General features: G+C 56.0%; 188 protein-coding genes, 1 tRNA gene, 2 pseudogenes and 1 CRISPR repeat array (2 of these 192 running past the window's edge). Of the genes and pseudogenes, 73 read left to right on the top strand and 118 right to left on the bottom strand.

What is annotated here, in order from left to right:
- Positions 1-319, top strand: the 3' end of a protein-coding gene (locus CQ018_RS06255; RefSeq protein WP_105549119.1) for a TAXI family TRAP transporter solute-binding subunit. Its footprint begins 695 nt before the window's first position; 319 of the gene's 1014 nt are visible here — the last part of the coding sequence; its start codon lies off the left edge, out of view; the stop codon is at positions 317-319.
- A gap of 127 nt (positions 320-446) precedes the next feature.
- Here CQ018_RS06255 and CQ018_RS06250 read toward each other — a convergent pair.
- Positions 447-1092 (bottom strand): annotated as a pseudogene (locus tag CQ018_RS06250) (MFS transporter); the annotation flags it as partial.
- Positions 1093-1123: 31 nt separating this feature from the next.
- Between CQ018_RS06250 and CQ018_RS06245 the strand changes: the two are divergent.
- From CQ018_RS06245 to CQ018_RS06225, 5 genes are all read left to right on the top strand, one after another.
- Positions 1124-1462, top strand: coding sequence for an ROK family protein (locus CQ018_RS06245; protein ID WP_181149763.1), 339 nt, complete (start codon positions 1124-1126; stop codon positions 1460-1462).
- Between the two features lie 24 nt (positions 1463-1486).
- Positions 1487-1789 (top strand): ROK family protein, encoded by a 303-nt coding sequence (locus tag CQ018_RS19795; protein ID WP_146111831.1) that lies wholly within the window; start codon positions 1487-1489, stop codon positions 1787-1789.
- A gap of 104 nt (positions 1790-1893) precedes the next feature.
- On the top strand, positions 1894-2838 hold the full coding sequence (locus tag CQ018_RS06235) for a helix-turn-helix domain-containing protein (protein WP_105549116.1): 945 nt from the start codon (positions 1894-1896) through the stop codon (positions 2836-2838).
- A 145-nt stretch (positions 2839-2983) separates the two neighbouring features.
- Positions 2984-4411: an aldehyde dehydrogenase family protein gene (locus tag CQ018_RS06230; protein WP_105549115.1), complete on the top strand. Its 1428-nt coding sequence runs from the start codon at positions 2984-2986 to the stop codon at positions 4409-4411.
- Between the two features lie 24 nt (positions 4412-4435).
- On the top strand, positions 4436-5962 hold the full coding sequence (locus CQ018_RS06225) for a GMC family oxidoreductase (protein WP_105549114.1): 1527 nt from the start codon (positions 4436-4438) through the stop codon (positions 5960-5962).
- A 106-nt stretch (positions 5963-6068) separates the two neighbouring features.
- Here CQ018_RS06225 and CQ018_RS06220 read toward each other — a convergent pair whose 3' ends face one another.
- Positions 6069-7568: an MFS transporter gene (locus CQ018_RS06220; RefSeq protein ID WP_258142416.1), complete on the bottom strand. Its 1500-nt coding sequence runs from the start codon at positions 7566-7568 to the stop codon at positions 6069-6071.
- 437 nt (positions 7569-8005) lie between these two features.
- On the opposite strand from CQ018_RS06220, the gene CQ018_RS06215 reads away from it, so the two are divergent.
- Both CQ018_RS06215 and CQ018_RS06210 read left to right on the top strand, forming a co-directional pair.
- Complete coding sequence (locus CQ018_RS06215) at positions 8006-8272, top strand: hypothetical protein (protein WP_258142415.1); 267 nt, start codon at positions 8006-8008, stop codon at positions 8270-8272.
- Between the two features lie 111 nt (positions 8273-8383).
- Entirely contained in the window at positions 8384-8794 is a 411-nt protein-coding gene (locus CQ018_RS06210; RefSeq protein WP_105549112.1) for a DUF1801 domain-containing protein, read from the top strand.
- 69 nt (positions 8795-8863) lie between these two features.
- Here the strand turns inward: CQ018_RS06210 and CQ018_RS06205 are convergent, their stop codons facing one another.
- Together CQ018_RS06205 and CQ018_RS06200 are read right to left on the bottom strand one after the other, a co-directional pair.
- Entirely contained in the window at positions 8864-9346 is a 483-nt protein-coding gene (locus CQ018_RS06205) for an SRPBCC domain-containing protein (protein WP_105549111.1), read from the bottom strand.
- Positions 9343-9693, bottom strand: coding sequence for a helix-turn-helix domain-containing protein (locus CQ018_RS06200; RefSeq protein ID WP_105549110.1), 351 nt, complete (start codon positions 9691-9693; stop codon positions 9343-9345). Before CQ018_RS06200 ends, CQ018_RS06205 begins: the two co-directional genes overlap by 4 nt.
- Positions 9694-10046: 353 nt before the next feature.
- On the opposite strand from CQ018_RS06200, the gene CQ018_RS06195 reads away from it, so the two are divergent.
- Positions 10047-13916, top strand: a complete 3870-nt coding sequence (locus CQ018_RS06195) for a choice-of-anchor I family protein (protein WP_105549109.1) — start codon at positions 10047-10049, stop codon at positions 13914-13916.
- 87 nt (positions 13917-14003) lie between these two features.
- Here the strand turns inward: CQ018_RS06195 and CQ018_RS06190 are convergent, their stop codons facing one another.
- The 10 genes from CQ018_RS06190 to CQ018_RS06145 all read right to left on the bottom strand — a co-directional run bounded on the left by CQ018_RS06190 (position 14004) and on the right by CQ018_RS06145 (position 22544).
- Positions 14004-14564, bottom strand: a complete 561-nt coding sequence (locus CQ018_RS06190) for an OmpA family protein (RefSeq protein WP_181149762.1) — start codon at positions 14562-14564, stop codon at positions 14004-14006.
- Positions 14565-14569: 5 nt separating this feature from the next.
- Positions 14570-15157: a hypothetical protein gene (locus CQ018_RS06185; RefSeq protein ID WP_105549107.1), complete on the bottom strand. Its 588-nt coding sequence runs from the start codon at positions 15155-15157 to the stop codon at positions 14570-14572.
- Positions 15158-15378: 221 nt separating this feature from the next.
- Entirely contained in the window at positions 15379-16194 is an 816-nt protein-coding gene (locus tag CQ018_RS06180; protein WP_258142414.1) for an ABC transporter permease, read from the bottom strand.
- Positions 16184-17152: an ABC transporter ATP-binding protein gene (locus tag CQ018_RS06175; protein ID WP_105549105.1), complete on the bottom strand. Its 969-nt coding sequence runs from the start codon at positions 17150-17152 to the stop codon at positions 16184-16186. The genes CQ018_RS06180 and CQ018_RS06175 overlap by 11 nt, the downstream gene beginning before the upstream one ends.
- Entirely contained in the window at positions 17149-18300 is a 1152-nt protein-coding gene (locus CQ018_RS06170; protein WP_105549104.1) for an outer membrane lipoprotein carrier protein LolA, read from the bottom strand. The genes CQ018_RS06175 and CQ018_RS06170 overlap by 4 nt, the downstream gene beginning before the upstream one ends.
- A 254-nt stretch (positions 18301-18554) precedes the next feature.
- On the bottom strand, positions 18555-19652 hold the full coding sequence (locus CQ018_RS06165; RefSeq protein ID WP_105549103.1) for an alanine--glyoxylate aminotransferase family protein: 1098 nt from the start codon (positions 19650-19652) through the stop codon (positions 18555-18557).
- Between the two features lie 129 nt (positions 19653-19781).
- Positions 19782-20366, bottom strand: a complete 585-nt coding sequence (locus CQ018_RS06160; protein WP_105549102.1) for a dihydrofolate reductase family protein — start codon at positions 20364-20366, stop codon at positions 19782-19784.
- Positions 20367-20409: 43 nt separating this feature from the next.
- Positions 20410-20598, bottom strand: coding sequence for a hypothetical protein (locus tag CQ018_RS06155; protein ID WP_105549101.1), 189 nt, complete (start codon positions 20596-20598; stop codon positions 20410-20412).
- 175 nt (positions 20599-20773) lie between these two features.
- The gene (locus tag CQ018_RS06150) at positions 20774-21817 is read right to left on the bottom strand and encodes an LLM class flavin-dependent oxidoreductase (protein ID WP_105549100.1); all 1044 of its coding nucleotides are present in this window, start codon (positions 21815-21817) and stop codon (positions 20774-20776) included.
- A gap of 55 nt (positions 21818-21872) precedes the next feature.
- The gene (locus tag CQ018_RS06145) at positions 21873-22544 is read right to left on the bottom strand and encodes an NADPH-dependent F420 reductase (protein WP_105549099.1); all 672 of its coding nucleotides are present in this window, start codon (positions 22542-22544) and stop codon (positions 21873-21875) included.
- 93 nt (positions 22545-22637) lie between these two features.
- Here CQ018_RS06145 and CQ018_RS06140 point away from each other — a divergent pair, with 93 nt between their 5' ends.
- Together CQ018_RS06140 and CQ018_RS06135 are read left to right on the top strand one after the other, a co-directional pair.
- Positions 22638-23153 (top strand): MarR family winged helix-turn-helix transcriptional regulator, encoded by a 516-nt coding sequence (locus CQ018_RS06140; RefSeq protein ID WP_181149761.1) that lies wholly within the window; start codon positions 22638-22640, stop codon positions 23151-23153.
- Positions 23154-23225: 72 nt separating this feature from the next.
- Complete coding sequence (locus tag CQ018_RS06135) at positions 23226-23660, top strand: acyl-CoA thioesterase (RefSeq protein ID WP_105549097.1); 435 nt, start codon at positions 23226-23228, stop codon at positions 23658-23660.
- 110 nt (positions 23661-23770) lie between these two features.
- Here the strand turns inward: CQ018_RS06135 and CQ018_RS06130 are convergent, their stop codons facing one another.
- From CQ018_RS06130 to trxA, 5 genes are all read right to left on the bottom strand, one after another.
- The gene (locus CQ018_RS06130) at positions 23771-23971 is read right to left on the bottom strand and encodes a DUF6186 family protein (RefSeq protein ID WP_105549096.1); all 201 of its coding nucleotides are present in this window, start codon (positions 23969-23971) and stop codon (positions 23771-23773) included.
- Positions 23968-24612: a hypothetical protein gene (locus CQ018_RS06125; RefSeq protein ID WP_105549095.1), complete on the bottom strand. Its 645-nt coding sequence runs from the start codon at positions 24610-24612 to the stop codon at positions 23968-23970. Before CQ018_RS06125 ends, CQ018_RS06130 begins: the two co-directional genes overlap by 4 nt.
- A 52-nt stretch (positions 24613-24664) precedes the next feature.
- Complete coding sequence (locus CQ018_RS06120; protein WP_219844004.1) at positions 24665-25072, bottom strand: DUF2695 domain-containing protein; 408 nt, start codon at positions 25070-25072, stop codon at positions 24665-24667.
- A gap of 149 nt (positions 25073-25221) precedes the next feature.
- On the bottom strand, positions 25222-26427 hold the full coding sequence (locus CQ018_RS06115) for a pyridoxal phosphate-dependent aminotransferase (RefSeq protein ID WP_105549094.1): 1206 nt from the start codon (positions 26425-26427) through the stop codon (positions 25222-25224).
- Positions 26428-26550: 123 nt separating this feature from the next.
- A complete protein-coding gene (gene trxA / locus CQ018_RS06110) occupies positions 26551-26916 on the bottom strand; it encodes a thioredoxin (protein ID WP_105549093.1) in 366 nt (121 codons plus the stop codon).
- Positions 26917-27401: 485 nt separating this feature from the next.
- On the opposite strand from trxA, the gene CQ018_RS06105 reads away from it, so the two are divergent.
- From CQ018_RS06105 to CQ018_RS20025, 6 genes are all read left to right on the top strand, one after another.
- Positions 27402-27956, top strand: a complete 555-nt coding sequence (locus tag CQ018_RS06105; protein WP_105549092.1) for an alternate-type signal peptide domain-containing protein — start codon at positions 27402-27404, stop codon at positions 27954-27956.
- A gap of 25 nt (positions 27957-27981) precedes the next feature.
- On the top strand, positions 27982-28569 hold the full coding sequence (locus CQ018_RS06100) for a hypothetical protein (RefSeq protein ID WP_105549091.1): 588 nt from the start codon (positions 27982-27984) through the stop codon (positions 28567-28569).
- A complete protein-coding gene (locus CQ018_RS06095; RefSeq protein ID WP_105549090.1) occupies positions 28566-29135 on the top strand; it encodes a signal peptidase I in 570 nt (189 codons plus the stop codon). The genes CQ018_RS06100 and CQ018_RS06095 overlap by 4 nt, the downstream gene beginning before the upstream one ends.
- A gap of 2 nt (positions 29136-29137) precedes the next feature.
- Positions 29138-29782 (top strand): hypothetical protein, encoded by a 645-nt coding sequence (locus CQ018_RS06090; protein ID WP_146111829.1) that lies wholly within the window; start codon positions 29138-29140, stop codon positions 29780-29782.
- Positions 29779-30342 carry a hypothetical protein gene (locus tag CQ018_RS06085; RefSeq protein WP_105549088.1) on the top strand — a complete coding sequence of 188 codons (564 nt, stop codon included), beginning with the start codon at positions 29779-29781 and terminating at the stop codon, positions 30340-30342. The genes CQ018_RS06090 and CQ018_RS06085 overlap by 4 nt, the downstream gene beginning before the upstream one ends.
- Positions 30343-30502: 160 nt before the next feature.
- Positions 30503-31468, top strand: coding sequence for a hypothetical protein (locus tag CQ018_RS20025; protein ID WP_181149760.1), 966 nt, complete (start codon positions 30503-30505; stop codon positions 31466-31468).
- Positions 31469-31599: 131 nt separating this feature from the next.
- Here the strand turns inward: CQ018_RS20025 and CQ018_RS06075 are convergent, their stop codons facing one another.
- The 7 genes from CQ018_RS06075 to rlmN form a co-directional block, all read right to left on the bottom strand.
- A complete protein-coding gene (locus tag CQ018_RS06075; RefSeq protein WP_105549087.1) occupies positions 31600-32400 on the bottom strand; it encodes an oxygenase MpaB family protein in 801 nt (266 codons plus the stop codon).
- A gap of 76 nt (positions 32401-32476) precedes the next feature.
- A complete protein-coding gene (locus CQ018_RS06070; RefSeq protein WP_105549086.1) occupies positions 32477-33586 on the bottom strand; it encodes a zinc-binding dehydrogenase in 1110 nt (369 codons plus the stop codon).
- 87 nt (positions 33587-33673) lie between these two features.
- A complete protein-coding gene (locus tag CQ018_RS06065) occupies positions 33674-35338 on the bottom strand; it encodes an ABC transporter permease (RefSeq protein ID WP_105549085.1) in 1665 nt (554 codons plus the stop codon).
- Positions 35339-36187 carry a phosphonate ABC transporter ATP-binding protein gene (gene phnC, locus CQ018_RS06060; RefSeq protein ID WP_105549084.1) on the bottom strand — a complete coding sequence of 283 codons (849 nt, stop codon included), beginning with the start codon at positions 36185-36187 and terminating at the stop codon, positions 35339-35341.
- A gap of 62 nt (positions 36188-36249) precedes the next feature.
- Complete coding sequence (locus tag CQ018_RS06055; protein WP_258142413.1) at positions 36250-37167, bottom strand: phosphate/phosphite/phosphonate ABC transporter substrate-binding protein; 918 nt, start codon at positions 37165-37167, stop codon at positions 36250-36252.
- Between the two features lie 426 nt (positions 37168-37593).
- Positions 37594-38061 carry a carboxymuconolactone decarboxylase family protein gene (locus CQ018_RS06050; protein ID WP_105549082.1) on the bottom strand — a complete coding sequence of 156 codons (468 nt, stop codon included), beginning with the start codon at positions 38059-38061 and terminating at the stop codon, positions 37594-37596.
- A 73-nt stretch (positions 38062-38134) separates the two neighbouring features.
- Complete coding sequence (gene rlmN, locus CQ018_RS06045; RefSeq protein ID WP_258142441.1) at positions 38135-39340, bottom strand: 23S rRNA (adenine(2503)-C(2))-methyltransferase RlmN; 1206 nt, start codon at positions 39338-39340, stop codon at positions 38135-38137.
- 261 nt (positions 39341-39601) lie between these two features.
- Positions 39602-46278: a CRISPR direct-repeat array (repeat unit 29 nt; unit sequence GTGCTCCCCGCGTCTGCGGGGATGAGCCC).
- A 260-nt stretch (positions 46279-46538) separates the two neighbouring features.
- Between rlmN and cas3 the strand changes: the two genes are divergently transcribed.
- From cas3 to CQ018_RS05995, 10 genes are all read left to right on the top strand, one after another.
- Entirely contained in the window at positions 46539-49412 is a 2874-nt protein-coding gene (gene cas3 / locus CQ018_RS06040) for a CRISPR-associated helicase Cas3' (RefSeq protein WP_181149759.1), read from the top strand.
- The gene (casA, locus tag CQ018_RS06035) at positions 49409-51100 is read left to right on the top strand and encodes a type I-E CRISPR-associated protein Cse1/CasA (RefSeq protein WP_105549079.1); all 1692 of its coding nucleotides are present in this window, start codon (positions 49409-49411) and stop codon (positions 51098-51100) included. Before cas3 ends, casA begins: the two co-directional genes overlap by 4 nt.
- Positions 51093-51674, top strand: coding sequence for a type I-E CRISPR-associated protein Cse2/CasB (casB, locus tag CQ018_RS06030; RefSeq protein ID WP_181149758.1), 582 nt, complete (start codon positions 51093-51095; stop codon positions 51672-51674). Before casA ends, casB begins: the two co-directional genes overlap by 8 nt.
- Positions 51675-51746: 72 nt before the next feature.
- Positions 51747-52889 (top strand): type I-E CRISPR-associated protein Cas7/Cse4/CasC, encoded by a 1143-nt coding sequence (gene cas7e / locus CQ018_RS06025; protein WP_105549077.1) that lies wholly within the window; start codon positions 51747-51749, stop codon positions 52887-52889.
- The gene (cas5e, locus tag CQ018_RS06020) at positions 52886-53641 is read left to right on the top strand and encodes a type I-E CRISPR-associated protein Cas5/CasD (protein WP_105549076.1); all 756 of its coding nucleotides are present in this window, start codon (positions 52886-52888) and stop codon (positions 53639-53641) included. The genes cas7e and cas5e overlap by 4 nt, the downstream gene beginning before the upstream one ends.
- A gap of 5 nt (positions 53642-53646) precedes the next feature.
- The gene (cas6e, locus tag CQ018_RS06015) at positions 53647-54333 is read left to right on the top strand and encodes a type I-E CRISPR-associated protein Cas6/Cse3/CasE (protein ID WP_105549075.1); all 687 of its coding nucleotides are present in this window, start codon (positions 53647-53649) and stop codon (positions 54331-54333) included.
- Between the two features lies 1 nt (position 54334).
- On the top strand, positions 54335-55291 hold the full coding sequence (cas1e, locus tag CQ018_RS06010; protein ID WP_105549074.1) for a type I-E CRISPR-associated endonuclease Cas1e: 957 nt from the start codon (positions 54335-54337) through the stop codon (positions 55289-55291).
- Positions 55288-55686, top strand: coding sequence for a type I-E CRISPR-associated endoribonuclease Cas2e (gene cas2e / locus CQ018_RS06005; protein ID WP_105549073.1), 399 nt, complete (start codon positions 55288-55290; stop codon positions 55684-55686). The genes cas1e and cas2e overlap by 4 nt, the downstream gene beginning before the upstream one ends.
- Before the next feature lie 643 nt (positions 55687-56329).
- Complete coding sequence (locus CQ018_RS06000) at positions 56330-56806, top strand: NfeD family protein (RefSeq protein WP_181149757.1); 477 nt, start codon at positions 56330-56332, stop codon at positions 56804-56806.
- A 5-nt stretch (positions 56807-56811) separates the two neighbouring features.
- Positions 56812-58416, top strand: coding sequence for an SPFH domain-containing protein (locus CQ018_RS05995; protein WP_105549071.1), 1605 nt, complete (start codon positions 56812-56814; stop codon positions 58414-58416).
- Positions 58417-58497: 81 nt separating this feature from the next.
- Here CQ018_RS05995 and CQ018_RS20020 read toward each other — a convergent pair whose 3' ends face one another.
- Positions 58498-58656 carry a hypothetical protein gene (locus tag CQ018_RS20020; protein WP_181149756.1) on the bottom strand — a complete coding sequence of 53 codons (159 nt, stop codon included), beginning with the start codon at positions 58654-58656 and terminating at the stop codon, positions 58498-58500.
- Positions 58657-59087: 431 nt separating this feature from the next.
- Between CQ018_RS20020 and CQ018_RS05990 the strand changes: the two genes are divergently transcribed.
- Positions 59088-61610 (top strand): hypothetical protein, encoded by a 2523-nt coding sequence (locus CQ018_RS05990; protein WP_146111828.1) that lies wholly within the window; start codon positions 59088-59090, stop codon positions 61608-61610.
- A 110-nt stretch (positions 61611-61720) separates the two neighbouring features.
- Here the strand turns inward: CQ018_RS05990 and CQ018_RS05985 are convergent, their stop codons facing one another.
- From CQ018_RS05985 to pxpA, 6 genes are all read right to left on the bottom strand, one after another.
- Positions 61721-62527, bottom strand: a complete 807-nt coding sequence (locus CQ018_RS05985) for a TspO/MBR family protein (protein WP_105549069.1) — start codon at positions 62525-62527, stop codon at positions 61721-61723.
- 556 nt (positions 62528-63083) lie between these two features.
- A complete protein-coding gene (locus CQ018_RS05980) occupies positions 63084-64058 on the bottom strand; it encodes a biotin-dependent carboxyltransferase family protein (RefSeq protein WP_105549068.1) in 975 nt (324 codons plus the stop codon).
- Positions 64048-64953: an allophanate hydrolase subunit 1 gene (locus CQ018_RS05975; RefSeq protein ID WP_105549067.1), complete on the bottom strand. Its 906-nt coding sequence runs from the start codon at positions 64951-64953 to the stop codon at positions 64048-64050. Before CQ018_RS05975 ends, CQ018_RS05980 begins: the two co-directional genes overlap by 11 nt.
- Positions 64950-66302: an acetyl/propionyl/methylcrotonyl-CoA carboxylase subunit alpha gene (locus CQ018_RS05970; protein ID WP_105549066.1), complete on the bottom strand. Its 1353-nt coding sequence runs from the start codon at positions 66300-66302 to the stop codon at positions 64950-64952. The genes CQ018_RS05975 and CQ018_RS05970 overlap by 4 nt, the downstream gene beginning before the upstream one ends.
- Positions 66303-66313: 11 nt before the next feature.
- The gene (locus CQ018_RS05965; RefSeq protein ID WP_105549065.1) at positions 66314-66553 is read right to left on the bottom strand and encodes an acetyl-CoA carboxylase; all 240 of its coding nucleotides are present in this window, start codon (positions 66551-66553) and stop codon (positions 66314-66316) included.
- Positions 66554-66649: 96 nt separating this feature from the next.
- On the bottom strand, positions 66650-67417 hold the full coding sequence (gene pxpA, locus CQ018_RS05960) for a 5-oxoprolinase subunit PxpA (RefSeq protein ID WP_105549064.1): 768 nt from the start codon (positions 67415-67417) through the stop codon (positions 66650-66652).
- A gap of 94 nt (positions 67418-67511) precedes the next feature.
- Here pxpA and CQ018_RS05955 point away from each other — a divergent pair, with 94 nt between their 5' ends.
- Positions 67512-68966, top strand: a complete 1455-nt coding sequence (locus tag CQ018_RS05955) for a PucR family transcriptional regulator (RefSeq protein WP_105549063.1) — start codon at positions 67512-67514, stop codon at positions 68964-68966.
- A 299-nt stretch (positions 68967-69265) separates the two neighbouring features.
- Positions 69266-70816: an NAD(P)/FAD-dependent oxidoreductase gene (locus CQ018_RS05950; RefSeq protein WP_258142412.1), complete on the top strand. Its 1551-nt coding sequence runs from the start codon at positions 69266-69268 to the stop codon at positions 70814-70816.
- Here CQ018_RS05950 and CQ018_RS05945 read toward each other — a convergent pair.
- Complete coding sequence (locus CQ018_RS05945) at positions 70806-71972, bottom strand: hypothetical protein (RefSeq protein ID WP_146111827.1); 1167 nt, start codon at positions 71970-71972, stop codon at positions 70806-70808. The two genes, CQ018_RS05950 and CQ018_RS05945, sit on opposite strands and share 11 nt — an antisense overlap.
- Before the next feature lie 180 nt (positions 71973-72152).
- On the opposite strand from CQ018_RS05945, the gene CQ018_RS05940 reads away from it, so the two are divergent.
- Complete coding sequence (locus CQ018_RS05940) at positions 72153-72812, top strand: GNAT family N-acetyltransferase (protein WP_105549060.1); 660 nt, start codon at positions 72153-72155, stop codon at positions 72810-72812.
- Positions 72813-72846: 34 nt separating this feature from the next.
- On the opposite strand, the gene CQ018_RS05935 is transcribed toward CQ018_RS05940, so the two are convergent.
- From CQ018_RS05935 to CQ018_RS05915, 5 genes are all read right to left on the bottom strand, one after another.
- A complete protein-coding gene (locus tag CQ018_RS05935; RefSeq protein ID WP_105549059.1) occupies positions 72847-73545 on the bottom strand; it encodes an Abi family protein in 699 nt (232 codons plus the stop codon).
- Between the two features lie 167 nt (positions 73546-73712).
- A complete protein-coding gene (locus CQ018_RS05930) occupies positions 73713-74309 on the bottom strand; it encodes a hypothetical protein (protein WP_105549058.1) in 597 nt (198 codons plus the stop codon).
- 526 nt (positions 74310-74835) lie between these two features.
- On the bottom strand, positions 74836-75627 hold the full coding sequence (locus CQ018_RS05925) for an IclR family transcriptional regulator C-terminal domain-containing protein (RefSeq protein WP_105549057.1): 792 nt from the start codon (positions 75625-75627) through the stop codon (positions 74836-74838).
- A 38-nt stretch (positions 75628-75665) separates the two neighbouring features.
- Positions 75666-77507: a bifunctional sugar phosphate isomerase/epimerase/4-hydroxyphenylpyruvate dioxygenase family protein gene (locus CQ018_RS05920; protein ID WP_105549056.1), complete on the bottom strand. Its 1842-nt coding sequence runs from the start codon at positions 77505-77507 to the stop codon at positions 75666-75668.
- A complete protein-coding gene (locus CQ018_RS05915) occupies positions 77507-78379 on the bottom strand; it encodes a shikimate dehydrogenase (RefSeq protein ID WP_105549055.1) in 873 nt (290 codons plus the stop codon). The genes CQ018_RS05920 and CQ018_RS05915 overlap by 1 nt, the downstream gene beginning before the upstream one ends.
- Before the next feature lie 178 nt (positions 78380-78557).
- Between CQ018_RS05915 and CQ018_RS05910 the strand changes: the two genes are divergently transcribed.
- The gene (locus CQ018_RS05910; RefSeq protein ID WP_105549054.1) at positions 78558-79916 is read left to right on the top strand and encodes an MFS transporter; all 1359 of its coding nucleotides are present in this window, start codon (positions 78558-78560) and stop codon (positions 79914-79916) included.
- 86 nt (positions 79917-80002) lie between these two features.
- Here CQ018_RS05910 and CQ018_RS05905 read toward each other — a convergent pair whose 3' ends face one another.
- On the bottom strand, positions 80003-81418 hold the full coding sequence (locus CQ018_RS05905) for a plasmid pRiA4b ORF-3 family protein (RefSeq protein WP_105549053.1): 1416 nt from the start codon (positions 81416-81418) through the stop codon (positions 80003-80005).
- 161 nt (positions 81419-81579) lie between these two features.
- Here CQ018_RS05905 and CQ018_RS05900 point away from each other — a divergent pair, with 161 nt between their 5' ends.
- Positions 81580-82815, top strand: a complete 1236-nt coding sequence (locus CQ018_RS05900) for a CynX/NimT family MFS transporter (protein WP_105549052.1) — start codon at positions 81580-81582, stop codon at positions 82813-82815.
- Positions 82816-83100: 285 nt separating this feature from the next.
- Positions 83101-83415 (top strand): hypothetical protein, encoded by a 315-nt coding sequence (locus CQ018_RS05895; protein ID WP_105549051.1) that lies wholly within the window; start codon positions 83101-83103, stop codon positions 83413-83415.
- 55 nt (positions 83416-83470) lie between these two features.
- On the opposite strand, the gene CQ018_RS05890 is transcribed toward CQ018_RS05895, so the two are convergent.
- The 3 genes from CQ018_RS05890 to CQ018_RS05880 all read right to left on the bottom strand — a co-directional run bounded on the left by CQ018_RS05890 (position 83471) and on the right by CQ018_RS05880 (position 85820).
- Positions 83471-84178, bottom strand: coding sequence for an aspartate/glutamate racemase family protein (locus tag CQ018_RS05890; protein ID WP_258142439.1), 708 nt, complete (start codon positions 84176-84178; stop codon positions 83471-83473).
- Positions 84179-84375: 197 nt separating this feature from the next.
- The gene (locus CQ018_RS05885; RefSeq protein WP_105549049.1) at positions 84376-85188 is read right to left on the bottom strand and encodes a polyphosphate polymerase domain-containing protein; all 813 of its coding nucleotides are present in this window, start codon (positions 85186-85188) and stop codon (positions 84376-84378) included.
- A 2-nt stretch (positions 85189-85190) separates the two neighbouring features.
- Positions 85191-85820 (bottom strand): DUF4956 domain-containing protein, encoded by a 630-nt coding sequence (locus CQ018_RS05880; RefSeq protein WP_105549048.1) that lies wholly within the window; start codon positions 85818-85820, stop codon positions 85191-85193.
- Between the two features lie 297 nt (positions 85821-86117).
- Between CQ018_RS05880 and CQ018_RS05875 the strand changes: the two genes are divergently transcribed.
- From CQ018_RS05875 to CQ018_RS05865, 3 genes are all read left to right on the top strand, one after another.
- Positions 86118-86678, top strand: coding sequence for a TetR/AcrR family transcriptional regulator (locus tag CQ018_RS05875; RefSeq protein WP_105549047.1), 561 nt, complete (start codon positions 86118-86120; stop codon positions 86676-86678).
- Positions 86679-86803: 125 nt separating this feature from the next.
- The gene (locus CQ018_RS05870; protein WP_258142411.1) at positions 86804-88324 is read left to right on the top strand and encodes an APC family permease; all 1521 of its coding nucleotides are present in this window, start codon (positions 86804-86806) and stop codon (positions 88322-88324) included.
- 648 nt (positions 88325-88972) lie between these two features.
- Positions 88973-89809: a DUF1684 domain-containing protein gene (locus CQ018_RS05865; RefSeq protein ID WP_105549046.1), complete on the top strand. Its 837-nt coding sequence runs from the start codon at positions 88973-88975 to the stop codon at positions 89807-89809.
- A 348-nt stretch (positions 89810-90157) separates the two neighbouring features.
- Here the strand turns inward: CQ018_RS05865 and CQ018_RS05860 are convergent, their stop codons facing one another.
- The 16 genes from CQ018_RS05860 to CQ018_RS05785 all read right to left on the bottom strand — a co-directional run bounded on the left by CQ018_RS05860 (position 90158) and on the right by CQ018_RS05785 (position 109695).
- Entirely contained in the window at positions 90158-91687 is a 1530-nt protein-coding gene (locus CQ018_RS05860; RefSeq protein ID WP_105549045.1) for a tripartite tricarboxylate transporter permease, read from the bottom strand.
- Positions 91684-92214 (bottom strand): tripartite tricarboxylate transporter TctB family protein, encoded by a 531-nt coding sequence (locus tag CQ018_RS05855; protein ID WP_181149754.1) that lies wholly within the window; start codon positions 92212-92214, stop codon positions 91684-91686. Before CQ018_RS05855 ends, CQ018_RS05860 begins: the two co-directional genes overlap by 4 nt.
- A gap of 45 nt (positions 92215-92259) precedes the next feature.
- A complete protein-coding gene (locus CQ018_RS05850) occupies positions 92260-93246 on the bottom strand; it encodes a tripartite tricarboxylate transporter substrate binding protein (RefSeq protein ID WP_181149753.1) in 987 nt (328 codons plus the stop codon).
- Positions 93247-93766: 520 nt separating this feature from the next.
- Positions 93767-95533, bottom strand: coding sequence for an FAD-dependent oxidoreductase (locus CQ018_RS05845; RefSeq protein ID WP_105549042.1), 1767 nt, complete (start codon positions 95531-95533; stop codon positions 93767-93769).
- Between the two features lie 55 nt (positions 95534-95588).
- Positions 95589-96422: an aldo/keto reductase gene (locus CQ018_RS05840; RefSeq protein ID WP_105549041.1), complete on the bottom strand. Its 834-nt coding sequence runs from the start codon at positions 96420-96422 to the stop codon at positions 95589-95591.
- A gap of 29 nt (positions 96423-96451) precedes the next feature.
- Positions 96452-97291, bottom strand: coding sequence for a sugar phosphate isomerase/epimerase (locus tag CQ018_RS05835; RefSeq protein WP_105549040.1), 840 nt, complete (start codon positions 97289-97291; stop codon positions 96452-96454).
- A gap of 49 nt (positions 97292-97340) precedes the next feature.
- Positions 97341-98501 carry a Gfo/Idh/MocA family protein gene (locus CQ018_RS05830; RefSeq protein WP_105549039.1) on the bottom strand — a complete coding sequence of 387 codons (1161 nt, stop codon included), beginning with the start codon at positions 98499-98501 and terminating at the stop codon, positions 97341-97343.
- Between the two features lie 36 nt (positions 98502-98537).
- Positions 98538-99434 carry a shikimate dehydrogenase gene (locus CQ018_RS05825; RefSeq protein WP_105549038.1) on the bottom strand — a complete coding sequence of 299 codons (897 nt, stop codon included), beginning with the start codon at positions 99432-99434 and terminating at the stop codon, positions 98538-98540.
- Positions 99431-100780, bottom strand: coding sequence for an MFS transporter (locus CQ018_RS05820; protein WP_105549037.1), 1350 nt, complete (start codon positions 100778-100780; stop codon positions 99431-99433). The genes CQ018_RS05825 and CQ018_RS05820 overlap by 4 nt, the downstream gene beginning before the upstream one ends.
- 98 nt (positions 100781-100878) lie before the next feature.
- On the bottom strand, positions 100879-101781 hold the full coding sequence (locus CQ018_RS05815) for a LysR family transcriptional regulator (RefSeq protein ID WP_105549036.1): 903 nt from the start codon (positions 101779-101781) through the stop codon (positions 100879-100881).
- Positions 101782-101805: 24 nt separating this feature from the next.
- Entirely contained in the window at positions 101806-103572 is a 1767-nt protein-coding gene (locus tag CQ018_RS05810) for an FAD-dependent oxidoreductase (RefSeq protein WP_105549035.1), read from the bottom strand.
- 825 nt (positions 103573-104397) lie between these two features.
- Entirely contained in the window at positions 104398-105864 is a 1467-nt protein-coding gene (locus CQ018_RS05805; protein WP_105549034.1) for a Na+/H+ antiporter NhaC family protein, read from the bottom strand.
- A gap of 149 nt (positions 105865-106013) precedes the next feature.
- A complete protein-coding gene (locus CQ018_RS05800; protein ID WP_105549033.1) occupies positions 106014-106775 on the bottom strand; it encodes an SDR family NAD(P)-dependent oxidoreductase in 762 nt (253 codons plus the stop codon).
- The gene (locus CQ018_RS05795; RefSeq protein ID WP_105549032.1) at positions 106772-107599 is read right to left on the bottom strand and encodes an aspartate/glutamate racemase family protein; all 828 of its coding nucleotides are present in this window, start codon (positions 107597-107599) and stop codon (positions 106772-106774) included. Before CQ018_RS05795 ends, CQ018_RS05800 begins: the two co-directional genes overlap by 4 nt.
- 44 nt (positions 107600-107643) lie before the next feature.
- The gene (locus CQ018_RS05790) at positions 107644-108921 is read right to left on the bottom strand and encodes an NAD(P)/FAD-dependent oxidoreductase (protein WP_105549031.1); all 1278 of its coding nucleotides are present in this window, start codon (positions 108919-108921) and stop codon (positions 107644-107646) included.
- A gap of 54 nt (positions 108922-108975) precedes the next feature.
- Positions 108976-109695 (bottom strand): SDR family NAD(P)-dependent oxidoreductase, encoded by a 720-nt coding sequence (locus CQ018_RS05785; protein ID WP_105549030.1) that lies wholly within the window; start codon positions 109693-109695, stop codon positions 108976-108978.
- 169 nt (positions 109696-109864) lie between these two features.
- Here CQ018_RS05785 and CQ018_RS05780 point away from each other — a divergent pair, with 169 nt between their 5' ends.
- Positions 109865-110818, top strand: a complete 954-nt coding sequence (locus CQ018_RS05780) for a LysR family transcriptional regulator (RefSeq protein WP_308728994.1) — start codon at positions 109865-109867, stop codon at positions 110816-110818.
- A 70-nt stretch (positions 110819-110888) separates the two neighbouring features.
- On the opposite strand, the gene CQ018_RS05775 is transcribed toward CQ018_RS05780, so the two are convergent.
- The 5 genes from CQ018_RS05775 to CQ018_RS05755 all read right to left on the bottom strand — a co-directional run bounded on the left by CQ018_RS05775 (position 110889) and on the right by CQ018_RS05755 (position 114676).
- The gene (locus CQ018_RS05775; RefSeq protein ID WP_105549029.1) at positions 110889-111650 is read right to left on the bottom strand and encodes an ABC transporter permease; all 762 of its coding nucleotides are present in this window, start codon (positions 111648-111650) and stop codon (positions 110889-110891) included.
- The gene (locus CQ018_RS05770) at positions 111647-112459 is read right to left on the bottom strand and encodes an ABC transporter ATP-binding protein (protein WP_105549028.1); all 813 of its coding nucleotides are present in this window, start codon (positions 112457-112459) and stop codon (positions 111647-111649) included. Before CQ018_RS05770 ends, CQ018_RS05775 begins: the two co-directional genes overlap by 4 nt.
- Before the next feature lie 26 nt (positions 112460-112485).
- On the bottom strand, positions 112486-112845 hold the full coding sequence (locus CQ018_RS05765; protein ID WP_105549027.1) for a DUF1048 domain-containing protein: 360 nt from the start codon (positions 112843-112845) through the stop codon (positions 112486-112488).
- On the bottom strand, positions 112842-113177 hold the full coding sequence (locus CQ018_RS05760) for a PadR family transcriptional regulator (RefSeq protein WP_105549026.1): 336 nt from the start codon (positions 113175-113177) through the stop codon (positions 112842-112844). Before CQ018_RS05760 ends, CQ018_RS05765 begins: the two co-directional genes overlap by 4 nt.
- Positions 113178-113746: 569 nt before the next feature.
- Positions 113747-114676 (bottom strand): LysR substrate-binding domain-containing protein, encoded by a 930-nt coding sequence (locus CQ018_RS05755; RefSeq protein ID WP_146111825.1) that lies wholly within the window; start codon positions 114674-114676, stop codon positions 113747-113749.
- A 118-nt stretch (positions 114677-114794) separates the two neighbouring features.
- Here CQ018_RS05755 and CQ018_RS05750 point away from each other — a divergent pair, with 118 nt between their 5' ends.
- The 6 genes and pseudogenes from CQ018_RS05750 to CQ018_RS05725 all read left to right on the top strand — a co-directional run bounded on the left by CQ018_RS05750 (position 114795) and on the right by CQ018_RS05725 (position 121095).
- Positions 114795-116099 carry a cytochrome P450 gene (locus CQ018_RS05750; protein WP_105549024.1) on the top strand — a complete coding sequence of 435 codons (1305 nt, stop codon included), beginning with the start codon at positions 114795-114797 and terminating at the stop codon, positions 116097-116099.
- Positions 116100-116151: 52 nt separating this feature from the next.
- Positions 116152-116475, top strand: a complete 324-nt coding sequence (locus CQ018_RS05745; RefSeq protein ID WP_105549023.1) for a 2Fe-2S iron-sulfur cluster-binding protein — start codon at positions 116152-116154, stop codon at positions 116473-116475.
- Between the two features lie 4 nt (positions 116476-116479).
- Positions 116480-117730: an NAD(P)/FAD-dependent oxidoreductase gene (locus CQ018_RS05740; RefSeq protein ID WP_105549336.1), complete on the top strand. Its 1251-nt coding sequence runs from the start codon at positions 116480-116482 to the stop codon at positions 117728-117730.
- A 182-nt stretch (positions 117731-117912) separates the two neighbouring features.
- Positions 117913-119316, top strand: a pseudogene (locus CQ018_RS05735) (MFS transporter).
- Positions 119317-119511: 195 nt separating this feature from the next.
- Complete coding sequence (locus CQ018_RS05730; RefSeq protein ID WP_181149752.1) at positions 119512-119937, top strand: UPF0158 family protein; 426 nt, start codon at positions 119512-119514, stop codon at positions 119935-119937.
- Positions 119938-120513: 576 nt separating this feature from the next.
- A complete protein-coding gene (locus CQ018_RS05725; RefSeq protein WP_105549021.1) occupies positions 120514-121095 on the top strand; it encodes a TetR/AcrR family transcriptional regulator in 582 nt (193 codons plus the stop codon).
- 88 nt (positions 121096-121183) lie between these two features.
- Here CQ018_RS05725 and CQ018_RS05720 read toward each other — a convergent pair whose 3' ends face one another.
- Complete coding sequence (locus CQ018_RS05720) at positions 121184-123451, bottom strand: beta-glucosidase (RefSeq protein ID WP_105549020.1); 2268 nt, start codon at positions 123449-123451, stop codon at positions 121184-121186.
- Between the two features lie 149 nt (positions 123452-123600).
- Between CQ018_RS05720 and CQ018_RS05715 the strand changes: the two genes are divergently transcribed.
- The 3 genes from CQ018_RS05715 (at position 123601) to CQ018_RS05705 (ending at position 127323) form a co-directional block, all read left to right on the top strand.
- The gene (locus CQ018_RS05715; RefSeq protein ID WP_105549019.1) at positions 123601-125100 is read left to right on the top strand and encodes a carboxylesterase/lipase family protein; all 1500 of its coding nucleotides are present in this window, start codon (positions 123601-123603) and stop codon (positions 125098-125100) included.
- A 135-nt stretch (positions 125101-125235) separates the two neighbouring features.
- Positions 125236-125733: a hypothetical protein gene (locus CQ018_RS05710; RefSeq protein ID WP_146111823.1), complete on the top strand. Its 498-nt coding sequence runs from the start codon at positions 125236-125238 to the stop codon at positions 125731-125733.
- A 156-nt stretch (positions 125734-125889) separates the two neighbouring features.
- Positions 125890-127323, top strand: coding sequence for an amidase (locus tag CQ018_RS05705; protein ID WP_105549017.1), 1434 nt, complete (start codon positions 125890-125892; stop codon positions 127321-127323).
- A gap of 175 nt (positions 127324-127498) precedes the next feature.
- Here the strand turns inward: CQ018_RS05705 and CQ018_RS05700 are convergent, their stop codons facing one another.
- The 8 genes from CQ018_RS05700 to CQ018_RS05665 form a co-directional block, all read right to left on the bottom strand.
- Entirely contained in the window at positions 127499-128854 is a 1356-nt protein-coding gene (locus CQ018_RS05700; RefSeq protein ID WP_181149751.1) for a DUF222 domain-containing protein, read from the bottom strand.
- 352 nt (positions 128855-129206) lie between these two features.
- Positions 129207-129584, bottom strand: a complete 378-nt coding sequence (locus tag CQ018_RS05695; protein ID WP_105549015.1) for a cupin domain-containing protein — start codon at positions 129582-129584, stop codon at positions 129207-129209.
- Entirely contained in the window at positions 129581-131026 is a 1446-nt protein-coding gene (locus CQ018_RS05690) for an FAD-binding oxidoreductase (protein WP_105549014.1), read from the bottom strand. The genes CQ018_RS05695 and CQ018_RS05690 overlap by 4 nt, the downstream gene beginning before the upstream one ends.
- 15 nt (positions 131027-131041) lie before the next feature.
- Positions 131042-132709 (bottom strand): ABC transporter ATP-binding protein, encoded by a 1668-nt coding sequence (locus CQ018_RS05685; protein WP_105549013.1) that lies wholly within the window; start codon positions 132707-132709, stop codon positions 131042-131044.
- Positions 132706-133563 carry an ABC transporter permease gene (locus tag CQ018_RS05680; protein WP_105549012.1) on the bottom strand — a complete coding sequence of 286 codons (858 nt, stop codon included), beginning with the start codon at positions 133561-133563 and terminating at the stop codon, positions 132706-132708. The genes CQ018_RS05685 and CQ018_RS05680 overlap by 4 nt, the downstream gene beginning before the upstream one ends.
- Positions 133560-134564: an ABC transporter permease gene (locus tag CQ018_RS05675; RefSeq protein ID WP_374954178.1), complete on the bottom strand. Its 1005-nt coding sequence runs from the start codon at positions 134562-134564 to the stop codon at positions 133560-133562. The genes CQ018_RS05680 and CQ018_RS05675 overlap by 4 nt, the downstream gene beginning before the upstream one ends.
- A gap of 7 nt (positions 134565-134571) precedes the next feature.
- Positions 134572-136212 (bottom strand): ABC transporter substrate-binding protein, encoded by a 1641-nt coding sequence (locus tag CQ018_RS05670; protein WP_105549010.1) that lies wholly within the window; start codon positions 136210-136212, stop codon positions 134572-134574.
- 6 nt (positions 136213-136218) lie between these two features.
- Positions 136219-137901: an amidohydrolase gene (locus CQ018_RS05665; RefSeq protein WP_105549009.1), complete on the bottom strand. Its 1683-nt coding sequence runs from the start codon at positions 137899-137901 to the stop codon at positions 136219-136221.
- A 162-nt stretch (positions 137902-138063) separates the two neighbouring features.
- Here CQ018_RS05665 and CQ018_RS05660 point away from each other — a divergent pair, with 162 nt between their 5' ends.
- On the top strand, positions 138064-138741 hold the full coding sequence (locus CQ018_RS05660) for a TetR/AcrR family transcriptional regulator (protein WP_181149750.1): 678 nt from the start codon (positions 138064-138066) through the stop codon (positions 138739-138741).
- 26 nt (positions 138742-138767) lie between these two features.
- On the opposite strand, the gene imm45 is transcribed toward CQ018_RS05660, so the two are convergent.
- The gene (gene imm45 / locus CQ018_RS05655) at positions 138768-139112 is read right to left on the bottom strand and encodes an Imm45 family immunity protein (protein ID WP_181149749.1); all 345 of its coding nucleotides are present in this window, start codon (positions 139110-139112) and stop codon (positions 138768-138770) included.
- A 335-nt stretch (positions 139113-139447) separates the two neighbouring features.
- On the bottom strand, positions 139448-141082 hold the full coding sequence (locus tag CQ018_RS05650) for an ABC transporter substrate-binding protein (RefSeq protein ID WP_105549006.1): 1635 nt from the start codon (positions 141080-141082) through the stop codon (positions 139448-139450).
- Between the two features lie 216 nt (positions 141083-141298).
- Between CQ018_RS05650 and CQ018_RS05645 the strand changes: the two genes are divergently transcribed.
- Positions 141299-141967 carry a TetR/AcrR family transcriptional regulator gene (locus tag CQ018_RS05645; protein WP_181149748.1) on the top strand — a complete coding sequence of 223 codons (669 nt, stop codon included), beginning with the start codon at positions 141299-141301 and terminating at the stop codon, positions 141965-141967.
- Between the two features lie 309 nt (positions 141968-142276).
- Here the strand turns inward: CQ018_RS05645 and CQ018_RS05640 are convergent, their stop codons facing one another.
- The 6 genes from CQ018_RS05640 to CQ018_RS05615 all read right to left on the bottom strand — a co-directional run bounded on the left by CQ018_RS05640 (position 142277) and on the right by CQ018_RS05615 (position 148037).
- Complete coding sequence (locus tag CQ018_RS05640) at positions 142277-143092, bottom strand: alkaline phosphatase family protein (RefSeq protein ID WP_105549004.1); 816 nt, start codon at positions 143090-143092, stop codon at positions 142277-142279.
- Positions 143089-144210 (bottom strand): ABC transporter ATP-binding protein, encoded by a 1122-nt coding sequence (locus CQ018_RS05635; protein ID WP_105549003.1) that lies wholly within the window; start codon positions 144208-144210, stop codon positions 143089-143091. Before CQ018_RS05635 ends, CQ018_RS05640 begins: the two co-directional genes overlap by 4 nt.
- Positions 144207-145064 carry an ABC transporter permease subunit gene (locus tag CQ018_RS05630; RefSeq protein WP_105549002.1) on the bottom strand — a complete coding sequence of 286 codons (858 nt, stop codon included), beginning with the start codon at positions 145062-145064 and terminating at the stop codon, positions 144207-144209. The genes CQ018_RS05635 and CQ018_RS05630 overlap by 4 nt, the downstream gene beginning before the upstream one ends.
- The gene (locus tag CQ018_RS05625; RefSeq protein ID WP_219844001.1) at positions 145052-145966 is read right to left on the bottom strand and encodes an ABC transporter permease subunit; all 915 of its coding nucleotides are present in this window, start codon (positions 145964-145966) and stop codon (positions 145052-145054) included. Before CQ018_RS05625 ends, CQ018_RS05630 begins: the two co-directional genes overlap by 13 nt.
- Entirely contained in the window at positions 145963-147123 is a 1161-nt protein-coding gene (locus CQ018_RS05620) for an ABC transporter substrate-binding protein (RefSeq protein ID WP_105549000.1), read from the bottom strand. Before CQ018_RS05620 ends, CQ018_RS05625 begins: the two co-directional genes overlap by 4 nt.
- Before the next feature lie 167 nt (positions 147124-147290).
- Positions 147291-148037, bottom strand: a complete 747-nt coding sequence (locus tag CQ018_RS05615; protein ID WP_146111822.1) for a GntR family transcriptional regulator — start codon at positions 148035-148037, stop codon at positions 147291-147293.
- Between the two features lie 197 nt (positions 148038-148234).
- Here CQ018_RS05615 and CQ018_RS05610 point away from each other — a divergent pair, with 197 nt between their 5' ends.
- Entirely contained in the window at positions 148235-148936 is a 702-nt protein-coding gene (locus tag CQ018_RS05610) for an HAD family phosphatase (RefSeq protein WP_105548998.1), read from the top strand.
- A 285-nt stretch (positions 148937-149221) separates the two neighbouring features.
- Here CQ018_RS05610 and CQ018_RS05605 read toward each other — a convergent pair whose 3' ends face one another.
- From CQ018_RS05605 to CQ018_RS05520, 18 genes are all read right to left on the bottom strand, one after another.
- Positions 149222-149683, bottom strand: a complete 462-nt coding sequence (locus tag CQ018_RS05605; protein WP_105548997.1) for a DUF6069 family protein — start codon at positions 149681-149683, stop codon at positions 149222-149224.
- 160 nt (positions 149684-149843) lie between these two features.
- Positions 149844-151049, bottom strand: coding sequence for an L-2-hydroxyglutarate oxidase (gene lhgO / locus CQ018_RS05600; RefSeq protein ID WP_105548996.1), 1206 nt, complete (start codon positions 151047-151049; stop codon positions 149844-149846).
- 241 nt (positions 151050-151290) lie between these two features.
- A complete protein-coding gene (locus CQ018_RS05595) occupies positions 151291-152754 on the bottom strand; it encodes an aldehyde dehydrogenase (NADP(+)) (protein WP_105548995.1) in 1464 nt (487 codons plus the stop codon).
- A 67-nt stretch (positions 152755-152821) separates the two neighbouring features.
- Positions 152822-154273: an NAD(P)/FAD-dependent oxidoreductase gene (locus CQ018_RS05590; protein WP_105548994.1), complete on the bottom strand. Its 1452-nt coding sequence runs from the start codon at positions 154271-154273 to the stop codon at positions 152822-152824.
- Complete coding sequence (locus CQ018_RS05585) at positions 154270-154536, bottom strand: (2Fe-2S)-binding protein (protein WP_105548993.1); 267 nt, start codon at positions 154534-154536, stop codon at positions 154270-154272. Before CQ018_RS05585 ends, CQ018_RS05590 begins: the two co-directional genes overlap by 4 nt.
- Positions 154533-155714, bottom strand: coding sequence for an FAD-binding oxidoreductase (locus CQ018_RS05580; RefSeq protein WP_105548992.1), 1182 nt, complete (start codon positions 155712-155714; stop codon positions 154533-154535). The genes CQ018_RS05585 and CQ018_RS05580 overlap by 4 nt, the downstream gene beginning before the upstream one ends.
- A gap of 17 nt (positions 155715-155731) precedes the next feature.
- Entirely contained in the window at positions 155732-156433 is a 702-nt protein-coding gene (locus tag CQ018_RS05575) for a GntR family transcriptional regulator (protein ID WP_105548991.1), read from the bottom strand.
- A gap of 28 nt (positions 156434-156461) precedes the next feature.
- Positions 156462-157415, bottom strand: coding sequence for an ornithine cyclodeaminase family protein (locus CQ018_RS05570; protein WP_105548990.1), 954 nt, complete (start codon positions 157413-157415; stop codon positions 156462-156464).
- Positions 157412-158413, bottom strand: a complete 1002-nt coding sequence (locus CQ018_RS05565) for a proline racemase family protein (protein WP_105548989.1) — start codon at positions 158411-158413, stop codon at positions 157412-157414. The genes CQ018_RS05570 and CQ018_RS05565 overlap by 4 nt, the downstream gene beginning before the upstream one ends.
- A 114-nt stretch (positions 158414-158527) precedes the next feature.
- Positions 158528-159433 carry a dihydrodipicolinate synthase family protein gene (locus tag CQ018_RS05560; protein ID WP_105548988.1) on the bottom strand — a complete coding sequence of 302 codons (906 nt, stop codon included), beginning with the start codon at positions 159431-159433 and terminating at the stop codon, positions 158528-158530.
- A 139-nt stretch (positions 159434-159572) separates the two neighbouring features.
- The gene (locus CQ018_RS05555) at positions 159573-161045 is read right to left on the bottom strand and encodes a sodium:alanine symporter family protein (protein ID WP_258142410.1); all 1473 of its coding nucleotides are present in this window, start codon (positions 161043-161045) and stop codon (positions 159573-159575) included.
- A 380-nt stretch (positions 161046-161425) separates the two neighbouring features.
- Positions 161426-162283 (bottom strand): ATP-binding cassette domain-containing protein, encoded by an 858-nt coding sequence (locus CQ018_RS05550; protein ID WP_105548986.1) that lies wholly within the window; start codon positions 162281-162283, stop codon positions 161426-161428.
- A complete protein-coding gene (locus tag CQ018_RS05545) occupies positions 162280-163140 on the bottom strand; it encodes an ABC transporter ATP-binding protein (RefSeq protein ID WP_105548985.1) in 861 nt (286 codons plus the stop codon). Before CQ018_RS05545 ends, CQ018_RS05550 begins: the two co-directional genes overlap by 4 nt.
- Positions 163137-164132: an ABC transporter permease gene (locus tag CQ018_RS05540; RefSeq protein WP_105548984.1), complete on the bottom strand. Its 996-nt coding sequence runs from the start codon at positions 164130-164132 to the stop codon at positions 163137-163139. The genes CQ018_RS05545 and CQ018_RS05540 overlap by 4 nt, the downstream gene beginning before the upstream one ends.
- On the bottom strand, positions 164129-165109 hold the full coding sequence (locus CQ018_RS05535; protein WP_105548983.1) for an ABC transporter permease: 981 nt from the start codon (positions 165107-165109) through the stop codon (positions 164129-164131). Before CQ018_RS05535 ends, CQ018_RS05540 begins: the two co-directional genes overlap by 4 nt.
- Positions 165110-165120: 11 nt before the next feature.
- Positions 165121-166818 (bottom strand): ABC transporter substrate-binding protein, encoded by a 1698-nt coding sequence (locus CQ018_RS05530; protein WP_105548982.1) that lies wholly within the window; start codon positions 166816-166818, stop codon positions 165121-165123.
- A 583-nt stretch (positions 166819-167401) separates the two neighbouring features.
- Entirely contained in the window at positions 167402-169102 is a 1701-nt protein-coding gene (locus tag CQ018_RS05525; protein ID WP_105548981.1) for an ABC transporter substrate-binding protein, read from the bottom strand.
- Positions 169103-169194: 92 nt separating this feature from the next.
- Complete coding sequence (locus CQ018_RS05520; protein ID WP_105549335.1) at positions 169195-171108, bottom strand: glycoside hydrolase family 127 protein; 1914 nt, start codon at positions 171106-171108, stop codon at positions 169195-169197.
- Between the two features lie 263 nt (positions 171109-171371).
- On the opposite strand from CQ018_RS05520, the gene CQ018_RS05515 reads away from it, so the two are divergent.
- The 10 genes from CQ018_RS05515 to CQ018_RS05465 all read left to right on the top strand — a co-directional run bounded on the left by CQ018_RS05515 (position 171372) and on the right by CQ018_RS05465 (position 182883).
- Positions 171372-172388, top strand: coding sequence for a LacI family DNA-binding transcriptional regulator (locus CQ018_RS05515; protein WP_258142409.1), 1017 nt, complete (start codon positions 171372-171374; stop codon positions 172386-172388).
- A 178-nt stretch (positions 172389-172566) separates the two neighbouring features.
- Positions 172567-174306 (top strand): ribulokinase, encoded by a 1740-nt coding sequence (araB, locus tag CQ018_RS05510; RefSeq protein ID WP_105548980.1) that lies wholly within the window; start codon positions 172567-172569, stop codon positions 174304-174306.
- A complete protein-coding gene (locus CQ018_RS05505) occupies positions 174303-174995 on the top strand; it encodes an L-ribulose-5-phosphate 4-epimerase (RefSeq protein WP_105548979.1) in 693 nt (230 codons plus the stop codon). The genes araB and CQ018_RS05505 overlap by 4 nt, the downstream gene beginning before the upstream one ends.
- The gene (gene araA, locus CQ018_RS05500; protein ID WP_105548978.1) at positions 174992-176503 is read left to right on the top strand and encodes an L-arabinose isomerase; all 1512 of its coding nucleotides are present in this window, start codon (positions 174992-174994) and stop codon (positions 176501-176503) included. Before CQ018_RS05505 ends, araA begins: the two co-directional genes overlap by 4 nt.
- The gene (locus CQ018_RS05495) at positions 176504-177418 is read left to right on the top strand and encodes an aldose-1-epimerase (protein WP_105548977.1); all 915 of its coding nucleotides are present in this window, start codon (positions 176504-176506) and stop codon (positions 177416-177418) included.
- Positions 177419-177618: 200 nt separating this feature from the next.
- The gene (locus CQ018_RS05490; RefSeq protein ID WP_105548976.1) at positions 177619-178638 is read left to right on the top strand and encodes a proline racemase family protein; all 1020 of its coding nucleotides are present in this window, start codon (positions 177619-177621) and stop codon (positions 178636-178638) included.
- A 51-nt stretch (positions 178639-178689) separates the two neighbouring features.
- Positions 178690-179424 carry a LuxR C-terminal-related transcriptional regulator gene (locus CQ018_RS05485; protein ID WP_181149747.1) on the top strand — a complete coding sequence of 245 codons (735 nt, stop codon included), beginning with the start codon at positions 178690-178692 and terminating at the stop codon, positions 179422-179424.
- Positions 179425-179997: 573 nt separating this feature from the next.
- Positions 179998-180747 (top strand): DUF5058 family protein, encoded by a 750-nt coding sequence (locus CQ018_RS05475; RefSeq protein ID WP_105548973.1) that lies wholly within the window; start codon positions 179998-180000, stop codon positions 180745-180747.
- 28 nt (positions 180748-180775) lie between these two features.
- Positions 180776-181519 (top strand): hypothetical protein, encoded by a 744-nt coding sequence (locus tag CQ018_RS05470; RefSeq protein WP_105548972.1) that lies wholly within the window; start codon positions 180776-180778, stop codon positions 181517-181519.
- 131 nt (positions 181520-181650) lie between these two features.
- Complete coding sequence (locus CQ018_RS05465; protein ID WP_105548971.1) at positions 181651-182883, top strand: amidohydrolase; 1233 nt, start codon at positions 181651-181653, stop codon at positions 182881-182883.
- Positions 182884-182963: 80 nt separating this feature from the next.
- Here the strand turns inward: CQ018_RS05465 and CQ018_RS05460 are convergent, their stop codons facing one another.
- From CQ018_RS05460 to CQ018_RS05425, 8 genes are all read right to left on the bottom strand, one after another.
- Positions 182964-184352 (bottom strand): MFS transporter, encoded by a 1389-nt coding sequence (locus CQ018_RS05460; protein WP_105548970.1) that lies wholly within the window; start codon positions 184350-184352, stop codon positions 182964-182966.
- Positions 184345-184785 (bottom strand): MarR family winged helix-turn-helix transcriptional regulator, encoded by a 441-nt coding sequence (locus CQ018_RS05455; RefSeq protein ID WP_105548969.1) that lies wholly within the window; start codon positions 184783-184785, stop codon positions 184345-184347. Before CQ018_RS05455 ends, CQ018_RS05460 begins: the two co-directional genes overlap by 8 nt.
- Before the next feature lie 59 nt (positions 184786-184844).
- Positions 184845-185198 (bottom strand): multidrug efflux SMR transporter, encoded by a 354-nt coding sequence (locus CQ018_RS05450; RefSeq protein WP_105548968.1) that lies wholly within the window; start codon positions 185196-185198, stop codon positions 184845-184847.
- Positions 185199-185700: 502 nt separating this feature from the next.
- On the bottom strand, positions 185701-187185 hold the full coding sequence (locus CQ018_RS05445; protein WP_105548967.1) for an aminobutyraldehyde dehydrogenase: 1485 nt from the start codon (positions 187183-187185) through the stop codon (positions 185701-185703).
- A 2-nt stretch (positions 187186-187187) separates the two neighbouring features.
- Positions 187188-187598: a cupin domain-containing protein gene (locus CQ018_RS05440; protein ID WP_105548966.1), complete on the bottom strand. Its 411-nt coding sequence runs from the start codon at positions 187596-187598 to the stop codon at positions 187188-187190.
- On the bottom strand, positions 187595-189028 hold the full coding sequence (locus tag CQ018_RS05435; protein WP_105548965.1) for an FAD-binding oxidoreductase: 1434 nt from the start codon (positions 189026-189028) through the stop codon (positions 187595-187597). The genes CQ018_RS05440 and CQ018_RS05435 overlap by 4 nt, the downstream gene beginning before the upstream one ends.
- A gap of 75 nt (positions 189029-189103) precedes the next feature.
- Positions 189104-189475: a multidrug efflux SMR transporter gene (locus tag CQ018_RS05430; RefSeq protein WP_105548964.1), complete on the bottom strand. Its 372-nt coding sequence runs from the start codon at positions 189473-189475 to the stop codon at positions 189104-189106.
- A gap of 23 nt (positions 189476-189498) precedes the next feature.
- On the bottom strand, positions 189499-190920 hold the full coding sequence (locus CQ018_RS05425; RefSeq protein WP_105548963.1) for an APC family permease: 1422 nt from the start codon (positions 190918-190920) through the stop codon (positions 189499-189501).
- A 198-nt stretch (positions 190921-191118) separates the two neighbouring features.
- On the opposite strand from CQ018_RS05425, the gene CQ018_RS05420 reads away from it, so the two are divergent.
- The 4 genes from CQ018_RS05420 to CQ018_RS05405 all read left to right on the top strand — a co-directional run bounded on the left by CQ018_RS05420 (position 191119) and on the right by CQ018_RS05405 (position 198424).
- Positions 191119-192576, top strand: coding sequence for an aldehyde dehydrogenase (locus tag CQ018_RS05420; protein ID WP_105548962.1), 1458 nt, complete (start codon positions 191119-191121; stop codon positions 192574-192576).
- A 162-nt stretch (positions 192577-192738) separates the two neighbouring features.
- Positions 192739-193242, top strand: coding sequence for an Lrp/AsnC family transcriptional regulator (locus tag CQ018_RS05415; RefSeq protein ID WP_105548961.1), 504 nt, complete (start codon positions 192739-192741; stop codon positions 193240-193242).
- Between the two features lie 2057 nt (positions 193243-195299).
- Positions 195300-196559: an RNA polymerase sigma factor gene (locus tag CQ018_RS05410; protein ID WP_105549333.1), complete on the top strand. Its 1260-nt coding sequence runs from the start codon at positions 195300-195302 to the stop codon at positions 196557-196559.
- A 233-nt stretch (positions 196560-196792) separates the two neighbouring features.
- The gene (locus tag CQ018_RS05405; protein ID WP_219844000.1) at positions 196793-198424 is read left to right on the top strand and encodes a DNA cytosine methyltransferase; all 1632 of its coding nucleotides are present in this window, start codon (positions 196793-196795) and stop codon (positions 198422-198424) included.
- 58 nt (positions 198425-198482) lie between these two features.
- Here the strand turns inward: CQ018_RS05405 and CQ018_RS05400 are convergent, their stop codons facing one another.
- The 3 genes from CQ018_RS05400 to CQ018_RS05390 form a co-directional block, all read right to left on the bottom strand.
- Positions 198483-203975 (bottom strand): hypothetical protein, encoded by a 5493-nt coding sequence (locus CQ018_RS05400; protein ID WP_146111821.1) that lies wholly within the window; start codon positions 203973-203975, stop codon positions 198483-198485.
- Between the two features lie 112 nt (positions 203976-204087).
- The gene (locus CQ018_RS05395; protein ID WP_146111820.1) at positions 204088-205563 is read right to left on the bottom strand and encodes a hypothetical protein; all 1476 of its coding nucleotides are present in this window, start codon (positions 205561-205563) and stop codon (positions 204088-204090) included.
- Positions 205529-208012 carry a hypothetical protein gene (locus CQ018_RS05390; protein ID WP_105548957.1) on the bottom strand — a complete coding sequence of 828 codons (2484 nt, stop codon included), beginning with the start codon at positions 208010-208012 and terminating at the stop codon, positions 205529-205531. Before CQ018_RS05390 ends, CQ018_RS05395 begins: the two co-directional genes overlap by 35 nt.
- A gap of 379 nt (positions 208013-208391) precedes the next feature.
- Here CQ018_RS05390 and CQ018_RS05385 point away from each other — a divergent pair, with 379 nt between their 5' ends.
- Together CQ018_RS05385 and CQ018_RS05380 are read left to right on the top strand one after the other, a co-directional pair.
- Positions 208392-210791: a UvrD-helicase domain-containing protein gene (locus CQ018_RS05385; RefSeq protein ID WP_105548956.1), complete on the top strand. Its 2400-nt coding sequence runs from the start codon at positions 208392-208394 to the stop codon at positions 210789-210791.
- 474 nt (positions 210792-211265) lie between these two features.
- The gene (locus CQ018_RS05380; protein WP_105548955.1) at positions 211266-211865 is read left to right on the top strand and encodes an NADPH-dependent FMN reductase; all 600 of its coding nucleotides are present in this window, start codon (positions 211266-211268) and stop codon (positions 211863-211865) included.
- A 38-nt stretch (positions 211866-211903) separates the two neighbouring features.
- Here CQ018_RS05380 and CQ018_RS05375 read toward each other — a convergent pair whose 3' ends face one another.
- The gene (locus CQ018_RS05375; RefSeq protein ID WP_105548954.1) at positions 211904-213340 is read right to left on the bottom strand and encodes an MFS transporter; all 1437 of its coding nucleotides are present in this window, start codon (positions 213338-213340) and stop codon (positions 211904-211906) included.
- A 324-nt stretch (positions 213341-213664) separates the two neighbouring features.
- Positions 213665-213820: a hypothetical protein gene (locus CQ018_RS20015; RefSeq protein WP_181149780.1), complete on the bottom strand. Its 156-nt coding sequence runs from the start codon at positions 213818-213820 to the stop codon at positions 213665-213667.
- 7 nt (positions 213821-213827) lie between these two features.
- Here CQ018_RS20015 and CQ018_RS05370 point away from each other — a divergent pair, with 7 nt between their 5' ends.
- Positions 213828-215102 (top strand): MFS transporter, encoded by a 1275-nt coding sequence (locus CQ018_RS05370; RefSeq protein ID WP_219843999.1) that lies wholly within the window; start codon positions 213828-213830, stop codon positions 215100-215102.
- 619 nt (positions 215103-215721) lie between these two features.
- Here the strand turns inward: CQ018_RS05370 and CQ018_RS05365 are convergent.
- The 4 genes from CQ018_RS05365 to CQ018_RS05350 form a co-directional block, all read right to left on the bottom strand.
- Positions 215722-215793 (bottom strand) — tRNA-Gln (locus CQ018_RS05365).
- A 239-nt stretch (positions 215794-216032) separates the two neighbouring features.
- Positions 216033-217250 carry a cytochrome P450 gene (locus CQ018_RS05360; RefSeq protein ID WP_219843998.1) on the bottom strand — a complete coding sequence of 406 codons (1218 nt, stop codon included), beginning with the start codon at positions 217248-217250 and terminating at the stop codon, positions 216033-216035.
- 142 nt (positions 217251-217392) lie between these two features.
- A complete protein-coding gene (locus CQ018_RS05355; RefSeq protein ID WP_105548952.1) occupies positions 217393-218676 on the bottom strand; it encodes an acyl-CoA dehydrogenase family protein in 1284 nt (427 codons plus the stop codon).
- A gap of 92 nt (positions 218677-218768) precedes the next feature.
- Positions 218769-219893 (bottom strand): ABC transporter substrate-binding protein, encoded by a 1125-nt coding sequence (locus tag CQ018_RS05350; protein WP_105548951.1) that lies wholly within the window; start codon positions 219891-219893, stop codon positions 218769-218771.
- Between the two features lie 775 nt (positions 219894-220668).
- Between CQ018_RS05350 and CQ018_RS05345 the strand changes: the two genes are divergently transcribed.
- Both CQ018_RS05345 and CQ018_RS05340 read left to right on the top strand, forming a co-directional pair.
- Complete coding sequence (locus tag CQ018_RS05345; RefSeq protein ID WP_181149746.1) at positions 220669-222057, top strand: SLC13 family permease; 1389 nt, start codon at positions 220669-220671, stop codon at positions 222055-222057.
- A gap of 49 nt (positions 222058-222106) precedes the next feature.
- The gene (locus CQ018_RS05340; protein WP_105548949.1) at positions 222107-224032 is read left to right on the top strand and encodes an NAD(P)/FAD-dependent oxidoreductase; all 1926 of its coding nucleotides are present in this window, start codon (positions 222107-222109) and stop codon (positions 224030-224032) included.
- 205 nt (positions 224033-224237) lie between these two features.
- Here the strand turns inward: CQ018_RS05340 and CQ018_RS05335 are convergent, their stop codons facing one another.
- Positions 224238-225464, bottom strand: a complete 1227-nt coding sequence (locus tag CQ018_RS05335) for an acyl-CoA dehydrogenase family protein (RefSeq protein ID WP_105548948.1) — start codon at positions 225462-225464, stop codon at positions 224238-224240.
- 794 nt (positions 225465-226258) lie between these two features.
- Here CQ018_RS05335 and CQ018_RS05330 point away from each other — a divergent pair.
- The 4 genes from CQ018_RS05330 (at position 226259) to CQ018_RS05315 (ending at position 229608) form a co-directional block, all read left to right on the top strand.
- Positions 226259-226912, top strand: coding sequence for a histidine phosphatase family protein (locus CQ018_RS05330; RefSeq protein ID WP_105548947.1), 654 nt, complete (start codon positions 226259-226261; stop codon positions 226910-226912).
- A gap of 62 nt (positions 226913-226974) precedes the next feature.
- Positions 226975-227733, top strand: a complete 759-nt coding sequence (gene fabG / locus CQ018_RS05325) for a 3-oxoacyl-ACP reductase FabG (protein ID WP_105548946.1) — start codon at positions 226975-226977, stop codon at positions 227731-227733.
- The gene (locus CQ018_RS05320) at positions 227730-228206 is read left to right on the top strand and encodes a MaoC family dehydratase (RefSeq protein ID WP_105548945.1); all 477 of its coding nucleotides are present in this window, start codon (positions 227730-227732) and stop codon (positions 228204-228206) included. The genes fabG and CQ018_RS05320 overlap by 4 nt, the downstream gene beginning before the upstream one ends.
- 199 nt (positions 228207-228405) lie before the next feature.
- Positions 228406-229608 carry an acetyl-CoA C-acyltransferase gene (locus CQ018_RS05315; RefSeq protein ID WP_105548944.1) on the top strand — a complete coding sequence of 401 codons (1203 nt, stop codon included), beginning with the start codon at positions 228406-228408 and terminating at the stop codon, positions 229606-229608.
- Between the two features lie 297 nt (positions 229609-229905).
- Here the strand turns inward: CQ018_RS05315 and CQ018_RS05310 are convergent, their stop codons facing one another.
- Positions 229906-230686: the 3' portion of a cytochrome P450 gene (locus CQ018_RS05310; RefSeq protein ID WP_105548943.1), read on the bottom strand. It continues 440 nt past the right edge of the window; the window shows 781 of its 1221 coding nt (coding positions 441-1221); the start codon falls outside the window, past its right edge; it ends in the stop codon at positions 229906-229908.

Here is a 230686-nt window from a genome sequence, read left to right as displayed (position 1 = left end):
CCTCGATCTTTCGGCGTTAGTTCCGGCCTTGCGCAGTAGCTATGGTGCCTTCTACGACAGGGTACTGATCCCTGCCGATAGCTATGCTGGAATTGATGCTGTATGGACAGTGGGCGTGGCAAATTTGCTATTGTGTCGGGCAGATCTTGAGGATCGGACCGTGAGTCGAGCCGTCAAGATGCTCGTCGAGCATGCTGCCGACCTCATTCCGCGTTCGAGTGTTGGCGTGCAGTTTTTGAGCCCCGAGTTGTTGATCAATACCGCGGAAATTCCTTTACACCCGGCCGCGGCTGCCGCTTACCGAGAACTGCACGGATGAGTCTGAGCACCAGACTCTACGCGTTGAATACTGTGTTGGATGCTGCGCCACTTTATCCGGTCGCCATCACGCGACCGGATAAAGCAGCACATAGCTGGTTGAGACCGCGATGGGAACCGCCAAAAGCTCAGAGCGTCATCTGCTCAAGCTGGTGTCCCTTGGTCTCACGCACCATGCGCCACACAAAGATGAATGAGAGCAACGCGAACGCAGCATAAATGCCGTAGACAACCTGAAAGCCAAGCTCGGCAAGGGTCGGGAATGTTGTGCTGACAACAAAATTGGCAATCCATTGCTAGCAGCGCCAACGCCAAATGCCAGAGATCGAATGCTGTTCGGGAACATCTCCCCCAGTAGAACCCAGACCACAGGCCCCCAGCTTGCACCAAAGCACAACAAAGAGGTTGGCCGCCACCAGCGCGATCATGCCCCATGCACCGGGCAGGCTCAGTTCTCCATTGACGGTGGTTGCCTGGGCGAACGCCACAGCCATGGGTGCCCAGCGACAACGTCATCATGGCCGAACCGAGCATCAAGAGCAGTTTGCGTCCCACCATGTCCACCAGCAAGATGGCGATAATGGTTGCCACGATGTTTGTCACCGAGGTGATCACCGAAATCATGAATGAGTCAGATTCTTGGAATCCTACCGACTTCCACATAGTGGTCGAGTAGTAGAAAATGACGTTGATTCCCACCAGCTGCTGGAAGACCGAGAGTAAGATACCGATCCAAACCAACGTCTTGAACCCAAATTTTCCGCCCAGCAGGTCGGTGAAGCGCTGCCGGGTTCACGGCGATCCCGTGGACCCCGCTTCCGGGCAAATTTTGGGCTTACCGACCTTGACATTCCCGGAAGAACCAGCGGATCTCGGAGCGCTCCTGTGTGAAGTCTGTGGTGGACCGGTGTATCGAGATCATGACGAGAACTGGGCGACGCTTGCCGAACAACGTCAAGGCATTGCCCACGGCATCGACGACTTCATCATGGTCTATCTGGGCCCCGGCATCGGGGCCGGATTGGTCATATCTGGAGTCGTCCAGCGTGGCTGGCATGGCGCCGCCAAGGAGCTGAGCTATCTGCGCTCGGGTGGAAAAACCCTGATTGGCCAGTTACTTGAGTATGGCGCATCACCCCCCTAGCAGCGCTCGACTCGATGTGCCTAGCTGTTTGAAACTTTTCGCAACAACGCCTATCTCGACTCATGCAGCGCTTTTGATCGTTCCATTGCCGAGCAAATAGCTAATAGGGCTGAAACTACCGATCCGCAGGCCGTGGTTCTCGCCGGAACGATCGCCAAAAGCGCCCCCTTCGATGAGCTCCTGAATCAGGCTTTGCATCCGCTGCGGCTCAATACCAAGCTCGAGGTATTAGCCAGTATTTTAGGTGAAGATGCGCCTCTCACTGGTGCCAGCCTTGCCGCTCGCGATCTGGCCGAAGCTCCCTTCTGGAGCAGCTACCGCTCCTAGAAAAACACTTCGTTCAAGCACTGGGCAGCGACATTCAGCTTGTGAGCAAGACAGTGGCGTAAGCTACACCGACAGGGAGCCAAACCAAGAGAACGGGACACCAGATGTACCAGATTGAGGAAGCCGACACGTTTTCCCAATGGAGGCGGTTGATCTCCTCAACCTTTGTGCCGTTGGATGTCGAACAGGTACACCCAGGCCCCTTTAGTGGCAAGCTCGGCGGACGACAGCTGCACGAGGTGGGGATCATGCAGCTACACGCCGATGCACAAACGGTTCTGCGTTCCCCTGCGCTAATTGCCCGGGACGGGACCGGTCATTACAAGCTGAGCCTGCAACTGGCAGGCCACGGGCTGCTCTTGCAGGACGGGCGCGAAGCGGCGCTCGCGCCAGGCGATGTGGCGATTTATGACACGCAGCGACCCTACACATTGAACTTTGATCAGCCCTTTGAAACTCTCGTCCTCATGTTCCCACAACACCTCTTGGGCCTATCAGCCGACGACGTCTCACAACTAACCGCCGTCTCGATGGGCAAGGGCAATAGACTCGCCGAGGCAGTCGCCCCATTCATAGCATCCATCGCCACCCAGCTACCCGAACTCAAAAGCCCCATCGGTCACCGGCTGGCCATGAACATCGTCGATTTGCTCTCAACACTGCTTGCCGATGAAATCTACTCGCGCCCCACTCAGGGCGCCGATAGCCACGCCAAAATATTGCGGCGTATTCAGCACCATATCGAGGCAAATCTCGCCGATCCAACACTGAGCCCCGAATCGATCGCCCGCGCCCACCATATGGCAACCCGAACCCTACAAAAGGTATTCTCCGCCGCCGGGCTGACGGTTGCCGGCTGGATGCGCGAACGCCGCATGGAACATTGCCGCAGAGATCTTGTGGACCCCTTGTGTGCGCACGTACCCATTGGAGAGATCGGTGCCCGTTGGGGCCTTGTCGATGGCGCCCACTTCAGCCGCGTTTTTCGAACCACCTTTGGGCTTTCCCCCAGCCACTATCGCCGCAATCCCCTAGCTCTACACGGCTAATCTCCCCGGCGCTACGGATGCGCGGGAAGCCAAGAAACGTACGGGGAAAGCCAAGCCCAGACGCTGTGCCGTGAGACACACTTGAGATGAGAAACAAGCCGGCAGCTACCGGCTACCACCACATCATCTCCAAGGAGCGCCCCCCATGCGTACGGAAACAACCGCTTTCGCCACCGCCGACGACCTGCTGGCATCCATCTCCCCAGCAACCGGTGGCCGAACCATCAATGATCCAGCAACGGGACAGCCGGTAGGCAATGCACCGGAGCACACCCTTGCTGATCTCGAGGCAGCAATTTCTGCGGCCCGTGCCGCACAGCGTGGCTGGGATGCACTGGGCCATGAGTCACGCAGTGCTGCGCTGAACGCCGCGGCCGATGCCATCGAGGCCAATGCCGAGGCCCTTGCCGTATTGCTTTCCCGCGAACAGGGCAAGCCGCTGAATGGTCCCAACGCTCGCTTCGAAGTTGGTGCCTGCGCCGCCTGGTTGCGTGCCACCGCTGGCTTTGAACTCGATCCCGAGATCCTCGTAGATGATGAGGGCGGCATGGCAGAAATGCACTACCGCGCGCTGGGCGTGGTAGGCGCCATTGGCCCGTGGAACTGGCCCATGATGATCTCCGTCTGGCAGCTGGCTCCGGCCCTGCGCATGGGCAACACCGTGGTGCTTAAGCCAAGCGAATACACCCCACTATCCGTGCTGGCTTTGGCCAAGGTCATCAATTCGGCGCTTCCGGGCGATGTCCTGCACGTGGTTTCCGGCGGCCGCGACGTAGGCGAGGCGCTCTCGTCCCACCACGGCATCGACAAGCTAATGTTTACCGGATCTACCGCCACCGGCAAGGCAATCATTCGTTCCTCCGCCGATACCGTGAAGCGGCTCACCCTGGAGCTGGGAGGCAACGACGCGGGCATCGTGCTGCCAGATACTGATGTCAAGGCAATGGCCGCTGACCTATTCTGGGGCGCTTTCATCAACACCGGCCAAACCTGTGCCGCACTCAAGCGCCTCTACGTACACGAAGACATCTACGAAGAGGTCTGTAGCGCTCTGCTCGAAGTTGCTGGTCAGATGCCCATGGGCGTGGGACTCGACGAAAACAATGTACTCGGTCCGCTACAGAACAAGGCACAGTATGACATTGTTGCCTCGCTGGTTGACGCCGCGGTTGCCTCCGGTGCCCGTGTGCTGACCGGCGCGAACCCAGATGCCAAGGCGCCGGGTTATTTCTACCCCACCACGCTCATCGCGGACATCGACAACGATAATCCACTGGTAGCCCAGGAACAATTTGGTCCGGTACTTCCCATCATCAAGTACTCAACCGTCGATGAGGCAATTGCCATGGCAAACGGGCTTGAAGTCGGTCTGGGCGCCTCGGTCTGGTCCTCGGATAAGGATGCTGCACGCGAGGTAGCCGCCCGCATTCAGGCCGGTACGGTATGGATCAATAAGCACGGGGCCGTTGACCCGCGTGTTCCCTTCGGCGGAGCCAAGCAGTCCGGTTACGGGCTGGAGTTTGGTGTCGCCGGGCTCAAGCACCTGGGTCAGCCACAGGTCATCAGCTACTAATCGAAAGTCAGAAGAGATCACATCATGAAACTTGATTACATCATTGTTGGTGCAGGGTCTGCAGGAAACGTCATAGCGCGCCGCCTGCTCGATGCAGGAAAGCGCGTTGGCCTCTTGGAGGCCGGAGACTTCGATACCAACCCAAACATCGCCCATCTAAATACGCTCGGCGCCCTGTGGCATAGCCAGCAGGATTGGGATTACTACACCACGCAGCAATCCGGGGCTTCGAACCGACGCATTCATTTACCCCGCGGCAAGGTCATGGGTGGATCGCACGCACTAAATGCTGCCATCTGGGTGCGTGGGGATCGCTGGGATTACGATACCTGGGAATCGCTTGGTTGCACCGGCTGGGGCTGGGACAGCGTGCTGCCGATCTTCAAGGACATCGAGTCCTTCGACGGTGGAGCTTCCGATACCCACGGAGATGCAGGGCTTTTGGATGTGGTTCAGGATTATGTCCGCAACCCTATTCAGGAGGATATGCTCGCTGCAGCCATAGATACGGGAATCAAACTCAACGAGGACTACAATTCCGGAGATGTCGAGGGCGTCTCCCGCATCCAGCTCACAGTGCGCGATGCCAAGCGATTCAATACCTGGCATGCCTACCTCAAACCGGTCGTCGATCACCCGAATTTGGAGCTACTCATCGGTGCGCATGCGCGCCGTCTGCTCATCGAGGACGGTGTGGTTCTCGGCGTCGAGTTCGATCACCAGGGCGAACGCAAGCAATTGCGCGCCACCGAAACCATTCTGGCCGCCGGTGCCCTGAATTCCCCAGAATTGTTGCTGCGTTCGGGTGTCGGCCCGGCAGCAGAGTTGGCCGTAGTGGGCATCGAGCCGGTTCATGACGTTCCGGGTGTTGGTAAAAACCTACAAGATCACTTACTCTCCCCGGTTATTTTCAGCACCGCGGCACGCCCCGTTCCGGTAGGTGAAACGGCCCCGGCAGAGGTACATTTCTTTGCCAAGTCCAAGCCGGATCTTCCGGTCTCCGACACCCAGCCACTGTTCTTCTCGGTGCCAATGTATTCGCAAGATTATGCCCCGGGCGCTATGACCGGCCCGGAGAACGGCTTTTCGATGCTCGGCGGGCTTGTTCGTCCCGAAAGCCGTGGCCAACTAACCCTTTCGGGTCCGAATGATGAGGACCCCATCCTGATCGATCTCGCCGCCCTGAACGAGCAGGCCGATGTGGACGCGCTGGTTGCCTCGGTGGCCCAATGCCGTGCGATCGGTCGTTCCGCGGCACTGGCCAGCTGGGAACCCACCGAGATCCACCCGGGACCTTCGGTAGCGGATGAAGATCTTGAGAAGTACGTACGTGATTCGGTGGTGACCTACCACCACCAGGTTGGCACCTGCAAAATGGGCACCGACGAGCTGGCAGTCGTTGATCCGCAGTCCTTCAAGGTCCATGGGCTCGGTGGAATTCGCATTGCCGATGCCTCGATCATGCCGCTGGTTCCCACGGGCAACACCAATGCCCCGGCCATCCTGATCGCCGAACGTGCGGCCTCGGCCTTAATTTCCGAAACCTCGTAATCAAAAAATCGAAGGGACTTTGGTTAGCGTGGGTAATTTACCCACCATAAACCAAGGTCCCTTCGCTTCGCTGGGGGCAAGGGTTTGCGATCCGTATCTTTGGTGCTTAGGTGTTAGCGGTGCGCCTGCGTTGGTCGGCAAATGCGACAAACATCGTGGCAACTACCACCACGACAATGGAGATTAGCCCGACCCGCATGGCAATATCCCAGTTTGTGGATTCCAATACGGAAAAGAAGATCGCGGTAATGATCGCCATACCCACGGCGGTGCCAATCCGCTGTGAGGTTTGCATAATTCCGGCCGCGCTACCTACGGCATTGAGCGGAACCCGAAGCATGGTCAGGGCCTGGTTCGGGGAAATGACCGCACCTTGAGCCAGGCCGAGAGCTGCCAGCCCTAGCAGGAGCCACCACATTCCGACCTTCCCGATGGCATGTAGTTCAATGACGGCAAGGCAGATGAGCAGTCCCACAAGTGCACACAGGATTCCGGCAATCACAATCTTGCGCCCATAGGCCATGACCCGCAGCCCGGCCAGGTGCGAACCCACGGCCGTACAGAAAGCCGCCGGAAGACCCAACAGCCCGGCCTCCAACGCGCTAAACCCCTGTCCCTGTTGCACGTAAATCGCTACCAGGACCCAGACACTGGGCACTCCGAAGAAATAGAGCCCAGCGATTACGGTCCCCATGGTGTAGGAACGAATGCGAAAAAGACTCAAATCCACCATGGGAGATTTTCCGCGCGCAGCATAGCGTTTTTCCCATACAACCCATCCGACCATGAGCACCAGGCCAGCCGGAAGTAACCACCAGGTCCACGCGGTCGTCCTGCCTTGCACAAAGGGAAGCAGTACGGCAAGGACCGCGAACCCCAGCAGAGCCCCGCCCACCGGATCCATATCGGTTTGTTTTCGGCTCAGCATTGCGGCTCCAGGAGCCATTTCTCGAGCTCTGGTTTGGGTTGGAGTTTGGGTAAATAATGGTCGGGGGAACCAGCGCAAGGCAAGAATTATCGCAACCACGCCAATGGGAACGTTGATCAAAAAGGTCCAGCGCCAGCCAGCATCGGCACCCAACCAAGAAATCAACAGGCCACCCAAAAGCGGACCCAAAGCCACCGAAACTCCCAGCATTGTGCCCACGCTTCCGTAGGCTCGCCCACGTTCCTGACCCTGAAAATAGTATTGGATCATGCCCATGATCTGCGGATTGATCAGCCCAGAACCGATTCCTTGGAAGGCTCTGGCAATGTTTAGGCTCATCGGGTCCGGTGCCAGCCCACCGGCAATCGAGGACAGCGTAAAGAGGATGACCCCGGTCAGGAAAATTGCTCCGCGGCCATATACATCTCCGGCTCGTCCGGCCGCGACTAAAACAACTCCAAAGGTCAATGAGTACCCGGCCAGCACCCATTGGATATCGGCTTGTGAGGAGCCCAATCCACTTTCGATGGACGGCAACACAACGTTGACAATGCTCACCGAGATCATTGACATAAACATCGTTGCCAGAAGAACTGTAAGAATGCGCCATCGAGCCGGGTCGGGAGTAGGGACGGCGTCTTGCGGTTTTCCGTCTTGCATCGTTTTCTCCGAGCTCATTTCTTCACATTGGGGTACGCCGGGTAGCTTTCTCCCAAGAAGTAGGAATATGTTCCGGTCTCGTTTGCCCAACTAACGTGGCTTCCGTCCAGATCCACTGCGACGGCTAGGCCAAGGCTCTTCCTGTACAACGAAAGCTCATGTTTCCCGATGATATCCGCAGCTGGGGCACGATGTATCGGCACTGTCGATAGCGGCCCGATAGCCAAATATCGTTGTCGAGATCAGGGTTCAGAGGATATGTACCCCCCTAGCCCATCTCCGGGTTTCGCGGAGGAAGCGTCGTTGCCCGCAGATCCTACTGATCGGAGCGTACAGACCCCTATTCGGTGCCAATGCCCCGCGCTAGCTGTAACTATCGGGCATCAAGAATGATGAAAAAACTCGAGAAATACGAAAGACTATTGATTCACATCTACGAAGGTAAAGACCACATTATGAAGCTAGTACAGGACACCGACGGCAACATCCGCATGCGATCCATTTATCCACAGGGTGCACGGGTCACCGTGGTATTTACCGATGGAACGGAGGAAGAATTCACCGGCAAGCGCCTGAATGAACTGCGTACCGAAGCTAATGCAGCCTACCGTTTGGCAAACGGTTTGGATGCCAAAGGATTTGATCGCAATAAGGGTAAGCCCGTGGCCCGCAACAAGGTCATTGAGTTTGTTCCGGTTCGGCCCGGTATGAGTAAAAAGTAGTCAGGGTCGCTTCGTCGTTCTACCTTCAAAAGTCGAGCAGGATTCAAGAAGCGCCCTCCTAAACACTGGCTTTAGAGTTGACCGGTAAGAATGAATCGAAAGGTACAGATCATGAGCACAGCGTTTAGCAAAGAAGAAAAAGCAGCAATGCGAGCAGCCGCAGCGGAAGCCAAGGCCTCCAAGAAGAGCGCCGATCTTGAAGCAGCTTGCCTAGCGGCCATTGGCGAGATGAATGGCACCGATCGAGAACTTGCCGAGACCCTACACCGACTGGTCAAGGAGCATACAACGCTCGGGGCCAAGACTTGGTATGGAATGCCCGCCTACGCAAACGCGGAAGGCAAGGTAGTTACGTTCTTCCAGAGCTCGGAGAAGTTCAAGGTACGTTATGCAACTATTGGTTTCCAAGAGGATGCAAACCTTGATGAGGGCAATATCTGGCCAAGCTCGTTTGCTGTGACGAAGCTGGATGCCGACGATGAGAAGAAACTTGTAACACTTTTGAAAAAAGCCGTCAGCTAATCAGTAGATTTTGCGTTAGCTGGGTGGGCAATTCGCTTGAGAATTCCTCACCCAGCTAACGCATCACGGTTAGACCAGCAGGGCATCAATCTGTCCCATGGCTAATGACATGCCATCTTGCATTCCCATCTTCACCATTTCTTCGAGCTGTTCAAGGCTTTCAAAATAGCTGGTGGTGATCATGCGGGTTTCCTCGCCCGCTTGTTCGAGGGTGACAACGCAATGGGTAGTTCCGAGGTATCCGCTGGGTTCCCCGTCTTCTCCGGCAAAGCCATCATCGAATTCGAGGAGCGTCGGGGCGTTCACCGCGGTAGTTTTCCACCATCCAGCGGATTTCTCACCAGCGGGTCCGCTCATGAAGTAGCGGGATTCACCGCCAACCGATAGTTCATGCCTGGTGAAGGTCGCGGGCCAAGTCGGTGGTCCCCACCAGCGTTCGAGTTGGCGTGGGTCTTCCCAGATCTGCCACACCCGCTGCACGGGCGCAGCAAATTCTGCGACAAACTCAAGAGTGAGTTTTTCCGTATCTTTCTGTGTGCTGATGACACTCATGATTCCACTTCCCTCTCTGGCTCGAAGAGTATTTCTTCGATGCGTTCTGTGCGGCCCCGCCAGATGTCTTGATAGGCATCAAGCAGTTCCGTCGCGCGGCGCAGCAGCTCTGGGTTCGAATGCACGATTTGCTCCCGACCGCGCTTTTCCTTAGTGATTAGCATGGCGCGTTCGAGCACCGCGACATGTTTTTGTACAGCAGCAAAGCTCATCGCATAGCGTCTCGCCAGTTCGGAAACTGACTGTTCACGCGACATTGCTTGTTTGAAAATATCGCGCCTTGTAGCATCCGCCAGTGCATGGAAGATGTTGTCGATCTCTGAGTCGCTAAGTTCATCTACAACCATTTGGTTGTAGATTACTCCTCGGCTTTTTATCGCACAAGACCTGCAGCGAAATTTTCATTCCTGCCCCCGGCAGCGATATCTAAAAAATAGAAACCACAGATTTCCTTCAGTTACGCCGAAGCAAGCAATACTTCTTGGAGAGCCGAAGCGATTTCCCCGCAGAAGTAAGATCCTCGATTCTTAGCAGTAATTGGCTGGGTTTGGCATGGTTCCGGACCGAGTGTGCATCATCGGCGACCGCCGCGCGGTGAACACGGCGGCCCTTGCCGTTGCCTGATGTTCACCGACCCGACACCTTGTCACGATATTAATTGAGGTACACCGCACATCATTCGTTCTTCGTTGGGAAAACCATGTCTAAGCCCAGGGGGCATTTAGCCCGTCTGACGCGTATTTCGGCAGCTATTGCAGCACTAGCACTTGCCGGTTCCACTTTCTATGCAGCTAGCGCTGGTGCACAAATCGTTCCAAGTCCAAGCGGTTACTCCGCGCAGGGCGCAGGCCTTGAGCTTTCTGCCATTGGCACCTATGAGACCGGAGTCTTTGACAAATCTGCCGCCGAAATCGTTACCTATCATGCTGGCTCCCAGCGGTTGTTCGTGGTCAATGCGCAAGCCGGTGCCATCGACGTGCTCGATATTGCTGATCCAAGTAAACCCACCAAACTGTTCTCAATGGCTGGAGCGGGAATCGCTAACTCGGTTGCCGTTCGTGCCGATGGGTTAGGCGTCGTGGCTCTCGAATCCAAACCCAAAACCGCGGCAGGTTCACTGCTCTTCTTCGATGCCACGGCCGATAGTGCAACACCGCTAGGTTCGGTCAAGGTAGGTTCCCTGCCGGATATGGTCAGCGTCTCCGAGGATGGCAAGTACGCAGTCGTAGCCAATGAGGGCGAACCCGCGGATGATTTCAGTTCCGACCCGGAAGGCTCGATCAGCGTAGTCACGCTGCCTTCGACGTTAGGCGCACCAAAACAGTCGGCGGTCAAGACCGCAACGTTCCACGAATTCGAAGCAGGTGGATCCAAAAAACTTGACCCTCAAGTACGCGTCTTCGGTCCAGCCCCGCATGGGAACGACAAACCTGTATCGCGCAACCTCGAACCCGAATACATTGCGCTAAGCAAGACGAAGGCCTACGCGGCATTGCAGGAAGCCAACGCGGTAGCCGAGATTGATCTGGCAACCGCCACGGTTACCGCAATTCGTCCGCTGGGCTTCAAGGATCATTCGCTGGCAGGAAACGGACTTGATGCCTCGGACAAGGACGGGCAGATCAATATTCGTTCGTTCCCCGGGCTCAAGGGTGCCTACATGCCAGATGGCATTAACTCCTACACGGTCGGAGGAAAAACCTATCTAGTCACCGCCAATGAAGGTGATGCCCGCGAGTGGGGCAACTACGCCGAAGGTGCACGAGTCAAGGATCTTGGTCAAGACGGTACTGCTCCGATTTGTGAAGACAGCCCCGCCGCGGCACTAAGCGACAGCAAGGATCTAGGCCGGCTGAATATTAGTCTCGAATCCGGGTTGAACGCGGAAGGCACTTGCTATAAAGAGCTAGTCGCCTTCGGTTCCCGGTCATTCTCCATCTGGACTACCGATGGCAAGCAGGTATTTGACTCGGGCGATGACTTTGAAAAGATCACTTCCGCCGCCAACCCCGAGTTCTTCAATTCAAACCACTCGGAATCAAACCTCGAGGGCCGCAGTGATGATAAGGGACCGGAGCCGGAGAACCTGACCATCGGAACCATCGGCGAGCGCAGCTACGCGTTTGTTGGCTTAGAACGAGTCGGCGGTGTCATGGTCTATGACATCACCAATCCGACGGACAGCAAGTTTGTCACGTACCTCAATAACCGTGATTTTGCGCATTCAGTTGAAGATGGTGGAGATCTCGGCAAGGCCGGAGACTTGGGCCCGGAGGGCCTTGCATTTATTCCTGCAGCCGATTCACCTAACGGTTCTCCGATGTTGGCCATCGGTAACGAGGTCTCAGGTACCACCACGTTGTTCAAAATTTCCGGTAGCGCTGTTCCAGAACCCCAGCCAGAGCCCAAACCCGAGGATGGCACCAAGCTACAGATCCTTGGCATCAATGATTTCCACGGTCGTATCCAGGCCAATGGAGCCGAGGCGGGTGCCGCCGTCCTCGGCGGTGCCGTCAAGGAACTGAAGGAAATAAACCCAAATACGCTCTTCATCTCTGCCGGCGATAACATTGGCGCTTCCACCTTTACCTCGTTCTCCCAGCAGGATAACCCCACAATCGATGCACTCGGTGCCGCGGGTGTTGATGTTTCGGTGGTCGGCAACCATGAATTTGATGCCGGCTTCAAGGATCTGACCGAGCGGGTGATCCCACGCTTTGCCAAGGCCACCGGCCAAGACGGTGCCGAATTCGCGTTGGGTGCCAATGTGTATGAAAAGGGGACCAAGACTCCGGCCTTGAAGGAATATGCAATCCGTGAGGTTGCAGGTCTCAAAGTTGGTTTCATTGGAACTGTCACCGAGTCCACGGCTTCCATGGTCTCCCCCGGCGGGATCACTAACCTAGACTTTGGGAATCAGCTTGAGGCGGCCAACCGGGTTGCAGATCAGCTCACCGATGGCCAGGAGTCAAACGGGGAAGCCGACGTGCTGGTGCTGCTCACCCATGACGGATCGGCATCCTCCAAGTGCGAATCCATTGCCACCGAAAAAACCACTTACGGTGAGTTGGTGCGCGGAGCCTCGGCAAGGATTGATGCAATTATTTCCGGTCACACCCACCAGGCCTATAACTGCTCCTACCCGGTAACGCAGTGGGAAGGTCAGCGCGAACGCCCGGTCATCCAATCTCATCAGTACGGAACCACCTTGGGTTCGGTGCAATTGACAGTTGACCCGAGCACCAAGGAAGTTCTTGCCGCGGACTCGGGTCTACTTGAGCTGACCGCCGAGATCGATGGAAATATCACCCCGAATTACAAGCAGCTGGATTCGGTAGCCAAGATCGTCGATCAGGCAGCGGCAGCGGCCGAGGTTGCCGGGGCTGTCAAGGTCGGTGAGATCAGCGCCGATATTACCCGCGGCGGCAGTGAAGGATCTGACCGTGGGGTTGAATCCTCATTGGGTAACCTCGTTGCAGATATGCATCTGTGGTCAACTTCCAACGAAACTTTTGGTGGTCAGAAGGCCGATATTGGGATCATGAACCCGGGTGGGCTGCGCGCAGATCTACGCTATGGAAGCAATGGGGCCATCAGCTATGAAAGCGCTGCAAGCGTCCAGCCGTTCGGCAATACTCTTATCACCAAGGACCTTACCGGCGCCCAGCTCAAGGAGATCCTTGAGCAGCAATGGCAGCCTGCTGGGTCCTCCCGTCCCAAGCTTCATTTGGGCATCTCAGAGTCCCTGAGTTACGCCTACAGCGAAGACGCCCCACGCGGGGAACATATTACTTCGATGAGTTTCAACGGTGAACCGATCACCGATGAGCAGGTCTTCCGCGTCGCAGCAAATAGCTTCCTGGCCGATGGCGGGGATAACTTTACTACCTTCGCCGATGGAACCAACGCGGCAGATAGCGGTCAGATTGATCTTGTTGCAGCGGTTGAGTACTTCAAGGCACATCAGCTTGTTGAGCCGGCCCCTCTGGGACGGGCCATCACTGAGGGCACCGATTGGGCCAAGGTAGAACTATCAAGGAGCACCCTGGAACAGGGCGAAACCCTGATCGGCGAGATCACCGGGCTGGATGAGGGAGCCCAGGTTGCCGTGGCACTGAGCGCTGATACGGTCATTGCCAAGGAGATCAAACCGGCCGATGCTAACGGCAGCACAAGGTTCGAGATTCCGATTCCTGCCAATTTTGCATTAGGTACACAGACCCTTGCAATTTCCATGGTGGGACGCGAGGACATTGTCTTAGAGGTTGAAATTATCGAGGCTTCGGTGACACCGGAAGAAACTCCGACCCCACACCCGTCACCCGAGACCTCCGTGGTAGCTACCCCGGAGCCTTCACCGGCTCCAGTAGCTCCTGATGACAAGAACGAGCAGGGCAAGAAGCCCGAGGCTGATTCAACCACGCCAGCTTCCGATAAGGTGCCCGGCGGTTCATTGGCCAGCACGGGTGCAACAGTTGGCATGATTGCCGGTGCCGGTGCGTTATTGGCAGCGGTCGGTGGGTTCTTGCTCTGGCGTCGATCCAGGATGAACCAATCCGACGTTAAATAACCAGGACCCCACCCACTGACATACAGACCCGGTGTTTCCCAACCAAGGAAAACGCCGGGTCTTTATGTTGCAAGAATTATTCGGGCATCAACTTTTGTAACTGATTTCTACACGCCGATTCGCGGCAAAGGTATCAAGATCCTTCGGGTCCTCGCGCACCGTCGGCTGCAATGCCGCGTGTCCCTTGACCACGAGCTCTAGGTCGGGTCGGGACTTTTCTATTGCCTTGGCAACCGCTTTGGCTCGACCCGTGGAAAGTACCCGATTATCCACTTTTCCCTTGACCGAGTCGGTATGACCATCAACGTTGACGGTCGCGCCTTGCGGAACTTGAGCAACAAGTTTTTCCAACTTGGCGGATGCACTTGCCGGCATCTTTGAGCTGTCTTGTTCAAATAGAACATCGGCGGCAAGGGAAATAGTTGTCTTTCCTGCCTTGCTATTGACCTGCTCAACTGACTTTACGGAGTCGCTAGGATCCCAGGTCCCGACGCTTTTCTCCGGATCCCACACACGCACAGACTTCGCCAGCTGCGCAGTTGTTGGTTCAGGCAGATCGTTGGGGCTACTAAACTCCGCGTGCGCGGGTGCGAACTGCAACCCCAAAACAACCGAAAGGCCCACGACCGCAATGGTTCGTCGATTCATATTCTTCATCGAGTCACCGGAATATCTACGAATTCTTCCATGGTGTCAATAACGCGCAGATCAAAGGTGGCGTTTTCGTCTTCGGGGGCCGCATACATGCCCCACCAAATGACCGGCTCATGGTTGGTGGTATCTGCGTTAGCTGCATAGGTTGACCAGTGTTGTCCGGTGTCGCTGATCAACGAGTACTCTTTAAGGTTTTCACGGTCAACTAGCTTGGGTCGGATACTCGTTTCCCCAAAGGCTCGGTAGATCGAGGTCTTGGCCGAGTCGCTGATCGAGGAAAGATTTGGAGTAATAACAAGCTGCAATTTCATCGTCTTACCCTCAACGATCAAGGATTGCACGCCAACGGTGACGGTGTCTTTAGCAGATCCCGGGACCTTGAATTCCTGCTCGGCGATCACGGTACCGGCATCAGCAGAGACAACCCGTGGCGGCGCGACATCTGCCGGAGCCACAGAGTTTTCCGCCGCTGCAGACTTATCATCTGTTAGCAGTGCTGGTGCCGGAGCATCATTTTTGGCGCTGCAACCGGTTAGCAGTCCAATTACCATAATCCCTGCTGCGGTACGGGTAAGAAGCTGTCTCATAGTGGTACTCCAAAGGCACAATAGGGGGGCGAAACTTTTACGCTCCACCGGGGGTCTCCCGGTATCACGAATTACCCATCATTCCGGATAGTCCGTCGATTGGCCATATTAGAGACTTGTTGGCTTCGTGTTCGGTATATGAAACGGCTAGAAGGTAGGCACGCTCAATGAGGCACAGCCTGTAGTACCGGCGCCAGCTAAGTTGTATGTTCGTGACAGCCTTAAGAAACGATGCCTTTGCTGGCAAATCGGCCATAGGCTAGGGTTCCAAAAACCAAGAGGTAACCGCCTTGCAGCAGGGCATTTTGCCCATAACTAGACCAGCTGATGGGGTCACGCAAGAGGTCAGCAAAATCAAGCCAATGGTTAGTAAAGAGCCACGGGTGCAGCCAGTCTAGTTGCGGCAGCTGACCAAGAATCTGCGCCACAATTGCCAAGACCGCAACGGCAGCCATGGCCCCGACCGGGGCATCGGTCAACGTGGAAATAAAAAGTCCAAGCGCGGCGAGTCCAAGCAAGGAGAGCGCAATATACAGCGCGATCAGTCCCACGCGTCCCACACCTGCAGCCGCTGAGATGGTGGAACCCGATAGCAATGTCACCGGACCTACCGAGAATAATGCCGCTCCAATTCCTATTCCAGACAACGCAATCATCAGCGTGGCACTGAGGCAGAAGACGGCTGCCACCGCGTACTTCACCGCCAAGAGTTTTGCCCGTGAGACAGGGGAAGTAAGGAGGTATCGCAGCGTTCCCGCCCCGGCTTCTCCGGCGATGGTATCTCCTGCGACCACCGATACCGTCAGCGGTAAAAACAATGGAATACAGACAAACAATCCCGTCACCGCCGTAAAAAGTCCGTTTCCGGCAATCTGGTCGAGGAAAGCGGGCCCACGCCCACTTGGCGGACCAGAGGTTAGCCGCACCGCAACTGCGATGAGCACCGGTACCGCGCCAAGCGCCAGCAACATCGCCCAGGTACGTCGACGCCTGAAGAGCAGGGCTAATTCGTTGAGAAATAATCCACTACTGGGCAAGGTCAAACCCCTCCCCCGTCAGCGCCACGAAACGTTCCTCAAGACTGGGGTCTTTCACAACAAATCCACGCACGCGCACCCCGGCGCGCACCAGCTCTTCAACAATTCGTTCGGGCACTTGAGCATCGGAGCCTAGGACCACCCTTAGTTGGGGGCAATCCCCTTCATGCGTTGGTTCGGGCTTCGTTTCAAGCCCTAGCCGGGCAAATACTTCAATTGCTACATTTGGATCGGGAGTGCGGAGCATGGCCCGATGTTGGCCGGTGCTACGTAATTCTTCCAAGGTTCCTTGGGCCACCAAATTTCCCAGGCTCATCACCGCCACATGACTACACATCTGTTCGATCTCCGAAAGCAGATGGCTTGAAACAAATACGGTGGTGCCCTCAGTGGCTAGGGATGCCACAAGATTTCTTACCTCTCGGGTGCCCTGCGGATCAAGACCATTGGTTGGTTCATCAAGTACCAATAGTTCTCGCTCGCGCAGCAGCGCGTTGGCGATCCCTAACCGTTGTTTCATGCCTAACGAGTAGGCATGCACGGCCAGCTTTGAGGCCTTACCAAGGCCCACTTTTTCCAAGGCTTCTTCCACACGGTTCGAACGGGTGGAACTTGTCGAGGTGCGGTCTGCAGCGTCCAACCGCACGAGGTTAGCCCGACCGCTCAGGAACGGATAAAACGCTGGCCCCTCAATCAGCGCACCAACCCGCGGCAGCACGCTGGCCGCAGACTTGGGCATGGGCTTATTGAGCAAGGAGATATTCCCCGAATCGGGGGTTACCAAGCCCAGCAACATGCGGATAGTGGTTGTTTTTCCGGAACCGTTCGGTCCCAAAAACCCAAAAACCGACCCATGTGGCACCGCCAAATCGAGATTTGAAACGGCTTGACGCTTGCCAAACTTCTTACCCAACCCGGTGGTTTGTATGGCTAACTTGGCAGTTGCGGTGGCGTTCATTGGCCGTTGGCCACTGCTTGTAATCGATCTAGCGATACCGCTCCGAGAACCATTCGACCGTCATTGGTCAGGAGAACATTCACTAGCGAGATGTGCAATAGTTTGCCGCCCTCCACCGGTGTTGCCAGCTGCTTGAGCATCTCGTTCGCCGCTAGCTCCTTTGGAACATCCTTGGCCTCAATGACCACCACCGAATCCCACCCGGTGCCATGTACAGCATCGTTTATGTCATGCGCACTGCCGGGTTGATCAGTTGCGTTCTTATGATCCTTCAGCTGCGACTTAGCTTCGTGTGGGATTTTAGCTTCGCTGATATGTGCCCCGGCCGGAGGTGTAAATTCGAAGAGTTTGGCATCGGGTGTTTCCGGAGTAAACGAGGTAAATCCCATGGAGACTGCAGGGGTCTGCTGATCCACCGCGTCGACAACAACCTGAAGCGGGGCACCTGTTTGGGCATCAACGCCGATACTTACCTTTGCTACAAGGGAATCATCACTACGTGGCACTAGCTCGAGGGTGTAGGCATCTCGCCCAGCGATGCGGGTTCCATCTTGCATACTCATCTCGGTGTGTGGATCCACTAGCGTAAGTAGCGAATCAGTAAGCTCTGCCGGAGTCGGTGGGGTTCCTCTCCGTTGTGGAATCTTCATCGAGGTCGTCTCGGGCAGGGTGCCCTTGGTGACCGTATTGTCGCTCGAATCGTACTTCCAGATCGTTGTTCCGTTGCGGATAAAATCTTGTTCGTCCATCGAATCCATGACCTGGACTCTTGCCTTATCAGGTCCATCAATAAAAATTCTGGCCTCATGCGTTCCGGAAATTGCCGAGAGTGCAGAGAGCACGTTGGCCTCGGGACTCGTTGTGGTCCCCGATTCGTTTGGTGTATCTGGCACTACGTCGGGTTTATTCATCATTCCCGTGCCACCCAGATCCGGTAGCGGTGGGATTCCAAGGTCTACGGTGGCGGTGGTGGTTCCGGAAAAATCGGTGAGCTTAGAAGAAGCGATCAGTTCCAAGAGCTGCTGTGGCGTTTTGGGTTCGAGATTTACCTGAGCCTTTGCCGACACCGAGGCACCCACGGCAAAGGCAACAATGACGGCCGGGGCGAGCACCGCCGGTATCCATTTCTTGAGCACAACGGGTTTCATAATCTTTGTCCAGTTCAAACGAAGCGTTAACCCCACGGTACGCCGTAGCTCGATTCTTGGCGATGGGTCAGGATGCACTTCGGACTGCCAAGAAGCTGTGTGTTAGCGTCCCTCTCTCGTTTGGCAGGTCTCCCCGACGCAATAACGGCCAATGACTCTTCCCCTGTCACTAACTCCGGCTACAACAGAACGGCTCTTCTCCATGATGTGGAGAAGAGCCGTTCTGTCCTTAGAGCCTGTATGACTCGATAAAATTACGCCTTGGCAATTGCTTCCTTCAGCGCTGCAAGAATCAACGCAACGGAGGCCGGGTTGGCGTTCGGGCCCATCAGACCAATGCGCCAAACGGTGCTCGCGTATTTGCCAACGCCACCACCGATCTCAATGTTGAAACGCTCCAGCAGGTAGGAACGCACCTTGGCCGAATCGACACCTTCTGGAACATACACGGTGGTCAGCTGAGCCAGACGGTGTCCTTCGGCGGCGAAGAGCTTCAAGCCCATCTCTTCGAGGCCATCCTGCAGTGCCTTGCCGGCTTCCTGGTGACGGATGGTGACAGCATCGAGGCCTTCGGCGAGGATGCGATCAATTCCTGCTTCCAAAGAAGCAACCATTCCCACCGGGGCGGTGTGGTGGTAGGTGCGTCCGCCGCCGGCTGCACCGGTGGTGTAACCGCCCAGCAAACCGAGATCCAGGTACCAGGACTGTGGCTTTTCCACGCGGCGCGCAAAGGCGCGATCGGAAATGGTGAACGGTGCAAGGCCCGGGGCAACACCAATGCACTTCTGGGTTCCAGCGTATCCAACATCGATCCCCCACTCATCGGCGAGCACCGGCATGCCACCAATGGAGGTAACGGCATCAACGATCAGTAAGGCATCGCCCTTAATGGCACCGAGTGCCGCAATATCGGAGACAACACCCGTACTTGTTTCCGCATGGACTGCAGCAATAACCGTCGGATTAGGGTGTGCATCGGCAACACGCTGCGCATCAACGGGAGTGCCGTACTCATGATCAACGCGAATGACTTCGGCACCGGCACGCGCCGCTACCTCGGTCATGCGCTCGCCAAAGAGTCCGTTGACGGCAATAACTGCAATATCGCCGGGCTTGACGGTGTTCACAAACGCGGCTTCCATGCCTGCGGAGCCGGTGGCGCTCAGTGGGAGAGTTCGCGCGTTGGTCGTTCCCCACAGGGTACGCAGACCTTCACAAGTGCGGTCCATGCGGGCAATGAATTCTGGGTCAAGATGACCGATCAGCGGAAGTCCAAGTGCTGCTGTTGCTTCCGGGTACGGATTGCAGGGGCCGGGGCCGAAGAGATGGCGGACTGGAACAATCTGGGTCATCTGGAATTCTCCTTGGTTGAGCGTGATTCGTGCGTCACATCTGCTTCCACCTTATGCGCAGAGCAGGAACCTGTCAGGAACAGTCCTGAAGGCATGGTGAAATCTCAACCGCAGGAGTCTGCGAAAGGTTCAGAGTTCGGGGCGATACACGGCAATGATCACGCCGGTTGAGGTGGTGATGGCTTCTTCAAGATTGAAGTTCATCTGCGGCAATGATTCGGTAAACATGCGTGATCCTTGGCCCAGGACTAGTGGGTGAAGCAGTAGTGTGTATTCGTCTACCAGTCCTGCGCCCATGAGTCCCTGAAGCAGGTTTCCGCTTCCCATGCACAATAAATCTGGGCCGTCTTGGGCTCGTAGCTCGGCAACGGCCTGGACTGCGTCACCGTCCAAGAGTTTTGAGTTCGCCCAAGCTAGAGGTTCGTGCAGTGTTCTCGAGGCAACATATTTGGTGAGGTTGTTGAGCAGATCCGTGAATGGATTATCCGTTTGGGTGGTCCAGAATGATGCGAAGTCTTGCCAGGTTCGTCTGCCCAGCACTAATTCATGGGGTGTGCTCATGCCTTGACCCAAATATTCGCCGAGTACGTTATCGGCATAGCTTTGCGCCCATCCACCCGCGGCAAACCCATGGCGTGTGTCCTCTTCCGCGCGGCCCGGAGCCTGCATGACCCCATCGAGCGTCAGATTATTGAGCATCGTAAGTTTCCGCATGGCTTGAGGCTAACCCGCTCGAGTGGTTCTGAGCAATGGTTCACTAACCAGCGCTACTGCCTATGACCCGGCGGTCTCTGTGTTCTTCCTGCGCGCTAGGTTCGCTTTCTTCGATAGGGTCCGTGCCATCCGCCGTGGCTAGCCGAAGCCGTTCGTCACTGGGGATTTCTCCGTGCGGGGTCCGGTCGTAGAACTTTTTGTAGCGTTCATCTTCGTGATGATGGTTTCCCATGTCTGTACCCTTCACTACGCGTTACCGATAGTTCAACGGTGGCACCGGCATTCCCACATAGCAAGGGGTGCTTGCCCATGATGAGCTAAATATTGGTTTGGGATACAGAAAGGTTGGGGAGGGAACTTCTGTGGTTCCATCCCCAACCTTTCTACACGCTTATTTCAGTGCGGTGTTACTTCTGTGCCAACAGGCGTTCAACGCGCGGCTTGACCTCGGTGGCCAGCAGCGTGATCGACTCAAGTAGCTGTTCCTGCGGGATGCCACCAATATCCATCTGCAGGAAGTGGCGCATGTGGCCTAGGTATCCGTGCAGGTGGGCAATGCGTTCTGCGACCTCGTCCGGGGAGCCAACGTAGTAGGCACCCGGAGCGTCGGCCTGGGCTAGGTAGGCGCGCTTATCCGGCGCTGGCCAGCCACGCAGTCGACCCATTTCCACGTTGAGGTTATGCCAGCCCGGGTAGAAACGCTCGAGTGCCTCGGCTTTGGTGGGGGCCACGAAGCCCAACGCGCCAACTGACACCTTGAGCGCTTCCGGCTTGTGGCCCGCTGCGGCGCCGGAACGGCGGTAGAGTTCCGTCAGCGGTGCGAAGCGATGTGGCGCTCCACCAATAATCCCGTAAGAAACCGGCAGGCCCAACTGTCCGGCGCGTGCCGAAGAGCTAGCGTTGCCACCTGTTGCCAGCCAGATCGGGAGCTTGCCCGAGGCCGGACGCGGCACCACGGCGAGGTCATCGAGTGACGGGCGTACGGTTCCGGACCACGTGACGTTTTCGGTCTCCGAATCATTGATGGTCATCAGCAACTCAAGCTTTTGGGCGTAGAGGTCGTCGTATTCTTCGAGGCTGTGTCCGAAGAGCGGGAAGGTCTCCACCGAGGAGCCGCGGCCGGCGGTAATTTCTACGCGTCCACCACCGGAAATGGCATCTGCTGTAGCGAATTGCTGGAAAATGCGCACCGGGTCATCGGTGCCAATAATGCTTGCAGCGCTACCAAGTTTGATCTGTGTGGTGGCTGCGGCGGCGGCGGCAATCATGGCACCGGGCGAGGAAGCTGGCATGGTGGTTGTGTGGTGTTCTCCCACCCCAAAGTAATCAAGTCCCACGTCGTCGGCATGTTTAATTGCCGCGAAGAGATTCTGGATTGCTTCTGTGGTTGAGCGCAGCGAGCCGTCAGCATTGAGCTGTGAATCGCCGAAACTGTAGGCACCGATTTCCATGGTGAATTGTCCTTAAAGGTGTGAAGTTTCAATAGGTCGGTCAAGCAAAAATGTTTTAGGCGGAGATGAGGTTTCCGTGTAGCTTGGCGTAGAGTTCCTCTGCGCTGAAGCGGCCATTGAACACATCGGTTCCGGGTTCGTAGTTTTTGCCAGCGGCAAGTGCTCCGGCATCTACCACGTCGAATCCGAGGGCATCGATAAACGCTGCCACCTGATCCTTGGCCCCTTGGTGATCGCCGGCAACGGCCAGCGCCCTGCGATCTGCGGTGCTGAATGGCAGCGCGTCCGGCTCCATCTCGTGGTATCCAATGTGGTTGAAGGACTTTACGAGCTTGGATTCTGCGAGGTGCGCCGCGACAACTTCCGAGGAGGTGCGCTCATCAACTTCGAAGTCAGCGATATCGCCGTCGGTGACCGACCAATAGTTCATTGCATCGATTACCGTCTTACCGGCCAGCGTTTCGGCGCCAACGCTCTTGTACTTGTGAAGTGGCACTGCAACAACCACGATGTCGGCTTCTGCCGCTTCATGGGCATTGACGGCTTCGGCACCCGGGGTGACGATTTCAATGATTAGTGCGTTATCCGCGGCGGGTTTGGAAGTTGCGATTTTCACTTGGTAGCCAGCTGCAATTGCCAAGCGAGCAATGGCGGTGCCCACTCGACCGGCGCCAAGAATGCCGATCGTTCCGCGAGTTGCCACGTGTTCTTGTGCGCCGATGTCCATGCGTCCTTCTTTCCACAAATATATGTTGTACTACAGACTATATTGGTTACAGATCATCTGCGCAACACCACATCATCGGTTATGATGGATATCATGAACAGCCAACAGATACCCCTAGCCACACAGGACAAGCCCCTTCCCGGGTTCATCCCCGGCGATCTTGCCTGGCACCTAGGCATGATTCTGCGCGGCCACCAAACTCTCTTTGCACAGGCTGTCGAGGAAATCCCGTGCTCGGTACGTGGTTACCAAATGCTTTCCACCGTGGTGCACCACGATCCGGCTAACCAGCAGGCACTGGGCGCACACCTTGGCATTGACCGCACGGTACTGACCTATCTGATCGACGATCTGGTCACCGCAGAACTCGTAGATCGCATTCCGGCACCGACGGACCGTCGCGCTCGCAAGATCATTGCAACGCCCAAAGGCCTAGAGCTCTTACAGCGGCTTGAAACGCGCGTCGCCCAGGCAGAACAGACACTGCTGACCGGCCTAGATTCAGCAGAAACCAGCGCACTGGCAGGCCTCTTGGGCAAATTATCAATGTCGGTACATAGCTCCCAGCCCGGCGCCAATCCCTGCGAGGCGATGGATCACCTGGGCTAGATAGCCCCGCGACGCGCATGGCACTTGTCACTAACCTCGTGCGTTGAGCCGCACGAGCCATAGAATCAAGCCATGACGCAAGGTGATATTACTTTCCACACCCGCAAATGGGTTCGTCCCGAAGACCTTAATGCCAACGGGACGCTCTTCGGTGGCTCGTTGCTGCGTTGGATCGATGAGGAAGCCGCAATCTACGCAATCGTGCAGCTCGGCAACGGATTCGCCGTAACCAAATACATGTCGGAAATTAACTTTGTTTCCTCGGCCCAGCAAGGTGACCTCATTGAAATGGGTCTGACTGCCACGGCTTTTGGTCGCACCTCGCTGACTATGCGTGCCGAGGTACGCAATATGTTCACCCGCCAGTCGATTCTTACCATTGAAAAGATTGTCTTTGTGAACATGGGACCAGACGGAAAACCTGCACCACATGGCTTTTCGGAGATCACCTATGACCGAGATCGGATTCCCGCCGAACACCTAAAGATTGTTCACCCCGAAGACTAGATACCTTTTCCATCACGGAGTTTTGATGTCGCGGCGAGTTCAAGGGAACTTGCCGCGACATTTTGCGTCCTGGCAAACTTTCACCGTGAGGATTCTTAGCGGTGTTAGGGTTATCCATCGAGCAAAAAGTGCCAACCGAACCACCAGACGAAGATCAACAATGTCATCCTTGCCGCACGGTTCTGCCAGATCAGGCTCAGTACATCCGTGGGGCTCGCCCACATATTTGGCCAGAACCTCGAAAACAAAATCAAGGCACCCAGCATCAACGGCACACTCAGGTAACCAATAATTGCAATATCCCGTGTCATATCCGATTCCTGCCGTTCGCTCTGGGATGCGGCACGACCAACAGTGCGCACCCTGTCATCCACAGCAGCGTCAGCAGCCACCTCGTACTCATGCCCTGAAACGCGGGTTCCACAAGATCAGTGAGTGGTGGGTAGATGCTCTCCAGCTCCGGGTTCAGATGTTTGGTGAAGTACATCCACAACTCCCAAAAGCAAAGAAACAGCACCACTACACACAACCCCAGCGCGGTATTTCTGTGCTGCGGCCCCAACATTCGCGGGTTCGAAACGGCTTCGGCCTTTGGGTCTATGCGCCAACCAAGAATCATGATTCCCGCACCAGTGCCAAGTAGCAACACAACGAGCCAAGCCCCCAGGGGAAGCAAAGCCGCAACAGTAGCAAGTAGTGGTAACAGCACGATCAGCCACCACGGATGAAACTGGCTCGAGGAATGCCTGTCTCGCTGCACCTTGGCATCTGTACTTTCTTGCCTTCCGTTAAGGATCAGCGCCACAGCCAACACAAGATAGACACCACCATCTGCTGGTGATCCACGGTAGAAGTGGAAAACTGAGGTCAGCAACAACACCAAGATCGACCCACATGTCAGCCAGCGTTGAAAACTATTTCCACCGCCACCAGCCACGGTTCTGCGGTCCATCTTTCCAGTACAACATCGTTTTCACGCGTCAGGATAGGGACTTTAGGCAGGGTCAGGATGCCTTGCGATTCTTATAGACGCCCCCACCCCATTGAATTCCCGAACGCATCAGCCACAGCCCACAGGGCTGAATGGTTCCACGCCTGACGGTCATACACACGGGCGGGTTATTCTCATCAATGCCGCCAGATTCACCAAGCTTCCACATGGGTTCGTTGGGATGGAACACGTTGGCGATGACCTCGCAATCGCAATAACCGCCAAGTAGCGGAAATTTGCGCTCCAGCGCGGTGGCACGTGGCGCCCTCATGTCACGGTAAGTTAGCGACCATTTCAGTCCATCGCAGCCGTGTTCAAGCATGCGAAAAACATAGCAAGCCAAGCATTCATTACTCAGCGGCAGCCGTGAGCGCACAACTTTCAGCGCGTCCCTAAGCTTTGGGTCAAGATAGTTTTCCACTGGATCCTCCTCGAAGTTCGTCCCTCAAGGATGTGCGGTCAGGCTACATGGCAGATCTACATGGCCGGAAGTTGTGGAAAATGACCTATACGCAACCCAGCTGCTGGAAGCGGTGCGGAAAAGTCACCCGGATAGATTGCTGATTCGACTTAGCGCGCTTGCTGGAAACGCACGATTCGCTCAATAGCTTCCTGTACTTGAGCAAGACCCGCAGCAAAGCTCAGCCTAACCCGTTGACCACCATCAACCTTGTCAAAATCAACTCCCGGAACAATTGCAACGCCTTCGGCTTCCAGCAGTGCAGCACAGTACGCGCTCGAGTCGGGGAAGGACCCAAGCATCTGTCCAAGTTCGGCATAGAGATAGAACGCACCATCGGCCGGTGCACATTCGCCCCAGCCCAAGCGCGGCATTGCTTCAAGCAGCGCGGCACGGGCCTTGGCAAACTCGTCAACCCGGCTTTCCGCCTCCGCATATGACTCGTCGGTGAAGGCGGCAAGCGCAGCATATTGTGCCGGAGCAGGCGGGCATAGAGCCAGATTGCCGGCCAATGCGTCGACAGTGCCAATCAGGTCATCGGGGACCAACGCCCAGCCCAAACGCCATCCAGTCATCCCCCAGTATTTAGAGAAGCTGGAAATGACAACACTGTCCTTATCAAGTTCCCAGGCACTCACCGATCTGCGGGCTTCGGCACCCGCTTCAGGGTAATCGATTCCGTGATAAATTTCGTCACTAATCAGTCGAACCCCATGATCCTTGCACCAAGCACCCAAGTCACCAAGTTCGGCGCCCGAAACCATGGTTCCAGTTGGATTAGCCGGGGAGGCGAGCATCAGCCCATCAAGTTCACCATGCTCTTCCCACGCCGCTTCAAGCAACTCAACGCTGGGCTGATATCTAATTTCTGGACCTGCTGCCAATTCAATAACCTCGACGCCCAAGGTACGCAGAATGTTCGCATAGGCGGGGTAACCCGGCCGCGCCAAGGCCACTTTATCCCCTGCGTTAAATGAGGCAAGAAAGAGCAACATAAAAGCACCGGAGCTACCCGTGGTTACCGCAATGTTTGCTGACGGGACGTCAATATTGTACCAACGCTTGTAGTGCCCGGCGATCGCTTCGCGAAGTTCAAGAATGCCCAGCGGCGGCGTATAAGTCATGGGAGTACCAGCCGTATGGATTTCTGCAGCCCGCTTGGAGACTGCCGTAGGCGCTCCGTCACTTGGTTCACCGGCGCATAGGGAAATAACGTCGCGTCCGCTAGCGCGTAGCGCAGCTACTCGGTCAAGAATGCTCATGACTTCAAAGGCTGGGACCTTTGCTCGTTCGGCGACCTTGAGTTTGCGCGACATTTTTCCTCCACTTGCTCTCTACTTTTGCTGCGCTTCTACCCTTTCATAGGAGTAGTGGAATACAGCTGTGACTCCGGCTCGGTTACGAAACCAGTCCGGAGCCACACGATAGGCAAATAAGTTTTATGCGTCTGCGCGCTGGGCAATATCTTTCTTGATTGCATCCATATCAAGACCCTGGATCTGAACAATGAGATCCTCGAGTGCTTCGGCGGGCAATGCACCTGGCTGCGAGAAAACGAGGATGCCATCATGGAAGGCCATCAACGTTGGAATCGAGGTGATGTTTGCTGCCGCGGCAAGCTGCTGTTCGGCTTCGGTGTCGATCTTGCCAAAGACTATGTCTTGGTGCTTTTCGCTCGCCGCTTCAAAGATCGGGGCAAAGTTGCGGCACGGGCCACACCACGCAGCCCAGAAATCGACGATGACAGTTCCCGGGGCCGAGATCATTGATTCAAAGTTTGCGGCGTTTAGTTCTACGGAAGCCATATGGTGCTTCATCCCTTCGGGAATGTCTGAGTTAGAGACAGCGGATGCGTCCCAGATAGTCCAACCATACCCAGAGGGGTATTATTCCTCATGGATAATATTTTCGTTTTCTGTGAAGGAACTTCATCATGTGCAAAAAGATCACCTGTGAATACTGTGCCAAGCCAACTTGGGAAGGCTGCGGCGAGCACATTGAAGATGCGCTCGGTGACGTCGCAGTTGCAGACCGCTGTACCTGCAAGTAGCCGAAAGTAAACAATCAATAGCCGTCGGGCCAATAAGTCAAGCCACTTGATCCGACGGCTATTTGATTCTGAGAAAGCCATAGTCAGACACGACTAAAATCCCTACACTCACACTCTGAGTGATCAGATCAATGATAATGAAGCTTTCATTGTGCGGTAATAATTTGAGTTTGTAGACATATCAGATTGAATGGCGATGGTGCCTACTGGGGGGCACATTGAGTGTGAGGATATTTAGTCATGAAGAAGGTTACAAAGGCTACTATTGCCGCAGCAGCTGCTGGAGTATTACTACTGGGTGGGGCCGGGACCATCGCACAATGGTCCGACACCAAAAACCTCGACGCTGGATCCGTCTCCACCGGTCATCTGACACTCGACGCAACCACCGCAGGGACTTGGAGCGATACCAGCCCGAATGCCGCAAATACTACGTTTGATCCAGCCTTGGATCACTTGGTTCCGGGCGACACCGTCGTTTTTGAACAGACCGTAAAAATAGGGGCCGACGGCAAAAACCTCAAGGGTGAACTTGTCGTCGGGAATCTTGATTCTGTCGTTCCGGCGACGTTAGTAGGACAAGTTACAGTCGCGGTTGTTCCAAATCCAATTGACCCGAAGCTGACAACGTCCGGTAGCGTTGTCTCTTTCTCCGAGCCCGGCAGCTTCGAAGTTCCCGTGACAATCACTGTCGCATTTGCCAAGGGCACCCCCGGTTCAACACCGGTGTCCACCATGGAGCAAGAAATGCTTCTTACCGATTTGGCTCTGACTCTTAACCAGGTCAGCCCATAGCCGGAACTAAACCACAGTTTTCTGGATGCCTAAACAGCTGAAGGTCGCAATTGCAGCGGCCGTACTTTTGGTGCTCTTCATGAGCTCTCAAGGTACGGCCGCTCTTTGGCATGCCAAAGGAAGTATGGGTGTTGGTTCCATATCCACCGGAAGTCTGTATCTGCTAGCCGGCAACGCTTCTAAGGCTCAACAAGATTATGCATTCACTGAGCTAAATAGAACCAATCTAATCCCGGGCCAGTTTGTCCAAGCGCCCTTGGTCATCAGCAATGGTGGCACCACGGACTTGGCCTACGATCTGGCCGGCGCATCTACTTTTCCTACCTCGGCAACAGCTGCGGACAAGGCTCTTTCAACACACAGCGTATTAACCATTAAGGCCGGCATGAGCGCTCCAAGCTGTGCCGCTCGCAACGCACTGACAGATCCTCTATACAAGGGCCCGGCCAATGCCGCTGCTACGTTGGGCAAGGTTCGAAATCTGAGCGCAGGCGAAGACAGCTCCAGCTCAGAAACTCTCTGTATTCGCATCGAAATTCCATCACATACACCTCAAGCTGCAGCAGGTGGGAAATTGAATCTTGTGCTGAACTTTGTGGGGCAGCAACAATGAGTGAACTGACACGCGCCCAGCTCCGACGTGAACGGGAAAAAACAAGCGCGCTTTGGTGGATTGCGCAAACCTCATCATGGCTGGCACTTTTTATCGTCGTGTCTCTGCTTGCAGTGATGATAGGTATTCCGCGTCTTGGCGGCGCCACCGCTTACACGGTACTTACTGGCTCTATGCGGCCAGGATTTCCTCCTGGCACCCTCATGGTGGTCAAACCCGTCGATCCTAACGAAATTCGTCCCGGTGACGTGGTGACGTATCAGCTTAAGCCTGGTGAGCCAACGGTGGTCACTCACCGAGTGGTTGGCGTAGGTAAAACTGCAGGAGGGGAACAGCGATTTACCCTCCGTGGAGATGCTAATAATGCCAACGATCCTTTGATTCTTCCCGAACAGATCCGGGGAAGCCTCTGGTATTCAGTTCCGATCCTTGGTTTTCTCAACTCTGCCATTTCGGGAGAACAACGTACGTGGCTTACCTGGCTCGCCGTCGGAGGACTGTTGACCTACGCCTTTGTCATGCTGATCGGCGCGTGGCGCGAAAAACGAACGGTGAAGAGCACATGATCATGCGCAGATTCATAAGTAGCTTCATTGCGGGCGCTGCAACGCTTATGTTCTTCGGTTATGTTCCAGTCGACGCGCAGGCTTACGCAGACGTGCCAACAGATGCAGGCCTTAGCTACAGTACAGATGGGATTAATTACTCTGCCGAACCTCCACCGCTCTTTGCGAACATGCCTAAGCTGACCCCCGGCGAAGAATTTGAAGGGGTGCTGTGGATCCGTAATTCGCGCCCGCACGCCGTAGATTTCTCCCTACAAACTAACCTAGCCGATGATTTCACTGGAATTTTAGTGGGAACGAAAGCTTCCGGTATATCTACTCTGGGTAGCGGAGAAGCTACCGCTGTTACCGTACGGGTGTGGTTGCCATCAACTGCTGGCAACGAAACCCAAGGCAAGAATTCAGAACTAATACGCATGACAGTGCAGGCAAGCGAATCTAACCCCTCACCGACTGCGCCCGAGCAGCTAGAGGAGCAAGCCCCAGGCAAGTCAGTTTTACCTTCGCCGGGAGTTTTGGGAGAAACAGGATATTCGGCCGGACTCCTGCCACTGGCTCTCGGGGCATTGGTGACCGGCGGAGTGTTATTTGCAAGGTCACGGCGACGTCCTCAGCAATCAATCAATACAGCTAGGAATCTACTATGAGCAGGCAAGGGATGCAGGTCAAGGCCTTGCTATCCATGGGTATTCTTGTAGGTATTGGTGCCGTGTCAACGCTAGCTGCCTGGACGGGAACCGCTACTGCAACCTCCACCGTGAGCGCTGCCACTGTCGCACTAGGAGTGGGCAAGACAGCCACGGATTCGCCCACATACACGGTGCCGTTGAGTGGTTCTGCATGGTACCCAGGGATGAGCCAGTCCGCTGTCGTCGTTGTCAAAAATTCGAGTTCCATAGCCGTCACCTATACCATCTCCGGCAGTACTACTGAAACAGGCGGTGGCAAGCTAGGCAATGCCTTGAATGTCGTTGTTACAGATGGAGCGATCGCTGGGTCCGCACCGAACGCCATCTGCGAAGGAACTCCCCTGCTGAGCAAGGGCGCCACGCAACCGTTCCCCACAGCGCAACCACGTCCTTCACTAGCGCCCGGCGCATCCGAAACTTTGTGCGTGCAATATTCGTTGCCTACCTCCGCAGCCAACACCTTGCAAGGGAATTCAACCACCGTGAAATTGACGTTTACAGCTTCGGTAGGTTCCTGATATGCGCAATGACCACCAGCCTTCGAACCCAATCCCAAAGACAAATCATTGGCAGCGGTGGGCACTAAACATCGGCGCGACTCTTGGCTCCTTGTGCCTAATACTGGCGGTTCTAACGCTCGTATTTGGTTTAAAGCCACTGGTCTTTGCTTCGGGTTCCATGGGACCGAGCATCCCCACTGGTTCATTGGGGTTTGCTGTACCTACACCGGTTGCCGAGGTGGTTCCCGGACAAGTTGTATCGGTTGTGAACACCGATGGCATTCGACTTACGCACCGCGTGGTGGAAAATCTGCCCGAAGGTTTGGTTCTGAAGGGGGACGCAAATAGCGTCGCCGATCTTCAGCCGTACCAGGTATCTAGCGCCGACCGGCTCATAGTCAGCGTACCTTTTTTGGGCTATGTGCTGACCTGGTTTAGTCAGCCTTGGGCGTTCTTCGTTGGCGGTCTGTTGTGCGCTTATCTGCTGTATCTTGCTTTCTTCCGGCGCGAACCCCGCAGAGATTCGAACGACAATAGTCCTGGATCTTCTGCAGCACTTCATTCTGAAAGTTCTGTCACCATAGGCGCCGACGCCAAAGTTCACACGACTTCCAGAAAACTTTCACTGCTAAAAATCGGCACGATCCTCACCGCGCTAGCCGTTGTGCTGCCGTTAGCGGCCGCGAACAGTGTCGAGCGAACACTTGCAGTATGGAGCTCCTCGTCCAGCGCAGGAACGCTGATACAAGCAGCAACGATGCCTGCGCCAACGAATCTTTACTGTGGGGCAGGCACAAATAAACAGGAAGTGATTGTCCGTTGGTCAGAACCAAAAAACGTTCCGGTAGCAGTGGAAGAATACAAGATCATCGTAACCGCGAAAGATGAAACTGCGTCTATCAAAGTACCTGCAGGGTCAACGTCATATACCCTTTCAATTGCTAACGATGCGGGTGGGCTTTTGGGTACCGTCGTAGGTCTTTTGGGTGGCCTACTACAGCTTTTGCTCGGAGGTGCGGTGAACGTAAGTTTCAGCGTAGTGGCGATTTACCCAGGAGACTGGGAATCAGCTTCCGTTTCAAATATCAGCATTGCAAAGATCTCAAAACCCCTGCTAACGCCAACGCAAATTTCCTGCAACTAACCGTTTGCTATAAGTCACGTGTACATGTTTGGGCAGCATCGAGCAGATGCGTCGATATGCGGTTCCAACAGTTAGGTTTCAACCGCGGCAAAACCACGACCAACCACATCCAAGGCCAATAATTCGACGACTCAAGATTCAAGACGCCGCAGATAGTAGCGCATCGGAAAATGCCGGATTGCTGGCGGAAGCACGCGCATACCAAACTTGGCACAGCGCAACACGCGCTCCATGGCTCGTTGTTGTTTGTGGTTCCAGCTAAAGCCATAGAGCTCACGCAGTTCCGGTCCCAGCAATCCCAGGGTCATGAGTTTGGCCAGCGGCATCAGAAGCCGCACCCACAAGGGTGCAGATTTTGCTTCAAGTAGCTGTGTAGCAACTTCCCGTACCGTCTCATCAACGTTGAGTTGTGAGCTGGTTTCCGCCCAATAGGCGGCAAACTCTTGACGGTTCGCGGGCCAAAAGCCTGCCGGCATGCCCAGCTCGGTACCCAGCACCGCATACTGCTGGAAGAGCTCTTCGGCTTCTTCCTCGCTAAGCGGCTCGAACACTAGCTCGTGAATCTGCATTGCCGAGTCATAAAGGGTTGCCGCAACCCACAATTGAAGGCGCGGATCACGTGCGGAATAGGCAGGATGTGAACCGTCTTTGGCCGCTGAGGCCTTGACCGGTGCATGCGCAGTATTGACGATTTCACGCACCTTGGCCCGGTGTTCATCGGTGCCGTTGCTCAGTGCGTAAATATAGGTCAGTGTTCCGTGTAGCCTTCCCACAGGATTGGCGGCAAAGTTTGAATGCCTCGCTACCCCGTACCCTACCTGGGGCATGGCCAGTTGTAAGAGGATCGCTCGTCCGGCGCCCAGCAGATAGACGCTTTCCGGGGCATACCGGCTCAGCACCGTTTCACCGCCACTGGTCAGTGTTTGTGCCATATGTCCTGCGCTCCCCGCCTTGCTGAAACCCTAATTGTGCCTTGGGTTTCTGAATGTTTGCGGTGGATCGGTGAGTTTAGGCGGGGTCGGGGTGGATTCCCACGCGGACGTCCGCTCCACTTTTGGCAACCTCGATGGCTTCATCAAGCTTGGAGAGCGGAAGGGAAGGACCGACGAGGTCGGCAAAGGGCAGCGTGTTCCACGAGTTTTCCATGAAGGAAGTCGCTGCTTCAAGATCCTGTGTCAGGTAGTTGTGTACCCCCACAATCTTCAGTAGCTTACGAACCACTGCTTCTGGATCAATTCCAACCTCCGGTGATGGACTGACGCTTCCAACAAGAACCGCCACCCCACCGATGCCCAGCATACTGATCGAGGATTTCACGGCGCCCGGAGCACCTGATGCCTCAAAACTGATCAGTGGAGCTTCAAGTCCCGCCTGGCTCAGTGCCGGTGCCAGCGGCTCGGTGATGGGATCTAGCGCGATCAGTGCCCCAAATTTCACCGCTAGCTTTCGACGCTCCACATGTGGGTCAAGGGCTACTACAATGGCGCCTTGGGAAACTGCCATCGCAATGATCGCAAGCCCCACCATCCCGGCTCCCGAAACTACAACCGTTTTACCCGTCATAGGCGTCAGTTCTCGTGAAGTGCGCAGTGCTGCTGCAGCCGTTGCCGTGGCACAGGAAACCGGGGCAAGAATCGGTGCAGGGATCTGTTCGGAAACTTTTGTTATGGCAGTTCCTGACAAGATATGCGCATGGGTAGCGAACCCACCATTGAGTTCCCAGCCACGGCCCAATTTCTCGTGTCCGTATTTGCGCAAGGCCTCACATTTTTGGTTCAAGCCACGCAGGCATAGCGAGCACTGCCCGCAGCTGACAATCACTCCCCAGATCACCCGATCCCCCACAACCAATGGAGTTCCATCACTGAGAACCGCTTCATCGGTGGTGGCAACCACTCGCCCCACTTGTTCATGTCCTAAGACCAGGGGCGCTGTTGCACTCCGATGTCCGGAGGCCGTATGAATATCCGATCCGCAGATGGTTGCGTATTCGATTTCAACAAGTGCGTCCCCGGCTTCTAACTGCACATGCGGCACAGCGATGACCTGGTGCGGCTGACCGGGCCCCTGCCAGGCCATGGCCAGCGGGGTTGGAACAAAGTTCAGAATGGATCTCATGAGCTTTCGAGTGACCTTGGTTCATAAAGGGGGAAACTGACAGGGGAAGAGCCCTGCAGGTTTTGTGTTTCGTGAGACTGCCCAGATTTAGCGCAAGACCTTACGGACCCACATGGCCAAACCTTCAACCGCTAGCACCGTCAACAGGATCATGATGACGATCGAGGTGACAAGCGGGTAGTTCGAGCCCTGACCCGCGTTGAGCAGGTAGTAACCGATGCCACCGCCGCCCACGATGCCCAGAATAGTTGCGGCACGAATGTTGGTATCCAACAGGTAGAAGGTGTGTCCCACCATGGCTCGAGCGCTTTGCGGCAGGGTTGCCGAGAAGTAGGTCTGCAGACGGCTAGCACCGGTGGCAATCAGTGCCTTCTGCGGTCCGGGGTTCACTTCCTCAACGGAGTCGGCAATCAGCTTGCCCAGCAGACCAATGCCGCCGAAGGCCAGGGCAATTATGCCGGCTTGGCTGCCCAGACCCGTCACCACAATCAGCAGAATCGCCAGGATGACTTCGGGAACGCCGCGGATAATCACCAGTCCAAAGCGTGAACCGGTACGGATCCCGGGGGTTGGAGCAACGTTGCGCGCCGCGAACGAACCAATGATGATCGAGACACCCAAGGCCAAAACCATTGCCGCAAGAGCGATGGAGAGGGTCTTGCCCATGGCCATGGCCATGGTAGCAAAATCATAGGAGCCAAAGTTTGGTGGGAAGAACTGCGCCATGATGGCCGGGAGTTTCGGCCATACGGTCACTAGATCGCTCCAGTTGATGTTCGAGACCCAGACGCCACCCAGGGCGATGGCTACGGCGCCCCAACCCCATACGAGGTTGCGTACGCGGTCTGCGGTCCAGGGGCGCTTGGAATTTACCGTCATCGCAATGGCGGTCTTCTTGCCGGTGCGCGCCTTGCTGGTTCCTTGGCCCAGCAGGACCTTGCGGACCGCACCGGAAATGAGTTCCATGGCCACACAGAGCACGAACATCACGATCGCGATGCCAACGCCCAGCGAGTAGTTCAGGGATTTGAAGGCGTAGGACATTTCCAGCCCTAGACCCATGACACCGACGTAGCCCAGGATGACCGAGCCGCGCAGGTTGATGTCGTTGCGATGTAGCACCGTGGCAATCCAGGAGGGCAGAACCTGGGGCAGAATGCCGCCGAAGAATTCCTGGGCTTTGGTTCCACCGGAGGCCCGAATGGCCAGGCGTGGTCCCTCGTCGATCTGTTCGATGGCATCGGCGAAGAGCTTGGAAATCATGCCAATGGAGTGCAAACCAATGGCCAGGATGCCTGGCAGTGCTCCGATGGAGAAGACCAAGATGAAGACCATGGCAAAGACGACGTCGGGAATTGCGCGGGTGATCACGGTCATGAAGCGGCCCAGTGCCTGCCAAGCCCCGCCTGGGGTGGTGTTTGCCGCGGCGATGTAGGCAACCGGAACCGAAAGCGCTGCCGCCAGTAGCGTGCCGGTCAGCACCAGTCCCAGGGTGAAGAGCGTGAGTTCGATGAGTTCGGCCGCGGGTGGGAAGCTGACGGTTCCCACCCGAGCCAAGAAACGTTGGGCGTTATCTGCCGAACCGATCATCGAGGTGATCGAGATGCCCGACTGCCACAAGGAGATCAGCGATACCGCAAAAATTGTCAGCAGGGTCAGTGCCACCGCCGTGCGTTCGGGGGCCGGCTTGGGCAGGGAGCCGGAGCGAAGATCGAGTTTTCCTGCGGTTTTGAGGGGTGTTGCCATGCTCATTTAGGATGCAGCTCCGGATGCGGCGAGTGACTGGTTGCGGGCGTCGGCCGCCTTCTTTAGTTCATTTTCAAGATCGGAAATTGCGGCTTCCGGGACCGGGGCCAGCTGGCCGTAGATTTCCATGACCGATTCGCGACTCAAGCCGGCGGTCGGGGTATCGAGTACCACCGAGCCGTGGCGCAGACCGACGATGCGATCGGCCCAGGACAACGCAAGGTCCACCTGATGTAGCGAGCAGAGCACCGTCAGGTTACGCTCGGCGGCGATTTCCTTCATCAGGTCCATGACCACAATGCTGGATTCCGGGTCAAGCGAGGCCACCGGCTCATCGGCCAGCAGGATTTCGGGTTCCTGCATCAGCGCACGAGCGATTGCCACGCGCTGTTGCTGACCACCGGAAAGCGTATCTGCACGTTCGTAGGCCCATTCCAACAGACCTACACGTTCAAGAGTTTCGAGAGCTTTAAGCCGAAGCCGACGCGGGTACATGGCAAGTCCCAAACGTGGCCCACGCAGCGTGGAGAGCGCACCGGTGAGCACATTTTCCAGTGCCGTGAGTGAGGGAACCAGCTCGAATTGCTGGAACACGAACCCCACCTTGGAACGCAGCTGACGCAATCCACGGCCCGAAAGCTTGGACAGGTCGGTACCCAGCACCTGAACCTCTCCACCGGTGGGGCGTTCGAGTGCGTCGATGTGGCGCAGGAAGGTTGATTTTCCGGAACCCGACAGGCCCAGCAGCACTACCATTTCTCCCGGCATGACTTCTAGGTCGACCCCGGCCAGGGCCTTCTTATCTCCATAGATTTTTGTCAGGTTGCTGGTCTTGACTGCGTACTGTGTGTTCACGTTCTTTTCCCTTGGTTTTCCGCGTCGGCGTTGGCTTGGTAGCTAGTTCTTGATGTAGCTAGTTACTGGCACTGGCTGGCGTTGGTGCTCTTGCAGATGTCGCGAATGGTGTTGTAGTAGGCGTCATCTACCGGCTTGGTTTCGAAGAAGACTGCCTTGAAGCCCTCGGAATCTGCGCCCTTGACACCGGCGGCAGCAATTTCATCGATAGAAAGTTCCTTGAGCAGGCCGGCAACTTCGGTGCTCAGATCGGCCGGGAGGTTCTGCGAGACAACGATCGGGGCGCCCGGAACCATGGTTTCACCCACGACCTTGACCTTGTCGTTCTTCTCCACTTCGCTGTCTTCGGCGAAGCCAACCTCGCATTCCTTGCCTTCTGCGGTCTTGGTGACCGAGACGTCGTGCTTACCGGCGAAGACCGTGGTGATATCGGTCTTCACATCGATACCTTCCTTGCCCAGGTTGTAGGAGGGGAAGAGGTAGCCGGAGGTGGAAGACGGGTCAACGAAGCAGACCTTCTTACCCTTGAAATCGGCAACCGCGCTAATCTCCGAGTCAACCGGGACGATTGCCTGCGAGTAGTAGCCCGGCTCTTGGCCTTCCTTGGTGACGATCGAGGAGACCGGGGTGAGCTTGGCGCCGTTGTTGGTGGCGGTGATGTAGGTGAATCCGGAGAAGGATGCCACATCGATCTTGCCAGCCACAGAGGCCTCGATCAGGGCTGCGTAGTCGGTCGACTCGTGGTATTCGACGGTCTTACCGGTCTTGATCTCTAGGTAGTCCATCAGTGGGCGGTAGTTGGTCTCGGTGTCTACCGAGTCGGGAACTACACCGAAGACCAAGGTTGAAGAATCCTTGGCGAAGCCGGCTGCGGCTTCCGGAGTCTGGGCATTGCCCGGGGCGGAACTTGCACAGCCGGCAAGAAGAGTGGAGGCCGCCAGGGCGAGGGCGGCTGCGGAAAGCTTGGCGCGAGTTGACACGGTGTTGGTTCCTTTTGCGAAGTCTGTGTGGCGCAGGGGGGCATATTTTCCCGCGCTCATCACAGACATTAGGTAGCCAAAAAGAATCAAAGGGTGTCCGAAGGTTAACTGCAGGTTATGGACTGTAGAACATCAAAAGTGGCAAATGTGAGGGTGCTAGGCCGTCACCTTGTACATACATGCCAGCAATAGACCTGCGTTTGGGCCCCCTTGACCCCAAAAAATCCAAAGTACAACGGGCCCGGCACGGAAAACATGGAGCGTGCTTGGGCGAGATGATTTCTCCGAGGAACCGCATGAGCATGGATAAGACCCAGAAGTCCATACAAGCAAAGATGGGTATCCACACACTTGCAGATACCCATCATTTAGATCTATTTTTTAGTCAGTGGTTTTGCTCCGAACTAGGCGAAGTACCCACGGAATTCAGCTCTTGCGAGCGCGCACCGGGTGCTGCGAAAGAATAGATACGCGGTTGAATGCGTTCATGGCGATTGCTGCCCACTGGATGGCAGAGAACTGCGCATCATCAAGCACCAGACGTGAGGCGGCGAGCTCGGCAATACGAGTCTCGGTATCCGGCAGCGCGGTTGTAGCCTCGGCAACGGAGAGTGCCGCGGCTTCCAGATCGGTGAACAACTCGGTTTCGCGCCAGGTCGTCAGAACGGCAATGCGCTGCACACTTTCGCCGGCCTCCAGCGCCAGACGAGTGTGCATATCAAGGCAGAATGAGCAGCCATTGAGTTGCGAAATCCGAATGTTCAGCAATTCAATGAGTTTGGTTTCAAGACCTGCCGCCTCGCTGGCTTCTTTGACTTTCACTGAAAGGCCGTTCAGCGCCTTCCAGCTGCCGGTATCTGATTTATCAAGGAAGAACGGATCCGCTAGCGACATGTGAAAACTCTCCATAAAAACTCGAAGGCACCCCTATATGGGATGCCTTCGAGTCTAGGTGAAGTACGTGAGATTATTCGGCTGCGGCCAGCTGACCGCAGGCGCCGTCAATTTCCTTGCCCCGAGTATCGCGCAACGTGGTAGGAACGCCGGCGGTTTCCAAACGGTCAATGAACTCGGCGGTGACGTCGGGTTCCGAGGAAGTCCACACCGAGCCCGGGGTCGGGTTCAGCGGGATCGGGTTCACGTGTACCCAGCCACGGCCACGCGCGTTGAGCTTGCGGGCCAGCATGTCCGCACGCCAGCCGTGATCGTTCATGTCCTTGATCAAGGCGTACTCGATGGAAACGCGACGACCGGTCTTTACGTAGTAGTTGAACGCGGCATCAATTGCCTCGTCGACCTTCCACTTAGAATTCACCGGGATCATTTCATCGCGCAGCTCGTCATCCGGGGCGTGCAGCGAGAGTGCAAAGGTGACCGGGATATTTTCCTCGGCCAGCTTGTTAATTGCCGGCACCAGGCCCACGGTGGATACCGTGATGCCACGGGCGCTCATGCCCAGGCCCTCGGGGGCTTCGGCAACCATGCGACGCACGGCGTTGATGACGCGCTTGTAGTTGGCCAGCGGCTCACCCATGCCCATAAATACGATGTTGCCCACGCGCTCTTCGGGGTGCTTCTGGCCACCCAGACCACCTTCGACGATCACGCGGTTGGCCTGGACGATTTGGTCCAAGATTTCCGCGGTAGACATGTTACGGGTCAATCCGGCTTGGCCGGTGGCGCAGAACGGGCAGTTCATGCCACAGCCACACTGGGAGGAAATGCACAGGGTGATGCGGTTGCTGTAACGCATCAAGACCGATTCGACCAACGAGCCGTCAAAGAGACGCCAGAGGAACTTGATGGTGCGGCCGTCGTCGGTTGCCAGGCGCTTGACCTCGGTCAAGAGCTTGGGGAACATGACTTCGGCGATCTCGGCGCGGCGATCCTTGGGCAGGTCACTCATCAGCTCGGGATCGGTGGTGTAATGCTGGAAGTAGTGCACCGAGAGCTGCTTGGCGCGGAATCCGGGCAGGCCCAATTCCTTGAGCTTGTCCGCACGCTCGGCCAATGTAAGGTCCGCGAGGTGTACCGGTGGCTGCGAAACGCGCTTCTTGGCGGAAAATTGCAGCTGCGGACGACCGTCATCGCCCATTGCCTGCTTCCAGCCTTCGGCTGTGGGGCGAACCTGTGCACGCCCCTCGGCCTTGGCACGGGATTCGGAGATGCGCATTTGCTGGGCACCCTGAGCCGCGGCCTGCGCCGCTTGGGCGGCGCGGCGGGCTTTTATGTCCGCGGCGGTGGGCTCGACGGAAGCGGGAACGGTCTGCTGGGAATTATCGGCGGAAGTCATCTCTTCCATTCTCCCATGCATGTCTAGGGTATGGGCGGTGAGCTTGGGCACCACCGCCTTTACCAGGTTCTTCTGGTCGGCGAGTGCAGATAAACTGATTGCGGTTTGTTGATTTGGGCGTATTTTCCCTAGTCAACTAGAGTGCTCCCCGCGTCTGCGGGGATGAGCCCTGGGCCAAGCTTAGATTGCGTCTTGAGAATTTGTGCTCCCCGCGTCTGCGGGGATGAGCCCGACCCGGAGCAACCTCGGCAAGCATCGGAGGGGTGCTCCCCGCGTCTGCGGGGATGAGCCCTATGGACCCGGAGCCAGCGCTGCGTCTTGCGAGTGCTCCCCGCGTCTGCGGGGATGAGCCCTGGTGGATGCCCCTGAACCGATCAAGAAAAGGGTGCTCCCCGCGTCTGCGGGGATGAGCCCGCGCCATGGAGGCGGCCTGCACATCGGCACACGTGCTCCCCGCGTCTGCGGGGATGAGCCCTGACCTAGCTCCAGTGGACGCACCAAAAAGTGGTGCTCCCCGCGTCTGCGGGGATGAGCCCAAGCCTCGCCACAAAATAAAGGCAAGCTACAAGTGCTCCCCGCGTCTGCGGGGATGAGCCCTGTAACCGTTGTGGCACCGGATAAGGCTACTGGTGCTCCCCGCGTCTGCGGGGATGAGCCCGCAGACGACAGCTCCACCATCGAAGCAATAGCGTGCTCCCCGCGTCTGCGGGGATGAGCCCACCGGCTTGACCACGAAGTCTCGAAGCCAGAAGTGCTCCCCGCGTCTGCGGGGATGAGCCCAGCTGAGGGCGATTGAAAAACCAGTTATCGAAGTGCTCCCCGCGTCTGCGGGGATGAGCCCCACAGATCCAAACGAGGGCCTGACTCCGGAAGGTGCTCCCCGCGTCTGCGGGGATGAGCCCTCTCTGCCTCGGAGTACACGGGGCAGGGTCGAGTGCTCCCCGCGTCTGCGGGGATGAGCCCCCGCCGATACCTTCGTGAGCCTGAATCGGATTGTGCTCCCCGCGTCTGCGGGGATGAGCCCAGGTATCAACCTTGGAGAGATTGCGGCATGAGGTGCTCCCCGCGTCTGCGGGGATGAGCCCATCTCGGTTCCGACAACGCTGTCTTCGGGCATGGTGCTCCCCGCGTCTGCGGGGATGAGCCCATACCGGGACAGCATCAAGGTCATCACCAAGAGTGCTCCCCGCGTCTGCGGGGATGAGCCCCTTCCCACAACCCAACGCGCGCCCCTTGAACCGTGCTCCCCGCGTCTGCGGGGATGAGCCCCCGGTGACCGGCGTTGATCGGGCTGGATTGGTGTGCTCCCCGCGTCTGCGGGGATGAGCCCTCTCAAAGCACCAAACCGTGACAGCGCCACCGGTGCTCCCCGCGTCTGCGGGGATGAGCCCCGTTGCTTGGCTGACGCCAAATCTTGGGACAAGTGCTCCCCGCGTCTGCGGGGATGAGCCCGTGGTGAGACCAACGCGGTTGATCATGAAGTGGTGCTCCCCGCGTCTGCGGGGATGAGCCCAGAATATGGACATTCCAGAACTTTTACAGCTGGTGCTCCCCGCGTCTGCGGGGATGAGCCCAACAACGGAGCTTGACGTGGGTGCCATTAGATGTGCTCCCCGCGTCTGCGGGGATGAGCCCTCCAACCGGTGGGAGCTGACAGTCACCGATATGTGCTCCCCGCGTCTGCGGGGATGAGCCCGATCGATCCCGAAGACGCGGATGGTAAGGCGTGTGCTCCCCGCGTCTGCGGGGATGAGCCCTACATCGCCCCAGCAAAGGGCATCACCCCGCTGTGCTCCCCGCGTCTGCGGGGATGAGCCCACCCGTCGCCCCACGGTTCACCGAAGAATTCAGTGCTCCCCGCGTCTGCGGGGATGAGCCCCAAGGAGAATACGTTGACTAATTTCAGGCCAGGTGCTCCCCGCGTCTGCGGGGATGAGCCCGTGATGGTGCGAGTTCCCTTGGTGGTCTTTGGGTGCTCCCCGCGTCTGCGGGGATGAGCCCGGCCATGAGCCGTGCAAGCTCACCTTCATTAAGTGCTCCCCGCGTCTGCGGGGATGAGCCCATCATATTGACGGGCAAGACACCCACACCGGAGTGCTCCCCGCGTCTGCGGGGATGAGCCCGACGGCTGGACTCGATAAAGACAATAACACTAGTGCTCCCCGCGTCTGCGGGGATGAGCCCTCACGCTGGCGATGACGACCGCGACTAGCCCGGTGCTCCCCGCGTCTGCGGGGATGAGCCCCGTGCCAATTTACGTGGTAGGGCCAATGGCATGTGCTCCCCGCGTCTGCGGGGATGAGCCCCCATACCTTCACCAACCAGGCTAGTGTCATTGGTGCTCCCCGCGTCTGCGGGGATGAGCCCGTTGGCACCCCGAAGATGCGTGTCAAGGCGACGTGCTCCCCGCGTCTGCGGGGATGAGCCCATATCGGTTAGACCGGTTACGGCGTTGTTTAGGTGCTCCCCGCGTCTGCGGGGATGAGCCCTGCCGCCCGGTACGAGGCTCAACCCGCACCACGTGCTCCCCGCGTCTGCGGGGATGAGCCCCCTTGGTCCTCTGTGCGGTGGAGAGATGATCTGTGCTCCCCGCGTCTGCGGGGATGAGCCCGGGTGATGCGGGTTAGCGTCCGGGTTAGGCGTGTGCTCCCCGCGTCTGCGGGGATGAGCCCATAAATGGGGGTATTTCCTGAGTATTCAAGCGGTGCTCCCCGCGTCTGCGGGGATGAGCCCAAACACGCTGTGTGGGCGCGAGGCCAGAAACCGTGCTCCCCGCGTCTGCGGGGATGAGCCCTCGCGGATCGGTGTTTTTGACGAAAGTAATATGTGCTCCCCGCGTCTGCGGGGATGAGCCCTTTTCGTAACCAGCCGTAGCCGGGGACATCGGGTGCTCCCCGCGTCTGCGGGGATGAGCCCATTGCCCGGCGCATCCTGCGTCACCACAATCAGTGCTCCCCGCGTCTGCGGGGATGAGCCCACTTGGGTATCTCTTTCCCGGAGATCGCCGATGTGCTCCCCGCGTCTGCGGGGATGAGCCCTGCGGTAACCGGTCCTTGCGGGAGGTAGATACGTGCTCCCCGCGTCTGCGGGGATGAGCCCCGCACGACCGTGGCTAGACCGCCGGAGACGGCGTGCTCCCCGCGTCTGCGGGGATGAGCCCGCTACGGCTGTGAAAAGCCCCGCGTCTACACTGTGCTCCCCGCGTCTGCGGGGATGAGCCCCCGGACACCCAATCGGAAGGACGCCACAACCCGTGCTCCCCGCGTCTGCGGGGATGAGCCCCACCCCAATGCTTCCGCTGCTTCAATCACAGAGTGCTCCCCGCGTCTGCGGGGATGAGCCCAACTTGAAGCCGAGCATCTCGACGCACTCAATGTGCTCCCCGCGTCTGCGGGGATGAGCCCGTCTGGACGCTGGTCGAGGAGTTCGGGGAGATGTGCTCCCCGCGTCTGCGGGGATGAGCCCCCTCGCCGTACTCGCTGAACACCGAGAAACCAGTGCTCCCCGCGTCTGCGGGGATGAGCCCTCGCACTCCACCTCGCCCAAGCCCGCGGCCAAGTGCTCCCCGCGTCTGCGGGGATGAGCCCTCATTGTCTGCGGCCGAATCAGTTACAAACTCGTGCTCCCCGCGTCTGCGGGGATGAGCCCGTACAGCCCATACCGCCCGCAAAAGCACACAGGTGCTCCCCGCGTCTGCGGGGATGAGCCCTGCTGCTGTGAAGCCCTTCTTACGGAGCTTGTGTGCTCCCCGCGTCTGCGGGGATGAGCCCAAAGAATTCCGACCCAGCCCAGCTTTACTTGAGTGCTCCCCGCGTCTGCGGGGATGAGCCCTGCTGCTGTGAAGCCCTTCTTACGGAGCTTGTGTGCTCCCCGCGTCTGCGGGGATGAGCCCAAAGAATTCCGACCCAGCCCAGCTTTACTTGAGTGCTCCCCGCGTCTGCGGGGATGAGCCCTGGGCCTGGCCCCCATATTTATCCTCCCGAAAGTGCTCCCCGCGTCTGCGGGGATGAGCCCAGGGGAAACATCCTTCCAAGCACCGTCATCAAGTGCTCCCCGCGTCTGCGGGGATGAGCCCAGCTTCAGGCCCATAATCGGGTACTGAAGTGCGTGCTCCCCGCGTCTGCGGGGATGAGCCCACGCCTTTACGCGCATGATTCCGCGTGTGACTGTGCTCCCCGCGTCTGCGGGGATGAGCCCTGGCGCGTTACAAGCTCGCTAACAAGCACGGGGTGCTCCCCGCGTCTGCGGGGATGAGCCCGCGGCAGCGGTGAAGATACCAATGAGCGGCAGGTGCTCCCCGCGTCTGCGGGGATGAGCCCACTGCTGGCCGTGCGATCTACCAGTGGGACGAGTGCTCCCCGCGTCTGCGGGGATGAGCCCACTTCTTCAGAGTCCGCAGACCGGGTATCCCCGTGCTCCCCGCGTCTGCGGGGATGAGCCCAATGACAGTTGTGGAACTATGGCATGCCGCCGGTGCTCCCCGCGTCTGCGGGGATGAGCCCGATCCGACCATCAAAAGCCCCACCGGGATATTGTGCTCCCCGCGTCTGCGGGGATGAGCCCGTGCGCCCTGCATGCCAATCGCTGACATGTAAGTGCTCCCCGCGTCTGCGGGGATGAGCCCACCGGAATCTTCGGCAAACGAGCGTCAACCTCGTGCTCCCCGCGTCTGCGGGGATGAGCCCCCCGGTGAAGCTGAGCGTTTCTTTGGGAACCGGTGCTCCCCGCGTCTGCGGGGATGAGCCCACTGATATTTGATCCACTGAGCACAATCTTGAGTGCTCCCCGCGTCTGCGGGGATGAGCCCCCAGCTATCCCGTTGGCAACCTCGCCACCCAAGTGCTCCCCGCGTCTGCGGGGATGAGCCCCGCGTTACACCGTGCCCCGTATCGGGCAGTGAGTGCTCCCCGCGTCTGCGGGGATGAGCCCCGCGTTACACCGTGCCCCGTATCGGGCAGTGAGTGCTCCCCGCGTCTGCGGGGATGAGCCCAGATTCGGCAAAGTCAATGCACTCTTGACCGCGTGCTCCCCGCGTCTGCGGGGATGAGCCCGACGCGGCAGGCTTCACCTCAGCCAACTCAGCGTGCTCCCCGCGTCTGCGGGGATGAGCCCCGCATAGTCCGTGGTGTGTTCAGTACTCATGGGTGCTCCCCGCGTCTGCGGGGATGAGCCCCCTCCCACGGTGCAGGGCGCGCCCGCTGGGGCGTGCTCCCCGCGTCTGCGGGGATGAGCCCTAAGCGGCGCGACGAGTAGCCGGGAAGGAAGCGTGCTCCCCGCGTCTGCGGGGATGAGCCCAACCCTGCGCCAAGAAGTCATCTTCACCATCGGTGCTCCCCGCGTCTGCGGGGATGAGCCCATTTCGTTTATGCCGGCCGAGCGTTACACGATGTGCTCCCCGCGTCTGCGGGGATGAGCCCAGCATCCCGCAGTCAGTTCCGGCACATCATGGGTGCTCCCCGCGTCTGCGGGGATGAGCCCCGTGGGCGCCATAGGCAAAAGCATCTTTGAGGGGTGCTCCCCGCGTCTGCGGGGATGAGCCCATACGAACGCCAATTCGTCTGGTGTGGCACTAGTGCTCCCCGCGTCTGCGGGGATGAGCCCGCTACCGCACATGAAGCCTTTGCGAAGGGCTCGTGCTCCCCGCGTCTGCGGGGATGAGCCCTGCTACGCATTCGTCAACGCGTCTCTCTGCTTGTGCTCCCCGCGTCTGCGGGGATGAGCCCCACCCTTTAACTCTGATGGCAGTTTTGTTAGTGTGCTCCCCGCGTCTGCGGGGATGAGCCCGCCTACATGATCGCCATGGAATTCGATGCACCGTGCTCCCCGCGTCTGCGGGGATGAGCCCTAATTCCCGCGAAGCTACGCAACACCCTCTATGTGCTCCCCGCGTCTGCGGGGATGAGCCCCCATGCCCAATCAGTGCGGTACTTGATGCTCAGTGCTCCCCGCGTCTGCGGGGATGAGCCCGAGAACCTGGCCTCGCCGAAAACATCGCAAAAGTGCTCCCCGCGTCTGCGGGGATGAGCCCCGCTGCGGGTTCAAGTGCTGGCGTCGCAGATTGTGCTCCCCGCGTCTGCGGGGATGAGCCCACGGCACACACGTTTGGGCAATAAAAAGGCCGGTGCTCCCCGCGTCTGCGGGGATGAGCCCACGGCACACACGTTTGGGCAATAAAAAGGCCGGTGCTCCCCGCGTCTGCGGGGATGAGCCCACGGCACACACGTTTGGGCAATAAAAAGGCCGGTGCTCCCCGCGTCTGCGGGGATGAGCCGTACGCACCCTAACTATTGAGGGTGAGCCGTGGGTGCTCCCCGCGTCTGCGGGGATGAGCCCAATTTGCGGCTGCGGCGTTGCTTGATCCTGAAGTGCTCCCCGCGTCTGCGGGGATGAGCCCTTGACCGTGTTCGTGAACAGATTGAGATTGCTGTGCTCCCCGCGTCTGCGGGGATGAGCCCAATATGGGGTGCCACAGAACAACCTTCCCGCGGTGCTCCCCGCGTCTGCGGGGATGAGCCCGGCACAGTGGTCAGCTTGTTTGTAAAGCACCAGTGCTCCCCGCGTCTGCGGGGATGAGCCACCAGCACCGGCCATTGCCGAGACTGCCTGGTGCTCCCCGCGTCTGCGGGGATGAGCCCAATGCGTTTTGTGGTCTTTCCCTCCAGCTCGGGTGCTCCCCGCGTCTGCGGGGATGAGCCCGCTTGCCCACCGTGGTGATGTGCTGGCCCAAAGTGCTCCCCGCGTCTGCGGGGATGAGCCCCGGTGCAACCTACGTGTCATGGAGCGGGGTCCGTGCTCCCCGCGTCTGCGGGGATGAGCCCAGCAAAAGCTGTGTAGGAACAACACCAACCACAAGTTGCCTGCCCCTGCGCGAACAAAACACAAGTTCTCCAACGAAAAGGCCCCCTAGCGATTCTTGGCGACCGCCATATACTCTGCAAAACGTAAAATACACCCATAAATTGCGGTGACTTTTAGGTGCCGGTCACAGTACAAATTCCGAAACGCCATGTAGCACTTACCGCAAAGTGTCCGGCATCACGACTATGGTCTGAAGTGATGGAATTTCTAAGGGGGAATGTTGTCGCCTGTCAAAAGCACGATTAGACCTGAACTATGGGCCAAGACAAACCGTCCGGATATCCCTGAAGAACTACTCCATTTGCCGCTGTACGACCACGGCGTGGACGCGGCGGATGCGGCACGGATGATCCTCGAACAGGCAAGCCCCAATATCAAAATAGCGTTGGCTCAGGATCTAGCGCTATCACCTCAAGATCTGGCAGCATTCGTGGAATTTTTGGCGGCCACTCATGACGTGGGAAAGGCCTCACCAAAATTCCAGCAACAAGTTCCCTCGCTCTACGCTCATGCCGAAGAGCTCGGGTACCCGGCAATTGACCGGCCCGGCGATCTAGACAATTTGCCACACTCTATACATGGCATGGCCATTATTTCCCGATGGCTCCAACAAAACTACGGATATACCGGGCCCAAGGCCAGCTCTGTGGCGGTCATGTCCGGCGGCCATCATGGTCGCTTTCCGGAAACCGGTATCCTCAACACGCTAAGAAAGAATCCAGGCAACCCAAAATGGGTAGCGGCCCAAGATGAGATGCTCACCGGCTGGACTGCAAAGCTGGAAGCCACCCAAGCACTTAAACTGCTTGCAGCAACTGGAGTTCCTGCTAAGTGTCAGTTGATTTTAACCGGGTTAGTTATCCTCGCCGACTGGGCTGCAAGTAATTCCTCGATTTTTGCACTGCGCTCCGGCGCCACTACCCCGGATCATCTCACCCGCATCCGAGAGGCGCAACATGCATTAGGGTTGCCGGCAACGTGGTCATTCGGTAAGGGCTCCAGATCCACTTCTGGCTACTACGCATCACGTTTTAACCTGCCACCCGGGGCCCAGCCTTCGCTCATGCAGGAGACCTTTTTCCGGATGGTCTCCTCTGCGACAAGCCCTGAGCTATACATTCTCGAAGCACCAACCGGCAGCGGCAAGACGGAAATGGCACTTGCCGCGGCAGAACAGTTGGCTTCAAACTTGGGCTTAAACGGAGTCGCGTTTGCTCTGCCCACCATGGCCACCACCGATGCCATGCTTCCTCGTATTCTGGATTGGCTAAAAGCAGCTACCCCCGATGGCAGTGGAACGCCCACCGTTACGCTGGGACATGGAAAAGCACGTTTCAGCCCGCAGCTCGAAGCCCTGCCTAGGCAACTCTTGCACTCGTGCATTATTCATGACGAAGATACTTCATCCGATTCTCCAACGTTCTTGGTCCACCACTTTTTTTCGGACCGAAAGCGCGTGCTCCAGCCAAATATCTCGGTTGTCACGATCGACCAGGTTCTCATGGCTGCACTTAATACCAAGCACTACACACTTCGGCATCTCGGATTGGCTTCCAAGGTCGTGGTAATCGACGAAGTGCACGCCGCCGACGCGTATATGCTCACGTTTTTACACCGCATCTTAGAATGGCTGTCCGTCTATGGGGTTCCAGTGATCCTCATGTCTGCCACACTTCCGGCCCAGCAACGCCGCAGCCTCGCTAAGGCCTATTATTCGCGCGCAGCCCCCGACCAATTTCGAGGCAAACGTTCGGACGCAATTAATTCAATGATGGCTGAGCTAATTCCCGAGCGTTTGGGGTACCCGTGTGTCACCCAAGTTTCGTCTGCAGGACTAACGATGTCCCATAGCGTATTGGTGACTACCCCGGTTCCTGTACAACCAATCCAGGTTCCCGATGAGCTGGAAGCTTTGTGGGATTTACTTGAGCCACGTATCGCGTCCGGGGGCGTCATCGGGATCATTTGTAATACTGTGGCTAGAGCTCAAGCGGCCTTCCAATTTATCCGTTCTAAACTTCCTAATAATACGGTTCTAGCGCATTCGCGGTTTATCACAGCTGACCGCCTCGAAATTGAAAGATTGCTGGTTGAAACGCTTGGACCTGAACATTCAGGAGCGGTCCGCCCTCTACTTCAGGTGGTCGTCGGAACCTCCGTACTCGAACAATCCTTGGACATCGACTTCGATCTGTTGGTGAGTGATCTTGCCCCGATGGATTTATTGCTGCAACGCGCCGGACGTTTGCAACGCCACATACGCGGCAATCGTTGTCCTGGTTTCAGGCAGCCCGAGTTATGGCTGCGCGGGGTCGATGACTGGGAGCGTTCGCATTCGACGATTCTGCGGTCCGTCTCGGTTATCTACGGGGAATTCCCTTTGTTGAACACGCTGGCGGTTTTTGAACAACACTCTGCGTGGGATACCCCTCTGCGGCATCCTCACCAAGCCGCGGACCTTGTGCAAGAGGCCTACGCTGCAGATTTGGTCTATCCTCCCATCTGGCGCAAGGATCACGACGAATATGCCCGCGTCGCTGCAGCCCAACTGGCAAAGAAAGAAGCCAAGGCGAAGACCGGACTTATCCCCGCGCCTAAGCCCTCACTGGATCTGTTTATCGACCGAGCAACCGAATCGGGTACTGCCGTCGATGCCAAGACCAGGAATTTGTCCGGTCCGGCGCGTGAGGAAGCCGAAGCGGTAACTCGCGTCCGCGACATTGAGGATTCATTCGAAGTCCTCCTAATGACTCGGGAGCAGGACACAATCTCCGGGCTCCCCTGGCAAGAACATCTGCAGCTCTCGCTCACCGGTGTTGCCCGAATCGAAGATTTTGAATTGGCTCGGCAGATTCTCCGCAACAGCGTTCGCCTACCGATGAGCTTCTCAAAGGATTTTACAACCTTAGACAAGACCCTGACCGAACTCGAATCCCAAGGATTAGAGGCCTGGCAAGAAAATCAACTGCTCAAAGGCCAACTTGTACTCTTTCTCAATCAAAAGTGTGAGACAACTCTTGCGGACCACCACATTCGTTATGACAGACAGCTCGGACTCATCGTGACACCACCCCAGAAAGGCAATGGCCCATGATTAAACCAGCCGAGAACATATCATTCAACCTCGTAGATGAGGCCTGGATTCCAGTACAGCGACTCGACGGAAGCCTTGCTGAGCTCGGACTTCGGGACTTATTCGCTCAAGCACATTTGCTACGCCGGATGAGCAACGAGGTACCAACACTGGACTTTGCAATCCTGCGGGTACTGCTTGCCGTGGCCCGGCAAGCAGTGGGAGCAGTCGAGGAACCCCTAGACGAATGGACGTCGCTGTGGGAGCAGGAGAGCTTCCCTGCTGAAACAGTTGAGGCGTATCTGGACCGCAATGAGATCCATAATCGGTTCGATTTACTCGGTGCCCGGGCACCGTTTATGCAAACCCCTACTCTGGAAACTCCTAAGAACGAGTATGACTCGCCTGGACGGTTGATTCCCGATATCCCGGCGGGGCACCAACATTTCACCACCCGTGCCGGCTCGGGTGCTGCAACGTTGTCCTTCGCCGAGGCAGCACGATGGCTAGTTCATTTGCAGGCCTATGATTACTCCGGGATCAAACCCGGCGCGCTAGGTGATGACCGGGTCAAGGGAGGCAAAGGTTATCCCATCGGCACGGGGTGGGCCGGTCGACTGGGAGGGCTCTACGTCGAAGGCGCGAACTTGTTTGAAACGCTCATGCTCAATCTGCGTTTCGCCGAATTAGGCACCGGTGAAGACCAAGACACCGCTATCTGGGAACGTGAAGTTCCTGATGCTTCATCCACGCGTGGAGATGGTTCAGTGCCGAAAAAAGGCTCAACAACTCCCCCTGATCCGGTGGGCGATTCAGATATTTTCACCTGGCCTTCGCGTCGAGTCAGACTGCGCCACGACGCTACACACATCACAGCTGCGCTGGTAACCAACGGTGATCGCTTGCTTCCACAAAATTCCCACATATTTGAGCCGCTCAGCCTGTGGCGGGATAGCGTTCCCCAAGCAAAAAAACTCGGAGTTCCCGTCTTTATGCCCCGCGAGCATGATCCTTCACGCGCCGCTTGGCGGGGCTTAGGCGCTATTCTCGGTAGTGAAAACTCCGAGCAAGTTGAAGGCCGGCGTCATGAAACTCCCAGGGTTCTACGCCAGCTTGGCAGACTGATACACAAGGGAACTATCGACGATGACTATTCGTTTTCCACGGTCCTTGTCGGGTTTAGATACGGGCCCCAAGATTCCTCGTTCGAAGCCCAGTACGACGACAAGCTGACATTCATGGCTTCCCTTCTCACCGAGAAGGCTGTAGCACACCGTCAGGAAGCACTCGCCGCGGCCAGCCGCACCGGCTATGCGATCCGAGATCTGGGCGATTTAGCCAAGAACCTCCTGATTGCCGGCGGCAACGACCGACCTGCTGATCCCGCAGGCGTCCTAGCGGCCGCCTACTTCGATTTCGACCACGAGTTCCGCAGCTGGCTTTCCAAGGTAGCCCCGGACAACAGCACCAACGATATTCGTGCCGGGTGGAACCAACGCGCACGCACCTTGCTGACTAAGCATGCCGACCGGCTCATGTCCCGGGCCAGCGAGCGCAGCCTCTTGGGATCGCAGGACAAAGACGGACATTGGAACACCGCACACACTGCCCGAGCCAGATTCAATGCTTCGCTGCGAAAGCGCTTCCCATCAGACTCCGATGTTCCACCAAATTCCCCGCCCCCAGCCAAGGAGAAGGCCAATGTCTGATCAGTTCACCACGTTCATTGCCGCGAAAGTCAACCAGCTTCAACGGGGATACCTAGCTAACGAGGCAACTGCCGTGCGCACCATGGCCCACCTTCGCAAGGCCACCAATAAGGCCCCGGGAACCGAGCCAGAGCTGTGGAGCGTAACTCTCGAGGATTTGCCCACGTCCGATCAAGGCCGTGGCCAACATGCAAGCCCCTCGGAATGGGCTTCGCATATTTCGCTCTCTCTCTTTGCGGTCCACCAGCAGGGCATGAAATCCAAGGGTATGCATGAGCCGGGCGTTCGTTTTGGCAGGGTCATACGCGGCCTCAGCGATCACGGCATGTCTGCCGATGCCGTCAAACGCCGTTTCGATGCACTGGCAAGTGCTTCCTCACCGTTGGAAGTCCAACACCATCTGGGGGCACTGGTCCGCATCCTGCGCGACGCCGATGCTTCGATCGACTACGTACGACTGGCCGATGATCTTCGCCGCTTGTTGATCCCGGGACAGCACAAACCAGTCCTCCTGCAATGGGGACGCGACTTTGCCTATTCCAAACCCACCCCGTCTATGCCCCTCGGCGAATAGCAAGCCGCCAGTTAACCCCACTCCACTTTTCAAGTTTTCATCCATCGTCCGTTGAAGGAGAACCACACCACCATGAGCAACCTCTTTGTCGATATCCATGTCCTGCAGACCCTGCCTCCCAACAACATCAACCGGGATGAGTCCGGCTCTCCCAAGACCGCAATCTATGGCGGCACGGTGCGCCAACGGGTCTCCAGCCAAGCATGGAAGCGCGCCATTCGCACCGACTTTGGTACCAAATTCGATGCCGATAAACTTGGTGTTCGCACCAAGGATGTTGTGAAGCTGGTCGCCGACGAAATCACGGCGCTCGCCCCGGAACATGAGGGAAATGCTCTAGCATGGGCACAAACGTCACTGGAAGCGGCAAAGATCAAGGTTGCGGTGCCCAAGGGTCGTGCAAAGACTAAACCCCAAGCCGGAGAACCGGTAGAACCCGAAGCCCTTCCCGAAAGCGCCTACTTGATTTTCATGGGTGCCGCCCAGGCCGAGAACCTTGCCCAGCTGGCCATCGATACCGAAGGCAAGCCCGTTAAGAAGGATGCAGTTGCTGCACTGAATGCCAATCAGGCCATCGATGTTGCGCTCTTCGGCCGGATGCTCGCCGATGCCAAGGAACTCTCCGTCGATGCCTCCACACAGGTAGCCCACGCCATCAGTGTGCACGAGGCCGTACCTGAATTCGATTACTTCACCGCCATGGATGACAAACGCGGAGAGGACGAAGCCGGTGCCGATATGATCGGCACCGTCGAGTTCACATCCTCCACGTTGTATCGCTATGCCACCATCAATGTTGGCGCGTTGAACAAGACCTTGGGAGACGCAACAGTTGCGGCCGAGGCCACCGCCCAGTTCATTGACAGCTTCGTCCGCGCTATGCCCACCGGCAAGAAGAATACTTTTGCCAATGGCACGTTGCCCGATGCCATCGTGCTGAGTTTCAGCAACGAACAGCCGCTGAGCTGGGTCGGGGCCTTCGAACAGGCTGTTACCGCCGATTTTGGCGGATCGCGTTTAGAAAAGTCTGCAGTTGAGTTGGCGAATCATGTCAAGTCATTCGATGAGGCCTATGGTTTGATCACCACTCGGCATGTGTCAGCTGCCAGCAAGGCCACCGAGTCGCTGAAAGAACTTGGAAATTCTGCTTCCCTGCCAGAACTGACCAAGATCGCGAATCAGGCGGTTTTGGATCATCTGGGGCGTGCAGAGTGACGGTAAGCGTACTCCTGGCTCTAGCGGGACCGCTTCAGTCATGGGGTAACGACAGCAGGTTCACAGTGCGCTCCACCGGTTCGGAACCGACCAAGAGCGGAGTTTTGGGTCTTGTGGCCAGTGCCTTGGGCCGAGACCGCGATGCCGACTTCACTGATTTGAGTGCATTGACTTTCGCGGTGCGCACCGAACAGCCGGGCGTGCTCGTGGAAGACTTCCAGGTTTCGCTGTCGATGGATAAATCTCAGGCGATGCCACTAAGCCGGCGTTACTATTTGGCAGATGCGCGCTTCACTGCCGCACTTTCCGGAAACGATGCCCTGGTCCAGGAGATCGCAGATGCCCTTGTACGTCCCGTGTATCCGCTCTTCTTAGGTAGACGATCCTGTCCCCCCGCGAGGCCGGTTGCTATGCGCGGCATCCACGACGGGACAGACGGCACCGGATTGCTCGAGGGAAACTCGGTTGAAGTACTGCGCGGCTTACCCGCACAAATTTCCTCGGTCATGAACCGCAGGCTACGAAATCAGGAAATGCTTTCGCTTCCTTTGCATGCAGATACGACGCCAGATGATCCACGGGGCATCACCATCCGCGATCTACCCATCTCCTACAGCTCAAAACATCGACACTACCTGCCACGGACCTACTCAGCGTTGAAACCGGTAGTGCTCCACAACGAGCTTCATGTACCGAAGGTTCACACAAACACGGGCATTGACGACCACCATACTTGGGACGGATTGGACTAATCATCATGACCTTCAGAACTCGCATTGCCATCGATCCGATCTCACGCAATGCAATGCCGTACCTCACCAACCCGCATCGATTGCACGGTGCCATCATGAAAATGTTCTCACCAGCACCCCACGGACAATCCGGTGAACAGCGCGTACTGTGGCGAGTCGATTCCTTTGCTACAAGTACTTGGCTCTACGTTGTGAGCACCGAAGAACCCTCCACCGAGGTTTTCCACAAGGAAGCTGGGCTTAGACATCTGATGCCCGAAACTCAGGACTATTCACGTATTCTGAAGCAGGTGAAGCAGGGTGGGACTTATGGTTTCAGGCTCACCGCAAACACCATGAAGGCAGCCGTGGATATTGGCTCCGCCAATGCCAAAAGACCGGAGCTAACCCGCGGTAAAAGAGTACCGATTATCCACGACGAACAAAAAGTTCAGTGGTTACAGCGCCAAAGCAGCACCCATGGCTTTTCCATTCTTGAGTCCGCCGAGCATGGCCCGATGGTTCGTATCGGCCCATCGGGAAACCGCCGTTTCAAACGAAATAACTCAATGGTCACTTTGCACAGCACCCAGTTCGATGGAACACTCCGAGTCGATGACATTGAAGCGTTTCGTACGGCATTAGTCTCTGGAATTGGCCGTGGCAAGGCTTACGGTCTAGGGCTCATGTCGCTAACTCCAGTTTCCATCTAGCATGGCGGCTCCTACTCCTTCCAAACGCCCGATCCAGCTACCAGCGCTAACCCGTGTCAAAGACCGAATCTCCTTCCTCTATCTGGAACGCTGCACCGTCCATCGGGACCAGAATGCGTTAACGGTTACGGATAAGGAGTCAGTAGTCCATGTTCCTGCTGCTGCGATTGGAACATTGCTCTTTGGACCCGGAACCCGTGTGACTCACCAGGCGATGTCGCTGCTTGCCGATTCTGGGGCCACGGCCGTCTGGGTTGGAGAAAACGGTGTGCGTTACTACGCTCATGGACGTTCGCTGGCTCGATCATCACGGCTGCTAGAGTCGCAAGCCCGCCTCGTGTCCAACCAGCAACTCCGTCTGGGCGTCGCCCGAGAAATGTATGAGCTTCGCTTTCCGGGCGAAGATATCTCTCAAGCGACCATGCAACAACTACGCGGACGCGAAGGGGCCCGTATCCGGCGCATCTACCGCGAACAATCTGAAAAGTGGAAAGTTCCATGGACGCGTCGTGACTACCGAGTCGATGATTTTGACTCCAGCGACGAGATTAATAAAGCTCTGTCTGCGGCGCACGTCTGCCTCTATGGAATTATTCATACAGTCATTGTCTCTCTAGGTTGTTCGCCCGGGCTTGGTTTTGTCCACACCGGACATGACAAATCATTTGTCTACGACATTGCAGATTTGTATAAGGCGCAGCTAACCATCCCCATCGCTTTCCAAGTCACCGCGTCCGAGCCCGCAGACGTAACTGCTGGTGTAAGACACGCGGTTCGTGATGCAGTATTTTCCAGTGGGCTGATGGGCAGGTGTGCTCAGGACATCCAGCAGCTGCTGTTACCGGATGAAGTCCCCGAGGACACCGAGCTCGGCAACGACGTAGTAAACATCTGGGATTACGCCGCTGGTCTGCTACCCAGCGGCAACAACTACGCAACCAGCGGCGATGCCTCGTGACAGTCTTGGTGCTTTCGTCTTGTCCCGTGGGACTGCGCGGATTCTTGACCCGATGGTTCTTGGAAATCAGCGCAGGGGTATTTGTCGGTGTCGTTTCCGCTCGAATCAGAGACGAAATCTGGGCCGAGGTAAAACTCCTCTGTAAAGATGGCCGTGCAATATTGATCTTCACTGCCCGCAACGAGCAAAGAATGAAATTTCGAGTGCATCGGCATCATTGGCAGGTCAAAGACTTTGATGGCATCTCACTCATGGCACGTCCTCGAGAACCAAAACCGGAATCCATCAGCATTGTAGCTACCACGACACCAGCATTAGAGTCAGACAAAGCAAGTGGTTCAACCGGAATAAGACCCGGCTGGAGCAATATGAGCAAGTACCGGCGTGGGCGATAAGCATGAGGGCTTACCTAGTCCGTCGACCACCTAAGTGAGCGTATTCGCGGGTAGACTCGCACGAGTAGGAAGCTACTCGCGTATGTGCGGGATTGAGCCAAAGCAGGCTGTCGTAGAAAAGTGCTCCCGGCGGTTGCTGGGTTACATTGAAATTCCGAGAAGTTAGTAATGAACTTTGGAGAATTAAACAAGCAAGCTGTTGTAAATATTACTTTTCTCGAGTTTGACTGATAACTTAAGTTCTCTAGGCAATCCAAACAATCGGATCCTAGAGGACTAGCGACCGTGGTGCTTCTAAATCAGAGCGGTCGCCAGTCTGTTTAAGGAGATGGCCGCTACAACCTGTGCGAGCGCAAGAGCACTTATCACCGATATTTTGTATAGCCCTCAGCGCTGGTAGGACCGTTTTGGAGTCGTGTCTCCACTATGTCTAGGGTATGGGCGGTGAGCTTGGGCACCACGCACGTTGTGGTGTTTTTGCCGGCCTTTTCACGCGCGGGGAAGCCTTGCGCTATGCCAGATCTCCCGGGACGCCTTTACAAATCTGCCCGACATACTCAGCACACCACGGCAGGTCTGACACCGTCAGCGGGGAGCTGGCACGTAGGCTGGGAGTTATTCCCTTTGAATGAAAGAAGCCAGCATGCTCGCATTCGCAGTGATCGGAGGCGTTGGCCTCCTGCTCTTGATTTTGTCCATGGTGGTTGGAGAGCTCCTCGATTTTTTGGAGGGGATCATCTCCACCACGGCCGTTGGTGTGGCTGCGACGCTCTTTGGCGCCGCGGGTGCGATTGTGCTGCTCAATAACGGCTCGCTCACCCTTGCCTACCTCGTCGCATCGATGCTGGGGATCCTCGGCATCGCCGGCGCAACGTTTCTGGCCCGGAAGATGGCCAAAATTACCGATGCGCAGCCGCACGAGATCATCGGCTTACTTGGCATCGCCACCACAGATATCAACAACACCATTGGGAAGGTTCAGCTGAACCACCCCGATGAAATCAACCAACGCCTCGTCTTTTCACACAGCCCCATCAAGCAAGGCACACCCGTTGCCGTGGTGGCTGTTGAGGGCGAGCGCATCAGGGTTGTCTCAACCTCTGAACTGAACGGAGTTTAGCCCCCATGGATTTTGCCCCAAGCGGAACGGTAATAGCCGTCGTAGCGATCATCGTCGTCCTCGTAGCCCTCATCTGGTACGCAACAACGCGTCTTGTCACGGTCGCACCCAACCAGGCGGTCATCCGCGCTGGTAAGGGTGCCAAAGGCCAGGTACAAATATTCACCAAGGGCATCGTGCTGTTCCTGCCCGTCATTCACCAGAAGTACATCATGTCCCTCGAGCAGCGCCAGGTGGAGCTTGCCGTCGAAGGCGTGGATAAGAACTTCATCACCACCTCGGTCACCGCCAGCCTGAACTTCAAGTTCGACGACTCCGTGGAGGGCATGAGCAAGGCCGTCCAGCGCTTCCTCACCCACTCGAAGGAAGATCTCAACGCCTCGGTCACCAAATCCGCAGAAGGCGTGCTGCGCGGCATTGTCTCGGCCATGTCGGTCGAGGATGCGAACAACAACCGCAAGGAATTCCAGGACCAGTCTCTGGAATCGGCTGTCACCCAGTTCGCCGAACAGGGTATCCAGATCGATGCCTTTAATATTTCCTCGGTGAGTACCCCGTCGCGCACCGTGGTGGGCCCGGACAATAAGCCAACCGTCATCGACTACCTCGAGGAAGTTGGCAAGCCGGGCCTGGAACGCGCCAAGCGCGAGGCCCGCGTTGCCACCTCCAAGGCCTTCCAGGAATCGGAAGCCGCGCGCATTGAGCAGGAAGGTGCCACCGCGGCCCTGGCTCGCGACCTCGCGATCAAGAAGTCAGAGTTTAAGGCCGAGGAAGACCGTGCAGCTGCCATCGCTAGCTCCGCCCATGAGCTGGCCAAGGCCGAGCAGGACGTCCTAGTTGCAGAACTCGAGCGCAAGGCGCTGGCAGAAAAGGCCTTGGTAGAGCAGGAACGCTTGGACATCGAGGTGCACAAGCCCGCCGATGCCCAGGCCTATAAGCTGCGTACCGAGGCCCAGGCCAAGCGCGATGCCGACGTCTTTAATGCAACGGCACGCTCCGAGTCCAAGGCCATCGAGGCCGATGGTGCCAAGCGTGCATCCATCGCCGATGCCGAGGCTCGCGCCGCGGCCCAGAACGTGGAGGCGGAAGCCTCGAAGAACGCCGAGGTCTTCCGTGCCCAAGGCCAGGCCACGGCCGTGGAACTGCAGGCCAAGGCCGAGGCAACCGCGGTTGAATACAATGCCAAGGCCGAGGCCGATGCGATTCGTCTGCGCGGTGAAGCCGAGGGCGCTTCCATTGCCGCCATTGGTGAAGCAACGGCCAAGGCAGAAGATGCTAAGGCTCTGGCACTGACCGGCCACACCGACGCCAGCCTCGCGTTCCTGGCCATCAGTGCCCTGCCGGAAATCGTCAAGGCCAGCTCGGATGCCGTCTCTGGCATCGATAGCTACACGGTGATCAGCTCCGATGGTGCCTCCGATGCCGTCAAGCAGGCAAACAAGATTGTCACCGAGGGCCTGGCAATGCTCAAGGCCGGTTCAGGTGTGGATCTTGGCGAGGTACTTTCGGGTCTGCTCGGCGGTCAGGCAACGTCGGTAGCGACGAAGAACGAGACGTCTCTGGACTCACTCGATGCCACGAACGAAAACCCCTTGTTCGAACAGAACTAAAGTTGCTCCTCAAACGCCCGGCCGAGATTTTTTTCGATCGGGCGTTTTGCGTTGCTTTGGAGCTGCGCGGCTAGGCGGGACCTACTCCAGAGTTGCCAGGAATGCCGCAAGATCCGTGGCGATGCGCCCCGCTTGTTCCCAGAGGACCAGGTGGCCGGTGTTCGGGTAGAGCACGCGTCGCGATCCACACCGTGCGCCGGTATCTTTGCGCCGTCGCGGATCCGCTCCTCGAGGTGCCATGCAGGGCACCGGGGTCGAAACAGGGAAACCAGGACAGCGAGCGGCGAACCCAGTGAGGATCCACCGGATCCACGAGGCGATCGACCTCATCGGCGAAGTCCGGCCGCCGCTGGAGGCTAAGCGGTGAACCGACCAGCACCAGCCCCGCCACGCGATCCGGTGCGGTTACCGCCACTTGCTGGGCAATATAGTCTCCGCTGGAGGATCCGCGCGAGTCTCCCTAGGCATGCAGCAACAGGACGGGCCCGCCGTGCGCCGGTACCGTCGGCCAGAACTGCCCGCAGCTGCTTTTCCTTATTCATGGGCTAACCCTAACGCCGGTGCCAGCCGGGCACCCATGGGGGCGAGGGTACCGTCTGGCGCTTATTCCAGAGTCGTTAGAATTGGTGCTTGTTCCACCGTATGCCACCCGAGAACTGCCGAACGAGTCGATGAGTAGTCATTCCACACAGCTGAAACGTGTCCGCAGCAAGCCGAACTTCGGCTTGCCCTGGCTTCCGATCCTGCTGGGCACCGCCACCCTGATGTTCGGGATCACCGGTCTGGTGGCCGTCACCGCGCATCCATCGGCAGAGATCCGGATCATTGTCGAGGGCCAGCAGCCGTGGAACATTTCGCAACAAACCGCACAAGCCGCGCTCAAGGAGCCGGTCGCGTCTTGGAAACCGCTCACGTTGCGGGTCACCGACAGGACGCTAAGTCTTGCCGAACAGCAAGGGAACCTCGCCCCCGATACCGATATTCTGCTGAGCACCCAGCTGGCGCAGCGTGCCACGGAGGATGACACCTCCGAGGCAATCCGCCGGGACCAGGCCAGCGGCAAGGCGGCAATCCGCCCCTACTTCAAGGATCGGGCCCAAGACGTGGCTGCGGGCCAAGACATTCACGACGCTTACCAAGTCAACGTGGGCCTCGGCCACGGACCGCTTGCCGTGATTGCCGCCGCACGGGAAGCGGCCCTGCAGCTTGATGACGGACCACCTCGATCACCCCTACCGTGGATCATGGGCACGGCCCTGGGCCTGCTGCTCACCGCGTTCACCCTATCGAAGGCGCTGGGCCGCCGCTCCCGCTGGGAGGCACGCTTCCGCCGGCTCACCACAGCCCAACGTCAGCTGGCCGGCATCGTCCTGGAACTCGAAGCCCTCGAAGTCACCTACCTGGCCATCGAGGAGGAACAACGGCCGACCGGTTTCACCACCGCTTGGGAGAAGGTGCGCACGACATCGCTGGAACTGGCGCGCACCGAGCAGTCGGTCGCCGCAGCCCTCTACGAGCGCTCCAGCGGGATGACGCAAGCAACGGCCAAGCGGCTCGAACGGTTTGAAGCAAGCCTCACGCGACTGGCGGCCTCGGCCGACGCGGTGATGGGTGCCGGTGCGGTCATCGGCCGCTTCGGCGCAGAGTCCACTTTCCAACGTTTGGCAGCGCCACTATCCTTTGCCACCCGGGAACTATTGGTGCGCCTGCGCGCGGCGCCCGGGAGCGTCATCGATCCGGGGATCATCGCCGATCTGGAATCCGCCCTGGACACCCTGCTTGCCGCAAGCACCGGCGAAAACGGAAGTTCCGCGCATGCGGTGCGCAGCTGGGATCGCGCCGAGAACGTGCTCAAGCGACAGGCACATGCTATCTCGCGGAAGCTGCGCCGCATGCTGCCGCGTAGGCCTGCCGTGAACCCACGTCCCGCCGAGGACCTGAGTGTTTTACGGGCCACCCTTGGGCTGAACCCGCAGGGCTCGTGGCAGGCCCGCACTGCACTTGATGTCGCCAATGCAACGGCTCGCGAAGCGTTCGGAAGACTACCGGAATTCGATGATGCCCCGGCTCCCAAGCACCACGGCTCCCCGGTGAATCCGGCACTGCGCACGGGTATCCGCCGGGGAGCGAAGGTGCTCGGTGGAACGGCCATGGTGCTGGTTGCGGCCTTCCTGAGCGCCATCGTCATCGTTATCCTCGAAGACGGTTCCGGAACCGCACTGACCGGAGACAAACAGTTGCAGGGGCTGCACTTTGTCCCCGATGGCAGCAGGTTCGATGAGGAAATAATCCGCCGCGACTTTCAGGACAATTTCACCGAGGATCTACAGGTCACGGTGGTGCCCCGGGATGCCGAGGAGGATCTGGGGCTCAGTCGCGACCCCCGGGTGCTTACCAAGGATCAGAACCCCAACGACCCGTACGCGAGCATCCGCTTTGAGCCTCACGTATTGCTGGAGGCCATGTGGGACATCAAGGCCCAGCACCCCGAACTGGTTGATCCACTCACCGGAGAATTACCGCCCGGACACGCGCTGGTTCCCGTGTGGTTCTTCAACAACGGGTACACCATCGTCCCGGTGCGGATGACCGGAGAGGTGTATTCCGGCGAAACCACCTGGCTAAAGCGGTTCGATTGGAACACCAACCTGATCCAGCTCGAGCACAGCCCCGAGCAAGCAGTGGTCTATGCCCTGAAGGGGCTATCGATAGGGCTGCAGGAAAACAACTACAGGGAACCCGATTTCCCACTGGATGCCTTGTTCTGGTTCCTATTCCCGGCCTTCGTGCTGCTCTTGTTTATCGGCTATCAGGTACTGCGCTACGGCGGCAGCATGTCGATGCGGCTGGGCCGCTTTGGCAAGGGCGCAGCCAGATTGCGCACGGCGCGCACGGAACTCGAAGCACTGGCGATCGGGCTTGATGATTCGCGACTCAATGCGGTGCTCGTGGCGCAGCAAGGCGCGCTGCCGCAGGCGGCCGAAGCCGACCAACGGCTTTTCGAAAGTGCGCTCGCCTTGGCCTGGCGCATGGCCGAGGAGCTTGCTTCCCGCCCGTTGAACCAACGGCTCGGAGGCGACTACCTGTTGCAGATCGAGCGGCTCGAGTATCTGGTCTCGGTGCTGGCCGTACGAGATACGGATATTGCCGGGCGTGCCCGGCTGCTGCTGGCGGCCATGCGCCGCGCCGACTGATGACACCCGCCGGCTTGTCCTATCAAACGGCGACATAAGCACCTGCTAGGTAAGACCTTTCGCTGTACTCCGTTGTGCCCCGCGCAGTGCACTGGGGGGGCAACCGTGAATCAGCTAACGCTGGGTGCCGCACGAACGCGCAGGCGCCACGCACTTGCTAGGGCAAAGAACAGCAACAGTGCGGCGAGGATATAGGCGCTGACCGATACAAGTCCCGATGCCGATTCGCCTTCGCTGCGCCCCACCCCGATCCAAGCGATTCCCCAGACCATGGCCATCGCCATGGAAATCTTTCCGCTCGAAGAGAGCACACTGGCGGCACCGATCAACGTAGCAACCATCAGCAGCACCACGGCCGCCGGTTGGGACCACCAGTAAGTCGCTGAAATTCCCAGAGAAGAAAGCCAGGCAGCAATATTTGCAAGCGTTGCCACGCTGACCCACCCCAAGTAGGGTCCAAAGGTCAGCCACATGATCCATCGTTCGAAGGTGTGCTGCACCTTGCTCTGCGCGAGCACTCGAAAAATAAGGATGAGTGTGAGCAAAAGCAGCAGCATCACCACCACGCTGATCCCCAGCCAGCCAAGCTGGATCGATCCGATCCACAGGGCATTGAGCACGGCGCTCGCCGCGCAAAGCACCCGTACACGAGCTTGCAGATTCGAGCGACGGGCTGCGGGCAATAGCTGCCACACCGCATACACCGCAAGGCCTAAGTAGATGACACTCCAGATACTAAAGGCAGACCCGGCAGGAGCGAGCAATGTCGCGTCCGCGCCTAGCCATCCATCTGCAGCCTCGTTGACTGCGGTTCCACCCAGGGCGCCGCTGCCTACGAATGCACCAAGAATAGCTATCGCCACGGCAATCGCGACGGCGAGGGGAATTGTCAGTGGGGCTTCACGCGTTGTGTGCATTCGTGGTCTCCTGAAGAGGTCAGTGAATTACCCGGAGGGTGCATCTCGTAGGGATGCGCACCTACCGTTGGTGAACAGAAAATCACAAGTCAGGTTTTCGTTTCAACCCCTCAATCACTTACGTAACCTAAAATTCATGTTGCGTACATAAAGGTGGGAAGCGAACACAACAGCAGAACTTTCGATCAAACCTCGGCAAATGATTGAGAAGTTTGCTCTGGCCAAATGGGCGCGATGAGAAGAAAAAGACAGACAGACAGACAGACAGACACGGCTGACTTGATCAATTCGTTTACCTGGTAGAAAACGTGTCCATCAGAAGCCGTGCCTGCCTAATTTTCAAGCTACATTGTCAGCCGATCAGAAACTTCTCATAACCAACTAGTGGTCCGAGTTGGAACGCACCTGAACGAAATTTCTCAATCGGGTCACGCCACAAACTAATCGTTCAGCAGGCCGAACAAATTCTTCATGTCGTCTTCCGCGGGAGATCTCTGGGGGCGCTTGAAGGTTGGGGGTGCTTCATGATCTCTTAGCTGCTGAACTGTTCTTTGGGCTAGCTTGAAAGGGAAGCAACTGCAGCGTTCCTTCGTGCTTTCAACGCGCGTCTAGCGACAAGTGCAGCATCCATGGTGACTTCGTCAAAGTGCGTCACGGTACCTGGTGCTGCCCGAGCCACTAGATCCATATCCGCCGAGATCACCGTGGCAACCATGGCATAACCGCCGCCCGATACCGCATCGCGGTGCAGAATGATCGGCTGGGTACCACCAGGGATTTGAATGGAGCCAACGGCGTATCCGGCGTCAACGATATTTGAGGGATCGGAGCCAGCACCAAAGGGCTGCACACGTTCCTTCCATTCAACGCCGGGTCCGTCGTAACGTAACCCCATACGGTCGGCTACCGGCGTCAGCTTCCATTCTTCGTTCAAGAAAGAAGCACGCCCGGCATCGGTTAATCGGTGATCGTAGAGACCCATGATGACCCGGACCCGCTGCTCCTTTGCAAACACGGGGCGGAATTCTTCTGCCATGCGATGGCCTGCCGGTAGGTTTCCGGAAGAAACTCCCACCGGAACCACATCTCCGGCAGCGAGCTTACGGCCTTCGAAGCCGCCCAAGGCACCGAGAACATAGGTGGAGCGGCTGCCCAGAACTTCGGGGACATCAATTCCACCAGCCACGGCAATATAGAATCGCGTACCACCGGCAATAATGCCAAAAGAGACTTCGTCCCCGGCTTCTAGGCTGATTCGTTCCCATTGGGGCACTTCTGTGCCATTAACTTTCACGATGACCGGAGCGCCGGACACAGCGATCGCCGCCGGCACATCGGTAATGAAGATCGGTCCCATATAGGTGCATTCAAGAACCGCCATCGAAGCATCATTACCCACCAAGGCATTGGCTAGGGCCGCAGAATACTGGTCCATGGAGCCGCCCTGCGGGATTCCAACATCGTAGTATCCGGTACGCCCCTCGTCCTGGACGGTTGTGGATAGGCCCGGGTTCTTAATTTCAAACGCCATCGAGAGTCTCCATAATCTTCTTATTATTTGATTCCGGATCGGCCAGCGCATCGGCCAGCGAGAACTCAACCGATGCTTGACGATAACGGAAGGTACCTGCCGCAACTTCCTGTTGGATGGCTTCGTATTCCGCCTCGCTGACCGGTTTGAACTTCACCAGGTCTCCTGGTTTGAAGAAGATCATGAAGTCCTCAAAATCAGCCAACCCTTGAGAAGGGTCAAAGATCGGGGCGGCAGCCACCCCAAACATTTGATACCCACCCGCGCCGCGCACCGAATAGATGCAGCCAAACGCACCACCGTGTCCGACAGTGAGCTTTGGCGTATCGGTACGTGGGCTCAGGTATTTGGGGACCTGGAGTTGTTTGTCCATATCCACAAGCTGGAAAAGGAAAGGTAACCCAGCGACGAATCCAACCATCGAGGCAATCCACGGCTGTTCATGGTGCCGCTTGATGAATTCGGCAGCGTCGGCCAGACCGTTGACCTTGGCTGCATAATCCAAATCCGTACCGCTTGGTTCCTGATGGAATCCTTCACGAAAACGCGCCTCGACTTCGGACGTAAATAGATCTTGGTACCACACGGGTACTTCAACGATTCGGGTGCTCAGACGGTGTTCGGAGATATCCCCCAAGCCTTCTTCGAGTCCACGAACCGTAGCTTCAAGTACTGAAGCCTCAAGTACATCCGGGTTAAAACGGATCAAGAGCGAAGCGTTGGCGGGGCAAATATCAATGATGCCCTGGATACCGGTAGCAGTCGTGGCCTTGGCCAAGGCCATCACCTTGAAGTTTGCTTCGAGTGACATCGCTTCGGCAACTTCGATGAACAGGGTTTCGTCCCCGCCCCAGGTGTAACGTGCCGGGCCCAGCCCAATGGCTACGGTGCTCATGCTGTCTCCAGAATGTCGGGGGTGGATTCAATGAAACGTGAATGATGGGTTACCTGAGCAAATTCCGGGCGAGCAAGCAACGCTCGGTGCATGGGGATAGTTGTCTTAATCCCCTCAATGACGGTGGCGTCTAGGGCCGCGTTCATCGCTTCAATTGCCTCATCGCGCGTCGGCGCATGAACAATCAGCTTGGCAAGCATGGAATCGTAGTACGGAGCAACCACCGATCCGGCAGCAAATCCCGAGTCAACCCGAATGCCTGGTCCGGTGGCCCAGTCCATCTTGGTGATGGTCCCCGGGCTTGGGAAGAAGTTATTGAAGGGGTCTTCGGCACTAATTCGCGCTTCAATTGCATGCCCACTAAAGGAAATATCTTCTTGGGTCAGCGTTGTCTTGCCGGTGGAGGCAATCAGCAGCTGCTCGCGTACCAGATCGACTCCGGTGATGGCTTCGGTAATCGGGTGTTCAACCTGTAGCCGGGTGTTCATCTCAATGAATGCGGCCTCTTCACGTACCGGATCATAGAGGAATTCGATGGTTCCAGCACCGCTATAGCCACACGCACGAGCCAATTCCACCGAAGAGCTACGGATTTTTTCACGTACGGCGTCCGGCAGTGATGGGGCAGGAGCTTCTTCGATGACCTTCTGGGAACGTCGCTGCATGGAGCAGTCCCGATCGCCCAGATGCAGGAATGTGGTTCCGTCACCGAGGATCTGTACCTCAACGTGGCGGGCATCCTGCACAAAACGTTCCATATAAACTGCCGAATCGCCAAAGATTGCCCCGGCTTCACCCTGAGCCATCTCAATGGTTGCCAAAAGCTCAGATTCGGATTCGACGAAGCGGATCCCGCGCCCACCGCCGCCGGCAGAAGCCTTAACGACGAGTGGGTAACCAATCTCTTGGGCCAAGGCGATCGCGTCATCACCCTCGGCCAGCGGGCCTTCGGTTCCTGGAAGTACCGGAACTCCTGCGTTCTTGGCCGATTCACGGGCTTGAGACTTATTGCCCATCAGTTCAATGGCGTTGGCATCTGGACCCACCCAGATCAATCCGGCGGCTACTACCGCGCGAGCAAACTCTGCGTTCTCGGAAAGGAACCCATATCCGGGGTGGATCGCGTCGGCTCCGGTGTCTAGAGCAGCTTTAATGACCGCTTCCTGGTTCAGGTAGCTTGCTGCTGCTTGCGCCGGGCCCACGATGACTAGCTCATCGGCGAGCTTTGCGGCAAGTGATTCGGCATCCGGTTCGCTGGCGATTGCGACGGTGGCGATGCCCAATGAGCGGGCACTGTTGATGATGCGAACCGCAATTTCGCCGCGGTTCGCGATGAGGAGTTTCTTCATGGCTGCCGTCCTTAGCCTTCGGTTACGGTGATCAGGACGTCGCCGGGATTCACCATGGCGTTGTCTTCGACGCCGAAGGAGGCGATGGTTCCTGCTACATCGGACTGGACTTCGGTGAACTGCTTCATGATCTCTACGATCCCTACTGCTTGTCCCACGGTGACGACATCGCCAACGTTGACGAATGGTGCTTTGCCGGGGCCGGGGCTGCGGTAGAAGATGCCTGGAAGTGGGGAAATGATGTCAGCCATGAGAACTGCCTTTCGGGTCATTGCAATAAATTATTTGATGAGTGGCAGGGGGCTGCCGCGCTCACCGGTTAGCTAAGTCTGGTGTTGTGCGTGGGGCTAATTCTCGAGCGTTATTGCCTTGTTGATGGCAGCTCGTACCGCGGCGGCGACTTGCGGTGAATTCGGGGCGTCCGAGTGGACGCAGATGCTTGAGAAATCAATGCTTAATTCGGTGCCATCCACGGCTAGCACCGGGCCGCCGGCGAGCGCCGCTGATACTCGGTTGGCTGCGGCTTCCGGGTTGGTAATCTCTGGCCGGCGCTGAATGATGAGCGCGCCTTGATTCGAATAGTTCAGGTCCACATAGAGTTCTGGAACAAATTCGACGCCTAGCTCTCGGCAGACACTTTCGTGTGCGGTACCGGCAAGCCCGAAGAAAGGAACGTCGAACAGTTTGGCAACCGATCCGGCTGCCTGCATGAGTTCCTCATCGCCTGCGAGCATTCCGTACAGTGCGCCATGGGGCTTGATGTGGTTGAGCTTCAGTCCATGCTTAGTGAGGAAGGCTGTCAGTGCGCCGGTTTGGTAGAGGATGATGGTTTCTACTTCTTCGGGAGTGAGCATCATGCGGCGTCGTCCAAAACCTACCAGGTCTGGCAAACCGGGGTGTGCCCCCACGGCGACCCCATTGGCGGCTGCGAGTTCGACGGTGCGATTCATTTCATCGGGGTCCCCGGCATGGAATCCACAGGCAATATTTGCTACATCGATGATTGACATCAGCTCTGCATCATTACCAAAGGCGTGTAGCCCAATACCTTCGCCCATATCTGAATTGATGAGGATTGGCTGGGTCACGGTGCGCTGGATCACTTGTTGAGGCATACCTGCAACCATACGGAGAATTAGTGACACGGCACACTGTGCAATATGCTGAATATGAAAGTACTAACTATGCAAAAAGCACAAAGGGCCGGGCATGCGAGTTGCTGATCTTCTGACCGATAAACAAATGCGTCTGCATTTGCGTACGAATACTCCCGCCGAGAAACTCATGCGCTCTGTTACCTGGTGTGCTCCCACCGAGCATATGGATCCCACGCCCTATCTTGGTGTTAACGCCTTGGTATTGACCACGGGAATGGGCCTGAATTTCAGTGATCCAAGGACTTGGGACGCCTACGTTGAAAGGCTCGCTGCAGTACCGGTCTCGGCACTGGCTTTCGGGCTGGGGCCGGCCCACCTTTCACTGCCCCAAGGGCTCGTTGATGCCTGCAATAGTCACGGAATTCCACTCATTGAACTTCCCGCAGAAGTACCGTTCGCGCTCTTTATGCGTCACGTATGGCAAATTCTTTCCACTGAGCGCTACGACGAGCAGCGCTCGGGGTGGGAACTTGCCGATGAGTGCACACGCTGGGCCGCGGCTGGAGCTTCGTTGGGAAAAGTCCTTGAAGGAGTGGCCGCTGCGGTGAAGACCCGCGTGGCGATTCTTGATGAGCAGGGCTACGAACTTATCTCCGCGGGCACCATTCAAGGCACGGCTACCCGTTCGGTATTGCGGCTTCCCAGCGGTCCCGGGCACCGTTTCCAGCTCCTGGTCCAAGGCCTACCCAGCGATACCTTGCTTCAACCATTACTCGGCCCGGTGGCCGCGGTGCTGGCCATGCAATTGAGCTACACGCTCGGGGCGCAATCACCTCTGCATTCGGCACCCGCCGCGGCATTCATTGAAGCCATCTATGCCGGTTCGGAGCCAAACAACGCTCTTCGCTCCTTGGCAGGGGCAACGGGCCTCGAACCAGATATTCCCTTTGAAGCGGTCGTTTTGGCTGGACCCTCGGGTACCGAAGAATCCGGCACCACGTTATTACGTGCCGTCGGCTGGCGGTTACGTGTGGCGCTCGAAAGAACTCACGGTAGCGTGAGGTTCGCAGAAGAGCCGGGGCTACTGAGCATCCTGCTACAGCAGCCAAGCGAAGGCGTCGATGCTGCAGAAATTTGCAGACCTTTACTACCAACCGACGCGGCTTTCGCACTCTGTATCACCCCACCTACCGATTTGCCAGAACTTCCGCTGACGCTTCGCCTGGCCCGCCGGCATAACACGATTCCCGGCGTCCACCGCTCTCCGGCGCTTGATCTAACCGGCATCATTGATGGGTTACCCAGCGCTGGTTTAGTCTCGATGGCGGCCAAACTCTTGGCACCTTTGGACACCGACATGGGAAACGTCTTGCGAGACACCCTCACCGCGTACCTCCGTCACAGCGGCAATGCTCGACTCACCGGTGAGGAGCTCTTCATTCACCGAAATACCCTCGCTTACCGGATCCAACGTATCGAAACTCTATTGGGAGTAGACCTCGCAGACGGTGAAGTTCGTGCCTTGTGCTTACTATCGTTGCGTCTCACAGAAACGACAAGCAAATAAAAGCCTGGACGTTGTTTCTGGTGGCGGAGCGAGCGCTCATGTGAAGACTTAATAGTCTTCGCAAACATAGGAACTTTCAAAGCGGCTTCAATCATCTATGCTCACGCGAGCCACCATCGCCTAAGGTTTAGTTGTTTCACTCCTGCTGCTCACGCACTAACCTGTTCGTGAAGATCCTTGATAGTCACAAAGATGCAGCAGCAGGCCATGGAAAAAGCTGTCACTAAATAGTTGTACCCGACGCGCCAGAGCCCTACTCACCAGTGCTTTGCACAGCATTCGGGCGTAGCGTGAGATATATGGATGCCACGGAACTTCACACGGACGTATTGGTCATCGGAGCAGGACCTACCGGTCTGATGGCCGGTGCTTGGCTACAAAAGTTTGGAATCGATGCCAAAGTCGTGGATCTGAAATCCGGACCTACGCAAGAATCTCGTGCGCTGGCGCTTCAGGCGCGCAGCATGGAAATCTATAGGCAGCTGGGCCTAGCCGATGAAGTCCAGGCACGTGCCATTCCCACGGGTGAAATGCGCCCTGGTGTCGGTGCCCGTAGTTTCAAAAGCATCAAACTCAATAGGCTCGGTTACTCCCAGACTCACTATGCGGGGCTGACCATGTTGGAGCAGAGCGCCAACGAGGAGCTACTCGCACAGCGCCTGAAAGACTCGGGCACCCCGGTTCTCTGGGGCTACGGTTTCGAGTCCTTGGAAGAAACAGCAGACCGCGTCAACGTGACTTGTTCGAGCCCCGAGGGACAGCTGAGGATCTCCGCCAAGTACGTCATCGCCGCCGATGGCGCTTCATCCCCCCTCCGCGAGTCATTCAATATTCCCTTCGAGGGTTCAACCGATGACGAGGTTTTCTATGTCCTAGATGCACACGGTGTTTCAGGAATGGGCTCCGGAATTAACCTGCGCTTCTCCGATGAAAACTTCATGCTCGGATTCCCCATGGGCGCCGATGCTTCCGGAGGGGACCGCCGCCGGTTACTTGGGATTTTGCACGAGCCAGATGCCTCGCCGCATGAGCAGAAGCTCGATCTTGATGAAAGCCGTGCCCGGGCAAGCCTGCGCAAAGAATTCGGGGTCCTCTATACCGATGCGGCATGGTTCTCCACCTACCGGGTGCATCACCGCGTGGCAAAGACCTTTAGCCACGGCAGGGTCTTCCTGGTGGGAGATGCCGCGCATATCCACTCCCCCGTGGGTGCTCAAGGGATGAACACCGGGTTGCAGGACGCGCATAACCTTGTGTGTAAATTATCAGATGTGTTCTCCGGCAGAATGCCCGAGTCTTACTTGCAACGCTACGAGGCCGAACGTCGCCCGGTGGCACTGCGCTTGGTGTCCACCACCGACTGGATTTTCACGGCCATCACCTCGCGCTCGTGGTTGGCGCACACGGTACGCACTCGTGCACTTCCGCTCTTCTGGCCCATGGCCGTGCGCTTGGTGGGCAGAATTTCTGCGGGACGCCGCTTCTTCGGCTATCTTTCGCAGATCCGCATTCATTACTGGATCGATGAGAGTTCAGAAAATCGTTCCGCACAGGCCAGCGGATTTGCTCGGGCTCGACGCCGTGGCAAGGTCCTGGGCCGTAGGCTTCCCTGGGTTACAAATCGTACAGGTGCTCAGCCAGATAACTTTGAGGTGCTCAACGACGCGACCTGGCAGGTCCATATCTATGGACCGGCAGGAAGGACCCGTGGTCAAGAGCTGGCAGCCGAATTCGGGGTCGGACTACACGAGTTTGCCGAGTCCCCCAAGCGCCGGTTGCCCAATGGATCGGTGGTGCTGGTGCGTCCCGATATGTTCGTTGCACACTTTGAACAGGTAGCTACCCGCTGACCTCTGCCTCGGCTTCCCCGGCGATTACACGGAGGTCGGTGAGCGCTTTTTGCTTCACGGCGAGCGCCGCTGCGGTGGTGCGGATAAAGACGATGAGCCAACCAAAGACTATTCCGACGACCGCGAGTTCAAAGGCCGTGAGGTTGTAGTAGGCAAGTGGCTGCCAGAGCAATGCTGCCCCGACAAGTCCCAGGAAGCAGGCAAAGGACAACAGGTGGAAGACCCACGGGAATCCGGGTAACCAGAGCGCCGCACCTAGTAGGAGCACCACGATGAATCCAGCGGCAATTTTGACGATCGTTGAGTGTACCGGGGCCGAGATGCTCACGGGCACCAGACCAATGCCAATCACGCACACTCCGAGTCCCAACAAACAGACGCTGACTACATGGGGGCGCGGCCTGATGAATCGTGGCCGGGGTTTGCCTTGGGTATCGGCGAAGGAATCAAAGATGTTTGCAAGTAACTGAAGGTTTCGAACAATGAACCCGGTCAAGGTGCTCAGCACCAGGCCCGCTATGACAAGTGTCAGATTGAAGGTCCATGCCGAGGTTGAGCCTGCGGCACGGGTTCCCAACGTGGAGAACATTGATTGCCACCAATAAGGATTTTGCGTGGCAAGCATGCTGATAAAGACTCCGGTAACCAGGAAGACGGCCAGCAACCCGGAGAGTGACTGAGCGGTAATCCGGGATACCGAGAGCAGTGCAATGTATCCGGCAATCCCCGCACTGATCCCAACCATCAGGCTTCCCGCATATTTATCCACGCTCAGCCCCAAGAATGCATCTTGGAAGATCCGGAAGGTAATGATCATGGCCATGACGCTGATGGACGCGTGGATCAGCACCAGTGCAGCGAGGTTAATGATCTGGCGATAGCGTGGGAATTCTTGCAACCAGTTCTGCTCAACAACTAAAAATCGTTGGTAGCCCAGGACACTTCCGGTGGCTGCCGTAAGTCCGGCAAGCACCGCCGCGTAGACTCCCACCGATTGGTAGCCGGCAAGATCCGGCCTGTAGTCCGAGAATCCGATCAGACCTACCATGGTGCCAAAGATTGTGCTTCCCAGCCCTAGCCACAGGGCCCAGCTTTCGCTTCGAAGCTGTTGAGCGGCCGAGGGTTCGTGGGCGCCCACGCCTTGTTCATTGTCCACACCTCGATTCTGCCACCTGCAGCACGTTGAACAGGTTCTGATGAAGAACCACCGTTGGTGCTGCGAGTTCCCCACGGGCTACCTCTTGACCGAGTTTCTTGGTGCTGGCAGTCTCGAAGAGTCAAGGGGGTATTGAAGCAAAGAGGCAGCACTCATCGGACTCGGCAGGAGAATTGCTCCATGGCTCAGAAAATTGTTCATACAACTGAATCCACCAACACCGCAGTGCGTATTGTCCCAGCAAACGAGGTCAGCGGAGCGGAACTAGATTTAGTCTTTGGCTCAAAGGGCACCGCGTGGGATTGTCAGTGCCAATGGTTCCAGAATCCAGGTAAATCCTTTGATGCGCTTTCAGTTCAAGAGCGTATACAAGCCCTGCATGCGCAAACCCAGTGCGGGATACCTGCAGCAAAAACCACCAGTGGCCTGATTGCTTTTCTGGGTGACGAGCCAGTTGGCTGGTGCGCCGTGGAACCACGAACCGCCTACCCGCGGTTGAGGTCCTCGCGCATAGTTTTTGGTTCTCGGGAAGAAGACAAAGACGACGAAAGCGTCTGGGCGGCAGTCTGCTTTGTCACCCGCGCCGGGTATCGGCGTCGCGGGATCAGCCGCGCTTTGGCATCCGCGGCTGTGGAATTTGCGCGTTCTGGGGGTGCCCAAGCGTTGGAGGGTTACCCCTTGCAATTGGCTGCGGGCCAGGCACCGATGTGGGGCGAACTGTATGTGGGTAGCCGCTCGATCTTTGCCGAGGCCGGGTTTACCGAGGTTGCCCACCCAACCCCACGGCGCTTTGTGATGCGCATTGATTTTGGGCAGTATTCAGTATTGGTTAATCGTTAGGAGCTCTCCGCTGTCGTTGTATTCTGCACCTATTTTACCTAGTGGGGCGCGAGGCAAGCACTGCACGGACGGTGGAATGTTTGCGCACAAATCTGTCTACATCGGGGCCAAGGAGTTCCGTCATACGGAGCAAAGCATCGTGATCCTCTTGCGGAGATTTATCGAAGATGGACTCATGGTGGGCGATTCGGTTTCGTAGCCTCGCAAGTCTTTCTAGGTCTCCGTGCAATTTTGCTGGGTCAACACTTTTAGCACGGTCGACATACCTGAATTCAAGGTTCAGGCACCCTTCCCAGAGTTCTTGACGCATTCGCTTAGTAAAAAGATACTTCCAGAAACCGAAGGACAGCTCAGCAAGAATTTTCCCACGTGGTATTGACGAATTTTTTGTATACCCTGAGAAGTCACGGGCATCTTGTAGTTTTTGGCAGAGTTTCCTGACCGTTTCTTGTGTGTGATTTTCGGTAGGTAACACCAGTCGTGCATTCTCATCGGATTTCAGCCAGTCCGCGCCATGGGCAACGTACCGACCTCGTCTAAACAGTGCCTTGTCACACGCGTTTCTCAGTGCCACCTCCAAATGAGAGAAATCCCGAAATAGCGCTACGCTTAGTTCGACATTCCAAGAGTAAAGCTCCAGAGCTAGTCCGGGGTCTCCATTCGCAGCATCCTTGTACTTCACGAATCGACTTTTCGAAATCCACGGGGGATTGCCGTCGCTGCCGCTGGCCATCTTATGACTCCTCAAGATATAGGTGTTAGACTTGTCCCAATGAAAGCTCGTTTTGCGAGTTATTGGATGCTTGGCTTAGAGGCAACTCCTTCACCCATGTGTGTGAATGCGAACCTTTGATCCAAGCATCTGTTCTTTAACAAGACTCACGAACTCACCAGGGGCTTCTAGGCTTGAATGAGAGCTGGCCCTCGGCTATTGCTCGGCAGGAACACTTTCCAGGGTTCCAGTTCGTCCCCAAGTATCGGGCGCACAACGAATACTTTCCTCTTGCGATATGGGATTGTGATTGCAACATCAATGACTTCGGCGGCTTCGTAAACAAATCCGGCGATGGTGCCGACGATTACCCCTCCCTCTTTCACTAGAAGGTCCGCGGTTTCGTCTCCTATTTCCCAGTATCCTGTGAAGCGACGATCCTCCTTTGTCGCTTCCGAACATTCGAGATGGCTTCGGCCACTTTCTCGAAGTGCGGTGTTTATGGCATCTATTTCTGCAGCTTTCTCGGGCGTTGCTGGTGAGAAGTACAGTGAGGGGCCCAAAAGCGCAGGGTTCTGAGGGCACCTCAAAACTGGACGGCCGGCAGGCAGAGGATGCTCCTTGCGGCTCATTAACTCTTCAACATCTCGCATGCTAATTTTCCTTCCCCCGGGGCCGGGACCGGTTCCGAGCATCACTCCAACCAAGCTCTTAGTGCCATTCCTACCCAGCTCGAGGTACCGTGCGGCTTCGGCCAAGGGGGCAAATTCACTTTTAGCAGACATTGCCACCAGCTCCCTTCAAAAGAATTAATTGCTTCTGAGGGCCAACTCTAGCAGGTGCGGTCTTATAGTTCAATTACTACGGTTCACTTGTAAGGGTAACTTTAGAAACCATGGAAAATATAGGATCAGCCGAAAATGGTATTTAGGCTTCAGGCGCTCACTCAGCAGGAGAATCTTTTGGCAACTTAAGCTAGCGCGTGGTGATGTCTGGATTGATCCTCATTCTTGACCCGAGGAATTTCGAGAAATCAACGAATCAACAATTTCAGGTTCTTCAGTGCCGCAAGGCTTCGTGGACCCCTCGCAACAAAGAATATACATAAACCAGCGCCATACAATTCGTCGAGGTGGCCCACGTCCTCACTTTTCACGAGCAATGACACAGGCCTGCGGCAAAAGACGCCTTGATGAGTCTTCCTGTGCCCTTATGCCCGACCTCCGTATCGATAGATTTGCGCGGCTTCAGCAACCAGAGATCCAAATGCTACGTTTCAAGAACCCCACCATGTTGTGGCTGGTTAGCACATCACGCTTTGGCCGATATTTCGTTGCCGGTGCGCCCACCGAAGTCATCGGCAATATCCTGCGCCACCTGATGCATGAGCGGCAGCATCTCATCGGTAATAGATGTTGAGCCAATGCGTCCGGGCTGCACCGAAACGTTTAGAGCGCCCAAGAGCTGGGAACCGCGGTAGACCGGAACCGCCAACCCACGCAATCCCTCATCGAGTTCCTGGGTCACCAATGACCAGCCCTGGCTGCGGACCTTATCTAGTTCCTCGCGCAGCTCGGCAACGCTGGCAACGGTCTTGGCCGTGTAGTTACGTAGCTGGGCGTGGGTGAGGAATTCTTCGCGCTGATCTTCTGGCAGCGCCGCAACAAGCACGCGGCCCATGGAGGTCACCCAGGCCGGAAGCCGGTTACCAATCGATACGTTCATTGAATGCAGGCGCGGATTGCCGATCCGTTCCACATACAAGATGTCTTGCCCATCGAGCACGCACAGTGCCGTGGTTTCCGACAGTTCGGTGGCAAGGCGCTGTAAATGTGGGCGAGCAACCTGCGGCAGGGTGAGCCCCGAAAGATAGGATGCCCCAATATCCAGCACCCGTGGGGTCTGTTTGTAGGTGCTGCCCTCGGATACCAAGTAACCCAAATCTACGAGGGTGAGCAGGAATCGACGTGCCGCTGCACGTGAAACACCAATCGCCGCCGCCACCTCGGTGACGGAAAGCGCGCTGGTACCGGAATTGAACGCAAGTAATACCGCAAGCGTCTTCTCGGCGGATTTCACGTAGTAGTCAGGCTGCTGCGACATCGTTGTCCGGCTCCCCCTCATAGTTTTGCTGCTGGTCTCTAGTATTTGCTCCAGCGGTTGCGCTCAAACTGGGCCGCCAGGCGGACCGGAGCATTAGGTGCTCCATATCCGTCGTAACCGCCCTTGCGTTGGACCACCTCAAGGAACATGGTGCCAACGGTTTCGGTGTAGAAGTGCAGGAATTCCCCGTGCTCATCACGATCGTAGAGCAGGTTCAGTTCTTGCAATGCACTCAGTGTTTCTTCGTCCAGCCCAAAACGTGCCGCCAAGTCCTCATAATAGTTCCTTGGCACCGCCAGGAACTCCATCCCGGCGGCCACAGCGCGGCGAGCCAGGGTGAAAATATCATCGGTGTGTATGGCAATATGCTCCGGGTAGCGCAGCGCACCATCGCGGGTGTCTTCTAATCCGTGCGGAACAATATTCAGGGCCAGCCGCACGGCACCATCATCGGTACGTAGCACCTGAGAACGGACCAGACCCATGGGGCTTGGTACCTCGGTGCCCGGGCGGGCCTCGAGGTGCAGCGTGGAGGTGTAGAACAGTACCGACTCATCAAAGGCCTGCCACGGCTGGGCAAGGTTAATGTGGTCAAGCCCGGAGACCAGCCCGGTGTCGGCGGGTGCGGCCCCGGCTCCGAATTCGGCGGCCCAGGCTGGTTCGCTAGCCCAGGTGCCAAAGAAAACCTCGGTGGCATCCGGTGCGATAAACCCATGCAGCGGGTGTTCATCAATGGTGTGGTGGCGCGGAACCGAGGGTGCTTTCAGCGCCGTGGCACGGCTGGTACCCAGCTGAGCGTCGGCGACCTGGATGCCAAAGCCGGAGACCTGGGCGGTGATTCCGCGGCTGCGCTGGGTGTTAATAATGATGCGTGCATCCCCCGCACTCCACAGCGTTACCGGCTTGCGGCGGTGTTGGCCGCGGAAGGTGAAGCCCAGTTGGGCGAGCATCCCGGCAACAGCCTCGGGGTCTTCGGTGCGGATCTCGGCATAATCAAAACCGGAAGGAGTTTGAGCCGCGGGCAGTGCGGAGAGTTCCAGCGGGAATTCGGTGGCCCCGGCACCCAAGAGTTCAATGGTTTGGTCTTGTAGCCAGATCAGTGAGCGCATTCCGTCAACTGCCGTGCGTTCAACATCCGATTGGCGGAAGACATCGTTGAAGATTTCTAGCGAAACGATCCCGTCATAGCCTGACTTCACCAGGTAACCCATGAATTGATCAAGCGCGAAGCCGCCCTCGCCGGGGAAGACCCGGTAGTGGCGTGACCAGGAGAGGATATCCATGGAAAGCACCGGGGCATCGGCTAGCTGGACAAAGAAGATCTTTTCCGCGGGGATCTGTGCGATCTCTGCCGGGTCATCTCCGCGCGAGAGGATGTGGAAGGAGTCAAGACAGATGCCAACGTTGGGGTGATCGACGCCCTGCACGATGGCCCAGGAGTGCTGGTAAGTGTTGACATATTTTCCCCAGGCCAGCGCCTCATAGGCGATCTTGACGCCATAGCGTGCGGCAAGCTCTGCCAGTCGACGGATCTGGCTCATAAACAGTTCATCATCATTGATGGAAGCCGTGCCAACGTTTGAGCACAACAACATAGTGTCGATGCCCAACCGGTTCATGAACTTGAATTTGGCCTCGGCCCGGGCCAGGCTCGCCACGAAGCTATCCTCGTCGACTCCTTCAAGGTCACGGAAGGGCTGGAAGAGATCAAGGGTGAGCCCCAGCCGGTCGGCCAGCGCACGGACTTCCTCCGGTGACATGGCCGAGACGGTGAGGTCTTGTTCAAAGATTTCGATGCCGTCGAATCCTGCCTTGGCGCAGGCATGCATTTTTTGCTCCAGTGTTCCGGAGATACAGACGGTGGCGATTGAGGTACGCATTAGAGTCCTGCTTCCAGCATTTCGAGAAGGTGCGCGCGCATGCGCGGGGCATCGGGGGTGAGCCCGGTAATGATTCCGAAGGCATCAACGGCCTGGCCCACCGCCATGTGACCACCGTCAAGAGTTTTGCAGCCCAGTGTTTGGGCGGCCGTCAGCAGTTCGGTGTTCACCGGGCGGTAGATAACATCGGCAACCCAGTGTGCCGGGGTAAGGCCCGTGACATCTAGTGGTAGTCCCGGGTGCTGACGCATGCCAACGGGGCTTGCATTGAGCACCCCGGTGACCCGTGGCAGAAGTTCTGGCACTACGGCCGGCGTGTGGGCGCTGATGGCGCGGTCTGGGAATTGGGTGGAAAGCGTTTGTGCGCGTTCGGTGGCTCGGGAGAGTTCCGGATCGACCAGGAAGAGTTCTTTGACTCCGGAGTCAAGCAGTGCGTAGGCAACCGCGGAGCCGGCACCGCCGACACCGAGCTGGAGGACCGCTTCAAGGTTGGCCTCGGGCAGTCCGTTGGCAAGTGCGTAGGTGAAGCCGGAGGCGTCGGTGTTGTAGCCGTGGAATTTTCCGTCGCGGATCACCACGGTATTGACGGCACCGATGTTTCGGGCCTCGTCGCTAATTTCATCGAGGTGTTCGAGTACCAGTTGTTTGCAGGGGTGAGTGATGTTGAAGGCGTTGAATCCCAGCATGGCCCCGGCCGTGAGCAGCTCACCAACATCTGTGCCTTGTTTGCCAATAACGTTCAGGTCAATGGGGCGGTAGAGGTAGCGCAATCCGTGAGCATCACCTTCGGCCTCATGCATGGGCGGGGTCAGTGACGGGGTCACTCCGTCGCCGATCAGGCCTACAAGATATGACTGTGTGGTGGTGCTCATGAGTGCTCCGGTCCGTGAGATTTTGCGCGCAGGGATTGTTTTGATTGTGATTTAGCTCTACTCTAATGCTTGTACGCTATTCGTACAACCGTACGCAATGCGCACAAAGTATGATTTGGCTCCCCCAATAAGCCACCATGTAACAGTCCCCCAAGCCAGTCCACCCAAGGAGTCCCCGATGCCAACCCAGAAGAATTCACCGGCACCCGCCGCGAACGGGGGCAGGACCCCCGTTAAAGCAGCACTTGCCAGCTTCATGGGAAGCGCCGTCGAGTACTACGACTTCTTTATCTTCGGCTCCGCAGCCGCGCTGATCTTCCCGCACGTGTTCTTCCCCGACGCTGACGCCAACGCGGCGGTCATGTCGCTGGCAACCTTCGGGTTCGCCTACATCGCCCGCCCCATTGGCGCCGTTATCTTGGGCCACTTCGGGGACAGGGTCGGGCGGCAGAAGGTGCTGATGTTTACCCTGGTCCTGATGGGCGCGGCAACCTTTGCCATTGGCTGCATACCAACCTTTGACCAAATCGGCTGGTGGGCCCCGGCGCTACTGGTCTTTGCACGCTTGCTGCAGGGACTTTCGGCGGCCGGCGAGCAGGCAGGTGCCTCTTCGCTCACCCTTGAACACGCACCGGATAACCGTCGTTCTTTCTTCACCTCCTGGACCCTGACCGGTACCCAGGGCGGCCAGATCCTCGCCGCACTGATCTTCATCCCCGTGGTAGCAATGCCCGACGAATTCAAGTTCGGCATCGGCTGGCGCATCCCGTTCTGGCTCTCCGCGGTGGTCGTCCTGATCACCTTCTTCATCCGTCGCTCACTGCAGGAGACTCCGGAATTTGAGAACGCCAAGAAGAACAACGAGATTGCCAAGCTACCGCTGGGCGTGCTGATCCGTTTCCACTGGCGCGACGTGCTTCGTGTTGTCTTCTGCGCCTTCATTGCAGCGGTGTCCACGGTGTATGGAACACTCGCGATTTCCTATGGCAAGCAGATCGGCCACATGGATGAGTCAATTACCTTGTGGCTGGTGGTTGCCGGTAACGTCGGAGCCCTGTTCACCCAGCCGCTCTTTGGCAAGCTTGCCGACAAGATTGGTCGCAAGCCGGTATTCATCTACGGTGCGCTGGCTTCTGCCGCGTTCATGCCGTTCTATCTGCGCTCCATGGAAACCAACAACACCCTGCTCCAGTTCGCACTCTCGGTATTGGTCTTCGGTTGCGCCTACGCCGCGGCAAACGCGGTCTGGCCATCCTTCTATGCGGAGATGTTCTCCTCCCAGGTCCGCTTCTCCGGCCTGGCCATCGGTACCCAGCTCGGCTTCCTGATGGCAGGCTTCGCACCCTCGATCGTTGCGGCCCTCGGCGGTCTACAGCCCGGCGGTTGGGTCATCATCAGCTACTTCACCCTGGCGGTCGCGCTGATTGCCTCGGTCTCCGCGCTGACCGCCAAGGAAACCTACAAGGTTCCGACCCACCTGTTGGGTCGCACGGCACACAAGGTTGAAACCACGACCACCGGCACCAAGATTCAGTAGCGGCTTCCGGCCTCACCTTCTAAAACGTTCCCGGCCATCTTCCAAACTGTGGAAGGTGGCCGGGAACGTTTGGTGTTCCAGCGGGCCTAGGAACTTAACACGGCACGTGCGAATTCGCGCTCGATCTCCACGGCACGGCCACGGTTCCCGTTGTCCAACAGCGACATTCTAAAAGCCTTAGTGATTGCGTTGTAACGATCCCCTAAGCGTTGGAAATCCGTGTCACCGATCGGGCCGCCTTCATAGTTGAGGTAGCCCAGCAGCCGCATTCCCTCATTGATACGGGCAGTAATTGTCTTTTGATCGGCCTCTCCTTCACCCGCCGCGGCAATCAAGGCAACCATTGTCGCATCGTAAATATCGCGTTCACGTTTGGAGTTCAGCGCACGCTTGGCCAGATGCGCCCAAAGCTTTGCAGGATCCCCTGCTAAGCGCACGGCAGTGGGGGTAGCAACGAGCCGTTTACCCTGAACTTTGAGCAGTGAAATCTCGATGAGCATGAGTCTGAAGTCGTGAAGCGTATGTAGATGGACTTCGGTCTTGGCTCCGAATTGCACAAAGTCTTCATGCTCCCAACCAATACCCTCAATCACCTCGGGGATTATTGCAGGGCTCAGGTACCCGGCAGCGGTCAACGGCAATCCGGTTCCTTCACATGCCCGGATCCACCACAGTATCGAGGCCATGGCACGCGGTGCATCCGCCGGCATACTCGGTTCGCTCGGCGTATCAAGCACATTGATGCCCAGCTGATAGAGGGCGTTAGAAAGCACCAATCCAGCGTGAATATTAACTGTCGCTATCCACGTTCCCACTGCGGCATTTCCAAAGGTAGCCGGGTTCAGAGTTTGCTCATCTTCCCTGCTCTTATCCGGTTGCGCCCCACCCATATACAAACGCAGCTGCAGGTTTGCCGCTCCAACGTCAAATTGCAGGGGGTCAATGGAGGTGAAATAACCGGCATGGGAATGCAACCACTCAAGGAGATATTCCCTTCCTTCGGCGCCAGATTTTCCGCAATCTAGTTCCAGCATCTCGTACCAACCATGTAACCCACCACTATTTTCGAGCGGAATACGCATTGCTCCGTCAAGGATGCGAGCAATCGGTTCGCCAGATTCGGGGATGCGGGTGGATTCCACGGTGATCGTGTGCATCCAGGAATCACCAAAATCGTATTGATACCAGAGCATCCCGCCCGATTGTTCACATGCGTCAGCGATGCTTGTATCCAGTTCGTCTTGACCTTCCAGACCCTCGGCAATACTTCCCGCATCAAGCCAGGTGAGCGTGTTAGCCCGTGCGGCCCCAAGACCTCGCTCGAAGGGATTGTCGCTACTAAAGGCGTGAAGGTGCGAGTTGGTCCAACCCAAGGCCGCTTGAAGAACTATATGAAAACGCTCAAGACTCATCGCACCGTCGACTTCGAGTCGACGCCAAATCAGCGGCTCGGAGCCATACAATTTAACCTTCAACGTGTACCAGGTTCGCAAGTTCTTCATCCTTCAAGTCTGCTGTACCGCGCTTAGAAGCAGAACCTCAACTCACCTAAATCCTTGACTTGTGGCGTACTAAGTCGCATTCAACGAGAAACATTCTAGTGAACCGGTCATTGGCATGGCAGACTCCGATCAGCCATGACAGTTGAAGGACTCGAATACTCATGACAATCGCTCAAACCAGCCCCCAAACCGCTACCCGGAGCAACTCCATCTGGGTAGTGGTGGTCTTTGCGGGCATTACCGCCGCCCTTCACATCTGGAAACTGCCTGCCGCGCTTCCGGTCATTCAGGAAGATCTAGGTCTTTCCCTATTGGTTGCCGGTGTTCTCTTAGGAATCGTGCAGGTCGCGGGCATGCTTGGTGGGCTTGGGATTTCACTGCTTGCCGAGGTCATTGGTGAACGCAGAACACTGATCATCGGGCTTCTTTTCCTTACCCTGGGATCGGCACTCGGTGCCATGTCTTTGGGCGCTAATATGCTGTTGGCATCGCGTGCAATTGAGGGCGTCGGATTCATTGCCGCTACCGTTATGGGCCCGGGTCTGATTCGCCGCTACGCACCCATGAACCGGATCAATATGGCGGTTGGGTGCTGGAGTGCGTATATGGGCACCGCAACATTCGTGGGCCTGATTTCCAGCGCCTTTTTCTTGCAGGTTGGCACGTGGCACATGTGGTGGTGGATCATGGCCGCCATGACCCTCATCCCCCTCCCGCTGATCATACGTTTAGTTCCTAAGGATCAGCCACAGGCCGTGGGCGGAACCAAGGCCGCGACGGCGCGCATCGGTGTCACAGCGCGCACAGGAAAAGTATGGATCGCGGGTTTCGTCTTTGGTTGCTACACCATCCAGTGGATGGCAGTCGTGGGGTTCCTGCCCACCATTTACGAACAAAGCGGTCTCAGCGGAACCCATCCTGGAACCCTTTCGGCAATCGTCGGCGGACTCAATGGCATTGGCGCGGTACTCACCGGGTTCTTGCTGCAGCGCGGGATAGCACCCAAAATTTTGTTATTTGTTTCATTCGCCGCAATGGCTGTCACTAGTTTCCTGACCTTTGCCATCGATTGGTCACCAATTTCCGGTGGCTTGGCCTGGCAGGTTACCTGCGTTGGATTGTTCTCCTTACTTGGAGCAATGATCCCCGCAACGTTGACGCGCATGGCAGTGGATCTAGCTCCCGCCGGCGGCTCTGCTCCGGCCGCAATGGGTTTGATGCAGCAGATTTTCAATATTGGAAACTTCACCGGGCCCATGCTCGTCGCCTGGCTGGCCATGAGTACCGGTGGATGGTCATCAACTTGGTGGATGACCTGCGGCTTTGCCGCAGTGGGCATTGGTCTCTCGGCGGTGCTGGTTGGCCGACGCGATAGTGTGAACTTCTCTCACTCCTAAACAACGCTGCCCACACTCCGCCACACTCACAGGAAACATCAAGGTTGCGTACATAGGGAAGTCAGGAGTGGCGTTTAGAGTCATTCTTACCTCTTTGTAGTGCGAATGATGTTGAGCACCGGCAGTTAGCGAGATCTTCCCTCGCAAAACAGCCGGTGCTCAAGCACTTTAACGCCCGCCTCAAGAAAATCAACGTACTACCGGTAGACGCACTAAACTTCGGGTGCGGAAACTGACTAACATGTTTTCGGCGAGTCTAAGGCCTGTGCTGATAGGACTTCTCCAGTGAAGATTTTCCGTGATAAATCCTTCGAATCAGTCGCCGCATCCCAGCGTTATGTGAATTTCGTGGATGGATTCGCCGTTGGCGCCTTAACCAAAGCGCCATCAGCCACTGCCGACTTCACGGACACCTTCGGCATCGAAATCACTCCGCAGCTCTTCCTGCAGCTCCGTATGGTGGGCGCAATGGTTCTGGGCTCGGCGCTTATTACGGGCCGGCGTGAATCTACGCATACCCGAGCCCCAAGTCGAACCATTGTCATGAGTGCGCCGAGCGATCTGAAACAGGGCAGAAAATCTCTTGATTTGCCTTCGTAGGTTTGCCAAATCAAGGAATTTTGTCTGTGGCGTTTGATGCCACAGACAAAATTAGTTAGGCCGGGTACCTCACACAAAAGCTCTCGAGGTCACCTGTTGTTGCTACGTAATATGCGGCCTGAGCATGAATTATCGTGCTGTCTAACAGGGGAAGTTCAGCGGCTTTAAGCTGCGGCATCAGTAACGTCATATCAGTACAACCAAGAATAACGGCCTCGATACCCTGATCCTTGAACCAGCTGACTGCCTCGATAATAGTTTGTGCGTCCTGTTCACGCAGAATGCCTTTCACCAACCGCTGGAAGATTACTTCGTCGATTGCCTGAGCAATCTGCGTTGGCGGTGTACTGACTATGCAATCAAATTCCAGAGCACGGGCTTGGTAGATTCCCGATTCAGCTGTTTGCGAGGTGCTCAGCAACCCCAACCGAGATATTCCTTGATTGACAGCCTCACCGAGTACAGCCTTGGTGATATCAAGTACCGGTACACCAACGGCCTCGGACATCTCCTCGAGCATGGCACCAACGGTGTTTGCCGTGACTACAAGAAAATCCGCACCTGCCCGCTGCACTGCCGATAAAGCCTGTTGCACCGCCTCTTGTGCCGCACCACGGTGACCCCTCTGAATATCCGAGATCAACTGCTCAAAGTCCATTCCCTGGAGAATGAGCTTCATGTTGCTGATACTCGGTTCGGAAGAACTCGAATGCCCGGCTCTATTAATCTCCTGCAGATAGACACAGTCGGTGTGTACAGACATCCCGATGATCCCCGGGAGCAGAGGCTGACTGCTGTCTACTGGCAATATGCTTGTGGGCATCTAGCTCAGATCCTTTCCTGTACCGAGGACAATTTGCGGTACAGTTTCTTGGATTCATTTTAGCCGTGTATCTTCACGCGCTCAGGCTGTATGACATCCACCGGTGCAAAATCGCGAGCGATTTACTGCACCTACGCTCAGAGTCGCTCCCAACCAAATTTCTGCCGCAACAACCTGCTCCACTTATTAGCGGCAAGGTGTGGATGTAGCAGGGCAATCCCAATGCAGTACTTACTCATGCTCACCTCGCGGATGCCCATCTGGGCCAGCGCTGTATCGGCAGCGCCCTTGCCATCGGCCGTCTTGGTCTCGATAACAAAGAGATCCGGCCCATTTACGGTTCCCGAATCACCCGTATATACGAGGTTCACATCGCAAGTCAGCCGTTCCTCATCGCTTGGATTCACGAACGTTCCGCGGACGTAATCACTGCGCATGACAGGTTCCAGAATTGGGAGGTCCTGGTTGTATTGTTCACGTAGCTGATCACGTAGAAACTGCTCGGCGTCGGAGTTAATCAAATCGCGTTCTTGTAACTGGTATGGAATACGATGTTTGACGGTTTGACCGCGCAAACCCTTGAATTTGGCTTCAAACATACACAGTCCGGAGTCGGCGTAGGTGCGGGTACGCACCTTATACCGACGACGCCTGCTCTGCTTGTGAGCGGTGAACATCTCCAGCTCCGGGGTATCAAAGTACACCGATTCATAGGTGAACAGTCGGCGCTCCCCAATCTGCATGATCCTAAACTCGGGACCCAGCCGTGCCATGAGCTCGGCGAATTCACCTGCGGTGAGCAAGAACTTCTTATCAACGCGGGTCATCAGTGCCGCTTCACTGACAACTTCCTCAAGCGAAATGGGGGTTGCTGCGCTGGCCGCAGCCTCCAGTGCATTGGCGCACCGGCTGGGGTCGATACCAATCTCCTTCACTGTTGTGGCACTCATTTTTAGCGTCCCGAGTTCGAGTCGGCCAGCACCGGGATGGATTCGATGGCCGGGGCATCGGCCAGCTGGTCCGTGTGGGAGCAAGCCATATTGCGGCGGAATCGCACATCAACAATTGTCAGGTCTCGGACTAAATCCAGCTCGATAACTACGGTACGCAGTACCCGTGCATCGAGCAGTTCGCCCAAGGCGGCGTGCAGCTGGTCCTGTTGTGCATAGGCCTTATCCAATGTGACGGTCTGACGGAAGGTGCGCTTGGCAAACGATGGGTGATCAGCCAAGAACATGACAAGCACCATGGCGAAGCTCAATGCTGGGGAGAGCCAAAATGGATCCGGGTGCAGCCCGTTGATCAAACCAATGGCCAACGAAATGAAGTAGTAGGCGACTTCTTCCTGGGTCAGGGTATCCGAGCGCAAGCGAATGATGGACAGGATTCCAAAGAGGCCAAGTCCCAGCCCGGCTCCGGCACCCGAACCGTTCAGCAGCATCGTGACACCGAAGATGCCGATGTTCAATGCGAAGAAGGCAAGGACTAGGTCCTTACGGAAGTGCCTGCGGTAGTAGACCACACAGACCAGTACAAGCATTGCTACAAGGTTTGCAGCGAGCGCAATCCAAAAATTCAACATTTCATTCTCCTTCGAATTTCTTCTCAATATCTGGGTTCGTTACAAAGCATACGAACGAGTTATGAGATCAAAAGGAGAATGAGATGAGAGCATTCTCATTTTCAGGGTTTTCACATGTAACCATGTCAGACCCGCCAAAGGATCTACGTAGCCAGTCCGTCGCACCTTAGGAATAAGCCATCAACGTTCAACTCGAATACCCGGTGCTGCACTTTCGGCAATCACCGAATTGAACGAACTGCTCGCCGCTGAACACATCAACGGTTGATTTGCCGCCGGGCTGAGTAGGATTGTGCCATGCTGACCGAACAGGGCAAGCGGGCGAACATTCTCACCGCGTACCTCAATATCCTTGTCCATCAAGGCACGCGCGCCGCAACCCTTGAAGCGCTCAGTTCTGCCTGCAAACTTTCTAAGGCCGGGGTGCTGCACCACTTCCCCAATATGTTGGCGCTGCGCCAGGGAATTTTCACCGAGCTAGAGGCTCAAGCCGCAGCGGAGGTCGAACAGATGATGGCCGATCTGCCCAGTGCCGCCGAGTATTACCTTGTTTCTTCGCTGAGCCGGGACAACTTGCTTGAGCGTCTCATCGATGCCGTCTATCGTCTGGCACAAACCGAGGATCAGGAAGCCCTCGAACTGCTCCGCAGCTGTCGCGACGGTTGGTATGGAGCCTTGCTCCTGGCTACCAAAAATGAGGCTCTTGCCAAGCTCGTGCTTTTTGCCGGTGACGGTCTGAACCACAATGCACTGCTTGACCTAGAAAAACCCAGCAATCCGTTTGTGGTCCCGGAGACCGCCCAACAGGTTCTTGAATTGATTCACCAGCTGCAGCCAAGCCCCTCTCCGGCTGCCTAAAACCTCTCTTCCCACACCCTCTATGCGATCGTGTGACGCATCACTTTGTGAACCGACCAACCAGCTGGTAGGTTTTAGCTCACAGTCGCCAGTGCGGCGGATCACATTCTCGTGGAGGAGCCAGCGTGCAAAGTACCATCGCACCAGAATCAGGCATCCGGCAACCGCCGGAGACGTCACCGGGCAAGGGACTTGCCACCGGCACACTAGGCATTACCGGATCAACGATCATCGGACTAGCCTCCACGGCACCGCTCTTCTCGATCGCAGCAACACTTGGCTACGTGGTCTACGCTGTAGGGGCTCAGGCACCCATCGCCTTTATCATCGCGTTCATTCCGATGATGTTCACTGCATTCGCCTACCGCGAGCTAAACAGCGCGCTTCCAGACTGCGGCACCGTCTTCACCTGGGCGGCCAAGGCCTTTGGACCGCGCACCGGCTGGTTCTCCGGCTGGGCACTAGCGGTCGCTGGCATCTTTGTGATGGCAAACCTCGCGGAAATCACCGCAATCTACATTCTTCATCTAGTGGGGGATGGGTCGCTTGTGGAAAATCGCATGGTTGTTGTTGCCTTGGGATCGGCAACCATCGCGATCATGACCTACGTTTCGATGCGCGGTGTTGAACTTGGCGAAAAGGTCCAGACCATCTTGCTGGTCATCCAATACGCGGCCATGGCCGCATTCATTATTGGCTGCCTGTATGGCTACTTCAACGGCACCGCGCCAAACCCAACTCCCGTCTCCCTTGACTGGTTCAACCCGATGCTGGCCAGCGGCTCGGGAATGGTGCAGGCCATCATGTTGGCCCTGTTCATCTACTGGGGTTGGGACACCTGTCTGGCGCTGACCGAGGAAACCAAGGACCCCAAGAAGACCCCCGGGCGCGCGGCACTGCTCTCCACCATCTTGTTGCTAATCACCTATGTTGGCATCACCATGGCAGTGATGATGTATGCGGGAGTTGGCGAAGAAGGCGTTGGACTAGCCAACCCGGAACATGCCGATGACGTCTTCTCAGGTCTTGCGGCAATAGCCATGGGACCGTGGGGCTGGTTCCTGATCATTGCTGTTGCGATCTCCGCGCTGTCCTCCTCACAGACAACGATCCTGCCCACCGCCCGAGGTACCTTCGCCATGGGCATTTACAAGGCACTTCCCGCACGCTTCGCGGTGGTCAGCGAAAAGTCCCAGACCCCGACCTTCTCCACGCTGCTGATGGGCATCATTTCCATCGCATACTTTGCCGGCATGTCCCTGGTGAGCAATAACCTGATGCAGGACTCGATACTCTCGATCGGCTTGGCCATCACGGTCTTCTACGGCGTGGCATCCTTCGCCTGCATCTGGTACTTCCGCGATTCCTTGTTCACCTCGGCACGCAATTTCTTCTACCGGCTTGTCTTCCCGCTGCTCGGCGGAATTTTCATGGCGTGGGCCTTCATCCAGTCGGCCATCGATATGATCGACCCGGACTACGGATTCTCAACCATCGGTGGCATCGGTTCCACCTTCGTCATTGGCATCGGTTCGCTAGCACTTGGCTTCGTGGCGATGTTCATCTGGGGTATGTGCTCCGCATCCAAGCCGTACTTCAACAAGGAAACCATCAACAAGGATTCTAAGATCCTGGCACCCGAGTAAACCCTCGAGCCCGCACCCAACACTTCAAGGCATCCTTTTGGAACGGCCCAAACCCCCACCAGCATTCACATTATTGGCGCCGGTGCCGGCGTGCTCAGCCTTGGGGGTTACCGGTCGCCGTGGCGCAGACAGGAGCGCACCCACAAGCTAGAACTAAGCGTTGCAAATATTTCGGGCCAATGACCCTAGCCTGTTTTAGCCGCGTCCCGTCACCTACATGCAGACTTCCCTGAAGTTCCAACATGTGGGTGACGGGATGCTGTCGTTTTGTCAGCCATGAGTCAGGCGCTGAGGATTTATTGAGCATCCCAGACTGTGGCTAGCAACTGCTAGCAGGACTCATGGCCTTACCTTTTGGAAGCGACAGCACAATACTTGTACCCCCAAAAAGCAACACTTCGACGAGCAATCAAGCTCACAACTCGCGATATCACCATGTGTTACGCCCAACTAATCCCCCTATTACTCCACATCAAGCACTGTGACCCGCTCCGCGTCAGGTACTCGACAGTAAGTTTTTCCCGGTGCGACGATGTCAGTGATTCAACAACTACGTGCCATGCAATCCCAACGCCCCAATAGTTCACCACGCCACGCCTAGAAGCCAACGCCCCCATTGCTCTCGTGGAAGAAGCTAAGGACACGATCATGACAACTGCAACAATCACTGACACAGTTTTCCGCACCCCTGAAGACCAGGAATTTGCCGCCCAGTGGCGAAGCTGGCACCAGCGCCGCTTGGAGGACCTTTCTGCTCCCTACGGATTCATGGCTGTCACGGCGCTACATTGGATTACCAGAGATGCTAAGGCCTTTGCTGGGCTTCCTGGCCAATGGTGGGAACACGATGATTGGCTCTATGTAGAACTCAACGGGGTAGAAACACTCGTCTTTAATGGCGCAGCAATTACCGGGGTACATAAGCTTGGCAGCATTGCAGAAGGCGACAGCTTTACCTTGGGCCTTGGAGAAATCATCATTGAGGCAGCCAAACGCGGAGGCAAATATATTCTGCGTCCACGCCACCCACAGAACCCGCTGCTTCAAAGCTTCACTGATGTTCCAACTTTTGAACCAGATATCGGCTGGGTTATTGAGGGAACCTTCACACGGTTTCTTGAACCACGCGAAACCACTGTTGGCGCGGTAATCAAAGGCCTCAAACACGTATATCGAGCTCCCGGTAAGGTCACTTTCGAGCTCTACGGGCGTACCCACACGCTGACTGCATTCAACGGGTTCACCGAGAGTTCACTGACAATCCTGTTCACCGATGCGACCTCGGGCAAAACGACTTATGCGGCAAACCGCTCGCTGCACATTGACGCACCCGATCCCGACGGCAAGGTAAGCCTAGATTTCAACCGCGCAGTGAATCTGCCCTGTGCCTTCACCGATCTGGCTACCTGTCCGCTGCCGCCGGCTCGGAACCGGCTGTCGGTGGCAATCACCGCTGGGGAAAAGATCCCCCATGAGCGGTCATGAAACTGACAGAAATTCTTGGACCCCCACTGGGGACAATCGCCATCAGTCGCTATTTGTAGACGTGCCTAACGCCTTCACTCATTGCCGCACACACTCACGACGCACCATTCAAGCACCGTTTTCCACAAGTGCTAAGCTCCCCCCATGTTCTACAAAAACGAGTGTGGCCGCCCTCTTGGAGAAAGGACGGCCACACTCGTTTTTTGATTTGTACGTGGTTTGCTCGATAAGTGTCATCCCGATTCAGAAGCAGCCACCTTCGGGAAGATTCAACCAAGGCCATTAAATTACCGAGCTTGCTTCGCACCACATGATCCCCACACAAATTGCTTGATGCCGATCATGACGTTATGGCTGCAACGTTGGAACTCGCATGCCTTCGTTTGCTGCCTTGCGGCGGCGTACCAGCTGGCGCAGCGGCGGCAAGGTTACCGCCAGCACCGCGATGACCAACAGGACAAGCGCGATAGGACTGGTATAGATCGAGGCCCAGCCATCCGTCAGCAAGGCCCGGCGCAAGTTCGATTCTGCCAACGGTCCCAGAATGAGCCCCAACACCGCCGGGCCCGGAGGGAACCCGAAACGCAACATGAACAAGCCCACCATGCCAAAGAGCAGCATCATGAACACCTCGAAAACCGAGTTATTGATCGAGTAGGTGCCCACCATGCAGAAGACGAGTATGACTACCCACAGGAAGTGGTCGGGTAGCTCGAGGAGCTTGATGACGCCCTTCATCCGCAGCAGGCTCAAGATCAGCGTCAGCACCGTGGCGATCAACAAGATGGTCACCAGCGAGGCGATCAAATCCGGGTGGCTATTGAACAGGCCCGGCCCTGGCTGGATACCCCAGATCATCATCGATCCAATCATGACTGCCATGACCGAGTCACCCGGCACGCCAAGTGCCATGGTGGTGGTGATGGACCCACCTAGGGTCGCCGTGGAGGATGTATCCCCTGCGGTCAAACCCTCGATCGAGCCCTTGCCAAATTCGTGCTTCATCTTCGAAGCTTTGCGGGCGTTATCCCAACCGATGATTCCGGCAATGTCACCGCCCACCGCTGGTACCAATCCAATCACCGAACCTGTTGCGGCTCCAATGCCCATGGGCTTGGCAAGGCGCTTCATCAGTTTTTTATCAGGCATCCACTGGCCCATTTGGCTGATCGGCTTCACACCCTTGTTCTTGCGGTGCGTGAGGATCTGGTTGATGACTTCGGCCAGACCGAAGAAACCAATGATCACAGGAATGAAGGGGATTCCACCGTTGAGTTCCAGGATGCCCATGGTGAAGCGTTGGTCTCCGGTGATCGGGTCGCGGCCAATGGTTGCAAGGAACAATCCGAATGCTCCGGCTGCCAGACCCTTGAAGATGCGTCCCGAGGAAACACCGACCATCATGGTCAAGCCGAAGACTACAAGGGCGAACATTTCTGCGGGGCCAAATTGCATGGCGAACCTGGAGAGCGGAACCGCTGCTACGGCAAGGATGACGATGCCGCAGAGCAATCCTAAGGCCGAACCCAGTGCCGAAGTTGTCAGCGCCAACCCGGCCTTGCCCTGGCGAGCCAACGGATAGCCGTCAAAGGTTGTAGAGATCGAGGCCGGCGTGCCCGGTGTATTGATCAGGATCGCCGGGATCCGGTCCCCGAATTGGGCCGCGACGTAGATGGTCAACAGCATTGCAAGACCCTGGGTGGGTTCCATGGTCAGCGTGAAACCTGAGGCAAGTGCCACGGCCATGGTGGCGGTCACCCCGGGGAATGCTCCGACGAGCATACCGATGAGGATACCAATGCCAATGGTCATCAGGGTTTCAGGTGCTAGGACGGCACCAATACCGTCGGTGACCGGGGAAGCATAAATGGGGATCATAGCGGGACTCGCAATGCAACGATGAACAGGAAATGGAGGACGGCGGTGGTCACCGCCGGGAAAGCAAGAGTTGCCTTCCACGAGCGCCCACCCAGCACCAGGGTGAACAGGGCAAGAGCGACGAAGGTGATCATCCAGAATTGCAAGACGTTCCACAGCATAAGGTAGCCAATCGCGATGGCAAGCGTCATTCCGAACATTGCAATACCCGAGACGGTAATCCGTTCCGGTACATCTGCCTTGCGGACTCCGCGCAGTACGTTATTGAGCACTATCACCACGCCAAAGATGATCAGCCCGGTACCCAGCATGTTGGGCCAGAAGACCGGTCCAAGCTCCGCGGTACCACGCACAATAATGTCTTTGCCAGCGACGAGGATCCAGATTCCCAGCCCGATACAGGCAGCCACGGAGACTAATTCCCGTAGGCGTACCGGAAGGTCCCGGACCAGCGGTTCCTCTTGGTGGTGTGCGGCCTCAAATGCCGCCTCTTGGTCGATCGTTTCGATCGGTGGTTGGTCAGTCACGCTGTCCTCCCCTTGAGCTTCGGATGGCCGAATGTGGGCACAGAACTATTTGGTGTTGTTCTTGGCAAATTCAATCCAAGGACCGTAGCGCTTGGCCTCGGCCTGGATGAAGGTGGCCATGTCGGTGGAATTCTTGAAGGTCGGGACCAAGTTCGAGGAGGTAATGACCTGCTGGTAACCGGCGTCCTCGGTTGCCTTCTCCATGGCCGCCGAGAGCTTCGTAACGACATCTTCGGGGGTGCCTTTGGGGGCCATCACCCCAACCCAGGATGCGTTCTGCAGATCCACACCGGATTCCTGGGCAGTTGGCACATCCGGGTTGTTCGGATCGCGCTCATCGGTGAGCATTGCTAGGTAGCGCAGGTGTCCACCATCAACCTGAATCTTCTGTGAACCAATGGCATCGATGGAGAAATCAACTTTGCCCGCGGCCGCTGCAGCAATCGCCGGCGCCGAACCGTCAAATGGGACCGAGGTCAGCTTGATGTCGGCGAGCTGCTGCAACCCTGCTGCCGGGGAATCCCAGACCGAGCCGATACCCGGTGAAGAGAAGGTCAGTTTGCCGGGCTTGGCCTTGGCATCGCTGACCAGATCTTCAAGGGTCTTGTACGGGGAATCGATTGGAACCGCAATAGCGCCCGGGCCGGCCAGACCCTGCCCGATGGGGGCATAATTTTCTGGCTTGATGTCATAGTCCATGAATTGCAAGGTGGCTACCTCAACGCCCATCAGGGACAGGTTGTAGCCATCGGGTTTCTGTTCGGCCAGCCAGTTGTAGGCAACCGAACCGTTGGCGCCCGGCTTGTTCTCAACAATCACGTTGACGCCTAGGTCTTTTTCCAGCAGTGGGGCAAGGGTACGCGCCGTCAGGTCACCGGAACCGCCTGCGGCCCAGGGCACGATCAGTCGCACGTCTTTGGACGGGTAGCCCCCGCCCGCCGCCGCATCGGCCTTGGAGTTGGCGGCGCAGCCGGTGACGGTGAGCAAGCCCGCTGCAAGTAGTGCAGCGGAACGGAGGATTGTCTTCTTCATGATGGAACCCTTTGGAGTCGTGGTCACCGGCAAGTGAGTGACGCGAAGTGTCTGTAGATATTGCCTAACGCTGGGGGCTGGCGAGGGGCTGGCGGATATCCCCCCTGTGCTCCCCCACCCAGGCCTAACTCGATAAACATTGTGCGCTATGCGTACATGTGTGCTCATATCGAACAGAATGAAACCTAGCACGCGCCACCTCTGTGACGCAAGGCACAGGGGTGGCGCGTGCTCCGTTTACAGACAAGCCTCGAGCTCCACACCGCCTGGACGTCTCCTAAGAGTTCCTACGTCATTCTAAAAGGTCTCTCTGACAAGGCTATTAGGAACCTAGTGACGACTTTTGGGCTCGCCACGGACGTCCGAGCCAAACACTTTTCATCGTTCGTAAATCCCACAAAGGTGCCGTAACATTCGCACGCACTGCACACAGGGCATATCCCGAGGTACCGTTGCGTTGGCAACCCGCGAAAATTTGGCTTGCCGATGCGCCTTTGAAAGAACACTGCTGCAGGTGAAGCTACGTGCGCGTTGTCTCACTTGCCGGAACCGCTGAACCATCATCTTCATACGTCGTTGCTTGAACCATGTCGCGAGCCGCTACATATCCAAAGGTCAAGGCCGGGCCCAGATTGATGCCACCGGCAGGGTAATGCCCTCCCATGATGCTTGCTTGATCGTTACCGGCCGCGTAGAGTCCCTCGATCACCTCTCCGGACTCGTTGAGCACGCGTGCCGCGGCATCAACGTCGATGCCGGCAAAGGTACCAAAGGAACCAGGCACCACCTTGACCGCGAAGAACGGCCCCTTCTCAATCATGCCCAGGGACGGGTTCGGGGCATTTTTGGGGTCTCCACCGGAACGGTTGAACGGGGTTTCACCGCGACCAAACTCCGGATCCACCCCACGCATTGCATTGGCGTTGAATTCGGCAACGGTGCGCTCCAGCTGCACCGGATCAATACCGCAGTTGGTGGCAAGCTCGGCCAGGGTATTGCCCTTCAGCAGATACCCGCTACGCAGGTATGGGGTCAGTGGCACAGGTAGTGGTTTGGCCATTCCCAGCGGGAATTTGCGCACAAAACGGGAATCGGCAATCTGCCACGACTGGACGCTGTGTCCCTCGGGCGTAGCCTTGATCATTGCATCAACATAGTCGTAGTATCCATTGGCCTCGTTGACGAAGCGTTTGCCGCTTGCCACAACGCCGATGGAACCGGGCTTGGCCCTGTCCATAATGTGCGGGAAGGTGCCGATTGAACCGTTGGGGTATTTGATCAATGAGACCGGGCACCAGGCCGCCGGCGATTCAACATCGGTGTTGAACTTTGCCCCGACCTCCAACGCCATGTCCAGGCCCGATCCATTGGCTTCGGCAGGAGCCAGCGACCAGTGCTCGGCCCCGGTAGGGGTCTTCGGGAAGAGTTCGGCACGGCGGTTAGGGTTCTGCGGGAAGCCACCGGTGGCCATGACAACGCCGCGACGTGCATTCAGCGTGTAGGACCCCTCTGGTCCGCGCAGTTCTACGCCGATCACGGATCCTGCCTCATTAGTGATCAGCTTGTGGGCAGCCGTTGAAACCCTGATGTCAACACCTAAATCATCTGCCGACTTCATGAGCCGAGCGGTCAGCGCGGTGCCATTGACCAGCTGCATGTTCCGGCGGTGTACAGCTAGATCAAAGACGTGCGTGGTGACGCGCTTGGCGGCGTGAATCAGTCCGGGAATCGAGCCCTGCGAGGCGGAAAGGAACTTGGTCAGATCGGGACCTGCCATGATGCCCATGCCCAGGAAGCTGGTGGCATAGAGCTGATGACGCATTTTGGCACGCAGTTCGGGCTTGATCTTCCGTGCGTTGATCGGTGCCGGTCCCACCGAGCGGTGCCCGGTACCGGCCCCCGGGGTGTTTCCATAAATATCGTTGATCTTCGCACCAGGGGTGAACTGTAAGGAGGTGTGGTTCTGGAAGAAGCCGACCATATGCGGCACGGCTTCGAGGAATGCATCAACGCGTTGTGCATCGTAGCGTTCCCCGATGCGGTTGCGCAGGTAGCTGCGAAATTCTTCACGATCTTCGTCAACACCATCGGCCTTGGCCAGCGGGTTGCCCGGTGTCCAGGCCCAACCACCGGACCATGAGGTGGCGCCACCACAGGCCTTGGCCTTTTCCACGACAACGACCTTGAGGCCGTGGTAAGCAGCGGTCACCGCAGCGGCAAGTCCTCCGGCGCCGGAGCCAACGACTATGACATCAACCTCGGTGGGTGTGGATGGGGTGGTACTCATGATTATTGTTTCCATTCGATTCAAAGTGAAAATAAATCTTGCAGTCGCGGGTCGGCTAGTGGCCGTACGTATTCGAGTCCAGGCGTGGGCCAGCTCCGCTATCAAGTGCGTCAATTGCTGCACGTTCGGCGGGTTCTAGCGCAAAGTCGAAGATGTCGAGATTTTCCCGTTGACGCACATCGCTCGCCGATTTGGGTACGGCAATACGTCCGGAATCCAGGTGCCAGCGCAACACAATCTGGGCCGGGGTCTTTGCATATTTGTGTGCCGGCGTAGTCAAGGCGGGATCAAGAAGGAAATCTCCGGCCCGACCCAGCGGTGAATAGGCCGCAGTGTGTACACCCGCTGCTTCATTTGCCGCGATGACCAAGGGCTGCAGGTGCAGCGGATCGACTTGGATTTGGTTCACCGCTGGTACCAAACCCGCATCGAGGACTTCGTGCAGTTGTTCGGGTTTGAAGTTGGAGACACCCCACGAACGCAAACGGCCGGAAGCCACAAGCTCTTCGAGCCCTTCGCAGGTTTCAACGTAGCGCCCCACGCTTGGGTTGGGCCAATGGATCAGGAATAGATCAAGGTACTCAAGACCCATACGTTCAAGCGCCTCAACGTAACTGGTTTCGGCGCCCTGACGTGAGTGCCCGGCAAGTGAGAGCTTGGAGGTTACCCACAGCTCGGAGCGCTCGACGCCGCTACGCCGGATACCTTCGCCCACGGCCTGTTCATTGCCGTACTTTTCCGTTGTGTCGAGGTGCCGGTAACCATGACCAATACCGCGGGCTACCGAATCTGCGGCTTCTTCCCCAAGTAGCGGCCAGGTGCCCAACCCCAAGGCAGGGATCTGAAGACCTTGGCCTAATTCAATACTGATAGTTTGCTGCTGAAGCATGTTATTCCTTCTAAGTCCCGTGGGAATTCTTAGACGCTGAGTGTGGGTGCTGCGTGTAAGAGCTCGGCCTGCGCCAGTACCTTCTCGAGCCCGGCTTTGAGCATATGGGCCCACGCTTGTTCGCCAACTTGAGCCAACATTTCATCATTTGGAGTTTCAACGCTGATGGGCAGATCCTTGGGCAATGCGGCAACCATTGCGGCAAGCCCGAACCCACCGGTTCCCGGAACCATCCGGGCCGAACGCGACTCGAACACCAGCCCCTCAAGGTCGGCGGGGCGTTGGGCCGGACCATCACATAACTGCAGCATCGGGATCAGCCCCGCATGTGTGACAAGTTCCGTATCGGTGGTGCCCACCCTGCTCAGGTGCAAGGTATCTGCAACAATTTTGCACCCCGTAGCGTTGGCAATCCGGGCTGCCTGATCCAACGAGTTCACTCCCTGATAGGAAATGACTTCTAAAGTGGGAACCAGCCCAAAACCGCTGCTGTCTTCGGTCATGGTTCCGATGAGTTCGACCAAACGGCTTTCCTCCATGGCAGCAGCGGCAATCGTCAGGCTCGAGGCACCAAGCGCGCCGCCTGCTTGCATCATGCGAAGCCAGGCATCACGTTGGTCGCTGCCATCGAGCAGCAAGAACTCGATGTCTTTGATTCTGACTCCGGTTTCGTTCACCGCAGCGAGCGTTTGGGCCAACATCTGGGAACCTGGCTGCAGGTCATAGGGACGCTCGGTAGCCGTGACCGGACGGACGCGTGCTCCGATGAAGTCGAATCCGGCATTTGCCGCAAGGCGCACCAGATCTGCCGGAGCGGTCGCGACGAGGGAAAGCTGGGCAAGGCCCAGCTGCCGTGTTGTGGTTTTCATGATTGTGCTCCGTTTCGGGGGCGGTAAAAAAGTTACGTAGCTAAGGGAATTAGCAGGAGGCCTGAGTGGGGGAAAGCACCGAAGAGATCACCGCGTCGCTGGGAACCGGACCTTGTCCGGAGACCGCGGCAAAGCGCACCGGTTCCCCGGTGCGCGAAGAAGCATAGATCGCCAACAAGATGCGCAGCGCGTTTGTTGCGTCCTGGCCGCTTACTGCTGGTTCAAGGTCTTCGCCTACGGCCTGAGCAAATTGTTCAATCTGCGCCCGGTGATGTTCCACCAAGGCTGCGTTGATTGAGGCAAGATCGACGTTGGCTTCACTCCCCTGCGGATGGGCCGGGGAACTTGTGACGGTGTTTCCGACTGCCATGATGGTGATCCGTCCATCACTACCCTCGGGGAATTCGCTGAGTTCCGCCGTGGCACCTGTGGACCCGGTGATCTTAATCTGCACGCCCAGAGCCGGGTTTGCTGCCGTTGAGGCGTTCAGCGTGGCAATGGCACCGTTGGTGAATTTCAGTACCGCTGCAGCGGAATCTTCAACTTCTATGTGCTCGCCGTGCTTATAGGTGTTGATGGTTCCATAGACTTCGGCAATATCGCCCAAGTACCACTGCAAGAGGTCAATATAGTGAATGGCTTGGGTCATGAGTACTCCGCCACCGTCATTGGCCCAGGTGCCGCGCCAGGCATCCGCCGAATAGTATTCGGGTTCGCGGTGTAGCAATACCGAAACTTGGCCCATGACCGGAGTACCAAGGGTTCCGTCGTCGATTGCGGCACGCAGTTGCTGTGCTGCAGGCCAGAAACGGCGTTGGAAGAGCACCCCCAGCTTGACCCCGGCTTCCTCGCAGGCCTGAACCATGCGTTGGGCCGAGGCCAAATCCACCGCGATTGGCTTCTCGCACAGCACATTCACACCTGCTGCTGCAGCGACAATCACTACCTCTTCGTGGGTGGGGTGCGGGGTGCAGACCGAAACAATGTCCAGTCCCAACTCCAAGAGCGCTTGGACCGAGTCAACCGCATGGTCCACGTTCCAGGTGGCCGCGACGCCCCGGGCCCGAGCAATGTCTACGTCGCAGACACCGACAACAATTGTATTTTCGATTTTTTCAAAGGCAGCCAGATGATTGGAACTAATCTTGCCGCAGCCAACGATCCCCACGCGTAGTGGTGGAATCGTTGCGTTTGGGTGTGCGATTTCCATCGGCATTTCCTTCCAGGAGGAGTAAATCTTGGGTATCTAGTTGGTTGCCGCGCCCGCGGCAGGCTCAAGCAGGTTGGCTAGATGCGCACGCATGCGTTCGCGGTCCGGTTCCATCCCGGTGAGCAGCACGAAGGTGTCAGCTGCCTGTTCGATGAGCATCGTCGTGCCACCCACGCGTTGGCAGCCGATGGCTGCCGCGGCCAACAGCAGCTCGGTATCCACCGGGCGATAAATGACATCGGCTACCCAGTGTGTTGAGCGTAATAGGGACACGTCAAATGGAGTTCCAGGTAGATGTTCCATGCCAAGGGGGGTTGCATTGATGACCCCATCGGCTTCCTGGATCCATGCAGCGGCGTTGTCTGGGCCGCCGGCAACGATGGTGATTTCCGACTTACCACTGTGCGCCGCAAGGAGCATCTCGCGCAGTGAATCGCGGCGGCCGACATCCGTGTCGATGAGGTGCAAGGTGGTTGCCCCAAAATCAATAAGTGCCTGGGCAACCGCCGAGCCGGCACCGCCGGCGCCAAAGAGCACAACATTTTCTGCCGCGGTCCCCGCGGCCAGACTTCTGCGTAGTCCCGAGAGGAAGCCGCTGTAGTCGGTGTTGTGGCCGATAGTTCCCGATGCGGTGAGCACCACGGTGTTCACCGCACCCAAGGCCTTGGCCTCGGGTGCCAAGGCATCGAGGTACGCCATGATTTCTTGCTTCCACGGATGGGTGATGTTGAAACCGGTGAAGCCATTGCTCAATGCCGTGGCCAGCATTTCGCCCGGGGTGGTGATGGGGCCTTGGGCGGTGTCGAGGCGTTGGTAGCTGAACCCGGCAAGACCCAGCGCCGCTGCTTCGGCCTCATGAATGGCCGGGGAGAGCGAGCTTCCCAAGTGTTCGCCGATCAAGCCCATGCTGAGCTGTTGGTTGGTGGTGATCATTTGTTGTTCAATGCCTCGCGTTCGGCGCGGGTCATTCCCAGCTGTGCGGTGGGGATCTTGTAGGTTTCCGGACCTGTGGCAAAAGCGACCGCAGAGATGATGGTGAAGACGAAGCACATGATGGCTACAGGCATCCAGTTGGAGCTATCTCCGGCGGTCATCATGGTGCCGATGGCCGGGGTGAAGCCAGAGACCAGCAGGCCGAGCATCAAGCCAATGGCCATGCCGGAGTAGCGGACCCTGGCGGGGAACTGTTCCGGGAATGAGGCCATGTAGGAGCCGTTGGGTGCAGCGTACAGTCCACCCATGAGGATGATTGAGGAAATGAAGATCAGTGCCACGTTTCCGGTGCCAATGGCATTGAAGAAGACGAACATCATGGCACCAGCTCCCAGCGCACCACCAATGAAGACCGGTTTGCGGCCGATTTTATCGGCGAGGTGACCGTAGAGCGGCTGGGTGAGTACAGCCGTGAAGTTTGCAACGGCAATTGCCGCAAGCATGGTGGTGCGTTCGATGCCGCTGTGCTCGACGGCAAAGGCCAAGGCAAAGACATTCACGATGGTGTTGATCATGGCGAAGGTGGAGGAGAACATGACGCGAATGACCGCTGCCCAGTGGTTCTGGAAAAGCTCGACCAACGGGATTTTTTCCTTATCGGCGTTTTCCTTGGCTTCTTCAAATACCTCCGGCTCTTCGAGATGGCGGCGAATCCAGAAAGCGAAGAAGGTCAACAGAACACTGATCCAGAATGGAATGCGCCAGCCCCACGTAAGCAGCTGCTCATCGGGCATCGAAGCCACCGGGATGAAGACCAAGGTAGCCAGCACAATGCCGAACATAATCCCGCTCATGGTGAAGCTTGCAAAGAAGGAGCGGCGGTGATCCGGTGCGTGTTCCATGGACAGCGATGCGGCGCCCGGGGACTCTCCACCGGCCGATAGGCCCTGGAGTAGGCGAAGGACTACCAACAAAATCGGGGCCAGCATGCCGACCTTGTCATAAGAGGGCAGGCATCCGATCAGGAATGTTGATACGCCCATGAGCAGCAGGCAGGCCATCAGGGTGTTGCGGCGGCCAAATTTGTCTCCCAGGTGACCCCAGATCACTGCGCCCAGTGGGCGGGCGATGTAGGCGACACCCAGGGTGGAAATTGAAAGTAGAACCGAGTTGTTGCCATCGCTGGGGAAAAATACATGCGAGAACACCAGTGCCGCGGCAGAGCCGTAGATGAAGAAGTCGTAGTACTCGAGGGTGCTGCCCAGAAAGCCTGATAGCGCGGCGCGACGCGCCTGTGGTGTGGCAGTGATCTTGCGATCCGCGCCCGGTGTTGTCGCCGTTTTCATGGATGATCCTTTCGTTCCCGTGGGGAGTTCATCATCCAGTGTGAGCGCGCTTACTTATTAAGTCCACGACCTAATTACACATAGATAGTGTGCAATTTCTACATAGTTACATCTGGGGTTGGCAAAACGCTTTCACTCATTTCCAAGAACGCATCACGTGCCTGAGAACCCGGTCGAATAGACCAAGCCAACCCATGGTTCATGTAATACGGGGGGCCGCTCAGTGGCACATAAACTGTTCCCGGCGGTAAGACCCCACCCATCCCCTCTGGCATGAGCGCGAGCCCCACGCCCGCAGCCACGAGCATCATGATCATGTAAGGATCTGTGATTTCCTGGACAACGTTTGGGTAGAATCCCGCATCCGAACAGGCGCGCAGGGTCGTTTCGTACAGCGCGGACCCCGAGGCCACCGGTGGGGTAATAAACGGTTCCTCCGAGAGCTCGCTCAGGTCAATGCTTGTCGCCGTTGCCAACGGATGGTCAACGGCGAGCACCACGCCAAACACTTCCCGAGCCAAGAGTCGAGCATTGATACGCGTCGAATCAACAGGCAGCCCCACAAAGGCAAGGTCCAGGGTTCCGGCATCCAGCTGATGCACTGCTTCTTGGGTCATAACCCTGCCCACGAGTTTGAGCTGGATATCGGGATGAGCCTTTTTCAAGGCACGTGTCAGTGGCGGCAAAGCCAGCTGATTGAGCACGCCAACAAACCCCAGGGTCAGGCTTCCGTAAACCCGACCCTGGGGTACTTTTACCGCACGCGTAGCAATACCGATTTGTTCAATGACCTCACGGGCGTGCGGCAAAAAAGCATGCCCGGCAGCTGTCAGCTCGACGGATCGGGTACTGCGAATGAAGAGCTCTTCACCCAAGGAACGCTCGAGCTTTCGAATAGTTTGGCTCAGCGGTGATTGCGCGACACGCAATCTCGCCGCGGCATGGCCAAAGTGAAGTTCCTCGGCCACGGCAATGAAGGCCTCGATCCATCGAATTTCCATGACTGCCACTCCCCGGCGTTGTACTTACTGCGTCTTGAGCGTCTCCAGACTATCTGCTGGCGCGTTTGCATTTGTTGCATGACGTGCCGCTGCCCAGCCGAAGGTGAGCCCGGCGGCAACCTGCACACCGGCGCCGGGGTATTCGGAGCCCATGACCGACGCTGCATCGTTTCCTGCGGCATAGAGACCTGACACCGGGGCGCCATTGGCGCCCAAGGCCTGGCCATGGCCATTGGTTTGAATGCCATAGGAAGTGGCCAGTGGGGTGGGCACGACGGCCATTGCGTAGAACGGAGCCTTGGCTACCGGTCCAACATTTGGGTTGGGTCCGCCATGCTCCGGATCCCCTGCGACCTGTCCAAAGAGCAGCTCGCCCTTGGCGAAGTCTTCATCGATGCCGGTCTCGGCAAAACCGTTGTAGCGGTGAATCGTGGAGGTAAGCCCCGCGGGATCAACACCAATCTTGGCGGCAAGCTCGGTCAAAGTGTCGGATTCAAAGAGGTATCCATCCCTGACATAACGTTGCAGCGCCGCCCGTGGCAGATGCGGCATGGTAATCATGCCCAACCCATATTTGGCCAAGGTACGCGAGTCAACAATCAGCCATGCCGGTACCGCCGCGGCGTCCGGGGAATCAAACATTGCGCGCACAAAGCGGTGATAGGAACAAGACTCATCGACAAAGCGTTTTCCACGCGAATCCACAGCGATCACACCGGGCCGGGCTCGATCCCAAATATGCGGGAAGACAACCCGCGAGCCATCGGCACGACGCCCAATTGAGCTCGGGAACCACAATGCATTTTCGCCATTGTCGTGGCCCAACACCGCACCGGTAGCTTGTGCCAAGCCAAGGGTGTCACCAGTAGCGCCTTCGCCAGCACGCGAATAACGCGGAGTAGGTTTAGGCATGAACTTTTCACGCATTTCTGGGCTTTGTGAGAAGCCGCCTGCGGCAAGCACCACACCTTGGCGAGCCCGGATGCGCAGTGTCTTGCCAGCATGAACTACTTCCGCCCCAATGACGCGATCACCGTGAGTGAGTAATTCGGTGGTGCGGGCGTCGAAGAGGAAGTCGGCTCCGTGTGTGCGGGATTCGTGGAAGAGTCGGGCAACGAGCCCGTTACCCATGACGAGTCGGGTGCCGCGCGGATGTGTGAGTCGATCCAGCGCCCACTGCAGGCCGAGCTTTGCCGCCAGGAATATGGCTTTGCCGCGCTCGGCGAGATTGCCTGTATAAAGTCTGAGCAGAGTCGCAACCTCTGGACGACGCAACATCAGAGTGCCACCCATTAACGCAAACTCAGGAACGGGCGGGCGCACTCGGCGGAAATCTGATTTGCTTAGCAGCTTGCCGTTGAAGGGTTCGGGTTCAAGGGCTCGACCGGTCTTACCTGTTTCGGGCATTTCCGAGTGGTAGTCGACGACAGCAGGTGAGCGCAGGAAGGTGATTCCAAGTTCATGGAGCTCATCAAGCATTTTGGGGGCCGCATCCAGGTACGCCATGCGGCTTTCCCGTGGTGCTTTATCCCCCACTACCGCGTCAAGGTAACGAGCTGCTCGATCAAGGTCGTCGAAAATTCCGTCTTCACGTTGGAAGCGATTATTGGGGATCCAGCAGGTTCCCGCCGAGTAGGCGGTGGTACCACCGAGATATTCAGTCTTTTCTAAGGTCAGTACTTCGGCGCCTTGAGCTGCCGCGGTCAATGTTGCAGAAAGCCCGGCAGCTCCGGTGCCAAGCACCAAGAGGTCGACTTCTCGGTCCCAGTTTTTTTGAGACTGCTGATTCATGGCTCTCCTTTAATGCTGACGCCTAAGCGTCACCGGCTAGGTATTACCACTCAGTATGTGACCAGGATCTATGCACTGTCCACAACAAATTTGAGCATTGTTTATGTGTACTTATGTCTCAATGCACACACTCTCACCAGGCTGCGATGCCCCACATGCACCATTCATCCACTGGCTAAGCCGACGGATCACTACCCGTTTCCGATAGAGCATTCCGGTTGCTTCATTCAGTACGCATCAATGCTTTTTAGCCACAGCTCGCTGAGCTCCCGAGGCTACTAGGTGAGATCCAGAAGCTGGTCGCCAAGCCCAATCTCAAATCTCAGTTTCCCGCAGCTCTCTTCAATACACTTTCACAAGGGATCGAACGGAGTTCGCTCAATATCCTAGTGCTCGAACCTCAAGACACGATTTTGACTGAAATTTAGCAGGCCGGTGGCTTGGATTTCAGTGAGATAGGCTGCTTGACGATACTTTCACCCCTTGAGCTATATAGCCCAAGGGGTGAAAGCGTCGTATTTCCACAAAAGAATTTCCTACGATTTCGCGAGCATTCTTGCTGAGGCACACACGATAATTAGGAGATTTCCTGCAGGCACACAAGCATGGCAGATGCCTACGCTCAGGGGCCTTTTGCCCCGTATTCACTAGACCACTGCTTTTCTTAGCAGCCACATGTACTGTCAGACATTCGGCAATAGTCAACCGAACGGATTCCTATCGAACTCAAATCAAGATGTCGGGGAACGTTGGGAAAAATCCCAGCATGCCCCGACACCTTGCTCGATTTGGTTTCTACGGTCTGTAAGAACCGACAAACTGACTTTAGACGTCCGCAGTTTCCTGTTTCAATACATCACTTTCCGGTTCAAATACGGCAACCTTGAATTGGGTCAGCGCTACAACTAGTGCTACAAGGGTGGAGAAATATGCGAAGAACAAAAATGGCATGTATTCAAGAGTTGCAACCCCAAGAACTCCGGCAGCAAACACACCACCGCCTGACCAGGGGAAGAACGGATCATAAACAGTTCCGGAGTCTTCAAGCGTCCTCGAAAGATTTTCGCTCTTGAGCCCAAGCTTTTTGAAGGCCGGGGCAAAGATTGTTCCCACCATGACCGCACCAAATGAATAAGAGGCACCCAACCCAATAGCGCCGATCATCGTCGGTGAGGTCAACACCATAATCCGACGACGAGTGTTTGCCCATTTCAGAACCACCCGCAGCAATGAATGTACATAACCACCCAGGTACATCAGTCCGGAAACTCCCACAGCAAACATGAACAAGAGCAGAAGCCCGGCCATCGACATCATTCCGCCGCCGGATACTAGTGCATCAATCGCTGCGTCCCCGGTATCCGAAACATAACCGTCGTACAACCCTGCCGTGACGTCGCCGATGTCCATGCCCTGATATGCGACAGCAAGGATCGCTCCGGCGACTGCACCACCCATGATGGAAACGAATGGTGGAAGCTTGAATAGCAGCATGCCAACGGTGATCACGATGGGAAGTAACGTGATCCAGCCGAGCTTGTATCCACCATCTAGGGCGTTGACGATGTTACCGATGGCAGATCCCGCGGAGCCGTTTTGTGGAACCACGAAACCTAAAATGCCGAAAGTGACAAGTGTGAGGATGTAAGCAGGACCGGTGGTGTACAACATATAACGCACATGGGTCATCAGCGGCGTACCGGTGATGGCAGCGGAGAGGTTAGTGGAGTCGGAAAGTACCGAGAGTTTGTCCCCAAAATAGGCACCCGAAATCACAGCTCCGGCGGTCAGCGGTGCATAAATTCCTAGCCCATCGCCGACAGCCATCAAAGCGACACCGACAGATCCCATGGTTCCCCAGGAAGTTCCGGTCACCAACGAGGTGACGGAACACAGAATGATCGCCGTGACAAAGAACCATGACGGATGGATGGTTTCAAGACCGATCTTGATGATCGTGGGAATCGTTCCAGACATGGCCCATGAGCTAATCAGCATGCCCACGGCCAATAATATGAAGAGCAGCTCGACTACTTTTCGAATCGAGTCAAACGCCGAATCTTGCACCTCTTGGTAGGAGAAGCCCGTGGCGATCATCAGCATCATGAGGATGACCATGGCAAAGAACATCACCATCTCGATGGGCATCTCCATCACCACGGTGCCCACGATGAGGATCAGCGCCAAAAGTGCGACTACCCCCAGCGAAATAAGAACCGAAGGTTCCTTACCACGCAGGCCTACCCGTGTCTTATCAATATGTACATAGGGCTTAGCGTCTTCCTCGATCACGTGCCCTCACCTCTACTCCATGTTGGCGATGACTTATCATCGACTCTGAATTCTAAGTTGGCTAAAACTGTTAGACACGATGGTGTCTCAGCACCTTCAATACAGGCACCGCTATTCCCCTCGAATATGTTCAGCTGATTCAGGGGCAACTACCGAGCGCTGAATCCTCCGTCCACAACCAGTTCCGTTCCGGTGACAAAGCTTGCGTCATCGCTGGCCAAGAAGGCCACGGCGGCGGCAAGTTCGGTTGCATGAGCACGGCGGGCCAATGGCGTCTCGGGTATGACTCCGCCGTCTTTTTCATGTTCGTTGATCGGTGTGCTGACTCCGCCGGGAACCAATGAGTTAACACGAATTCCATGTTCGGCAAGCTCGAGGGCTGCGGTGCGGCTTAGCCCCAGCAGCCCAGCCTTACTCGCGGCATACGCTGCATAGCCAATGGCTCCCTGCGGACCAAAGATCGAAGAAGTATTGATGACCGAACTTCCTTTGCCCGCTTTGAGCAGTGGAAGCATGCTCTGCAAGCCCAGAAAAGCACCGGTGAGATTGACACTCAATACCCTGTTCCACACGGCTAAATCGAGTTCTTCCAAGGTGCTAACATCAACGATTCCCGCGTTATTGACCAATACATCTAAACGGCCGTGATCACTGTGTAGCTTCTGGTAGATTGCCTGCCAAGCCTCGGGGCTTGTGACATCGAGATGAACATAGGAAATATCAAGCCCCGCGTCCTTCCATGCACTTTCCGCTTCCTTCCCCAGGTCATCGAGAACGTCGGCGGCATAAACAATGGCACCCTCGGAAGCCAAACGTTTAGCATGGGCGGCTCCTTGTCCACGTGCCCCACCGGTAATCAATACAATTCGACCATCTAGGCGTTGTGGCGCCGCGTAGGTATTCTCACTCATATTTTCAGTCCTTCGCTCAGTGCCAGAGCTACCGGGTCTATTAGCCCCAGAGCTCCTCGCTGGAGATCAATTTTTTCTCGATCGGGGGTACTCAGGGATCCCGACTGGCTCTTGCCAAAACCCATAAGTTTCGAAATGTCTACCATTGCTTCGAGCTGCTTAATTGCTATGGCACTTGCGTCAAGAACTGTTACACCACTGATTGAGGTTTTCGTGTACCCGGCCCGACGCAGCATTGCCGCGTAGTACGTGCAACCAACCACGATGACCTCGGCACCGGCCCGCGCACATTCCTCGGCCAGCGCGTCAAAGCGGGGGATGACCCGCGTCCACGGATCCGAAACCGACTCCAACAGCAACGCATTGGTGGATTCTGGGCTCAGGTAACGCACGGGCCGCGATATTGCGCGGGCTGCCAAACCGTAGGAGATCAAATCACGCTCAATGGAGAATGCAGTTTTTGCCGAAACCGTAGCCACCGCGAAGCGGTGCCCCATAGTTAGTGCGGTGAGCATCGATTGCTCGCCAACCGAGGCCACCGGGATATCTAAGACCTCACGAACTTCCCATAACGGATCATTCCAGCAACCCAAAAGCACGCCGTCGAATCCCTCGGCCTGAGCTTGCAACGCTGCCTCGGCCATAAAAACGTTGTTTATTGATTCGGCATACAAGGAACGAGCAAAATTACCGCTGCGTTCAAGAAACCTGTGTTCTACCTGCACGTCGTCACGTAATAGGTCGTGAACCGATGCTTCCATGGCTTGCCAGAGCGATTCGAGTTCGGGGATTCGGGTGGTTGGGTATATCCAGCACAGCTTCATGTGCTTCTCCTTTCGAGCATGAAATGGACTTAAAGTGCATAGCTTTAGGCTCTGATGCTCACACGCATTGCTTCAATCAATCTGTTGGTGTCAGTGATCTGTGCATCCCAGAAATGACGAGGAATATCAATACGATCTTCTGGTTCTTGTAACTGGGCAAAGTACGCGGCTAGCGATGCGTTCTCCTCCGGTGCGGCAGCATGCAGCTCGAGCATGCGTGCAACGATCCGGGATTGGACACCATAGATGGGAATCTGGGGTCCACGTGGGGCGATCATGCCAATGTAGTAGAGCTTCTCGAGCCCTTCCGGGATGATTCCGCCGGCATAACGCACCGGTGCACCGTTGCTCCTGGGCACCAGTTCGTTATCAAGGAACGGGAGGGTCGAGTGGAAGCCCGTGGCATAGAGAATGGTGTCATATTCGCGGACCGAACCGTCTGTAAAGTGAACTTTCTTGCCTTCAAAGCGTTCCACTCCGTGGCCGACCACGCGTACACGGCCGTGGTGGATCCAGTAGAGCAGCAGATCGTTGACTACCGTTGCGCCTTCGGCCAGCGACTGGTGTTTGGGCACCGGCAGATTGGGGTAATTTGAGTTTTCCCCAATGGAAACTCGAGCCAGCAGTCGAGCAATGAGATCTTGCTCTTCAGCCTTGAATTCCTTGAGAAACGCCAGCTCTGAGCGCGGCTGTCCGAAGTACATTTTGGGCTGGAAGTAGGATCCGTGGCGTACCACAATGTCGGCTTCCAGTCGGTGCTGCGCGACATCAACGGCAAGGTCACATCCGGAGTTACCGGCACCAACCACCAACACGCGGGTACCTTCAATGTCGCCGACGTTTTGGTAGTCACCCGAGTGGATCTGCGGACCGTCAAAGGTTCCGGATATCTGTGGGACCTTCTTGTCCCAGAGGTGCCCGTTGGCCACCAGCACTCCTTCATAGGTATCGGAGCCCCGGGTGGTTGTGACAACCCATCCGGCGGAACCAACGGCCCCGTCAGTTGCCACCGGAGTCACCGAGAGCACCTCGGTGTTGAAGGAGATATGTTCTAGCAGCCCGCGCTCGCGGCCATAGGAATGCAGATAGTCGCTGATCTGGTCGCGACGCGGGAAATGTGGGTAATGCCCGGGCATCGGGAAGTCTTCAAAGTGTGTTTGGTCGCGCGAGGTGATCAGGTGCAGTGCGTCGTAATCGGTATTCCAGTGCCCACCGACTACTTCATTCTTTTCAAAGCAATCCACCTCGTGCCCATTTTCAAGCAGGGTGTTCAACGCGGACATACCCGCTGCCCCGGCTCCGATTACACAGTATTTCTTCATCGTCTTACTCTTTTCGTTCAAATTCTTCATATGACTGTTAGCGGTGTGGTGCGGTTAGCGCATAACGTCTCCGCCGGAGAGCACGATGGTTTCACCGGTCATGAACGATGCGTCGGTGCCGGTCAAAATAGAGACCCATCGAGCGATTTCCTCGGGCTCGGCAACCCGTTTAAGCGGGATGCTCTTGGATGCTTCATCCATGCGGCCTGTAGTTTCATTGCCTGGGGTTCGTACCCAGCCGGGGGCAATCGCGTTCACACGGATATTTCGCGGAGCAAGTTCAAGGGCAAGTTCTTTGGTCAGCATCACCACTGCTGCTTTTGAAGCTCCGTAGAGCAGCTGCCCCGGTGATACAGAAAACGCGTCGACTGACGCGAAGTTGACCACGGAGCCGCCCCGTTCCATATGGGACACCGCTTCGGCTGTCACGTTCAGCACGCCGAGCACATTGATATCGAAGATCTTACGGAAGGATTCCGTGGTGAAGTCTGCCAATGTACTTGGCGGATAAACGCCAGCGACATTGACTACTGCTTCAATACTGGCCCCAGTTTGGGCAACGTATGAGTCGATGGCATTCTTGATACTCACCCGATCGGCGACGTCCACCGAGACGATCTCAATTTCACCGTCGGGCCCTTGGAAGGTGCCTGCGACTAGGTCCAACGCCAAAATCTTCCAGCCGTCCTTGGCCAAGGTCATGGCTGTTGCTCTGCCCATGCCACTGGCTGCCCCGGTGACGATTGCTACTGCGCTGCCAGTATGTTGCTGCATAAGCTATTTCTCCTTGCCGGGCATCCCTGCCTTAGCTTGCAAGGGCGCCTATTACTTTTTCCTGTATCAACAAGTGTGATCTAGCAAACATTTGCCGTCTACGGCATAATTTATATACTGGCCAAAGGTTTTTCCTATATCTAGTGATCAGTGCCGAGAATAATCCGGAATGGACAAGGACGTGTTTGAGATGGCAGAAGGACCCACTGTAAGGCAGCTTCAATATTTTTTGAGGTCAGTGGAGACTGGATCATTTTCCGCGGCGGCTGAGGCCGAATATGTTGCGCAGCCCAGCATCTCGGAACAAATTAAGCGGCTAGAGCGGCTGGTGGGAGCACAATTATTCACGCGCACCAATAGACAGTTGCAACTCACCGATGTCGGCAAATTGATTCTGCCGCTGGCCAAGCAAACTATGCTCAGCATTGAGAACCTTACCGTTGCTGCACGGGACGCCCGGACGCTGAGCGGAGGGGAAGTGTCATTTGGAATTTTCAGTAGCGCAAACTCTTATATGCTTACTCCGCTCATCACCGAGTTCAAGGAACTACATCCACACGTACGCATTCGACTTGTCGGCTTGAACTCATCCCAGGTTGCAGACAGCGTCCGCAATGGCGACCTTGAAGCAGGCCTAGTGCAGCTTCCCATCGACGAAACCAATCTCCACGTCGGCAAGCCAGTTCTCGTTGATGAAGTTGTTTTTGTCACCAAAGATCCGCAACGAACACTTAAACATGTGACCATTGAGGATCTGGCCGATACCAACTTGATTCTTTCCGAAGCCCATTGGCGCTCAAGCGATCCCCTGCGCAGGAGCTTGGTCCGTCTGGCGGCAGAGGCCGGAGTGGACATCACCGCCGATATCGAAGTGGAATTCCAGGCTGCGGCTCTTGATCTTGCTGCTAATGGGCTCGGGGACACACTTGCGTCCTACTACACATTGATGCGTCATGAGACTCGAGCCGTGCTCAATTGGGCACGGCTCGACCCTCCCTACAAGGAGGAATTCGTGTTCATTTCAAGAGCTAGCGGGGGAATGTCTCCATCGACAGCACGATTCATTGAGATCGCCGAAAAGCATATTTCGGCACTTGCCACTTTTTCTTCCATCCAAGATTGACTAGAATTTCCGTTCGACTAGCTTTCTCGGCCTACGTTCGCGAGCACTTCTACTGAGGCACGCGCGGTAACTAGGAGACCTTCCGCCGGTACACAGCCATAGCAAAGAAGTACGCGACGATCATGATTCCAACACACCACGCAACGGCAACCCACGGTTCGTTGCCCAGTGGCTGGCCACTGAGCAGGTCTCGAATCGAGTTCACAATCGAGGTGACCGGCTGGTTCTCGGCAAAGACGCGCACTGGGGTTGGCATGCTTGCCGTGGGAACGAATGCCGAACTGATAAACGGCAGGAAGATCAACGGATAGGAGAAGGCGCTTGCCCCGTCCACGGTCTTGGCAGATAGTCCGGCAATCACGGCAAGCCACGTCAATGCCAGAGTGAAAAGTACCAGGATCCCAAGGACCGCGAGCCACTGGAGCACGCTGGCACTTGACCTGAACCCCATCAGTAATGCTACAAGTACTACTACAATCAAAGATACAAGATTAGCTACGAGCGAGGTGAGTACGTGTGCCCACAAAACCGAGGAGCGAGCAATAGGCATTGACTGGAAGCGCTCGAAGATGCCACCCTTCATGTCCAAGAACAGCCGATATGCGGTGTAGGAAATCCCCGAAGCAATGGTGATCAGCAAGATGCCTGGAAGCAGGTAATTGACATATGGGCCTGCTCCCGAGTTAATCGCTCCACCGAACACATAGACGAAGAGCAACATGAAGGCAATCGGCATAATCGCTGTGGTGATGATGGTGTCCATGCTGCGCGAGATATGGCGTAGCGACCTTCCGAGTAAGACTGAAGTGTCGCTAAGAAAATGCTTGCTCATGATTCTTTCCCTGTCTCTTGCGCCGTAACGTCCGTGGTTGTGGCCGTGTCTCCAATAATTGCGAGAAACACATCCTCGAGACTTGGTTGCTTCTCAACGTATTCAACTTTGGCTGGCGGGAGCATTGCCTTGAGTTCGGCAAGGGTTCCGTTGACGATGATTTTGCCCTGATGCAAGATTCCAATCCTGTCGGCAAGATGTTCCGCCTCGTCAAGATATTGAGTGGTAAGCAGCACCGTGGTTCCCCGTTTCGAGAGCTCCTTAACCATCTGCCACACCTCGAGGCGGGCTTGCGGGTCAAGACCGGTTGTTGGTTCGTCCAGAAAGATGATTGGAGGATTACCAATCAGGCTCATGGCGATATCTAGTCGGCGACGCATGCCACCGGAGTAGTCAGCGACTTTACGAGCTGCTGCCTCTATGAGTGAAAAGCGCTCCAGTAGCTCCTCGGCGATGCCCCTCGGGCTGGGCAGGTGCCGCAGCTTGGCAACCAGAATCAGATTCTCCCGCCCGGTCAAGATTTCATCGACAGCCGCGAACTGCCCGGTGAGACTTATTGATTCGCGTACCGATGCGCCTTGGGTAAAGACATCAAATCCGTTCACGCGTGCTGCTCCAGAGTTTGCAGACAGCAGCGTGGAGAGGATTCTGACGACAGTTGTTTTGCCGGCTCCATTGGAACCGAGCAGTGCGAAGATGCTTCCGGGGTCAACCGCGAAGTCAACGCCTCGGAGTACCTCAAGTTCTTTGTAGCTTTTCTCCAGGCCTCGCACGTAAATTGCCGGTTCTTGGAGTTGCTTTGTTTCCATCACGGTTTCCGTTCTGGTGGTTTGATTTAGGTTCCCGTTACGCCGTCGATGCTTTGGATCAACCGTGCGCGTTCCTTGTTGATCCATTGGCCTTCGGCATAGTTCTGCAGGAAGGTTTCGGCGAATTCGACGGGATTTTTCCCAACAATGTCGCGAATTGGGGTGTTGTTTGCAGCGCTTTGCTCAAAGAGTTCCACGAGGTCTTCAAGCATCGCTACAAGTACGTCGCCTTTGCTGATCCCACCGAAGTACATGAAGTAGCGTTCGAGCGCTTCGTTGGCCGTGCGGTATCCGACTGGAAGCTGTGCGACCCGCGACTTGTACTCCCGGTACTTTTTCTTCTCTTCTAGAGATCCGGTGACCTTTTCGATCCATCCGAGCTTCACGATGCATTCCTTCCATGGTGGAGTTTGTTGAGTTTTTCGGTGAGAAAATCCCAGGTTTGCCAAAATTCGTCCAGGTACTCCTGGCCTTTGGGGTTCAATGTGTAGACCTTGCGTGGCGGACCCTTCTCGGAAGGGACTCTTTCGACCTCAACTAGGCCATTACGTTCGACCCTTACTAAAAGCGCATAAACGGTGCCTTCTGCAATATCGGTGAAACCTTGATCTCGGAGCCTCGCAGTGATCTCATACCCGTAGGCGGGCTCGTCCGCGAGGATTGCCAAGACGATTCCCTCGAGCGTGCCCTTGAGCATCTCCGTCATTTGTTTACCCATGGGGCGGCTCCCCTCCTAACTACTAAGCAGCATTGACTACTAGTACATAGTACCACTGAATAGTGACCGCGCAATAGTCTCAAGGTAAATTTTTATGCTGATTCACTTGTTCAGAAACACGACGGTACGCTAAAATCTCTTCCGACAGCAGTGCTTCCCGTGGCTCGGATATCCCCGTTATTGCCCGACAATTTTAGGCGTTCAAGCCTCACCAATACCCACCTTCCAAACACCACAAAAAGCGCGCCGCGATCCAATACAGTGCCTTGTTTTGTAATTGTTGAAATGTGCGTTTGTAATTGTTACGAGAAAAAAGCGAATAAAATTCCGTGTATTTACAGTGATGCAGTGGGCTTGGTTGTAATTGTTGCTCCGGGCTACTGAAAGTCTTGTAGTTGCTCTCGGCATTCCAGATAGGGGCGTTGATGCTCTCTGAAGCCGTCCAGAACAAAAATATAATGCCAACCAGCTTCACCACTTCGGAGCCTGTTCGTCGACCTCACGAGGGGTAGTCACCTGGAAGGCTGGCAAGTCCTATGGAGAATACGTATCTGACTAGCTCGATTCATTTAGCTTGGCAGCCTCGTCTGATTCGCGGAGCTCGCATGCAGGCGGACGACGAGCGCGAGCATCGCCTCGGCTGCCGCGGAAAGTTTGGTCCCTTCACGCCACACCACGACTACCGGCACATGACGAATACCCGTATGGATGGGGCGCACCGCCAATTTTCGTCCCTCATAACTGATGTCCCCCGCGGGACGTTGGACGAGGATGGCATAGCCCATGCCGCGGGCCACCATGGAACGGGTAGTTTCGAAGTCGGTGGTGCGGAAGCGGATCCATGGGGTCAGGCCCGCCGCCGAAAACATCATCTCGGTATTTTCCCGGCTAGGGTTCACATCCAGTAACACCATCGGCTCATCCACCAACTCGGCCAAGGCCAGCCGGTCCTTTCCTGCTAGCCGGTGGTCCGCGGGGAGCACCACGGAGGGCACCGAGTCGGCGAGCTTGCGCTTGGCCAGCCCAGCGGGAACTGCCAGGTCGTAGGAAATGGCCACGTCCAGCATGCCCGAGAGCAGCATGTGGTGAATTTCGTGCTGGGTGCCGGCATGGAATTCCAGTTCCACCTCGGGATGCTCGGTGCTGTATTCGGCCAGCAATTCGGTCAGCAGCGTGGGGGCCAGCGAAGAATAGCAGCCGATCGCCAACCGGCCACGCAATTGGTCGCCGGAACTTGCTGCCAGAGATTGCAGGTCACTGGCGGTGCGCAACAGACTGCGCGCGTGTGCCAGTACATACCGCCCCGAGGGGGTGAGGGTGACTCCATGGGCCTTGCGTCGGATGGTCAATTGGGCGGCAAAGGTTCGTTCGAGCTCGTTCAGGGCACCGGTTATTGCCGAAGGTGAGAGCAACAGCGCGGCGGCGGCCGCGGCAATGGAGCCATGTTCCCCGACCGCGACAAAGCATTCGAGCTGTCGCAAGGTGTAACGAGCCGCCAACACCACTCCTAAACCGTGGATAGATCACTAAAAGATGTACTTTACCTGAGGTTGTGCGCTCGGCCACACTTGATGCCAAGACCGCTTCATCCACCTCGCACTAGGAGAGACCACCCCCATGAGCAACCCGTCCAGCACCACCACCGGATGTCCGTTCACCGGGGAACTACCCACCGACGCGGCCGCGCTTGCCCAGATGATGGATTCTGCACCTGCCACCCATCAATTGCCGGACCCGACCACCTTAGTGGGCATCGAGGCTCCCGTCGCCGATTGGGTGAGGATCGAGGACCTGTACCGCGATCCGTTTCCCATCTACAAGCGGATGCGCGCAGAGGCCCCGGTACATTGGGTCCCGGCGGTTAATCGCCACATGGTCACCTCCTACGCCGCGTGCCACGAGATCGAGCAGGATGAGGCGACGTACTCGGCCGACGAGCACAATTCACTGATGAAGCGCTCGATGGGGCACTCAATGCTGCGCAAGGATAACCCGGAGCATCAGGTGGACCGCGATGCCTACGGCGCCACCCTGCGCCCGGGCACCATTAAGAAACACTGGAACGCGATCTTTGAGGCCAACAACGAAAAATACCTCGCCGAGTTGCTGGCCAAAGGTCCGGGAGCGGACTTCGTTTGGGACTATGCCGCCCCCTATACCGGCGAGAACCTACGCATGATCATGGGTTTTCACAATGCCACTCAGCAGGATATGCAACGCTGGAGCCAAACCTTGATCGACGGCACCGGGAACTACGCCGACGATCCTGCCGTCTGGGCCTTGGCGAAACAGTCCTCGGATGAGGTCGACGCGGCCATTGACGAGATGCTGCCCTACCTGGCCAAGAACCCGGATGCATCGCTGATCTCCAACCTTTCTTCGATGCCGATTCCACTTGAGGCAATCCGTGCAAATCTGAAGATGACCCTTGGCGGAGGGTTGAATGAGCCGCGCGACGTGCTGGCCACCACCGTCTGGGCACTGCTGAAAAACCCGGATCAGCTAGCTGCCGTGCTTGCCGAACCAAGGCTTCATGCAATCGCCTTCGAGGAGTCGGTACGCTGGGTTGCCCCGATCGGAATGTACCCACGCGAAACCACCCGGGACACGGTCTTGGGCGGGATAAAACTCCCCCAGGGAACCCGCCTGGGTGTGGTGCTGGGCGCCGCCAACCGCGACCCACAGGTCTTCGAAGACCCCGAAACGTTCAACATATTCCGGCCCAAGAAACCACATTTGGGATTCGGCGGTGGCGTGCACTTCTGCGCCGGCACCTGGATTGCCCGGGCGCAGGTCGCCCAGGTCGCCATGCCCGCAGTCTTTGACCGCCTACCGAACCTGCGCCTGGATCCGGCAGGCGAAACCATCGACGCCGGGTGGGTCTTTCGCGGCATGACCAAGATGCCGGTGCTCTGGGGATAACCCTCCGAGCATTCATAGCCCCCGAACCTACACCGCCAAAGGACCACCCCCCATGCCCACAATTATCTTCACCCAAGCTTCCGGCGAGATGACCAATCTCAGCGTCCCGGAAGGCACCTCACTGATGCGAGCCGCCGTCACCAACGGCATCGAGGGCATCGTGGGCGAATGCGGCGGACAGGCCATGTGCGCAACCTGCCACGTGTTTGTTCGCCCCGAATTCGCGGCCCAGTTGCCTCCCCTCAGCGAGGATGAGGACGAAATGCTCGACTGCACCACCGCCGAACGCACCGAGACCTCACGCCTGGGCTGCCAGATCAAGATGTCCGCGGCGTTGGATCACATCGTGGTCGATGTACCCGCGGACGGGTTCTAGCATCATGGAGAGCCGTACAGCCGCCGACCACGTACTGATTATCGGTGCCGGGCAAGCCGGAGTCCAGGTAGCCGATTCGCTACGCACCGCCGGGCACACCGGAGCCATCACCCTGCTCAACGACGAGGATGCCGTCCCCTATCAGCGGCCACCGCTATCCAAGGACTATCTGTGTGCCGACTCCCTAGCGGCTCCGCTACCATTGCGCGGCCCCGAGTTTTTCACTCAGCATGACATCACGGTTCTCCCGAGCGCGGCTACCGCGGTAGACACTGCCGCACGCAAGGTCACGCTGACCGACGGCACCATCGTGGAATATACCCATTTGGTGTTCGCCACCGGGGCAGCCAACCGCGCTTTGCCCTGCCCGGGAGCCGACTTGGAGGGTGTTCATGGACTGCGTACGCTCTGGGATGCAGAAAATCTTCAGCAGGCATTGTCCACGGCTCAACGAGTAGTGGTCATCGGCGCAGGTTTCATTGGCCTCGAATTCGCTGCGGCCGCAAGGGCGCGCGGCCTGCAGGTCACGGTGCTGGAATTTGCTTCCCGCCCGATGGGACGGGCGCTCTCGGCCACGGCCGCGGACTGGTTCACTACCAAGCACACCCAAGACGGCATCACGCTGCGCCTGAACGAGGGCGTGGCAGCAATCCGCTCGGCAGGCCTTGGCCTGCGCGTACAGTCCACCACCGGGGCCCACTACGACGCGGACCTGGTGCTTTACGGTGTCGGGGTGCTCCCACGCACCGCTTTGGCGCAGGCCGCCGGGCTGAGGGTGGATAACGGTATTGTTGTCGATTCCTCGCTGCGCACCACCGTGGATGGAGTATTCGCGGTCGGAGACTGTGCGTCGTTCCCCCACCCGAACACTGGAGCCCGCACCCGAATCGAATCGGTACAGAATGCCACAGACCACGGACGGCATGTGGCACGCATGATCACCGGGGAATCGGGCAGCTACTCCGAAACTCCGTGGTTCTGGAGCATGCAGGGCCCTACTCGTCTGCAAATCGCCGGCATATCCTCTCCCGCGGACGAGCCAGTGGTGCTCGGGAACCCGGATTCTGGAAAGTTCTCCATTGCGCTGTTACGAGATGGGGTATTGTCCGCGGTCGAATCGGTCAACTCGGCCGCCGACCACATTGCCGCGCGTCGGCTCGTGGGTCAAGGCATCAAGCTGACCCCCCAAGAACTCTGTGCTCCGGGATTTAGTCTCAAGGCTCTGGCCAAGGCCGAAGTTTCACTACCGGCGTGATCGCTGAGAACGTGCGGTTCCGATCAAAAACGTGCACCTTTCGGTTCCGTCACATATTGCAGTACAGCTACATGAAATCAACCCAACCCTAGTGGTCTGAAACACTGATGGGTGGTATAGCCAACGCCCTCCGTCCGGTGTCCTCCCCCCCACTTTGAATGAGCCGCTCAATGAGGAGCACTATGAGTCCCGTCAACACCCAATCCCCTACCCAGCGCGTCAACCAGCGCCGGGTAGCCTTCGCCACGGTCATCGGCACCACCATCGAGTGGTACGACTTCTTCATCTATGCCACGGCCGCCGGCCTGATCTTCGCCGAACTATTCTTCAAGCCCGCCGGAGCCCAGATCGGGCTCTTGCTCTCCTTTGCTTCGGTCGGCATCTCCTTCCTGTTCCGCCCGCTGGGTGCCTTCTTGGCAGGCCACTACGGAGACAAGATTGGGCGCCGGGCCATGCTGGTGCTGACCCTGATCATGATGGGCGCCGCCACCACCTTGATCGGTGTACTTCCAACGTTTGCCACGGCCGGTGTCATTGCTCCGATCTTGCTACTGATCCTGCGTATCCTGCAGGGCATCTCGGCCGGCGGCGAATGGGGCGGAGCCGTGTTGATGGCCGTCGAGCACGCACCCAAGGATCGGCGCGGACGTGCCGGTGCCTTCCCACAGCTCGGTGTTCCGTTAGGCATGCTCCTGGCCTCCGGTGTCATGGCAATCATGACCGGCATTGTTTCGCCCGGTGAGGCGTTCATGGCTTGGGGCTGGCGAGTTCCGTTCCTGATCAGCTTCGTGTTGATCATTGTTGGTTACTTCATCCGCCGCGGCGTCGAGGAATCTCCGATCTTCGAAGAAATCGCCCTGAAGAAGAAGCAGACCAAGGTCCCGGCCGTTGAATTGTTCCGCAAGCACTGGTTGCTGGTCATTCTGGCCGCGCTGGTCTTCGCGGGTAATAATGCCGCGGGCTACATGACCACCGGCGGCTTCCTGCAGGCTTATATGACCGATCCCGCAGGCTCCATCGGGTTCTCCCGGACCCAGGTCTTGCTCGCAGTTTCCTTCGGTGCGGTGATGTGGTTCATCTTCACGCTGCTCTCCGGCTACCTCTCCGACAGCATCGGGCGAAAGCGCACCTATCAGATTGGCTTTGTCTCTCTGGCGCTCTGCGTGTTCCCGTTGTTCTGGCTGGTGAACTCCGCCAACTTGGGGCTGCTTTATGTGGCATTCGCACTCTTTTCCGTTGGTCTGGGACTGTAGTATGGGCCTCAGGCAGCCCTGTATTCGGAACTGTTCCCGGCGTCGGTCCGTTTCTCCGGAGTTTCGATCTCCTATGCCTTAGGTGCAATCCTCGGCGGCGCGTTCGCCCCCATGATCGCCACCGCGTTGGTTCAGGCCACCGGCGGCACCACCGCTGTCTCGTTTTATCTGTTGGGGATGACGCTGATTTCGCTGACCGCTGTCACACTGCTGCGCGATCGCAGCGGTATCGATTTGTCGATTGAGAACCAGACCGAACAGGAAATCGGGGCCACCATCTTTGACAAGCGCGAGCTCCCGGCAGATGTGAAGTCTTCGGTGCTCACACGCTGAGCTAAGAATCGGGGGTGAAGCGGCGGACTCCTCGTGGTTCCGCCGCTTCGCTTCAACTCGATCACCACGCACCGGGGTGTATCAGCCGCGAAGAAATATGTAGCCCGCTGCCATGACTGGCACTTGCGTCTTGTGTGGCGGTACGGCAATGCTGGAGGCATACGTTATTCCCTCCGTGTGGCAAGGATGAGCATCGTGCTGAAACTCGAAGACCTCGATCTGGATATGATCGCCATGGCCATGCAGGACGATGGATCCATGGGTACCAGCTACCTGCTGGATACCGAGACCGGCGAGGTCCTCATGTACGGGATGGACCCCGATAGCGATGACGAGATTGATCTTGAGGACGAGAAATACCTCTCCATCGAACCGATCCAGTCTTACGAGTCGTATCAGCACATGGAGGATTTCGTTGGAACGCTTCCGGAGGCCAACGCGCGTCAACGACTCGAACAAGCACTGATACGCAGCAAACCCTTTCGGCACTTTAAGGATGCTCTCTACGATTTCCCCGAGTTGCAGAAGGATTGGTATACATTCAAGGACGAAGCAATGGCCAAGGTCATTGTGCGCTGGCTTATTGGCGAGCAAGTCATCGAAGATCCAGAGGTTTCCTAGCGCCGGGCACGGGCCGACCCTAGAGAAGCTTTGCGGGCCAAAGGGTCTAGCTGTACAGTGTTCCACCGATTATGTGTGCGATGCCTATTCCCCCGAAACACCGAGCTCAGGGGGGCGTAGGCACCGCATGTTCACAAAGACCCAAGCGAATATTTCGTGACCAGTCTCGGTGAGGCATGCGCACCAACTAGGATGTTTTCCCGCCATAGGCAGTCATCGTCAACAGGTACGCAACGATCGCGTATTAGCACGCCAGGCAACAGCCACTCACAGTGCGTTGAGAATCTGAATTTCCGGCTGATTTTCGGCGAAGCCGCACAAACCCGAGGCTTAGAAATAATGTAATTATTTATATCGTTGAGGCCAGGTTCAGCACTCCCCCCAAGACCTCCGGCCCAAACACCCATCGGCATACACGTGGTGCCCCAAGAGCGCTCGGCGAGGTAAACACTCGCTCGTGGAACGGCAGTGCTGGTGTTTGTTTTTTCATGATCACCATTCAGCACCGTTCCTCGACTCGCTGGTGAGGTTCCTGCTTTCCGGCTTCGTAGTGGCTGTGCGCGATAGAATGAACCAATGACTCGTCGAGGTTCCTATGCAAAAGGTTTAGCAAAGCGCGAGGAAATCCTCGATGCCGCATTGGAAGTCGTGGCCCGCGAAGGCTACCGCGGCACCTCCGTGCGCGAAATTTCAGCAGCATCCGGGCTGAGCCAAGCAGGGCTCATGCACCACTTCGCCTCCAAGGACGAATTATTCACCGAGATCCTGCGCCGCCGCGACGAAATTGATATGGCGCTGATCGCCAGCGATCCAGATATTCGTGCGCTGGAGGCGTTTCCCCTAGCCATCAAACACAACACCGAAGTCCCCGGCTTGGTACACCTTTACGTGTGTTTTTCGGCCGAAGCCACAGCACCGCAGCACGTCGCTCGCGCTTTCTTTATCGAACGCTTTGCACGGCTTCAGGAACTCCTTGTCGAGGATATTCGGGCACGACAAGCAACCGGAGAGCTGCCGGTCGGCCTCAACGCACAATCCGCGGCAGGTTCACTGATTGCCATGGCAGATGGCTTGCAAACCCAATGGCTGCTCAACCCCAATATCGATATGGCAGCTCATGTTATCGAGACAATCAGCAGCTGGCGCAAACACGACTAACGATCGCTCAAGATCAACGCTGATAAGCATCAGCACGAAATCCGGGTACCACTTTGAGCGGTACCCGGCTTTCTACATACCTAGCTGCTTAATGGCCGGGATGCTGAGCCGCTGCCGCACGGGCACCAAGGATGCCACCGATCAGCTGGTCCAGCGACTCTCGGGTCATGGGCGAGCCCGGGAAATTCAGTAGTCGACCAATCGGCATAGAGCCGAGCATGCTGGCCATCATTTCTTGGGATTCGGAGTCTCCGTCGCCTCCTGAGATTCCCGATAATGCTTCGCCGGCGAACTGTGCCATCACAGCACCGCCAATGGGATCGGCCATCAACTCGGCAAGCGTGGTTTCCTCATTGATGGCCACCGGAACAATCTCACCAGCAATGCTCATGGATTCGGTCAGTCTAATATCACGACTCGAGGCACCAACAGATACCTCGTAGTTCCCTGGTTCTACTATCCAGGTCTCGACCCGGGTATCCCAGTAAGCGATCTCCGATCGATCAACGCGAAGTTCAACTTCGCGTTCTTCTCCTGCGCCCAATTCGATACAAGCGAAAGCGGCCAAAGAGCGCGGGGCTCGGGCCACCGCGGTGCCCGGCAAACCTAAGTAAAGCTGCACGATTTCCCGGCCAGCAATCTCCGTTGTATTGCGTAGCTTCAACGTGGCACATAACCCGTCATCGAGCTGCGAAACCGCAAGAGCCGAGTATTCGAAGCTGCTGTATCCCAGCCCGTGACCGAATGGATATCGCACGGATGACTTGCGAGCGTCATACCAGCGGTAACCCACAAAGATGCCTTCGCCGTAGCGTACGTGCCCGTGTTCACCGGGGAAATCCAGTGCCGCGGGGGTATCCTCTAGTCGGTGGGGAATGGTCTCCGCCAACCGACCGGAAGGGTTGACCTTTCCGGTGACCACATCGGCGAGCCCGCCTCCACCGCCCTGCCCACCAAGCCACGCGGCAAGGATGGCCGGGACTTCATCGGCGAATGGAAGTTCAACAACGCCACCACCGACCAATGCCACGACAACGTTTGGGTTTACCGCACGAACTTGCTCAAGAAGTTCTAGTTGGGAGGCTGGAAGTTTGAGATCGGCACGGTCAAAACCCTCGGATTCAACGGAGCTTGGCAACCCGATCAGGAAGATCACTGTTTCGGCATGGGTGGCCGCCGTGATTGCCGCTGCCGCAAGTTCCGAGTTGTAAGGGGCATTGGCTTCCAACGTATAACCGGGGGAAAAATCGACTAATTCGCCCCCCTGAAGTGTGCAAATTTCTTCGAGGAAGTTTTCGATTTTAGTCGGGTTCACTTGGGAGGAACCGGCGCCCTGGTAGCGCGGGGATTGCGCGAACTCGCCAATGACGGCCAGCGAGGTTCCGGGGCGGACCGGAAGTAGCGCATTCTCGTTTTTCAGTAATACGATGCCCTTGCCTGCGGCTTCGCGGGCCAGCGCGTGGTTGGCGTCCAGATCGGCCGGTCCGGTGGCTGGCTGAGCTTTCTTTGTCATGGCAAGCAGGCGATCAACGCTTTCATCCAGAACTGCCTCATCGAGTTCTCCGGATGCGATGGCCTCGGTGATGGCCGGGACGCTATTGCCCGGGTTGCCCGGCATTTCCAGATCGAGCCCTGCCTTCAGCGATGCCACGCGGTTGGTGACCGCTCCCCAGTCGGAGACGACAACGCCGTCAAAACCCCATTCGGTGCGCAATACATCGGTCAGCAGCCAACGGTTTTCTGCGGCCGAGACCCCGTTGATGCGGTTGTAGGAGCACATGACGGTCCAGGGGCTGGCGGTGCGCACCACGCGTTCAAAGGCTCGTAGATAGATTTCGCGCAGTGGGCGTGGATCTATATCTGCCGAGACGCGCATGCGGTCTGCTTCTTGGTTGTTGGCCGCGAAGTGTTTGAGCGAGGATCCGACGCCTTGGGACTGCTGCCCGTTGACCAGTGCTGCACCCAGTGCCCCGGAGAGTAGCGGGTCTTCGGAGATGTATTCAAAGTTGCGTCCGCACAGTGGGGAGCGTTTGATATTGATCCCCGGGCCAAGAACCACCGCAACGCCTTGAGCGCGCGCTTCGGCACCGATGGCCGCGCCGACCCTCTCGAGCAACGACACGTCAAAGGTCGATCCGAGGGTTACTGCTGGCGGGAAACAGGTTGCGGGGACAGAGTCGGCCAATCCTAGGTGGTCGCTGCCGCCTTGTTGCAGGCGCAGTCCGTGGGGTCCGTCGGTGAGGATGAGCGAGGGTACATCCGTGTCCTTGAGTTCTGTGGTGCTCCAGAAGTCGCGGCCCGTGGTTAGCGACGCTTTGTCTTGGATAGTCAGCTCGGTGGGGATCTTCGCGCTCATTGTCGTCCTCTTTGTCTGTTGGCTGTGGTTAAATGGCCACTCATTAAATACCGTATAGCACTCGGGTTTCTCTCACAAGAGTCGGTTAGCATGGTGGTCAACAGCATTGACAGCATGAGCGCCACCGATCTCTCATACCAGGAGCAGACATGTCAGCAGGGAATAGTACCGAGCACAACACTCGCACCATCGATACGCCGCTGGGTTCACTGCGTGGCTTTGAAATTCCGCTCACTCAGGGGCAAAGCGTCACCGCATTCCGCGGAATCCCGTTCGCTCAACCGCCCGTTGGCGAGCTTCGCTTCGCCGCCCCCGAGCCCGTAGGCCCGTGGGAAGGCACTCGCGATGCGCTGGCCTTCGGCCCCACACCACAGCGCGGAGACCCCGGTGTTACCTTGATTCCCGAGCCGAGTATTGCTGGCGAAGCAACCCTGAACCTCAACGTGACAACACCCGCCGCCGGAGACACCCAGGCCAAACTGCCGGTCCTGGTCTGGATTCATGGTGGCGGGTTCTTTGCCGGCTCCCCCGCCAGCCCCTGGTACAACAGCCCCGGATTCCCGCGTGACGGGGTGATCACGGTGGTCATTTCCTACCGACTTGGCTTCGATGGATTCGGCCACATTCCCGGGGTTCAGGATAACCGTGGCGTGCGTGACTGGCTCTGTGCCCTTGAATGGGTGCGCGATAACATCGCTGCTTTCGGTGGCGATCCACATCGGGTCACCATTGCCGGACAATCAGCAGGCGGCGGAGCCGTGCTCACCTTGCTCGGCATGCCTGCCGCTGCAGGTCTCTTCCATGGCGTCATCTCATTGTCCGGCGCACTTGCCGATGTTCCGTTGCCACGGGCGCAAGAATTTACACAAAAATTGGCACAGGAGCTTGGCGTCAGTGCCGACCGGGCCGGCTTCGCCTCGGTTCCCGAGGAAAAGCTCATCGAAATGCAGCAAAAGAGCACTAATCTCATGGCCAAGGGCGCCCTAGCCAAGATGCTCGATGAAGGGTTGGCTCTGGGCCCCGTTATTGATGGGGCCCTCATCACCCAGTCCACCACCACTTCTTTGCAGCAAGGTGTAGGTGAGAACATCCCGCTGTGGCTCTCGGCAGCAGATGATGAATTTGCTATGGCGTTTACCAAGGCAGCAAAGTACCTGCGCTTCCTTCCGGCCTCGGCAATGATCACTAAGATGGGCGGGTCCAAGGCAGCGCGCAAGGCCTGGATGATAGATAACGCAGAGACAAAAAATCTGGGTACCGCCGCGGTCATGGGACGGTTCTTCACCGACCGAATGTTCCGCGTGGCACTATCTGAGCTTGCCGATGTGCGGGCCGGATCCAATACTTGGGTTTCAAGGTTCGCATGGCGTTCCCCTGTTTTCGGAGCCGCAGTGCACTGCCTAGATGTACCGTTCTTCTTCGATTGCTTGGATTCAATCAAGGTTGAGCCGTTAGCCGGGCCGACTCCACCGCAGGAACTTGCCGATACGCTGAACGCCGAGGCACTGGCCTTCATCAAGACCGGGGCACCAGGGTGGGGCTCCTACGAATCAGAAACCAAGAACACCCGAGTCTTTGATTCGTTCACCCGAACAGTCAAGGACGGGTATGCAAGCGTGCGGGCCCTGCGAAAAGATTCAGGGCTCTAGAGACGCCAGCGCCGCAAGCCCTCATTTGATGACCAAAGCTTCAGCTTTGTTTCATGAAAGTCAAGCCCCTCACCACCCTATGATGAGAGCTTCTGGTGCATGAATTTGCATACTGCCACTAAACCTGGGGATACATTGAGCAGCAAGATTCAGCGTTCGGATTTCACCTCCGAATCGGCAGTGTACGGACTAGTGGTAGTTTCGGCGTTACTGATAATTTCGGATCGCTACGATGTCACCTCACTGCAGGTTTTCTTCAAGGTGCTGGGAGCGGTCCTAGTTTTCTGGCTGGCCCATGTTTTCGCCGCCGCTGTCGCACATCTCAACGCCGTTGCCGATAAGGATCGAAAAGCTCCACTTAAGGCGGCGCTGCGCCATGGCATTTCGCATTCATCAGGAATGCTCATCGCTTCGGTGATTCCACTGCTCATCGTGTTGCTCGGGGTCACCAATCTAGTGCGTGATGATGTCGCGTTGTGGACGGCATTGTGGGTTGATGTCTTATTTCTTGGCCTCCTTGGTTACTTCTCCGCTGTTCGCTGGACGCGCCAGCAGTCAATGCGGATCGGCGTTGGACTATCCACCGCCCTACTCGGTGTGGTGGTCGTGATACTTAAGGCACTTGTTCATTAACGACTTCACCATGGCACCGAAGTTCTTGCGACTAACTCCAGCCCCACCGTCAACGCCGCTGTCATCACCGTTGACTTAATGAAAGAGTGAGCCTAGTCTCACTTATGAGGGCTTGCGCGCCCCGGACTTTTTCCACACGCATAGGAGTCACACGCAATGGAGCTGCACCATCTCACGGCCACCCGGGCACGCGAACTTTTTAAATCTAAAGAGCTCTCCCCCGTCGAATTGCTCGATGCGGTAGTGGCACGCACCGCCGCGGTGGAGCCTTCCGTCAACGCGTTGACCGAGGAAATGCTTGAAGTGGCCTACGCTGCGGCTCGCACATCCCAGGAACGCTTCGCAACCTCCCGCTCCCAGCTTGGTGCACTCGAAGGCATCCCGTTACTGCTCAAAGAAGAACAGCCCATCGCCGGTTACACCGCGGAAGAAGGCTCGCTGCTGCAAAAGGGCGAGATCGCCGAGGTTACCCACCCAATTGTGGAGCGCATCTTCAATGCCGGTGCTGTGGTGCATGGCCGCACCACCACCCCCGAATTTTGCTGCGCTGGCTATACCCACTCAAAACTCTGGGGTGTGACACGTAACCCGTGGAATCTTGAGATGACTCCCGGCGGATCCTCGGGTGGCTCCGGTGCAGCGCTTGCGGCGGGCGAATCCATTCTGGCCACCGGATCAGATATTGGCGGATCTATCCGTATCCCGGCCTCATTCAATGGTCTGGTGGGTTTCAAGCCACCCTTTGGCCGTGTGCCGGGCATGGCCCCCTTCAACCAGGACACCTACTGCGCCGATGGACCCATGGGTAAGTCGGTTGCAGACGTTGCCATGCTGCAAAACGTCATTGCCGGGCCACACTACACCGATCAGGCTTCGCTCCGTCCCGCTTACGTGTTGCAGACACCCAATGCCGAGGCCGCAGAGGGAATGCGCGTTGCCTTGTGCGTAAATCTTGGCGATTACGCGATCGACCCGGCGGTAGAGGCCAACACCCGCGCCGCGGCCGAGGCATTGCGCAATGCCGGAGTCATCGTTGATGAGGTGATCTTGCCTTGGACTCGCGAGCAGCTAGTTGCCACCGCTTGGGCTCACTTTGGCGGCATCATGGGCGCCTTCATCTCCGAGATTCCCCGTAAAGAGCAGGAATTGCTCATGCCATACACCCGCAATTTCGCAGAAAATGCAGCCACGGGCGGTTCCTTCGCCGAAGGCTTGGTCTCCGAGGCCGAGCTCTATGCCCCACTGGGTAAGCTGCTCGAAAACTACGACGCACTGCTTTGCCCCACCAATGCCACGCAGGGACTGGTCGCGGACTTTGCGGATCCGGCGGAGCTTATTGAGATCAACGGGCAGCAGGTTTCCTGGCTGGAATCGGCGCTGACCCTCCCATTCAATGTGGTTGGTCGCGTTCCGGTCCTGGCGGTTCCATCCGGCGTTGCTCCCAATGGTGTTCCCACGGGCGTGCAGATCGTTGGGCGGACCTATGACGATGCAACGGTCTTCACTCTGGGCCAGGCGCTCGAGGAGTCAATGGGCCTGTGGAACCAGGCCTCCTGGTGGCCACAGCTCAATGCGGCAGCCAAGGTTTAAACGGAAACATTTTTAGAAGCCGGGCCGGCGGTGCTGAAACTTGCTCTTGGGGACCAAGAGGAAGCGTCGTCGGCCCTTTCAACAGTCACATAGCAGGACACCTCCAACAGTCTTTCCGCTTAGGCGGTGGGCCAGGTGGCGTCCTGCGCAGGTATGAAAATAAGATGATACTTAGCTAACCAGGCGGATCTTCTCCGATAAGCCGTCGCAGTTGTTGCCGCGGCCTAGCCCCAAATTGAGCAGGAGCCGTAGAGATATATGTATGTCCACTGGGTGTGGTGATTTGGAAACTATGTCGCTCCCCTTTCACCGGATGTTCTTCCCATCCAGGGGCTTCTTTCGTCTGGTTACAGGAAAAACAACGCCCATCTCCATTGGCCGCGCTGGTTTCTCCGTCCTGACGCACCTGAACCACATGATCAATATCCCGAATTTTCGCATTACAAAATGGTGTCCTGCAATATTGGTCACGCACCATGATCAGCTTCTTTAGATTCCCGCCAAAGCTCCGACGGTACGATTCCATGGCCACCAAACGACCGCTATGGTTCTCCACAAAAAGCCCGCGAACCCAGATACCCAGTTCATCAGCCCCACCGGCACGATCCGCCGCGATCATCTCTCTGGCCCGCTGGGCGCTAATCAATCCATATCCCGGGATCAATACCGGCTCATTGCTATCTTCACTGAGCACCGCGGCATCCATCACCAACAAAATTTCCAAGGGAGGCTGCTGGGCAACATTAAGCCCGGTCACCAGCTCATAAAAGCTATCAGCACGAATCTGTGCAGCGTTACGTTCCTCCCCCGGCCGATTCTGCGCATACTCGGTCTCCCGAGCCAACACCTGTGCTAAGGCAATGCCCATCGGCAAGGGAAAGCGTCCTTTAAGCAATACCTCGTGCGGGCTAATCTGTTGCACCCCTACACAACGATTCTTTTTCGCCAAGGCTTCCAGATCAGCCTCGGTTTGCGGCTCAAAGATTTTGGCCCAGTACTCAATGGCTTGAGCCAGCAACTGCGTGCCCTGATCAAAACAGCGCGTGCCTTCTTCCCACAAAAGCCTGTCGATCAGCCGACGGTTTGAGGTTTGCAGGTTTCGGGTACCAGTAATCACCACCTGGACTTGCGCCCAAATCAGTTTCCCTTGTTTCAAGGCTTCGGCGGTATGCGGCAGATCATCGCGCAGCACCCGGGCATCTTTGGTAAACCGGGTGCCCTGCTTCGGAGATAACCGCATGGCCAAGGCAACATCCTTGGAGGCACCCCACCCCGGATTCCTCTCCCGAATCTTCTGGCTTTGACGTTCCGCAGATAAAGAATCCTCATAGGCCACGGCCTGAGTTGCCTGCATGGCGGTCAGCGCGCTCTTGGTTTCTTCAAGGGCGGCAATATTTTCCACCATCGAAAAATGATCACGGGGAGTCTTCAACCGGTTAATCCCGGCAGCCATGCGCCGGATCCCTTCAGCACCTCGAGAAAAAATATACTCGTCAAACACCGCATCCAGATCAATCCCCTGATCCAGCAAGTCTTCGCAACTCAACTGGTCTCCGGGTTCACCCTGAGGGTTCCCGGAAGCAGGAGTACCGATCGAAGACTTCTTCGCCATATCACCAGTATAGAACTAGTGAACTAGATATAGAAGATTTATTTCATATTTATCGAAGTAATTTTCCAATCATTCCTTCTGCCACTCGATGTCCCAGACTCCATCAAAGCTGAAAACATCTGAGCTAGACGCGCACCCATCCACTCCTAATTTTATGAGCCTGGCTTTCCACTAAACCGAGAATCGCGGTGTTGTGGAAAACCAAAAGGAGACCCGCACCTGCCGAAAAATTTCGGCGGGCACAGATCCCCTTCTCAGTGGACAAAAACTGCTACTCGGCAGCTACCAGGTACATCTTGCGTAGTGGCTCATGCAGCGTCCAACTGGTGTGCATACCTTCGGAAAGGTGGCATACGGTGCCCGGCACCAAATGCAACTCGGCGGCCGCAAAGCCATTCTCCGCGTGAATCTGTACGGTGGCCGAACCGCTGAGCACAACAAATAGCTCCTCGGCTTCCACGTCAGTCATGGTCCCGGCGCTCATTTCCCACAGACCAAATTCAACACCAAAGATCTCGCCCAATTCCTGGGCCGCGGTGCTCGGATTCCCCTCAACAGATTGTTCGGCGGGGACCGGTTCGTGTTCCATTCCAACGCTTAGCGCATCAACGGTGCGGTCCTTGAGAACTGGTGTAGTTTGCTGGCTCATGAGTCGAATCCCATTCCAACGGCATCCATGGTTTTAAGGAATAAGCCGCGCTCACCTTCACGGTGATCGGCACGAGCCATGGCAGCTGTCATCATCTTGACCCCAAGCCAGGCAGCCGGCTCTGGAGGGAACGGCAACGGCTTCTTCTTGACCATTTCCAACTCGGTGAGCTCGGTCTTCTTGCCATCGAGTAGATCCAGCATGACCTTGGCACCAAAGCGTGAGGCACCAACACCCAGACCGGTAAATCCGGCAACCGAGGCAACCTTGCCCTTATACGCCAGGGCAAAGAATGAGAAGAAGCGTGAGCATGAATCAATGGCTCCACCCCAGGCGTGCGAGAACTTCAAGTCCTGCAGCTCCGGGAAGGTGGCAAAGAAGTGTGCGGCAAGCTTGGTGTAGGTGGTTTCGCTGTCGTAGTACTCGTGGTTCACCTTGCCGCCAAAGCGGTAGATGGCGTCCCAACCGCCGTACAGAATACGGAAGTCACCATTTTCATCAATGATGGGACGTGAGTAGTGGAAGCGGTTGTTCAAGTCGACCAGGCCGTGCAGCGTCTCCCAGCCAATGGCTTCGCGCTGGGCCTTGGTCAACGGATCGGTGACAAGCACGTAGTCGTACACCGGGACGGTCATCAGCGCATTGCGCTTGAGCAATGTGGGGAACACATTGGTGGCCAGGGCAACCTTAGCAGCAGTGATCTGGCCTCCGTCGGTGTCGGCAACAATGCGGCCGCCGACCTCGGAAATCCCGGTGACCTTTGACTGCTCGTAAACCTTGACCCCCAACTGCTCGCAGGCTTCCAGTAGTCCCCACGCGAGCTTGGCCGGGTTGACCAAAACCGTATCTTCCTTGGACCACGAGCCCGAGTAGAAAGCATCGGATTTGATCAGTTCGTTTGTCTGCGCACGGTCAAGGTAAATGACGTCTTCGCCATTTGATTCCTCGCGCAACCAGGCATCCTGGTGCGGTTCGGTGGCAACGGCCAGCGCACCCTCGCGGATCAAATCACAATCGATGCCATAGCGTTCGATGGTTTCGATGAGCTCGGCGAGGTTCTCATTGCCCAACTCGGTCAGTCGCGCATTTTCCTTGGGCAGGTGTGCCTCGCCATTGGATTCTCCGTGGACCAATGAGGTTTCGCAGAAACCACCATTGCGTCCCGAAGCCTCGGAACCAATCCAGGCCGCTTCAAGCAAAACCACTGTGGTTTCCGGGTTGCGCTCCTTGGCCAGCAGCGCGGTCCACAAACCGGTGTACCCGCCGCCCACAACCAGCAGATCGGTGTTCAGCTGTGCACGCAGTGACTCCCGTACGCCCGGACGAGCCGGTGAATCCAGCCAGTACACCGCACGCTTGGTATCACGCAGGGACGCGGCGCACAGTGCCGGATCAATTGACTTTTCGGCGTTCTCAAAGAACGTCGGTTTTGAAATGGTCATTGCCTTATTTCTTGGTTAGAGGCTGCTGTTTTTGGCAGGTTCCAGATCCGCATCCTGCGGTTCCGCTGCGCCGTGTGGGTTGGTTTCCCACCGAGGGCGCGGCACCGAGGCCAACAGGGTCTGGGTATAGGGGTGCTGCGGGTGGTTCAGTACCTGAGCGGTGGGACCAGATTCAACGATCGATCCGTTTTGGACGACCAATAGTTCGTCACAGATCTCCCCCACGATGGCCAGGTCGTGGCTGATAAACAGCACCGAAACGCCCTGTTCACGACGCAGCTTATTCACCAGTTCCAGCACCTGTGCCTGTACCGAAACATCAAGTGCACTTGTTGCTTCATCCAGCACCAGCAGACGCGGTTCCAGGGCCATGGCCTTGGCAATTGCCACACGCTGGCGCTGACCACCGGAGAGTTTGCGCGGGTAAAGATTCGCGTGCTTTTCTTCCAACCCTACGGATTCAAGCAATTCGATCACGCGAGCATTCATGGCCTTGGCATCAAGCTTGTAATGCAGTTTGAGCACCGTCTGCAGGGCCTTGGCCGGGGTCAGTCGAGAGTCAAGTGACTGGTACGGATCTTGGAAGACCATCTGCACGCGGGAGGCCTTCTTCAGCCGGCGTTCCTTGGCATTTGATCCGGTGATCTCGCCTCCGGCAACGCTCATCTCCCCGGTGTCCGGGCCCTCAAGCCCGGCAACAATGCGGCCGAGTGTTGACTTACCGGAACCCGATTCACCCACGATGGCCAGGCCGCCACCGGCCGGAATGGCAAGAGAAACATTCTTCAAGGCTTCAACCGGAGGCTGACCGGAGAGGTAGTACGTCTTGGAAACGTTCTCCACTCGCAATACCGGTGTCTGCGATGAATCGGAGATATGTGCACCGGTCTTTGGAGCACCGGCCATCGACGGGGTCGCGGCAACGAGTGCCTTGGTGTATTCGGAGACCGGCGCTTCGAAGACCTGACGAGTTTCGCCGTGTTCCTGCACCACACCATTGCGCAATACGTAGGTGCGGTCGGCGATCGACGCGGCCAGAGCCAGGTCGTGGGTGATGAAGAGCATTCCCATGGAACGCTCTTGCACCGCGGTGGAGAGCAACTCGATGACCGCGGCCTGCGTGGTGACATCCAATGCGGTTGTTGACTCATCACAGATCAGCAGTTCCGGGTCGTTCATCAGCGCACCGGCAATCATCACGCGCTGCAGCATGCCACCGGAAAGCTCATGTGGGTACTGCTTCATGCGGGCTTCGGGGTTGCTCAGGCCCATGGAGGCCAAGAGCCCGATGGCGCGTTTTTCCAGGGCCGCTTTATCTGCGCCGGGTTCCTGCATCATGGGTTCAATCAGGTGAGCACCCAAGGTGCGTACCGGGTTGATGGAGGAACGTGGGTCTTGGAAGACCATCGCGGCACGGGTACGGCGCAGGGCACGGAGTTCCGGGCCATTGGCCTTGAGGACTTGTACGCCTCCAAGATCGATGGTGCCGGTGACGGTTGCGGTCGAGGGCAGCAGGCCCAGTACCGCGCGAGCGGTCAATGACTTACCGGAGCCCGATTCGCCAACCAGTGCCACGGTTTCGCCGCGATCGATGTGTAGCGATACCGCCTTGAGCAATTCAAGCGTGGGTGCTCCGTGAACCTTGATATCAAGATTTAGTTCGTTGACATCTAAAAGTCTCATGCGAACGGGTCTCCCAACTTATCTGACAGCCAGCCGCCCACGGAGTTGACCGCGACGACTACTAATACCACTGCAATGGACGGGATCAAGGCCGGCAGAAAATTGCCAGAAACCAATGCCGCCTGACCCTCATTGATCATGTTGCCCCAGTCCGCCTTGGGTGCTTGGATGCCCAAGCCGAGGAAGGACAGTGCGGCAAGTTCTACCAACACGTAACCAAAGTTCTGCGTGGTCTGCGAGCCAACCACACCCAACACGTTTGGCATGACAGCGCGGGTCGCAATCCACGGTGCGGAGAATCCCTGCACCTTGTAGGCGGCCACATACTGGCGGTTCTTTTCGGTGGCTACCAGCTGGCGGGTGAGCCGGCCGATGTAGGGGGTGTACGCGATCGACATGGCGATCACCGGGGCAATCAGGCCCTTGCCGAACAAGGCAACTGCCAAGATGGCCAGAAGCAGTGCCGGGAAGGCCAGGACGATGTCGAAGATACGAGAAATAATCGCATCAATCTTCCCCCCTGCCCAACCGGCCCACAGACCGGAAAGCAGACCCAGAATTGTGGAGGCCAAGACCACCACAATCGGTCCGGTCAGCGCGGTGCGTGACCCATAGACCATCCGTGAGAGGATATCGCGGCCCAGCGCATCGGTGCCCAGCCAGTGTTGTGGTGTGGGGCCCGAGTTCACCCGCAGCAGGTCAACTGCCGCGGGGGAAAAAGGTGCAACGAGTGGTGCAAAGATCGCTGCGATGAGTACCAAGGCGAGGAAGCCGATGGAGATGACAAGGCCCCAACGGGTCTTGTGCAGCGATTGGCGTTTAAGTGGCAAACGCGGTGCGGCTTGGATGCTCATCGTGCTCCTTCCCCGGCCTTGAGGCGCGGATCGATGACGGGACCTAGCAGGTCAACGAGTGTATTGATGGCCACGAATGCGGTAACAACGATCAGTACGATCGCCTGCACCACCGGGAAGTCCAGCCGGTCCACGGAGGAAACCAGCAGTGAGCCGAGCCCGGCCAAGCCGAAGGCCTGTTCCACGATGGCCGAGGAAACCAGCAGACCGGCAACCAACAGACCGGAAACGGTCAGGATCGGACCCAGCGCGTTACGCAGTACGTGGCGAATGACAACGGCTACCGGGGTGACACCGCGTGAGCGGGCTACTTCGACGTGTTCGCGCGAGAATTCTTCAAGCATGGCCGAGCGGGTAACGCGCCCCACCACGGCAATAAAGGAAAGCGCCAGCGCTAGCGAGGGCAAGATCAGGTGATAGATCATGTCCCAGAATCCGGTGCCGGAACCAAAAGAGGGGAACATCCCCAGCTGGACCGCGAAGATGGCAATCAGCACGATGGCACCGACGAACGATGGGATCGCGGCAAGACCGGACATCGAGGCGATGATCGCCCTATCGGCCCAGGTGCCACGCAGTAGCGAGGCACAGATACCGGCGGCCAAGCCCAGCACAGCAATCATGATGCCGGACATGACAACCAGACCCAGGGTCACCGGCAGGCGTCCCAGAATAACCTCGGAGACATCCTGACGGTACTGCAGCGAGCGACCAAAGTCCCCGGTGAGCACCCCGGTGATCCAGTTCCAGTACTGCTCTAGCGGTGGCTTATCCAACCCGTAGATCGCGGTAACTTCCGCGATGGCCTCCGGATTGGGGCTGCGACCGCGCAGCAGGAAGCTGATGGGATCCCCCGGGACCAGCCAACGGGAGAAGAACACGATCACCGAGGAAACGAACACGGTGAAGATAAAGGAACCGATCTTGCCTGCTGCGAGTTTCAGGCCCGCCAGCACGGGCTTGCCGGGGTCCTTGGCCCCGGAAGCCTGTGGCGGTGCCACAGCTACATTACTTTGCGCCAATTTGGGCCGCCCAAGGGTAGTAGAGGTGGTTCACCGACGGGGATGCGCCGGTGATTTTATCGTTCATCCACAGAATCGTTGGTACCTCGTACAGTGGCAGCCACGGCAGCTGCGCATTGAGGATCTTCTGTGCCTCAAGCGATTTAGCAAAGCGCTTGTTGGTATCGATGGTACCCAGGGCTTCGTTGACTACCTTGTCGAATGCTGGGTCCGCAAAGTTTCCGTAGTTTGAAAAGTCCCCGGCGCGCAGGATCGAGAACATTTCCTGTGGATCCCCGATGGACAGGTACCAGTTGGTGTAAACCAAATCGGTTCCCTTGCGGGCTTCCGGATCGGAGAACAGCGCGGTGTAGGCGTTCGGGGTGACGGTGTTGATAGTTGCCTTGAGCCCGATCGACTCGGCCGCCGCGGCGGTGGCCTGGGCGACAACCGCGAAGTTATTACCCATGGGTGCGGTGGTGATGGTAATTTCTTGCCCGGCAACACCCTGTTCTTCGATGATCTTGGCCGCTGCCTCAATATCGTAGGGGTAATCCGTGAGCTCGGCGAAGGCCGCCTGCTGGGTTGCTTTATCTGCAGCGCCCCAGACCGATTCGGCGGTCAATGCGTTTGTACGCTTTGCGTAGCCAGCTTCGGCCGCGGCCACCAGACCGGTGCGGTCGATAGACATCAGTAGTGCCTTGCGGACCTCTGGATTACCCAGTGGCCCTTCGGGGTTGGTGACGATCAGTGACTGCACCGCGGAGTTGGTGCCAAAGAAGACCTTCCCGGCGCCGGAGGCGTTCAGCTCACCAATGGCGTTGGAGGGAACCATCCAGCCACCATCGATTTCACCGGACTTTAGCGCGTTCACGCGAGCGACCGGGTCGGTCATGATGACAAATTCAAGTTCCTTGGCCTTGGGAGCCAAATCCTTGTCCCAGTAATCGGCAAAGCGTTCAAAGGAAAGCCTTTCACCGCTCTGCCACTTCTTCAGTTCGAAGGGGCCGGTGCAGTTAACTCCGCCGGCGGCATTGCCGTAATCGGCACCGTACTTCTGGAAGGTAGCTGCCGAATCAATAACGCCCGGGGCCCCGGCCAGGGATTCATTCAGGATGGCATCTGGCTTGCTGGTGGTGATGGTGACCTGGTTGGCGGAGGTCTTTTCAATGCTCGTGACATTGGCAAAGGCCGAGTACCAGAAGGAACCGATGGCCGGATCCAGGTGACGGTTCAGCGAGGCGACAACATCATCTGCGTTCAGGGTGGTGCCATCGTGGAACTTCACGTTTTCACGGATGGTGTAGACCCAGCTGTTTGGGGTTGGATTCTCGAACTTGGTGGCCAGGCCCGGGGAAACACTCATGTCCGAGTTCAGGCGCAGCAGTGATTCGCAGGTGTTGGCCAGCACCTGGTTATCCGGGAAGTCAAAGGCGTAGGCGTAATCGAGCGAGTACGGCTCGGCGTACAGGGACCACGTGAGCTTATCCAGCTCCCCGGTGGGAGCCGGGGTGTTCTTGGTCAGCTCGTAGGTCAGGGCCGCGGCGCCGGCGTCCGGGGAGGCACCGCCACAGGCGGCAAGGGTGAGCACCGCGGCCGCGGAAACCGCGAGCTTCAGCGCCTTGGTGTTAAAGATATTGCGCTTCATGATTCTTTAGACTCCCTGCGGTGCATCAACGTTTGTTGCGGTGTAAACGCACTGCCCGTCGATCCAGGTGGATACGACGCGGCTCTGGTAAATATTTTCTTTCGGACCCTCGAAGGGGTTCGGCGATACGACGGCGAAGTCGGCAAGGTAGCCAGGGGCAATGGACCCGGTATTCTTCTCGCGGTGGTTTACATACGCGGTGCCCGAGGTGTATGCGGCCCAAATGGTGGCAAGATCCAGGCACTGCTTGGCGCCACCCAGTGGAACTGACTCGTTGTCCGGGTCGATACGGTTTACCGCAATATGTGATCCCACGATCGGGTCGGCACTGGAAACCGGCCAGTCGCTACCGGCGGCCAGGCGTGCGCCTCCGGCGACCAGGTCACCGAATGGGTACTGGCGATCCTGTGCGGATTCCGGCATGAATGGCAGGGTCAGTTCATCGAGCTGGTCCTCATGGCAGGCCCACAGCGGCTGCAGGTTGGCAATCGCATTAAGCCCGGCGAAACGTGTGGCGTCTGCCTCGGAGACCACCTGTAGGTGAGCCAGGTGGTGGCGCAGCGTGGAGGGACCATTGGCGGCGCGCGCCGCTTCAAGGGCATCGAGTGCGTCGCGCACAGCTGCATCTCCCAGTGCGTGGAAGTGCACCTGGAAGCCGGCGGCGTCAAGTGCCGTGACGTAGATGGCGAGGTTTGCTGCGGAGATAAATGAGATGCCGTTGTTAGTGGTTTTGTGTCCGCATTTGTCGCGGTACGGCTCGATCATTGAGGCGGTGAAGTTTTCGGCGATGCCATCAACCATGATCTTGACGGTTCCAAGGTTGAAGCGATCGACGAGCCCCAGGGCTTCGGCCTCGGCACGGACCGCGATCAGTCCGTCGATCTGCTCCAGGCCTTGGTCGCGCTGCCACCACTGGGCGCCACGGACGCGAACCTTAAGCTTATCGGCGGCGATGAGACGGTAGTAAGCATCCTTGGCATCCGGGATTCCCACGCCTGCGCCGACCATGGCATCCTGCCAACCGGTAATGCCCTGGGCGATCAGTTCTTCCTGTGCGCGGGCCAGACCGGCCTCAAGCAGATCGATGGTGGCTACCGGGGCGTGGGCTTCGATCAAACCCATGGCGCCTTCGTGCAGGGTGCCGGCCGGGGAGCCGTCTTCGAGACGCTCGAAGTAGCCGTCCTCGGGATCCGCGGTAGCGGCGTCAACACCCGCGGCACGGAATGCTGCGCTATTTGCCCACATCGAGTGGTGGTCACGGCTGGCTAGAGAGACGGGACGGTCCGGAACCACCGCGTCGATTAATGCGGCCAAGGGCGCGCCGCCTGCGTAGTGATCCATTGACCAGCCGGCGCCCTGAATCCAGGCTACGTCCGGGTTCGCTGCGGCGTAGGCCGCAATGGTTGCCACGGCTTCTTCGGCGCTTTCGGCTTCGGAGAGGTTGCACTGCAGAAGTTCGGTTCCGCCACCGGTGGGGTGGATGTGCGAATCCTGGAAACCCGGGGAAAGCAGGGCTCCGCCGAGGTCTACCACGGTGGTTGCCTCACCGGTGTGGTTGCTCAGTTCGGACTCGGGCACGATGGCGGAGATACGCCCATCATTGACCAACACTGCCATGCCGGTTACGGGTTGTCCCGTGCCGGTGAAAATGCTGCCCGAGTGGAAGGCGAGCTCGGCGTTTTTCTGCATTTGTGATTCCCATCTCCATAGTCTGTTGGCTAAGACACTATTTCACGTCAACGCGTCTGTCAATGGTGTTGACAGACGCGTTGTCATCATTGAATGTAGGATTGCTGGATACCCCCAGCGGCAAGACCTCACGACAGGGGGCGCATGCGATCGGAGCGGAACGTGGAAACCAAGCCAAACCAGGCTCGGGCCGTCAAGCCCCAGCTTGACCGAGAGGTCTTTGTCGAGGCCGGGCTACGTCTGGCCTCACGCCAAGACAAACTGACTTTGACCTACCGCGATCTTGGCAAGGAAATTCGCGTCGATCCAACCGCTATTTACCGGCATTTTCGGAGCAAAGAAGCGCTCATGCAAGAGCTCTTGGATCGAATCCAGCAGCTTGCCTGCGACCGCACCCATACCCCGGTAGAACGATGGGATGATCGGCTCGTTGAATTTGCGGCTGCCACCCTTGATACCTTTATGCAGTACCCGGCAGTTGCTGTCACCGCAACCTCACTAACCACCAATGGTCCGGGAGAATTGGCAACCATTGAGCTTATTCTTCAGTGCTTTACTCAGGCCGGACTGGCCGGCAAAGAATTGGTCGAACAATACGCAATTTATGGCTCTTACGTACTGGCTAGCGCGGCCGGGCTAGTCCGCGACCAGGTCGAATCCCCCGAGACCGAGCCGGAATCATTTGAGTGGTATGCCGGTTCGCTAAGCGCCGATCCGATTCGGCATAGCCACGTCGCCGCCATCCGTGAAGATATTTTGGCAATCGACCAACGAGAGATGTTTTTGGCCGGTGTTCGGCAAATTGTTGCCGCCTCAGCCCAAACTGCACCAAACATTTAACTTCGAACCGTGCCACTCAAGTTTGCCTAGTTTTCTAGGGCATTCTTATCGGGCAGAACTTCAGGCGCTGAGTAGCCTTCGCGAATCCATACATCTGAGACCTTGGCGTGGGTATAAATCCATTGCTGCCAGTTTTCGCATACCCATCGAGTCATAATTGAGCGATTCGTTTCGGTCTTAGCTTCGGCCGGTAGCCTCAGTTCAACTTGGCCTGAATGATAGCCAGAAACGCAGAACAGCGAAAACCCCGAATCAGAGATGGAGTCCTCCATAAGCATCCAATCAACGATTGATTCAAACGGAACCTGCGCCGGAAACCTGAAAACCGTTCCGGCGTTCAAGGTCGCGCGACGATAATCTTTGATTTTCACCCAGGTCATGATTTTAAAAATAATCGAGCCTCTGTGAAATCGAATAACTCATTACTCCCCCCTCAGCTCTCGGCTTGAGAGACAACGTAGGGCTGGGAACAGACTCGGCCCGCGCACCGCATTGTCAGCAGCGAAGAAGCCCTCGTGAGATTTCAAAACGCCGGCTCATGAGGGCACCCATCAGTCACCTTGATGCTGCGCTACCCCCCCCATGAGACTTACGGGCTTGAGAAATGGTGAAAACAAGAGAATTGCCGGTGTTTTGGTTTGGAGAGACTCAAACCAAAACGCCGGCAATTTTCAAGGAAAACAAACCAGATCACAATGAACGTGGTTTACTTGGCGCCGATTTCAGCAGCCCACGGGTAGTAAAGGAAATTGACCGAGGGCGAGGCTCCGGTGATCTTGTTACTCATCCACAGAATGTTCGGGCTTTCATACAGTGGCAGCCATGGAACCTGCGCATTGGTGATCTTCTGCGCTTCCAATGACTTCGTGAAGCGTTCCTGTTGATCCATGGTCTCCAGCGCGGTAGCCACCGATTTATCAAAGGCCGGATCGGACCAGTTTCCATAGTTGGAGAAATCATCGGTGCGCAGGATTGAGAACATTTCCTGCGGGTCACCTACTGAGAGGTACCAGCTGGTGTAGAAGAGGTCGGTTCCCTTGCGTGCCTCCGGGTCGGAGAACAGCGCGGTGTAGGCATTCGGGGTCACCGTGTTGATGGTGGCCTTGAGCCCGATAGATTCGGCAGCTGCCGCTGTAGCCTGGGCGATGACGGCGAAGTTACTGCCTATTGGTGCGGTGGTCAAGGTGATTTCCTTGCCCTCCATGCCTTGTTCCTTGACGATCTTGGCTGCTGCCTCGACGTCATAGGGGTAATCAACGAGATCCTTGAAGGCCGCTTCCTTAGTTCCGCCCTCGGCATGCGACCAGACAGATTCGCTGGTCAATGAGTTGGTGCGGGTACCGTAGCCACCCTCAGCGGCTTTAACTAAGCCATCACGATCGATCGCCATGAGCAGTGCCTTGCGAACCTCGGGGTTACCCAGTGGCCCTTCGAGGTTCGAAACAACCAAGGATTGAACCGCGGTGTTGAGGCCAAAGTAGATCTTTCCGGCGCCCGATGCGTTCAGATCATCCACTGCGGTAGCCGGTAGCATCCAACCGCCATCAATTTCTCCGGATTTCAGCGCGTTAACACGAGCCACCGGGTCGGTCATTATGACAAACTCAAGTTCCTTGGCTTTGGCTTTAAGGTCTGCATCCCAGTAGCCATCGAAACGATCGAAGCTGAGCTTTTCGCCGTTCTGCCATTTCTTGAATTCGAATGGACCGGTGCAGTTAACTCCACCCTTGGCGTTGCCGTAATCCGCGCCGGCCTTCTTGAACATTGCGGCAGAATCGATGACACCGGCGGCACCGGACATTGACTCATTGAATAGCGCATCCGGCACCTTGGAGGTCACGGTAACTTCGTTCGCACCAGTCTTTTCGATCTTTTCGACGTTCTGGTAAACCGAGTACCAGAAGGAGCCCACGGCCGGATCGAGATGGCGGTTCATCGAAGCGACCACGTCATCCGCGGTGAGCTCGGCACCGTCGTGGAACTTCACACCCTGGCGGATGGTGTAAACCCAGGTATTTGGTGTGGGGTTTTCGTACTTCTCGGCCAGTCCAGGAGAAATCGACATGTCGTCGTTGAGCCGAACCAGTGATTCACAAACGTTGGCCAATACCTGGTTATCTGCGTAGTCGAAGGCGTACGCGTAGTCCAGCGAGAATGGTTCGGCATACGTTGAGAAGGTGAGCTTATCCAGCTCTCCACTCGGGGCCGGAGTCTTAGCGGTAATTTCAAAGCTTGGTGCGGCGGCGCCATCGCCACCACCCGTGCCTGGCGAGGCCGAGCATGCAGCCAAGGCCAGTACCGCACTTGCGGCAAGCGCTAGTTTCAGGGGCTTATTTCTCAAGTCGGGCTCCTTGTTCGAGTGGAACGAGTCGGGGGCGTCACGGTCCCGGCCTCACTGGCCTTCGGTGTGATGTAGATCCCCATCGAGTGTTAGCTATGACACTAAGTGCTGTCATCGTCACTGTCAATGATGTTGACAGAACTGTTATCACCGACAACTGTAGGATGATCAGGAGCAAACCCGAGCCCGTCAATGCGGGAAGGAAAGGAGAGTGACATGGCATCGAAACCGACCACCAGCAAGGCCGCCAAGGCACCTTTGGATCGTGAGGTCTTCGTAGAGGCCGCACTTCGCCTGGCTTCACGACCGCATTCGCTCTCTTTGACCTACCGAGAACTAGGAAACGAGGTCGGCGTAGATCCAACAGCGATCTACCGGCACTTCCTCAAAAAAGAAAGCCTCATGCAGGAGCTGCTCGACCGGCTCTTCAAAATGACTTGTGAGCGCACCAAAACTCCTGTCACAGACTGGGAAGAATGCCTCATCGAGTTCGCCGAGGCAACACTTGACACGTTTCTCGAGTACCCCGCCATCGCCGTCACCGCGACTTCGTTGACCACCAGCGGACAAGGTGAATTAGACAGCATTGAGCTCATGCTCTCGTGCTTTGCTCAGGCAGGACTCGAAGGCAAGGAATTAGCCGAACAATATGCTATTTTTGGCGCATACGTACTTGCGGGAGCGGCCGGGCTAGCCCGCGACGAGGCCGAATCGGCAGATGCTTCCGGTAATGAATGGTTCGCAGGTCCTTTACTTGCCGACCCGGCAAAAAACCCACTGGTGGCTTCCCTCCGCGAAGATATCTTGGCACTTGACCACCGAGAAATATTCTTAGCTGGAGTCCGTCAAATCATCCGTAGCGCCAAGATCAAGTCGCAGGCCTAAACCTCAGCTATTTTGAACGGCTAAGGCAACACGGGAAAAATATATACCACCCACCGGTCCATCCATGGCATTCAGTTAACGTGACAGAAAAAGCTCTAGGCAGACATACTCTTATGAGGATCTCCGCGGCGGAGCATCTGACCACCGCGCACCATGTGAGCTTATTTCTCTTAAAGGAATCCTCAAACATTCAATGCTCGGTGGTGAGACAGCGGGTATACCCCACTGTCAACTGGGGATGAAATTGCTCCCGTTAGGCGACCTGGGTTCTGCTTATGTGAACCCAATTTGCTCCGCACGTTAGCTCGTTTAATACGCGCCAGCTCGGCAGTCCAGCAACAACGGCACCAATTCCGAGGGCGCCAGCGCCTCCGGCCAGTGCTCCAGCGACTTACCAAATCGAGTGGCGGCTACAAATGAGGCGCGCTCCACCGCGCTGTCCGAACCATGCCCACCGGCATCAACGTGCCCATGATCGGTCGTCAGCACCAAATACCAATCTTCGCCAAGTTCTTCCACCCGGTAGGTGATGACTTCTTTAATGCGTGACAGGTGGTTTTCCACCCGTGTCATCGCCGCGGCATATTGCTCGCCAAGTGGTCCGTAAACATGGCCTTCATCATCGGCATCACAGAAGTAGATGAATGAAACATCCGGCCCCTTGGCACCCAGTGCCTCGACGGCATGATCCGCAATGAGGCCATCAACTACCTGATATCCATAAGTTTCTCCATCGCGGGAAATGACCCGGTGGTGTCCGGAACGTTGTTGTTCGCGGCGTTCCCAGATGACCGGGCCGGCATCCGCGGGATCCACCAGTGGTGGCCATCCTGCTGCGGCCAAGGTAATTGTCGATTGGTCGGCAAAGTATGCCTGACTCAAGAAGTCTGGTCGGTGAAGTAGTTGGTTGCCAACGAATTTATTGTCTTTGACCCCGTGCTCGGCATGAGTGCTTCCGGTGAGCAATGTTGACCATCCGGGGCCGGAAAGTGTGGGGGCTTCCATTTCTAATGAATTGAAAACGCCTTCTTCGATGACCGCGTCCAGCGTTGGCATGATTCCGCTGCCACGTGCCAAATCGATGCGCAATCCATCAATGCCTACGAGTACAATTTTGGGGCTCATGCTATACGTCCTGCTGCTTCTAGAAGTCCTGCTGGGATGGGGAATGGGTTACTGGGCTGGCTACCGGGTCCCGCCGAATCAATGAGCGCGCAGTCGCGGCGCACACCAATCTCGACGTTTTCGCCCGGGGTGTATCCCCGTGCTTCGTGTGATGGCATGTCGATGCGCAGGCACAGTGATTGCTGGTGAACCATGACGCTGGTGGTCGGCCCGCGCAGCATCAGGGATTCAACGATTCCCTCACCTTCCGAATTCGGTACCAGAAACAGATCCTCGGGACGGATTAGTGCCTCGAGGCCAGATGCGTGAGCGGGTGCGGATGCCGGGTTAGAGATCTGCAGAACCCTGCCAAGCACCGCAACTCCCCCGCTGGTGGCGATCGCGGGAACCCGGTTTACTGCACCAACGAATTCGGAGATGAATGCCGTTTGTGGGCTGGAATAGATTTCTTCCGGTGTGCCAAGCTGTTCAATACGCCCATTGAGCATCACTCCTACACGATCGGCAATTGTCAGCGCTTCTTCCTGATCGTGGGTCACCATCAGCGTGGTTGTTCCCGATTGGGTTTGAATGCGTTTGATTTCCTCGCGCAGGTGCACACGCACCTGCGCATCAAGTGCCGAAAGTGGTTCGTCGAGCAGCAGTACCTGCGGTTCGATGGCCAAGGCCCTGGCGAGGGCAACTCGTTGGGCCTGACCGCCAGAGAGTTGTGCCGGGTATTTGCTAGCGTGTTCGCCAAGTCCCACGGTTTGTAATAATTCTTTGGCTCGGGCGGTTCGTTTGGAACGTGAGAATCCGGCAATGCGCAGCCCATAGGCAACATTGTCAAGCGCGGAAAGATGTGGGAAGAGGCTGTAAGCCTGAAAGACAATGCCAATACCGCGGCTTCGCACCGGAGTGTTTGTGACATCACGGTTCCCGATCCGCACGTTTCCGGCTTCCGGGATTTCTAGACCGGCTAAGACACGCAAGGTCGTGGTTTTACCGCAACCCGAAGGGCCCAGCAAGGCAAGCAACTCGCCGCCAGCCATGCTCAGGTCTAAACCGTCAAGGACCGTACGTTCCCCATAGGACTTGGTGATTCCGGTGAGGGTTACTTCGGCTGATTCCCGGTTCATCGGGATTCCCCTTTCGTGGTGGATTTTTTACTGCCGCGTTTTGAACTGGCTCCGGTCAGCGAGGCAAGCAGGAGCCAAGTGGCAAGAATAGTGAGGAAGGAAAGTGCCGCCGCGGCGCGTGGTTGATTCATGCCTATCTGCACCATGAAGACAGGGAATGTGGAGTGCAGTAGCAGGGAGGCCAACGCATATTCACCAAGCACCATGGCGCAGGAGAGTAATGAGGAACCCAACAGTGCCGTGCGCATATTGGGAACCACCACGCGCAGCAGAGTTTGTACCGGTCCGGCCCCTAAGGATTCGCTGGCGGTCCACAGCGTGCGCAGATCCATGGCGCGAATTCCCGCATCCAGGCTCCGATAAACCAATGGCAGGGTTAGCACCATATAGAAGGGAACTAACGAGTAGGTGCTCACCAAGAAGCTTGGGGCTACCTGGCGGAAGAATAGGTTGGCACCGCCCACCAACGCAATCGCCGGAACAACATAAGGAACAACCGATAGCCATTCGGTGAAGCGCAGTAGTTTTGGTGCCTTGAGATGCAAGAAAAGCAATGTTGGAACCAATAGCAGCAAAGATCCTAGGGTGCTGAGCAGCGCTAGCTTTCCGGTCGTGAGCAATTGCGTGGTGACATCACTGCCCACTAAGGCATCGCGTAGCGGATCGAGCGTAAACCCTTCTCCCGGTAGCGTGAAGCCGAAGGCCGCGGAAGCAACCAAGGGAAAGAAGAATAGAAGCAAAGCAACGGTAACGATGGTGGTGCGCAAGGCATTAGCTGGTGTCGGCAGTGAAGGTTTGCGCGGTTTGTTAGTGTGCGGAGCGCGCTGCGGGGCAGCGGTGGTTAGCGTAGCCATTTGTTTGTCCTTCTTTCCAGCAGGGTACGCAGACCCATGGCTGTGACCACGATGATGATCATGCCTGTTACCAATGCTGCAGCGAAGCTTTCATCACTCATTACGTCCCCGGAGATGAAGAAGCCGATCAGAATTGGTACGAGGTTTACTCGTCCTCCGGCCAGTGCGTAGGCGGTTGCGTAGGCACCGAATGAGTTAGCGAAAAGTAGCAATAGCGCTCCCACGAGCGGTGGCCACATGATGGGGAAGGCAATATCTTTGAGGTAACGGCCGCGGGTGGCGCCCAACGAGTAGGCGGCCTCCGGCCACTGTGCCTTGAGTGATCCGAATGCGGGAAGTAGCAAGATTGCCATAAGTGGAATCTGGAAATACAGGTAGACCAGCCCCAGTCCCCAAAATGAGGCGAGTTGGATATCCTCGCTCAAGTCCCAGCCCGTCATGGCCACGATGAATTTGGTTGCCAGGCCCTGCACACCAAGTGTTGCAATGAAGGCAAAGGCAAGAGCCACACCACCCATTTGCGAGGCCACCGCGGAGAAAGAAAGTACCAAATTTTGTAACCATGTTGGCTTGCTTCCGGTAGCCAAGGCCCAGGCCAAAACAAATCCGAAAGCGCCACCCACTCCTGCGGTCAGCAAGGAAAGGTTAATGGTTTGGATAAAGGCATCTAGATATTGTGGCTCTAGCAGTTGAGCCATGGATGCGAACGAGAATTTCCCGTCAACGATGAAGCTGGTTACGATATTTGCGGCAATCGGGATGATCAGGAACACCGCAAGGAAGACCAGCAGTGGAGCAGCACCTAACCATCCTGCGATGTTGCCCCGGATGCGGGATCGATTAGCTTCCTGCCGGGCCGGGGCAGCATCCGTTTCGGGCTGACGTTCGAGTTGCAAGGTCACTGGGAAGCTACCTTGGAGGCCCATTGGTCAACAATCAGCTTGCCGGCGGTTTCACCCTGTTCAACGGTGGGGAACTTGATCTTGGAAATGACCTCCGCGTCCGGCAGCTGTGCCAGAGCTTCATCCGAGAGCTTTCCTGCTTCCTTGAGTTCAAGGTAGCGGGCCGGGATGCCGCCGCCGAGGGCAAAGAGTTCTGAGCCTTCATCACTGGTGAGCCAGTCAACCCAGAGTCGCGCGCTGTTCGGATGCGGAGAGTCGGCGACGACCGGCTGAGCGTAGTAGTTGCCGAAGACGCCTTCTTCAAAGGTCTTGGTTTCAAGCTTGATATCTGACTTCTTCAGTTCGTCTTCCATGCCTAGGAAGTTGTAGTTCCAGTCAAAGACCACAGCAGCTTGTCCGGTGCTTAGCGCGGAGACCGGCGAGGTAATGGAGACCAGGTTTCCGGATTTGGCGAGCTTCTCAAAGAAGTCGATACCCGGCTGAATATTATCTACGCTGCCGCCATTGGCTAGGGCCGCGGCGAAGACGGCGGCGATGGAGGAAGCGCCCTTGCGTGGATCTCCGGGAAGTGCGATCTTTCCCTTGTATTTGGGGTCAAGAAGGTCATTCCAAGTTTGCGGGGCTTCAACGACATTGGTGTTGGTGCCTACCTGGACCACGCCGTAGTAGGCGCCAACCCAGAGGCCTTCCGGGTCTTTGAGATCATCGGGGATGGCTTCGAAGTTGCTTGGCTTGTATGGTGCGATGAGTTTGTCGGATGCGGCCTTGCCGGTGAAGGAATATCCAATGTCGATGACATCCGGTTGGGTCTTCTGACCTTTGAGGTTTTTGACCGCGGTGAGTTCATCGGCGCTTGACGCGTCGGGTGTTGCCACAGGTGTGGCAATGCCATATTTTTCGGTGAAAGTGGAGAACTGGCTTCCGTAGTTAGCCCAGTCAGCGGGAACCGCAATGAGCTGAACGGTTCCTTCGCTCTTGGCTAAGGTGGTCAGTTCCTCGAGGCTGGTACCAATGGTTGCGGCTTCGCTTGGGGTCTGGCTACAGGAAGCCAGTGAACCGCCCAATGCTGCGAGAACTGCAACTCCGGCAACCGAACGGAGTACTGTGCGTCGAGTGGTGGTCAAGCGTCGTGCTGCCGGAACGAATGGGTTAGTCATGACGAGTTGGGTGCTCTCCGTGTGAGTGAGTCGGTCTCCTGGTGAAGACCTGCTTGCAAACCCAACCTAACGACGCCATGTTGACTAACGGCGACTCGAAGATGTCCAAAAGATGAACATTGGTCTAGACCTATTGTGCACGATGTGAGCATCCATCTTTTGCGCTTCTACTCTTCTAAACGCCCCGAAACCACGATCTTGAGCCTGTCGGTGCGTATCAGATCCTCGGAATACTCAACCGGTCGCCCATCGCGAGCCAACCCCGTGCGCTTGACCCCCAAGACAGCGGCAGCGATGCCAATTTCCAAGAATGCGGCGCTCTCGGCCCCCACAATTAATGGGTTCAATTCCTCGACCGAAGAGAACGGTGCCAAATCATACTCGGCACCCATCACCGCATAAATTGAACCCGTGAGATCGTGCTCTGGCAGGCCAGGAAAAAGCTCTGCCGGGAAAAATGATTCCTCCAAAACCACCGGCGCGGTTGCGGCAAAACGTAGTCGATGAATTCGGTGCACCGGACTACCGATCGGCATGTGTAACGCTTCTGCGACCGTACGATCTGCCGGCACGGTTTGTGCCGACACCACGCGGGAAGATGCGCTATGAACGCTTTTGAGTAGCTGTGCGCTCAGTCCCATCAGGTTTGAAATATCAACCGGCACTCGCAACTGGGCAACAAAAGAGCCGCCACGGCTGCCAACCGCACGTTCAATACGACCCTCTTGTTGCAATGCATCCAAAGCTTGTCGCAAGGTCATTCGGCTGACGCCTAAGGCCTGAGCAAATTGTCGTTCGGCGGGAAGCTTGGTCCCCACGGAAAGCGCACCTCCAACAATCAAACCTGTCAGCCATTGAGCAATCATTTGGTGCGCCGGCAGGTTCGGCTCGTGGGCCAGTCCGCTAGCGTGCATCAGCAGGTCTTCCGTATTGATGTTGCACTCACTTTCTTCAACACTCAGTGGTTCATATTCCGTTAAGGCAGAGCCCAACTCCGGTACACCCAAGCAAGGGAAACCCGTTACCTCGGCCAGTTAGTTTGAAGCCTGAACTCCAAATAGGTCTAGACCTTTAGGTTTTCGTCTTCAGACTACAAGATCGGACATAAACTATGCAGACCACACTCCCTCCAACCACCTTGACGTTAGAAAATCTTGAGGGTGTGCTCTTCGATTTCAATGGGACCCTTTCGGATGACGAAGGAATCCTACGCGACCTTTTTATCGAATTAGCCGCGACCCATTGTGGCGTGAAGATTACCGCTCTTCAGTATCAAGAGATACTCGCGGGCCGCAGTGACCGTGAAATCATGGCCGATATTCTCGAGATGGTTCCTGCTGGCGTTGATGCAGGAACCGTAGAAAAGTATTTGCCCCTCATCGATCGGGAATACAAGGCCAGGATCGAGCAAACAAGCACCATTAGCCAAGCAACCAGAGACTTGGTCCACGAGCTACACGCGGCGGGACTCAAGCTTGGAGTTGTCACCGGAGCCAGCCGTTTACAGGTAATCCCGGCGCTTGACCGCGCCGGACTACTGGATCTATTCGGGATCGTAGTTACCGATGAGGACGTTGCGATTGGCAAGCCAGACCCCGAAGGTTTTCAACGAGCGGCCAAGGAACTTGGACTAGAAAATCCGGACCTCGTGGCTGCCTTCGAAGATTCCGTCCCTGGGCTTGGGGCTGTCGCGGCTGCCGGAATGATCGCTATTTGCGTTGCGGGAACCCACCCGATAGAGGTGCTACGGCAGCATGCGAGCATCATTGTTCCCGAGATCAGCACCGCCTGTCTGGCTCTCGAGTTGAACTAACCGGTTCAAATATTGTTCGTTCACACGCAACCTGATGCTCACGCTTAAGAAATTCATAGCTTGGGGCTTTAGTGTTGTAAGTACCTCATGAAGGTGCGAGTGATGACAAGCACCGGCCAGATTCCAAATGCTCCCCCGCATTTTTCCGGCCGGTGCTAACTCATTTAACCCACTTCAATCATCGTGGACGCCTAGATGGCTTCTACGGAACCGTTTTCAACATCAAAAATGGGTCGGTACCGTCCTGAATAGACTGGCACCGAGCCCACTTTGAGACTTTTGCTGTTATGCGCGAGCCAATGCCTCGGCGTTTCTTGCGGCTTCATCGTTGTACTTCTTGTTGGAATAGTTCACAGCAAGGTACCAAGACGCACCGACGACCAAATGAATCACAGCAAGACCGATACCACTAGCCAAATCTTGGGCAAACAAGATCGGGTTGATCATAGAAATCACTGCAATTGCCACACCGAGCCACTGCGCAACCTTGCAGAACCTAGGGCTTGCCCGGCCAATGAGGAACGTCAGGAACCCCAGAATCACGAAGGTTGGAAAGATAAACCCTGCGATTTCTTGAATGGTCAGATGCGGGAAGAGACCGCCGCTGAAAAACATTGAAGCACCGGCAGTTTCACTGACAAAATACACAAAGATGCTCGTGACTATGGCTCCAAAGGCCGCAATGAGAACCTGAACGTAGTTGAACGGCATCTTGAACTTTTTATACGGCTGCACCTGAGCAGTCATGGCTAACCATCTCCTCGACGCTAAGTCTTATATGCCTTGTATTTTCACCATACGCCGGTTTAGACAGATTGCTAGTAGAGCCTCAGCGAGGAATTTTTGGCCGCATTTCTAGCTCGGCTAAGCGATGTGCACACCCGTTGCACGGCCTCGTTAAAGTGCTCTATCTTGCTTTCACGATCTTCAAATACTTCTCCAGCACAAAGTCGGCAATGGCCATGGCCGATGTTGCCGCAGGTGATGGAGCATTACGTAGCAAGGTCACGGTGCCTACCTGGTCCACCGCAAAATCGTCCAGCAGCGATCCGTCTTGATCCCAGGCCTGTGCACGCACACCAGCTGCCGTTTTGCTCTCAAGATCCGAAGACCTCAATTCGGGTATGAACGCTTGTGCTTGTTTGAAGTACAGGGGTTTAATCAGCGACGCACCAATCTCACGCACCCCCATGCGCCAATGCTTCTTGGCCAAGGCACCGGCTCCGGGCCACTTCAGAGATTCCAAAGTGTCGCGAGGAGAAATCTTGACCCAGGAGTATCCCTCACGAGCCAGCGCCGGAACAGCATTGGGCCCCACATGAACATCGCCGTAAACCCCACGGGTGAAGTGGACTCCCAGGAAGGGAAAGCGTGGATCTGGTACCGGGTAGATCATGCCCTTGACCAAGGAGGTAGATGCGGCACTCAGGGACCAGTATTCGCCGCGGAAAGGAAGGATTTTAGGTGAAGGATTGGCACCAACCATGCGTGCCACAATGTCGGACTGTAATCCCGCGCAGACGATCAACCGGTCAAAAGTATGGGAGCCTGTATCTGTTGACACCGTGGTGACTCCACCCAACTGGGAAATGGCCTTCACGTTCTGGTGTAGCAATATTTTGCCACCCTGGGCACGGATTTCCGAAGCCATGCATTCGGTAATTGCCGAATAATCAACAACCGCTGTGTGTGGTGAATGCACTGCAGCAATCCCTGCAACGTGCGGTTCAATCTCGCGCATTTCGGAACCCGATAATCTACGTAAGCCCGGCACCTGGTTTGTTTCGGATCGGCGCTGAATATCGTTGAGCCGATCGATCTCATCATGATCCAGCGCAACAACGAGCTTTCCAACTTCGTTGTAGGGAAGGCCATGCTCTTGGCAGTAGTCCCGAGTCAGGGCTCGTCCGCGGGCGCAAAGCTCTGCTTTCAAGGAGCCCGGCTGATAGTAGAGCCCGGCATGAACTACTCCGGAATTATTGCCGGTCTGGTGAGCGGCAAGCCTGGATTCCTTTTCCAGAACCGTGACCTCAAAGTCACCTGTTTTGCTCAAGGCACGAGCGATCGCGATGCCAACGATTCCCCCACCAATAATCCCTATGCGTTCGATCATCTTAATTCCCCACTGCTAGATGCTCGGCGCTACCCGCCAGCCCTCGTCTCATTGCATTATGCCCATAAGCATTGGCTGCTATCTAGTGGTGTATTTCGGCTTAGTGACTGTTCAGAATAAAAAACTATCCGGTGTCCCTGCACTTGCTGGTAAGTATCCTGGCTGAAGCCTTTTAAAGGCCGAAGGCCCGACTCTGCATGAGAATCAGGCCTTCGGCATTACTACTGGAACGTTCGAAAAATTAGCGCTTACCGTTGATCATCTGTGGCACGTTCAACGGGTTGGCATCCTGCAATGCCTCGGGAAGCAGGCCCTGTGGGAAGCCCTGGTAGGCAACCGGGCGCAGGAAGCGGGAGATTGCTGCAGTACCTACCGAGGTGGAACCAACCGATGTGGTTGCCGGGTACGGGCCACCGTGCTGCTGCGCGTAGGTCACCGAGACACCGGTTGGCCACTGGTTCCACAACACGCGTCCTGCCTTGCGAGCAAGCACCTCAATCAAATCGCCAGCTTCGCAACCTTCGGTGCCAATAATGGTTGCTGTCAGCTGACCTTCAAAGCTTTCGGCGAGTGCTACGAGGTCCGATTCGTTGGTGTATTCAACAACAAGTGCCGTGGGGCCAAAGCATTCGGTCTGTAAGGACTCTGGGTGTGCCAGTAGGTCCGCCGCCGTGGTGAGCAGCAGCGTTGGGCTTGGTGGGTCGGCAAGCGGGTCAGATCCCTGGGCAAGAACCGAAACCTTGTTGTGGGAGCTAAGTGCCTCGAGGACCTCAACGTAGCCGGACTGGATGCGCTTGTTGAGCAATACTGCGGGTGCCGGGAGCTCGGTGGCACGGAGGGATTCGATAATTTCGGATCCGCGTGGGACAAAGATGGTTCCCGGCTTGGTGCAGAATTGTCCGGCACCCATGGTGAAGGAGCCAACGAATTCTGATGCAATCTGTGCACCGCGCTGGGTTGCTGCCGCAGCGGTGACGAAGACCGGGTTGTTGGAGCCGAGTTCACCGAAGAACGGGATGGGTTCTGGGCGTGCGTTTGCCATGTCAAAGAGTGCACGTCCCCCGGGGATGGAACCGGTGAAGCCACCTGCCTTGACGCGGGGGTCCTTCAGCGCAGTTGCGCCTGCTTCGGTACCCAGCACCAGGGCAAATACGCCTGCCGGTACACCCGCTGCTGCAAGAGCGACGGTGATGGTGCTGGCTGTGGCACGTGAGAGTTCCGGGTGGCCCGAGTGTGCCTTGAGGATCACGGGGTTTCCTGCTGCCCAGGCGGAAGCGGTGTCTCCACCGGCAACGGAGAAGGCGAAGGGGAAGTTACTTGCCGCGAAGATTACTACCGGGCCCAGTGGTTCAAGGACTCGGCGCAAATCCGGGCGCGGTGCACCCATGGGCCACTGAGCATCAGCGTGGTCAATGCGGGCATCCAGGTAGGCACCATCGCGTAGTACCTCACCGAAGAGGCGCAGCTGGAAGGTGGTGCGCTTGAGCTCTCCACTCAGGCGTGCTTGCGGCAGGTTGGTTTCCGCCATGGCGATCGGGATGAGGGTTTCGCCCGCCGCATCAAGGGCATCTGCCACTGCGTCAAGGATGTCTGCGCGTGCCGCTGGGCGTAGTGCCGCCCAGGGTGCTGCCGCTTGGTGGGCGGAGGCAAGAATTGCCTCGAGCTCGGTGGCGGTGGTGGGGGTTGTTGCTGTTGTGGTGCTCATGATGTTTTGGTCCTTTCACGCTTTTGCGGGTAACCCCGTGAAGCGGGGTCACTAAGTCGGTCAGTCTTTAGAGGTTGTGTGGTTCTCGTGAATCTAGGGTGCTGATTTCGCCAAGGGTGAGTGGTGTTGCCACGGGGCGTTTGGCAACCGATGTCAGGGATGCGTGTTGGGCGTTTTCATCAGTTGTTCCCTTTGCCGAGAGGCAGGAAACCGCATAGCCGCAGACCTTGCCCTGGCACCAGCCCATCCCGGTGCGGGTAAACGACTTCATGGTGCGTGCATCGGTGGCGCCAAGGACATCGCGTGCCTCGGTTACCTGTGCGTGGCTGACTTCTTCACATCTGCAGATCAAGGTGTCGTCGGTCAGTAGCTCGTCCCACTTTTCGGGTACCGGATGCGCCTGATGCATGGCTGAGGCAAAGCGTCGGTGTCGCTGAATTTGCCGTGCCGTGCTGGTCTTGGGCTGTTCGCCGTTTGCTGCCGAGGCACCAGCGACGTATCCTTCGGCAACGGCTAGCACTGCTCCGCCCACCCCGGTGACTTCACCTGCAAGAAATAGCCCCGGAACGGTGCTTGATTGTTTCTCATCCGCTACGCACACCAAGGAGCCATCGGCGTCGATGCGAGTTTCGGCACCCAAGGAAACTGCAAGTTCTATTTGTGGGGTGAACCCCCAACCAAAACCAACAATGTCCACGTCCTCGAGCAACCGTTCGCTGCCGGGGATGATGGCACCGGAAGCATCTACCTTGGCGATTTGTACGGCGGTGGCACTGGAATCGCCGACAACCTTTGTCACAACGGTCCGGGTGCGGTACCGAATACGGTGTTTGGCAAAGATTGCCGCGTATTCGGCCCCTTCGAGTGCCTTACCCGGAACTCCGCTTGCCGCTCCCATATGCGGTAACCAATTGGTCAGGGAGGAAGATTCGCAGACTGCAACAACCTTGCCACCGGCCGCAGCAATGTTTGCCGCAACTGGAAGCAGGAATGGTCCGGTTCCGGCGACTACAAAGCGTTTGCCCGGCAGCGTTCCGTTGGCCTTGATAAAGGCTTGGATGCCACCGGCTGCCATAACCCCTGGAAGTTCCCATCCGGGAAGTGGCAGCTGGCGGTCATAGCCGCCTGCACATGAAACAAGCTTGTCTGCACGCACCGTTGGAACCTCAATAGTGGTTCCGGTTGCAGGGGTCAGGCGTAGGACAAAGCGCCCCGCGTCTTCTCGCTCGATCATCCAGACCTGGGTATTGGGCAGATAGTGCAAGACGCCCGTGGAGATTGCTGCATCAAAGCGTGAACGTAAGTCTAGGTAGGTCTTCCAACCGTGGTGGCCGTGCCCCTCGGGGTCTGGTTCCACGGATTCGGGACGGTGCCGCCAGAACTGGCCACCGGGTTGGGTAGCAGCGTCAAGAACCACCACGCGTGCGCCGCGCTCGGCCGCGGCAACTGCCGCCGCTAAACCTGCCGGCCCGGCCCCGATGACCGCAACATCAAAGGGTGAGGTAGATTCCTTGCTCATGCGCTGAAGTCCCCTTCAATGTTCATTGAGTCGCTGGCCTGGACCATGCAGGCACGTTGGTTGGGTTCACCGTCAATGGTGATCAGGCAGTCATAGCAGGCACCAATTCCGCAGAAAAGCCCACGGGGTTTTCCCTCATTGCGGGTGGTGCGCCAGGCCTTGATGCCTTGGCCCATCAGCACGGCTCCAACACTTTGCCCGGCTTCTGCCTGAACCGGGGTTGCATTCAGATTTACCGTGATCCGTTGCGGTGGGTTACTCATGCTGCCGACTCCTGGGAAATCATGGTGTTCGGGGTAAATTCGCCAAAGCGTTCGGGCGCAAAGGGGGCAAGTGACATATCGGTAGCTAGCCCAGCCAATGCTTGACCCATCAGTTTGCCGGTTCCAGCCGAGAGGCCGATTCCGGCACCTTCATAGCCGCTTGCATGCCAGAGCCCGGGGGCGCGTGGGTCATGGCCGATCACTGGTAAGTGATCGGGGCAGTAGGGGCGGAAACCATGATAGTGACGGATAATGCGTGTTTTTTCCAGGAAGGGGAATAGGGCAATGGCGTTGGTTGCCATTTGGCGTAGTGCCTCGGTGTTCACTGACCTATCAAAGCCAACGCGCTCGCGCGAGGACCCAATCAAGATAGATCCCGCGGGTGTTCCCTCAACCACCGGGGATGATTGTAGGCCGGCATCCGAGCTGCCAACATTATCTACGTATTCGGCAGCATAAACCTTGTGGTGAACCATGGGTGGCAATGGTTCGGTGACCATGACAAATCCCTTGCGTGGCTTTACAGGGACGTTTACCCCGGCAAGCGCTGCAATATGTTCGGACCAGCTGCCCGCCGCATTCACTACTGCCGGGGCATGGAACTCGCCGCGGTCTGTTGTGACGCCGGTGACGGTTTCTCCATGACGCACAAATCCGGTCACCCGCGTGTTGACCTGTACCTTGGCACCGTTTTTGCGGGCAAGGTTGAGCAGGTGTCCGGCAACCAGCATGGGCTGCACCTGACAGTCATCCGGGTACCAGGCGGCGCCCAGAGCATCGGGAGAAATGTGTGGTTCAAATTCGCGCAGCCGTGGAATATCAACGCGTTCAACGTCAATTCCGTACTCGCCTTGGGCACGGGTTAGACGGTCAAGGGAGGCAAGGGAGGATTCCTTGGAGGCAACAATGATGCCTCCCTTGGATTCGAATTCCCAGTGCCCCGCGTGCTCGGCCAGGTCGCCCCGCCAGGTATCAAGGGAGAACTTTGTCAGTTCGAGTTCTGCTCCCAGTTCCTTGTCTGAGACCAGAATGTTTCCCTCGCAGGCGGAGCTGGTTCCGCTGGCGGGTAGTCCGCGCTCCAGCACGGTGACCGAGAGTCCTTGTTGGCTGGCGAAAAAAGCTATCGCCGAACCAATAACTCCGGCACCAATGACTATGACGTCGCTGGGCGCATTCATGCGTACTCCTACTGTGATTACTTTTCTGAAACTAATTCGGCGTGTTCTGGGGCCCCGGTATTCCACAGACCTCGTGCGTGAGAGATGTGGTGGATCATCAGCTGATAGATTCCATCCCCATCACCTCGTTCAACACAATCGATCATTTCGTGGTGTTCCTGTGCGGAGCCATCAAGCTGGTGGTTATCCATCAGTGTTTTGAGCCCATACATGCGGGTGCGCAAACGTAGATCCGTGGCAAGTTCAACAAGCTGCTTGTTACCCGCGAAGGAGAGCAACCGGGAGTGGAAGGCCCGGTCGGCGGCTAGGTAAGCTTCCGGATCCTTGTTCTTTGCCGTACGGACAATTTCATCGGCAAGGCCGCGCAGTTCTCCTATGCTTTCGCTCGGGATGAGCGGCAAGGCACGCTTTGTTGCTTCCGGTTCAATGAGCAATCGGATCTCCGAAATTTCTTCGAGTTCGGCGTCTGTCATGCCGGTGATCCTGAAGCCCTTGTTTTTGACGGTCTCCACCAGACCCTCACGAACAAGGTCCATCATTGCTTCACGTACCGGTGTTGCCGAGACGCCGAAGGCAGCGCCCAGACTAGGGGCCGAATATAATTCACCCTCCACCAGGTCACCAGAAATGATTGAGGTCCGCAGTTTTTCGGTGACGGTTTCCCGCAGACTCATTTGACGGTCGAGCTTTTCGATTACGAACTTTGATGTGCCAGGCATGATTTCTCTCCGATTTCCACAGGTACGCTTACGCGTTTCTACTCCTGTGATCTTCATACACCACTACCGCAGATACCAAGTCTTCCCACGCCATACCCACTCCTGTGTACAGGCTTGGCTTACCGGCTACGCGCTTAAATTTGCCGTCAACGAGGTCTTTGAGGTTTGGTGGATTGATTTCTTTCCATTCCTCGACGCTGCGTGCGGGGATCAAATCTCCGCTTTCACGCCAGGAGGATGCGCGCCCCTCAACGATGACCTGCGAGCGTTTCACAAGCGTCTCATCAACTTCGCGGGCGTCGAGTCCGTGCTGACCGACCGAGGCAATAATTGCATGATCTGCAGGCAATGAACCATCGAAGAGCGGTGTTGGTGAGGACGTGACGCACAGGATGACATCCGCCTGCCCAATGTCATCGTGGCTACCGCGAGTCACCGCGATACCTTCTGCTGCCAGCTGTTCAATCAGGGCTGCAATGCGTTCGACGCGCCGACCCACAACGCTGAAGGTTCCATCGGGGAAGACTGCCTTAGCGGCGCGGATGTGGTTGACCGCTTGGATTCCCGCGCCGAAGACCAAGACCTTGGGGGTCTTGGTGAACTCGGTTTCCCCGGGAGCCTCTGCAATGTTTTTCACTGCCGTCAGTGTTGCTGCCGGGGTGCGGATGGCGGTGAGTTCGGCACCATCCATGGCGGCGATGGGAGAAAGATTTGAAGAATTAAAGAGCAGATATACGCCCTGAATTTTTTCTTCGCCCTTGGCCGGGTTCAAGGGAGCAATTGTTGCTACCTTGAGCCCCGAGTATCCATCCCCTACCGCTGGCATGAGGAGGAATTCTCCATCGGGTGCCGGTGCAAAGAGGCGTGGCCCGTCTATTTCGGGATCGGTATCCGTGCGCAGTGCCGTCTCGATGGCGGCAATGGCACGGTTAAAGGGAAGCGAGGCGCGAACCTCGGTTGCATCAAAATATGGCAGGGTCACAGCGAAAATCCTTCCGGGAACGGATCAGTTGGATCAAGGAAATATTGGGCCGTTCCGGTGAGCCAGGCGCGTCCGGTCACGGTTGGGATAACCGCGGGCAACCCGCCCACGGTGGTTTCTTCGACAAGCCGTCCGGTGAATTGTGAGCCAATATACGATTCATTGATGAAGTCTGTGTTCAGTTCCAGCTCGCCCTTGGCATGTAGCTGAGCCATACGTGCGCTGGTGCCCGTTCCACATGGGGAACGGTCAAACCAACCCGGGTAAATGGCCATTGCGTGGCGTGAGTACTCGGCATTTGAACCCGGGGCCTTGAGGTAGACGTGGTGGCAGCCGCGAATATCATCACGTTCGCGGTGTACAGGTTCGTCAGTTTCGTTGATGGCATCCATGATGGCTAGGCCGGCGGCGAGCAAATCATTCTTGCGTTCGCGTTCGAAGGGCAAGCCCAACTCTTCGAGTTCGACGATGGCGTAGAAGTTTCCACCAAAGGCCAGGTCATAGTTCACCGTGCCGTAGCCCGGTACCTCAACGCTGGCTCCCAAACGATCACTATAGGACGGCACGTTGCGGATGGTGACAGATTCCGCCTGTCCATCCTTGACTGCTACCTCGGCGATGACCAATCCGGCGGGGGTATCAAGTCGGACGGTGGTGACTGGTTCGTGGACTTCAACCATGCCGGTTTCAACAAGCACGGTGGCCACGCCGATGGTTCCATGTCCACACATGGGTAGGAGTCCGGAGACCTCAATGTAGAGGACTCCAAAGTCTGCATCTGGGCGTGTTGAGGGTTGCAGGATGGCCCCGCTCATGGAGGCGTGTCCTCGTGGTTCGCGCATCAGCAGGTTACGGATCCCGTCGCTGTTCTCCATAAACCAGAGGCGACGTTCGGCCATCGTGGCTCCGGGGAAAGTTCCAACGCCGCCGGTGATAACGCGGGTTGGCATGCCTTCGGTGTGTGAATCCACTGCGTGGAAGATCCGGCTAGTGCGCATGAGGGATGCAGGCTCTCTAACGATCAGGTGTTGTGTCTAAAGGGCGGGTCATAGTGGGGGCGAGGGTTTGCGTCTAGAACAAACCCCCACCCCCGACTACGAGTATTTTTCAGGTTACTTGTAACCCTTGGCTACTGCAGCCTCGGTGTCGGCGATAACCGCTGCGTGGATCTCCGGGGTGAGCGGGTTACGCGGCGGGCGGCAGACGCCACCGTTGAGTCCCACAACGTCCATGGAAAGCTTGATGGACTGAACGAATTCGGTCTTGGTGTCCCAGCGCAGCAGCGAGTGCAGGTCGCGGTAGATTTCGCGAGCGCGAACCATGTCGGTCAGATCGCCGGAGGTGGCAAGACGGTAAAGTTCCACGGTTGCGTGTGGGATGGCGTTCGGGTAGCCGGCTACCCAACCAACGGCACCTGCAAGGCCCATTTCCAGGACCGTATCATCGGTGCCGATGAGGATATCCATGCCCGGTGCCAATTCCTTGATTTCGTAGGCACGGCGTGGGTCACCGGTGAATTCCTTGATGCCTACGATGAGACCCTCGTGGAATAGTCGGGCAACAAGTGCCGGGGTCAAATCAACCTTTGTATCGAATGGGTTGTTGTAAGCAACAACCGGCAGGCCTGCCGAAGCGGCGAGGCGGAAGTGCTCGACTACTTCCTCTTCCGATGCGCGGTAGGTGTTTGGTGGCAGGCACATGATGGCGTGTGCGCCGGCATCCTTGGCCTGCTGCGCCCACTTCTGGGTCTGCAGTCCGCCGTAGGCGCCAACGCCTGCCATGACTACGAAGCCTTCCGGAGCCGCTTCTACAGCGACCTCGATGACCTTTGCACGTTCTTCATCGGAAAGGGTCTGGTATTCACCCAGTGATCCGTTAGGTGCGATGCCGTCGCAACCGCTGCTTGCAAGGAAGCGTACGTGGTCTGCGAATGCCTCGTAGTCAACCGAGAAGTCGTCCTTGAACTGCAGTGCCGATGCGACGATAACTCCGTGCCATGGCTTCTTGGTGGTGCTCATGTTGTGTTCCTTTCAAGAGGATTAAAGTGTTGGTACTTCACTGAATTTCAAACTTGTGGGTGACGCTTGCAGCTCCATGCCGTACATCACATTTCAATAGTAGCATGTGACATTGTACAGAGGGAAGAGGTTGGCCGAACTATTCTGAAAGAGCAGCGTTTACCGGCGTCCCCGCTTGGTTTTTAGCAATATTCTCGGCCTCTTCAACCCAGTAATCAGCACCGGTAATGCCAAGTTTCAGCGGATCAAAGATTGGATCGAGTCCCGCCTTGCACTGCTTGTCGTAGTCACGGGTGACCTTGAAGACGACCGCAGAAAGCGCGAGCAGACAGAGCATATTGATCCAGCCCAGGGTTCCGTAACCAATATCGCCAACCGCCCACATGACATCGGCACTGACAATGCCGCCGTAGAAGGTAATGCCGAGCATGCCAAGCTTTAAGGCCCAGTCCAAGACGGGATTATCGTCTCGCCCACTGAGGTAGACAAGGTTGGTTTTGGCAATGTAGAAGAAAGCGACAAGGGTGGTGAAGGCAAAGAAGAACAGTGCAATGGCGACAAAGCCCGGGCCAACACCCGGCAGCACCGTGCTGATTGCCGTCTGCGTGTAGGCGGCTCCGGCGGTAATCCCGGGAACTCCCTGCACAAGTGCCGTGCCATCTGCCGCAAACACGTTGTAAGAACCCGTCATGATGATCATCAGACCGGTGGCGAAGCAAACAACAACGGTATCGATGTAGATGGAGAAAGCCTGGACCAAACCCTGCTTGGATGGGTGTGAAACCGAGGCCGCTGCCGCTCCATAGGTCCCCTCCCCCACGCCCGCAACGTTGGAGAAAACAGCGCGGCGCACACCCCAGGCCACCGCTGCACCGACGATGCCACCAAAGACCTGATGGGTGCCGAAGGCCGAAGAAATGATCAGGTTGATGGTTGGAATAATCTGCTCGTAGTTCGCGATGACGATGATCAGTGCCGCAAGAATGTAGCCAACCGCCATGACCGGAACCATGATCTGTGCGGCGCCGACAATGCGCTTGGTGCCACCAACAATCACGAATGCCATCAGTGCGGTAATGGCGATGGCGCTAACCAGCGGCGGAATATTGAAGGCAGTTTCAACGCTTGAGGCGATGTTATTTGACTGCACGCCGGGGAAGACAAATCCGTACCCAAGCATGGCAATTGCCGAAACCACTACCGCCAGCCACTTCAGTTTGAGCCCGTGCTCAATGTAGAACGGCATGCCGCCGCGGTGCTCGCCATTGATGCGGCGCTTGAAGACCTGGGCCAGCACGGTCTCGGCATACGAGCTTGCCGAGCCAAGTAGCGCGCAGATAACCATCCACAGCAGGGCACCGGGACCACCTGCGGCAATTGCCGTGGCAACGCCGGCAATATTTCCCACACCCACGCGGCTTGCAAGCGTCAGGAGCAGTGCCTGCGCGGGAGAAATTCCATCGGGGCAGTTCTTTTTGCTCAGGATCTGGCGAATCATGTCCGGGAAGCGTCTAAATTGCACGAGTCCGGTCATGACCGTGAAGAACAATCCAACGGCCAGGGCAAAGTACGCCATGGGGTTCCAGATTGCATCGTTGATAGTGGTCAACATGTCCATAGATTTTCCTTAAGTCTTTTCAAACAGTTGCGGAGAGCCGAGTCAGCCTCGGCACCCATTGCGAATTCGACTGCAAGTGGAAGCGCATTTTCATGTACCCGGAAGCCGGATCGGCTTTGATCCATCCCGAGGTCCGTGCCACCGAAAATCACGAGCTTTTCAGACCTAGCACCCTACTGCCGCGATTCCGGAAAACGCCTCGCGCAGGCACCTCCGGAACGCAAAGCTATGTCGCCCGTCACGATTCTATACAATGGTACATGTCACATATTTGAGTGGCAAGGGTTTCCACGAGGTCTTTTTCTACGCAAAGGGAGTAGTGGATGTATGGAAAATCCGTACATCCACTACTCCCTTAATTACCCTAGGTTCAGCTAGGCGATACGCCCCATGGTTTGCTGCCGGCGCACTTCCCATTCCGGATTAATAACAGGCACCGCGCTGAGCAACGCCTGCGTATATTCTTCCGTTGGGTTGTCAAAAACCTGGGCTGTGGTTCCCTGCTCAACAATCTTCCCGGAGCTCATGACTGCCACATCATCAGCGATCTGACGAACCACGGCTAGATCGTGGGCGATAAAGAGGTAGGAATAACCAGATTCCTGCTGCAAATCACGTAGCAGATTGATGACTTGGGCCTGAACAGAAACGTCCAACGCCGATACCGCTTCGTCACAGATCACGAGTTTGGGCTCAACGGCCAACGCTCGAGCAATGCCGATACGCTGGGCCTGTCCGCCGGAGAACTGACTGGGATAGCGGCTGCTGTGATCCGGGTTCAGGCCAACACGTTCCAATAGCGTCTTGACCAGCACCCGGCGGTCTACTCCCCTGATCCCTTGGTAATCAAGAGGTGCAGCGATGATTCGGTCAACCGTGTGTTTTGGATTCAGTGAGGAGAAAGGATCCTGGAAAACAACCTGCACATTGGCCCGAAATCTCCGCAAGGTCGCATCGCTGGCCCGGGTTACGTCCTCGCCCTCAAAGTGCATGGTTCCGGAGGTGACGTCCAGGAGTTTGGCAATCATGCGTGCGGTTGTCGACTTGCCCGAACCGGATTCTCCGACCAGCGCCGTGGTCCGGCCAGCGTGAAGCGCCAGGGAAACCTGGTCAACGGCCCGAAAAGTTTCCGTTCCGGCAAAGGCGCCTCCCTTACTCACCTGAAATTCTCGAACCAGGTTCCTGGCTTCCAGAAGTGCCTGGCTCGACACCGCTTCGGTTACGCTGCTCATGCCTCACTCACCATTCCCATTTCAACTTTCTTAAGAGCCCGAATTGGGTCATCAATCCGAGGAATAGCATCAAGCAACGCCTGTGTGTAGGGATCTTGGGGCGTTGAGAAGACATCCTCGGTGGTCCCGCTCTCCACTACCTTGCCCTTGTTCATGACCAACACCCGTTGGGAGACTTGCGAAACCACAGCAAGGTCATGGGTAATAAACAGCATCCCGGTCCCGGATTCGTTCTGGAGCTGCGACATGAGTTCCAGGATCTGGGCCTGGACCGTGACGTCCAATGCTGTGGTTGGCTCGTCCGCGATCAGAAGATCCGGCTCGCAACACATTGCCATCGCAATCATGATGCGCTGGCGCATGCCTCCGGAGAACTGATGCGGATAGCTGTCAACCCTTCGCTGGGGATCGGAAATACCGACCCTTCCCATGGCGTCCACTGCAACGAGTTTCGCGGCCCGCATCGAGCCCCCGCGGTGGGCCTTGTACGCTTCCGCAATTTGCATGCCCACCGTGTAGTACGGGTTCAGCGAAGACAACGGGTCCTGGAAAACCATGGCCATGCGGTTGCCACGCAGTTTACGCATGTGCCGCTCCGATGCCCCGAGAATCTCTTCTCCGTGCAATTTGATGCTGCCGGTGGTTTTGGCTTTGGGTGGCAGCAGCCCCATGATGGCCAGGCTTGTCATGGACTTTCCGGAACCCGACTCACCAACGATGCCCACTGTTTCATTGCGGGCAACAGTGAAACTGATCCCCTGCACCACCGTTGCTATTCCAGCACTTGAGGCAAAGGAAACCTCCAAGTCGGCTACTTCCAGCAGCGAATTGCTTCCTGCCGCGTCTAGATTTTTCATGCGACCTTTGTCCTCACGCGTGGATCCAGCGTTGTGTACAGTACATCGACGATGATGTTGCCGACGATGACAAATAGCGCGGCCATCAACGTCACACCCATAATGACGGGCTGATCATTTTTGCTGATGGCATCCGAGGTCATTTTTCCCACACCGTTGAGTCCGAATACCGTTTCGGTGATGAGCGCCCCACCCAGCAATCCGGCAAAATCCATGCCGAACATTGTGACAATCGGGGTCAGTGATGGGCGTAGCGCATGTCTGCGCAGAACGAGCATGGAGCTTAGCCCCTTTGCCCGCGCAGTCCTGACAAAGTTCTCCCCTAACGTGTCGATCATGTTCGCTCGCGTTAGACGTGCGTAGAGGGACGCGTAGCCGAACGCCAGAATGCTCCACGGCATGATGTATGACTGGAACCAAAACAGCGGATCTTCGCCAAAGGCAGGAGTGGATGGGAACGGCAAAATCTGCAGCTCAACCACGAGAACGTATTGGAGAACCAGTGCAATGAAGTAGTTCGGAAGGCTGATGCCACTCAACGCAACCATCATTGCGGCCTTGTCCCACCAGCTTCCTTGCTTGACCGCACTAATGACCCCTGCGCTGACGCCAATGAGGAGCCAGAGGATTGCTGCACCAACTGCAATGGTGATGGATACCGGCATACGCTCGGCGATCATGTCCAATACGGATTGGTTCGTCTGGAAGCTGAAGCCAAGGCACGGTGCCGCGCACTCGATTGCGCCTTCGCCGCTTCCGTAGGTGCGACCCATGAAAATACCACCCAAGAACGTAAAGAACTGGGTCATGAACGGTTGATCAACTCCGAGCGTTGCCCGGATCTGGTCGATGCGATCGGGGGTGCAAGTCTTGCCACAAATCATGACTGCGGGATCCGGCGACAAGGCAAAGAAGATCCAATATGTCAGCAGCGCAACGAGTACAAGAACACCCGCCGCGGCCAAAAGTCGTCTAACTAGATACGTAATCACTTGGAAGTCTCCCCGGTATCAATAGCACGGCTGAGGTGATCCCCAAATACGGTGAAGGAGAGAACCGTCAGGAAGAGGAACAAACCAGGGACAAAGAAGAACATGGGGTCGGTTGCGTACCAGGGAACTGCAGTGGCAATCATCTGGCCCCACGACGGGGTAGGCGGCACAACGCCGACGCCCAGGAAGGACAACGCGGCTTCGGTACCAATGTATGAAGGCACCGCAAGGGTCACCAACACAATGATGGTTCCGGTGAGGTTGGGAAGAATTTCCTTGAAGACAATTGCCGACTTGCTGGCACCGGAGGCTTGGGCGGCTTCCACAAACTCACGCTGAGCCAGCGACATGGTCTGTCCCCGAATAACGCGGGCCGTGTATGGCCAGCCAAAGATGCAGAGGACCACCACCAGCAGGACCGGACGGTTGCCGGCGGGAAGCGCCGAGAGCAGTGCAATCATGAAAATGAGTGACGGGAAGGCCATCAAGAAATCCATGATGCGTGAAATAACCTGGTCCACCCACCCGCCAAGGAATCCAGCGAGCATGCCGAGGACGACGCCAACAACCGTGGTGATTGCCGCGGCCGAAAATGCTATGGAGAGGGAGACCCTGGCACCGTAGACAATACGGGCAAAGACGTCTCGTCCGCTCTGTGGTTCGACACCAAACCAATGCTCCGCGCTGACACCGCCCCAAGGCAGGTTCGGCAAACCACCGAGATCTGCGTTGATTGCGGTGTCGTCGTACTGGAACGGATCCCAACCGCTCAGCTTGACGAGCAGGGGTGCTGCGATTGCCACGAGGACAATCAGAACGATAAAAAGGGCGCTGAGCATTGCAGCGGGGGAAGCAAGCATCGCGGTGGTGACCCGCCGAAGTGTGGTGGAACGGCCTCTATTTGGGCCCGTCCCTCCACCTTCCTCGGCAGTCACTTCACCGGTCTCGGCCATCAGGCCGACGGGAAGCATTGACATGGCGAAACCTTTTACTTAGTTGGGTCAATAAGGCTGAGGGTCACAAGGTCGGCGCTTGCGTTGAAGCCGATGACTCCCGGGTCGACGTTGCTGCCATGCAGCTGGAGGACGTTTTCGTAGACCATTGGAACCATCGGAGCTTGGGCCTTCATGATCTGTTCGTCAAGTTCACCCCATGCCTTATTTGCGGCTGCGACGTCAGTCATTGCAGCGATCTCGTCCATGCGCTTGTTGATGATCGGATCGTTGAGCTGTGCGACGTTCTGGTTGCCCTTGGGAACGATGCTGTCACCGTGCAGGATCGGCGGAAGGAAGGTCTGGCCCGAAGCCCAGTCCGGGCAGTATCCGGTGATGGCCATGTCGTTCTGCTGGCTGGTGGTACCGATGACCTCGTAGAAGGAGGAAACGTCAATGACGTTCAGGTTCACCTTGATGCCGGCCTTGGCCAGCGACTGCTGGATCGACTCGGAGTATGCCTTGACCTTCGTCGTGGTGCGGGTGTCGAGGGTCAGCTCTAGGCCATCGGGGTAGCCGGCCTCGGCCAACAGGGACTTGGCTTTCTCGATGTCACCCTTGTTGTCCGGGGTCGGGTAAGCATTGAAATCGTTCCAGCCAAGTAGCGAGGACACCATCATGGTGTTTGCGACGGTTGCCAGCTGCGAACCGCCGCCGCCGGTCTGCAGGCTCGACTTGTCAATTGCATAGTTGATGGCCTGGCGGACCTTGAGATTGTCCAACGGCTTTTTGGTGGTGTTCATCGCCAGGTAGGTGGTGCAAGCGGGTTCCGCGCGCACGGCACGGTCCTTGACGCTTGGGTCCTGCAGTCGTGAGACGTTTGCAGGCTGGAGCGCGGTGACCGAGAAGGCGTTCTTGTCATCACCCTGGCCGGCAAGCATGCGCTCGTCGACCGTGGCACCGTCAAGGCCGAAGAGGAATTCGAAGCTGTCCGGCTTGGCCGGGCGCACGGTATCTGTCTTGGCATCCCATTTGTCGTTGCGCACGAGTTTCAGATCGCCGCCACGGGTGTAGGAATCGAGCTTGTAGGGGCCTGAGGCGATGGGCTTGGCATCAAAGGACTTGCCGGCGCCGGTGCCCAACGGGAAGGGAACGAAGGTGCTCTGCCCAACAACCGACCCGAAGTCCGCGAACGGCTTGTTCAGGTGGAAGATGATGGTCTTGGCATCCGGGGTTTCGATAGCCTTGAAGTCTTTGTCCTTGTCGATGTACGGGCCTTGGTAGCCGGATCCGTCATCGAGAAGCTGTTTGGCCCATGGCGAGCCGATGCCGATCTCCGGGTCGAAGGAACGGGAAACACCGAATTTGACCTCGGCGCTGGTGATCGGGGTCCCGTCCTCGAAGAAGATACCGTCCTTGAGCGTGAATTTCCAGGTCTTGCCCCCATCCGTTGAAGTGCCTAGGTCGGTGGCGAGGTCCGGCTTCATTTCGCCGACCTTGCCTTCCTCCGAGGAGTTGGTGGTGAGCGTGCGATACATCAGACGGTAGAAGTTCATGACGCTGGTATCGAAGCCCATCGCCGGGTCCAGGTGCGAGTACTCGGTAGCCATGACTCGCATCGTACCGCCGGTGGTGCCTTCGGCTCCGGCACCGGCCGAACTGCCCGGAGCCTGAGCGTTGCTACCGCCGCTGCAAGCGGTTAGTAGCAGTGCTGATGTCAGAGCCAGCCCCAGAACAAATTTCTTACTTTTCATGACGTTTCCTTCAATTAGGAGATATATGCTGGCGAAGTTGTGCCACTTGCAGAGTCGCAGAAGGCCTCTTTGAGTGCTGCGCGGAAATTCTGACCGACTCAGCGCCACGGAACCACTTTGGGGGGGATTTCCTTGACGCAAACAGGGCCAAGCAAAATCCATGGCTTGATACCCGGTTCACGCCGTTGGGAACGGCGTCAATCACGTGAGCTTTCGCAAAAAACTTGCCGCGGGCACCAAATCCACCTTTGTGTAATGTGATATTGCATAAAATACTAAACGCTCGGTCACAGTGGCGCAAGTAACAATTTGGCCAGGTATCGCCGTTTTCCCAACACCGTTTCCGAGGTGTTTGACTTCCGCTCTCGGCCCGCGCATGAAGCCCGGCACCCGTACGGGAATCTTCCTGAGCTGCTTCCCTCATGCGATTTCACCTGCTGCATCCGCACAGCTTTCTCCTCGCCCAAGCACAGTTGGGCACCGACTTTTGTCTCTTCTCCGGGAGATCAAAATCGGTGCCCAACGGTTCATTTCGGCCGATCCTTGTTTTCAGCCGGGAGTGGAGTTACGCAACATTCGGGAATTATTTCGCCGGATCGGTGAGCCCCAGCGTAATGAGATCGATACCGCCGTTGAAACCGACCTGACTGCTGCCAATGTTTGGCCCGGTGAGCTGCAGTCCGTTTTCATAAAGCATCGGGACGACCGGTGCCAATTCCATGATCTGCTCATCGAGCTCGCCATAAGCCTTGTTGGCTTCCGTGGCGTCTTCCATTGCCGCGATCTCGGCAATCCGCTTATTGACACCTGCGTCGTTGAGCTGGGCCAAGTTGCTATTGCCCTTGTCAAAGATGTTCTTCCCGTCGAACAGCGGCGGCAAGAAGGTCTGCCCCGAGGCCCAGTCCGGGCACCAGCCGGTGATTGCTGCATCGTTCTGTTGGGAACGGGTACCGATCACTTCGTAGTAGGACGATGTGTCAATGACGTTCAGTTTCACGTCGATGCCAACTTTGGCGAGGGACTGCTGCACCGATTGGGAAAACGCCTGCATCTTGGGCTGTGCGCGGGTGTCCAAGACAAGCTCGAACCCATCGCTCTGGCCGGCTTCCGCAAGGAGGGCCTTGGCCTTTTCAATGTCGCCCTTGTTGTCGGTGCTTGGGTAGATATTAAAATCATTCCAGCCCAGAAGCGTCGGAACCATCACGGTATTGGCGGGAGTCGCAAGCAGGCTGCCGCCCGCTGCCGTGAGCAGACTCGACTTGTCAATTGCATAGTTGATGGCCTGCCGCACCTTCACATCATCAAATGGTGCCTTGGTGGTGTTCAATGACATGTACGTGGTGCACGTTGCGTCGGCGACTACCGCACGTTCCCTGGTCTTCGGGTCTTGGACTCGTGAGATATTTGCCGCCTGCAATGCTCCACCAGAGATTGCGTTTGCATCGTCTCCCTGAACCGCAAGCATCCGTTCGTCAATCGTTGCCCCGTCGAGGCCGAACAGGAATTCATAGTTGTCGGGAAGAGAAGGCCGTACCGGGTCAGTGGCCGAACTCCATTTGTCATTGCGCGAGAGGTTTAGCTTGGCGCCGCGCTGGTAGCTGTCAACCTTGTAGGGGCCGGAAGCAATCGGTTTGCTGTCAAACGCGGATCCGGCACCGCTGCCCACGGGGAACGGAACGAAGGAGTTTTGGCCTACAACGCTGCTGAAGTCGGCGAACGGCTGGTTCAGGTGGAACACAATCGTCTTGGCATCAGGGGTTTCAATGGCCTTGTAATCCACATCGGGCTGCTCGTACGGCCCTTTGTAACCGGATCCGTCATCGAGCAGCTGCTTGGCCCACGGCGAACCAATGCCGGTTGCCGGATCCCACGACCGTAGGACGCCGAATTTCACCTCGGCACTCGTGATGGGATCGCCGTTCTCGAAGAAGACATCGTCCTTCAGTGTGAAGGTCCAGGTCTTTCCCCCGTCGCTTGGCGTTCCCAGGTCGGTTGCCAGGTCCGGAACCATTTCACTTGTTTTTCCGGCTTCCGTAGAGTTTGTCGTAAGTGTCCTGTAGACAAGCCGATAAAAGTTGTTGACGCCGCCGTCAAACCCCATGGCGGGGTCCAGATGCGAGTAATCCGCGTTGAGAAGCACTCGCACGGTTCCGCCCTTGACGGCACCGGCCGATTCGCTCGTGGTCGCGGGATCCCCGGGGGCAGCGGTGGATGATCCACCGCACGCGGTCAAGGCGAGGGCACCTGCGAGCGCCAGACTCAGAGCAAAATTGTGTTTCTTCAAGGTGTGTCCAATCTATTCGGCCAGCAGATAGCTACTGGATCAGGTGTGTTTCGGGCTCGTCCTTCGGAGTTGATGCATTCTTTATTTCGGAGTCAGAACAATCTGAGCCACACGCGCATGGGGCTGACCTCGCGATTGCCCCAGAGCATGTAGGGAACCATTTTTGCCCCGACCCCGGCGCCGGCTGCCTTGGGGAGGGGCTGCTCCAAAACGGGGTAAAGCTCGTTGCTGGCCGGCGGGGATTTGAGCAGGTCGAGCTCGATGCCGATGGCGCCATCCAAAAACGGCATCTGCATATCCTGGATAGCCGCTCCGGCCAGTGCGCCAGTGGTGATCACAAGATCGTCAATATCGGCTTCGACGTCTTGTTCCTCGAGGCAAAAAACAATTGGTCCGCGAACCACTGCGGCAGATCCGCGGGTCGCGTCCAAATACGGATGAGAGGCTCGTGCCTGAATCGGCATGTCGAGCGACAGCTTCAACGAGTCCCCCGCTACAAACTCTCGTGAGACGGCCAGCCATCCGTCCTTTGCCACCGCATCGCAAACCGCTCCGTTGATGCTCAGGACATGGTTCTTGCACCATCCAGGAATGCGGAGCGACAGTTCCCTGGTTCCGGGTTCCGCCGAGGTCACCGAAATATTGATGAGCCCTTTCCACGGATATTCCGTAGCGATTTCGAGTTCAAGACCGCCGGCTTTCAATGAGCTTCCGGTGTACGTGGAGAGCTGTAATCCTCTCGTTGAACTTGTTGCAATATGGTCCTGCAATTCGGCAACCCAACGAATGACATTTGGTGGACAACATGGACAACCGAACCACGCACGTCGAAGTTCTTCGCCTCCGTTTTCGTAACCACTGCGCTGTTCGTGATCGGCTCGCCGCTGTAGCGGATTGTCGTAGAAGAATGCTTTGCCATCGGTGGAAAGGCCCACTGCATAGGCGTTGTAAAGTACCGTTTCGAAAACATCCATGTATTTGGCCTTGCCCTGCGCCATGTACATGCGCCAGGCCCATTGCATGGTGGCAATTGCCGCACATGTTTCGCTGTATGCCCGCTCCGAAGGCAGCTCAAAGCGGTCACCAATTGCCTCGTCGGAGTGGCGACTGCCGAGTCCCCCGGTGATATAGAGCTTTGTCGCGACCATGTCGTCCCATAGCCGTTCCAATTGGGCGAGCAGTTCAGTGTCGCCGGTTTCCACTGCAACGTCGGTGGCACCGGCGGCGAGGTAGGTCATCCGCACCGCATGTCCGGTGACCGATGGCAGATCGCGCAAAGGATGATTGTCTTGGAAGTATTCGGATGTGAACGTCTTGAGTTCGACGGTTCCGTGGCCGCGGCGATCGACAAATAGCTGGGCTTGGCGCAGGTAGTCAGCGTTTCCGGTTTCGCGATAGAGCTCCACCAGGGCCATCTCCACCTCGGGGTGTCCGCAAACCACCGGCTCACCGTTTTCGCCGTATTTGCTGACGACGAGATCTGCGAATCTTGTGGCAACTCCGAGAAGCCGCGAATCTCCCAGCTGACGCTTCGCGGCTACCGCGGCTTGGATCAGATGTCCAAGGTTGTACATTTCATGTCCCCAGGCGAGATCGCTCCATGGCTCGCCTTCGACGTTTGGATTCTGGTAAAAGGTGTTGAGGTAGCCGTCTTCGGCCTGCGCCCCCTGGATGAGCCCCACCGCCTCTTCAAAAAACTTCGCGCCCTCGGATGCATCGTCATTTTCGCGCGCGATCTCGTAGGCTAGTCCCTCGAGGGTCTTATAGATGTCGGTGTCCAGGAAAGGGTAACGCCCTAGGTACGCGGAAGGCTGCTCCGCTGAAAGCGTTCTGAAGTTCTCCAGGTTTCCGGACAGTCGGAGCTGATGGATTGCGTGACCGATGGTCTGTTCACGATTGCGGTGTTGCCACCGAAAGAGTTCACCATCCGAAAGCCGGACGGCTCCCGCTCCCAGCTGGGTGGATGCGGTGTTTCGCGTGGCCGTGGTCCCGCGGGGTTCAAACATGGTTGGAACTCCATCGAGGAGCAGTTCCGAGGAAATCATTGTTAGCGCTCACAATCTTGATTATGTGACATTGCACAGAAGCCTAACCCGATGAATGATTATGACGCAAGTAACATTCCAATAAAACTCGAGATGTTCTCATGCAAGTGGATTTTCACCACAAGAGCACCTCCATACACCATGTCCATCCGCCATCGGTGGGCCAAAGCCGGTACTGTACGTACAGCCGAAGCGGAACTCAAAAATGAAGGATGTCACTCAAAATGCCCGAGAGAAACATGACAACCCCTCCCACCATGGAGGATGTCGCCTTGGCCGCAGGAGTCTCCCACCAGACGGTTTCGCGGGTCCTCAACAACCATCCCCATGTGAGCGAGCGAACCAAGAAAAGCGTAATTGCCGCGATCGACAAATTGGGCTATCGCCGGAATGCATCTGCGCGTTCACTGGCAACCAGATCATCAAGGATTATCGGTGCCGTTATCGTGGAACTCGGTCAATATGGCCCTTCCAACACGCTGCTTGGCCTCCAGCAGGCCGCGCTCGAGGACGACTATATCGTCAATGTCGTGGGGCTGACGAGCCCCGGAAGCACTGCCGTACGTGAATCCTTGGACCACCTACTGGGCCACCCCCTCGACGGAATCATCGTCGTGGCACCCGTGGATTCCGCCTTGGATACGCTCAAAGACCTCAAGCTCCCCGTTCCGCTGGTCATTATCGCATCCGGTTCTACGCAGGAACCAAACACCGTTTCAGTAGATCAATCACTCGGAGCGCGCCTCGCTGTTAGGCACCTGATCAAGGAGGGACACGAAACGATCGCCCACCTGTCCGGCCCTCCAGACTGGATCGATGCTCGCCAACGACGAGACGGCTGGGCTAGGGAGCTGGCGGCACTCCAAAGCGCCCCCGGCCAGCTGCTCGAAGGCGATTGGAGTTCCGAATCCGGATACCAACGCGGCTTGGAGATAGATGTCAGCAGCACCAGCGCCATATTCGTCGCCAATGACCAAATGGCACTGGGGCTCATGCGCGCACTCCATGAACGCGGACTGAACGTGCCGGGAGACATCAGCGTTGTCGGGTTCGACGACCAGCCGGAATCCAGCTACTTCTATCCACCGCTCACCACCGTCCGACAAGATTTCCACGGACTCGGTCGCCTCAGCCTTGACCTTCTAGTTTCAAAAATTGAAGGCCAGGAGTTCACCGGCTCAACCCTCGTCGCCCCGGCTCTCGTCATTCGAGACAGTACCGGCCCGAGGCCGCAAAAGTAGCCGCTCTCCCCACCGCGCTTCATTTGCCCCTCAAAAACGGACTATTGACAAGGAGTGTTCTTCTCAGGCAATAATTGTTAGCGCTAACAGATGTTACCCACGCCACTCGGAGAAGTAGCCACAATGGTCTCGCCTTCCCCCGACAAACACCCTGCCCAGATCCACCAAGGAGAGATTTATGAGCGACTTGCCAGACGATCAGCACCAAGAAAATTACGTAGTTGGTATCGATTACGGCACCTTGTCGGGACGGGCGGTAGTGGTTCGGGTTTCGGATGGCACCGAAATAGGCAGTGCAGTCTACGAATACCCGCATGGGGTGCTGACCCAGGCACTGCCCGCGGGTGTCGCGCTGCCCCCGGAATGGGCTCTCCAAGTTCCGGCAGATTACATCGGGGTACTACAAAATGCGGTTCCGCAAGCCCTCTACAACGCAGGAATCAGTCCACGCCATGTCATAGGCCTAGGCACCGATTTCACGGCCTGCACCATGATTCCCACGGTGGAAGACGGGACGCCGCTGAACGAACTCCCCCAATTTGCCGATCGCCCTCACGCCTACGTCAAGTTGTGGCGCCACCATGCCGCCCAGCCACAGGCAGACAGGATCAACCTCGTTGCCGCCCAACGCAACGAGGCATGGCTGCCGCGATACGGAGGCCTGATTTCGTCCGAATGGGAATTTGCAAAAGCCTTGCAAGTCCTGGAAGAAGACCCGGAAATCTACCAGGCAATCGATCATTGGGTCGAGGCCGCCGATTGGATCGTTTGGCAGCTCACCGGAACCTACGCCCGGAATGCCTGCACCGCCGGGTACAAGGGCATTCTCCAAGACGGAAAATACCCTTCCCAGGAATACCTGGCAGCACTCAATCCGCTCTTTGCAGACTTCGTCAGCACCAAACTTGAACGCAAGGTCTCCCGGCTCGGCGCCGCGGCAGGAAAACTCACCGCCCAAGCCGCGCTGTGGACCGGCCTGCCTCAGGGCATCACGGTTGCCGTGGGAAATGTCGATGCCCATGTCACAGCGCCCGCGGCAAAAGCAGTAAACCCGGGGCAGATGGTCGCCATTATGGGCACCTCCACCTGTCACGTTCTAAACGCCGAAGTCCTGCGTGAAGTTCCGGGAATGTGCGGTGCAGTGGATGGTGGAATCGTCGAGGGCCTATGGGGATACGAAGCCGGCCAAAGCGGAGTCGGAGATATTTTTGGCTGGTTTGTGAATAACTGCGTTCCCGGCCGTTACACGGAACAAGCCCACGAAGCGGGGCTGGGAATACACGAGTATCTAACCGAACTCGCCAGAGCGCAAGCGATCGGCGCGCACGGTCTGATCGCCCTAGACTGGCACAGCGGGAACCGGTCCGTGCTGGTTGACCACGACCTCTCTGGTTTGTTCATCGGGCAAACGCTAGCCACCCGACCCGAAGATTTGTATCGCGCGTTGCTGGAAGCAACGGCCTTCGGAACCAAGAAGATCATCAATGCCTTTGAGGAAAACGGCATACCCGTCACTGAATTCATAGTTGCAGGTGGACTTGTGAAAAACCCGTTGCTGATGCAAATCTACTCCGACGTCACGGGGTTGCCATTATCGGTCATTGGTTCCGAGCAAGGCCCCGCACTGGGGTCGGCAATCCATGCCGCGGTGGCCGCGGGCGCATACCCGGATATCAATGCGGCTGCCTCGGCGATGGGAAAAGTGACGGTTGGCGCCTACCGACCAATCCAAGCCAACGTTGCCGCATACCAGGAGCTGTTCGCCGAATACTGCGAATTGCATGACTACTTTGGGCGCGGCACAAACGACGTTATGAGACGGCTGAAGAATATTCAGCGCAAAGCCCATGCAGTGGCCCCGCCGTCGATGCGGCCAGGAACCCCCGACGAAACCAGCGTCTTGGAGCCAGCATCATGAGCGCCCCACGCATTTTTGAGAACGCGGTCGAGGCGTTGCGCCGTCAGCTCAGCGAGCTCCACACAGAGCTGACGCGCAACCAACTTGTAGCGTGGACGGCCGGGAATATCTCTGCCCGCCTCCCGGACCGGGATCTGATGCTTATCAAACCCTCGGGCGTAAGCTACGACGACCTGACACCGGAAAACATGGTGCTCACCGATCTCTTCGGTACGCCCGTCGACGGTGGCGGAACACCGTCTTCCGACGCCGATGCCCATGCCTACGTTTATCGCCATTTGCCGCATATCGGTGGGGTCGTGCATACCCACTCCACCTACGCCACGGCATGGGCAGCCCGTGGTGAAGCGATTCCTTGCGTGCTGACCATGATGGCAGATGAATTCGGTGGTGAAATTCCCGTCGGACCATTTGCATTGATCGGCGACGATTCGATTGGACGAGGCATTGTAGAAGTCCTCGAGGGACATCGGTCCACCGCCGTACTCATGAAAAACCACGGGGTGTTTACCATCGGAAAAAATGCTCGCGCGGCAGTCAAGTCGGCAGTTCTCTGCGAAGAAGTTGCACGCACCGTCCATGAGAGCCGCCTCCTCGGCATTCCCCAAGCAATTCCCCAAGCAGACATCGATCGGCTGTTTGACCGCTACCAAAATGTCTACGGACAAAAAACAAAGGAACTTCAATGATCAAGACAGCCCCAAAACCTCGCGAAATTTGGTTCCTCACCGGCAGCCAAGGGCTTTACGGTGAAGAAACCCTAGCTCAGGTTGAGACCCAGGCACGTGAAATTTCAGATCAGCTTGATCACGCCCCGGAAATCCCGTTCAAGATTGTCTTTAAACCTGTGTTGAAGGACTCCGAGTCAATCCAGGAAAGCATTCTCGCGGCGAACTCGTCCGCGGAATGCATCGGCCTCATTGCCTGGATGCATACCTTCTCGCCGGCCAAAATGTGGATCCGTGGCCTCACCAAGTTGCAACGCCCGTTGCTTCATCTACATACCCAGCACAACGTTGAACTTCCATGGGCCCAAATCGACATGGATTTCATGAACCTCAACCAGGCCGCACACGGTGACCGGGAGTTCGCCTACATCCAGTCTCGGCTCGGCATAAGCAGAAAAACCGTTGTCGGTCATGTCAGCAATCCACGCGTGCTCGCCAAGATCGACTCGTGGGCCCGTGCCGCCGCAGGCTGGCACGAGATCCGCAGCCTCAAGCTTGCTCGTTTCGGCGACAATATGCGCAACGTTGCCGTCACAGAGGGCGACAAAACCGAAGCCGAAGCGAAGTTTGGCGTGTCGGTGAATACGTGGTCGGTCAACGAGCTCGCCCAGGCCGTTGACTTGGTTGAAGAGTCGCACATCGATTCGCTCGTCGCAGAGTACGAGCGGCTCTACGACGTAGCGCCCGAATTACGCATCGCCGGCGCTCGACACGATTCGCTTCGCTACGGGGCCCGGTTGGAAATCGGCCTACGAGGCTTCCTTGAAAGCGAAGGTTTCGGTGCATTTACAACCAATTTTGAAGATCTTGGCGAGTTGCGCCAGCTTCCCGGGTTAGCCGTGCAGCGTCTCATGGCCGACGGCTACGGATTCGGGGCCGAAGGAGACTGGAAAACCGCGGTGCTCGTCCGCGGTGCGAAGGTGATGGCCGAAGGGCTACCCGGCGGAGCATCCTTGATGGAGGATTACACCTACAATCTGGTCCCCGGAAAAGAGGTAATTCTCGGAGCGCACATGCTCGAAATCTGTCCCACGCTGACTAAAAGTCGCCCGTCACTGGAAATTCATCCCCTGGGTATCGGCGATCGAGAAGACCCGGTGCGGCTGGTGTTTACCGCAGACCCTGGACCCGCAGTCCTCGTTTCCCTCGTTGACATGCGCGAACGGTTTCGGCTTACTGCCAATGTAGTAACCAACGTGGTTCCTGAACAGGAACTACCGCTTCTTCCCGTTGCCCGGGCCGTATGGAAACCAATGCCGGATCTGGAAACCAGTGCCGAGTGCTGGCTGTCTGCCGGCGGCGCCCACCACACCGTAATGTCCACGGCTTTGGCCAAGGAAGTTTGGGAAGACTTTGCAAGTATCGCAGGAGTGGAACTTGCAATGATTGACGAGGGGTCTACAACTTCTTCCTTTGTCAACGAGCTTAAGTTGAACCAGGCCTACTACCGGTTGGCGCAGGGAATCTAAATGAGCACTCCAAACGGCACAGCCATCGAGCTGCAGGCCGGCGGCTACTCGGCAACGGTTCTGACGGTAGGAGCAACGCTTCAGAAGCTCGCCTTCGAGGGCCGGGATCTCGTTCTCCCGTTTGACATTCAGCAGATCCCGCCGGCGTACTCGGGCAAGACCCTCATGCCGTGGCCAAATCGCGTCACCAACGGAACCTATCTTTTCGAGGGACGTTCCTATCAGCTTCCCGTCAATGAATTATCGACCAATAGCGCATTGCACGGTTTAGTTCTCTGGGACGAATGGGTCCTTGTGGAATCGGGCAAAAACCACGTGGTCCTTGGGCACAGATGCATGGGCGCGCCTGGTTACCCGTTCCAATTGGAGCTCACCGCTCGATACCAGCTCGATCCCGAGAACGGACTTACTGTCACCCTAACCGCCCTAAACACCGGGGTCTCCGCCGCCCCCTACGGGGTTTCCTCGCACCCGTTTCTGGTTTGCGGCACTACTGAGATCGACGAATGGGAACTTTCAATTCCTGCCCAGCAGGTGCTTAATGTCGATGACAGGTTGCTTCCCACGAATCTCATGCAGGTTTCTGGCACTCGTTTTGATTTCAATTCTCCACGGCCGTTCGGTTCCGAGGCCTTCGACCACGCATTTACCGGTCTGCCTCAAGAACAATGGGAGGTATCACTGACGAACCCCGCTACTGGGAACTCAACCATCATGGCTGCCCGCGGTGGACCAGGCGGAGCAAACTGGCTACAGCTTTACTCGGGCGAGCTCCGCGGGCGCCGCGCAGTAGCACTGGAGCCGATGACATGCGCCCCGAATGCCTTCAACTCGGGAGCGGGGCTCATTGTTCTCGAGCCCGCAGACTCCCATTCGCTGGTCTTTGGCGTCAGGTCCGAAAACACCAAGGACTGAGTACAAGCACGGCTTCAGACCCAAGGGGAAATCCGTACCAAGTATTGACAATCACACTTTTGTACAATGTACTATTGCATAGATCTGCTCCGGGCGCTCACCACTCTTAGTGCAAGAGCATCCGATTCATCGCGTCAGCCACCTTACTGGGCCATTGGGCCACCACTTTTAAGATGTATCAGAACGGAACCCCCTAAAAGATGCCAACAGCACCAATTTCGGTCAACACCATCGATTACCACACCGGTGGAGAGCCATTCCGCATTGTCACCGAAGGCTACGGAACCCTTGCCGGCGCAACCGTCGGCGAGCGCCGCGTCTCTGCGCAGAACAGTGAGGCCGTTGACCAGATCCGGCAGATGTTGGTGCAGGAACCGCGTGGGCACACCGATATGTATGGTTGCTTCATTACTGAACCCGACGACTCTGGGGCCGATTTTGGTGCTGTGTTCTGGCATAAGGACGGGTACTCAACAGCATGTGGGCACGGAACCATGGCACTGGGCGTATGGGCTGTCGAAGAAAAAATTGTTGAGTCGAATCCCGATGGAACCACTGTTGTCACCATCGATGTCCCGTCGGGGCGCGTTGCTGCACACGTTGAATCCATTGGTGGTGCAGTTCAGCGTGTGACATTTGAGAATGTCCCTTCCTATGTCACCGGTCAGAACCTCAAGGTTGATGTTGACGGGCACGAATATATCGTCGATTTGTCCTACGGCGGAGCGATTTACGCTTGCCTCGATGTCGCCCAGTTGGGGCTGGATATCACCAAGGAAAACTACTCCGAGCTGCGTGCAATAGGCCGTGCGGTCAAGTGGGCCTGCAACGAATTGCCGGAGGCACAGCACTCCGATTCACGCCTCAGCGGTGTTTATGGGACCATTCTTTTTCAGAAGCTTGCGGATCTCCCGGAAGGTCCCCACCAGATCAATATGACGGTTTTTGCGGACGGTGAAGTTGACCGCTCCCCCTGTGGTTCGGGAACTTCGGCACGTCTTGCATGTCTTGCGGCCACCGGCGAAATCACCACAAATACGTTGACGCACGATTCTATTGTTGGCTCAACGTTCCTGGGAACCGTGCGACCGCATGAACCTTCGGTTACCGAGTTCCCCGCGGTCATCCCGGTTGTTACCGGTATGGCATACCGTACCGGGCGCCACCAGTTCGATCTGAATCCGGCAGACGAATTGGGGACTGGCTTCATCCTCTTCTAAAGCTCACCCATCAGCATTGTTCCCCATTACTTTTGAAAGGAAATGATTTCCATGTCCGTCCTTGGGTTAGGCGATCTCACCGCCGGGCTAAGGATGATCGAGCCAATCGGCCCGAACTCTGATGCCCGATCCGGGCTTTTTGCTGCGCTTCCGACTGCCTCAGAAAGCCACGTCGTGGGGAAGAAAAGCATCCAAGAGATCCTCGAGAATTTATGCTCAAGCCCTAATAGCGAAGTAGCAATACTTGATTCAGGGCTTTTGGGCTTGGTAGCTCCTGCAACATTTGGCAGAGGGCTTCCGTTGTCTGCAGGGTTCGAGAAGCATCGCATAGTTTTTGCCGAAGAAGCTTGCTGCCAGAAATCCCCACCAGAAATTGCTTTTGGCATGAGTGCGGAGAGCTTCGAGCTACGTGTTGCTTCTAGAATCCCTGCAACATTGGTGATTCGAGATCAGGAAGAGGCACTACTTCTTGGCCCTTTGGACGCTCAGGGGCTTCCCGCGGGCGTCCATATTAAGAGCAAATGGATTGCGGCGTTCTTGTATGAAATCTTCGAAACTACATGGAATGCAGCGGCTCCTTGTGCCAAGGAGCCAAAGGATGAGGAACACTTATTTAGCAACGAGGAGCAAGAAATCCTGCGGCTGCTCAATGGTGGTCTAACCGATGAGTCTATTGCCCGGTCGTTTGGTGTCAGTCATCGCACCATTCAGCGGAAGGTACAGCAGATTCAACGCAGGATTGGGGCGATCAGTAGGTTCCAGCTCGGGGCAATGACCGCTGCATAGAACCGCGTTAGTCAGGCTCGTGGGCTACGTTTCATGCCTAGCGGAGGGAAATGTTGGTTTGTGCTCGTGGAAGACTCATGCTCGACGGCTATTCACGAAGCCCATGCTGCAAACATAGATTCCTTGGGCTTGTTAGCTTCGATCACTTCATCAAGCGAGCTGAGCTGGGCGTCTTAGATGACGTAGCCGAGAGCATTTCTAAGATGAGGCACGCACTCCATCTCTTAGCCATGGGTTCTGCGGGCAACCTCAAGTATTGTGATATTCACGCGACATCTCGGCCGCAAAAAACTGAATAATCTTCCGATCACATGTGGCTGGAGCGTCCCGGACACTATTCGGATACCCCACAGGGACCTACATCCAGGGTCTCTACAGGTACCAAGAGCAGCCATGTAAGGAAACCCTGGAGAGTAGCTACCGGGACCGCCAACTCACCTACCGAGTACGCCACCGCGCTAGGCGGTGGCCTAGCGTGAGTTTCAGAACAGAGCAGGCCCGCTAAAAAACAGCCGCACCCATGGGCCAGCTCTTACCGTTCCGAACCTCCTTTGACGAACGGTAGACAGCCACATGAATATCTCCTACCAGTTGCCGATGGCAGCGGATAGCAACTCAACCGATATCCTCGCCATTGCTAACTCACCGTTCCTCTGGGTTTGTGCCATAGGTGTTTTTCTTGTCATCGTCGTCCAGAGCGTCATCTATATGAAGGCAGCGAGCAAGGCAGCTCCACATATTGGAATGACACCGCAGGAACTCAAAACCAGTTTCCGGGCTGGGGCTATCTCCGCCATTGGCCCGTCCTTGGCGGTAGTCATGGTCGCGGTGGCGCTGCTGACCATCTTTGGTACACCCGCGGTCCTGGTGCGTATCGGGTTGATCGGCTCGGTGTCCTATGAAACAGCAGCTGCCGCCATTGCAGCAAAGACAGCCGGTGCCGAACTGGGCGGGCCCACCTACACCCAAGCGGTCTTTGGACTGGCACTTGCCGCGATGAGCCTGGGCGGAGCCATGTGGATGATCGCAACACTGGTGCTGACCCCTTTACTGAAGAAGGGTGATTCCGCACTTCGCAAGGTGAACCCCGCCATCATGATGGTTGTGCCGGGTGCTGCAATGGTTGCAGCCTTCATGGTTCTTGGAATTGGCGAACTTCCCAAGTCTTGGATCCATGTTGTTGCGTTCTTATCCTCTGCCGGAATCATGGCAATCCTGATGGTCATAGCCAATAAGGTCAAGCGGCCATGGATCAAAGAATGGGCGCTGGGCATAGCCATTATCTTGTCCCTCGCCATCACCTATTTCGCTACCCGTCTCTAAGCACGGCCAAGATACTTAGGAGCACGTCATGATACAAGCAACAGAGATGCACCAGGCTCTTGGGGCTTTCGACAAGACCACATCCCGTTGGGGCCGGATCACCATGATTATTGGATTGATCTTTTCCTTATCCGCACCCGCCTACCTTGTCTTCTTTGCCGGCCTGGATATAGAAATTGCCGGAATCTTTGCTGCTTTCGGTGCGCTGGCCGCGGTCTTTGGGGTGATTTGGATTGTTGAGCCGTTGACCTATTTCCCGATCCTTGGGGCTTCATCCATGTATCAAGCATTCATGATCGGTAATATCTCCAACAAGCTACTGCCAGCGGCAATGATCGCCCAAGCAACGATTGGAGTGAAGCCAGGAACCCGAAAGGGCGAACTGTCTTCGGTTGCGGCAATCTGTGGTGCGGCAACCGTCCATTTGATTTCACTGTTTATTTTCGTGGGTTTGCTGGGAACCTGGTTGGTCAGTGTCATTCCTGCCGACATTATCCAGACCGTTCAGCTGTATATTTTGCCTACAGTCATGGGTGCCGTGGTGGTTCAGGCAATCGTGAGCCAGAAGGCGCCGCGCGCGGCAATAATTGCCTTGGCGGTCTCAATCATCGTGGTTCTTATTGCCAAGCTCTACACGCCCTTTGGTTTATTCTCCACTGCTGTCGCAGTCATCGCTACGGCCACGCTTGCCTGGTTCTTGCGGGATAAGAAGACCTTGGGTACCCCGGAAGACACCACCAATGAGGAACTACCGGAAGGGCCGGTGTACTAGAAAGTTATTACCCCGGCTCCCGCCTTCGATTGTTACTTGAATATGTGGCAGAAACTCACTTTTTCGATGTAATTGGTTCGAAGCAATAAGACTGCCAAGAACGTCCACCCAAGGTTAGGAAACACACGACGATGCCGAACACCATCCCTCAGGCTTTGAAACTAACTGATGAGAGCACCGCGGAACTCTTTGAAACTTATAAGTATCTGCACGCCAATCCCGAGCTCTCCATGCAGGAACACCAGACCGCCGATTATCTAGCCAAGCGCCTGAACGACTTGGGCCTTGAAGTGGCCCGCTGCGGTGGCACCGGTGTCGTTGGAGTGCTGCGCAATGGAGCAGGACCCGTTGTTGGTATGCGCGCCGATACCGATGGTCTGCCGGTTCTCGAAGACACCGGGCTCGACTACGCAAGTAGCGCCGTGGGAAATCTCGACGACGGTACCGAAGTTCCAACTATGCATGCCTGCGGCCACGACACCCACATGGCAACCACACTGAAGACTGCCGAACTCTATGCCGGAGCCAAGGACGCTTGGGCCGGAACGCTGGTATTTGTCCTGCAGCCCGGTGAAGAAATTGGTGCCGGTGCCAATGCCATGGTTGAAGACGGTTTATGGGATAAGGCGCCCAAGCCAGAGATCATGTATGGCCAGCATGTGATGCCGGGACTCGCCGGAACCGTGACGCTCATGTCCGGGGCCGCCATGAGCACCGCTGACTCGTTCAGGGTTACCGTCTACGGGAAGGGTTCACATGGTTCAATGCCCGAGCACTCAATTGACCCCATCGTTTTGGGTGCTTCGATGGTGATGCGTTTACAAACTATTGTTTCCCGCCAGGTGGCTCCACAATCAGCAGCCGTGGTGACCATCGGGTCGTTCCATGCCGGCCTGAAAGAAAATATCATTTCCGACCGCGCCGTCTTTACCCTGAATGTGCGTACCTTTGAACCTGAGGTTCGGGATGTGGTGCTCTCGTCGATCCGTCGCATTATATCTGCGGAGGCGCAGGCTTCCGGTGCCCCGGAGCCGCTGATCGAAGATCTTTCACATTTCCCGCCGCTCTACAACGATCCGCACGAGACAGCGCAGCTTGCCGAGCAGTTCCGCCTTGAGTTTGGCAACGAGCAAGTCTTGCCGGGTTCCCAGCTGATGGGCAGTGAAGACTTTGGGGCCTTAGGCGCGGCCATTGGGGTTCCCTCGGTGTATTGGTTCTTCGGAGGAAACGACGCTGAAACCCTGCAGGCAGGTGCGCCCCCGGCCAACCACTCACCATTCTTTGCCCCGGTCATGGACCCAAGTCTTCCCACGGGGGTTCGGGCAGCTGTACGTGCCTTGTATTCCAAGGTGGGCAAGAAGTAGAAATATTCGCTAGCCATCAGCGTTCTTCCCGTGTCCCGGATACAAAATACGCGACACGGGAAGAACATTTTAATCTGTAATCAGGTAACTGAACGGAACCGTACGGCTGCCGCATTGATCAGTAAGGCAGCAAATACCACCGCACAGAGTATTGCCCCGATCTCGAACGTAATATTGATTGCCGTGGCAGTTGCATGCTGATCTGCCGAAGAATGCGCAGCAATCACCGCTCCGGAAATTGCGGTTCCAAAGGAACTGCCAATGGTGCGCAGGACTTGGTTGAAGCTGACCGAGCTGCCGAGTTCTTCGGTCGCCACCGAGCGTGCAATCAGCGCCGGCATTGCAGCATAGGCAGCGCCCATTCCCAGTCCAAAAAGTAGCATCCCCACAAGAATTTCCCATAGCTCGTCATGGGCAAGCCAGAGCAGCGCACCGGCAATGGCCATGACCGCGGCACCGATGGGCAATAGAGTTGCCAGCGAAAACTTATGCCCAAATTTTCGAACTAATCGGTTGGCAGTAAAACTTCCTACAGACAGGGGGAACATGACAAAACCTGCCCAGAATACCGGTAGTGCCAGCCCGTATTCGGTGGAAGCAGGGGCCTGAGCCACTAAGCTTGCCACGGAAAGCCCAATGTACATTGCCGCTCCCAGCCCAATGGCCGTGAGGTTTGCAAGCAATACCTCACCCTGGGTAAATACCCGCAGGTTGATCAGCGGATGATCGCTGCGTAACTCGGTACGGATCCAAAGTCCCAACATCACCAAGGAGAATACAATAACGGCCACGGTCAGCGGTGCTGCCCAGCCCCAGCGCGGTCCCTCGCTGATACCCAAGAGCAGTGAACCCAGCCCGAGGGCAAGCAGAGTTGCGCCAGGATAATCAAATGGAGCAGATTGTGCTTGTTCATCTGGACCATTAGGGATTACCCGCAGGACCACAATGATTGCACTGAGTACAAAGACCGCGGCGAACCAGAAGGCCCACCTGAAACCGGTCAGCCCGGCAATAATCCCTGTCAGTGGATAACCGATCCCGATGCCCGTGGCCACAGTGACCGAAAGGCTCGAAATAGATCCCTGCACCTTGTCGGCAGCCACGTAACGTCGTGCCAGCGAGATGGTCACTGCAACAATTCCGTAGGTGAGGCCCTGCAGGGTGCGTCCAATGAGGAAGATCGTGAAGTTCGGGGCCAGCGCCGCGATAATGGATCCGGCAAGAATGATCCCCAAGGAAACCAGCAACAGCATTTTCTTGTGCGGGCCGTCGCTCAATCGCCCCATGACCGGGGTGGCGATGGCTCCGGCGAGCAGATTCAGCGTGAGCATCCACTGTGCGGCACTGACGGAGACTCCCATTTCTTGGGAAATTGAGGGAACCAACAGCATGCCTAGCGAGCTGACAATCGCGGTGGACAATGCCGCATAGACTAGCGCTGGAACCATTGCAGATCTAGTTTCAGCCATGTAGTTTTTCCCTGCCAATCTTTTCCAAGACCGGCAGGGCCATGGCAAGGACTTCGCGATCTTGAAGACTTAGCTTCTCGGCAATAGCCTGGGAAATCCACCCTTCTCCCGCATGTATCTCTTGGGTCAGCTTTTCCTTACCGACCTCGGTTAGTTCAAAACGTTTCTTACGCCGATCGACAGCATCCGGGACACTCCGAATCCAGCCCAAGTCCACAAGTTCACCCGTGGCCAGCGATATCGCTTGCGGACTGATCCGCACTGCGGCCGCGAGTTCGGCACCCGTCGCACTTTCTTGTTGCGAGAGCTGGTACAGGATCCCCATCTTGCCCGGTGAAAGGCTGCGTTCGGAACGGATCCTGCGCAGCAATGGGCGCAAAACCTCAAGAAATTCTCTGGCAAAGTCGGTGTTGGGTGCGTTTTCGTTGGCCATCCAAAAATCATACAGCCAACTTGATCAAGTTACTTGATCATATTTCTTGAGATGAATTTTCAGAGGGAACTAATTTCGGTGGACCCCGCTGCCGCCGATCCCGCGCCAAGGTTGATCATTGCCACGCCAACTGCGGTCAGCAGGATTCCGGCGATCTGAACAACCGAGAGCTTTTCGGCAAAGAACACCACCCCGACAACGGCGATAGCAACGGTTCCGGCTGCCGCCCAAATCGCATAGGCCATACTCAGCGGAACATATCTGAGCACTAGACTCAACAAATAGAACGAAACCGCGTAGCCAAGGACAGTTCCTATGCTCGGTAGCGGCTTGGTAAATCCCGCAGACACTTTCAGCAGTGTGGTTGCGATTACTTCTGCCACAATTGCGGCGATGAGCAGGAACCAATGCATATTCTTATTCCTCGATGACCTTCAGTACTTAGGCGTCCAGAGACTCACTCTCGAGTCGCTACGTAGCATCATCATTCTGCACAAACCCGAAAATCACGATTCCTGATATCAGCGCCACTCACGCGCTAGCAAGTTTTTGGAAGCTGCATCCTCGGTCATTGAGCAACCCACAGCATCACTAACTGGAAAACTGTCTGCCCCTCGGCTGCACGGGGTTCCTGGAAATTGAGACAGGGGGGTCCCTATATTTTGGCTTTCCTGCGCTTGCCTTTCGACAAATACGAGCCTAGGTACATCAGCGCGCAGAACTTGAGAGATTTACTTGGCCTCAAGAAACCGGCAGGGCTACTAAGGGGAATTGAAGAACGCTGAGCCCACATATGGTCTGCACACAACGCCCAGACGACCTTGACGCCTTGGCCACCAAAATAGAAAAGGTTCGGTTGGCCTTGGGAGCCAACCGAACCTTCCTATTCCTAGAGACAGGGAAGCTCTAGGAAATCTATCGCTGCCTAAAGACAGTGTCCTGCCATTCCTTGTGAACATCCGTGTCGTGTGAAATCAGCACGTGTTTGATGTTCGTGTATTCCTCAAAGGAGTAGGCGCTCATATCCTTGCCAATACCGGAGGACTTGTAGCCACCGTGTGGCATTTCCGAAACCATGGGAATGTGTTCATTGATCCATACGCAGCCAGCCTGAATTTCCGCTGCGGCGCGCATGGCAAGGTTTACATCCTTGGTCCAGGCAGAAGCCGCGAGGCCAAACTGGGAATCGTTGGCAAGAGCCAAGCCCTCATCTTCGGTCTCGAACGGCAAGGCAACAAGCACCGGGCCAAAGACCTCGTCTTGGACGATCTCCGAATCCTGCGCGGCACCAACAATGAGTGTTGGGCGGTAGAAGGCGCCGGGAAGATCGGGCGCAAAACCGCCGGCCTTGATGGTTGCACCGGCGTCAACGGCACTTTGTACCATTGACGCAACCTTGCTGCGGTGGGCCTCGGAAATCAGCGATCCCATATCCGTGTCTTCAACGGTGGGATCCCCCACAACCATTGCATTCATCAACTCGGCCACCTGATGAGTGAAGGTTTCAAAGAGTGAGGATTGTACGTAGGCACGAGTCGCCGCGGTGCAGTCTTGTCCTGCATTAATAGTGGAACCGGCAACTGCCGCATGTGCGGCTGCTTCAACGTCCGCGTCCTTGAAGACAACCAGCGGGGCCTTGCCACCGAGTTCAAGGTGAACTCGTTTACCACTCTCCGAAGCCATCTCCATGATGCGGCGCCCCACCGCCGTGGATCCGGTGAATGAACTCATTTTCACCAGCGGGTGCTTGACTATTGCTTCACCAACGTCACGGCCAGATCCAACAACCACGTTGATGACTCCTGCTGGAATACCGGCTTCGACGGCGATCTGTGCAAAGCGTAGTGTGGTGCCCGGTGTCATTTCGCTGGGTTTGAGGACAATGGTGTTTCCCGCGGCAATTGCCGGAAGTACCTTCCATGCTGCCATCTGCAGTGGGTAGTTCCACGGAGCGATTGAACCAATAACACCAATGGCCTCGCGGCGAATCATTGAGGTTGAATTACCCGCGTAGTCCCCTGCCGCCTGGCCTTGCAGGTTGCGGGCAGCACCGGCAAAGAAGTTCACGTTATCGATGGTTCCGGGCACATCGAATTCGTGGGACATGCGTACTGTCTTGCCTGTTTGTTCTGTTTCAAGCTCGGCAAGTGAATCGGCGTGAGTGGCCAACGCTGTAGCAAGATTCAACAGGTGTTCCGAACGCTCCCCCGGGGTCAACTTTGACCACGCCGGGAACGCTGCGGCCGCGGCTTGTACCGCGTCTTCTACATCCTGCGGGCTCGCGTAATCAATGGTTTCGGCCTCGGCTCCGGTTGCCGGGTTTACCCGAATGTGGGTTCCGCCCGAACCTACACGGTAGGCACCGTTGATGAATTGGTAACCATCAGTAAAAGTCGTCAAGGCTAGCTCTCCTCACCCGATGCAGGAGTCACGTACACCTTGCGCAAGGTTTCGGTGACCGTCCAGGTGGTTTTCATGCCTTCGCTCAAACGCATCAAGGCACCCGGGAATAGCTCAACGCTAACTTCTGTCTGACCCGCAAACGCATCAATAACCACGGTCCCGCGGCCTGCGGTGATGACGAAGATTTCCTCCGCTTCAACGTCGTACATGGTGCCGGCGCTCATTTCCCAGACACCAAAGTCGGCGCCCCCAAGGGTTCCGAAAGCCTGCGAACCAGTGGTCGGGTTATCTCCCCCGTTTTGGTCCACGGCAACTGCTTGGTGTTCCAGCTCCAACGCTGCAACGTCCACCCGGACACCACCGTTCAAGGCTCCATCAATGATGGTTGCCTGTTCTGCTGAGTTACTCATGAGTCGAATCCCATTCCTAGTGCGTCCATTGTTTTGAGGAAAACTCCGCGCTTGCCCTGATTCCTATCGGCGCGCGCCAATTCGCTGGTCATCATCTTGACGCCAACATAAGCAACCGGCTCCGGCGGGAACGGAATTGGCTTCTTCTTGACCATTTCCAGTTCGGTGCGCTGGGTCTTTTTGCCCGAAAGCAGGTCGAGTAGGACGTTTGCAGCAAATCGGGTTGCTCCAACACCGAGTCCGGTGAAACCGGCAACGTAAGCAACTCGGCCGCCATGGGACTTATCAAAGAATGAGAAGAAGCGGCTGCAGGAGTCAATGGCACCACCCCAGGCGTGGGTGAATTTGGTGCCTTCAAGCTGGGGGAAGGTGAAGTAGAAGTGTTCAACCAGCTTGCGGAAGGTTTCTTCCTTCTGGTCGTACTCCGGGCGCACCTTGCCACCGAAGTAGTACTCGGCATCAAAACCGCCAAAGAGGATTCGTGCAGCTCCATTGGCATCACGGGTCATCCGGTAGTAGTGGAAGCGATTGTTCAGATCTGCAAGACCCTGCTGATCCTTCCAGCCCAGAGATTCAACTTGTTCCTCGGTGAGCGGTTCGGTCATGATCGCGTAGTCATACACGGGAATGGTGTATAGGCGGTGACGCTTGAGCAAGGAAGGGAAGACGTTTGTCGCCAACGCTACGCGCTGTGCAGTCACCGAACCGGCAGTGGTAGTTACGGTGATATCAATGGGGGTGTCGGTAAGGTCCTTGGCCCAGGTGTTTTCATAGATACGCACACCCTTTTCAAGGCAGACGCGGCGCAGTCCCCAGGCCAACTTGGCCGGGTTGATCATTGCGGTTCCGTCTTTGTCCCAGAGTCCAGCCTTGTAGACGGGTGAGTGAACGCTGCCCCTAACGGTTTCTTGATCCATGAACTTTAGCTCAGGATATTGTTTGGCCTCATCCTTGAGCCACTGAACCTGGTGCTCTTCGGTGGCAAGTTTCAGCACACCGGAGAAGGTGAATTCACAGTCAATGTTGTATCGTTCAATGGTTTCGGCCAGTTCGTGTAGGTTTTCTAGCCCCAGCTGACGCAGTAGATCGTTTTCGTTGGGTAGGTGCTGGCGTCCGTTGGAATCGCCGTGAACTAGTGAGGCTTCACAGAAACCACCGTTGCGTCCCGAGGCTGCCCAACCAACTGTTTCACCTTCGATGAGAACAACATCGCGGTTGGGGTCACGCTCCTTGGCCATCAGCGCGGTCCAGAGCCCCGAGTATCCACCACCCACGACCAAAAGGTCGGTTTCGGTTGCTCCTTCGAGCGCCGGCAGTGCCGATGGACGTTCGGGATCATCCAACCAATAGGGGACGTGGCTGACCGAGTCCAGTGCCGCATCAATCACTGATGGTGCAAAGGTTCCTGCCACATTTTCATAGATACTCATGTTTTTCTTTCATTTTTTGGAGCTCGCGTTGCGGATTGCCGTGTGTTTGGTAATCCGCAACGCCTGTGTACGAAATCAGTGATTGTTCTGGTGTTCCAGGGAGCTGATCTCGGTGGGTGCGGGTGCAGTCGACCCCGCACCAAGATTGATCATTGCCACGCCTACCGCGGTGAGTAGGATTCCTGAGATTTGGAAGATGGTGAGTTTTTCCGAAAAGAGAACCACCCCAACAACGGCTATTGCCACGGTTCCTGCTGCCGCCCAAATCGCATACGCAACACTGAGCGGGACATATTTGAGTACCAGGCTCAGTAAATAGAAGGAGAGCACGTAGCCAAGTACAGTTCCGATGCTGGGTAGCGGTTTGGTAAAACCGGCAGATACCTTCAGCAGTGTTGTTGCGATAATTTCTGCCACGATTGCGGCGGCAAGCAGGAGCCAATGCATGTTTTTACTCTGTCTTTCAGTCGCTAGGCGTCAATGGATTCGCGGTCAATGCCTCGTTTGGCATCGTTCTTTTTCACGAATATCCAAATCACGATTCCCGTTGCCAGCACACCTAGCGCGATGGCCAGTTCCTTCACTCCGCCGTACCCGGTAATTGAGAAGCCGGTGGCTCCGACAACCAAGATCAGCACCATGAATGCGGTAAGTCCGATGGACAGTGGAACGAAGAAGTTTGGAAGGCGGATTGGACGCTTTGCATCCGGGCGATCCTTGCGAAGAATGAAGAAGCCCGAGACGGCAAAGATGTGGGTGAGGATGTAGCCGAGGTTGCCCGTGACAATAATTGCCAGTGGCGATTGTAGGACTACCAGGACAACAATGTTCAGTACCAGCATGACGTTTAGTGCACGTACCGGTACTCCGCGCTTGTTCAGTTTTCCTACCGCGCGGACGGTGATTCCTGTCTTGCCCATATTGAACAGCACGCGGGATGCGTCGGCCACCGAGGTGGTCATGATCAGCAGCAGTGAGGCGATCAGGCACAGCACCATGATGTCCGAGGCGCCGCCAACCAGCGAGCCGAAGGAAGCGACGAAGAAGGTTGCAGGATCGTCCTTGATCGCGGCTTCTCCGGCGTATCCACCCAGGGTGATCGGGATCAGGAAGAAGACGCCCATGCAGAAGAGCACTGCTGCCTTGATAGCACGGGTGGTGTCCTTGACCGAGTCTTTGTATTCGGGTGCGAAGGTTGCGCAAACTTCAATGCCAAAGGTGGTCCAGGCCATGATGTAGAGCCAGACCAATGCCTTGCGCAAGCCTTCCATTCCGTGCAGATTCCAGGTCAATTCTGCAGGGGTCCAGTCACCGCTGAAGAGCGGCAGCACGATGAAGGAGAAGAGCGGAATCATCAGGATTCCGGCGGTGATGTAGACGAATGCCATGGTCATGCGCACGCCAACAATGTTGATCAGGTACATGAAGAGGATGACGCCAATGCCAATGACAATTGGCAGGCTCAGTTCAATGGGGCCAATGTTAACAACCCAGGCCGAATCCGGGAACCACTGTGCCTGAATCAGTGCACCGGTGATGGCTCCGTAGGTTGCCAAGTTGGTTCCCCACGGGAACCAGTACCCGACGCTGGCAAGTGGGGCCACCCATGGTGCGCGCTTCTTCCAGGCCTCAGCGGCGTAGTGCGTGATACCGCCGGAGGATTCCGGGAACATTGTGGCAAGTTCGGTGTAAATCCAGTTCACGCCCATGGCAATGAGCATGGAAATAGCCCAGAGAACAGCGGCTCCCCAACCGCCAAGGTCGGCAATGGAGGCGCCGAGGGTGGCGATGAGCGCCGCCGGCATGGTCATGGACATGGCAAAGCCATCCCACCATCGCATCTTCTTGGGTAACTGCTCCGCGCTTTGTTCTGGAGCTAATTGCTCTGACATTCGTGCTTCTCTCCGTCGAGTGATCTTTAGTGAGTCACGTCATAGCCTGCCAAAGTTGCTGAAAAAGTCAATAGATTCAGACTACCTTGTTTTTAGAGCAAGATTTAAAGAAATATTTTGTTGACGAGCATCAAATTCCGGCTATAGTGATCTACATCATCCACATCAGACCATCCTCTTGAAAGGGATTTTGATTCCATGACCGCTGTATCCGTTCCGACTCGCACACAGCTCTTTATCGCCGGAGAATACTCCGACGGAACCGGCCAGGAGCGCTACGACGTCACCAGCCCGGCCACCGGAGAATTCATTGCCTCAATCCCGTTGCCAACCGAGGCAGACCTGGACAAGGCAGTAGCCAAGGCACACGAAGCCAAGGGTGCCTGGCAGAAGCTCGGCGTCTTCAAGCGCGCAGAAATCTGCCACAAGATCGGTGATGCACTCACCGCTCGCGTAGATGAACTCGCTCGTCTGCAGTCCCTCGAACAGGGCAAGCCACTGGCAGAATCAATTGCCGATATCGAAGAAGCCGCACAGCTCTTCCACCTTCACGCAGAAGACGCAATCCGCCTCAACGGTGAGACCATCCAGTCCACCGATACCCAGAAGCGCATGTTCACCTTCCGCGCAGCGGTAGGCGTCTGGGGAATCATCACCCCATGGAACTTCCCACTGCTGATGTTCGCAGAGTTCATTGCACCGGGCCTTGCCACCGGCAACGCCCACGTGGTCAAGCCGCCGGCCAACACCGCGCTGACCGTTCTTGCAGCCATGGAATGCCTCATCGAAGCAGGCGTCCCAGCGGGCCTCGTCTCGGTTCTTCCGGGCGAAGGCGACTTCGGCGCCAAGCTGACCTCGCACAAGGGCATTGACGCCATTGGCTTCATCGGTTCCTCCGCAACCGCTGGCAAGATCCAGGCGACTGCCGGCTTCAAGCGCTCCATCATGGAAGCCTCGGGCAACGGCCCGATCGTTGTTCTTGCAGATGCAGATCTCAAGCGCGCAGCCAAGAAGGCCGTTGACGGTGCATTCTTCTGCGCCGGCCAGGTTTGCTGCGCCACCGAGCGCGTCATCGTCCACAAGGACATCCACGAGGCATTCGTCAAGGAAGTCCTCGAATACGCCAAGGCAACCGTCAAGCTGGGCAACCCGTTTGATGCGGACACCAACTTGGGCCCACTGAACAACGAACTCGTTGCGCAGAAGATGGATGCCCACATGGCAGATGCACGCGAGCGCGGCCTGGACATCCTCATGGGTGGCAACCGCAGCACCGAGTTCCCGACCAACCTCTACTACGAATTCACCGTTGTAGACAACGTCACCGAAGACAGCCTGCTGAGCCGCGAAGAGACCTTCGGCCCGGTTCTGCCAATCATCGTCGGTCAGGACGATGATGACCTGCTGCGCATCGCCAACGATGACGCACTGGGCCTGCAGGGTGCAGTATTCACCCAGAACATGGCATCCGCCTTCCGCTTCATCGAAGAGATGGAAGTTGGCCAGGTTGTCGTCAACGACTCCAACGGCTGGTGGGACATCAACATGCCGTTCGGCGGCGCCGGCGGCAAGGGCACCGGCTGGGGCCGTATCGGTGGCGTACACACGCTGCTCGACATGACCGACCTCCGCACCGGTGTTCTGCACCTCGGCTAAGCTAAACCTATAAAGGGTACGGCTGTGGCGATACGGAAGTATCGCCACAGCCGTACCTCTTTAAGCACTCGTACCAATTCACTGGGTGAACCCATCAATCGGGGATCCCTGCTATAAATCAATGGTGAGCAGCACCATTGGACATTACAGCGAAGGAACCCGATGACTGAACTTGATGATATTGACCGTCAGCTTATTGCCGCCCTGCAACTCAACGGGCGCAAATCCTTCAAGGAAATAGCCGAGGAGACAGGCATCCCCGCCTCTTCCGTGCGTTATCGCGTACAACGCCTTGAAGAATCGGGAACCTTGCAAATTGTTGGCATTGCCAACCCACTATCCATTGGCTTTGATCGCCTTGCCTTGATTGGGGTTCGCTGCACTCCGGGCATGGCCAAAAAGGTATGCAAGGAAATGGCCGAACTCACCGAGTCCAGCTACGTGGTGCTAACCACCGGCAGCTACGACGTCATGGTTGAAGTTGTCTGCCGCGACCTCGAGCACTACACCGAACTGCTCTACGACCGCCTGCAGCTGATTGAGGGCGTTGCCTCCACTGAGACGTTCTTCGTCCTCGAGGCACACAAGCTTGCCTATGGCTGGGGTGTTGGTCCTCAGACCGCATTCAAGCCGCAGCCCAACGGGGTTCAGGCAGAGCAGGAGTAGCAAGTTTTGATAGACGGCTCGTTCCCCTGCGGAAGCTGCAGTAGTAATGGCAATCATTGACTGTTTGGTACCCGAGAGTCGTCTAACCATGAGTTATGAGTGAGGCTTGTTGAAATAAGACACTCATTCCAATGAAAGCTGTGGATAGTTTCACCAGCATTTGTATCTAACGAACTTTCTGGAGCTTCTAATGATGCAATACAGTCAATACCAAATTGAGGCAACAGATCCAATGAAATGCAACACACCGCGTAAGCTCTCTATAGATCAACGACAATTGGGCAAACCAAAACTACGATCGGACTGAAAGTAATTTGCTGTCTTCTCGCAATTGGGAATGGGTAGCGCCCGAGGCTTGGCATGCTACCCCCCTAGCCGCCGCCCCAGATCACCTATGGATGCCACCTTGGGATCTTCCTGTGCCAAGCAACCATTTGTGGTGGCCGCCGGCCGATACTTTTGAGTCAGTTGGAGCACTTAGGTTCGAGGGGGGTTCTCAACGAGAATTAATCTTAGAAAACTCCAAACAATCAAAAAATATTCTACGTAATGTTTCCAACAATTCTCTAATTTCGCTAAGATTAAATATTTTTGATTATGAAATAATCTCAGATAAATCATCATTCAAAAACTACCTCAATTTTGATGATATAAGAACTTCAAGATTCGGAACAAGTCGAAAAGTTCAATCATCTTCAAGAAAATTCTTTAAACACTTACAAAAGCACATTTCCCTACACACGGATGCTCGAGATTCGCTCTTCGACTCCTTGATTGATAAATCGTGTCCGACAACCACTTACACTGAAGCTGTTGCCGTCTGGTTCGCTTCGTGGGAAAAGCTAATCACTCTAGAAATTGATCTGGAGGAGCAATGGGACAGATGGATCTCGCGATCGAAAGCAAATCTCGTTGACACACCAAGCTTCTCAAAAGAACAGTTTTTCAATGAAACTACTGCTTTTCTAGGGATTTCATCTCCGAACTCAAACAGCCAGACCCACCATTCATTCTTTCAAAATAGAGCTGTTATCGAGAATCACGTGCGCATGCTTTTAGAAGATGGTCTAAACGCAAGCGCTCCAAAAAGGCACATCGTTCCAACAAACGACTCAGAACACGTGCCTCCTATTGGACTCACGAAGTTGTCAAGAAGTACTGAGTTCAATACTTCTGAGAAATTACGGTTTGATTCCGATGCTCCCGGTGAAGACATACCTGCCCACAAACCCGCTCCACAGTTGGCACCACACTCATATTTCAGATCACCAAATGGTGAGATAAGTAATCAAAGCGAGATTCACCAACACCCGCAACAAGTCTGTGTCCACTCGAAAGATGTCGGTACCTCTAATAGGACTCAATCGACACCCTTCATAGACAGCGATAAAGACTACCCCAGCATCGTGGACGCGCAGCTAGAGAGGACAGATACCTGCAAGCAGGCCACGATCAGCAGCGAGCGTTCCGATTACATTTCCGTTGCGGAAGATAGGCGACTCAATTCATCGACTAGAGCTGAATTAGGCGAGGAGGAACGTCCTGAAGGCTTATTGCGCATTGAATCTTTTAATGAATTACCCGACAGCTGTCATCAAGCATCAGACCTACAGTCCTCCGGGAACGAAATAGTTTCGTCAACACTTATGGCGGCTCATCCGGTCAGAGGTTCGACGCCGACACCCGGTGATACAGACAGAAACAATCTATTCAGCCGCTTTTGGCCCTGGTCCGATGAAATTACTCCAGATTGCGTCCACGAAGTTTTCTTCGAAGTACAATTGGGCGAGATCCACTATCAATATACGCTGAAACCTAATGCAGAGCTTCATATTAGAAGTTTAAGAAATTATGAAGGTGATTTCCGCACTACTATTTTTAATCAGGTAGTGCTTGACTACGTTGCCACTGTGTACTCAAATTTGAATGGCTCAGCCCAGTTTCAGCTAAACCCAGAGGAAAAATGGGGACTGGCTTTTACCTGGTTACAAGCTGGTTCAATTGAAGAACGCTACTCTCCCGATCTAACGTTAGCCCGACTGGTCCATTCCACACTTATGGATTCACTAAAACAAGTTTTAGTGCCTGAGGAAATTTCGAGTATTTTCCAGTACGACATTTCAGCTCACAATTTTAACGAGCTAGAAATAAAAGCTGACGGTATACCTGTCGAACGAATAAAGTCAACGAGTCCTTGTCGCAGTGACGCTGTATCGGGAAAAAAGAAGCCAATTCGACATCCGCTCGAGAATCCCTACACCCCGCTACCGACGACCGATGAAGGCGTCAACGACCATGACATCAATGTTTCAGATGGTAAGTCCAAGGAGAGCGCCAAAAGTTTCGTACTCACGGCAGACGAAGACGACGCCGTCCAGGAGCAGGTCGTGGTCGCCGGTGCCACGGCCGACCCGGTCAAGGTCTACCTGAAGCAGATCGGTAAGGTTGCTCTGCTTAATGCTGAGCAGGAAGTTGACCTTGCACTTCGTATTGAAGCGGGCCTGTTCGCCAACGAGAAGCTCATGGCTGATGATGGCAAGATGGATAAGCGCCTGCGCTGGGACTATGAGCAGATCATCCATGATGGAAAGGTCGCCAAGAACCACCTGCTTGAGGCGAACCTTCGACTCGTTGTATCGCTGGCAAAGCGTTACACGGGCCGCGGCGTGCTTTTCCTTGACTTGATTCAGGAAGGCAACCTTGGTTTGATTCGTGCGGTCGAGAAATTCGACTGCACCAAAGGCTTTAAGTTCTCCACCTATGCAACGTGGTGGATTCGTCAGGCAATTACTCGCGCTATGGCCGATCAGGCCCGTACCATCCGTATTCCGGTACACATGGTTGAAGTTATTAATAAGATTGCACGAGTGCAGCGTCAGATGTTGCAGGATCTTGGTCGCGAACCAACCCCCGAGGAACTCTCCAGAAATCTTATCGATCTACCGCCAGATGAAATTGTTGAGGTAATGTCATACGATGCTCAGGAACCGATTTCATTGAGCGCCCAACTGAACGAATTTGATGAAGAGGAAACAATCGTTATCGGTGACGTACTTTACGATCCCGAAGATTTTGACATCATGCAAGTGTTTCTCATCGAAGAACGCAGCAAACAGATCCGGAGTATCCTCGACTCCCTCTCGGAACGAGATGCAGGCATAGTCGCTTTGCGCTTCGGTTTAGCTGACGGCCAACCAAAAACGCTCGATGAAATTGGTCGGGTTTACGGAGTCACACGCGAGCGGATAAGGCAGCTTGAAAAAGCCGCTCTAATATTTTTACGTGAATCCACTAGTACACAGATTCTAGAAGACTAGTATTAAGCTGACACTTTCAGGAGGGCATCTGTGAAGGGGCGGCTTATGGTCACTAAGCTCATATCCAAAAACCAGTTTCAGCGACTTCGATATATGTGGGTGACGAGGAATTCGGTACACCACGCGGTGTCGCACACGATACTTGTACTCCGAAGATACTACCTTCAGAGCTTCCCATACCAGCTATAGTGAATACCCGTTAGAATGCATCGTTTTAGGTCGGAGAAGGTAATTTGAGTCGCTTCATTGAGCTGTTCGCGGGATGCGGCGGTATGTCTCTAGGACTACATGCATCAGGGTTCGAACTTGCCATGGCCAACGAGCTTTCCCCTATGGCTGCAGAGACATTTGCGTACAACCACCTGAACGTTGACCTTCAGGCGAGTTCAACTACCACAGCAAAATCAGTACTGTGGCTTGGCTCGAAATATCCTCGCACGAGACTAAAAGACAGACTCCGTGAAAATCCATATGATTACCCTGATTGGGCGTCGGGAGGATACACAGATATACCCGCTTCTGGATTGACAGGACAGGGGCAACTTGTTGTCGGAAGCATCGTTTCGTTGAACAAGCATCTCAAAGAAGAATTTATTCAACACCCACAACGTCGGAATCGATTCTCCGTGGATCTTGTATCAGGTGGTCCGCCTTGCCAGAGTTTCAGCATGGCTGGCCTCCGACAACGCGACAACCATAGGAACCAGCTTCCTTGGGAGTTTGCAAGTTTTGTAAAGTTAGTTCGTCCCAAAGTCGCATTGCTAGAAAACGTAAGTGGAATTTTACGAGCTTTCCGTCAAGATGGGGAAGAATTTCATGCATGGCGAGAAGTCGCCAAAGCATTTACTGCAGTCGGCTATGCTCCCATTTGCATCCATGCAAACGCCAAGTATGTAGGAGTTGCACAGAACAGGCCACGTTTCTTGATGTTTGCCGTCAGGAAGGACCTCGCTGAGAGCATTATTGAACAACAAATAACAGCCAGCGAACGGAGTGCACTTCAGCAAGCACTCGACACCTTCGACAAGAACTTCGATTGGAATCTATTGCGATATTGGGATGTCGCGCAGTCTTCCGATCAAGATCTGTTTGATGGCAGCATTTTTCGTCATCTTTTAACCACGCCAGATAAAAACAATTGGACTACTGCGGAAGACGCAATTTCAGATCTTGAAAATATAACAAATAAAAACATACAGCCATCAATCTATGTAAATAGAATAAATGAAACCTTCGGTAAGTTTGTACCTCGTCAAAAGATTAAAAATATTGAACGACGTAAACATGGCCTACGCGTGCAGCAGCGATTCAGGCTCTATCAGGTACTTGAAGGGTTGGGCGATCGATCGCTTTCCCGAGCAATTGCCAAAGCGTTCAAAGATGGAGATCAGGTGACTCTCTCGCAGCTGGCTTCGCCACTGCTCCATCACAAATTCCTTTTCGCTGAAGGACAAAAACTGAGGTTGCCTGCTGACGTTAATGAAATTGTTTCGCTCGTAGTCTCGCTCAGGACGAAAAAGCACTCGCAGCGAGCACTTATTGCTGACCGCCCTTCACCTGCGGCACTCTCAATTCCGGATGACTGCTGTCACTACTCTAGTGATCATTTACGAACATTAAGCGTCCGGGAAGTGGCCCGTATTCAATCTTTTCCTGACTCTTTCGAATTTCGCTCGAAAGTCACTACAGGAGGTGATAGCCGTAAGTTTGAAGTGCCGCAATATACTCAAGCAGGAAATGCGGTGCCTCCCCTACTGGCCAAACAAGCTGGCGAAGTAGTTCAAGAATTACTCCGGTTGGCCACTCCAACCGAACAAGCAGTAAGACTAGAAGCCGTGATAAGTGGCCAACTTCTAGAGATATAATTGCTGTTAGCGAGTTGGAAGTGAGCGCTGGATAGCAGTCCTCACTTCCAACTCGTACTTACTTGTTCTTTTCGGCCATGATGCGGAAGAACGGAATATCTTCGATGATTATTCCATTCGAGCCCAACGACCGATAGATGGATTGGTGCTTTCCGAGATTCGCCATCTTCACGGCTAGCTCCTGTGAGTTCTCACTTAGTCCGACTTGCTGGAGCTCTTTTGCAGTTACAGTCTTCACCTTATGAAGGAACCAGGTCAATAATGGTTCTCCATAGTTTTCCTGATCTTTCTTGAAATGCGACAGGTACTGCGATGCCAGCATCACACCAAACCCAAACTGTCGCCCTTGCAATAAAAGGTTCATCAGAACAGGAAATTTATATTTCATAATATTTACTGCTTCATCAACAAGCAGAAATGAATTAAGGCGGCGCAACTGTGGTTCATCGCCAACAAAGGGCCACTTTTTTGACTTCAACATGTAATCATAATATAGATTTAAAAACATAATTACTAGCGCATTTTTACCTTCATCATCGACACCGAAGTCGTTAAGTGCAACTATCAAAACGTTGTTGTCAATTAACTCCTCGAATGATTTGATTGATTCTTGATCTTCACTGAATACCTCAGCGTTAACAAATTTCCTGAGTATTGCTGTTACTGAATCTGGCTTTTCGTCTTGCTCAAGGTATCTCGTAAGGACTCGACCAATTGTCGGAGCGCTTTTCTTATTTTCCCTGTATAGATCCATAATGCATGTGGAGAGTCGGTCTTTCTGAACAGGGCCCATGCCCCCGTAGATTTTGTCCAACACATCAATAAACTCATTGGTCCGCTGGTTAGCAGCCATCGCCGTGTATCCCTCCCTAAGCTGGAAGAAATTCAAGGGGATCTGGTTAATTCGAAGAACTTTTCCACCAACTGCCTCTAAAAATTCAGGCTCCTGGAAATCTTGCTTATAATCGAATACCAGCATGGAAAGTGGCGTCTCTTGGGCGACGGTAGCCTCTTTTCGAAGACCGTATATGAGTGCTTGCACAAGTTGAGTCTTTCCAGTCCCTAGATCTCCAACAACGCCTATATTCATTTGATTGAGATCCGTGTTTCCAGGCCAGAAATCTGCCCAGCGTTCACCCGCTGTTCCGATAACACGGCCGACAGGAAACTTTATTCCAGGAGCTCGAATACCATTTTCGAAGTTGGGTAGTACTTCTAGATCGACATATTCTACTTCGCGCTCCCTTTCTTTACGTGAATGAGGCTCTTCACCGTGCGTTTCCATATCCATCTCGGAAGCCGTTCCTTCTTCATCAATCTTTGATTCTGGTTTGGGAAGTACTTCAGCGGATACTTTTTCAGGTAACGTCGGCTCGTTCGCAATGCTGCGTTGTTCCCTTGGGTTTCTTCCCGAACTGCTTGTAGAATCCTCGTTAGAGCCATCAGAGACTGAATGCGGAGCGGCGTCTGAAGTACTGTCTTCGGCAAGCTGGTTAGATCGGTCTTCAAGTGCCCATTCCACAAGTGTCGACCATTCTTCTACCAAGTTACTTCCATCCAATCTTAAGGCAGCAAACGCGGCTTCCGGATTTGTCGCTAGAAGGCCAAACGATTTGTCCGTCTGTAACTCGGGCACGCTGATTCTGGTATGGAAACTGTTACCGTTAGCGGAAACTGCTTGGTATTTGAAATAGGCAACTAACGGGCGGCCAACAACAACATCAGATTTCCCTTCGGCAAGGGACGAAAGTGCTTTGGCCATGGCATCAGGGTTATGTGCACTGGCTGGTTGAAGGCGCATCGCTGCTTCTGTGAGTGCAGCTATGCCGTTGCTCCATAGGGCAATATCGCTCGCATTATTTGAAACCCTAATGTTCTTCCACGTTTCTGCCACGCCATCCAATAGCTTGGCTGTCGTCATTGCCTGTTCAAGTGGCTCTTTCATAGATGCGTCAGAGACTTCGGGCAGCACCCCGCCGTTACTTTCTGCGTTAAGTCCGTAAAACTTGATTTCGATGGGTGCTAGTGTCAACGATTTATCCTTGATTCTTAGCAGCAATAGATCAGCACGACGCACAATGTCTGCGTGATCGGCCCCGCTAGCCAATGCTCTAAGGAAAGAATCACACGCGTCAATAGGAAGCACCAATGTACAGTCTTCGTTACTTTGAAGCTTCTCCATTAATGAAAATACGAGATAGAAGCCAAGTGCACCTGCTGCGTGTGTGCCTCCCATCGAAAGCATCGATGATAAGCCCACGCCACGAGCACCGAGAGTGCTCAGCAGCGATCGAACTAATGAATCGCTCGCTTCAGTTCCTTGAGCTTTGCTCAAAAGATTCCGTATTTGGGCCTTGAATCCCTCTGGAATTCGCGCAATTGAAATGAACGGGCGACGTTCCAACGCTGGAACTTCACCCGAAGGCTCTAAGAATGGAGGTCTCCACTCCCACAGCATTTGATCGCCGGACCCATTTTCTTGAACCATCGCAGACATTGCACTTGGGCTTATGAGCGATTCGCCAGAAACCGTCCAATCTGCCGAAGCATCAGTCAAATTAGCCTGAAATAGCTTTGCGTTAATGAGCGTGGTGGTTGAAATTCCACCTTCGAACTCGCGAATTGCTCTAGTCAGTGGTTCCCACCCATGGTTTTCACGAAGTGTAGGTGAAGAAATCGAAGTCTTATGATCACCGGAGTGTTCGAGGGATGCTTCAAAACGACGCAAGGGTGTGAGTCCCATCGTGCCCAGTCGAGATCCATTTATTTTCGAACTAATTTTTACGCGTACGCCCGAATCTTGGAGAATTCGAACATTACATGGCTTTCTGTCTGCGTTATCCGGCACATATCGCGACCAAGTGAGGGGAACGTCGTTGGTCGCCTTCACTAAACGTGCCATCATCTCTTGGGGCGGTTTGCCAGAACGCTTAATGGAGTCCCAAATTCGGGCTCCCCCAAGCAACGGCGAATTCTTATTAGAAGTCCACTCGCGCACTGCGCTAAGAACAGCCTCGTCGATTTCTCCCAGTCTGGCTGTTCCTGAATTAGCAGCCAGATCAATAGTCATGGTTGAGACATGCGGATTCATACGCCGGTAACTTTTCAGCGCTGCGGCAACTGCCGTTGAGTTAAGGCCGCTTACGGCTGTACCAGGCAAAGTGAAGTTTCCGGCCCGCTCAGGAGCTACTAGCATTCTAGGTACCTCGATCGAAGTCCGAACAAGCATTGACCACCCAAGAAATACTTGATCTTCACCGGCTTCTAGGGGCACAGCGATCAGTCGTCCATCTTCTGATTCTGGCGGTCCAATGAACGGAATATTCCATCCTTCAACAGTCCCAGCTAAATGCTTAGACAATGTTGAATGCCAGAGAGTAGATTCGACTCCAGCCAGCCATGCCAACCGTATCGGGTGCAACGGGCTTAATAGTACCGCGGCAACACTTGTTGCTTCCAAAGTCTGCCAAACACTGATAGAAAAAGGGTAGGTTGCCCAGAACAAAGCGGCAGCGTTACCGATTCGTCGGGCGGCCAAAACTAATTCAGCGTACGCTTCAAGGTAGCTTTCCAATGAAGCTCGGCCCTGGTCATCTTCCCAAAGTTCGCGCCAGGAAGCTTTCGATGGCAGCCAGCTCATCGTTCCGGTTGTTGAATCAATCCTTTTTTCTATCCCAAGTCCCAAGAAACAGCGTCGAAACTCACGAGCTTCCTCTGATTCCAGAATTTCTTGAGGTACCGAGAAATCTGAGACTTGATTCCATACTCCACGCAAGCTGCCAGACATAAGGAGTCCCTGAGAATGGGCTTCAAGGTCTGGCAAAATATCTACTTCTCTATCTTGCGCAACAACCAGATGCCCCAAGGAATCAAGAAACTTTACGTTGTCGTGTTCACGAACAAAACAAGCTTCATATATACCCCGTACCGAATTCATCGAGACGGAACTCAATGGATCTGGTGATGGTCGGCCATTAGAAATTGCCGTAACTATGGGCGAGTGGCTAGCTTTACTACTCTCTGCCGAACGGCACTCAAACGTTTGTGCCCCAACGATAAGTAGGCTCAGTTCGGTGGTGAGTTCTTCAGCGACAAAAAAATTCGGCCGGTTGTGAAGTTTCTCCATCGGGTGTGCTTCAAGCGTTGGGTGAAGAAAACGATCCGGGGTCCAGGCCACATATCGATAGCGTTCAATGTTGGAATCAAGCTCTATCGCGGTTGTTTCCTGGTTATCCGAATCCAGAAACCAATGCGTAGGTTTGCCCATAGAGCCATTTTTGCGCAGAGGAACCGCCAATATCCCGCTTTGCTCCATTACGACCATAGAAATTTCGATGGAAGCATTCAAGTTGATTTTCCCTTGCAGAGGGTCATCTAACGGAACGCTAACCACAAGTTTAATCTTTTTAGGGGTAACTAAATTAGTAGATTTAGTTATATTCCATTCAATATTGCCGCATGCCCAGACTTCCCCGTTTTCATCGATTTCGAGCACGCCTCTCCACGAAGTTTTGGCCGTAGTTGAACGTAGATCTGCCTTTGTACCTGAATCCTTACCATCGAAATGGTCCAAAATTGCAGGGATCTTAATTCTTAAAGTTTCAGATATGACCTGAACGCTAGAGTCAGCTCTTGTTGCTTGAGCAATAAAAGGACCTAACTCTGAGTCATTACCAATACTTAAAGAATTAAATAATTCGTCAAATGGAGTAAGTTTCGGATTCTTTGAATTGCTATTTGCTGGATTAAGGAACTGGGAATCAGTAAAATGCACCAAAGAATCGAGTGCAACAGGATCTGAATTCATATATTTTACGAATGCGAGGCTGAGATTTCCAACAGATGCTTGCGTCTGATCAAAGTTGTCCCAGTTAACAGTGGACATTGGGTGTGCACCGACGCCACCCCACTCGGGGTGGTGCTCAAGATAGTGGGTAGATTCCAGAATAGTTTGCTGATCTAGCCAGTAGGTCTTGTATGCATCCACGAAGGCCGCAGCTGAAATAATTGTTTTTGATAGAGGATTTGGTTTAGAAAATCCAAATGAAGCATAAGTGTAATTTTTAAAGAAATCATCTAACATAATTCCTGACGATGACATCTGTGATAATTTTTCGGCAAGATTTTCAAAACCTATATTTACGTGTTCGAACCACAATGCATTCCAGCTTTCGGTTCCCCCAAGCAAGCTTTCATGGATTTTTGCGGAACGTTCTAGACATCCGTTTACAAACTCCCGTGAAAAACTAGGATCCCAAAATTCGCTTGCTTCGACGCCTGCAGTCGATATCACTTCTTCGACCGCCATCTTAGAAAGATTCTGAAGCGTTACGCTGTTTCTAGCCTGATCTGGATAATTCAACCCCAGCACTTCTTGAAAAGACTGATTAAAGGAACCTAGATCAGGATGTCGCCCAACAACAACTGCTAATCGATTTCCTTGACGATATTGCAAAGCCTGCGCGGACGACATTCCTTCTTCAACTCCTTCAGGCACGACCAAAATAGAGTAATTATCTGCTCTAGTTTCTTCTTCATTGGCTCGTCGCACTAGCTCCACGCCTACAGAAACTGGTACGCCTTCAGGAAGGTATACAGCGTTCAGCCCTTCAATGCCCAGAAGACATTTTGCGAGTATTGTTCCGATCACTTTTTCCTCGTTTCTAGAACGCGCTCTTTATTAGGACGCCTTGATCGGCGTCTGCACTGCCACGAGCTAACCCAGCACGCTCCAAAAGCTCAATAACATCTGACAGCTGGGGGTTCAGCCCCATTTCATGAAGATCACCCATTAGGCGCCCCACATTCGCTTCGCCACCCGGCCGATCGCAGGAAAGACTAGCCACTACGGCAATCCATTCTGTTCCAGGGGAAACTGTAAGAAAACGACCATTTTGTCGAAGCATCCCGTAATAGTCGGCAAAGGGCCCCGCAACATCACGAGTCAGCAATGCGTATTTTACAGCTTCCCACGTATTTGGAGCTGCTTTCATCTGGCCTCCCAATGCAACTGTCAATTGCTTTCGAAAATCGCCGTCACCCATCATTCGTGTGATTGCGGTTTCTGTGGCCAATAAATTGCCTGATTTAGTTTCTGCTGTGGACAGCCAGCTGTCGACAAGCTTCCTTACGGCGCCGCCGACATGAACTCTCCGAAGCAACACCGAGGCAACATCCCGCACCGACTGCGTGGACCGTGAAGATTTCCAAGGCAGGGCCGCAGGAATCTCCTTGAGGAGTTGCTCACGGGTGAATGGTTCACCTCTTAGGATTCTTCTCGCAAAAGTTTCGTACCAAGCTGCCTCCCACAGAAAGCCCATTCCATAGGCAAGCCGCAACACGGTCGTGGCCCAATCCACCCAAACCCTCGCAGGAAGTGCATCTACCCAGTCAGGCCCGGTAAGACGATCCCATATTCTGGCGAACCATGTAAATGGTGTATTTGGAAAAAGCCCTCCGATAAATTCGGAAGGCAACTCAGTAACTTTCAATTTGACACCACTCAGCAAGAGGTTTTCCTTGGCTGATTTATCCATGGCAGCCAGTAATGCATCCGCACCAAGTCTTCGATTGGAAGCGTCCAACCATCTCTCTGCGACTCCACTTTGAGATTGAGATCCGTGAGGTGCACCCAAACGGTAGAGTGTTTCAATGATGCCCGCTAAATCCGGTGGGCTCTGAGACTTTTGAACTCCCCTCATGTTTTGCAGCAAAGCGATCCCTGGGGTTAATGGGCTGGCAGCTTGCATGGTGCTTTTCTCAGCGCGAATTCCAGTAATGCTATTTGAAACTGCAGTAGCGATAAGTATCGGGTCTAAATTGTATGGCCCGATTCCCGAGTTCTTGAGGACTTCGCCGAAGGCGCTGTGTCCGTCATGTCCTTTTGGAGCCGTCGTGGTTACAGAAAGATTAGTAGATTTGGTATCTTTCTCAACTTTGTACATCAAAGCAAGTTTCTTTCCCGCGCCTAACGTGGGAGGCTCATTGAAATCAAATAGTTTCCAAGCCAAAGACGAAATAAAACCTTCAGGAACCGATACGTATTGTGGTCTATTCATCGACAGAAATAATGATCTACGGGCATCAGAAGTCATTTTATCACTTTCAATCTTCGTTAAGAGTAATGAATCTATCATCAAGACCATCAACTATTCGATAATTTTCATGTTTAAGAAATTTTGGAACCAATAATGAAGCTCTAAATCTTTCAAGTCTTGGAGAAGTTGTTTCAGTAAGTTCTGTCATACCGGCATAATCTTGACTGCATGATGTCGCTTCTCTAACAAATGCAAAATCTAATGGCATTAAAGCAATAATTTCAGTTTTTTCACTTAATATGAGAAATAATTCTTCTCCGTCGACCCTCGTCCGCATGTCCGGTTCAACAGTTTGCAACGCAAGTTTTGGATCAATCTGGTTACCCACGATCGGGTTAGTCCTACTATCAAACAGCGGGATCATGGACGCCGATTTCTCCTTGCGAGGATTCCTCTTTGGTCGAAGTAGAGTCTGTAACCCGCTTTCGAGCTCCATCGGAAGATTGGGCTTTGAATACCAAGCCTCGATCCAGAGCGCGACTTCTCGTTCAAATGCAGGTATTCCGTGGGTAACTGCATAGAGCCTTCCGAGATACGCGCCATACCAATGAATGAACTCAAACCTCTGCGACTCTGGCAACGTATCGACACTCATCACTGTCGCAAAGGCGTGGTCAAGCTCTCGGTCGAACGGTTGAACTATCTCGGAAAAAAGGTCCTCAGGACCAAGGATTTCTTCGAGGGTCTTCAGGGGGGAACCGGCCACCGCCGGGCCTGAGAAAGCTTCGGTTACAGGTGTAGCCCAGCCCTTGTTCTTGCCTGATGAGCGTTTGCCGGCCACTGCATCGCGCATAGGGTCAACCCTGCTAGTCAATCGTGTTACTGGATTTCGCTTTGAATCATCTTTCGCTGAGCTCGTAATATCACCTATTCCAAAGAGCGACTGATTATAACGAATTGCAGCAAGCTTCCTCATGTGTTTAAAGTGATCGATCTCCGTTCGATTATCGGATTTCATTTGATACACGTGTTCTTTAAGGTTCGAACTTTCGATGGTCTCAGTAAGACCGCCAACAATTATTCGTGCAATTACGCCCCATACCTCGCGGTATGTAAATCGTTGGCCACTGACTATCTCTGACGCTCTAACTATCGATAACAGTGATCGTTGAGTGGGCAGAGTACCAAGCGCAGCGATATTCGCAGCGATTGGGTTAAACCTCTCATCTACATCGCAAAAATCAAGCGTTGATAACTGTTTAACTATTTTTGAAAAAAGAACACCTGCCGGATAATCTTCAATTGGAATATCTGATCGAGCAAAAAAATCAGCGATTTCATAAGTACTTTGGTAGGAGGTCATCGCTGATTCATTGTTGTGGTCAAGCTGTGGAACCGGTTTTGTCTCGAATAACGAACAAACATCTACAAAGACCGCTACAATCTCAGCGATCTTTCGGGATCCATGTGAAAGGAATCCTGACTGAATATAGTCCAGATTCAAATCGCTGTATATCTTCCACTCCTGGTCTGGAAGAAATCCTGCCTCGTTTGAGGCAAGCCATTTCGTTATCACTTCGCCTGGCGTTAGCTCAGCGAGGTCCTTCCCCGCGAAATGATTAGTTTCTTCAATGAGCACTCCTCTATTCACACAAGCTATGACGTGGTTCTCATCAGCGATGGATTCCTGCAGGTCTTGGACCAATGGTCCCAAATTCCTTCCATCGGACGGAATCGTGGCGTCATTTATTAGGTCTAAGCGATGGTTTCCTACTTTGTACGTATATTTCCGGTGGGCAAGCCCATCATCACCCGGCGAAATTTTTTCGAGATCTTTGACCAAGTAGCTTGCAGTATGCGATTTACCTGCTCCAGGCCCACCTACAAGAAATAGAAACCTTGGGATCGTCGCATCCTTCAGATTCTGACCAAACCACACGGAAGCTTCTTCTACTCCAGCAGGACGAGGAGCAATCGGCATACGACTCGTGTGACTGTCTTCTGGTCTATCAGCAACACCGGAGCCTCCCGTTGAGCGTTCCCAAAGCGCAGTCAACGCATCCCAGATATCATTCGGTTTGCTGAACTTATCTTGCTTGACATCTAGAGTGATGGAATCTGAAGCAATCTTTGAATGAAGGAAACCCTCATTGACGGACTTGCTAGAAGACGCTCCTGTCTGAGAATCTATGATTTTAGAATTCGGGTCTTCGACCGGCATAGTTCTCTTGTTCATCTGCTCAGTAGATGCCTTAGGAAATTCATCTAAACGCCTCAGAATAAGGTCTTTAAGCGCTTGCTGGTAATGATCTCGAGGTTTATATCCATTGATATAAGTTCTTTCCAAATCTAAAAGCACTGCGCTTAGATTGCAAAACTTAAATTCAATTGAAGCGTGAGTACGATTGATCTTCTCTTGCAGGGCAATGTTGTGTTGCCGTTTATTAAAGGGTTCTTTTTCTATTTCCGAGTGGAGCATCACCAAATAAGCGTCGGTCAAGGATTCTAGTTCACTGTCAGTCCAGACGCCAGCAACCGTCGTTTCAGCCATGTTCTTGTTGCCCCACTATCCGCGGCTCTGCCGCTTTGATGCGTTGACGAGTGAAATTCTGACGTTCCCTTGAATTCTTGCCTGCCAGAGCAGCCACCCGCACGGTCCATTCACTAGTTATATCAGTTAGTTGCTTCGATCGGGGGGACTCTCAGCGTAAACCGCCTAGCCAGAACATTTGCACATAGATATATATTCGAGAATTGAACTTATTTATAGCAACTATCTTCTAAAGAAGTGTTTTATGTGGTTAAGCTGATCTTCTTTTGGACGCTTAGAGCATCTAATGCGTCTATCGCCTCAAACTGACTGTGCTCACAGATAAACTGTTGAGCGTTAGGTTTATTTTGATACTGAAGGCGCAAGGGGGAACCGAAGAATGCAGGATGATTATTCGGGTGATTTGGCTAAAGAACAGACCTTTTTTGATGAAACTCGAGAGGTCTACGAGAGTAACCTGCTCGAGCGAAAACGTCTTCAAAGTACTATGGGGTCGGGCCCCGAACGTCGCGCTATGAAAACGCACCTTGAATCTGCAGAGACGCTACAAATAGACGACGCCATCGCTATTGGGCGGGTAGAGCTAGACGACGGCGACCATATTTATGTTGGCAAGGTTCCTATTCTTTCCGAAGATGGCACCCGTCTAGTAATAAGTTGGAAAGCCCCATTTGCGAAGTGTTATTACCAAGCCACTACGGATGATCAGATGGGACTGAAAAGCAAGCGAATCTTTTCAACTTCTCAGAACCACGTTGAGTCTTTCGAAGATACAATTTTTGTGGAGTTGGCTGCTCGTCTCGAGGATCTCGGCGGAGAATTTCATGCTGACGATGCTCTCCTCCAATCCTTGGCTGAAGGCCGAACTGGCCAAATGCAGGACATAGTTCGGACCATTCAAGCGTCTCAAGATAAATTGATGCGTGCCGACATAGACCAATTACTTATTATTCAGGGTGGTCCAGGCACCGGAAAAACCGCCGTTGCTTTACACCGCGCGTCTTGGCTCCTATATAATTACGGCGACAAGCTGACTGCTCAGGATCTGTTAGTGGTTGGTCCCAACCCTGCTTTTACAAAATATATCCAGCATGTTCTCCCTGCTTTAGGTGACAAGGACATTCGACAAACTTCAGTTCAAGAGTTGATGGCCGGTTCATTACCGGTTCGAGGAATCGACAGCGATGCAGCGGAGCGCCTCAAAGGCCGAGCAGAAATGGCTGATGTTATTGCCAATGGGTTAAATGACCGAATCAAAGTACCTTCATCACCGCTGCGAATTAGACGCCGCAGCTCAGCCGTGACGATTAACATTGGCCCAGAGTTGATCACCGACGATGTGAATAGACTTAGGCATCTTCCGTACGGTCAAGGGCGCGGTGAACTACGTGAGCGGCTCCTGCAGCACTGTCTCGCTCAAGTTGGCACACGCGGCGAAGTAGACATTTCAAATGTTCTCGAGCCGGCGTCACTTGAAGCAGCCGTCGATAAAATGTGGCCCAAGTTAAGCGGACCTCAATTCATCCGTGAATTGTTAGGCTCAAAAAACCGGCTTCGCACCGCTATCGATCAAGTCTTTGAATCGGATGTCGTCGATCTGCTCTACAGATCTGCAGCCGCGCGTATGGACCAAGAACCATGGACTTTGGCCGACCTTGCGCTTATTGATGAGGCCAACGAAAACATGACGGGCAGCTCCGAATTGTATGGCCATATCATTGTCGATGAAGCTCAGGATCTTAGCCCTATGCAACTTATGGCGCTGCGTCGCAGATCGAAGACTGGTTCAATGACCATCGTGGGCGATGTAGCCCAGTCAACGGGGGCATTCGCTAGAGCTGACTGGGCCGATATTATTTCCTCACTCAAATCTGCGCTACCTTACCGGGTGGAGGAATTGGAGCATGGATACCGTGTGCCACGAGAAGTATTCGACATTGCCGCGCGCTTATTACCAATCGCAGCGCCTGATCTGAGGGCACCGATTATTGTTCGAGCTGCCAATGCCATACCAACACTTTTTGATGTGCCAGATGCCCAACTGGCGCTAGAAGTCGCCAAGGTCGCCAGCCATCACAGCGGTAAAGGACGATTTGTTGGAGTCATCGCACAGAAGGAACGCTGGGACGAAATCAAGGAAGCATTCAGTCAGGAAGAACTCATCTGGAGTGATTCAAGTTCCGGTCAGCTGGGCAAATCAATCAACCTTGTAACCCCGAGCGATTCCAAAGGACTGGAATTTGATTCCATCATAGTCGTCGATCCCCAACGAATACTTGAGGACGACAACGGAGAACGACTGCTATATATTGCTTTGACACGCACTACCAGCAGGCTTGATGTGTTGTGTCCTTCGGGGCGTGTGCCTGAGCTTATTGCAGACGCATTCACTACAATCAAGGTCATCGATAACGTAGTACCGACCAGGGAAGAATCATCAACAACTGAAGTAGATGTCTTTATTTCTGAAGTTCACCATGGGGCCGACTACGGCGCAGCATCTATGGATACCCCCGATGTGGTAAGCCCTCCAGTACCGACACCAGCTGGTATGCCCAAGTCGCGGGAACCGATGCCTAGTCTCAAGAGCGTGGACGAACGCAACCGAACTTTAGACATCCTCGGTCACGATACAGACCTCAGCCCAGTAGAACAAGAGCTAGTGCGAAGAAATGCCTTGTATCTAAGTGATGTCATTTTGAAGTTCTACGGGACAAATGTTCAGCTTGCGATTCTTTCCGAGGCGCTAAATATGCTGAAGTCTCAGACGCCTAAGTAAATTAGGGCAGTTACTCCTTGTCACCGTCAGACCGGGAGTAACTGCCATAACGGTGGCACCACTTGTCGCTTTTGACGTCTCGTGGCTCCGCGACCTCGTGGGCCGCGCCTCAAGTTCTGCTGCTTGTGGGGACTTCTGCCAATAACAGGGCCCAAGACAACAGCTCGCTCAACTGCATCTTCAATCTCCTCAAGCAACTGACGGTGGCTCGAGTCGTGAGGCAAAGCCCGATCTTAGGCAATCAGACTTTTCCAAATAGACTTTTGTGCTAAGGATGTGCCCAGGTCATGCGCAGTGAAGCATCTATCGATCTCCAGAGAACTGCAGAAGTCACATGTCCCGAGTGTTCAGGCTTCGTGTCTTCCTGGAATCGTTTGTCCAAAGTTTTGCTGACTTGCTTATTCTGGACGCCACTAACCTATAGCATTCCCAGCACCTCTAGCCTTGAGGGATTACGAGTGCTGAACTGGGTTTATGGCTACCTACAACATTGGTTACATAGTTGGTTCGCTCTCCAGCACATCAATCAACCGCATCCTGTCCCGGGCACTGATCAAGCTGGCACCCGAAAATCTCACTTTCACTGAGATTCCGATTCGGGATCTGCCCCTCTACAGTCAGGATCACGATGAAAACTACCCGCCCGAGGGAATAGTGCTGAAACATGCCATTCAATCCGCAGATGGCATCCTCATCATTTCTCCCGAATTCAACCGCTCCATTCCTGGCGGTTTGAAGAACGCTATCGACTGGGCCTCGCGTCCGAAGGGTACCAATTCTTTCGCACGCAAACCCACTGGCGTCATCGGTGCATCAACCGGTGCCATCGGCACCGCAGTCATGCAATCACATATGCGCAGTGTCCTCAGCTTCCTTGATGCACCACAGTTGAGCTCCCCCGAGGTCTACCTCACCTTCAAGCCCGGAGTCTTTGAACCCGACGGCACCATCACCGATGATTCGCTCCGTGGATTCCTCGAGCACTACATGCTCGAGTACTGTGCCTTTGTGCAACGCGTGCTCGACGCCAACGCCGAGGGCCATATAGGCGATCCCGAATCTCCGAGGCGCTAAATTATTCAGCGGCCATATCCATCAGTCAAGACCCGTCTCTAAACCGCGCCCGCAGAACCGCTCTCACTTTCGGCATCTGGCTCAACCGGTGCGCTCGGCACCGCGGTTTCGTAGGCGAGCGATAGCCGACGGTACGAACGAGTACTTAATGCCGCAAGCCCCAGCACGATCGAAGCTATACCCGAGATGAGAAATACCAGCGCGATCCCTCGGGCATCCCCACTTCCCAATAGCCAACCCCAACTTTGTTGCCCCGACTCGGACTTCATATAGGGAATAATCAAAAATTCGGCCAACGGGGCGATCATGAAGGCGGTAATCGGAGCTGCAGCGGCCTCAAATGTCATGGCAAAGCCAAAGACCCTGCCCTGGACAGCATAGGGCACCACCTTTTGTATGACAGTTTGTTCCGCGGCTTCCACCGCGGGGATCAGCATCATGAAGAGCCAAATGCCCACCGCGTAGATCCACCACCATTCGCGGATCGTAAAACTAGCTCCCAATACACCGGTACAGATCACCAAGATCAGCATGGTCCGAATGGGATTTTTGCCTAACCCAAATTTCGCAACCAGCCCGCCGCCAATCAAGAATCCGGTGGCTGTCACCCCAAGCACTATGCCCCAGACCTCTACCGTGAATATTGTCAGCCCATAGGGATCCATGAGTGCCACGAAGACTCCACCGGTCAGATTATTGAAGGTGGTGAACAAAATCAGCGCAAACAGGCCTTGCGTTGTGCGGACCGCGGCAATCCCCGCGCGTATCTCGGCAAAGCTCTCACGCTCCTCGGCACGGACGACCTTCGGCTCAGGGATCTTCAGGAAGAGCAGGTGCACCAACGCAATAACACAAGCCAGAAGCGCAATGACTATTGTTCCGCCCATGCCAAGCATGCCAATGGAAAGACCACTAAAGACACTGGTAATCATGAATGCCAGTCCTTGCACCGTACCAACGAGGCCATTGGCATTGGCGCGTCGTTCCGCAGGTACCAATAGAGTCACGGTGGTGGACAGCGCAATGTTACGCAGTTGTTCAACCACTGCCCCAATGAGGATTACCAAGGCAAAGAGCCAAAACCAGATTCCCGTCAGGCTCATCAGCTCAGATTCTGGAACGAGCATGAACAGCCCCAGTGACAGAGCAAAGCATGCAACTGTAACCAAGGTTGAGCCAACCATCACCGCGTGTTTTCGATAGCGATCGACCAGCACACCAAAGAAGAGGCCAAAGAACGCAACCAATAGCATGTAGGCCCCACCAATGAGTCCGGTGGCTAGCACCGAGCGGGTCTCCAAATACACCCAGAAAGTTAATGCGAACCATAGGTAACTCGTGATGATATTAGCCAAGGCCGTATTGACCAGCACATGCATGAACGTACGTTGTCCCGTTGGCGGGGACACCGTTGCAGCGGAAAAGTTGGTATTCGAAGATTCCGCGCCAGCAGCTGGAAGCTCGTCCTGCGGCATGCTCCTAGCCTAGAGCCTGCCATAGCTGGGCGAAAGACTCACCCTCCCCCAAGTCGATCCCCAGCCAGAGCACTCACGCTATCGACAAGCTTCACCCTTGCCTGACAGCCCACAACAGTTACTATCGCTCCCACAGTCAAACTTTCGGCCAACGGTCTACCGTCAGCTACCTGACAGTAGATGAAAGCACGACTAAGGTGAGCCTTAAATCATGCGCCGAACCAAGTAAAAATTGCGTCAAACGACTAATCTTGTGACTGCCGACACTTTCGGATAATCACCCTGATAGCCCTTGAATCATTGAAGGATTTCAGGCATGCGCTTCTACTTGTAGGTGAGGAAAGTGATGTGCGCTAGGTCACAAGGCCTCTTCCGTTCATTGACTTCCAGATACAAGGAGACCTTCTTGGTGATGACCGCGCTCCCCCGGCGCAGTGCCACCCAGTCAAGCACGCCTACAAGCAAGCGATACTGGGGCATTGTTCTTATGCTCTTGATTTTCTCAATGCTCAACTTTGCCGATAAAGCCGCAATCGGTTTGGCAAGTAAGCCAATCCGCGAAAGCATGGGTCTAACCGCAAGCCAGTACGGCCTGCTTTCAAGTGCTTTCTTCTGGCTCTTCGCGATTGGTGCAGTGGTACTCACCGCGGCTTTCCGCAAGATTTCCTACACCTGGGCCATGGGCATCTTGATGTTCACCTGGATCCTGACCATGCTTCCGTTGACAGTGCCAACCACATTTGGCGTTCTGTTTGCCAGCCGCATTGCGCTTGGCTTCTTTGAAGGCCCGGCTCACGCAATGTGTCAGTCGATCGTGCATGGACTCTTCCCACCAGAGAAGCGTGCCACGGCAGGAGCCATCGTTACCTCCGGCACCTCACTCGGCCCACTCATTGCTGCCCCGCTACTGACCTGGATCATCCTGCGTTGGGACTGGCACGCATCTTTCATCTTCCTCGTGGCCGTCAGCGTCGTGTGGATCATCATGTGGTTCTTCTTTGCGGACAAGCTGCCGTTCAAGAAGCGCCCCGAGACACTCGAAGAAAAAGAAGTAGCAGTCGATCCAAACGGCGACATCAAGGTTCCCTTCTACCGCCTGCTGATGCTCCCAAGTTTCTGGGGACTGGCGTTGCTTTCATTCGCCGGTTACCTAATCACTTCATTGAAGGTCACCTGGCTTCCAGCCTTCATGAACGAAGGCCTTGGCTACTCAATGCAGACGGTTGGTGTCCTAGTCTCCATCCCTTACGTTTGTGCAGCAATTCTGCTCTTGGCTAGCGGTGCCCTTTCGGGTTGGATGCTCAAGCGTGGCTTCTCCTCACGAGCCGCTCGCTCCTACTTGACTGCCGCATTCCTGCTCTTTGCAGGGGTATGCATGATCAGCTTTACCAAGGTTGAGCCAGGGACGCTTCAGCTGGTTCTGGTCGTTGCAGCGTTCTCGATCAACTCGATTGCCTTTGCCATTGGCTTTGCTGGTGCTTCTGACTTCTTACCGGCACACCAGCGTGCATCATTCTTTGGTTGCATCGTCGCTGTGTATTCGGTTGCAGGTATGGTGGCTCCCTATGTTCTGGGACTCATCGTTGAAAACGCCCCGACCCCAACCGAGGGTTATGCAAATGGGTTCTTCATTGTTGGCATCGTGATTTGCGTCTTCGGTGTCATCGGTGGCCTCATGCTGAACCCGGCACGCGCCCGCATACGCCTGCTTGAACTCACGGCCGTGTACGAGGCCCGCAAGGAAGTCTCGCACTCGGCATAAGGATTCTCCACGGGGAACATTGGCTTGGGTCCTGGTCTGGATATCGTAGTTATCCAGACCAAGACCCTTTTGCATGTGGCCCGAGACCCACAACCCCAAAAAAGCGATATTTGATCGGTGCCGGGCAGCAAGTCCATTCGCTATTTTCCCCGACCACGAAGCGGGTCCTGGCCCACAGAGCCCCGAGCCGTTGCTCGAAAGACACCTCAGAATCGACTGCCTAGCCTCAATATCTTGAAGCCCTCTTCCACACATGGGTTTCCTCTTTGGACGGCCAATTGGGGGCCTGCATACCCACCTCGCAGGCAGCCCCAACGTCGCATCTCAGGTAAGACGCCTTCACCGCTCGGGCGCAGTTCGCGCTGACGGGCCCATCCTGCTGCTATAGCGCGTCGCCATGCAGACATGAGATACAACAAACGACTGAGGGGCATCGTGTTGCCTTGTGCCGCATATGCTCTTGTCGGCATCAGGAGCGCTTACGAACCGGCCCACACGACCGGCTTCAGCGGGTCTCCCTTTGGGTAAGCCCATGCTCAGCCCTTCTGGCGCCCCGCACCGGCGTCAGAAAACAAAAAAGACACCGACGAATCGGTGTCAAAAATGCTTATTTATTGAGCTGGGGTACCAGGACTCGAACCTAGAACGACAGTACCAGAAACTGCTGTGTTGCCAATTACACCATACCCCAATGCGTTGCCTTCTAAGCTGATTTTCGAGGTAAATCGAAGTCCAAATTAGCGCCGCAACACGACGATAGATACTACCCAAGTTTCCGGATAAGGGCTAATTGGCTTCTGATTCCTGAAAACACGCAACCCTTAGCGCTGGCAAGGTCACCGGCCAAATCACCGTTTACCAGGGTTCCATCAACCATTGGGGGCCGGCGAATAGATCCCCTATCTATTCGCCGACTCCCGGCTTAGTGGGTCAGCAAAGCGTGAAGCGAAGCGGCACCGCAGCCCAGCCTCGAAGCGCATTGTTGTGGTGGTATTCCACCGGGCCAACCAATTCGATGCTCTGAACACGCTCAATCAGCAGTTCGAGCAAGCAAGCGGCCTGCAAGCGTGCGGCATGTTGACCAACGCACTGGTGCACTCCCCTGCCAAATGCCAGGTGTCCCGAAGGGTCACGGTTTAAATCGAACTTATCTGGGTTCTCCCACCTACGGGGATCCCGGTTTGCTGCTGGGTAGCTCATCATGACTCTGCTATTAGCGGGAATGATGGTTCCGCCAATATTCACGTCCGTTGTTGTCTTACGGAACATTGCCTGGACCGGGGAAGACCACCGCAAAGCCTCATCAAAGGCGACGCGTGCCAGCCCGGGGTTTTCCTTAAGCTTTTCCCATTGGTCTGGATTTGTCGCCAAACCATACAGGAGCCCAGAGATGCCATAAATTGTCGTATCAACACCCGCGGCAATCAAAGAACTTGCTAGCAATGGTGCATGGTCTGGAAGAATGTCCCCACGATCCGCGGCGGCCCAGATATCCGCACCAAAGCCTTCGGGCTTCAAGGCATCACGTTGACATTTTTGCACCATCCACTGGGCCAATTCGGAAGCTTTACACTCCCCCGCCTTGACCAAGTCGTTGTAGGGTCCTGCCGTATTGAAGTTGTGATCAGCAAAATCAACGAACTTATCTTTTCCTGCTTCATCGATCCCGGAGGCATCCGGGAAGAAATTCACCGGTAGCACTGCGGCAATATCCTTCACGCCGTCGATCTCGACCTGGGCTCCAACCTCAAAGCCATTGAGATGAGCATCGAGTAGCGCTATAGCTCGGGCCATGCAATCGTCCCTGAGCTTGCGCAGCACACGTGCCGAGAGGATCTCTTGGAGGACCTCGCGCGGGGCGTCATGCATTGGTGGGTCGGTTTGCAGTAGCCCCTTGGGAGCTTCTAGCTCCCGGATACTGACCCCATCACCGGAAATGAATTCCTGCCAATTCGAGAGCGCACTTGAGAGCTCGTCGAATCGTCCTATCGCGTAGGCATTATATTTTGACAGGTAGGCAACCGGGCCGGCCTCCAACAACCGTTCTTGGAATGGCAACGGGTTTTCCAAAATTTCTGATGAAAATGGATCATCATCCAATACAGGTATTGCGCCTTCATTTACCGGGCAACGAGAAATCGTCGTCACAACCCACAACCTTTCCTAGAGCTTCAGTGCCCATCGTTCGGGGGTACAAGTCATGTACCCAGTACCCCCGAACGATGGACTGATGCCACCACAAAGAACCGTGGGTGACAACGGGTCAAACCAGAATCTTGCTTCGTACTTCTTAAACTGCTCCCAGCACCAAGTTTTTCTCTTGTGCTGCAGCAATTCGTGCCGCACGGGCCTCGATTAGGCCACGTTGGCGCTTGAGCTCGTGACGAGCGAGCGCATTTTTATGGACTTCGTCCGGGCCATCGGCAAAGCGCAGCGTGCGGTTGTAGGCGAATGCAGCCGCCAGGAAGAAGTCTTGGGATAGTCCGGCTGCACCATGGGTCTGGATCGCCTTGTCGATGATCCATTCCACGGCAGTTGGTGTAGCAATCTTGATTGCCTGGATTTCGGTGTGAGCTCCCTTGTTGCCCACCGTGTCCATCAGCCATGCCGCCTTGAATGTCAGCAGGCGCAGTTGTTCGATCTTGACGCGTGATTGCGCAATCCAGTCACGGATGACTCCCTGTTCACTCAGCGGCTTACCAAATGGGGTGCGTAGTTCTGCGCGCTCACACATCATTTCTAGTGCACGTTCGGCCATTCCAATGGCGCGCATGCAGTGGTGAATACGCCCCGGGCCCAAGCGAGCCTGGGCAATGGCAAAGCCATCCCCTTCTCCGGCAATCAGGTTGCCGACCGGCACCCGGACGTTTGCGAACTCAATTTCGGCGTGCCCACCACTTTCCCTGTCGTCATAGCCAAAGATTTCCATGGCCCGAGTGACTATGACACCTGGTGTTTCACGTGGGACCAAGATCTGGGATTGCTGTCGGTGACGCTCGGCTCCCGGATCTGTCTTGCCCATGACAATAAAGATCTTGGCATCCGGATTCATGGCACCACTGATAAACCACTTGCGTCCATTGATCACATATTCATCGCCGTCTCGCACGATACTGATCTCAACATTTGTAGCGTCCGAAGAAGCAACTGCCGGCTCGGTCATGGCAAAGGCCGAACGAATCTCGCCATTGAGCAACGGCGTGAGCCATTTTTCTTTTTGCTCTGCGTTGCCAAATTGGTGCAGCAACTCCATATTTCCGGTGTCTGGGGCTGCACAGTTCAAGGATGCCGGTGCAAGCATGGGGCTACGCCCGGTAATTTCGGCAAGTGCTGCGTACTGGACGTTGGTAAGCCCCGCACCGTCGGCACCCGGGAGAAATAGGTTCCACAGCCCCCGACCGCGCGCCTCTGCCCGCAGTCCCTGCAGGATCTTCGACTGGGTGAAGGCAAACGGATTTTCCATGGCCTCCAATTCATCAGCGAATGCCCGCTCGTTGGGGTAAACGTGGGATTCCATGAAATCGAGCAGATTTTCCTGCAGGCTCAGGGTCTTCTCATCTAATGCGAATTCCATTGAAGTACTTTCCTTACAACTATTCGGAAGCTAAGTTCCATGGGGGTGTGGCTTTGGACCAGCATTAGTTTGCTGGCCAGAGATTCTTACAACTAAGCCCGAGCAAATTCTGGGACAAAGGTTTCGTACTTGATGGCACCCTTACCGATGCTGCCAAAGCGCTCCCCCACTGCTGCCATGCGCTCAACGGTTTCGCGATCCGCCTTGAACATGGGGTTTAGCTTCGGTTGAACCTGCGCTGCGTAGTGCTCTAAGTAGGCTGCGGCAATCTCGGCCCCCTGTCCGCCAAGGCCCGTATCGTTGAGGATCTTCGCAGCCCCAGCCTTGTCCTTGAGCATGAACTCGCTTGCGTCATTCTGCGCCGCTACCCATTGCTGGACCAGCTCGGGTTGCTGCTGTGCGGTCTCTTCGCGCACGGTAATAGCAACTACTGCTTGATCGCGAACAATCGATGGAACACTGGGTTCAGCAAAATCAACGAGCATCGCGCCACCGGTTTCCTGCGCTACAAAGCGTGCTGCCGTCCATTGAACACCGACGTAGGCATCGATGCGTTCGGCATTCATATTCGGGATTGCTTGTGCGGTCAGACCGACGGCAAGCACCGTAACGTCTTCATACTTCATGCCAGCTTCTTCAAGAGCTAGCCGCAATTGCAGGTCACCACCAGCGCCTACGGCAGTTACTCCAACTTTCTTTCCTTTCAAGGAACGCATCTTCTCTTCGAAGCTTGCATCGGCCGCGGGCCAGGTTCCTGCCTTGCTACGTACGATTCCGTAGGTTGTTTCTTTGGTTCGGAATCCAATCAGCACGGGACGCTTGCCACCTTGATTGTTTGCATGGTTTGCCATGAGGTTTAGGGTGTCCGAACCCATTCCGTCGACAGCACCGGCCGTCAGCAGTTGGAAGCCCTGGACACCGCTAGAAGGGTTGATGTGCTTTGGCACGTCCAGACCATGGTTTGCATAGTCTTTATTGGCAACATTGATTGCATCAAGAATGAACGAGTCACCGGGAACCGAGGAGATGACGAATTTCGTTAGTTCCTTAGCTCCGGCCGGAGCACTGCTTCCTCCACCACAGGCCGTCAATAACGATGCCGACCCGAGGGCAGCAGCGCCAAGCCCCGCAAATTTCAGCAAAGATCGGCGTGAAACACCGCTCGCTGGAAGAAGAAGACCACTCTTGTTTGATCCGAAGATTCCTGCCTTGTTCATTGCTCCACGCCTTTTCTACATTGAAAAAATGGAATAACTTTCCTTGACTTCAACACCGCTAGGAAACCTCACCGAGCACAACGGGCGTGGACGTTCCCTTGCCTGCTGCCTCTGCATCGGTGTCTGAAATTCCTTCGAAACTAATCGGGCCTCATAAGCAAAATTCAACCCTGCTCACTACGGCTTTCCTTATGGCGCTCGAGCTAAATCGCAGCAACCGTTTCAATTCGGTATGTCAGCACCGCGTCCGTGGGACTGAGGCGCTTAATCTGACACTCAGTATTGTTAGTTTGATCACACCGCGAAAGCGCGCACGCCTTGGCACTGTGATCGGGAAAGGCTATCGCTCGGTTGGCGCACCCCCGGAAATCACTGATTACTGGCGGGGAACTTGCCCCCACTCGCCACCCCCGCCCACGACGGGCGCTACCCAGCCACCTAAATGTGACCCCAATATTTAGCCTCTGCGGTATCGGCACATCCTCAATTAGAGCGCCGCCCGAGCCCTCGGGCGCCGAAAGTCCAGGATTGGACGCACCGCAGCAGGCTTCGAGACTGAGCCCGGCAATACCCCGGCGGCCCGGCCCGTGACGCCGGCGCCCTCCACATACTCGCCAGTAGCAAGGCGCGGCCCCCTCGCCACGGCCGGGTGCCCTGAGCGCGAGGGGGCGTCGGGCAAACCCCTATCGCGGCGATAGTCGAACCCCACTTCAAATGTGACTCCCGTTACCAAATGCTTGGAAAAACCATTCATTGTTTCGGAGGAAAATCCGTTATGGCTCCATCGATCTTTGTCCTGCTCGTTCTGGTTGCAACTATCGCCCTATTAATGACAGACAAGATCCCCATCGGAGTCATTGGCCTCTTGATTCCGGTGGCGCTTGTGTTGTTCGGAATCTTGGAACCCAAAACCGCGTTCTTGGTCCTCGGCGATCCACTCATGCTACTGGTTGCGTGTGCCTTCGTATTTGGTGGCGCATTCTTCAAAGTAGGGCTTGCCCAAATTATTGGTGACTCGGTGCAGGTTTTTGCCGACCGCTTCGGCAAAGGCTCCGAAGCGTTCATCATTGTCCTCGCCATGACGGTGACCATTGTGATGTCCAGTGTGTTGCCAAACCTTGGAGTCGTTGCCGTACTTTTGCCGGTCTTCCTCTCAATTTCAAAAACTACCGGTATTGCTGCGGGCCGGTTGCTCCTGCCGGTTGCCTACGCATCAAGTGTCGGCGGGCTCATCACGCTCATTGGTTCACCAAATAACCTCATTGGACGCGGCGCCTTAGAAGCGGCAGGGGCCGGAACCTTTGGTTTCTTTGAATTTGGTTGGGTTGGCATACCGTTATCCATACTCTGCACGCTCTACCTTGCAACCATTGGGCGGCGCTGGCTCCCGGCACAGACCCTTGTCACCGCCGCTGTTGGTATTCCAGCAAAAGCCAGCGTCAATATTTCGGCGGGCGCTGGCTCCTCGGGCATCGGATACAGCACGGATGATTCAGCTCTACTGGCCGCTTCCCGCGGCGAAGACACCCCCGCAACTGCGACTCCCGCAGTTCCGCGCTGGCACCAGATATTGACCCTGTGCATGTTTGGAGCCTTTGTTCTGGGAATCCTTCTAGAAAAGCAGACGGGCATCAACGCCTACATCATTGGCATCATTGCGATCGCGGTATTGGTCGCGACCAGGGCGCTTCCCGAGAAAACCGCTCTATCGAGCATCAGCTGGTCAACGCTGTTCTTCGTGGGTGGGATCTTGGTCTTGGCTGGAACCATAGTTTCTACCGGGGCCAGCCAGCTCATTGTTGATGTTCTAGTGAAAATGCTCGGCGGATCACCAAATCCGTACGTGTTGATTGGTGGGATGTTCCTGATCAGCTTGATCATGACTCAGTTCATGTCCAATACCGCGGCTGCTGGAATTCTGGCGCCAATCGCCATCTCATTAGCCACAGGTATCGGTGGCGACCCACGCGCGTTGGTTATGGCGGTAGTTCTTGGAGCTTCCTGCGCATTCCTCACGGCGATTGCAACGCCGCCAAACATCATGGTTGCCGAACCGGGCAACATCAAATTCGTGGACTGGATTCGCAGCGGTTTACCGCTATCCGTGATGGCTTTTGTTGTGTGTATGGTCATCGTCCCGCTCGTATGGCCCGTATACGCGTAGAACCAAGATCAGCCTTTTGTTTTAAGACTCAAAGATTGGTGGAGACCTCATGACTAATACCGTTGAAAGCACCCGCGCGAAGCGTATCGGTGAAATCAGCTTCGAAGATCTTGAACAGCATATTGAAGCCGCCCAGATTCCCACGCTGGTCATGCTCACGGCACATATCACCGGTGATCCTAAAGTACTGAAAAACGAATGGCGTCCGGCTCCCGCGGTATTTGCACCCAATCCATTGACTGCGCAACAGGAAGCACAGGCACGGGAGTATTGCCTTGAACGACTGGCTCCATACCTTGCTCAGCAACGGTCTTGGGCCTCCAGACCCACACCCGAATTACTGAGAGAGATTTCTACGTGGCTGCTCGGAGCCGATCTTGAAGATGCCCGGGCCTTGGCCGAGATATCGTTTGTCCCTAATGAGGGAGACCCCCGCGCTCCACAATGGAACCTTGACCAGGTTGACCCGCAAAGCACCATGAACGCGGTGGTGATCGGCTCCGGATTCTCCGGGCTACTTGCGGCACTTCGATTGAAGCAGGCGGGAATACCGTTCAGCATTATCGAGAAGAATTTTGAGGTGGGTGGTACCTGGTGGGAAAACACCTACCCGGATTGCCGCACCGATGTTCCGAGCCATATCTACACTTATTCATTCTGGCAGCGCGACTGGGAAACCCATTTTGGCCGCCACAACCGCATCCATGAATACCTACACAACTTCGCCAAAGACAATGGCCTGTTAGAACACCTGATCTTTGGTACCGAGGTCACCGCGAGCATCTGGGATGAAGAAAATGATTCCTGGACGCTTCAGACTCGTTCCACCGCTGGCATCGAAGAAAGCATCACCGCACGTGTTGTCGTTAGCGCGGTAGGCCAGCTCAACCGCCCCTCGATTCCAAATATTGAAGGCCTCGAAAGCTTTGCTGGGCCAAAAATTCATTCAGCCCAGTGGGACCACACCGTTGATTTCACCGGGAAGAAAGTTGTTGTCATTGGCACCGGTGCCAGCGCCCTACAGTTCGCTCCGGCGGTGGCTAAAGATGCTCAGCAGGTGACAATCGTTCAACGTAGCGCACCGTGGCTGATGCCCATGCCCATCTTGCGGCAAAAGATCAATCCAGATGAGCGGTGGCTCATGGAAAACCTCAACCAGTACCGCGCGTTTTATCGGTTCTCACTCTTCCTGCCCCGGGTGATTGGTAATTTACCGTCGGCAACCGTTGATCCGGAGTACCCGCCAACAGAAGTTGCGGTATCTGCCGCCAATGATGCGTTGCGATTGATGCTGACTAAATACCTTAGCGATCAGGTTCAGGATCGTCCCGACCTCTTAGAACAGATCATTCCCAACTATCCACCGGCCTCCAAACGCATCATCTGTGACGACGGCACCTGGATCAAGACCTTGAAGCGGGACAACGTCCGATTGGTAAATGAGGGTGTTTCGCGGGTTGATGAAACCGGAATCTGGCTTGGAGACGAATATGTGGAAGCCGACATTATCTTGTTTGGCACCGGCTTCAAGGCCGCTGATTTCTTGTTGCCCATGAAAGTTGAGGGAATTGGTGGGCAAGACCTTCATGAAAAGTGGGGAATTGATGCGAGCGCATACCTTGGTTCCACGCTGCCCGACTATCCGAACTTCTTCTGTATGTATGGCCCCAATACCAATACGGTGATCCACGGAAATCTTGTATTTTTCCTCGAATGCCAAGCCAACTACATGATTGATGCGCTCAAGCAATTAGCTCAATCGGGGAAGAAATCATTGAATTTACGTGAGGATGTATTCGCTGAATACGACAAGCTGATCACCACCGAAAGCGCTAAACGTACGTGGGGATGGTCGAAGACAAAATCTTGGTATATGAATGCTGCCGGGCGTTCAACCATCATGTGGCCATTGCCCGCTCGTGATTATTTCGAACGTACGGCCAAAGCCACTATCTCAGACTACGTGCTGAGCTAATACCGCCCATTCTCTGGGCATAGCAAAGCCGCCTAGTATTTCGCTCCCCCTCACCCAGAGGTTGGAAGTGCTAGGCGGCTTTGTAATGGTGAGTAGTTGTACTACTCACCCAACACGAAGAAGCGGAAGAACGGGATCTTGCGCTTTCGCCTCTTCGCGAGTCTTTTGACATGCTCCTAAATGCGTTGGGGCATCACGCTATGGGTCATTTACCCGAGCTTTCCTTGGGTGTTGATGCCTTACGAGTGAAAGCGGAAATTCCGGTGATATCACGGCCAACGATCAACGCCTGCATGGAATCTGTGCCCTCATAGGTAGAAACAACTTCCATGTCCGTCAGGTGACGAGCCACGTGGTTTTCCAGCAACATACCGTTGCCGGCCATCATGTCGCGAGCCTCACGGCACATCGCTAGGGCCTTGCGTGAGGTTGTCATCTTGATCAGCGAAGCCATCGGCGCGGTCAGCTCGTCGCGTTCCTGCAGTTCCGCCATGCGGGTGCACATCAGCTGCATGCTGGTCAGGTCCGAAAGCATGGTGGCCAGCTTTTCTTGGACCAGCTGGTAGCTGCCGATTGGCGCGCCGAACTGTTCACGCTGCATTGCGTACTTGGCTGCCATCTCGAAGGCGGCCATGCCGTGGCCGACAGCTTCCCAGGAAGCGCCACCACGGGTAGCCTTCAGCACACGGTTCACACCGGCAAAGGATTCACAGTGTTCCAAGCGGTTTTCGGTCGGGATACGCAGGTTTTCAATGACAATGTCTGCCTGCAGGATGGCACGCTTGCCAATCTTGCCAACAATTGGAGTTGGGTTGTAACCGGCTGGGTATTCACCCGAGGCTTGACGCTCAACAATGAAGGCCTTGACGTTTCCGTCGGCTTCATCGCGTGCAAAGAGCACAATGACATCTGCCTCGTGGCCATTGCCGATCCAGCGCTTGTGTCCGTTGAGTACCCAGGTATCGCCCTCTAGACGGGCCGAGGTTTCTAGGGATACCGAGTCAGAGCCGTGCAGCGGTTCGGTCAGCGCAAAGGCACCGGTCTTTTCAAGACGTGCCATCTCTGGCAGCCAGCGCTGCTTCTGTTCTTCGTTGCCCAGCATGTAGATGGAACCCATACCCAGGTTTGAGTGCACGCCTAAGAAGGTATTGACCGAGCCATCGATGCGGCCCATTTCGCGGGCGACAATTCCCGCCGCCTGTCGTGAGAGGCCTGGGCAGTCGTAACCTTCAATGAAGGTACCAATGATTCCGAGCTTCGCCAGCCCAGGAATGACCTCGCGCGGAAATTCTGCACGCTCCCAGTAATCGTTGATGATCGGTTCAATGCTGGTCTGCCCAAAGGCACGTACCTTGTCACGCAGTGCCCTATCGGCATCGGTGAGATCGGCATCAAGCAAGAAATAATCTGGGTGGTCAATAACCGAGGTCATGGTCCGTCTTTCTTTTCGTATCCATCGGGACAAGGGACCGCTCGAAAGGAATGAGTCACAAGGGAGATAGATGCCAGCGATTGGAACGCTGGAATGCGGTATGCCTATCAAAACTTACCGATTTCCAAGGCCCCAACCGCTGGCTGCACCTTTGTCATATCACCTAGGGGAGAGTCACTTCACCTTGTAATGTTCACCACAATAACAACGTTGTTTGAGGTGCGGAATAGGGCATTCGACCGCGAACGTGCTCCCAAAAGTACTTTTGCCAAAAGGCCCTTGACACATCTTTTATGAAGAATTCCGCCGCCGCCTCGGCACCGTTTAAGGCGCTGTTTTCCGCTCAATATCTATGAAAATCACCTATCGCCGGGCCCGTTGGACACACGCCAGAAAGTAGTGGATCAGGTGCCCGAAAGCTCCGAATATTGGCATTGATATGCAGAGAACTACACATCACAGTGATAGGAGAGATCGTGTCGTTGGCTCACTTCGCCGGCTTCATTCAGCCCACGTCCTGGAGCATCGAGAATATTGGGACCCAAGTTCATGCAGGAGTTGCTCGCTCCCGTGTGCACTGGTGAGGCACCGCTGCGTAGCCAATTGCCGCTACTGAAAACCATCAAGCAGTTCTGCTGGCCCAGCGTATGGGGGGCTAAGTTCCACCTTGCTATAGGAAGACAAGAAGAACACCGGGCAGGAATAGAACTACCACGGGGAATCAGCCCCCCCCTTTCACCCCGATAGCCATAAGAGGTGTAGATCACATCGATTTGCCGATAGCGTCCTATATCGTGAGCGTTCTATATCTAGTCCGTCACGGACAAGCATCCTTCGGCACCGACGACTACGACAGGTTATCGGATCGTGGCCACGAACAAAGTCGAGCCTTAGGCAAGGCACTGGCGCAACTCGAGGTAACTCCAAGTCGCATCATTTCCGGTGGCATGCTCCGGCAAAAGCAAACAGCCCAAGGCGCCAACGAGGCCGCCAACTGGGGACTTGATCTGCGCATTGACCAAGGCTGGGACGAGTTCAACGCTACCGACATCATCAATGCCTATCCCGAACAAGATCCGCGGGCTAAAACTGATACACGCATCTTCCAACGCATGCTCGAAAAAGCCTCGACCCGTTGGTCCTCCGGTGCACACGATGAGGATTACCTCGAATCTTTTTCCACCTTTACGTCCCGTGTTGAGCAAGCGCTCAAGGACGCAGTAGACGGCTTGGGTTCCGGCGAAAGTGCGGTGGTGGTTTCCTCATCCGGCGCCATCGCTTGGACTGCAGCTCACCTACTCAACGGTGGCTTTGAGCAATGGCTACCGATAAATCGGGTCACCGTAAACTCCGCTGTTTCAAAGATTGTCAGCGGTTCTCAGGGCACCACGCTTGTCAGTTTCAATGACCACGGACATCTACCCACCCCGTGGATCACTTACCGCTAGCTTTCCAACTTTCTCATCACTTCCATCCCCCGGCTCGTTCAGAGCAGTAGAAAGGTCCAATCATGGCTGAAGTACAACGCACAGCAATCATTACCGGTGCAGGACGCGGCATTGGCGCCGAAATTGCCCGCCGGCTTGCCTCCGATGGAATGAATATTGCCATCATTGACCTTGATGAAAAAGGCATTGCTTCAATCACCGAGGAACTAAGCGCTCAGGGACACAAGGTCTTGGGAATTACCGCAGATGTTTCCAATGAGGACGCGGTCAACGCGGCCGTTGAGCAGGTTGCTACCGAATTGGGCGCACCAACGGTCGTTGTTAACAACGCCGGAATCATCCGTGACAACCTCCTGTTCAAGATGAGTGTCTCCGACTGGGACCTAGTCATGAACGTTCACCTACGCGGCTCGTTCTTGATGTCGAAGGCGGCCCAGAAGCACATGGTGGAAGCCAAATGGGGTCGCATCATCAACCTCTCAAGCACCTCGGCCTTGGGTAACCGCGGACAGGCCAACTACTCCGCGGCAAAAGCCGGGCTTCAGGGCTTCACCAAGACCCTAGCCTTGGAACTGGGCCAGTTCGGTGTGACCGCAAATGCCATTGCACCGGGCTTCATTGAAACCGAAATGACGGCCTCCACCGCCGAACGCATGGGCATCACGTTTGAGGAATTCACCACGAAGGCTGCCGCTGCGATCCCGGTGCGCCGCACCGGTAAGCCAGCGGATATCGCCAACACCGTGTCCTTCTTCGCTTCCGAGAATGCCGGTTTCGTTTCCGGCCAGGTCATCTATGTGGCAGGTGGTCCGAAGGCATGAGGATCTTTGAGAACGTAGATGAGTTTGAAAAGGTTGTTGGTGAAGAAATCGGGCTCACCGAGTGGCGCACCATCACCCAGGAAGACATTGATGCCTTTGCCAAGGTCACCAATGACTTCCAGTGGATTCACGTTGACACCGAGCGCGCCGCCTCCGGCCCGTTTGGCACCACCTTGGTCCACGGTTACATGACACTTTCCTTGGTTTCGGGCTTCATGTTTGATACCTACAAGGTCAATGGACTGTCCATGGGAGTGAACTACGGCTCGAATAAGGTCCGTTACCCCGCTCCTGTCCTAGTGGGCTCCCGAGTCCGCGGACGCGTCAAACTCGTAGCCCTTGACCGTGAAGAAAACTGGGCCCAGTCAACCATCCAAGTGACAGTTGAGCAGGAATACAACGGCGAACAGAAAAAGCCCGGATGCGTAGCTGAGGTCGTCTCACGACTCTACCCGGCGCCTGCCACTTCCTAATCGATTCAACGCAGTGGGCGTTGTGTTTGCCTCTTGGTGATCACAACGCCCATTCTTCCCTCTAAATCTCTTGCAAATAATCCAATACAAAGCACTACCATCCCTTTTAAAACGTTGGCTTTCAGTTCAACTGGATACCGACTAACGATCGTCAGTTTTACGCGCTATCCATCTCTTTTTCGAGGCAAAGGAAAATACCGTGTCCCAAGCAGCAATCGTTTCAACAGCCCGTACCCCCATTGGCAAGGCCTACCGAGGTGCCTTCAACAACACCTCGGCCCAAGAACTTGCCGGCCACGCAATCGCCGCAGCCCTCGCCAAGGTGGATATAGATCCGGCAACGGTTGAGGACGTCATCCTCGGTTGCGCACTTCAGCAGGGAAGCACCAGCTCAAATATCGGCCGACAGGGTGCCCTGCGCGCCGGACTGCCGGTCAGCGTGCCGGGACAGAGCATAGACAGACAGTGTTCCTCGGGCCTGATGGCCGTGGCCACGGCCGCCAAGCAGATCTTGCATGACGGGATGAAGGTTGCCATTGGTGGCGGTGTTGAATCAATCTCCTTGGTCCAAAACCAGCACCTAAACAAATACCGCGCCGAAGATGCATGGCTTGCCGAACACCAACCGGGCGTTTACATGCCCATGCTCAAGACAGCCGAACTAGTAGCCGAACGCTACCAGGTCAGCCGGGAACGCCAAGATGAAATGGGAGCAATTTCTCAGCAGCGCGCACTACGTGCCAGCCAGGACGGAACCTTCGCCCAAGAAATCGCACCCATCCGGGTAACAACGCTGCGCACCAATAAGGAAACCGGGGAAACCACCGAGTTCGAACAGCTGGTCACCCACGATGAAGGCATCCGAGAAGGAACCACTGCCGAGGGACTTTCCGGACTACGCACCGTACTACAGCCAGGCGAGTTCACCACGAATCCAACGGTCACCGCCGGCAACGCCTCCCAGCTCTCCGACGGTGCCTCGGCAAACGTACTGATGGACAGCGACTACGCAGCAGCCCTGGGGCTGACCCCGCTGGGCTTCTACCGCGGCATGACCGTCACCGGCTGTGAACCAGATGAAATGGGCATAGGCCCGGTCACCGCAATCCCCAAGCTCCTGCGTTTACATGGGCTGAAGGTTGAAGACATTGGTATCTGGGAACTCAACGAGGCTTTCGGCGCCCAGGCTGTGTACTGCCGGGACTTCTTGGGCATTGATCCAGAAAAAATGAACCCCAATGGCGGAGCCATTGCCCTAGGCCACCCCTACGGCATGACCGGTGCTCGCGCCATCGGCAGCGCACTCTTAGAAGCCAAACGTCGCGACGAACAATTCGTCATCATCTCCATGTGTGTCGGCGGCGGCATGGGCGCCGCCGGCCTCTTCGAAGTAGCACGCTGACCCATCTGGATCCCCTCATTGAGGAGAGCCCCGGGTAGCTATTCGGGATCCGTTGATTCAGCAAAGCGGTGGTCTTGTCGAGACTTAATATTCCTCGTCGAGCCCACCGCTTTGTCTTGCTGTTTTACTCCGTGTTTTGCGGCTCGGTCCTTGATTACCTTTCGACATTGGATGCTTAATCTTTTACACACCGGATGCTTAATCTCAATCATTCGCGTGCCAGCTCTCCGTACATAGAAATGCCGACCCCACGGTTTTCGGTAGACCGTGAGGCCGGCAATCTTTTCTAGGAGAAACCTACTTCTTGAGGGTAAAGCGCAGCGGAACGCTATCGATGCCGCGCAACACATTGTTGTGGTGGCGTCCGACCGGAGCCACCAATTCAATCTTGTCAACGCGTTCGAGCAGTTCCTCGAGCAGCGTTGCAGCCTGCAATCGCGCAGCGTGCTGGCCCACGCACTGGTGCATGCCCATGCCAAAGGCCAGGTGGCCCGAGGGATCACGGTCCAGGTCAAACTTCAGCGGGTTATCCCAGCGGCGCGGATCATGGTTTGCCGACTGGAAGCACAGCAGTACGCGGCTCTCGGCGGGAATGACTACTCCACCGATTTCAATGTCGCGGGTTGCCTTGCGGAAGATCTGCTGTACCGGAGAATGCCAGCGCAAGGACTCATCAAAGGCAACACGGGCCATGCCCGGGTTGGCTTTGAGTTTGTCCCATTGTTCCGGGTTTGCACCCATGGCATAGAGAACCCCTGAAATACCGTAAACGGTTGTATCGACGCCGGCCGAGAGTAGCGAGCGGGTCAGCAATGGTGCGTGCTCGTGAAGAATTTCGCCACGATCGGCGGCAGCCCAAATATCCGCGCCGAAGCCTTCCGGCTTCAGATTCTCACGCTGACACTTGGATAGTGCCCATTCTTGGAGTTCGGCGGCACGGCATTCGCCCTGTTTGACCAGCTCATTGCGTGGGCCCAGCGAGTTGAAGATGTGGTCAGCGTACGGGACAAGATTCTCGCGGTCGGTCTCATCAATTCCCGAAGCATCCGGGAAGAAGTTCACCGGGAAGACCGCACCA

Source organism: Arthrobacter sp. MYb227 (genome assembly GCF_002975435.1).
Classification (GTDB): domain Bacteria; phylum Actinomycetota; class Actinomycetes; order Actinomycetales; family Micrococcaceae; genus Paeniglutamicibacter.
This window is presented reverse-complemented; position numbering and strand designations above follow the sequence as displayed.

What these genes read in the sequence shown, in the direction of transcription:
- CQ018_RS06235 (WP_105549116.1), top strand. Translation starts at nt 1,894, where the DNA reads ATGTACCAGATTGAGGAAGCCGACACGTTTTCCCAATGGAGGCGGTTG.
- CQ018_RS06230 (WP_105549115.1), top strand. Translation starts at nt 2,984, where the DNA reads ATGCGTACGGAAACAACCGCTTTCGCCACCGCCGACGACCTGCTGGCA.
- CQ018_RS06225 (WP_105549114.1), top strand. Translation starts at nt 4,436, where the DNA reads ATGAAACTTGATTACATCATTGTTGGTGCAGGGTCTGCAGGAAACGTC.
- CQ018_RS06220 (WP_258142416.1), bottom strand. Translation starts at nt 7,568, where the DNA reads ATGAGCTCGGAGAAAACGATGCAAGACGGAAAACCGCAAGACGCCGTC.
- CQ018_RS06215 (WP_258142415.1), top strand. Translation starts at nt 8,006, where the DNA reads ATGAAGCTAGTACAGGACACCGACGGCAACATCCGCATGCGATCCATT.
- CQ018_RS06210 (WP_105549112.1), top strand. Translation starts at nt 8,384, where the DNA reads ATGAGCACAGCGTTTAGCAAAGAAGAAAAAGCAGCAATGCGAGCAGCC.
- CQ018_RS06205 (WP_105549111.1), bottom strand. Translation starts at nt 9,346, where the DNA reads ATGAGTGTCATCAGCACACAGAAAGATACGGAAAAACTCACTCTTGAG.
- CQ018_RS06200 (WP_105549110.1), bottom strand. Translation starts at nt 9,693, where the DNA reads ATGGTTGTAGATGAACTTAGCGACTCAGAGATCGACAACATCTTCCAT.
- CQ018_RS06195 (WP_105549109.1), top strand. Translation starts at nt 10,047, where the DNA reads ATGTCTAAGCCCAGGGGGCATTTAGCCCGTCTGACGCGTATTTCGGCA.
- CQ018_RS06190 (WP_181149762.1), bottom strand. Translation starts at nt 14,564, where the DNA reads ATGAATCGACGAACCATTGCGGTCGTGGGCCTTTCGGTTGTTTTGGGG.
- CQ018_RS06185 (WP_105549107.1), bottom strand. Translation starts at nt 15,157, where the DNA reads ATGAGACAGCTTCTTACCCGTACCGCAGCAGGGATTATGGTAATTGGA.
- CQ018_RS06175 (WP_105549105.1), bottom strand. Translation starts at nt 17,152, where the DNA reads ATGAACGCCACCGCAACTGCCAAGTTAGCCATACAAACCACCGGGTTG.
- CQ018_RS06170 (WP_105549104.1), bottom strand. Translation starts at nt 18,300, where the DNA reads ATGAAACCCGTTGTGCTCAAGAAATGGATACCGGCGGTGCTCGCCCCG.
- CQ018_RS06165 (WP_105549103.1), bottom strand. Translation starts at nt 19,652, where the DNA reads ATGACCCAGATTGTTCCAGTCCGCCATCTCTTCGGCCCCGGCCCCTGC.
- CQ018_RS06160 (WP_105549102.1), bottom strand. Translation starts at nt 20,366, where the DNA reads ATGCGGAAACTTACGATGCTCAATAATCTGACGCTCGATGGGGTCATG.
- CQ018_RS06155 (WP_105549101.1), bottom strand. Translation starts at nt 20,598, where the DNA reads ATGGGAAACCATCATCACGAAGATGAACGCTACAAAAAGTTCTACGAC.
- CQ018_RS06150 (WP_105549100.1), bottom strand. Translation starts at nt 21,817, where the DNA reads ATGGAAATCGGTGCCTACAGTTTCGGCGATTCACAGCTCAATGCTGAC.
- CQ018_RS06145 (WP_105549099.1), bottom strand. Translation starts at nt 22,544, where the DNA reads ATGGACATCGGCGCACAAGAACACGTGGCAACTCGCGGAACGATCGGC.
- CQ018_RS06140 (WP_181149761.1), top strand. Translation starts at nt 22,638, where the DNA reads ATGAACAGCCAACAGATACCCCTAGCCACACAGGACAAGCCCCTTCCC.
- CQ018_RS06135 (WP_105549097.1), top strand. Translation starts at nt 23,226, where the DNA reads ATGACGCAAGGTGATATTACTTTCCACACCCGCAAATGGGTTCGTCCC.
- CQ018_RS06130 (WP_105549096.1), bottom strand. Translation starts at nt 23,971, where the DNA reads ATGACACGGGATATTGCAATTATTGGTTACCTGAGTGTGCCGTTGATG.
- CQ018_RS06125 (WP_105549095.1), bottom strand. Translation starts at nt 24,612, where the DNA reads ATGGACCGCAGAACCGTGGCTGGTGGCGGTGGAAATAGTTTTCAACGC.
- CQ018_RS06115 (WP_105549094.1), bottom strand. Translation starts at nt 26,427, where the DNA reads ATGTCGCGCAAACTCAAGGTCGCCGAACGAGCAAAGGTCCCAGCCTTT.
- trxA (WP_105549093.1), bottom strand. Translation starts at nt 26,916, where the DNA reads ATGGCTTCCGTAGAACTAAACGCCGCAAACTTTGAATCAATGATCTCG.
- CQ018_RS06105 (WP_105549092.1), top strand. Translation starts at nt 27,402, where the DNA reads ATGAAGAAGGTTACAAAGGCTACTATTGCCGCAGCAGCTGCTGGAGTA.
- CQ018_RS06100 (WP_105549091.1), top strand. Translation starts at nt 27,982, where the DNA reads ATGCCTAAACAGCTGAAGGTCGCAATTGCAGCGGCCGTACTTTTGGTG.
- CQ018_RS06095 (WP_105549090.1), top strand. Translation starts at nt 28,566, where the DNA reads ATGAGTGAACTGACACGCGCCCAGCTCCGACGTGAACGGGAAAAAACA.
- CQ018_RS06090 (WP_146111829.1), top strand. Translation starts at nt 29,138, where the DNA reads ATGCGCAGATTCATAAGTAGCTTCATTGCGGGCGCTGCAACGCTTATG.
- CQ018_RS06085 (WP_105549088.1), top strand. Translation starts at nt 29,779, where the DNA reads ATGAGCAGGCAAGGGATGCAGGTCAAGGCCTTGCTATCCATGGGTATT.
- CQ018_RS20025 (WP_181149760.1), top strand. Translation starts at nt 30,503, where the DNA reads ATGGGACCGAGCATCCCCACTGGTTCATTGGGGTTTGCTGTACCTACA.
- CQ018_RS06075 (WP_105549087.1), bottom strand. Translation starts at nt 32,400, where the DNA reads ATGGCACAAACACTGACCAGTGGCGGTGAAACGGTGCTGAGCCGGTAT.
- CQ018_RS06070 (WP_105549086.1), bottom strand. Translation starts at nt 33,586, where the DNA reads ATGAGATCCATTCTGAACTTTGTTCCAACCCCGCTGGCCATGGCCTGG.
- CQ018_RS06065 (WP_105549085.1), bottom strand. Translation starts at nt 35,338, where the DNA reads ATGAGCATGGCAACACCCCTCAAAACCGCAGGAAAACTCGATCTTCGC.
- CQ018_RS06050 (WP_105549082.1), bottom strand. Translation starts at nt 38,061, where the DNA reads ATGTCGCTAGCGGATCCGTTCTTCCTTGATAAATCAGATACCGGCAGC.
- rlmN (WP_258142441.1), bottom strand. Translation starts at nt 39,340, where the DNA reads ATGCGCATCTCCGAATCCCGTGCCAAGGCCGAGGGGCGTGCACAGGTT.
- casA (WP_105549079.1), top strand. Translation starts at nt 49,409, where the DNA reads ATGATTAAACCAGCCGAGAACATATCATTCAACCTCGTAGATGAGGCC.
- casB (WP_181149758.1), top strand. Translation starts at nt 51,093, where the DNA reads ATGTCTGATCAGTTCACCACGTTCATTGCCGCGAAAGTCAACCAGCTT.
- cas7e (WP_105549077.1), top strand. Translation starts at nt 51,747, where the DNA reads ATGAGCAACCTCTTTGTCGATATCCATGTCCTGCAGACCCTGCCTCCC.
- cas6e (WP_105549075.1), top strand. Translation starts at nt 53,647, where the DNA reads ATGACCTTCAGAACTCGCATTGCCATCGATCCGATCTCACGCAATGCA.
- cas1e (WP_105549074.1), top strand. Translation starts at nt 54,335, where the DNA reads ATGGCGGCTCCTACTCCTTCCAAACGCCCGATCCAGCTACCAGCGCTA.
- CQ018_RS06000 (WP_181149757.1), top strand. Translation starts at nt 56,330, where the DNA reads ATGCTCGCATTCGCAGTGATCGGAGGCGTTGGCCTCCTGCTCTTGATT.
- CQ018_RS05995 (WP_105549071.1), top strand. Translation starts at nt 56,812, where the DNA reads ATGGATTTTGCCCCAAGCGGAACGGTAATAGCCGTCGTAGCGATCATC.
- CQ018_RS20020 (WP_181149756.1), bottom strand. Translation starts at nt 58,656, where the DNA reads ATGGCACCTCGAGGAGCGGATCCGCGACGGCGCAAAGATACCGGCGCA.
- CQ018_RS05990 (WP_146111828.1), top strand. Translation starts at nt 59,088, where the DNA reads ATGAGTAGTCATTCCACACAGCTGAAACGTGTCCGCAGCAAGCCGAAC.
- CQ018_RS05985 (WP_105549069.1), bottom strand. Translation starts at nt 62,527, where the DNA reads ATGCACACAACGCGTGAAGCCCCACTGACAATTCCCCTCGCCGTCGCG.
- CQ018_RS05980 (WP_105549068.1), bottom strand. Translation starts at nt 64,058, where the DNA reads ATGGCGTTTGAAATTAAGAACCCGGGCCTATCCACAACCGTCCAGGAC.
- CQ018_RS05975 (WP_105549067.1), bottom strand. Translation starts at nt 64,953, where the DNA reads ATGAGCACCGTAGCCATTGGGCTGGGCCCGGCACGTTACACCTGGGGC.
- CQ018_RS05970 (WP_105549066.1), bottom strand. Translation starts at nt 66,302, where the DNA reads ATGAAGAAACTCCTCATCGCGAACCGCGGCGAAATTGCGGTTCGCATC.
- CQ018_RS05965 (WP_105549065.1), bottom strand. Translation starts at nt 66,553, where the DNA reads ATGGCTGACATCATTTCCCCACTTCCAGGCATCTTCTACCGCAGCCCC.
- pxpA (WP_105549064.1), bottom strand. Translation starts at nt 67,417, where the DNA reads ATGCCTCAACAAGTGATCCAGCGCACCGTGACCCAGCCAATCCTCATC.
- CQ018_RS05955 (WP_105549063.1), top strand. Translation starts at nt 67,512, where the DNA reads ATGCGAGTTGCTGATCTTCTGACCGATAAACAAATGCGTCTGCATTTG.
- CQ018_RS05950 (WP_258142412.1), top strand. Translation starts at nt 69,266, where the DNA reads ATGGATGCCACGGAACTTCACACGGACGTATTGGTCATCGGAGCAGGA.
- CQ018_RS05940 (WP_105549060.1), top strand. Translation starts at nt 72,153, where the DNA reads ATGGCTCAGAAAATTGTTCATACAACTGAATCCACCAACACCGCAGTG.
- CQ018_RS05935 (WP_105549059.1), bottom strand. Translation starts at nt 73,545, where the DNA reads ATGGCCAGCGGCAGCGACGGCAATCCCCCGTGGATTTCGAAAAGTCGA.
- CQ018_RS05930 (WP_105549058.1), bottom strand. Translation starts at nt 74,309, where the DNA reads ATGTCTGCTAAAAGTGAATTTGCCCCCTTGGCCGAAGCCGCACGGTAC.
- CQ018_RS05925 (WP_105549057.1), bottom strand. Translation starts at nt 75,627, where the DNA reads ATGTCGCAGCAGCCTGACTACTACGTGAAATCCGCCGAGAAGACGCTT.
- CQ018_RS05920 (WP_105549056.1), bottom strand. Translation starts at nt 77,507, where the DNA reads ATGCGTACCTCAATCGCCACCGTCTGTATCTCCGGAACACTGGAGCAA.
- CQ018_RS05915 (WP_105549055.1), bottom strand. Translation starts at nt 78,379, where the DNA reads ATGAGCACCACCACACAGTCATATCTTGTAGGCCTGATCGGCGACGGA.
- CQ018_RS05910 (WP_105549054.1), top strand. Translation starts at nt 78,558, where the DNA reads ATGCCAACCCAGAAGAATTCACCGGCACCCGCCGCGAACGGGGGCAGG.
- CQ018_RS05905 (WP_105549053.1), bottom strand. Translation starts at nt 81,418, where the DNA reads ATGAAGAACTTGCGAACCTGGTACACGTTGAAGGTTAAATTGTATGGC.
- CQ018_RS05900 (WP_105549052.1), top strand. Translation starts at nt 81,580, where the DNA reads ATGACAATCGCTCAAACCAGCCCCCAAACCGCTACCCGGAGCAACTCC.
- CQ018_RS05890 (WP_258142439.1), bottom strand. Translation starts at nt 84,178, where the DNA reads ATGTCTGTACACACCGACTGTGTCTATCTGCAGGAGATTAATAGAGCC.
- CQ018_RS05885 (WP_105549049.1), bottom strand. Translation starts at nt 85,188, where the DNA reads ATGAGTGCCACAACAGTGAAGGAGATTGGTATCGACCCCAGCCGGTGC.
- CQ018_RS05880 (WP_105549048.1), bottom strand. Translation starts at nt 85,820, where the DNA reads ATGTTGAATTTTTGGATTGCGCTCGCTGCAAACCTTGTAGCAATGCTT.
- CQ018_RS05875 (WP_105549047.1), top strand. Translation starts at nt 86,118, where the DNA reads ATGCTGACCGAACAGGGCAAGCGGGCGAACATTCTCACCGCGTACCTC.
- CQ018_RS05865 (WP_105549046.1), top strand. Translation starts at nt 88,973, where the DNA reads ATGACAACTGCAACAATCACTGACACAGTTTTCCGCACCCCTGAAGAC.
- CQ018_RS05860 (WP_105549045.1), bottom strand. Translation starts at nt 91,687, where the DNA reads ATGATCCCCATTTATGCTTCCCCGGTCACCGACGGTATTGGTGCCGTC.
- CQ018_RS05850 (WP_181149753.1), bottom strand. Translation starts at nt 93,246, where the DNA reads ATGAAGAAGACAATCCTCCGTTCCGCTGCACTACTTGCAGCGGGCTTG.
- CQ018_RS05845 (WP_105549042.1), bottom strand. Translation starts at nt 95,533, where the DNA reads ATGAGTACCACCCCATCCACACCCACCGAGGTTGATGTCATAGTCGTT.
- CQ018_RS05840 (WP_105549041.1), bottom strand. Translation starts at nt 96,422, where the DNA reads ATGCTTCAGCAGCAAACTATCAGTATTGAATTAGGCCAAGGTCTTCAG.
- CQ018_RS05835 (WP_105549040.1), bottom strand. Translation starts at nt 97,291, where the DNA reads ATGAAAACCACAACACGGCAGCTGGGCCTTGCCCAGCTTTCCCTCGTC.
- CQ018_RS05830 (WP_105549039.1), bottom strand. Translation starts at nt 98,501, where the DNA reads ATGGAAATCGCACACCCAAACGCAACGATTCCACCACTACGCGTGGGG.
- CQ018_RS05825 (WP_105549038.1), bottom strand. Translation starts at nt 99,434, where the DNA reads ATGATCACCACCAACCAACAGCTCAGCATGGGCTTGATCGGCGAACAC.
- CQ018_RS05820 (WP_105549037.1), bottom strand. Translation starts at nt 100,780, where the DNA reads ATGAAAACGGCGACAACACCGGGCGCGGATCGCAAGATCACTGCCACA.
- CQ018_RS05815 (WP_105549036.1), bottom strand. Translation starts at nt 101,781, where the DNA reads ATGGAAATTCGATGGATCGAGGCCTTCATTGCCGTGGCCGAGGAACTT.
- CQ018_RS05810 (WP_105549035.1), bottom strand. Translation starts at nt 103,572, where the DNA reads ATGAATCAGCAGTCTCAAAAAAACTGGGACCGAGAAGTCGACCTCTTG.
- CQ018_RS05800 (WP_105549033.1), bottom strand. Translation starts at nt 106,775, where the DNA reads ATGAGTGAGAATACCTACGCGGCGCCACAACGCCTAGATGGTCGAATT.
- CQ018_RS05795 (WP_105549032.1), bottom strand. Translation starts at nt 107,599, where the DNA reads ATGAAGCTGTGCTGGATATACCCAACCACCCGAATCCCCGAACTCGAA.
- CQ018_RS05790 (WP_105549031.1), bottom strand. Translation starts at nt 108,921, where the DNA reads ATGAAGAAATACTGTGTAATCGGAGCCGGGGCAGCGGGTATGTCCGCG.
- CQ018_RS05785 (WP_105549030.1), bottom strand. Translation starts at nt 109,695, where the DNA reads ATGCAGCAACATACTGGCAGCGCAGTAGCAATCGTCACCGGGGCAGCC.
- CQ018_RS05780 (WP_308728994.1), top strand. Translation starts at nt 109,865, where the DNA reads ATGGACAAGGACGTGTTTGAGATGGCAGAAGGACCCACTGTAAGGCAG.
- CQ018_RS05775 (WP_105549029.1), bottom strand. Translation starts at nt 111,650, where the DNA reads ATGAGCAAGCATTTTCTTAGCGACACTTCAGTCTTACTCGGAAGGTCG.
- CQ018_RS05770 (WP_105549028.1), bottom strand. Translation starts at nt 112,459, where the DNA reads ATGGAAACAAAGCAACTCCAAGAACCGGCAATTTACGTGCGAGGCCTG.
- CQ018_RS05760 (WP_105549026.1), bottom strand. Translation starts at nt 113,177, where the DNA reads ATGGGTAAACAAATGACGGAGATGCTCAAGGGCACGCTCGAGGGAATC.
- CQ018_RS05750 (WP_105549024.1), top strand. Translation starts at nt 114,795, where the DNA reads ATGAGCAACCCGTCCAGCACCACCACCGGATGTCCGTTCACCGGGGAA.
- CQ018_RS05745 (WP_105549023.1), top strand. Translation starts at nt 116,152, where the DNA reads ATGCCCACAATTATCTTCACCCAAGCTTCCGGCGAGATGACCAATCTC.
- CQ018_RS05740 (WP_105549336.1), top strand. Translation starts at nt 116,480, where the DNA reads ATGGAGAGCCGTACAGCCGCCGACCACGTACTGATTATCGGTGCCGGG.
- CQ018_RS05725 (WP_105549021.1), top strand. Translation starts at nt 120,514, where the DNA reads ATGACTCGTCGAGGTTCCTATGCAAAAGGTTTAGCAAAGCGCGAGGAA.
- CQ018_RS05720 (WP_105549020.1), bottom strand. Translation starts at nt 123,451, where the DNA reads ATGAGCGCGAAGATCCCCACCGAGCTGACTATCCAAGACAAAGCGTCG.
- CQ018_RS05715 (WP_105549019.1), top strand. Translation starts at nt 123,601, where the DNA reads ATGTCAGCAGGGAATAGTACCGAGCACAACACTCGCACCATCGATACG.
- CQ018_RS05705 (WP_105549017.1), top strand. Translation starts at nt 125,890, where the DNA reads ATGGAGCTGCACCATCTCACGGCCACCCGGGCACGCGAACTTTTTAAA.
- CQ018_RS05695 (WP_105549015.1), bottom strand. Translation starts at nt 129,584, where the DNA reads ATGAGCCAGCAAACTACACCAGTTCTCAAGGACCGCACCGTTGATGCG.
- CQ018_RS05690 (WP_105549014.1), bottom strand. Translation starts at nt 131,026, where the DNA reads ATGACCATTTCAAAACCGACGTTCTTTGAGAACGCCGAAAAGTCAATT.
- CQ018_RS05685 (WP_105549013.1), bottom strand. Translation starts at nt 132,709, where the DNA reads ATGAGACTTTTAGATGTCAACGAACTAAATCTTGATATCAAGGTTCAC.
- CQ018_RS05680 (WP_105549012.1), bottom strand. Translation starts at nt 133,563, where the DNA reads ATGAGCATCCAAGCCGCACCGCGTTTGCCACTTAAACGCCAATCGCTG.
- CQ018_RS05670 (WP_105549010.1), bottom strand. Translation starts at nt 136,212, where the DNA reads ATGAAGCGCAATATCTTTAACACCAAGGCGCTGAAGCTCGCGGTTTCC.
- CQ018_RS05665 (WP_105549009.1), bottom strand. Translation starts at nt 137,901, where the DNA reads ATGCAGAAAAACGCCGAGCTCGCCTTCCACTCGGGCAGCATTTTCACC.
- CQ018_RS05645 (WP_181149748.1), top strand. Translation starts at nt 141,299, where the DNA reads ATGGCATCGAAACCGACCACCAGCAAGGCCGCCAAGGCACCTTTGGAT.
- CQ018_RS05640 (WP_105549004.1), bottom strand. Translation starts at nt 143,092, where the DNA reads ATGAGCCCCAAAATTGTACTCGTAGGCATTGATGGATTGCGCATCGAT.
- CQ018_RS05635 (WP_105549003.1), bottom strand. Translation starts at nt 144,210, where the DNA reads ATGAACCGGGAATCAGCCGAAGTAACCCTCACCGGAATCACCAAGTCC.
- CQ018_RS05630 (WP_105549002.1), bottom strand. Translation starts at nt 145,064, where the DNA reads ATGGCTACGCTAACCACCGCTGCCCCGCAGCGCGCTCCGCACACTAAC.
- CQ018_RS05620 (WP_105549000.1), bottom strand. Translation starts at nt 147,123, where the DNA reads ATGACTAACCCATTCGTTCCGGCAGCACGACGCTTGACCACCACTCGA.
- CQ018_RS05615 (WP_146111822.1), bottom strand. Translation starts at nt 148,037, where the DNA reads ATGCACGCTAGCGGACTGGCCCACGAGCCGAACCTGCCGGCGCACCAA.
- CQ018_RS05610 (WP_105548998.1), top strand. Translation starts at nt 148,235, where the DNA reads ATGCAGACCACACTCCCTCCAACCACCTTGACGTTAGAAAATCTTGAG.
- CQ018_RS05605 (WP_105548997.1), bottom strand. Translation starts at nt 149,683, where the DNA reads ATGACTGCTCAGGTGCAGCCGTATAAAAAGTTCAAGATGCCGTTCAAC.
- lhgO (WP_105548996.1), bottom strand. Translation starts at nt 151,049, where the DNA reads ATGATCGAACGCATAGGGATTATTGGTGGGGGAATCGTTGGCATCGCG.
- CQ018_RS05595 (WP_105548995.1), bottom strand. Translation starts at nt 152,754, where the DNA reads ATGAGCACCACAACAGCAACAACCCCCACCACCGCCACCGAGCTCGAG.
- CQ018_RS05590 (WP_105548994.1), bottom strand. Translation starts at nt 154,273, where the DNA reads ATGAGCAAGGAATCTACCTCACCCTTTGATGTTGCGGTCATCGGGGCC.
- CQ018_RS05585 (WP_105548993.1), bottom strand. Translation starts at nt 154,536, where the DNA reads ATGAGTAACCCACCGCAACGGATCACGGTAAATCTGAATGCAACCCCG.
- CQ018_RS05580 (WP_105548992.1), bottom strand. Translation starts at nt 155,714, where the DNA reads ATGAATGCGCCCAGCGACGTCATAGTCATTGGTGCCGGAGTTATTGGT.
- CQ018_RS05575 (WP_105548991.1), bottom strand. Translation starts at nt 156,433, where the DNA reads ATGCCTGGCACATCAAAGTTCGTAATCGAAAAGCTCGACCGTCAAATG.
- CQ018_RS05565 (WP_105548989.1), bottom strand. Translation starts at nt 158,413, where the DNA reads ATGCGCACTAGCCGGATCTTCCACGCAGTGGATTCACACACCGAAGGC.
- CQ018_RS05560 (WP_105548988.1), bottom strand. Translation starts at nt 159,433, where the DNA reads ATGAGCACCACCAAGAAGCCATGGCACGGAGTTATCGTCGCATCGGCA.
- CQ018_RS05555 (WP_258142410.1), bottom strand. Translation starts at nt 161,045, where the DNA reads ATGTTGACCACTATCAACGATGCAATCTGGAACCCCATGGCGTACTTT.
- CQ018_RS05550 (WP_105548986.1), bottom strand. Translation starts at nt 162,283, where the DNA reads ATGAGCAGCGTAACCGAAGCGGTGTCGAGCCAGGCACTTCTGGAAGCC.
- CQ018_RS05545 (WP_105548985.1), bottom strand. Translation starts at nt 163,140, where the DNA reads ATGAAAAATCTAGACGCGGCAGGAAGCAATTCGCTGCTGGAAGTAGCC.
- CQ018_RS05535 (WP_105548983.1), bottom strand. Translation starts at nt 165,109, where the DNA reads ATGTCAATGCTTCCCGTCGGCCTGATGGCCGAGACCGGTGAAGTGACT.
- CQ018_RS05530 (WP_105548982.1), bottom strand. Translation starts at nt 166,818, where the DNA reads ATGAAAAGTAAGAAATTTGTTCTGGGGCTGGCTCTGACATCAGCACTG.
- CQ018_RS05520 (WP_105549335.1), bottom strand. Translation starts at nt 171,108, where the DNA reads ATGTTTGAACCCCGCGGGACCACGGCCACGCGAAACACCGCATCCACC.
- CQ018_RS05515 (WP_258142409.1), top strand. Translation starts at nt 171,372, where the DNA reads ATGCCCGAGAGAAACATGACAACCCCTCCCACCATGGAGGATGTCGCC.
- araB (WP_105548980.1), top strand. Translation starts at nt 172,567, where the DNA reads ATGAGCGACTTGCCAGACGATCAGCACCAAGAAAATTACGTAGTTGGT.
- CQ018_RS05505 (WP_105548979.1), top strand. Translation starts at nt 174,303, where the DNA reads ATGAGCGCCCCACGCATTTTTGAGAACGCGGTCGAGGCGTTGCGCCGT.
- araA (WP_105548978.1), top strand. Translation starts at nt 174,992, where the DNA reads ATGATCAAGACAGCCCCAAAACCTCGCGAAATTTGGTTCCTCACCGGC.
- CQ018_RS05495 (WP_105548977.1), top strand. Translation starts at nt 176,504, where the DNA reads ATGAGCACTCCAAACGGCACAGCCATCGAGCTGCAGGCCGGCGGCTAC.
- CQ018_RS05490 (WP_105548976.1), top strand. Translation starts at nt 177,619, where the DNA reads ATGCCAACAGCACCAATTTCGGTCAACACCATCGATTACCACACCGGT.
- CQ018_RS05485 (WP_181149747.1), top strand. Translation starts at nt 178,690, where the DNA reads ATGTCCGTCCTTGGGTTAGGCGATCTCACCGCCGGGCTAAGGATGATC.
- CQ018_RS05475 (WP_105548973.1), top strand. Translation starts at nt 179,998, where the DNA reads ATGAATATCTCCTACCAGTTGCCGATGGCAGCGGATAGCAACTCAACC.
- CQ018_RS05470 (WP_105548972.1), top strand. Translation starts at nt 180,776, where the DNA reads ATGATACAAGCAACAGAGATGCACCAGGCTCTTGGGGCTTTCGACAAG.
- CQ018_RS05465 (WP_105548971.1), top strand. Translation starts at nt 181,651, where the DNA reads ATGCCGAACACCATCCCTCAGGCTTTGAAACTAACTGATGAGAGCACC.
- CQ018_RS05460 (WP_105548970.1), bottom strand. Translation starts at nt 184,352, where the DNA reads ATGGCTGAAACTAGATCTGCAATGGTTCCAGCGCTAGTCTATGCGGCA.
- CQ018_RS05455 (WP_105548969.1), bottom strand. Translation starts at nt 184,785, where the DNA reads ATGGCCAACGAAAACGCACCCAACACCGACTTTGCCAGAGAATTTCTT.
- CQ018_RS05450 (WP_105548968.1), bottom strand. Translation starts at nt 185,198, where the DNA reads ATGCATTGGTTCCTGCTCATCGCCGCAATTGTGGCAGAAGTAATCGCA.
- CQ018_RS05440 (WP_105548966.1), bottom strand. Translation starts at nt 187,598, where the DNA reads ATGAGTAACTCAGCAGAACAGGCAACCATCATTGATGGAGCCTTGAAC.
- CQ018_RS05435 (WP_105548965.1), bottom strand. Translation starts at nt 189,028, where the DNA reads ATGAGTATCTATGAAAATGTGGCAGGAACCTTTGCACCATCAGTGATT.
- CQ018_RS05430 (WP_105548964.1), bottom strand. Translation starts at nt 189,475, where the DNA reads ATGCATTGGCTCCTGCTTGCCGCCGCAATCGTGGCAGAAATTATCGCA.
- CQ018_RS05425 (WP_105548963.1), bottom strand. Translation starts at nt 190,920, where the DNA reads ATGTCAGAGCAATTAGCTCCAGAACAAAGCGCGGAGCAGTTACCCAAG.
- CQ018_RS05420 (WP_105548962.1), top strand. Translation starts at nt 191,119, where the DNA reads ATGACCGCTGTATCCGTTCCGACTCGCACACAGCTCTTTATCGCCGGA.
- CQ018_RS05415 (WP_105548961.1), top strand. Translation starts at nt 192,739, where the DNA reads ATGACTGAACTTGATGATATTGACCGTCAGCTTATTGCCGCCCTGCAA.
- CQ018_RS05410 (WP_105549333.1), top strand. Translation starts at nt 195,300, where the DNA reads ATGGATTCACTAAAACAAGTTTTAGTGCCTGAGGAAATTTCGAGTATT.
- CQ018_RS05390 (WP_105548957.1), bottom strand. Translation starts at nt 208,012, where the DNA reads ATGGCTGAAACGACGGTTGCTGGCGTCTGGACTGACAGTGAACTAGAA.
- CQ018_RS05385 (WP_105548956.1), top strand. Translation starts at nt 208,392, where the DNA reads ATGCAGGATGATTATTCGGGTGATTTGGCTAAAGAACAGACCTTTTTT.
- CQ018_RS05380 (WP_105548955.1), top strand. Translation starts at nt 211,266, where the DNA reads ATGGCTACCTACAACATTGGTTACATAGTTGGTTCGCTCTCCAGCACA.
- CQ018_RS05375 (WP_105548954.1), bottom strand. Translation starts at nt 213,340, where the DNA reads ATGCCGCAGGACGAGCTTCCAGCTGCTGGCGCGGAATCTTCGAATACC.
- CQ018_RS20015 (WP_181149780.1), bottom strand. Translation starts at nt 213,820, where the DNA reads ATGCCCCAGTATCGCTTGCTTGTAGGCGTGCTTGACTGGGTGGCACTG.
- CQ018_RS05370 (WP_219843999.1), top strand. Translation starts at nt 213,828, where the DNA reads ATGCTCTTGATTTTCTCAATGCTCAACTTTGCCGATAAAGCCGCAATC.
- CQ018_RS05355 (WP_105548952.1), bottom strand. Translation starts at nt 218,676, where the DNA reads ATGGAATTCGCATTAGATGAGAAGACCCTGAGCCTGCAGGAAAATCTG.
- CQ018_RS05350 (WP_105548951.1), bottom strand. Translation starts at nt 219,893, where the DNA reads ATGAACAAGGCAGGAATCTTCGGATCAAACAAGAGTGGTCTTCTTCTT.
- CQ018_RS05345 (WP_181149746.1), top strand. Translation starts at nt 220,669, where the DNA reads ATGGCTCCATCGATCTTTGTCCTGCTCGTTCTGGTTGCAACTATCGCC.
- CQ018_RS05340 (WP_105548949.1), top strand. Translation starts at nt 222,107, where the DNA reads ATGACTAATACCGTTGAAAGCACCCGCGCGAAGCGTATCGGTGAAATC.
- CQ018_RS05335 (WP_105548948.1), bottom strand. Translation starts at nt 225,464, where the DNA reads ATGACCTCGGTTATTGACCACCCAGATTATTTCTTGCTTGATGCCGAT.
- fabG (WP_105548946.1), top strand. Translation starts at nt 226,975, where the DNA reads ATGGCTGAAGTACAACGCACAGCAATCATTACCGGTGCAGGACGCGGC.
- CQ018_RS05320 (WP_105548945.1), top strand. Translation starts at nt 227,730, where the DNA reads ATGAGGATCTTTGAGAACGTAGATGAGTTTGAAAAGGTTGTTGGTGAA.